217 protein-coding genes, 1 tRNA gene and 5 pseudogenes (2 of these 223 only partly in view) are annotated in these 226929 nt (G+C 73.0%); 116 read left to right on the top strand and 107 right to left on the bottom strand.

Features of this window, described 5'->3' with window-relative positions:
- The 3 genes and pseudogenes from argB to argC form a co-directional block, all read right to left on the bottom strand.
- Nucleotides 1–295, bottom strand: a pseudogene (gene argB / locus ACQP0T_RS09605) (acetylglutamate kinase); its annotated part reaches 596 nt to the left of the window's first position; the annotation flags it as partial.
- Nucleotides 292–1467 (bottom strand): bifunctional glutamate N-acetyltransferase/amino-acid acetyltransferase ArgJ, encoded by a 1176-nt coding sequence (argJ, locus tag ACQP0T_RS09600; protein ID WP_433872313.1) that lies wholly within the window; start codon nt 1465–1467, stop codon nt 292–294. The pseudogene argB and the gene argJ, both read right to left, overlap by 4 nt.
- Before the next feature lie 87 nt (nt 1468–1554).
- Complete coding sequence (gene argC / locus ACQP0T_RS09595; protein ID WP_433872311.1) at nt 1555–2583, bottom strand: N-acetyl-gamma-glutamyl-phosphate reductase; 1029 nt, start codon at nt 2581–2583, stop codon at nt 1555–1557.
- 190 nt (nt 2584–2773) lie between these two features.
- Between argC and ACQP0T_RS09590 the strand changes: the two genes are divergently transcribed.
- Nucleotides 2774–3370 (top strand): GNAT family N-acetyltransferase, encoded by a 597-nt coding sequence (locus tag ACQP0T_RS09590; RefSeq protein WP_433872309.1) that lies wholly within the window; start codon nt 2774–2776, stop codon nt 3368–3370.
- Between the two features lie 16 nt (nt 3371–3386).
- Here ACQP0T_RS09590 and ACQP0T_RS09585 read toward each other — a convergent pair whose 3' ends face one another.
- From ACQP0T_RS09585 to infC, 7 genes are all read right to left on the bottom strand, one after another.
- Nucleotides 3387–5165: an ATP-binding protein gene (locus tag ACQP0T_RS09585; RefSeq protein WP_433872307.1), complete on the bottom strand. Its 1779-nt coding sequence runs from the start codon at nt 5163–5165 to the stop codon at nt 3387–3389.
- A 99-nt stretch (nt 5166–5264) separates the two neighbouring features.
- Entirely contained in the window at nt 5265–7757 is a 2493-nt protein-coding gene (gene pheT, locus ACQP0T_RS09580; protein WP_433872305.1) for a phenylalanine--tRNA ligase subunit beta, read from the bottom strand.
- A gap of 48 nt (nt 7758–7805) precedes the next feature.
- Complete coding sequence (pheS, locus tag ACQP0T_RS09575) at nt 7806–8873, bottom strand: phenylalanine--tRNA ligase subunit alpha (RefSeq protein WP_369775623.1); 1068 nt, start codon at nt 8871–8873, stop codon at nt 7806–7808.
- Nucleotides 8874–8993: 120 nt separating this feature from the next.
- Entirely contained in the window at nt 8994–9833 is an 840-nt protein-coding gene (locus ACQP0T_RS09570) for a TrmH family RNA methyltransferase (RefSeq protein WP_433873651.1), read from the bottom strand.
- Nucleotides 9833–10201, bottom strand: coding sequence for a 50S ribosomal protein L20 (gene rplT / locus ACQP0T_RS09565; protein ID WP_345368011.1), 369 nt, complete (start codon nt 10199–10201; stop codon nt 9833–9835). Before rplT ends, ACQP0T_RS09570 begins: the two co-directional genes overlap by 1 nt.
- Before the next feature lie 87 nt (nt 10202–10288).
- The gene (gene rpmI, locus ACQP0T_RS09560) at nt 10289–10483 is read right to left on the bottom strand and encodes a 50S ribosomal protein L35 (protein ID WP_150070635.1); all 195 of its coding nucleotides are present in this window, start codon (nt 10481–10483) and stop codon (nt 10289–10291) included.
- A gap of 110 nt (nt 10484–10593) precedes the next feature.
- On the bottom strand, nt 10594–11133 hold the full coding sequence (infC, locus tag ACQP0T_RS09555) for a translation initiation factor IF-3 (protein ID WP_345368038.1): 540 nt from the start codon (nt 11131–11133) through the stop codon (nt 10594–10596).
- Nucleotides 11134–11410: 277 nt separating this feature from the next.
- Between infC and ACQP0T_RS09550 the strand changes: the two genes are divergently transcribed.
- On the top strand, nt 11411–11806 hold the full coding sequence (locus ACQP0T_RS09550) for a DUF1844 domain-containing protein (protein ID WP_433872303.1): 396 nt from the start codon (nt 11411–11413) through the stop codon (nt 11804–11806).
- A 254-nt stretch (nt 11807–12060) separates the two neighbouring features.
- Here the strand turns inward: ACQP0T_RS09550 and ACQP0T_RS09545 are convergent, their stop codons facing one another.
- On the bottom strand, nt 12061–12510 hold the full coding sequence (locus tag ACQP0T_RS09545) for an SRPBCC family protein (RefSeq protein WP_433872301.1): 450 nt from the start codon (nt 12508–12510) through the stop codon (nt 12061–12063).
- 121 nt (nt 12511–12631) lie between these two features.
- On the opposite strand from ACQP0T_RS09545, the gene ACQP0T_RS09540 reads away from it, so the two are divergent.
- The 5 genes from ACQP0T_RS09540 to ACQP0T_RS09520 are packed head-to-tail and all read left to right on the top strand — an operon-like array spanning nt 12632 to nt 18288.
- Nucleotides 12632–13753, top strand: a complete 1122-nt coding sequence (locus tag ACQP0T_RS09540) for a lactonase family protein (protein WP_433872299.1) — start codon at nt 12632–12634, stop codon at nt 13751–13753.
- A 41-nt stretch (nt 13754–13794) separates the two neighbouring features.
- The gene (locus tag ACQP0T_RS09535) at nt 13795–15081 is read left to right on the top strand and encodes an extracellular solute-binding protein (RefSeq protein WP_433872297.1); all 1287 of its coding nucleotides are present in this window, start codon (nt 13795–13797) and stop codon (nt 15079–15081) included.
- Nucleotides 15081–15962, top strand: a complete 882-nt coding sequence (locus ACQP0T_RS09530; RefSeq protein ID WP_345368007.1) for a carbohydrate ABC transporter permease — start codon at nt 15081–15083, stop codon at nt 15960–15962. Before ACQP0T_RS09535 ends, ACQP0T_RS09530 begins: the two co-directional genes overlap by 1 nt.
- Nucleotides 15959–16795: a carbohydrate ABC transporter permease gene (locus ACQP0T_RS09525; RefSeq protein ID WP_433872295.1), complete on the top strand. Its 837-nt coding sequence runs from the start codon at nt 15959–15961 to the stop codon at nt 16793–16795. Before ACQP0T_RS09530 ends, ACQP0T_RS09525 begins: the two co-directional genes overlap by 4 nt.
- Nucleotides 16792–18288 carry a beta-N-acetylhexosaminidase gene (locus tag ACQP0T_RS09520; protein ID WP_433872294.1) on the top strand — a complete coding sequence of 499 codons (1497 nt, stop codon included), beginning with the start codon at nt 16792–16794 and terminating at the stop codon, nt 18286–18288. Before ACQP0T_RS09525 ends, ACQP0T_RS09520 begins: the two co-directional genes overlap by 4 nt.
- Nucleotides 18289–18361: 73 nt before the next feature.
- On the opposite strand, the gene ACQP0T_RS09515 is transcribed toward ACQP0T_RS09520, so the two are convergent.
- From ACQP0T_RS09515 to uvrA, 6 genes are all read right to left on the bottom strand, one after another.
- The gene (locus ACQP0T_RS09515) at nt 18362–19816 is read right to left on the bottom strand and encodes an alanine/glycine:cation symporter family protein (RefSeq protein ID WP_433872293.1); all 1455 of its coding nucleotides are present in this window, start codon (nt 19814–19816) and stop codon (nt 18362–18364) included.
- A gap of 136 nt (nt 19817–19952) precedes the next feature.
- Nucleotides 19953–20720, bottom strand: coding sequence for an ABC transporter permease (locus tag ACQP0T_RS09510; RefSeq protein WP_433872291.1), 768 nt, complete (start codon nt 20718–20720; stop codon nt 19953–19955).
- Nucleotides 20717–21658 carry an ABC transporter permease gene (locus tag ACQP0T_RS09505; RefSeq protein ID WP_433872289.1) on the bottom strand — a complete coding sequence of 314 codons (942 nt, stop codon included), beginning with the start codon at nt 21656–21658 and terminating at the stop codon, nt 20717–20719. The genes ACQP0T_RS09510 and ACQP0T_RS09505 overlap by 4 nt, the downstream gene beginning before the upstream one ends.
- Nucleotides 21655–22332, bottom strand: a complete 678-nt coding sequence (locus ACQP0T_RS09500) for a class I SAM-dependent methyltransferase (RefSeq protein ID WP_433872288.1) — start codon at nt 22330–22332, stop codon at nt 21655–21657. Before ACQP0T_RS09500 ends, ACQP0T_RS09505 begins: the two co-directional genes overlap by 4 nt.
- The gene (locus ACQP0T_RS09495; protein WP_433872286.1) at nt 22329–23849 is read right to left on the bottom strand and encodes an ABC transporter substrate-binding protein; all 1521 of its coding nucleotides are present in this window, start codon (nt 23847–23849) and stop codon (nt 22329–22331) included. Before ACQP0T_RS09495 ends, ACQP0T_RS09500 begins: the two co-directional genes overlap by 4 nt.
- Before the next feature lie 130 nt (nt 23850–23979).
- Nucleotides 23980–26841 carry an excinuclease ABC subunit UvrA gene (gene uvrA, locus ACQP0T_RS09490; protein WP_433872284.1) on the bottom strand — a complete coding sequence of 954 codons (2862 nt, stop codon included), beginning with the start codon at nt 26839–26841 and terminating at the stop codon, nt 23980–23982.
- A gap of 361 nt (nt 26842–27202) precedes the next feature.
- On the opposite strand from uvrA, the gene ACQP0T_RS09485 reads away from it, so the two are divergent.
- From ACQP0T_RS09485 to thiI, 5 genes are all read left to right on the top strand, one after another.
- Nucleotides 27203–27880 (top strand): MBL fold metallo-hydrolase, encoded by a 678-nt coding sequence (locus tag ACQP0T_RS09485; RefSeq protein WP_433872282.1) that lies wholly within the window; start codon nt 27203–27205, stop codon nt 27878–27880.
- Nucleotides 27881–28194: 314 nt separating this feature from the next.
- Complete coding sequence (locus ACQP0T_RS09480; RefSeq protein ID WP_433872280.1) at nt 28195–28953, top strand: AfsR/SARP family transcriptional regulator; 759 nt, start codon at nt 28195–28197, stop codon at nt 28951–28953.
- A gap of 179 nt (nt 28954–29132) precedes the next feature.
- A complete protein-coding gene (locus ACQP0T_RS09475; protein WP_433872278.1) occupies nt 29133–30206 on the top strand; it encodes an ATP-dependent DNA ligase in 1074 nt (357 codons plus the stop codon).
- The gene (gene ligD / locus ACQP0T_RS09470) at nt 30203–31201 is read left to right on the top strand and encodes a non-homologous end-joining DNA ligase (protein ID WP_433872277.1); all 999 of its coding nucleotides are present in this window, start codon (nt 30203–30205) and stop codon (nt 31199–31201) included. Before ACQP0T_RS09475 ends, ligD begins: the two co-directional genes overlap by 4 nt.
- Nucleotides 31202–31312: 111 nt before the next feature.
- Nucleotides 31313–32524: a tRNA uracil 4-sulfurtransferase ThiI gene (gene thiI, locus ACQP0T_RS09465; protein WP_433872276.1), complete on the top strand. Its 1212-nt coding sequence runs from the start codon at nt 31313–31315 to the stop codon at nt 32522–32524.
- A 13-nt stretch (nt 32525–32537) separates the two neighbouring features.
- Here thiI and ACQP0T_RS09460 read toward each other — a convergent pair whose 3' ends face one another.
- Complete coding sequence (locus ACQP0T_RS09460) at nt 32538–33758, bottom strand: cytochrome P450 (protein WP_433872275.1); 1221 nt, start codon at nt 33756–33758, stop codon at nt 32538–32540.
- Nucleotides 33759–34016: 258 nt separating this feature from the next.
- On the opposite strand from ACQP0T_RS09460, the gene ACQP0T_RS09455 reads away from it, so the two are divergent.
- Nucleotides 34017–34679, top strand: a complete 663-nt coding sequence (locus tag ACQP0T_RS09455; protein ID WP_433872274.1) for a class I SAM-dependent methyltransferase — start codon at nt 34017–34019, stop codon at nt 34677–34679.
- A gap of 42 nt (nt 34680–34721) precedes the next feature.
- On the opposite strand, the gene ACQP0T_RS09450 is transcribed toward ACQP0T_RS09455, so the two are convergent.
- The 3 genes from ACQP0T_RS09450 to ACQP0T_RS09440 are packed head-to-tail and all read right to left on the bottom strand — an operon-like array spanning nt 34722 to nt 37763.
- A complete protein-coding gene (locus tag ACQP0T_RS09450) occupies nt 34722–35822 on the bottom strand; it encodes a prenyltransferase (protein WP_433872273.1) in 1101 nt (366 codons plus the stop codon).
- A complete protein-coding gene (locus tag ACQP0T_RS09445; RefSeq protein ID WP_433872272.1) occupies nt 35809–36540 on the bottom strand; it encodes a methyltransferase domain-containing protein in 732 nt (243 codons plus the stop codon). Before ACQP0T_RS09445 ends, ACQP0T_RS09450 begins: the two co-directional genes overlap by 14 nt.
- A complete protein-coding gene (locus ACQP0T_RS09440) occupies nt 36534–37763 on the bottom strand; it encodes a glycosyltransferase family 4 protein (protein ID WP_433872271.1) in 1230 nt (409 codons plus the stop codon). Before ACQP0T_RS09440 ends, ACQP0T_RS09445 begins: the two co-directional genes overlap by 7 nt.
- A 142-nt stretch (nt 37764–37905) precedes the next feature.
- Here ACQP0T_RS09440 and kstR point away from each other — a divergent pair, with 142 nt between their 5' ends.
- The gene (kstR, locus tag ACQP0T_RS09435) at nt 37906–38541 is read left to right on the top strand and encodes a cholesterol catabolism transcriptional regulator KstR (RefSeq protein WP_433872269.1); all 636 of its coding nucleotides are present in this window, start codon (nt 37906–37908) and stop codon (nt 38539–38541) included.
- Here the strand turns inward: kstR and ACQP0T_RS09430 are convergent.
- Nucleotides 38538–39572 carry an FAD-dependent oxidoreductase gene (locus ACQP0T_RS09430; RefSeq protein WP_433873649.1) on the bottom strand — a complete coding sequence of 345 codons (1035 nt, stop codon included), beginning with the start codon at nt 39570–39572 and terminating at the stop codon, nt 38538–38540. The genes kstR and ACQP0T_RS09430 overlap by 4 nt on opposite strands.
- Nucleotides 39573–39684: 112 nt before the next feature.
- Here ACQP0T_RS09430 and ACQP0T_RS09425 point away from each other — a divergent pair, with 112 nt between their 5' ends.
- Complete coding sequence (locus ACQP0T_RS09425; protein ID WP_433872268.1) at nt 39685–40533, top strand: alpha/beta fold hydrolase; 849 nt, start codon at nt 39685–39687, stop codon at nt 40531–40533.
- Between the two features lie 234 nt (nt 40534–40767).
- Here the strand turns inward: ACQP0T_RS09425 and ACQP0T_RS09420 are convergent, their stop codons facing one another.
- The 5 genes from ACQP0T_RS09420 to ACQP0T_RS09400 all read right to left on the bottom strand — a co-directional run bounded on the left by ACQP0T_RS09420 (nt 40768) and on the right by ACQP0T_RS09400 (nt 45707).
- The gene (locus ACQP0T_RS09420) at nt 40768–41007 is read right to left on the bottom strand and encodes a hypothetical protein (RefSeq protein WP_433872267.1); all 240 of its coding nucleotides are present in this window, start codon (nt 41005–41007) and stop codon (nt 40768–40770) included.
- A 171-nt stretch (nt 41008–41178) separates the two neighbouring features.
- Nucleotides 41179–42333, bottom strand: a complete 1155-nt coding sequence (locus ACQP0T_RS09415; protein ID WP_433872266.1) for a lysozyme — start codon at nt 42331–42333, stop codon at nt 41179–41181.
- 359 nt (nt 42334–42692) lie between these two features.
- A complete protein-coding gene (locus ACQP0T_RS09410) occupies nt 42693–44186 on the bottom strand; it encodes a tripartite tricarboxylate transporter permease (RefSeq protein WP_433872265.1) in 1494 nt (497 codons plus the stop codon).
- A gap of 19 nt (nt 44187–44205) precedes the next feature.
- Entirely contained in the window at nt 44206–44673 is a 468-nt protein-coding gene (locus tag ACQP0T_RS09405; RefSeq protein WP_433872264.1) for a tripartite tricarboxylate transporter TctB family protein, read from the bottom strand.
- 5 nt (nt 44674–44678) lie between these two features.
- Complete coding sequence (locus ACQP0T_RS09400) at nt 44679–45707, bottom strand: tripartite tricarboxylate transporter substrate binding protein (protein ID WP_433872263.1); 1029 nt, start codon at nt 45705–45707, stop codon at nt 44679–44681.
- 197 nt (nt 45708–45904) lie between these two features.
- Between ACQP0T_RS09400 and ACQP0T_RS09395 the strand changes: the two genes are divergently transcribed.
- Nucleotides 45905–48301 (top strand): Tex family protein, encoded by a 2397-nt coding sequence (locus ACQP0T_RS09395; RefSeq protein WP_433872262.1) that lies wholly within the window; start codon nt 45905–45907, stop codon nt 48299–48301.
- A gap of 48 nt (nt 48302–48349) precedes the next feature.
- Here ACQP0T_RS09395 and ACQP0T_RS09390 read toward each other — a convergent pair whose 3' ends face one another.
- A complete protein-coding gene (locus ACQP0T_RS09390) occupies nt 48350–49093 on the bottom strand; it encodes a MerR family transcriptional regulator (protein ID WP_369774555.1) in 744 nt (247 codons plus the stop codon).
- A gap of 199 nt (nt 49094–49292) precedes the next feature.
- Here ACQP0T_RS09390 and ACQP0T_RS09385 point away from each other — a divergent pair, with 199 nt between their 5' ends.
- A complete protein-coding gene (locus ACQP0T_RS09385; RefSeq protein WP_433872261.1) occupies nt 49293–50105 on the top strand; it encodes an SAM-dependent methyltransferase in 813 nt (270 codons plus the stop codon).
- On the opposite strand, the gene ACQP0T_RS09380 is transcribed toward ACQP0T_RS09385, so the two are convergent.
- Nucleotides 50102–51043 (bottom strand): helix-turn-helix transcriptional regulator, encoded by a 942-nt coding sequence (locus ACQP0T_RS09380; RefSeq protein ID WP_433872260.1) that lies wholly within the window; start codon nt 51041–51043, stop codon nt 50102–50104. The genes ACQP0T_RS09385 and ACQP0T_RS09380 overlap by 4 nt on opposite strands.
- Before the next feature lie 92 nt (nt 51044–51135).
- On the opposite strand from ACQP0T_RS09380, the gene ACQP0T_RS09375 reads away from it, so the two are divergent.
- The gene (locus ACQP0T_RS09375) at nt 51136–51501 is read left to right on the top strand and encodes a VOC family protein (protein ID WP_433872259.1); all 366 of its coding nucleotides are present in this window, start codon (nt 51136–51138) and stop codon (nt 51499–51501) included.
- Nucleotides 51502–51609: 108 nt separating this feature from the next.
- On the opposite strand, the gene ACQP0T_RS09370 is transcribed toward ACQP0T_RS09375, so the two are convergent.
- From ACQP0T_RS09370 to ACQP0T_RS09360, 3 genes are read right to left on the bottom strand one after another with little or no spacing between them, the layout of a single operon-like run.
- Nucleotides 51610–53070, bottom strand: a complete 1461-nt coding sequence (locus ACQP0T_RS09370) for a tripartite tricarboxylate transporter permease (RefSeq protein ID WP_433873648.1) — start codon at nt 53068–53070, stop codon at nt 51610–51612.
- A gap of 52 nt (nt 53071–53122) precedes the next feature.
- Nucleotides 53123–53659, bottom strand: a complete 537-nt coding sequence (locus tag ACQP0T_RS09365; protein ID WP_433872257.1) for a tripartite tricarboxylate transporter TctB family protein — start codon at nt 53657–53659, stop codon at nt 53123–53125.
- On the bottom strand, nt 53656–54642 hold the full coding sequence (locus ACQP0T_RS09360) for a Bug family tripartite tricarboxylate transporter substrate binding protein (protein ID WP_433873647.1): 987 nt from the start codon (nt 54640–54642) through the stop codon (nt 53656–53658). The genes ACQP0T_RS09365 and ACQP0T_RS09360 overlap by 4 nt, the downstream gene beginning before the upstream one ends.
- Nucleotides 54643–54844: 202 nt before the next feature.
- On the opposite strand from ACQP0T_RS09360, the gene ACQP0T_RS09355 reads away from it, so the two are divergent.
- The 3 genes from ACQP0T_RS09355 (at nt 54845) to ACQP0T_RS09345 (ending at nt 58333) form a co-directional block, all read left to right on the top strand.
- Nucleotides 54845–56434, top strand: coding sequence for a sensor histidine kinase (locus tag ACQP0T_RS09355; RefSeq protein ID WP_433872255.1), 1590 nt, complete (start codon nt 54845–54847; stop codon nt 56432–56434).
- Nucleotides 56431–57126: a response regulator gene (locus ACQP0T_RS09350; RefSeq protein WP_433872254.1), complete on the top strand. Its 696-nt coding sequence runs from the start codon at nt 56431–56433 to the stop codon at nt 57124–57126. The genes ACQP0T_RS09355 and ACQP0T_RS09350 overlap by 4 nt, the downstream gene beginning before the upstream one ends.
- A gap of 97 nt (nt 57127–57223) precedes the next feature.
- Nucleotides 57224–58333 carry an acyltransferase family protein gene (locus ACQP0T_RS09345; RefSeq protein ID WP_433872252.1) on the top strand — a complete coding sequence of 370 codons (1110 nt, stop codon included), beginning with the start codon at nt 57224–57226 and terminating at the stop codon, nt 58331–58333.
- A gap of 119 nt (nt 58334–58452) precedes the next feature.
- Here the strand turns inward: ACQP0T_RS09345 and ACQP0T_RS09340 are convergent, their stop codons facing one another.
- The 3 genes from ACQP0T_RS09340 to ACQP0T_RS09330 form a co-directional block, all read right to left on the bottom strand.
- Nucleotides 58453–59406, bottom strand: coding sequence for a cellulose-binding protein (locus tag ACQP0T_RS09340; RefSeq protein ID WP_433872250.1), 954 nt, complete (start codon nt 59404–59406; stop codon nt 58453–58455).
- 384 nt (nt 59407–59790) lie between these two features.
- Entirely contained in the window at nt 59791–60408 is a 618-nt protein-coding gene (locus tag ACQP0T_RS09335; protein ID WP_433872248.1) for a TetR/AcrR family transcriptional regulator, read from the bottom strand.
- Nucleotides 60409–60475: 67 nt separating this feature from the next.
- The gene (locus ACQP0T_RS09330) at nt 60476–60730 is read right to left on the bottom strand and encodes a hypothetical protein (protein WP_433872247.1); all 255 of its coding nucleotides are present in this window, start codon (nt 60728–60730) and stop codon (nt 60476–60478) included.
- 112 nt (nt 60731–60842) lie between these two features.
- On the opposite strand from ACQP0T_RS09330, the gene ACQP0T_RS09325 reads away from it, so the two are divergent.
- From ACQP0T_RS09325 to ACQP0T_RS09315, 3 genes are all read left to right on the top strand, one after another.
- Nucleotides 60843–62345 (top strand): aldehyde dehydrogenase family protein, encoded by a 1503-nt coding sequence (locus ACQP0T_RS09325; RefSeq protein WP_433872246.1) that lies wholly within the window; start codon nt 60843–60845, stop codon nt 62343–62345.
- Between the two features lie 173 nt (nt 62346–62518).
- A complete protein-coding gene (locus tag ACQP0T_RS09320; protein ID WP_433872244.1) occupies nt 62519–64063 on the top strand; it encodes an APC family permease in 1545 nt (514 codons plus the stop codon).
- 61 nt (nt 64064–64124) lie between these two features.
- The gene (locus ACQP0T_RS09315) at nt 64125–65672 is read left to right on the top strand and encodes a GMC family oxidoreductase (protein ID WP_433872242.1); all 1548 of its coding nucleotides are present in this window, start codon (nt 64125–64127) and stop codon (nt 65670–65672) included.
- A gap of 35 nt (nt 65673–65707) precedes the next feature.
- Here the strand turns inward: ACQP0T_RS09315 and ACQP0T_RS09310 are convergent, their stop codons facing one another.
- From ACQP0T_RS09310 to ACQP0T_RS09290, 5 genes are all read right to left on the bottom strand, one after another.
- The gene (locus tag ACQP0T_RS09310; protein ID WP_433872240.1) at nt 65708–66136 is read right to left on the bottom strand and encodes a hypothetical protein; all 429 of its coding nucleotides are present in this window, start codon (nt 66134–66136) and stop codon (nt 65708–65710) included.
- Nucleotides 66133–66585, bottom strand: a complete 453-nt coding sequence (locus ACQP0T_RS09305) for a hypothetical protein (RefSeq protein WP_433872238.1) — start codon at nt 66583–66585, stop codon at nt 66133–66135. Before ACQP0T_RS09305 ends, ACQP0T_RS09310 begins: the two co-directional genes overlap by 4 nt.
- Before the next feature lie 33 nt (nt 66586–66618).
- Nucleotides 66619–67458 (bottom strand): WXG100 family type VII secretion target, encoded by an 840-nt coding sequence (locus ACQP0T_RS09300; protein ID WP_433872236.1) that lies wholly within the window; start codon nt 67456–67458, stop codon nt 66619–66621.
- Nucleotides 67455–67799, bottom strand: coding sequence for a type VII secretion target (locus tag ACQP0T_RS09295; RefSeq protein WP_433872234.1), 345 nt, complete (start codon nt 67797–67799; stop codon nt 67455–67457). Before ACQP0T_RS09295 ends, ACQP0T_RS09300 begins: the two co-directional genes overlap by 4 nt.
- Before the next feature lie 258 nt (nt 67800–68057).
- Complete coding sequence (locus ACQP0T_RS09290) at nt 68058–68687, bottom strand: cyclase (RefSeq protein ID WP_345367963.1); 630 nt, start codon at nt 68685–68687, stop codon at nt 68058–68060.
- Nucleotides 68688–69039: 352 nt separating this feature from the next.
- Between ACQP0T_RS09290 and ACQP0T_RS09285 the strand changes: the two genes are divergently transcribed.
- Nucleotides 69040–69927, top strand: a complete 888-nt coding sequence (locus ACQP0T_RS09285) for a TIGR03619 family F420-dependent LLM class oxidoreductase (RefSeq protein WP_433872232.1) — start codon at nt 69040–69042, stop codon at nt 69925–69927.
- Between the two features lie 48 nt (nt 69928–69975).
- Here the strand turns inward: ACQP0T_RS09285 and ACQP0T_RS09280 are convergent, their stop codons facing one another.
- A complete protein-coding gene (locus ACQP0T_RS09280; RefSeq protein WP_345367961.1) occupies nt 69976–70497 on the bottom strand; it encodes a DinB family protein in 522 nt (173 codons plus the stop codon).
- A 63-nt stretch (nt 70498–70560) separates the two neighbouring features.
- Between ACQP0T_RS09280 and ACQP0T_RS09275 the strand changes: the two genes are divergently transcribed.
- The 7 genes and pseudogenes from ACQP0T_RS09275 to ACQP0T_RS09245 all read left to right on the top strand — a co-directional run bounded on the left by ACQP0T_RS09275 (nt 70561) and on the right by ACQP0T_RS09245 (nt 77072).
- Nucleotides 70561–71235, top strand: coding sequence for an HAD family hydrolase (locus ACQP0T_RS09275; RefSeq protein ID WP_433872230.1), 675 nt, complete (start codon nt 70561–70563; stop codon nt 71233–71235).
- Nucleotides 71232–72268 (top strand): annotated as a pseudogene (locus tag ACQP0T_RS09270) (phosphotransferase family protein). Before ACQP0T_RS09275 ends, ACQP0T_RS09270 begins: the two are co-directional and overlap by 4 nt.
- A 1-nt stretch (nt 72269) precedes the next feature.
- The gene (locus ACQP0T_RS09265; protein ID WP_433872228.1) at nt 72270–73484 is read left to right on the top strand and encodes an acyl-CoA dehydrogenase family protein; all 1215 of its coding nucleotides are present in this window, start codon (nt 72270–72272) and stop codon (nt 73482–73484) included.
- A gap of 26 nt (nt 73485–73510) precedes the next feature.
- A complete protein-coding gene (fabG, locus tag ACQP0T_RS09260; RefSeq protein ID WP_433872226.1) occupies nt 73511–74263 on the top strand; it encodes a 3-oxoacyl-ACP reductase FabG in 753 nt (250 codons plus the stop codon).
- Nucleotides 74260–75450, top strand: coding sequence for an acyl-CoA dehydrogenase family protein (locus tag ACQP0T_RS09255; protein WP_433872224.1), 1191 nt, complete (start codon nt 74260–74262; stop codon nt 75448–75450). Before fabG ends, ACQP0T_RS09255 begins: the two co-directional genes overlap by 4 nt.
- Nucleotides 75447–76565 carry an acyl-CoA dehydrogenase family protein gene (locus tag ACQP0T_RS09250; protein ID WP_433872222.1) on the top strand — a complete coding sequence of 373 codons (1119 nt, stop codon included), beginning with the start codon at nt 75447–75449 and terminating at the stop codon, nt 76563–76565. Before ACQP0T_RS09255 ends, ACQP0T_RS09250 begins: the two co-directional genes overlap by 4 nt.
- Before the next feature lie 51 nt (nt 76566–76616).
- Entirely contained in the window at nt 76617–77072 is a 456-nt protein-coding gene (locus ACQP0T_RS09245) for a MaoC family dehydratase (RefSeq protein WP_433872220.1), read from the top strand.
- A gap of 58 nt (nt 77073–77130) precedes the next feature.
- Here the strand turns inward: ACQP0T_RS09245 and ACQP0T_RS09240 are convergent, their stop codons facing one another.
- From ACQP0T_RS09240 to ACQP0T_RS09220, 5 genes are all read right to left on the bottom strand, one after another.
- Complete coding sequence (locus ACQP0T_RS09240) at nt 77131–78693, bottom strand: AbgT family transporter (RefSeq protein WP_433872218.1); 1563 nt, start codon at nt 78691–78693, stop codon at nt 77131–77133.
- Nucleotides 78694–78801: 108 nt separating this feature from the next.
- On the bottom strand, nt 78802–79404 hold the full coding sequence (locus tag ACQP0T_RS09235; protein ID WP_433872217.1) for a TetR/AcrR family transcriptional regulator: 603 nt from the start codon (nt 79402–79404) through the stop codon (nt 78802–78804).
- A gap of 146 nt (nt 79405–79550) precedes the next feature.
- A complete protein-coding gene (locus tag ACQP0T_RS09230) occupies nt 79551–80324 on the bottom strand; it encodes an SDR family oxidoreductase (protein WP_433872216.1) in 774 nt (257 codons plus the stop codon).
- A complete protein-coding gene (locus ACQP0T_RS09225) occupies nt 80321–81076 on the bottom strand; it encodes an SDR family oxidoreductase (RefSeq protein WP_345367950.1) in 756 nt (251 codons plus the stop codon). The genes ACQP0T_RS09230 and ACQP0T_RS09225 overlap by 4 nt, the downstream gene beginning before the upstream one ends.
- Nucleotides 81073–82758 (bottom strand): class I adenylate-forming enzyme family protein, encoded by a 1686-nt coding sequence (locus ACQP0T_RS09220; protein WP_433872215.1) that lies wholly within the window; start codon nt 82756–82758, stop codon nt 81073–81075. The genes ACQP0T_RS09225 and ACQP0T_RS09220 overlap by 4 nt, the downstream gene beginning before the upstream one ends.
- Nucleotides 82759–83220: 462 nt before the next feature.
- On the opposite strand from ACQP0T_RS09220, the gene ACQP0T_RS09215 reads away from it, so the two are divergent.
- A complete protein-coding gene (locus tag ACQP0T_RS09215) occupies nt 83221–83805 on the top strand; it encodes a DNA-binding protein (RefSeq protein ID WP_345367948.1) in 585 nt (194 codons plus the stop codon).
- Nucleotides 83806–83845: 40 nt separating this feature from the next.
- Nucleotides 83846–84502 (top strand): RES family NAD+ phosphorylase, encoded by a 657-nt coding sequence (locus ACQP0T_RS09210; protein ID WP_433872213.1) that lies wholly within the window; start codon nt 83846–83848, stop codon nt 84500–84502.
- Nucleotides 84503–84808: 306 nt separating this feature from the next.
- Here the strand turns inward: ACQP0T_RS09210 and ACQP0T_RS09205 are convergent, their stop codons facing one another.
- Complete coding sequence (locus tag ACQP0T_RS09205) at nt 84809–85834, bottom strand: TerC family protein (RefSeq protein ID WP_433872212.1); 1026 nt, start codon at nt 85832–85834, stop codon at nt 84809–84811.
- Nucleotides 85835–86244: 410 nt separating this feature from the next.
- Between ACQP0T_RS09205 and ACQP0T_RS09200 the strand changes: the two are divergent.
- From ACQP0T_RS09200 to ACQP0T_RS09190, 3 genes and pseudogenes are all read left to right on the top strand, one after another.
- Nucleotides 86245–87192: pseudogene (locus tag ACQP0T_RS09200) on the top strand (alpha/beta hydrolase); the annotation flags it as partial.
- 89 nt (nt 87193–87281) lie between these two features.
- A complete protein-coding gene (locus ACQP0T_RS09195) occupies nt 87282–89084 on the top strand; it encodes an ATP-binding cassette domain-containing protein (RefSeq protein ID WP_433873645.1) in 1803 nt (600 codons plus the stop codon).
- Nucleotides 89081–89983 carry an ABC transporter permease gene (locus tag ACQP0T_RS09190; RefSeq protein ID WP_433872211.1) on the top strand — a complete coding sequence of 301 codons (903 nt, stop codon included), beginning with the start codon at nt 89081–89083 and terminating at the stop codon, nt 89981–89983. The genes ACQP0T_RS09195 and ACQP0T_RS09190 overlap by 4 nt, the downstream gene beginning before the upstream one ends.
- Nucleotides 89984–89995: 12 nt before the next feature.
- On the opposite strand, the gene uvrB is transcribed toward ACQP0T_RS09190, so the two are convergent.
- Nucleotides 89996–92152: an excinuclease ABC subunit UvrB gene (uvrB, locus tag ACQP0T_RS09185; protein ID WP_345367942.1), complete on the bottom strand. Its 2157-nt coding sequence runs from the start codon at nt 92150–92152 to the stop codon at nt 89996–89998.
- A gap of 180 nt (nt 92153–92332) precedes the next feature.
- On the opposite strand from uvrB, the gene ACQP0T_RS09180 reads away from it, so the two are divergent.
- The 4 genes from ACQP0T_RS09180 (at nt 92333) to ACQP0T_RS09165 (ending at nt 94857) form a co-directional block, all read left to right on the top strand.
- Complete coding sequence (locus ACQP0T_RS09180) at nt 92333–92896, top strand: DUF402 domain-containing protein (RefSeq protein WP_433872209.1); 564 nt, start codon at nt 92333–92335, stop codon at nt 92894–92896.
- Between the two features lie 87 nt (nt 92897–92983).
- Nucleotides 92984–93496, top strand: coding sequence for a hypothetical protein (locus ACQP0T_RS09175; protein ID WP_433872208.1), 513 nt, complete (start codon nt 92984–92986; stop codon nt 93494–93496).
- A gap of 230 nt (nt 93497–93726) precedes the next feature.
- Nucleotides 93727–94200, top strand: coding sequence for a hypothetical protein (locus tag ACQP0T_RS09170; RefSeq protein ID WP_369774585.1), 474 nt, complete (start codon nt 93727–93729; stop codon nt 94198–94200).
- Between the two features lie 522 nt (nt 94201–94722).
- Entirely contained in the window at nt 94723–94857 is a 135-nt protein-coding gene (locus tag ACQP0T_RS09165) for a hypothetical protein (RefSeq protein WP_433872207.1), read from the top strand.
- 19 nt (nt 94858–94876) lie between these two features.
- Here the strand turns inward: ACQP0T_RS09165 and coaE are convergent, their stop codons facing one another.
- Together coaE and rpsA are read right to left on the bottom strand one after the other, a co-directional pair.
- Complete coding sequence (gene coaE, locus ACQP0T_RS09160) at nt 94877–96055, bottom strand: dephospho-CoA kinase (protein WP_433872206.1); 1179 nt, start codon at nt 96053–96055, stop codon at nt 94877–94879.
- Between the two features lie 112 nt (nt 96056–96167).
- The gene (gene rpsA / locus ACQP0T_RS09155; RefSeq protein ID WP_345367937.1) at nt 96168–97676 is read right to left on the bottom strand and encodes a 30S ribosomal protein S1; all 1509 of its coding nucleotides are present in this window, start codon (nt 97674–97676) and stop codon (nt 96168–96170) included.
- Between the two features lie 290 nt (nt 97677–97966).
- Here rpsA and ACQP0T_RS09150 point away from each other — a divergent pair, with 290 nt between their 5' ends.
- The 4 genes from ACQP0T_RS09150 to ACQP0T_RS09135 are packed head-to-tail and all read left to right on the top strand — an operon-like array spanning nt 97967 to nt 102538.
- Nucleotides 97967–98836 carry a class I SAM-dependent methyltransferase gene (locus tag ACQP0T_RS09150; protein ID WP_433872204.1) on the top strand — a complete coding sequence of 290 codons (870 nt, stop codon included), beginning with the start codon at nt 97967–97969 and terminating at the stop codon, nt 98834–98836.
- Between the two features lie 27 nt (nt 98837–98863).
- Nucleotides 98864–99793, top strand: a complete 930-nt coding sequence (locus ACQP0T_RS09145; protein WP_433872202.1) for an N-acetyltransferase family protein — start codon at nt 98864–98866, stop codon at nt 99791–99793.
- 37 nt (nt 99794–99830) lie between these two features.
- A complete protein-coding gene (locus ACQP0T_RS09140; RefSeq protein WP_433872201.1) occupies nt 99831–100478 on the top strand; it encodes a hypothetical protein in 648 nt (215 codons plus the stop codon).
- On the top strand, nt 100475–102538 hold the full coding sequence (locus ACQP0T_RS09135) for a YhgE/Pip family protein (protein ID WP_433872200.1): 2064 nt from the start codon (nt 100475–100477) through the stop codon (nt 102536–102538). Before ACQP0T_RS09140 ends, ACQP0T_RS09135 begins: the two co-directional genes overlap by 4 nt.
- Nucleotides 102539–102580: 42 nt before the next feature.
- On the opposite strand, the gene ACQP0T_RS09130 is transcribed toward ACQP0T_RS09135, so the two are convergent.
- The gene (locus ACQP0T_RS09130) at nt 102581–102979 is read right to left on the bottom strand and encodes a VOC family protein (protein ID WP_433872199.1); all 399 of its coding nucleotides are present in this window, start codon (nt 102977–102979) and stop codon (nt 102581–102583) included.
- A 192-nt stretch (nt 102980–103171) separates the two neighbouring features.
- Nucleotides 103172–105865 carry a DNA polymerase I gene (gene polA, locus ACQP0T_RS09125; RefSeq protein WP_433872198.1) on the bottom strand — a complete coding sequence of 898 codons (2694 nt, stop codon included), beginning with the start codon at nt 105863–105865 and terminating at the stop codon, nt 103172–103174.
- A gap of 87 nt (nt 105866–105952) precedes the next feature.
- Here polA and ACQP0T_RS09120 point away from each other — a divergent pair, with 87 nt between their 5' ends.
- Complete coding sequence (locus ACQP0T_RS09120) at nt 105953–106372, top strand: PaaI family thioesterase (RefSeq protein ID WP_345367930.1); 420 nt, start codon at nt 105953–105955, stop codon at nt 106370–106372.
- A 49-nt stretch (nt 106373–106421) separates the two neighbouring features.
- Here ACQP0T_RS09120 and ACQP0T_RS09115 read toward each other — a convergent pair whose 3' ends face one another.
- Together ACQP0T_RS09115 and ACQP0T_RS09110 are read right to left on the bottom strand one after the other, a co-directional pair.
- Nucleotides 106422–107027, bottom strand: coding sequence for an ANTAR domain-containing response regulator (locus ACQP0T_RS09115; RefSeq protein ID WP_345367929.1), 606 nt, complete (start codon nt 107025–107027; stop codon nt 106422–106424).
- 196 nt (nt 107028–107223) lie between these two features.
- Complete coding sequence (locus ACQP0T_RS09110) at nt 107224–108615, bottom strand: amino acid permease (RefSeq protein ID WP_433872196.1); 1392 nt, start codon at nt 108613–108615, stop codon at nt 107224–107226.
- Between the two features lie 131 nt (nt 108616–108746).
- Here ACQP0T_RS09110 and ACQP0T_RS09105 point away from each other — a divergent pair.
- The 5 genes and pseudogenes from ACQP0T_RS09105 to ACQP0T_RS09085 all read left to right on the top strand — a co-directional run.
- Nucleotides 108747–108823: transfer RNA gene (locus ACQP0T_RS09105), tRNA-Leu, on the top strand.
- Nucleotides 108796–109581 carry a hypothetical protein gene (locus ACQP0T_RS09100; protein WP_433872195.1) on the top strand — a complete coding sequence of 262 codons (786 nt, stop codon included), beginning with the start codon at nt 108796–108798 and terminating at the stop codon, nt 109579–109581. The genes ACQP0T_RS09105 and ACQP0T_RS09100 overlap by 28 nt, the downstream gene beginning before the upstream one ends.
- 210 nt (nt 109582–109791) lie before the next feature.
- The gene (locus ACQP0T_RS09095) at nt 109792–110391 is read left to right on the top strand and encodes an HD domain-containing protein (RefSeq protein ID WP_433872194.1); all 600 of its coding nucleotides are present in this window, start codon (nt 109792–109794) and stop codon (nt 110389–110391) included.
- A gap of 297 nt (nt 110392–110688) precedes the next feature.
- On the top strand, nt 110689–110910 hold the full coding sequence (locus ACQP0T_RS09090; protein ID WP_433872192.1) for an FCD domain-containing protein: 222 nt from the start codon (nt 110689–110691) through the stop codon (nt 110908–110910).
- Nucleotides 110911–111133: 223 nt separating this feature from the next.
- Nucleotides 111134–111407, top strand: a pseudogene (locus ACQP0T_RS09085) (transposase); the annotation flags it as partial.
- A gap of 488 nt (nt 111408–111895) precedes the next feature.
- Here ACQP0T_RS09085 and ACQP0T_RS09080 read toward each other — a convergent pair.
- Nucleotides 111896–112384, bottom strand: a complete 489-nt coding sequence (locus ACQP0T_RS09080) for an MSMEG_6728 family protein (RefSeq protein ID WP_433872191.1) — start codon at nt 112382–112384, stop codon at nt 111896–111898.
- A gap of 186 nt (nt 112385–112570) precedes the next feature.
- Here ACQP0T_RS09080 and ACQP0T_RS09075 point away from each other — a divergent pair, with 186 nt between their 5' ends.
- The 7 genes from ACQP0T_RS09075 (at nt 112571) to ACQP0T_RS09045 (ending at nt 117383) form a co-directional block, all read left to right on the top strand.
- Entirely contained in the window at nt 112571–112981 is a 411-nt protein-coding gene (locus ACQP0T_RS09075; protein ID WP_433872190.1) for a DUF6508 domain-containing protein, read from the top strand.
- Nucleotides 112982–113078: 97 nt separating this feature from the next.
- Nucleotides 113079–113882, top strand: coding sequence for an AfsR/SARP family transcriptional regulator (locus tag ACQP0T_RS09070; protein ID WP_433872188.1), 804 nt, complete (start codon nt 113079–113081; stop codon nt 113880–113882).
- A 50-nt stretch (nt 113883–113932) separates the two neighbouring features.
- Nucleotides 113933–114049, top strand: a complete 117-nt coding sequence (locus tag ACQP0T_RS09065) for a keywimysin-related RiPP (RefSeq protein ID WP_345367925.1) — start codon at nt 113933–113935, stop codon at nt 114047–114049.
- A gap of 64 nt (nt 114050–114113) precedes the next feature.
- Entirely contained in the window at nt 114114–115943 is a 1830-nt protein-coding gene (locus ACQP0T_RS09060; RefSeq protein WP_433872187.1) for an asparagine synthase-related protein, read from the top strand.
- Nucleotides 115944–116216: 273 nt separating this feature from the next.
- Nucleotides 116217–116519, top strand: coding sequence for a lasso peptide biosynthesis B2 protein (locus tag ACQP0T_RS09055; protein ID WP_433872185.1), 303 nt, complete (start codon nt 116217–116219; stop codon nt 116517–116519).
- Nucleotides 116520–116563: 44 nt separating this feature from the next.
- Complete coding sequence (locus ACQP0T_RS09050; protein WP_433872184.1) at nt 116564–116752, top strand: hypothetical protein; 189 nt, start codon at nt 116564–116566, stop codon at nt 116750–116752.
- A gap of 178 nt (nt 116753–116930) precedes the next feature.
- Complete coding sequence (locus tag ACQP0T_RS09045; RefSeq protein WP_433872183.1) at nt 116931–117383, top strand: hypothetical protein; 453 nt, start codon at nt 116931–116933, stop codon at nt 117381–117383.
- On the opposite strand, the gene ACQP0T_RS09040 is transcribed toward ACQP0T_RS09045, so the two are convergent.
- The 4 genes from ACQP0T_RS09040 to ACQP0T_RS09025 all read right to left on the bottom strand — a co-directional run bounded on the left by ACQP0T_RS09040 (nt 117314) and on the right by ACQP0T_RS09025 (nt 121860).
- Nucleotides 117314–119002 (bottom strand): BTAD domain-containing putative transcriptional regulator, encoded by a 1689-nt coding sequence (locus ACQP0T_RS09040; protein ID WP_433872182.1) that lies wholly within the window; start codon nt 119000–119002, stop codon nt 117314–117316. The genes ACQP0T_RS09045 and ACQP0T_RS09040 overlap by 70 nt on opposite strands.
- 437 nt (nt 119003–119439) lie before the next feature.
- A complete protein-coding gene (locus tag ACQP0T_RS09035; protein WP_433872181.1) occupies nt 119440–120342 on the bottom strand; it encodes an SMP-30/gluconolactonase/LRE family protein in 903 nt (300 codons plus the stop codon).
- A gap of 31 nt (nt 120343–120373) precedes the next feature.
- Nucleotides 120374–121522 carry a cysteine desulfurase family protein gene (locus tag ACQP0T_RS09030; RefSeq protein WP_433872179.1) on the bottom strand — a complete coding sequence of 383 codons (1149 nt, stop codon included), beginning with the start codon at nt 121520–121522 and terminating at the stop codon, nt 120374–120376.
- 155 nt (nt 121523–121677) lie between these two features.
- Nucleotides 121678–121860 carry a hypothetical protein gene (locus ACQP0T_RS09025; RefSeq protein WP_433872178.1) on the bottom strand — a complete coding sequence of 61 codons (183 nt, stop codon included), beginning with the start codon at nt 121858–121860 and terminating at the stop codon, nt 121678–121680.
- A 250-nt stretch (nt 121861–122110) separates the two neighbouring features.
- Between ACQP0T_RS09025 and ACQP0T_RS09020 the strand changes: the two genes are divergently transcribed.
- The 6 genes from ACQP0T_RS09020 (at nt 122111) to ACQP0T_RS08995 (ending at nt 128735) form a co-directional block, all read left to right on the top strand.
- A complete protein-coding gene (locus tag ACQP0T_RS09020) occupies nt 122111–123460 on the top strand; it encodes a sensor histidine kinase (protein ID WP_433872176.1) in 1350 nt (449 codons plus the stop codon).
- Between the two features lie 52 nt (nt 123461–123512).
- Entirely contained in the window at nt 123513–123920 is a 408-nt protein-coding gene (locus tag ACQP0T_RS09015; protein ID WP_433872175.1) for a roadblock/LC7 domain-containing protein, read from the top strand.
- A complete protein-coding gene (locus ACQP0T_RS09010; protein WP_433872174.1) occupies nt 123920–124270 on the top strand; it encodes a DUF742 domain-containing protein in 351 nt (116 codons plus the stop codon). The genes ACQP0T_RS09015 and ACQP0T_RS09010 overlap by 1 nt, the downstream gene beginning before the upstream one ends.
- Nucleotides 124271–124525: 255 nt before the next feature.
- Entirely contained in the window at nt 124526–125755 is a 1230-nt protein-coding gene (locus ACQP0T_RS09005) for a cytochrome P450 (protein ID WP_433872172.1), read from the top strand.
- A 285-nt stretch (nt 125756–126040) separates the two neighbouring features.
- Nucleotides 126041–126682, top strand: coding sequence for an NUDIX hydrolase N-terminal domain-containing protein (locus tag ACQP0T_RS09000; RefSeq protein ID WP_433872170.1), 642 nt, complete (start codon nt 126041–126043; stop codon nt 126680–126682).
- A gap of 934 nt (nt 126683–127616) precedes the next feature.
- Entirely contained in the window at nt 127617–128735 is a 1119-nt protein-coding gene (locus tag ACQP0T_RS08995) for a tetratricopeptide repeat protein (RefSeq protein WP_433872169.1), read from the top strand.
- Between the two features lie 664 nt (nt 128736–129399).
- Here the strand turns inward: ACQP0T_RS08995 and ACQP0T_RS08990 are convergent.
- The gene (locus ACQP0T_RS08990; protein WP_433872168.1) at nt 129400–130527 is read right to left on the bottom strand and encodes an NDMA-dependent alcohol dehydrogenase; all 1128 of its coding nucleotides are present in this window, start codon (nt 130525–130527) and stop codon (nt 129400–129402) included.
- Nucleotides 130528–130950: 423 nt separating this feature from the next.
- A complete protein-coding gene (locus tag ACQP0T_RS08985; protein WP_433872166.1) occupies nt 130951–131130 on the bottom strand; it encodes a hypothetical protein in 180 nt (59 codons plus the stop codon).
- A 51-nt stretch (nt 131131–131181) separates the two neighbouring features.
- Between ACQP0T_RS08985 and ACQP0T_RS08980 the strand changes: the two genes are divergently transcribed.
- Nucleotides 131182–131895, top strand: coding sequence for a hypothetical protein (locus ACQP0T_RS08980; RefSeq protein ID WP_433872164.1), 714 nt, complete (start codon nt 131182–131184; stop codon nt 131893–131895).
- Nucleotides 131896–132018: 123 nt separating this feature from the next.
- Here ACQP0T_RS08980 and ACQP0T_RS08975 read toward each other — a convergent pair whose 3' ends face one another.
- Complete coding sequence (locus ACQP0T_RS08975) at nt 132019–132450, bottom strand: hypothetical protein (RefSeq protein WP_433872163.1); 432 nt, start codon at nt 132448–132450, stop codon at nt 132019–132021.
- Nucleotides 132451–132644: 194 nt separating this feature from the next.
- Here ACQP0T_RS08975 and ACQP0T_RS08970 point away from each other — a divergent pair, with 194 nt between their 5' ends.
- Together ACQP0T_RS08970 and ACQP0T_RS08965 are read left to right on the top strand one after the other, a co-directional pair.
- Nucleotides 132645–133034, top strand: a complete 390-nt coding sequence (locus ACQP0T_RS08970; RefSeq protein WP_433872161.1) for a hypothetical protein — start codon at nt 132645–132647, stop codon at nt 133032–133034.
- A 524-nt stretch (nt 133035–133558) separates the two neighbouring features.
- A complete protein-coding gene (locus ACQP0T_RS08965; RefSeq protein WP_433872160.1) occupies nt 133559–134257 on the top strand; it encodes a pentapeptide repeat-containing protein in 699 nt (232 codons plus the stop codon).
- Here the strand turns inward: ACQP0T_RS08965 and ACQP0T_RS08960 are convergent.
- Together ACQP0T_RS08960 and lhgO are read right to left on the bottom strand one after the other, a co-directional pair.
- Nucleotides 134239–134952: a spermidine synthase gene (locus ACQP0T_RS08960; protein ID WP_345367905.1), complete on the bottom strand. Its 714-nt coding sequence runs from the start codon at nt 134950–134952 to the stop codon at nt 134239–134241. The genes ACQP0T_RS08965 and ACQP0T_RS08960 overlap by 19 nt on opposite strands.
- A 64-nt stretch (nt 134953–135016) precedes the next feature.
- Entirely contained in the window at nt 135017–136222 is a 1206-nt protein-coding gene (gene lhgO, locus ACQP0T_RS08955; protein ID WP_433872159.1) for an L-2-hydroxyglutarate oxidase, read from the bottom strand.
- A 73-nt stretch (nt 136223–136295) separates the two neighbouring features.
- Here lhgO and ACQP0T_RS08950 point away from each other — a divergent pair, with 73 nt between their 5' ends.
- Entirely contained in the window at nt 136296–136925 is a 630-nt protein-coding gene (locus ACQP0T_RS08950; RefSeq protein WP_345367903.1) for a GntR family transcriptional regulator, read from the top strand.
- A 125-nt stretch (nt 136926–137050) separates the two neighbouring features.
- Complete coding sequence (locus ACQP0T_RS08945; protein WP_433872157.1) at nt 137051–137323, top strand: GlsB/YeaQ/YmgE family stress response membrane protein; 273 nt, start codon at nt 137051–137053, stop codon at nt 137321–137323.
- Nucleotides 137324–137569: 246 nt separating this feature from the next.
- Here the strand turns inward: ACQP0T_RS08945 and ACQP0T_RS08940 are convergent, their stop codons facing one another.
- On the bottom strand, nt 137570–137770 hold the full coding sequence (locus ACQP0T_RS08940; RefSeq protein ID WP_433873891.1) for a hypothetical protein: 201 nt from the start codon (nt 137768–137770) through the stop codon (nt 137570–137572).
- Between ACQP0T_RS08940 and ACQP0T_RS08935 the strand changes: the two genes are divergently transcribed.
- Nucleotides 137748–138188 (top strand): hypothetical protein, encoded by a 441-nt coding sequence (locus tag ACQP0T_RS08935; protein ID WP_433873643.1) that lies wholly within the window; start codon nt 137748–137750, stop codon nt 138186–138188. The two genes, ACQP0T_RS08940 and ACQP0T_RS08935, sit on opposite strands and share 23 nt — an antisense overlap.
- Here the strand turns inward: ACQP0T_RS08935 and ACQP0T_RS08930 are convergent.
- From ACQP0T_RS08930 to ACQP0T_RS08915, 4 genes are all read right to left on the bottom strand, one after another.
- Nucleotides 138092–140377 (bottom strand): LysR substrate-binding domain-containing protein, encoded by a 2286-nt coding sequence (locus tag ACQP0T_RS08930; RefSeq protein WP_433872156.1) that lies wholly within the window; start codon nt 140375–140377, stop codon nt 138092–138094. The genes ACQP0T_RS08935 and ACQP0T_RS08930 overlap by 97 nt on opposite strands.
- Nucleotides 140378–140482: 105 nt before the next feature.
- Nucleotides 140483–141925 carry an Nramp family divalent metal transporter gene (locus ACQP0T_RS08925; protein ID WP_433872155.1) on the bottom strand — a complete coding sequence of 481 codons (1443 nt, stop codon included), beginning with the start codon at nt 141923–141925 and terminating at the stop codon, nt 140483–140485.
- Nucleotides 141926–142101: 176 nt separating this feature from the next.
- A complete protein-coding gene (locus tag ACQP0T_RS08920) occupies nt 142102–143355 on the bottom strand; it encodes an MFS transporter (RefSeq protein ID WP_433872154.1) in 1254 nt (417 codons plus the stop codon).
- A 163-nt stretch (nt 143356–143518) separates the two neighbouring features.
- A complete protein-coding gene (locus tag ACQP0T_RS08915) occupies nt 143519–144367 on the bottom strand; it encodes a hypothetical protein (protein WP_433872153.1) in 849 nt (282 codons plus the stop codon).
- Between the two features lie 249 nt (nt 144368–144616).
- Here ACQP0T_RS08915 and ACQP0T_RS08910 point away from each other — a divergent pair, with 249 nt between their 5' ends.
- From ACQP0T_RS08910 to ACQP0T_RS08880, 7 genes are all read left to right on the top strand, one after another.
- On the top strand, nt 144617–145057 hold the full coding sequence (locus ACQP0T_RS08910) for an XRE family transcriptional regulator (RefSeq protein WP_433872151.1): 441 nt from the start codon (nt 144617–144619) through the stop codon (nt 145055–145057).
- Nucleotides 145058–145070: 13 nt separating this feature from the next.
- Nucleotides 145071–145673, top strand: a complete 603-nt coding sequence (locus ACQP0T_RS08905) for a hypothetical protein (protein WP_433872150.1) — start codon at nt 145071–145073, stop codon at nt 145671–145673.
- A gap of 99 nt (nt 145674–145772) precedes the next feature.
- Nucleotides 145773–146912 carry an MAB_1171c family putative transporter gene (locus ACQP0T_RS08900; protein WP_433872149.1) on the top strand — a complete coding sequence of 380 codons (1140 nt, stop codon included), beginning with the start codon at nt 145773–145775 and terminating at the stop codon, nt 146910–146912.
- Nucleotides 146909–147481 carry a hypothetical protein gene (locus tag ACQP0T_RS08895; RefSeq protein WP_433872147.1) on the top strand — a complete coding sequence of 191 codons (573 nt, stop codon included), beginning with the start codon at nt 146909–146911 and terminating at the stop codon, nt 147479–147481. The genes ACQP0T_RS08900 and ACQP0T_RS08895 overlap by 4 nt, the downstream gene beginning before the upstream one ends.
- 46 nt (nt 147482–147527) lie before the next feature.
- Nucleotides 147528–148514, top strand: coding sequence for an LLM class flavin-dependent oxidoreductase (locus ACQP0T_RS08890; RefSeq protein ID WP_433872145.1), 987 nt, complete (start codon nt 147528–147530; stop codon nt 148512–148514).
- Nucleotides 148515–148557: 43 nt separating this feature from the next.
- Nucleotides 148558–150180 (top strand): ATP-binding cassette domain-containing protein, encoded by a 1623-nt coding sequence (locus ACQP0T_RS08885; protein WP_433872143.1) that lies wholly within the window; start codon nt 148558–148560, stop codon nt 150178–150180.
- A 76-nt stretch (nt 150181–150256) separates the two neighbouring features.
- Nucleotides 150257–150973 (top strand): hypothetical protein, encoded by a 717-nt coding sequence (locus ACQP0T_RS08880; RefSeq protein ID WP_433872141.1) that lies wholly within the window; start codon nt 150257–150259, stop codon nt 150971–150973.
- Here the strand turns inward: ACQP0T_RS08880 and ACQP0T_RS08875 are convergent.
- From ACQP0T_RS08875 to ACQP0T_RS08845, 7 genes are all read right to left on the bottom strand, one after another.
- Nucleotides 150964–152061 (bottom strand): acetate/propionate family kinase, encoded by a 1098-nt coding sequence (locus ACQP0T_RS08875; RefSeq protein ID WP_433872140.1) that lies wholly within the window; start codon nt 152059–152061, stop codon nt 150964–150966. The genes ACQP0T_RS08880 and ACQP0T_RS08875 overlap by 10 nt on opposite strands.
- Complete coding sequence (locus ACQP0T_RS08870) at nt 152049–154421, bottom strand: phosphoketolase family protein (protein ID WP_433872138.1); 2373 nt, start codon at nt 154419–154421, stop codon at nt 152049–152051. The genes ACQP0T_RS08875 and ACQP0T_RS08870 overlap by 13 nt, the downstream gene beginning before the upstream one ends.
- A gap of 107 nt (nt 154422–154528) precedes the next feature.
- On the bottom strand, nt 154529–155572 hold the full coding sequence (locus ACQP0T_RS08865) for a Gfo/Idh/MocA family oxidoreductase (RefSeq protein WP_433872136.1): 1044 nt from the start codon (nt 155570–155572) through the stop codon (nt 154529–154531).
- A gap of 20 nt (nt 155573–155592) precedes the next feature.
- Nucleotides 155593–156285, bottom strand: coding sequence for a response regulator (locus tag ACQP0T_RS08860; RefSeq protein ID WP_433873641.1), 693 nt, complete (start codon nt 156283–156285; stop codon nt 155593–155595).
- A gap of 89 nt (nt 156286–156374) precedes the next feature.
- A complete protein-coding gene (locus ACQP0T_RS08855; RefSeq protein ID WP_433872134.1) occupies nt 156375–157580 on the bottom strand; it encodes a sensor histidine kinase in 1206 nt (401 codons plus the stop codon).
- 174 nt (nt 157581–157754) lie between these two features.
- A complete protein-coding gene (locus tag ACQP0T_RS08850; RefSeq protein WP_433872132.1) occupies nt 157755–158384 on the bottom strand; it encodes an MBL fold metallo-hydrolase in 630 nt (209 codons plus the stop codon).
- Nucleotides 158384–159466 (bottom strand): S-(hydroxymethyl)mycothiol dehydrogenase, encoded by a 1083-nt coding sequence (locus ACQP0T_RS08845; RefSeq protein WP_345367884.1) that lies wholly within the window; start codon nt 159464–159466, stop codon nt 158384–158386. Before ACQP0T_RS08845 ends, ACQP0T_RS08850 begins: the two co-directional genes overlap by 1 nt.
- Nucleotides 159467–159614: 148 nt before the next feature.
- On the opposite strand from ACQP0T_RS08845, the gene ACQP0T_RS08840 reads away from it, so the two are divergent.
- Entirely contained in the window at nt 159615–160478 is an 864-nt protein-coding gene (locus ACQP0T_RS08840; RefSeq protein WP_433872130.1) for an SAM-dependent methyltransferase, read from the top strand.
- A gap of 103 nt (nt 160479–160581) precedes the next feature.
- Here ACQP0T_RS08840 and ACQP0T_RS08835 read toward each other — a convergent pair whose 3' ends face one another.
- Nucleotides 160582–161766 carry an MFS transporter gene (locus tag ACQP0T_RS08835; protein WP_433872128.1) on the bottom strand — a complete coding sequence of 395 codons (1185 nt, stop codon included), beginning with the start codon at nt 161764–161766 and terminating at the stop codon, nt 160582–160584.
- Nucleotides 161767–161953: 187 nt separating this feature from the next.
- Between ACQP0T_RS08835 and ACQP0T_RS08830 the strand changes: the two genes are divergently transcribed.
- Complete coding sequence (locus ACQP0T_RS08830; RefSeq protein WP_345367881.1) at nt 161954–163417, top strand: amidase; 1464 nt, start codon at nt 161954–161956, stop codon at nt 163415–163417.
- 50 nt (nt 163418–163467) lie between these two features.
- Here ACQP0T_RS08830 and ACQP0T_RS08825 read toward each other — a convergent pair whose 3' ends face one another.
- A complete protein-coding gene (locus tag ACQP0T_RS08825; RefSeq protein ID WP_433872126.1) occupies nt 163468–164655 on the bottom strand; it encodes an acyl-CoA dehydrogenase family protein in 1188 nt (395 codons plus the stop codon).
- Nucleotides 164652–165857, bottom strand: a complete 1206-nt coding sequence (locus tag ACQP0T_RS08820; protein WP_433872125.1) for a CaiB/BaiF CoA transferase family protein — start codon at nt 165855–165857, stop codon at nt 164652–164654. The genes ACQP0T_RS08825 and ACQP0T_RS08820 overlap by 4 nt, the downstream gene beginning before the upstream one ends.
- A gap of 106 nt (nt 165858–165963) precedes the next feature.
- Here ACQP0T_RS08820 and ACQP0T_RS08815 point away from each other — a divergent pair, with 106 nt between their 5' ends.
- Nucleotides 165964–166608 carry a GntR family transcriptional regulator gene (locus tag ACQP0T_RS08815; protein WP_433872124.1) on the top strand — a complete coding sequence of 215 codons (645 nt, stop codon included), beginning with the start codon at nt 165964–165966 and terminating at the stop codon, nt 166606–166608.
- Nucleotides 166609–166677: 69 nt separating this feature from the next.
- Here the strand turns inward: ACQP0T_RS08815 and ACQP0T_RS08810 are convergent, their stop codons facing one another.
- Nucleotides 166678–167538: a 3-hydroxybutyryl-CoA dehydrogenase gene (locus ACQP0T_RS08810; RefSeq protein ID WP_433872122.1), complete on the bottom strand. Its 861-nt coding sequence runs from the start codon at nt 167536–167538 to the stop codon at nt 166678–166680.
- A 234-nt stretch (nt 167539–167772) separates the two neighbouring features.
- On the opposite strand from ACQP0T_RS08810, the gene ACQP0T_RS08805 reads away from it, so the two are divergent.
- The gene (locus ACQP0T_RS08805; RefSeq protein WP_345367876.1) at nt 167773–168531 is read left to right on the top strand and encodes an SDR family NAD(P)-dependent oxidoreductase; all 759 of its coding nucleotides are present in this window, start codon (nt 167773–167775) and stop codon (nt 168529–168531) included.
- A gap of 23 nt (nt 168532–168554) precedes the next feature.
- On the opposite strand, the gene ACQP0T_RS08800 is transcribed toward ACQP0T_RS08805, so the two are convergent.
- The 3 genes from ACQP0T_RS08800 to ACQP0T_RS08790 are packed head-to-tail and all read right to left on the bottom strand — an operon-like array spanning nt 168555 to nt 172097.
- Complete coding sequence (locus ACQP0T_RS08800) at nt 168555–169562, bottom strand: sugar ABC transporter substrate-binding protein (protein WP_433872119.1); 1008 nt, start codon at nt 169560–169562, stop codon at nt 168555–168557.
- A gap of 19 nt (nt 169563–169581) precedes the next feature.
- Complete coding sequence (locus ACQP0T_RS08795; RefSeq protein ID WP_433872118.1) at nt 169582–170595, bottom strand: ABC transporter permease; 1014 nt, start codon at nt 170593–170595, stop codon at nt 169582–169584.
- Nucleotides 170592–172097: a sugar ABC transporter ATP-binding protein gene (locus ACQP0T_RS08790; RefSeq protein ID WP_433873639.1), complete on the bottom strand. Its 1506-nt coding sequence runs from the start codon at nt 172095–172097 to the stop codon at nt 170592–170594. The genes ACQP0T_RS08795 and ACQP0T_RS08790 overlap by 4 nt, the downstream gene beginning before the upstream one ends.
- A 249-nt stretch (nt 172098–172346) precedes the next feature.
- Here ACQP0T_RS08790 and ACQP0T_RS08785 point away from each other — a divergent pair, with 249 nt between their 5' ends.
- Nucleotides 172347–174125: a serine/threonine-protein kinase gene (locus ACQP0T_RS08785; RefSeq protein WP_433872116.1), complete on the top strand. Its 1779-nt coding sequence runs from the start codon at nt 172347–172349 to the stop codon at nt 174123–174125.
- A gap of 16 nt (nt 174126–174141) precedes the next feature.
- Here the strand turns inward: ACQP0T_RS08785 and ACQP0T_RS08780 are convergent, their stop codons facing one another.
- Nucleotides 174142–175200: a lactonase family protein gene (locus tag ACQP0T_RS08780; protein WP_433872115.1), complete on the bottom strand. Its 1059-nt coding sequence runs from the start codon at nt 175198–175200 to the stop codon at nt 174142–174144.
- Nucleotides 175201–175415: 215 nt separating this feature from the next.
- Between ACQP0T_RS08780 and rocD the strand changes: the two genes are divergently transcribed.
- Nucleotides 175416–176648 carry an ornithine--oxo-acid transaminase gene (rocD, locus tag ACQP0T_RS08775; RefSeq protein ID WP_345367871.1) on the top strand — a complete coding sequence of 411 codons (1233 nt, stop codon included), beginning with the start codon at nt 175416–175418 and terminating at the stop codon, nt 176646–176648.
- 45 nt (nt 176649–176693) lie between these two features.
- Here the strand turns inward: rocD and zapE are convergent, their stop codons facing one another.
- The gene (gene zapE / locus ACQP0T_RS08770) at nt 176694–177722 is read right to left on the bottom strand and encodes a cell division protein ZapE (protein WP_433872113.1); all 1029 of its coding nucleotides are present in this window, start codon (nt 177720–177722) and stop codon (nt 176694–176696) included.
- Nucleotides 177723–177867: 145 nt separating this feature from the next.
- Between zapE and ACQP0T_RS08765 the strand changes: the two genes are divergently transcribed.
- The 9 genes from ACQP0T_RS08765 (at nt 177868) to ACQP0T_RS08725 (ending at nt 182730) form a co-directional block, all read left to right on the top strand.
- Entirely contained in the window at nt 177868–178614 is a 747-nt protein-coding gene (locus ACQP0T_RS08765) for a pyrimidine reductase family protein (RefSeq protein WP_433872111.1), read from the top strand.
- A gap of 211 nt (nt 178615–178825) precedes the next feature.
- A complete protein-coding gene (locus tag ACQP0T_RS08760; protein ID WP_433872109.1) occupies nt 178826–179365 on the top strand; it encodes an Asp23/Gls24 family envelope stress response protein in 540 nt (179 codons plus the stop codon).
- A 56-nt stretch (nt 179366–179421) separates the two neighbouring features.
- The gene (locus tag ACQP0T_RS08755) at nt 179422–179736 is read left to right on the top strand and encodes a hypothetical protein (RefSeq protein WP_345367867.1); all 315 of its coding nucleotides are present in this window, start codon (nt 179422–179424) and stop codon (nt 179734–179736) included.
- Nucleotides 179736–179987, top strand: coding sequence for a hypothetical protein (locus ACQP0T_RS08750; RefSeq protein WP_433872107.1), 252 nt, complete (start codon nt 179736–179738; stop codon nt 179985–179987). Before ACQP0T_RS08755 ends, ACQP0T_RS08750 begins: the two co-directional genes overlap by 1 nt.
- Nucleotides 179988–180023: 36 nt before the next feature.
- On the top strand, nt 180024–180203 hold the full coding sequence (locus tag ACQP0T_RS08745; protein ID WP_345367865.1) for a hypothetical protein: 180 nt from the start codon (nt 180024–180026) through the stop codon (nt 180201–180203).
- Nucleotides 180200–180607, top strand: a complete 408-nt coding sequence (locus ACQP0T_RS08740; RefSeq protein WP_433872106.1) for an Asp23/Gls24 family envelope stress response protein — start codon at nt 180200–180202, stop codon at nt 180605–180607. The genes ACQP0T_RS08745 and ACQP0T_RS08740 overlap by 4 nt, the downstream gene beginning before the upstream one ends.
- Nucleotides 180608–180632: 25 nt before the next feature.
- Nucleotides 180633–181169: a DUF6286 domain-containing protein gene (locus tag ACQP0T_RS08735; RefSeq protein ID WP_433872105.1), complete on the top strand. Its 537-nt coding sequence runs from the start codon at nt 180633–180635 to the stop codon at nt 181167–181169.
- The gene (gene amaP / locus ACQP0T_RS08730; RefSeq protein ID WP_433872103.1) at nt 181166–181780 is read left to right on the top strand and encodes an alkaline shock response membrane anchor protein AmaP; all 615 of its coding nucleotides are present in this window, start codon (nt 181166–181168) and stop codon (nt 181778–181780) included. Before ACQP0T_RS08735 ends, amaP begins: the two co-directional genes overlap by 4 nt.
- Nucleotides 181781–181842: 62 nt before the next feature.
- The gene (locus tag ACQP0T_RS08725; RefSeq protein ID WP_433872101.1) at nt 181843–182730 is read left to right on the top strand and encodes a 2-dehydropantoate 2-reductase; all 888 of its coding nucleotides are present in this window, start codon (nt 181843–181845) and stop codon (nt 182728–182730) included.
- Between the two features lie 26 nt (nt 182731–182756).
- On the opposite strand, the gene ACQP0T_RS08720 is transcribed toward ACQP0T_RS08725, so the two are convergent.
- Nucleotides 182757–183584, bottom strand: coding sequence for an EamA family transporter (locus ACQP0T_RS08720; protein ID WP_433873638.1), 828 nt, complete (start codon nt 183582–183584; stop codon nt 182757–182759).
- Between the two features lie 250 nt (nt 183585–183834).
- Here ACQP0T_RS08720 and ACQP0T_RS08715 point away from each other — a divergent pair, with 250 nt between their 5' ends.
- The 3 genes from ACQP0T_RS08715 (at nt 183835) to ACQP0T_RS08705 (ending at nt 186588) form a co-directional block, all read left to right on the top strand.
- Nucleotides 183835–185373, top strand: a complete 1539-nt coding sequence (locus ACQP0T_RS08715; protein ID WP_433872099.1) for an alpha/beta hydrolase — start codon at nt 183835–183837, stop codon at nt 185371–185373.
- Nucleotides 185374–185712: 339 nt separating this feature from the next.
- Nucleotides 185713–186264 carry an AAA family ATPase gene (locus ACQP0T_RS08710; protein ID WP_433872098.1) on the top strand — a complete coding sequence of 184 codons (552 nt, stop codon included), beginning with the start codon at nt 185713–185715 and terminating at the stop codon, nt 186262–186264.
- A 45-nt stretch (nt 186265–186309) separates the two neighbouring features.
- Entirely contained in the window at nt 186310–186588 is a 279-nt protein-coding gene (locus tag ACQP0T_RS08705; protein WP_345367858.1) for a hypothetical protein, read from the top strand.
- A gap of 111 nt (nt 186589–186699) precedes the next feature.
- On the opposite strand, the gene ACQP0T_RS08700 is transcribed toward ACQP0T_RS08705, so the two are convergent.
- Entirely contained in the window at nt 186700–186972 is a 273-nt protein-coding gene (locus ACQP0T_RS08700; protein ID WP_433872096.1) for a hypothetical protein, read from the bottom strand.
- A 254-nt stretch (nt 186973–187226) separates the two neighbouring features.
- Between ACQP0T_RS08700 and ACQP0T_RS08695 the strand changes: the two genes are divergently transcribed.
- Both ACQP0T_RS08695 and msrB read left to right on the top strand, forming a co-directional pair.
- Entirely contained in the window at nt 187227–188480 is a 1254-nt protein-coding gene (locus ACQP0T_RS08695) for an MFS transporter (protein ID WP_433872094.1), read from the top strand.
- 71 nt (nt 188481–188551) lie between these two features.
- Nucleotides 188552–188974, top strand: coding sequence for a peptide-methionine (R)-S-oxide reductase MsrB (msrB, locus tag ACQP0T_RS08690; protein WP_345367855.1), 423 nt, complete (start codon nt 188552–188554; stop codon nt 188972–188974).
- 88 nt (nt 188975–189062) lie between these two features.
- On the opposite strand, the gene hemQ is transcribed toward msrB, so the two are convergent.
- The 3 genes from hemQ to hemE are packed head-to-tail and all read right to left on the bottom strand — an operon-like array spanning nt 189063 to nt 192276.
- Nucleotides 189063–189758 (bottom strand): hydrogen peroxide-dependent heme synthase, encoded by a 696-nt coding sequence (hemQ, locus tag ACQP0T_RS08685; RefSeq protein WP_345367854.1) that lies wholly within the window; start codon nt 189756–189758, stop codon nt 189063–189065.
- Between the two features lie 26 nt (nt 189759–189784).
- Nucleotides 189785–191197 carry a protoporphyrinogen oxidase gene (gene hemG, locus ACQP0T_RS08680; RefSeq protein ID WP_433872093.1) on the bottom strand — a complete coding sequence of 471 codons (1413 nt, stop codon included), beginning with the start codon at nt 191195–191197 and terminating at the stop codon, nt 189785–189787.
- Nucleotides 191197–192276 (bottom strand): uroporphyrinogen decarboxylase, encoded by a 1080-nt coding sequence (gene hemE, locus ACQP0T_RS08675; RefSeq protein WP_433872092.1) that lies wholly within the window; start codon nt 192274–192276, stop codon nt 191197–191199. Before hemE ends, hemG begins: the two co-directional genes overlap by 1 nt.
- Before the next feature lie 173 nt (nt 192277–192449).
- On the opposite strand from hemE, the gene ACQP0T_RS08670 reads away from it, so the two are divergent.
- The 5 genes from ACQP0T_RS08670 (at nt 192450) to ACQP0T_RS08650 (ending at nt 199077) form a co-directional block, all read left to right on the top strand.
- The gene (locus ACQP0T_RS08670; protein ID WP_345367851.1) at nt 192450–193028 is read left to right on the top strand and encodes a DUF3000 domain-containing protein; all 579 of its coding nucleotides are present in this window, start codon (nt 192450–192452) and stop codon (nt 193026–193028) included.
- A 473-nt stretch (nt 193029–193501) separates the two neighbouring features.
- Nucleotides 193502–194218, top strand: coding sequence for a response regulator transcription factor (locus ACQP0T_RS08665; protein WP_345367850.1), 717 nt, complete (start codon nt 193502–193504; stop codon nt 194216–194218).
- Between the two features lie 119 nt (nt 194219–194337).
- Complete coding sequence (locus tag ACQP0T_RS08660) at nt 194338–195582, top strand: HRDC domain-containing protein (RefSeq protein ID WP_433872090.1); 1245 nt, start codon at nt 194338–194340, stop codon at nt 195580–195582.
- 157 nt (nt 195583–195739) lie between these two features.
- Nucleotides 195740–196981: a thiolase family protein gene (locus ACQP0T_RS08655; RefSeq protein WP_433872089.1), complete on the top strand. Its 1242-nt coding sequence runs from the start codon at nt 195740–195742 to the stop codon at nt 196979–196981.
- Nucleotides 196978–199077: a 3-hydroxyacyl-CoA dehydrogenase NAD-binding domain-containing protein gene (locus ACQP0T_RS08650; RefSeq protein ID WP_433872088.1), complete on the top strand. Its 2100-nt coding sequence runs from the start codon at nt 196978–196980 to the stop codon at nt 199075–199077. The genes ACQP0T_RS08655 and ACQP0T_RS08650 overlap by 4 nt, the downstream gene beginning before the upstream one ends.
- Before the next feature lie 124 nt (nt 199078–199201).
- On the opposite strand, the gene ACQP0T_RS08645 is transcribed toward ACQP0T_RS08650, so the two are convergent.
- The 6 genes from ACQP0T_RS08645 to ACQP0T_RS08620 all read right to left on the bottom strand — a co-directional run bounded on the left by ACQP0T_RS08645 (nt 199202) and on the right by ACQP0T_RS08620 (nt 207790).
- Nucleotides 199202–200341, bottom strand: a complete 1140-nt coding sequence (locus ACQP0T_RS08645) for a sensor histidine kinase (RefSeq protein ID WP_433872087.1) — start codon at nt 200339–200341, stop codon at nt 199202–199204.
- Between the two features lie 104 nt (nt 200342–200445).
- Complete coding sequence (locus tag ACQP0T_RS08640) at nt 200446–201117, bottom strand: response regulator transcription factor (RefSeq protein WP_433872086.1); 672 nt, start codon at nt 201115–201117, stop codon at nt 200446–200448.
- Nucleotides 201118–201197: 80 nt separating this feature from the next.
- Nucleotides 201198–203138, bottom strand: coding sequence for a 1-deoxy-D-xylulose-5-phosphate synthase (dxs, locus tag ACQP0T_RS08635; protein WP_433872085.1), 1941 nt, complete (start codon nt 203136–203138; stop codon nt 201198–201200).
- A gap of 325 nt (nt 203139–203463) precedes the next feature.
- Complete coding sequence (locus tag ACQP0T_RS08630) at nt 203464–204549, bottom strand: hypothetical protein (RefSeq protein WP_433872084.1); 1086 nt, start codon at nt 204547–204549, stop codon at nt 203464–203466.
- The gene (locus tag ACQP0T_RS08625; RefSeq protein WP_433872083.1) at nt 204549–205784 is read right to left on the bottom strand and encodes a class I SAM-dependent RNA methyltransferase; all 1236 of its coding nucleotides are present in this window, start codon (nt 205782–205784) and stop codon (nt 204549–204551) included. Before ACQP0T_RS08625 ends, ACQP0T_RS08630 begins: the two co-directional genes overlap by 1 nt.
- Nucleotides 205781–207790: an APC family permease gene (locus ACQP0T_RS08620; protein ID WP_433872082.1), complete on the bottom strand. Its 2010-nt coding sequence runs from the start codon at nt 207788–207790 to the stop codon at nt 205781–205783. Before ACQP0T_RS08620 ends, ACQP0T_RS08625 begins: the two co-directional genes overlap by 4 nt.
- 227 nt (nt 207791–208017) lie before the next feature.
- Here ACQP0T_RS08620 and ACQP0T_RS08615 point away from each other — a divergent pair, with 227 nt between their 5' ends.
- The gene (locus ACQP0T_RS08615; protein WP_433873636.1) at nt 208018–208683 is read left to right on the top strand and encodes a potassium channel family protein; all 666 of its coding nucleotides are present in this window, start codon (nt 208018–208020) and stop codon (nt 208681–208683) included.
- The gene (locus ACQP0T_RS08610) at nt 208683–209351 is read left to right on the top strand and encodes a potassium channel family protein (RefSeq protein WP_345367841.1); all 669 of its coding nucleotides are present in this window, start codon (nt 208683–208685) and stop codon (nt 209349–209351) included. Before ACQP0T_RS08615 ends, ACQP0T_RS08610 begins: the two co-directional genes overlap by 1 nt.
- A 17-nt stretch (nt 209352–209368) precedes the next feature.
- On the opposite strand, the gene ACQP0T_RS08605 is transcribed toward ACQP0T_RS08610, so the two are convergent.
- From ACQP0T_RS08605 to dut, 4 genes are all read right to left on the bottom strand, one after another.
- Complete coding sequence (locus ACQP0T_RS08605) at nt 209369–210196, bottom strand: DUF3159 domain-containing protein (RefSeq protein WP_433872081.1); 828 nt, start codon at nt 210194–210196, stop codon at nt 209369–209371.
- Nucleotides 210193–210567 (bottom strand): OB-fold nucleic acid binding domain-containing protein, encoded by a 375-nt coding sequence (locus ACQP0T_RS08600; RefSeq protein WP_345367840.1) that lies wholly within the window; start codon nt 210565–210567, stop codon nt 210193–210195. The genes ACQP0T_RS08605 and ACQP0T_RS08600 overlap by 4 nt, the downstream gene beginning before the upstream one ends.
- Before the next feature lie 220 nt (nt 210568–210787).
- Nucleotides 210788–211429 carry a DUF3710 domain-containing protein gene (locus tag ACQP0T_RS08595; protein ID WP_433872080.1) on the bottom strand — a complete coding sequence of 214 codons (642 nt, stop codon included), beginning with the start codon at nt 211427–211429 and terminating at the stop codon, nt 210788–210790.
- Between the two features lie 3 nt (nt 211430–211432).
- On the bottom strand, nt 211433–211927 hold the full coding sequence (dut, locus tag ACQP0T_RS08590; RefSeq protein ID WP_345367838.1) for a dUTP diphosphatase: 495 nt from the start codon (nt 211925–211927) through the stop codon (nt 211433–211435).
- A gap of 24 nt (nt 211928–211951) precedes the next feature.
- Here dut and ACQP0T_RS08585 point away from each other — a divergent pair, with 24 nt between their 5' ends.
- Complete coding sequence (locus ACQP0T_RS08585) at nt 211952–212458, top strand: DUF3093 domain-containing protein (RefSeq protein WP_433872079.1); 507 nt, start codon at nt 211952–211954, stop codon at nt 212456–212458.
- A gap of 111 nt (nt 212459–212569) precedes the next feature.
- Here the strand turns inward: ACQP0T_RS08585 and ACQP0T_RS08580 are convergent, their stop codons facing one another.
- A complete protein-coding gene (locus ACQP0T_RS08580; RefSeq protein ID WP_345367836.1) occupies nt 212570–212869 on the bottom strand; it encodes a DUF4193 domain-containing protein in 300 nt (99 codons plus the stop codon).
- Nucleotides 212870–213318: 449 nt separating this feature from the next.
- On the opposite strand from ACQP0T_RS08580, the gene cei reads away from it, so the two are divergent.
- The gene (gene cei / locus ACQP0T_RS08575; protein ID WP_433872078.1) at nt 213319–214068 is read left to right on the top strand and encodes an envelope integrity protein Cei; all 750 of its coding nucleotides are present in this window, start codon (nt 213319–213321) and stop codon (nt 214066–214068) included.
- Nucleotides 214069–214165: 97 nt separating this feature from the next.
- On the opposite strand, the gene ACQP0T_RS08570 is transcribed toward cei, so the two are convergent.
- Nucleotides 214166–214966, bottom strand: a complete 801-nt coding sequence (locus ACQP0T_RS08570; RefSeq protein WP_433872077.1) for an inositol monophosphatase family protein — start codon at nt 214964–214966, stop codon at nt 214166–214168.
- A gap of 93 nt (nt 214967–215059) precedes the next feature.
- On the opposite strand from ACQP0T_RS08570, the gene ppgK reads away from it, so the two are divergent.
- The 3 genes from ppgK (at nt 215060) to ACQP0T_RS08555 (ending at nt 218114) form a co-directional block, all read left to right on the top strand.
- Nucleotides 215060–215821, top strand: a complete 762-nt coding sequence (gene ppgK / locus ACQP0T_RS08565; RefSeq protein WP_433872076.1) for a polyphosphate--glucose phosphotransferase — start codon at nt 215060–215062, stop codon at nt 215819–215821.
- 238 nt (nt 215822–216059) lie between these two features.
- On the top strand, nt 216060–217454 hold the full coding sequence (locus tag ACQP0T_RS08560) for an RNA polymerase sigma factor (protein ID WP_433872075.1): 1395 nt from the start codon (nt 216060–216062) through the stop codon (nt 217452–217454).
- 462 nt (nt 217455–217916) lie between these two features.
- Nucleotides 217917–218114, top strand: coding sequence for a DUF7455 domain-containing protein (locus tag ACQP0T_RS08555; protein WP_433872074.1), 198 nt, complete (start codon nt 217917–217919; stop codon nt 218112–218114).
- A gap of 105 nt (nt 218115–218219) precedes the next feature.
- Here the strand turns inward: ACQP0T_RS08555 and ACQP0T_RS08550 are convergent, their stop codons facing one another.
- The gene (locus ACQP0T_RS08550; protein WP_433872073.1) at nt 218220–219452 is read right to left on the bottom strand and encodes a cysteine desulfurase-like protein; all 1233 of its coding nucleotides are present in this window, start codon (nt 219450–219452) and stop codon (nt 218220–218222) included.
- Nucleotides 219453–219482: 30 nt separating this feature from the next.
- Complete coding sequence (locus ACQP0T_RS08545) at nt 219483–221228, bottom strand: DEAD/DEAH box helicase (RefSeq protein ID WP_433873635.1); 1746 nt, start codon at nt 221226–221228, stop codon at nt 219483–219485.
- 225 nt (nt 221229–221453) lie between these two features.
- Here ACQP0T_RS08545 and ACQP0T_RS08540 point away from each other — a divergent pair, with 225 nt between their 5' ends.
- Nucleotides 221454–222530 carry a YihY/virulence factor BrkB family protein gene (locus tag ACQP0T_RS08540; protein WP_433872072.1) on the top strand — a complete coding sequence of 359 codons (1077 nt, stop codon included), beginning with the start codon at nt 221454–221456 and terminating at the stop codon, nt 222528–222530.
- Nucleotides 222531–222582: 52 nt separating this feature from the next.
- Here ACQP0T_RS08540 and ACQP0T_RS08535 read toward each other — a convergent pair.
- Together ACQP0T_RS08535 and ACQP0T_RS08530 are read right to left on the bottom strand one after the other, a co-directional pair.
- Nucleotides 222583–222827, bottom strand: a pseudogene (locus ACQP0T_RS08535) (DUF3039 domain-containing protein).
- A gap of 52 nt (nt 222828–222879) precedes the next feature.
- Nucleotides 222880–223227 (bottom strand): DUF3099 domain-containing protein, encoded by a 348-nt coding sequence (locus ACQP0T_RS08530; protein WP_433872071.1) that lies wholly within the window; start codon nt 223225–223227, stop codon nt 222880–222882.
- A gap of 122 nt (nt 223228–223349) precedes the next feature.
- Between ACQP0T_RS08530 and ACQP0T_RS08525 the strand changes: the two genes are divergently transcribed.
- From ACQP0T_RS08525 to ACQP0T_RS08510, 4 genes are all read left to right on the top strand, one after another.
- Nucleotides 223350–224021, top strand: a complete 672-nt coding sequence (locus tag ACQP0T_RS08525; protein ID WP_433872070.1) for a lysophospholipid acyltransferase family protein — start codon at nt 223350–223352, stop codon at nt 224019–224021.
- 37 nt (nt 224022–224058) lie between these two features.
- The gene (locus ACQP0T_RS08520; RefSeq protein WP_345365333.1) at nt 224059–224670 is read left to right on the top strand and encodes a TetR/AcrR family transcriptional regulator; all 612 of its coding nucleotides are present in this window, start codon (nt 224059–224061) and stop codon (nt 224668–224670) included.
- A gap of 91 nt (nt 224671–224761) precedes the next feature.
- Nucleotides 224762–225181 carry a hypothetical protein gene (locus ACQP0T_RS08515; protein WP_345365331.1) on the top strand — a complete coding sequence of 140 codons (420 nt, stop codon included), beginning with the start codon at nt 224762–224764 and terminating at the stop codon, nt 225179–225181.
- Entirely contained in the window at nt 225181–225312 is a 132-nt protein-coding gene (locus tag ACQP0T_RS08510; protein ID WP_433872069.1) for a hypothetical protein, read from the top strand. The genes ACQP0T_RS08515 and ACQP0T_RS08510 overlap by 1 nt, the downstream gene beginning before the upstream one ends.
- 19 nt (nt 225313–225331) lie before the next feature.
- Here ACQP0T_RS08510 and ACQP0T_RS08505 read toward each other — a convergent pair whose 3' ends face one another.
- Nucleotides 225332–225901 carry an HhH-GPD-type base excision DNA repair protein gene (locus tag ACQP0T_RS08505; RefSeq protein ID WP_433872068.1) on the bottom strand — a complete coding sequence of 190 codons (570 nt, stop codon included), beginning with the start codon at nt 225899–225901 and terminating at the stop codon, nt 225332–225334.
- A gap of 187 nt (nt 225902–226088) precedes the next feature.
- Here ACQP0T_RS08505 and ACQP0T_RS08500 point away from each other — a divergent pair, with 187 nt between their 5' ends.
- Entirely contained in the window at nt 226089–226442 is a 354-nt protein-coding gene (locus ACQP0T_RS08500; protein WP_345365325.1) for an ArsR/SmtB family transcription factor, read from the top strand.
- Nucleotides 226435–226929, top strand: the 5' portion of a protein-coding gene (locus ACQP0T_RS08495) for an SRPBCC family protein (protein WP_433872067.1). It continues 120 nt past the right edge of the window; the window shows 495 of its 615 coding nt (coding positions 1–495); it begins with the start codon at nt 226435–226437; its stop codon lies off the right edge, out of view. The genes ACQP0T_RS08500 and ACQP0T_RS08495 overlap by 8 nt, the downstream gene beginning before the upstream one ends.

The following is a 226929-nucleotide window of genomic DNA, read 5'->3' as shown; positions in this document are numbered from 1 at the left end:
GGGTGGTCACCCGGAGGCCGCCGCGGAACTCCCCGGCCAGGCCGAGGCGATCGAGCATCGCGGTGATCTGCGGGCCGCCGCCGTGCACGACGACCGGGTGCAGCCCGGCCAGCCGCAGGAACACCATGTCGTGCGCGAACGCGCGCTTGAGCTCCTCGTCGACCATCGCGTTGCCGCCGTACTTGACCACGACGGTGGCGCCGTGGAAGCGCTCCAGCCAGGGCAGCGCCTCCACCAGGACGGAGGCCTTCTCGGCGGCGGTGGTCAGCCGATCGCTGATGGGGTCGGTGGTCATGACGAGTACGCGCTGTTCTCTTCGACGTAGCCGTGCGAGAGATCGGTGGTCATGATCGTCGCCTCGTGCGGGCCGACGTGCAGGTCCACGACGATCTCGATCTCGCGGCCGGACAGGTCGACCGCGCTGCGGTCGGCGGCGCGGGTGCCGCCCGCGAACAGCGTCACGCCGTTGGCCGCGATCTCCAGCGCGTCCACGTCGATCTGCGCGTCCACCCGGCCCAGCGCCATCGCGATCCGGCCCCAGTTCGGGTCCGACCCGAACAGCGCGGTCTTCACCAGGTTGTCCTCGGCGATGGTGCGCCCGATGGCCACCGCGTCGTCCTCGTCGGCCGCGCCGCGCACCACGACGTCGATCGTCTTGGTCACGCCCTCGGCGTCGCCCTGGAGCTGCCGGACCAGGTCGGAGCAGACCTCGGTGAGCCGCTCGGTGAACGTCGCCGGGTCGGGCCGCACGCCGGAGGCGCCCGAGGCCAGCACCAGCACGGTGTCGTTGGTCGAGGTGCCGCCGTCGACGTCCAGCCGGTCGAAGGTGACCCGGGTCGCCGCGCGCAGCGCCGCGTCGAGCTCCTCGGCGCCGAGCACCGCGTCGGTGGTGAGCACCGCGAGCATGGTGGCCAGGTTCGGCGCGAGCATGCCCGCGCCCTTGGCGAACCCGCCGACGGCGTAGCCGTCCGGATCGCGCACCAGCGCCTGCTTGGCGACCGTGTCGGTGGTCAGCACCGCCGTCGCGGCGTCGAACCCGGCCCGCTCCCCGGCGTCCAGCGCCGCCGCGGCGGCGTCCACCCCGCCGCGCACCGCGTCCATCGGCAGCCGCTCGCCGATCAGGCCGGTGGAGCAGACCGCGACCTCGATGGCGCCGACGCCGAGCACGTCGGCCACGTGCTCGGCCGTGGCGTGGGTGTCCTGGAAGCCCTCGGGCCCGGTGCAGGCGTTGGCGCAGCCGGCGTTGAGCACCACGGCGCGCAGCCGGTGCTGCTCGAGCACCTGCCGGGACCACAGCACCGGCGCGGCCTGGACCTTGTTGGTGGTGAACACCCCGGCGGCCACCTGCTCCGGTCCGTCGTTGACGACCAGGGCGAGGTCCTTGCCACCGCTGGACTTGATCCCGGCGGCGACCCCCGCCGCCCGGAAGCCCGCCGGGCCGGTCACTCCTGTGCTGCCTGCTGGCATCTGCGCTCCTCGGAACCTGTCGGAACCCACCCCGCGCCGCGGTGCGGGTGGCGGAACCTCAGCGGCGTTCCCGCTGCGGACGAACGGTCACGGCGCCACTCCCGCGGTGGGCAGACCGGTGGTCTCGGGCAGGCCGAGGGCGAGGTTCATGCACTGCACGGCACCGCCCGCGGTTCCCTTGGTGAGGTTGTCCTCGGCGCCGACCACGACCAGCCGCCCGGCGTCGGGGTCCACCACGAGCTGCAGGTGGACGGTGTTGGCGCCCAAGGTCGCCGAGGTCTGCGGCCACTGCCCCTCCGGCAGCACCCGCACGAACGGCTCGTCGCCGTAGGCGTCGAGGTAGGCCCGGCGCGCCGCACCGGTGTCCACGACGTCGGCGAGCGGGGCGCTGCAGGTGGCGAGGATGCCGCGCGACATCGGGGCGAGCACCGGGGTGAACGAGACCTTGACCGGGGTGCCCGCCGCGGCGCTGAGGTTCTGCACCAGTTCCGGGGTGTGCCGGTGCGCGCCGCCGACGCCGTAGACCGCGGCCGAGCCCATCACCTCGGCGGACAGCAGGTGCGGCTTGAGCGCGCGGCCCGCCCCGGAGGTGCCGGTGACCGCGACGACGACGGCGTCCGGTTCGACCAGCCCGGCGGCCAGCGCGGGCGCCAGCGCCAGGGAGGAGACCGTGGGGAAGCAGCCGGGCACGGCGATCCGGGTGCTGCCGCGCAGCCGATCCCGCGCGCCGGGCAGCTCGGGGATCCCGTAGGGCCAGATGCCGGGGTGCTCACCGCCGTACCAGCGGGTCCAGGCGGACGGGTCGTTGAGCCGGTGGTCGGCGCCGCAGTCGACGACGACGGTCCGCTCGTCGAGGGCCGCCGCGATCGCGGCGGAGTGGCCGTGCGGCAGCGCGAGGAAGACCACGTCGTGCCCGGCCAGTTCGGCGGGGCCGGTGTCGGTCAGGACCCGGTCGGCCAGCGGCAGCAGGTTCGGGTGGTGCTGCCCGAGCGGGGTCCCGGCGTTGCCGCCCGCCGTCAACGCACCGATCTCGACCTCCGGGTGGGCCAGCAGCAGGCGGAGCAGTTCCCCGCCCGCGTAGCCGCTCGCTCCGGCAACCGCCACTCGCACCGTCATACGGATAATTATGCATAACCATGCAAGTTCAATCAATGAGGTGTGAGCCACCGCCCGGGGGAACCGGCCGCCGCGGTCGGTCCGAACGGAGCAACCGGGATTCGGCGTCCGTAGCATCTCGCGCGGATGCGGCGAACAACACCCCACCCGATGCAGACGGACAAGAACAACACGGGCATCATCATGGTCGATGACGATGATCCCGGAACGCCCGACGTCGGCCTTCGCGGGTGCTCCGCCGGGCCCGGATCGAGATCACCCGGACGGAACGCGGATCGCGCTGCGCCCGCAACCGTGCTGGGTGGGCCGCACGGTCCGGCTCCGCGTCATCGAGTCGGACGACCGGCGCACCCTGATGCGCTTCGACCGCGAAGGCGACCCCGGCCTGGTCGAGGGCTACCGCCACTGGGCCGCGCACCGGGCGAACCACCGGCGCTGCGCCGACGACTTCCAGCTCGGCATCGAGACGCTCGCCGGCGGCCGGCTCGTCGGCTCCATGTGCACCACCCAGACCGAACCCGGAGCCGGGCGGTTCAGCTACGGCATCGGCGTCGGCCCGGAGTTCCAGCGCCACGGCTACGCCTGCGACGCGATCGGCATCCTGCTGCGGTACATGTTCGAGCACCGCCGCTACCTCAAGTGCGAGGTCGGCATCTACGGCGACAACGTCCCCTCGCTGCGCCTGCACCGCAAGATCGGGTTCCGCGAGGAGCAGCACGAACCGCACGTCCGGGCGCGCTACCTGGTGCTGATGGGCATCACCCGCGCGGAGTGGGCCGACCGCTGAGGAGCGCCCGGCGACGTCACTCGCCCAGCACCCGCGGCGCCGATTCCCCGAGCCAGAGCTCCTCGTCCGCCTCGACGAGGTAGCGGTCCGGCGCGGCCACCTCCTCCGGCTCCGCGCCGCGATCGGGCCACGGGTCCCGCCGCGGGCCCGGACCACCTCCGACGATCACATCGCCGACGGAGGGCGACACCGAGGGCGCCGCGACCGTGCGCGAACCGCTCGCGGCGGTGCCCAGGTGTTCGCGCAACCTCGCAGGGTCCCGCGCGCGCAGGTCCTCGGCGCGCTCGGCCAGGCGCGGGGCGCCCGCGTCCCGCCCGGCCTCGGCGAACGCCCTCGCCCAGGCGGCGAGCTCGCGCGGCACCCGCTCGGCGATCTCGACGCAGCGGGCGAGTGCGGTCGGCAGTTCCCCGCGCGGGTCGGCGCACAGCCGGTGGTAGGTCTCCTCGACCAGCAGGCCGCGCGCCTCCGGGTCCTCCCAGACCAGCGCGCCAGCGAGGCCCAGCGCGGCGAGCCGGTGCCCGTAGTGCCCGGCCAGCGCCCGGTGGCAGCGGGCGAACCGGCTCGGCGACCGACCGCGCTCGTGGCGCACCATGGTCGCCCGCACCACCTCGCTGTAGTGCAGCCGACCCCGGTCCTGCCGGACGAACGGCCGGTCCCGCAACCACGGGAACAGCTCCGGCACCCGCTGCGAGCCGACCAGCGCGGCCAGCACGTCCTCGTCCACCACCCGGGGCAACGCTGCCACCAGCGCGTCGTCCCGGCCCCGTTCGGACTCCCACTTCAGGAAGCGCTCCACCGCGGTACCGGTCGGGTCGTGGAGCTCCTCGGCGGTGGCCGGACCGCTGTCTGCCATCGCCGCCACCAGCAGCGGCAAGCCGCCGGAGACCTCCAGCACGCCCGCGGCGAAGGCCGGATCGTCCACGCCCTTGCGCCGGAGCAGGGCTCGCGCCTCCTCCGGCGAAAATCGGTCCACCCGCCACTGCACCGCGATCGAGGCGTACTCGCCCCAGCGGTTGACGTCCAGCGGGTGCTGGCCCGCGATGCCGAACACCACCTCGCTCGGCAGCTCGCCGTGGTGGCCGCGCAGCAGCCGGAGCAGCCACGGTTCGACCAGCGGGGCGGTGCGCTCGAAGTCGTCGAAGAGCAGCACCAGATTCCGGTGCTGCGCCAGCCGCCGCAGGTCCGCCACCAAGTGCGGGGTCAGCTCGTCCACCGGCGACATCAACAACCGCACGTCGGCGTGGTCGCGGAACTTGGCGGCGAAGAAGGCGCGGGAGCGCTCCAGCCACCCGCGCACCTGTTCCGGCTCCACCGCGTCGACCAGCAGCGCCGCACCGGGGGCTGCGGCGCGCACCGCGCTCAGCCCCATCCGGACGGCCGAGGCCACGAGGAACTCGCGCGCCGCCTGCGGGGCCTCCGGGTCCGCGAGCACCTCGTCCTGCCGCTGCTCGTACTCGGCGAGCCGCTGGGCGAACGTCGGCGTCCGCCCGCCCTGCCCGGCGAATTGCACCGCGATCGTCGAGAGCGCCGAGACCAGGTTGGGCTCGGAACCGTCGAGCTCGGCCACCAACGCGCCGGAGTCCACCGCGATCTGGCGCCACCGGCGCAGCAGGAACGTCTTGCCGACACCCGCCTGGCCGTGCAGCGCCAGCACGAACGCGCGCTTCGGGTCCTGCGGCGGGCGGGCCAGGTTGGCCCTGAAGTCCGCGCAGTGCCGCTCCCGACCGACGAAGTCGCCGCCCTGCCGCCGCCGCACGATCTCCTGCAGGCTCCGGTCCCCTACGCCGCGCACCACCCGATCATGGTGCCAGCGTCCCCCGGTCGTGATGAGCCGTTCGGCCCAACAGCGGCGGGCCCCGGCCGGCAGCGCCGGTCGGGGCCCGCGAGCCGGACCTCAGCCGCGCAGCACGGCGCCGAGGCGCTCGGCGGCGGTGGCCACCGCCGCGTCGCGGGCCGCGGTGGCCTCCTCCTGCTTGAGCGTGCGGTCCTCGGCGCGGAAGCGCAGCGCCAGGGCCAGCGACTTCTTGCCCTCCCCGAGCTGCTCCCCGGCGTAGACGTCGAACAACCGGACGTCCTCCAGCAGCGCACCACCGCCGTCCCGGACGGCCTCGACGAGGTCGGCCGCGGGCACCTGCTCGTCGACCACCAGCGCCACGTCCACCAGGACCGGCGGGTAGGCGGATAGGCGCGGTGCCGGGCGGTCGTCGGTCAGCGGCAGCGCGTCGAGGTCGAGCTCCATCGCGCAAGTGCGCTTGGGCAGCCCGAGCGCCTCGACGACCTTCGGGTGCAGCTCACCGGCGTGGCCCACCACGACGCCGTCGACGGCGAGCGCGGCGCAGCGGCCCGGGTGCCACGGCGCGCGGTCCGCGGCGGAGGCGGTCAGCTCGACCCCGGACGCCGCGGCGACGGTCCGCGCGCACTGCACCGCGTCGGCCCAGTTCGCCGCCCGGCCCGAACCCCACCAGCCGGTGTTCTCCCGCTGCCCCACCAGCACCGCCGCGACGTGCAGCGGCTGCGCGGGGACCGCGGCGTGCAGCGCGGCGAGCTGCTCGTCGGACGGCCGCTGCGCGACGCCCACCGCGGGCACCTCGGACTGCTCGGCGGCGGGCCGCACGACCTGGCCGATGTGGAACAGGGCGAGGTCCCGCTGGCCGCGGGAGACGTTGCGCTGCACCGCGTCCAGCAGGCCGGTGAGCAGCGTGGTGCTCAGCAGCGACCGGTCGCTCTCCAGCGCGTTGAGCACGGAGCGGGTCCGCCGCCGCGGGTCGTCGGCGGACAGCCCGAGCGCGTCGAGCTCGGCGGCACCGGTGAACGGGAAGGGCAGCACCTCGACGTACCCGGCCCCGGCCAGCGCCCGCGACACCGAGCGCTTGCGGCGCTGCGCCGGGGTCAGGCCGCGACCGGCCGGCGCGGGCGGCAGCACCGACGGGATGGTGTGGTAGCCCTCCAGCCGCAGCACCTCCTCGACGAGGTCGGCGGGCTGGACGAGGTCCGGCCGCCAGGTCGGCGGGGTCGCGGTGACCAGGCCGACGCCCTGGTCGGACGTGCTGACCTCCAGCTTGCAGCCGATCTGGGTGAGCCGGCGGGCGGTGACCCCGCGCTCGTAGGCCACCCCGGCGATGCGGTCCGGCAGCGCCAGCGGCATGGTCACCGGGGCGGGCGCCGCCGGTTCGCCGACGTCGGTGCGGCCCGGGGCGATGGTGCCGTCGCCGTAGCGCACCAGGAACTGGGCGGCCAGCTCGGCGGCCACCGCGGCGACCGCCGGGTCGACGGTGCGCTCGAACCGCTTGCCCGCCTCGCTGGGCAGCTTGTGCCTGCGGATGCCGCGGGCGATGGCCGCCGGGTCCCAGTTCGCCGCCTCCAGCAGGACGTCGTGGGTCTCGGTGCCGATCTCGGTGCTGGCACCGCCCATCACGCCCGCCAGGGACACCGGGCCGGTGTCGTCGGCGATCACGGTGTCGTCCGGGTCCAGCGCGCGGTCCACACCGTCCAGCGTGGTCAGCTTCTCGCCGGGTTCGGCGTTGCGGACCACCAGATCACCGGAGAGCGTGGTCGCGTCGAAGGCGTGCAGCGGCTGCCCGAGCTCCAGCATCACGTAGTTGGTGACGTCCACCGCCAGCGACAGCGACCGGATCCCGGCCAGCGCCAGGCGGCGGCGCATCCACCACGGGGTCGGCGAGGTCGGGTCCACCCCGGTCACCCGGCGCAGCACGAAGCGCGAGCACCGCGCCGGATCGCGCACCTCGACGGGCTTGCACTCGCGTTCCTCCGGCGGCACCGGGCGCAGGCCCGGATCGCCGAACGGGACCTCCAGCGCGTTGGACAGTTCGCGGGCCAGTCCGCGCACCGAGAAGCAGTAGCCCCGGTCCGGGGTGATCGCCAGCTCGATGACCGTGTCGTCCAGCCCGACGAGCTCGACGACGTCGTCCCCGGGCGAGGCGGATCCGGGCGGCAGCACCAGGATGCCGTCGTGGTCCTCGCCGAGGCCCAGCTCCGCGGCGGAGCAGATCATGCCCTCGCTGAGCTTGCCGTAGGTCTTGCGCGCGGTGATCTCGAAATCACCGGGGAGCACGGTGCCGGGCAGGGCCACCACGACCAGGTCGCCCTCGCGGAAGTTGCGCGCCCCGCAGATGACGCCCTGCGTCCGGGGCCCGCCGTCCTCGGCCTCGCCGACCTCGACCTGGCAGTACCGGATCGGCTTCTTGAACTCGGTGAGCTCCTCGATCTCGGCGACGCGACCGGCCACGAGCGGGCCGCGCACCTGCGTCAGCGGGACGACCTCCTCGACCTCCAGCCCGATCCGGACGAACGCGTCGGCCAACGTCTCCGCGGTCGTCCCCTCCGGCAGCTCGAGGTGCTCGGCCAGCCAGGAAACCGGAATCCGCACTTGGTCAGGCCCTTTCTCGTTCAGTGGGTGGTGGGTGGGAGCTCGGCGCTAGAACGCGCTGCCGAACGGCCTGGTGAACCGGACGTCGCCCTCCACCATGTCGCGCATGTCCGGGATGCCGTTGCGGAACTGGAGGGTGCGCTCCAGGCCCATGCCGAAGGCGAAGCCGGTGTGGACCTCGGGGTCCACCCCGCAGGCGCGCAGCACGTTCGGGTTGACCATGCCGCAGCCGCCCCATTCGACCCAGCCGGGCCCGCCCTTCTTCTCCGGGAACCACACGTCCATCTCGGCCGAGGGCTCGGTGAACGGGAAGAACGACGGCCGCAGCCGGGTGCGGGAGTCGGCGCCGAACATCGCCCGGGCGAAGGCGTCCAGGGTGCCCTTGAGGTGGGCCATCGTCAGGCCCTCGTCCACCGCGAGGCCCTCGACCTGGGTGAACACCGGGGTGTGCGTGGAGTCCAGCTCGTCGGTGCGGAAGGTCCGGCCGGGGCACACCACGTACACCGGCAGCTCGCGCTCCAGCAGCGCGCGGACCTGCGACGGCGAGGTGTGGGTGCGCAGCACCAGCCCGGAGTCCTCGGGCGCCACGTAGAAGGTGTCCTGCATGGTCCGCGCCGGGTGGTCCTTGCCGAAGTTCAACGCGTCGAAGTTGAACCACTCGGCCTCCAGCTCGGGGCCCTCGGCGACCTCCCAGCCCATCGACACGAAGGTGTCCTCGACCTGCTCGATGACCTGGGTCAGCGGGTGGCGGGCCCCGTCCGGCACGCGGTCCCAGGGCAGCGTGACGTCGACCGACTCCTCGCGCAGCACCCGCTCGTCGCGCTCGGCCTGCAACGCGGCGCGGCGCTCGTCGAACGCGCCCTGGATGGCCTCGCGGGCCTGGTTGACCCGCTTGCCCGCCTCGGAACGCGCCTTCGGCGGCAGCGCGCCGATCTCGCGGCGGGCGGTCAGCAGCGGGGACCGGTCCCCGAGGTGCGCCGGCTTGACCTCCGCCAGGGCGTCGAGGTCGACCGCCCCCTCGAAGGACTCGCGGGCCTCGACCACCGCGCGGTCCAGCGTTTCCTGCGACAGCGCGGCGACCTCTTTCGGGTCGTACGGGTCGTTTGCTCCAGACATCGTTAGTGCGTGACTCCCGTGTGATCCGATGCCGACGTATCCGCCGCTAGCCCTTCGAGTCTACGAGACCGGCGGAAACGATTTCGGGTGCCTCTCCGCCCGCCTCCGGCGGCGGCGTGTTCAGCGGCGCTGGGCGCGGGCCGAGGCGTAGAGGCAGACGGCGGCGGCGGCGGCCAGGTTGAGGCTCTCCGCCCGCCCGTGCAGCGGCACCCGCAGCGTCGTGTCCAGCCGGGACGCGACCTCCTCGGGCAGGCCGTGGGCCTCGCTGCCGAACACCCACGCCGTCGGCCGGGCGAGGCTGCCGTCATCGGCGGCGGCGTCGAGGTCGGCGGGAGCGCGGCCGTCGGCGCCGACCAGCCGCAGCCCGGCGTCCCGGCAGGCGTCGAGCACCGCCCCGGCGGACCGGTCCCGGGCGATCGGCAGGTGGAACAGGCTGCCGGTGGAGGCGCGCACCGCCTTGCCGCCGTAGGCGTCCACGGCATCCCCGGCGAACAGCACCGCCCCGGCGCCGGCGGCGTCGGAGACCCGGACCACGGTGCCCGCGTTGCCCGGATCGGAGATCCCGACCAGCACCGCGACCAGGCGCGGGCGCGCCGACAGCGCGTCGGCCACCGAGATCGCGGGCAGGTCGCAGACCGCGACCAGCCCCTGCGGCGTCACCGTCTCGGACAGCGATGCCGCGGCGCGCTCGGTGACCTGGTGCACCGGCACCCCACCGGACCGGGCCACTGCGGCGAACTCGGCGTGGCGGTCCGCACCGGTGTGGAACAGCTCGCGGACCCGCAGCGCTCCGGTGCCGTGCGCCGCCAGCGCCTCCCCGACCGCCTGCGCCCCCTCGACCAGGAAGGCACCGGCCTTCTCCCGGCCGGCGCGGCGGGTCAGCTTGCGAGCGACGACGACCCGGGACGATCGCTCGGTCAGCGGTGTCGTCCCGGGTCGTGACGAGGTGCCCTCGGTGATCAGGCGGCACCTTCCTGCTGGTTCTGCTTGGAGACCTCGACCAGCCCGGCGAAGCCCGCGGGGTCGTTGACCGCGAGCTCGGCCAGGATCTTGCGGTCGACCTCGACACCGGCGTTCTTCAGGCCGTTCATGAACCGGTTGTAGCTCATGCCGTGCTGCCGCGCGCCGGCGTTGATGCGGGTGATCCACAGCTTCCGGAAGTCACCCTTGCGGGCGCGCCGGTCGCGGTAGGAGTAGGTCATCGAGTGGAGCATCTGCTCCTTGGCCTTGCGGTACAGCCGCGAGCGCTGACCGCGGTAGCCGCGGGCCGACTCGAGAACTGCGCGGCGCTTCTTCTGGGCGTTGACCGCCCGCTTGACGCGTGCCACTGGTCCGTCCTGTGTATCTCATCGGGGGCGGGAGGACCGCCCTGGCTGGAAGGCTGGAAGTCGGTGCGCCGCCGCGACGGCGCGGGATCAGCGACCCAGCAGCTTGTTGATGCGCTTGACGTCGGCCTTGGCGACCTCTTCGGTGCCCTCGAGCCGACGGGTGACGCGGCTGGACTTCTTCTCCAGGATGTGCCGGCGACCGGCCTGCTCGCGCCGCAGCTTGCCCGAGCCGGTGACCCGGAACCGCTTGGACGTGCCCTTGTGGGTCTTGTTCTTCGGCATCTTCCTCGTCCTCGTTTCCGTACAGATGCCGGACGGGTGCACGGGTGCGTTCCCGCCCGGCTTCACGTGCGCCCTCGCGCGCTGCCGCCGGTAGCGACGCCGATGCCGGCTTACGCGTTCGCCTTGGGCTTCGTCTTGTTCGTCTTGTGCGGCGCAAGGACCATGATCATGTTTCGGCCGTCCTGCTTGGGGTTGGCTTCGATGAAGCCCAGTTCGGCCACGTCATCGGCCAGTCGCTGCAACAGGCGGAAGCCCAACTCGGGACGCGACTGCTCACGACCGCGGAACATGATCGTCACCTTGACCTTGTGACCCTGGCCGAGGAAGCGGGACACGTGGCCCTTCTTCGTCTCGTAGTCGTGCGGGTCGATCTTCGGCCGGAGCTTCTGCTCCTTGATGACGGTCTGCTGCTGGTTGCGGCGCGATTCGCGTGCCTTCTGCGCACTCTCGTACTTGAACTTGCCGTAGTCCATGAGCTTGCAGACCGGCGGGCGCGCCTGCGGGGCGACCTCGACAAGGTCCAGATCCGCTTCCTGGGCAAGTCGCAGCGCGTCCTCGATGCGGACGATGCCGACCTGCTCGCCGTTGGGTCCGACCAAGCGGACCTCCGGAACCCGGATGCGGTCATTGATGCGCGTCTCGGAGCTGATGGGCCCTCCTCGGTTCGATGGCTTGCACTACTGCACCGCGGCGCGTAGAGCTCGCCCCTGAAGCACAGCGGCCCCGCTCCCGGCCGTGCCGGAACGCGGGGCCCTAACTCCAAACCGATCGAACCGGTATCGCGCGATACCGTTCGTTGCCAACGACGGCTGCACCGTCGGTGGACCGGGACCCGGAAGCCTGAGGCGGCCACTCGGGTGGGAGCGGGACTCCACTTTGCCGCCCCCGGCGGAGCGGGGGCTGGTCGCTCATGACAGGGTACCAGCCGTGACCGGAGCACAACCAACCCCGCCGCCGAACGACCCGACCGGTGCGCGAGCCCACGACGCGGACGCACCTCACAACGTCCGCGAGCTCGCCGATGTTCCCGCCGTCGAGGTGATCAGCCGCTCGGCGGTGATGCTCATGTCGGCCGCCGCGGAGAAGCTGGGGCTGGCCGAGGACGACCCCGACTCGGCGGCGGACCGCGACCTGGACGAGGCCCGGCGCCTGATCACCGCGCTGGCCGGGCTGGTCACCTCCTCCGTGGAGTACCTGGGACCGCACGCGGGCCCGCTGCGCGAGGGGTTGCAGTCCCTCCAGCGCGCCTTCCGGGAATCCTCCGCCGTGCCGGACGCGCCGGGACAGGGCCCGGGCGAGAAGTACACCGGCCCGGTCTACTGACGCACTCCCGGCCGGGGACGGCGCGCCGAGGGAGGAGGCGCCGCCTCCAGCACGGCGAGGACGTCGCGCGGGCACCGCTCGGCGACGAGCGCGCCCGTCGCCGGGTCCACTGCGATCCGGCCGGAATCCGCAGGGGTCGCCGGTAGCGCCCGCGCAGCGCGGTCGCCGAGGACGACGGATCGAGCCGGTGCGCACTTCCTGCCGCACCCACCGCGGAACTCGCGTGGCGGCGCGGCGCCCCGCGACGCGTCCGATCAGTCGGCGGGGCCGTTCTCGACGTAGGACTTGAGCCGCCGCAGCGTGGCGTCGATGCTGCGCCGGTTGCGCTCCGGGATACCGGTCCTGGCGAACGCCCCGGGCAGCGGGAAGCGGGAGTAGTCGAAGGTCTCGGTGACCTCGGTGCCCCCGTCGCGCTCGACGAGCTCGTAGCGCCAGCGGTGCGGGGCGAAGTGCTTCCACGCGATGAGCCGGTCCTGCTCGTACTCCACGACGGAGTTGCTGATCCGGTATCCCACGCCCAGCTTCATCCGCATCCCGAAGCGGGAGCCCCGCTGGAGCCGCTCCGGACCGACGATCCGCCCCCGCACCGTGCCGGAACCGTCGATGACCGGGTGCAGCCGGGGGTCGGTGAGCACGGCGAAGACGTCGGCGGGGCTCGCCTGGACCACGACGCTGCCGGAGACCGCGTAGCTGGTGTCGACCATGCGATCACCCTACTCATCCGGAACCAACACGTCTCGTTACCAACTGCCGCCATTTTGGTCTAGTCCAATGCGCGTGTCGTGGTGCACACTGTTCGCCGTTCGTCCACAGACGGGAGAAACCGTGCGAGACAACGCGATGCGACGGCGAGGTTTCCTCGGGGCGCTCGGCGCCGTCGGCCTGTCGGTCGCCGCGCAGCCGACCGGCGTCGCCGCCGGGTCCGGCCGCTCCCCGGGCCTGCTCACCCTCATCGGCAGCTACACCTCGGCGGACCCGGCCGGGCGCGGCCTGGAGATCGCCCACCGCGGCCCCGGTGGAGCGCTGCACCCCGGCGGCGTGGTCGACGGGGTCCCGGACGCCTCGTTCTTCGCCTGGTCGCCGGACCACCAGTTCGTCTACGTCACCAACGAGCGGCCCGCGGGGACGGTCACCGCCGTGGACGTCTCGGCGCACCAGCCCGTCGTGCTGGGCTCGGTGTCCACCCGGGGCGCGGGTCCCACCCACCTGACCGTCCACCCCGACGGGGACTTCCTGCTCACCGCGAACTACACCGACGGCACCGTGGTCGTGCACCGGCGCCGCGCCGACGGCACCCTCGGCGAATCCACCGACCTGGTCCAGCACCCCGGCGCGCAGCCGCACGCCCACCAGGTCGTCGTGGACCCCAGCGGCCGGTGGGTGATCGCCGTGGACCTCGGCGCCGACGCGGTGTTCTGCTACCGCCTCGACCCCGGCACCGGACGGCTCGCCCGCCACCAGCACCTCGCGCTGCCGACCGGAACCGGACCGCGCCACCTCGTGTTCCACCCCGACGCGACCCGCGCCTACCTGCTCGCCGAACTGGCCTCGACGATCACCGTGCTGCACTTCGACGTCGACACCGGGTGGTTCACCCCGGGCGAGGTGCGCAGCACCCGCGACGAGGACGCCACCGGAGAGAACTTCCCCGCCGAGATCGCGATCTCCCGCGACGCCCGCTTCGTCTACGCCTCCAACCGGGGCGACGACACTCTCGCGGCGTTCGCGGTGCGCGACGACCACCTCGAACCGCTGGGCGGCACGCCCACCGGCGGTTCCTGGCCCCGCCACTTCACCTTCGACCCGGAGCAGACCTCGCTGCACGTGGCCAACCAGCGCTCCGGCACCATCACCCGGCTGCGGCGCGACCCGGGGACCGGCGCGCTGACGTCCACATCGGACCGATACGACTGCCCTTCGGTGGCAGCGCTGACCTTCCACGGCTGAGGATCCCGCCCGGTCCGGAGCCGACGACAGAACGGAGCCCCATGCCGAAGTGGACAGCGATCACCGCCGTCGCGCTGTGCGCGCTGCTGGCCGCCTGCGGACCGCCGCAGGTGCAGCAGGACGCGCCCGCCGCCGACGAGATGACCGGCACGCTGCGGGTCTGGCTGTTCGACGAAGCCACCCGCGAGCCCAAGCAGGACGTGGTCGACGCCGCGGTCGCGGAATTCGAGGCCGCGCACGCCGACGTCGAAGTCGACGTGCGCTACATCCCGGTGGACACCCGGGCCGAGCGCTTCACCGGCGCCTTCAACGATCCGGCCAGCGCACCCGACGTCGCCGAGTTCGGCAACACCGACCTGGCGGGCTACGTCGCCGCGGGCGGGCTCGCCGACCTCAGCGGCACGCTCCAGGAGTGGCCGGCCGCCGCCGACCTGGACCCCGCCGTGCTGGAGACCGCGAAGCTCGACGGCGCCGTCTACGGAATGCCTTGGTACACCGGCGTTCGCGCGCTGTACTACCGCACCGACGTGTTCGCCGAACTCGGCCTGGAGCCACCGCGCACCCTCGACGAGCTCGCCAGCACCGCCAGCGCGATCCGCGCCGCCCGGCCCGACCTGCACGGCATCTCGGTGGGCGGCAAGTACCACTACGCGATGCTGCCGTTCCTGTGGGCGGCGGGCGGTGAGATCGCGGTCCGCGAGGGCGGCACCTGGCGCGCGGCCGTGGACACCCCGCAGGCCCAGCGCGGCATCGCCGCCTTCGCCGACCTGATCGCCGGCGGGGCCTGCCCCCGCGAGCAGTGCGCCGACCTCACCGGCAGCCAGAGCGTGCAGGCCTTCGCCTCCGGCGCGGCGGCGATGACCATCGGCGGCGACTTCAACCGGGCCGCGGTGGACGCCGGTGCGGCGGGCGGCGAGTACGCCGTGGTCCCGCTCCCCGGCGAGACCGAGGGGTCCATCGCACCGGCCTTCGCCGGCGGGAACCTGCTCGGCGTGCTGGAGTCCTCCGAGCACGCCACCCTGGCCCGGGAATTCGTCAAGCTGCTGGCGGGCAAGGAATACCAGCGCCGGATGTACGAGGCGATGGGCAACCTCCCGACCTTCACCGACGTCCAGCAGGAGATCGCCGCGACCGACCCGGCGGCGGCGCCGTTCATCGACACCCTGCGCGCCGGGACGCGGTTCGTGCCCGCCACCCCGGTGTGGTCGGAGATCGACGCGCAGGGCGTGCTGCCCACGATGGTGCAGGAGATCGTCAACGGCACCCCGGTCGAGGAGGCCACCCGCGCCGCCGCCGAGCGGATGAACGGCCTGTTCGAGGGCCGCTGATGTCCGTCCTGCTCTACCTGGGACCCGCCGCGCTGGTGCTCGTCGGGATGATGGCCTACCCGCTGTACCAGCTCGTCCAGATCTCGCTCTACGAGTACGGGCAGGCCCAGGCCTCCGGTGGCGCGCCGCTGGAGTTCCTGGGCCTGGGCAACTACGCGGCGCTGCTCGGCGACGAGCGGTTCTGGACGATCCTGGTGCAGACCTGCGCGTTCGCCGCGGTGTGCGTCGTCGGCAGCTTGGCCGTGGGGATCGGGCTGGCGGTGCTGGCCACCCGGATCGGCCCGCTGCCCCGGCTGCTGCTGTTCCTGGCCGCGCTCGGGGCGTGGGCGACTCCGGCGGTGGCCGGCTCGACGGTGTGGCTGTTCCTGTTCGACGCCGAGTTCGGCCTGGTCAACGAAGTGCTCACCGGGGTCGGGTTCGGCGGCATGGAGGGCTTCTCCTGGACCTACGACAAGTACGTGGCCTTCGGGCTGGTCGCCGCCGAGGTCATCTGGTGCTCGTTCCCGTTCGTGCTGGTGACCACCTACGCGGGCATCCAGGGCGTGCCCGGTGAGGTGCTGGAGGCGGCGGCGCTGGACGGGGCGTCGGCCTGGCGGACCACCCGCAGCGTGCTGCTGCCGATGCTGCGGCCGATCCTCGTGGTGGCCACCATCCAGTCCATCATCTGGGACTTCAAGATCTTCACCCAGATCTACGTGATGACCAACGGGGGCGGCATCGCCGGGCAGAACCTGGTGCTCAACGTCTTCGCCTACCAGGAGGCGTTCGCCGGTTCCGACTACGGCATGGGCTCGGCGATCGGCGTGGTGATGACGCTGCTGCTGATCGGCATCACCCTGGTCTACCTCCGAGTGCAGCGCGACAGCGAGGCGATCCGATGAAGCGGCGCACCATCGCCAACACCGCGGCCCTGCTCATCGCCGCGGTGGTGGCCTTCCCCCTGTACTGGATGGCGTTGTCGGCGATCAAGCCGGAAGCCGAGATCCAGTCCACCGAACCGCGACCGTGGACGTTCTCCCCGACCCTGGACAACTTCCGCCGCGTGTTCACGGTGGACGGACTCGGTGGCTACTTCGTGAACAGCCTGCTGGTCGCCGGCGCCGTGGTGCTGCTGTCGATGCTGCTGTCGTTCCTGGCCGCGGTGGCGTTGACCCGCTTCCGCTTCAAGGGGCGCACCGTGCTGCTGGTGATGCTGCTGATCGCGCAGATGGTGCCGATCGAGGCACTGACCATCCCGCTGTTCTTCCTGATGCGCTCGGTCGGCTCGGTGGCCCCGGCGTTCGGCCTCAACGAGCTCGGCTCGCTGGTCCTGGTGCACCTGGCGTTCAGCCTGCCGCTGGCGATCTGGATGCTGCGCGGGTTCGTCGCCGCCGTGCCGGAGGAGCTCGCCGAAGCGGCCACGTTGGACGGCGCGGGGCGCGCCCGCTTCGTCTGGCAGGTGCTGTTCCCGCTGGTGGCGCCAGGCCTGGTGGCGGTCAGCGTGCTGTCGTTCATCCATGCCTGGAACGACTTCCTGTTCGCCAAGACGTTCATCATCTCCGCGACCGAGAACCAGACGCTGCCGATGGCGATCCTGGTGTTCTTCACCCCCGAGGGAAATGATTGGGGCGCGATCATGGCCGGTTCGACGCTGATGACCATCCCGGTGCTGCTCTTCTTCGTGCTGGTGCAACGGCACCTGATCAGCGGACTCGCCGGGGCGGTGAAGGGATGAGCTGGGATTCGGTGCTGCCCCGCCCGGCCGAGGTCCACCCCGCGCCGGGCACCTTCGTCCTCGACGCGACGACCACGGTCGGCGGTGAGCCGGGCGCGGCGCGGTGGTGGCGGACCCGCATCGGTGCCGCCACCGGCCTGCCGCTGGCCCCGGCGGCCGAACCGGACGTGGAGTTCCGGCTGGACCCGGCCGAGGACGGCCACCGCATCGAGATCCGGCCGGACGGCGTCGCGGTCACCGCCCGCGACGCCGAGGCCGCCCACCACGCCGCCCAGACGCTGCGGCAGCTGCTCGGTCCCGCCGCCCACCGCGCGGCCCCGGTCGGCGCGGGACCGTGGCGGTTACCCTGCGGCGTGCTGCGGGACCGGCCGCGCTTCGGGTGGCGCGGCTGCCACCTCGACGTCGCGCGGCACTTCCTGCCCACCCGCGAGGTGCTGCGGTTCATCGACCTGCTGGCCGCGCACAAGCTCAACGTGCTGCACCTGCACCTGACCGACGACCAGGGCTGGCGGCTGGAGGTGCCGCGCTACCCGCGGCTCACCGAGGTCGGCGCCTGGCGGCGGCGGTCGATGGTGGGCCGGGGGCCGGTGCCCGAGCACGACGACCGCCCGCACGGCGGCTTCTACACCACCGAGGACCTGCGCGAGATCGTCGCGCACGCCGCCGCGCAGCACGTGCGGGTGGTGCCCGAGGTCGACGTCCCGGGCCACAACGCGGCGGCGATCGCGGCCTACCCGGAACTGGGCACCCACCCGACCGAGGTCTGGGACGCCTGGGGCGTCAGCGACCACGTGCTGGATCCCTCGCCCGGGACCGCGGAATTCTTCCGGAACGTGTTCGACCACGTGCTGGAGGTCTTCCCCTCCCCGGTGATCTGCGTGGGCGGTGACGAGGTCCCGGGGGTGACCGCCGCGCACGGCCGGTTCCTGCGCGGCCTCGTCGAGCACCTGCACGCGGCCGGGCGGCGGGCGCTGGGCTGGGACGAGATCCTCGACGACGCCGCGCCGCTGCCCCGGGACACCATCATCGCCTCGTGGCGCGACGAGCACGCCGGGGTGCGCGCCGCCGAGCAGGGGCACGACGTGGTGCTCTGCCCGGAGCAGGTGCTGTACCTGGACCACCGGCAGTCCGACCACCCCGACGAGCCGGTCCCGGTGGGCTTCCGCACGACGCTGGCCGACGTGCACGCCTACGAACCCGCCCTGGCCCCGCCGCACCTGCTCGGCGTCCAGGCGCAGGTGTGGACCGAGCACCTCGACTCGCCGCGCCGGGTGGACTACGCGGTCTTCCCCCGGCTCAGCGCGTTCGCCGAGGTCGCCTGGTGCCGAAGCGGGCGCGACGGCGCGGAGTTCGAGCGGCGGCTGGCCGAGCACCACCTGCCGAGGCTGGACGCGCTGGGCGTCGAGTACCGCCCGCTCGCCGGACCGCTCCCGTGGCAGACCCGCCCGGGCGTCCCCGGCCGCCCCCGCCACCGGAACCCCTCGGAAGGGTGATGAGTGCGGGGCACCTTCATCCGGCTTGGTCGGATGAAGGTGCCCCTCACCGGCGCGAAGATCACCCGGTCGGTCAGGTGACCGCGTTCCGGTCGCGGTCCTCGGTGGTGGGTTCCCAGCACTGGACGCCGGTGAGCTCCGGGATGCGGTCCCGGGTGAAGACCGGGTCGAGCCCCTGCGCGCGCTGCTGCTGGTAGTCCCGGAGCAGCTTCAGCGCCACTCCGCTCAGCGGGGCGATGGCCGCCAGGTTCACCAGCGCCATCACGCCCATCGTGGTGTCGGCGAGGCTCCACACCAGGTCCGAGGAGCCGATCGCGCCGAGGAAGGTGACCACCAGCGCCACCGCCTTGTAGCCGCCGAGCACCGCCCGGTTCCGGGTGAGGAACCCGACGTTGGACTCGCCGTAGAAGTAGTTGCCGAGCACCGAGGTGAACGCCACCAGCAGGATCACCAGCGTCAGCAGGTGCAGCGACCACGTGCCGAACTGGAACTCCAGCGCCTCCTGGGTCAGGGTCGCACCGCGGTTCTCCCCGTACACCGGGTGCGAGAGCAGCACGATGAACGCGGTGGTCGAGCACACCAGCAGCGTGTCGACGTACACCCCGAGGGTCTGCGCCAGCCCCTGCTTGACCGGGTGGCTCACCGCGGCGGTGGCCCCGGCGTTGGGCGCGGAGCCCAGCCCGGCCTCGTTGGAGAACATCCCGCGCCGCACGCCCTGCACGATCGCGGCGCCGACCCCGCCCGCGGCGATCTCCTGGAAGCCGAAGGCGTGGCCGACGATCTGGGCGAGCAGGCCGGGGATCGCATCGAGGTTGAGCGCGACGACGACCAGCCCCATGATCATGTACAGCCCCGCCATGAACGGCACGAGCAGCTGCGCGGTCCGCGCGATGCGGCGCACCCCGCCGAAGACGATGAGCGCGGTCAGGCCGACCAGCAGCAGGCCCAACACCGGCTCCAGCCAGCCCGGCGCGCCGGCCCCGGTGGCCTCCACCGAGGTCACGACGGCGCCGACGATGGTGTTGCTCTGCACCGCGTTGAACGTCAGGCCGAAGGTCACGGTGATGACCACGGCGAACACCACGCCCATCCACCGGGCGCCCAGGCCGTGCTGCATGTAGTAGGCCGGGCCGCCCCGGAAACCGCCGCGGTCGCGCACCTTGTAGACCTGCGCCAGCGTCGATTCGACGAAGCTCGCCGCGCCGACCAGCAGCGCCATCACCCACATCCAGAACACCGCGCCGGGGCCGCCGAGGGCGATGGCGGTGGCCACGCCGGCGATGTTGCCGGTGCCGATGCGGGCCGCGGCCGAGATCGCGAACGCCTGGAACGACGAGACCTGCTTGCCGCCGTCCTCGGCGGGCTCCGGCTTGCTGAACATGGCCCGCACCATCTCCGGGAGCATCCGGATCTGGACCAGTCCGAAGCGGACCGTGAAGTACAGGCTCAGCAGGGCCAGCACCGGGATGATGAGGTACAGCCAGAACGTGTCGTTGAACGCGACGATCGCGTCGTGGATCGCTTCCAAGGTCAACCTTCCGCGGACGGGTGGGCTGCGGGCGGCGCGACCGGGACGCGCACCGATCCGGCGGGCGCCCCTGCACACGCGGTGCCGCACAGTCTCTCCGACGGGCGGCGCGCGGGCTCCGAAAGCGACGCAATGGTTATCCGCCGCGGTCGGTGCGGCGACCGAACGGCAACGCGGCGATGAGGAACTGGGCCACCACGAGCGCGGCGAGCGGAGCGGCCAGCAACCACGGGGCCACCCCGAGGTGGTCCACCGAGGCGGCCAGCATCGCGCCCCACTCGGGAGCCGGGGGCGGCGGGCCGAGACCGAGGAAGCCCAGCGCGGCGACCGTGTTGATCAGCGCGGGCAGCCGCACCACGGCGAGCGCCCCGACCGGGGGCAGCAGTTCCGGCAGCAGGCTCCGCCACCAGATGCGCAGCGTCCCGGCGCCCATCGCCCGGTGCGCCAGCACCCACTGCCGGGTGCGCAGGCTCGCGGTGAGCGCGTCGGCCTGGCGCGCGAACGGCAGCCAGCCGACCGCGATCAGCGCCAGCAGCAGCGTGGTCCACCCCGGACCGGCGACCAGCCCGGCGACCAGCGCCACGATCAGCGGCGGCAGCGCCGCGGCGACGTCGACCAGCGCCCGGACGACGGCGGCCCCGCGCCCACCGGACCATCCCGTCGCGGCACCGACGGCGAGCCCGATCAGCGCCGAGACCACCAGCGCCAGCCCCGCCGCGCCGAGCGAGGTCACCGCACCGGCGGCCACCCGGGCGAGCACGTCCCGGCCCAGCGCATCGGTGCCCAGCGGGTGCTCCGGCGACGGCGGCAGCAGCACCGCGCGCATGTCGGTGGCCAGCGGGTCCCCGAGGAGCCCGACCGCCACCGGCACGGCGAGCAGGCACAGCAGGATCGCCGCCCTCATGCCGCGGCCCGCCGGGTGCGCGGGTCGACCACGAGCTGCAGCGCGTCGCCGAGGGCGCCGACGAGCAGGGCCATCGCGACGGCCACGATCAGGCCCACCTGCACCACCGGCAGGTCCTGGGCGATGACCGCGTCGACCAGCGTGCGGCCCAGCCCGGGCAGGTCGAAGACGACCTCGACGGTCGCGGTCCCGGCGATCATGCCCGCCGCGTTGTAGGTCAGCACGGACAGCACCGCGGGCAGCGCCGGCTTGGCGATGTGCCGGGTCCACAGCCGGAAGCGCCCGATGCCGCGGGCCTCGGCGGCGACGGCGAAGTTCTCCCGCGCCATCGCCGCCGCCCGCGCGCGCATCGTCGCGGCGATCGGCGCGGCGAGGACCGGGACCAGTGCCGCGACCGGCAGCACGGCGTTGTGCGGCCCGTGCCACCCCGAGCTGGGCAGCAGGTCGAGGCCGACCGCGAACACCGCGACCAGCAGCGGGGCGAGCGCGAACTCCGGCAGCGCCGCAGCCAGCCGGGTGGACCCGGTCACCGCGCGGTCCACCAGCGATCCGGGGCGGCGCGCGGCGACCAGCCCGGCGGCGCAACCGAGGACGAACGACAGCACCAGCGCGGCGACCACGATGCCGATCGAGACCTGGAAGGCGCGCCCGATCCGCTCCCCCACCGGCTCACCGGACAGCCACGACGCGCCGAGCTGCCCGGTGCACAACCGGCCGAGCCGGTCGAGCACCCGTTCCGGCAGCGGCCGGTCCAGACCGAGGTCGGCGCGGATCGCGGCGAGCACCGCCGGATCGGGTTCGGCGTCGGCGTAGCGGACGGCCAGGACGCTGCGCGCCGAGTCGACCCCGGTCAGCTCCGGCAGCAGCATCGCCAGCAGCACGACGCCGACCAGCACGACCGGCGTCAGCGCCAGCCGCAGCAGCGTCCCGCTCGTCACCGCGGAGCGCGGGCGGTGAGCAGGAAGAAGCCGGGTGCGCTCGGGTACGGCGCGCGGTCGAACAGCGACGTGCGGTCGGCGACGTCGACGAACCCGGCGTCGTCGGCCAGCGCGGCGCACGCGCCGAAATCGAGCCCCGCCGACAGGGGCAGCGCGGCGGCGGCCCCGGCGTAGGAATCGCTGAACCGCTGCTCGACCGCGTCGTCACCGATCGCGGCCCGGCCCCACAGGCCGTCGCTGATCAGCAGCAGACCGCCGGGGCGCAGCGCCCGGCGCCAGCGCGCCACGGCCTGCGCCGGATCCGGCAGCGTCCACAGCACGTTGCGGGTGACCACCGCGTCGAAGGGCCCCGCCGGGGGTTCGCCCGCCTCCCCCACGCGCCACTCGACCGCCAGCCCTTCGTCCTGCCCGCGTTCGGCGGCGACCTCGAGCATCCCCGGGGAGACGTCCTGACCGGTCACCGCGTGCCCGGCGGCGGCCAGGATGCGGGCCAGGAACCCGGTGCCGCAGCCGATGTCGAGCACCCGGGCCCCGGCCCCGACGGTGTCGAGCAGCAGCGGTTCGAGGCGCCGCGCCCACCGGTCGCGGGCGGGGTCCTGGCCGGGCTGCCCGTCGTAACCGTTGCGGGCGCGGTCGTTCCAGTAGGACACGACGGCGTGCGGAGCGGAGCTCATCGCAGGGTCACCTCCGGGGTCAGCAGCGACCGCTCCAGCGGGTCGGCGCGCACGCCCTGCACGCGCGCCGAGTGCGCCAGGTGCTGCTTCTCGTGGAACAGGGGGATGCCGGCGATCCGCTCGGCGAGCAGCTCGTCGGCGCGGCGGAAGATCTCGGCGCGCGCGGCCGGGTCGTCGACCGACCGCAGCCGCTCCACCAGCGCGTCCAGTTCCGGATCGCAGAAGTGGTCCAGGTTGAAGCCGCCGCCGCAGGTGAAGTCGCTCTGCAGGTAACCGGCGGCGTCCGGGATGTCGACCAGGTAGCTGCGCGAGTACACCACCGCGTCGAGCTCGCCGGAGAGGATCTTCGGCTCCAGCCGGTCGGCCGGCTCCTGCACGATGCGCACGTCGAACCCGGCCTCGCCGAGCTCGTCGGCGACGGCGGTCGCCACCGCGGGCAGGTCCGGCCGCTCGGGGTAGGTGCCCAGGGTGATCGGTTCCGCTCCCGGACCGGTGGCCTCGGTGAGCAGGCGGCGGGCCTGCTCGGGGTCGGCGGGCGGCGGCGGGGTGCGGGAACCCCACGGCACCGCCGGGCCGAAGTAGCGGGCGGCGGCGGTGGCGGTGCCGCGCAGCACCCCGTCGACCAGACCGGCCCGGTCGAGGGCCAGCCGCGCCGCCTCGCGCACCCGCTGATCGGCGAACGGTCCGCCTGCGGTGTTGAGGTGGAGCGCGGTGGTGCGCGGGAGCTCCGCCTCGGCCACCGCGAGCTCGGGGTCCTCGCGCACCGGGTCGAGCCGCGCGGCGGGCACGTTGTCGATCAGGTCGAACTCGCCGCCGCGCAATCCGTTGACCCGGGCCGCGGCGTCCTCGACGAAGCGCACGTCGACCTGCGCCACGCCCGCGCGGGCGCCCCGGTAGCCGTCGAACCGGCGCAGTTGCAGCCCGCGCTCGCCGTCGCTGCCGACGACTTCGAACGGCCCGGTCCCGGCGCCCGCGGTCAGGTCCACCCGCCCGTCCGGCCGGATCGCGGCGGGGTCGAGCACGGCGGTCCCGGCGGCGCTCATCCGCAGCGGCAGGATCGGGTCCGGCCGCGCGGTGCGCACCACCACGGTGCGGTCGTCCAGCGCCTCGGCGCCTTCGACGACCCCGCGCAGGGCGCGCGGCGGGGCGACGTCCCCGGCCGCCCGGTTGATCGACTCGGCGGCGGCCTGCGCGGTCACCGGCGCTCCGGAGTGGAACCGCGCACCCGCGTCGAGGGTGAACCGCCACCGCTGCGGCGACTCCTGCGCCCAGGACTCGGCGAGCCCGGGATGCGCCCGCCCGTCGGTGGTCACGTCGGTGAGCGTCTCGGTGACCCCGAGCCGCACCAGGATCAGCGCGTCGTCCGACGCCGGGTCCCAGCCGGACCGGGGCGGGATGCCGATCGCGATGCGCAGCGCGTCGGGACCGGCACCGGCCCCGGAGAAACCGCACCCGGCCAGCAGCGCGGCCACCGCGGTGAGCACGATCGCCGCCCACCCGCGTCGCAGGGTGTGCAACTGCCACCTCCTCGCAACAAGACCTGAAGGATTCTCGCACGAGGTGGTGGTGCCGTCGCCGCCGACGGCGATCAGGGGTGCGCTGCGCCACGCCGGCGGGAGTCCGGAGTGGACGTCCCGCCCGGCCCGCTCAGCCCTCGGCCAGCACCGGGGCGAGGAAGCGCCCGGTGTAGCTGGCCTCGTTGTCGGCGACCTGCTCCGGGGTCCCCTCGGCGACCAGCGCGCCGCCGCCGGAACCGCCCTCCGGCCCCATGTCGACGAGCCAGTCCGCCGACTTGATCACGTCGAGGTTGTGCTCGATGACGATCACCGTGTTGCCCTTGTCGGCCAAGCCGTTGATCACGCCGAGGAGCTTGCGGATGTCCTCGAAGTGCAGTCCGGTGGTCGGCTCGTCGAGCACGTAGACGGTCTGGCCGGTGGAGCGCTTCTGCAGCTCGCTGGCCAGCTTGACCCGCTGCGCCTCGCCACCGGACAGGGTCGGGGCGGGCTGGCCCAGCCGGACGTAGCCGAGGCCGACGTCCACCAGCGTCCGGAGGTGCCGGTGGATCGCCTTGATCGGCTCGAAGAACTCGGCCGCCTCCTCGATCGGCATGTCGAGCACCTCGGCGATCGTCTTGCCCTTGTAGTGCACCTCCAGGGTCTCCCGGTTGTACCGGGCCCCGTGGCACACCTCGCAGGGCACGTAGACGTCGGGCAGGAAGTTCATCTCGATCTTCAAGGTGCCCTCGCCCGCGCAGGACTCGCAGCGCCCGCCCTTGATGTTGAACGAGAACCGGCCCGGCTGGTAGCCGCGGACCTTGGCCTCGGTGGTCGCCGCGAACAGCTTGCGGATGTGGTCGAACACGCCGGTGTAGGTGGCCGGGTTCGACCGCGGCGTGCGCCCGATCGGCGACTGGTCGACCTGCACCAGCTTGTCCACGTGCTCCAGGCCCTTGATCCGGGTGTGCCTGCCCGGGACCTGCCGCGCCCCGTTGAGCTTGTTCGCCAGCGTGGTGGCGAGGATGTCGTTGACCAGCGTGGACTTGCCCGAGCCGGAGACCCCGGTGACCCCCACCACGCAGCCCAGCGGAAACGACACGTCGATCTTGCGCAGGTTGTGCTCGCGGGCGCCGACCACGGTCAGCAGCCGCTTCGCATCCCGCGGGCGGCGCTGCTCGGGCGTCGGGATCGTCCGGCGCCGGGACAGGTAGGCACCGGTCAGCGAGTCCTCGTTGTCCAGCAGCTGCTTGTAGGAGCCGCTGTGCACCACCTGACCGCCGTGCTCACCCGCGCCGGGGCCGATGTCGACCACCCAGTCGGCGCTGCGCACGGTGTCCTCGTCGTGCTCGACGACGATCAGCGTGTTGCCCAGGTCCCGGAGCCGGGCCAGCGTCTCCAGCAGCCGGTGGTTGTCCCGCTGGTGCAGCCCGATGGAGGGCTCGTCGAGCACGTAGAGCACGCCGACCAGCCCGGAACCGATCTGGGTGGCCAGCCTGATGCGCTGCGCCTCCCCACCGGAGAGGGTGCCCGCGGCGCGGTCCAGCGACAGGTAGTCCAACCCGACGTCGAGCAGGAACCCGAGGCGGGCCTGCACCTCCTTGAGCACCCGGCCGGCGATGAGCTGCTCCCGCTCGCCGAGCACCAGGCCGTCGAGGAACGCCGCGCACTCCTGCACGCTCAGCGCGCTCACCTCGGCGATGGACAGCTCACCGCGGTCGGCGCCGGGCATGGTGACCGCCAGGATCTCCGGCTTGAGCCGGGCCCCGTCGCACGCCGGGCAGGGCACGTCCCGCATGTACCCCTCGTACTTCTCCCGGGCGTAGTCGGACTCGGTCTGCTCCAGCCGGCGCTCCAGGAACGGGATGACGCCCTCGTAGTTGGCGTAGTACGAGCGGGTGCGCCCGTAGCGGTTCTTGTAGCGCACGTGCACCTGGTCGGTGCTGCCGTGCAGCACGGCCTTCTTGACCTTGGTGGGCAGCCGCCGCCACGCGGTGTCCATCCGGAACCCGATCGACTCCGACAGCGAGGTGAGCAGCCGGGTGAAGTACTCGGCGGTGTGGCCGCCCGCCCACGGCGCGATCGCCCCGTCGGCCAGCGACAGGTCCTCGTCGGGCACGACCAGCTCCGGGTCGACCTCCTTGCGGAAGCCGAGGCCGGCGCACGCCGGGCAGGCCCCGTAGGGCGAGTTGAAGGAGAACGACCGCGGCTCCAGCTCGTCGACGCCGAGCGGGTGGCCGTTCGGGCAGGCCAGGTTCTCGGAGAACCGGCGCTCGCGCTGCGGGTCGTCCTCGTCGAGGTCGACGTACTCGATCACCACCAGGCCGTCGGCGAGCCGCAGCGCGGTCTCCACCGAGTCGGTCAGGCGCTGCTTGGCGCCGGACTTCACGGTGAGCCGGTCGACGACCACCGCGATGTCGTGCTTCTCCTGCTTCTTGAGCTTCGGCGGGCTCTCCAGCGGGTGCACCGCGCCGTCGACCCGCGCGCGGGCGAACCCGGACGAGCGGAGCGTGTCGAACAGGTCGACGTACTCGCCCTTGCGCCCCCGGACCACGGGAGCGAGCACCTGGAACTTGGTGCGCTCCGGCATCTCGAGCACCTGGTCGACGATCTGCTGCGGGGTCTGCCTGCTGATCCGCTCACCGCACTGCGGGCAGTGCGGGGTGCCCGCCCGGGCGTAGAGCAGCCGCAGGTAGTCGTAGACCTCGGTGATGGTGCCCACGGTGGACCGCGGGTTCCGGCTGGTGGACTTCTGGTCGATGGAGACCGCCGGGGACAGGCCCTCGATGAAGTCGACGTCGGGCTTGTCCATCTGACCGAGGAACTGCCGCGCGTAGGCGGACAGCGACTCCACGTAGCGGCGCTGCCCCTCCGCGAAGATGGTGTCGAACGCCAGGCTCGACTTTCCCGAACCGGAGAGGCCGGTGAACACGACCAGGCTGTCCCGGGGCAGGTCGAGGTCGACCCCGCGCAGGTTGTGCTCACGGGCGCCGCGGACGACAAGGCGGTCAGCCACTGTGATCCCTTCAAGAGTTCTCGCCGTTGATGAGGAACGCGCCAGACCCGGTTCGGGTTCGTCTCCAGGACCGGCGGCCGGGGGTCGGCACGAGCGCGAGTCCACGGACCATGCTAGGCGGGCCCACCGACAGCTCCGGAGCGCGTGCGGCGCGGTACGCACCGCGACGGTGCTCACCCGCTCGAACGGGTGACTCACGGTGAGCGACCACCCCGCGTCCACGATACCCACCGCCGCCCCGTGGTCGGCGCCGCCGCGGCTGTGGCGTGCGGCCCACCGCCCTGGTCACCCCGGCCAACACGCCGCGTCCACCCCGCCGGCCTCGGCCTCGCCGAGCACCCGGGGCGTTAGGCTCGGCCGCGTGGAGATCACGGACGAGTACACCGGTCATGTCGAGCCGGGCGGCGCGGCGGCCCGGCGCGAGCTGGACGCGCTGACCATCACCAAGCTCTCGGTCGGCCCGATGGACAACAACGCCTACCTGCTGGTGTGCAAGACCACCGGCGACGGGCTGCTGATCGACGCCGCCAACGACTCCGAGCGGCTCACCGACCTGCTCGGGCACGACGCCGAGCGGCCCCGGCTGCGCACCATCGTCACGACCCACCAGCACGGCGACCACTGGCAGGCGCTCGGGTCCGTGGCGGGGCAGACCGGCTGCTACACGGTGGCCCACCCGGCCGACGCCGACGCCCTGCCGGTGCCGCCGGACAACCTGGTCGAGCACGGCGACACGATCGCCGTCGGCGACTCGGAGCTGTCGGTGATCCACCTGCGCGGGCACACCCCGGGTTCGATCGCGCTGCTCTACCGCGACCCGGAGGGGCATCCGCACCTGTTCACCGGTGACTCGCTGTTCCCCGGCGGGGTCGGCAAGACCGGCTCCCCCGAGGACTTCGCCGCCCTGGTCGACGACGTCGAGCAGCGCGTCTTCGCCGAGCTCCCGGACGACACCTGGTTCTACCCGGGGCACGGCGACGACTCGACCCTCGGGGCCGAGCGCCCCAAGCTCGCCGAATGGCGCGAACGCGGCTGGTGACGCACCGCCACCGCGCAGCACGAGGGGCGCCTCCGGCCGGGCCGGGAGGCGCCCCTCGTGCGCGTCCGGCAGCACCTCCGTCCGGTGTGGAATGACGTTCTCTGGAATATTCCGCCGATTTCCGCGCACCATCCGGCTCACGTACACCCGAATTCCGCGCCATGTCGCGCATTTGGCGGCTCCCGTTGGGGCAACCGGCGCTCCTAGCATTGCCCTCGTCCAAGGACGCGTGCCGCCGCCGGTCGGCCGACGCGGCGCGGTCCGCCCACCACCGTCGCGGCCGGGCGAGCGCGCCGCCGCCGAGGGGAGGCGCCGTGATCCGGTTCCGGTTGCTCGGACCCGTCCAGGTCCGCGGCGCGGAATCCGGCTTCGCCCCGGTGCCCGGCGTGCGCCGGCGCGCCCTGCTGGCGATGCTGCTGCTCAACGCGGGCCGGACGACGCCGGTGGAGGTGCTGGAGGAGCAGCTCTGGCCGTTCGGGCGCCCGGCCAGCGGAGCCAACGCCCTGCAGGCGCACGTCACCCGGCTGCGCCGCGATCTGCGGGCGCGCGGGGGCGAAGCACCGCACATCGTGCACGCCGACCTCGGCTACCTCCTCGAAGTACCGGCGGGGGAGCTCGACCTGAGCACCTTCAACGGGTTCCGCCAGGCCGCCGGGGAGGCGTCCGGGCAGCGGCCGCTGGAGGCGGCGAACCTGCTCCGCCGGGCCCTGGCGCTGTGGCGGGGTCCCGCGCTGGCCGACGTGCGCGAGCACAGCCCCCGGCTCCGGCTCGCCGCCGCGCGGATGGAGGAGCACCGGCTGCTCGCGCTCGAGGACCTGGTCGAACTCGACCTGCGGCTGGAGCGCCACGACCGGATCATCGGCGACCTCACCTCCCTCGCCGCCGCGCACCCGCTGCGGGAGCGGTTGCACTGCCAGCTCATCACCGCGCTGGGGCGGGCCGGCCGGCGCACCGAGGCCGCCGACGTCTTCCGGCGGATGCGGCGCCGGGTGCTCGACGAACTCGGCGTGGAACCGTCGGCCGCGCTCAACGACGCGCTGCGCGGTGCGCTGAGCGGCCGACCGCGCCCGTGACGCCCCGCCGCGACCGGTCGGAGGCGTGGTCGCCCGGCGGGTGATGCCTCCCGGCTCCGGCGTGGTCGCTGGACCGGGGGACCGGAGTTCCCGCCGGGTGGCCTTCCCGATCCCGCGACACCCGGGATCGTCCGCCGGATGACGGGTGTTCGTCGGTGGACCGTCCTACGCTGCTCGGCGTGGAGCTTCCCGTGATGCCGCCCGTCCGCCCGATGCTGGCGAAGTCGGTCTCCGAGGTGCCGCGCGCACCCGGGATCGCCTACGAGCCGAAGTGGGACGGGTTCCGCTGCGTCGTGTTCCGCGACGGCGCCGAGGTGGAACTCGGCTCGCGCACCGACCGCCCGTTGACCAGGTACTTCCCCGAGCTCGTCGAGCTGCTGCAGGACGCGCTGCCGCAGCGGTGCGTGGTGGACGGCGAGATCGTGGTCGTCACCGAGCACGGGCTGGACTTCGACCTGCTGCAGCTCCGGCTGCACCCGGCCGCCTCCCGGGTGCGCAAGCTGGCGGCCGAGACCCCGGCGAGCTTCGTGGCCTTCGACCTGCTGGCGCTGGACGACCGCGACCTCACCGGGGAACCGTTCGGCGAACGGCGGCGGCTGCTCGAAGGGGTGCTGGACACGGCGCTGGCCCGGGTCCACCTCACCCCGCTGAGCAGCGACGCCGACGTCGCGCAGGACTGGTTCACCCGGTTCGAGGGGGCCGGGTTCGACGGCGTGGTGGCCAAGCCGCTCGACCAGCCCTACGCCCAGGACCGGCGGGTGATGTGGAAGGTCAAGCACGAGCGCACCGCGGACTGCGTGGTCGCCGGGTTCCGCTGGCACAAGGACGGCGAAGGCGTCGGGTCGCTGCTGCTCGGGCTCTACGACGAAGCGGGCGTGCTGCACCACGTCGGGGTCGCCGCCAGCTTCACCGCCCGGCGCCGCCGCGAGCTCGTCGCGGAGCTGGCGCCGTGGCGGGAGGACGCGCTGACCGACCACCCGTGGCGGGACTGGGCCGCCGCCGAGCCGGGAACGGGCCGGATGCCCGGCGCGCAGAGCCGGTGGAGCGCGGGCAAGGACCTCTCGTGGGAACCGCTGCGCCCGGAGCAGGTCGCCGAGGTCCGGTACGAGCACGTCCAGGCTGGGCGGTTCCGGCACGGCGGGCGGCTGGTCCGGTTCCGCCCGGACCGCGATCCCCGGTCGTGCACCTACGGCCAGCTCGACGAAGTGCCCCCGGCGGAACTGACCGCCCTGTTCGGACAGGAGCGAGGATGAGCACGACGGTCGAGGCGGACGGCACCGAGGTGATGATCTCGCACCCGGACAAGGTGTACTTCACCGAGCGCGGCGAGACCAAGCTCGACCTGGTCCGGTACTACCAGGCGGTCGCCGAACCGCTGCTGGCCACGCTGCGCGGTCGGCCGGTGCTGCTGGAGCGGTTCCCCGAGGGCGCGGGCGGGAAGTCGTTCTTCCAGAAGCGGGTGCCCAAGTCGGCGCCGCCGTGGCTGCGCACCACCGTGGTCAGCACCCCGAACGGGACGACCAGCGACGCGCTGGTGGCCGCCGATCTGGCGCACCTGCTGTGGGCGGTGAACCAGGGCTGCCTCGGCTTCCACGTGTGGCCCTACCACGCCGACACCCCGGAGGTGGCCGACGAGCTGCGCATCGACCTGGACCCCTCGCCCGGGGTGCGGTTCCCCCAGGTCCAGGAGGCGGCGGTGCGCACCGGGGAACTGCTCGACGAGCTGGGCGTCGAAGCGCACCTGAAGACCTCGGGGTCCCGCGGCCTGCACGTCTACGTACCGCTGCAGCCGCGGTGGGACAGCTACCAGGTGCGGGCCTCGGCGGTGGCGCTGGCCCGGGAGCTGGAGCGCCGCCACCCGGAGCTGATCACCGCGCAGTGGTGGAAGGAGGAGCGCGGCGCCCGGGTGTTCGTGGACTTCAACCAGAACGCGCCGCACAAGACCGTGTTCGGGGCCTGGTGCGCGCGGCCCCGGGCGGGCGCCCAGGTCTCCACCCCGATCGGCTGGGACGAGCTGGCCGAGGTCGTCCCGGAGTCGCTCACCATCGCGACCGTCCCGGCCAGGCTGGCCGAGCGCGGCGACCCCTGGGCGGGCGCGCCGGGGCGGCCGCAGTCGCTGGAGCCGCTGTTGGAGCGGTCGGAGCGCGACCTGGCCAGCGGGCTGGCGGACGCCCCGTGGCCGCCGGTCTACCCGAAGCAGCCCGGCGAACCGCCCCGGGTCTCGCCCAGCCGGGCCCGGCGGGACTGACCGCGTCCAGTAGTGCCGCACCCACTGCCTCACCCGCCGGAGGGCGGGACCGTATCCTGCAGTGCGCCGCCGCGCGAACGTCGGCGGCCGTGCAGTGAGGGGTGGAGGTCCATGGCGCAGCCGTGCGTGCTGCTCAAGCACGGTGAGATCGCGATCAAGGGCCGCAACCGGGGCACCTTCGAGCGGATGCTGCTGGGCAACCTGGAGCGGGCCGTCGCCGAGGTCGATCCGGGGGCCGCGGTCGAGCGCCGGGCGGGCGTGTCGGTGCTCATCGGCACCGTCTCGCTCGACGAGCTGGTCCGGCGGGCGAGCGAGGTCATCGGGTTCAACCTGGTGCAGCCCGCGCTGCGGGTGTCCAAGGACCCGGAGGACGCCGCGAGCAGCGCGGTGCGGCTGCTGCGCGAGCGCTACCCGGATGCCGCGACCCGGCCCCGCCGGTTCGGGGTCAAGCCCCGGCGGCGGGACAAGAACTTCCGGCTGACCGCGCTGGAGCTGGCCGCGCACATCGGCCAGCGGGTGCGCGACGAGCTGGGCTGGACGGTGGACCTGGACCAGCCGGAGGTCGAGATCACCGCCGAGATCGACTGGCGGGAGATCTTCCTGTCGGTGGACCGGCTGCGCGGCCAGGGCGGCCTGCCGGTGGGCGCCAGCGGGCGCGCGCTGGTGCTGCTCTCCGGCGGCTACGACTCCCCGGTGGCCGCCTACCGGATGATGCGGCGCGGGCTGCGCTGCGACTTCGTGCACTTCACCGGGGCGCCGTTCACCGGCCCCTCCTCCACCTACAAGGCCTACGCCCTGATGCGCAGCCTGAACCGGTTCCAGGGCGGCTCGCGACTGCACGTGATCCCGATCGGCAAGGCGCAGCGCACGCTGGCCACCTCCGGCGCCGGGCAGTTGCAGATCGTCGCGCAGCGCAGGCTGATCGTGCGGGTGGGCGATGCCCTCGCGCGGCGGCTCGGAGCGCAGGCCCTGGTGACCGGGGACAGCCTGGGGCAGGTCGCCAGCCAGACGCTGAGCAACATGGCCACCACCGAGCAGGCCACCGAGCTGCCGCTGCTGCGCCCGCTGCTGGCGTGGGACAAGGACGAGATCATGGCCGAGGCGCGGCGGATCGGCACCTACGAGGTCTCCGAGCTCCCCGACGAGGACTGCTGCAGCCTGATCCTGCCGCCGAGCGTGGCGACCCGGACCACCGACGCCCAGCTCAGCAAGGTCGAGGAGCGCGCCGGGTTCGACGACATGGTGGAGCAGGTGCTCTCCGGCGTGCAGCTCCTGGACCTCGGCGAGCAGGTCCGGACCGGGTGCGCGGCGCCCACCGGCTGAGCAGGCGGCGGGACTACTCGTAGCGGACCTGGAGTTCCTTGATCCCGTTGAGCCAGCCGGAGCGCAGCCGCCGGGGCTGACCCACCTGGCTGATGCCGGGCATGTGGTCGGCGATGGCGTTGAAGATCAGGTCGATCTCCAGCCGGGCGAGGCTGGCGCCCAGGCAGTAGTGCGGTCCGGTGCCGCCGAAGCCGACGTGCGGGTTGGGGTCGCGGGTGATGTCGAAGCGCTCCGGTTCGTCGAAGACCTCCGGGTCGAAGTTCGCCGAGCTGTAGAACATCCCGACGCGCTCACCGGCTCCGATGGGCACCCCGGCGAGCTCGGTGTCGACCAGCGCGGTGCGCTGGAAGGAGACCACCGGGGTGGCCCAGCGGACGATCTCGTCGGCGGTGGTGGCCGGGCGGTGCCGCCGGTAGTGCTCCCACTGCTCGGGGTGGTCGAGGAAGGCCAGCATCCCGTGGGTGATGGCGTTGCGGGTGGTCTCGTTGCCCGCGACCGCCAGCAGGATCACGAAGAAGCCGAACTCGTCGGTGCTCAACGCGCTGCCGTCGACGTCGGCGTGCACGAGCCGGGTGACGATGTCGTCCATCGGGCAGCCGCGCCGCTGCTCGGCCATCGCGCCGAAGTAGCCGAGCATCTCCACGGCGGCGTGCCCGGGATCGAGGTCGTACTCGGGGTCGTCGTAGCCGATCATCTGGTTGGACCAGTCGAAGATCTCGCCGCGGTGCTCCTGCGGCACGCCCATCAGCTCCGCGATGGCCTGCAGCGGCAGCTCGCGGGCGACGTCGGTGACGAAATCTCCACCGCCGCGCTCCCGGGCCTCGGTGACGATGGTGCGCGCCCGCTCCCGCAGCGCCTCCTCCAGCCCCGCGATGGCCCTCGGGGTGAAGCCGCGCTGCACGATCTTGCGCATCCCGGTGTGCTGCGGCGGGTCGATGTTGATCATGATCAAGCGCTGCGCCTCGATCTGCTCGCGCGGCGTGTCCTCGCCGTACCGGATGATCGCGGTGTTCTCCCAGCTGGAGAACACGTCGCTGCGCCGGGAGACCTCCTTGACGTCGGCGTGCCGGGTGACCACCCAGTAGCCCTCGTCGTCGTAGCCGGACCGCCTGCGCGGCTGCCGGTTCCACCACACCGGTGCGGTGCGGCGCAACTCGGCGAACTCCGCCATCGGCAGCCGCTCGGCGTACAGGTCCGGGTCGGTGAAGTCGAAGCCTTCCGGGAGGGCGACCACGGCTACCTCCTGCGCGGGATGCGGGGAATGACCGGAACGGGGCGTTTCCGGTGCAGCGAACCACAGGCCGCCCGGTCGGTAAACCCTGTTCACCCGGGAGGTCGCCCGGACGCCGGTGCGGTCGGTCCGGACGGAACGCATCCGCCGCACCGGACCCGCGCCCGAGCGGCCGTCGGCAGCGGATGCAACGGGTTCTACCGGAACTGATCCGTTCAGCGGGTAGGGTGCGGAGTGGATCAGCACCCCGAGGAGGACCACGTGACGCAGCGACCGGCCACCCTCCCGGCCGAACTGCTCGCGCTCGCCGAGCGCGCGACCGGCTTCATGCCCGCCGACGAGGGCATCGCGCTGCACGAAGCTGCGGTGGCCCACCTGGGCACCGGGGTCGGGGTCGAGATCGGCACCTACTGCGGAAAGTCCGCGCTCTACCTGGGCGCCGCCGCGCGGGGCACCGGCGGCCGGATCGTCACCGTGGACCACCACCGCGGTTCCGAGGAGCACCAGCCCGGCTGGGAGTACCACGACCCGGAGCTGGTCGACCCGGGCACGGGCAGGCTGGACACGCTCGGCGAGTTCCGCCGCACCCTCGCCGCGGCCGGGCTGGAGGAGGAGGTCACCGCGATCGTCGGGCGCTCGGCCACCACGGCGGCGTTCTGGCGGACCCCCTTGGCGCTGCTGTTCATCGACGGCGGCCACACCGACGAGGCCGCGAGCGCCGACTTCGCGGGCTGGGCCCCGTGGGTCGCGCCGGGCGGCGCCCTGGTCATCCACGACGTGTTCCCGGACCCCGCCGACGGTGGCCGGGCGCCGTACCGGATCTACCGCCGCGCGCTGGAGACCGGCGCCTTCCGCGAGACCCGCGCCGTCGGCTCCCTGCGGGTGCTGGAGCGCACCTCCGGCCGACCCGGAACGCTGCCCTGACGCGAAGCGCCTTCATCCGACCATGCCGGACGAAGGCGCCCCTCACTCGGGCAACGACGGTGCGGGCGGCCCGGCTTCGGCGTCCTCCAGGGCGCAGCAGTGCACGTCGGCCAGCCCCTCGGAGAGCTTCTCGCCCCGGAACACGCCGTTGCCCGGTGTGGTGCGGGACAGCGCATCGGCGGCCAGCACCACCGCGGCCCCGGTCCAGGTGGTCCGCTCCTCCGGCCAGCGCTTGCCGTCGGCGTAGACGAAACCGGTGCCGTAGGAGCCGTCCGGGTCCCGCAGGTGCTGCATCGCGGCCAGCAGCTCCCGCGCGCGGTCGTGCTCGTCGACGGCGTCCAGGCTCAGCACCAGCTCGCAGGTCTCGGCGCCGGTGACCCACGGGTGGTCGTCCACGCAGCGCGCTCCGAGGCCCTCGACCACGAAGTCGTCCCACCGCTCCTGCAGCCGCCGCCGCCCGGCCGCCCCGCGCACCGCGCCACCGAGCACCGGGTAGTACCAGTCCATCGAGTACCGGTCCTTGACCAGGAACGCCTCCGGGTGCTGGCGCAGCACGTGCCCGAGGCGGCCCAGCGCCACCTCCCAGCCGCGCTCGCCCTCGCCGAGGTGCTCGGCGAGGGCGAGCGCGCAGCGCAGGCTGTGGTGGATGCTGGAGCACCCGGACAGCAGCGCCTCGCCGACGGGCGCACCACCGGCACCGACGGCCCAGTCGATCTCGCCGCGCTCCCGCTGGGCACCGAGCACGAACTCGACGGCGGCCCGCACCACCGGCCACATCCGCTCGGCGAACCCGTCATCGCCGGTGATCACCAGGTGGTGCCACACCCCGACCGCCGGGTAGGCGCAGAAGTTGGTGTCGGCGGCCGCGTCTTCCACCACCCCGTCGCGGACCTGGAGCGGCCACGAGCCGTCCCGCCGCTGGGTGCGCCGCAGCCACTCGTAGGCGTGCTCGGCCTGTGCCAGGAGACCGGTCGCCGACAACGCCATGGCCGACTCGACGTGGTCCCACGGGTCGACGTGCCCGTCCGGGAACCACGGCACCGCACCGGAATCCTGCTGCACCGCGGCGATCGCGCGGCCGGTGGCCAGCACCGCCTCGGCGGTCAGCACACCGGGGACGGCGGGCACCTCATGCCCGGGCACGGGCGGCTCCCGGTTTGCCGAGGTACACCACGAGGCTCTTGCCCAGCACCGGGTCCAGCAGCCGCTCGGCGGTGCGGGTCAGCCGCGGCGCGCTCATCAGGTCCCAGACCAGGAACCGGTGGTAGAGGCGCACCAGCGGGTGCTGGTCGTCGTCGGTGCCGACCGCGCACTTGAGCCACCAGTACGGCGCGTGCAACGCGTGCGCGTGGTGCTGGAAGGCCGGCCGCAGCCCGGCATCGGTGAGCTTGCCGATGAGCTCCTCGGCGCGGTAGATCCGCACGTGCCCGCCCTCGACCTGGTGGTACTCGTCGGACAGCGCCCAGCACACCCGCTCCGGGAACCAGCGCGGCACGGTGACCACGACCCGGCCGCCGGGCTTGACCACCCGCACCAGCTCGCGCATCGCCTTCTCGTCCTCGGGGATGTGCTCCATGATCTCCGAGGCGATCACGCAGTCGAAGTGCTCGTCGGGGAACGGCAGCGCCAGCGCGTCACCGGCGAGGGTGGTGGCCGACGCCCCGGCCGGGACCTCGCCCTCGGCCTCCATCGCGGCGAACATCGTCGCCACGTTCTCCAGCTCCGCGGCGTCCTGGTCGAAGGCGACCACGTCCGCACCGCGCCGGTACAGCTCGAAGGCGTGCCGACCCGCGCCGCAGCCCAGGTCCAGCACCCGCTGCCCCGGCAGCAGGCCGAGCTTGTCGAAGTCCACCGTCAGCACCGCGCAGTGCTCCTCTCGATCGCTTCCGCGTAGCAGTCGACCGTGGTCGCCGCCACCTGTTCCCAGCTGAAGCGGGCCAGCACCCGTTCCCGGCCCGCGGCGCCGAGGCGGGCGCGCCGCTCCGGCGCGTCCAGCAGGTCGGCCAGCGCGCGGGCGAGGGCTTCGGCGTCACCGGGCGGCACCAGATCGGCGCACGGCCCGGCGACCTCGGGGATCGCCCCGGCACGGCTGGCCACCAGCGGGGTCCCGCACGCCATCATCTCCACCGTGGGCAGCGAGAAGCCCTCGTACAGCGACGGGACGCAAGCCACCTCCGCGGAGCCGAGCAGCTCGGCGAGCTCGGGATCGGTGAGGTCACTGACGGTGCGCACCACGTCCCCGATGGCCAGCTCGTCGACGAGCTGCTCGGTGGGGCCGCCGGGCGTCGGCCTGGCCACCAGGACCAGTTCCACGGTGCGCTCGGTGCGCAGCTTCGCAACGGCCTCCAGCAACGTCCCGATGCCCTTCATCGGGCTGTCCGCGCTGGCCATCGCGACGATCCGGCCGGGCACGCGGGGCGCCTCCGGCGGGCGGAAGGTTTCGGCGTCCACGCCCAGCGGCACCACCCGCAACTGCTCGGCGGCCACCCCGAAGTCGCGCCGGATGTCGGCGGCCGAGGACTCGGAGACGGTGAGCAGGCGGGGGATCCGCCGGGCCACCCGGGCCTGCATCCCGACGAAGCCGTACCACCGGTGCACGCCCAGCTTCCGGATGCCCGAGGCCGCGGCCAGCTCCACCCGGCGGTCGTGGGTGATCGGGTGGTGCACCGTGGCGACCAGCGGAATCCCCCGCCGCTGCAAGGAGAGCAGCCCGTAGCCCAGGCACTGGTTGTCGTGCACCACGTCGAACTCGTGCCTGCGGGCCCGCAGCAGCTTCGCCGCGCGGAGGCTGAACGTCAGCGGCTCCGGGAAGCCCGCCGACCACATGGTCGCGACCTCCAGCAGGTCGGTGCCGTCGCGCAGCTCGCGCCAGTTCGGGGTGCGGAACGGGTCCGCGTCGTTGTAGAGGTCGAGGCTGGGCAGCGGCGTCAGGTCCACGCCGTCGTCGAGCTCCGGGTAGGGCTGCCCGGAGAGCACCTCGACGTGGTGCCCGAGCGCTGCCAGCCCGCGGCTGAGGTGGCGGACGTAGACGCCCTGCCCACCGCAGTGCGGCTTGCTCCGGTACGACAGGAGCGCGATTCGCACGGTTCACCTCGCAGCGCCGGAGCACGGCGTACTCGTGACAGACTGGAACGTGTTTCGATCGGGCTTAGGCGATTACCTTAACCCGTAGGGGTGAAGTCGGGACGCGCCGAGTACCGAGGAGCGAAGAGGAAGGGGGTGCCGCATGGACGCCTCCACGCGCGGCGCCCTGCGGACGCTGCACGCCGACGACGGGTCGACCGCGCAGAGCAGGCGCCGCGAGCGGATCCTCGACGCCACCCTGGCGTTGGCCGCCAAGGGCGGCTACGACGCGGTGCAGATGCGCGCGGTGGCCGAGAACGCGGACGTGGCGCTGGGGACGCTGTACCGCTACTTCCCGTCGAAGGTGCACCTGCTGGTCAGCGGGCTGGCCCGGGAGCTGGAACGGACCGCCGACAAGCTCGGCCGCACCAGGATCCCCGGCGAGGACGCCTACGAACGGGTGCTGCACGTGCTCGAGCGCACCACCCGGGCGCTGCAGCGCAGCCCGCAGCTCACCGAGGCGATGACCCGCGCGTTCATGTTCGCCGACACCTCCGCCTCGCCGGAGGTGGACGCGGTGGCCGGGCTGGTCGAGCGGCTGTTCACCCGCGCCATGACCGAGGCGGAACCGACCGAGGAGCAGCGGTCGATCGCCCGGGTCATCGGCGACGTGTGGCTGTCGAACCTGGTCGGCTGGGTGACCCGGCGCGCCTCGGCCTCGGACGTGGCGAACCGGCTGGAGCTGACCGCCCGCCTGCTGCTGGTCCGCTCGCCCCCGGAGCCGGGAACTCCGGGTTAGGGCACGAACTCCTCGGCCGTGGCCCGGGCCTCGGCCTGCAACTCCCGCACCCGGGGCCGCAGTCGGCGCTCGTAGCGGGCCAGCGCGGTGCCGACCGGCACGTCCCGGCGCAGTTCGTCCGCGAGCGCGGCGGCTCCGGCCAGCGCCATCCCGGCGCCCTGCCCGGACAGCAGCGACATCGCCTGGCAGGCGTCGCCGACGAGCACCGCACGCCCCCGGTGCCAGGCGGGGAGCTCGATCTGGGCCACCGCGTCGTAGTGCACCGCCGCGGGCGGCGGGCAGCGGTCGAGCAGCTCCGGCACCAGCCAGCCGAGGTGGCCGTAGCGCGTGCGCAGCTCGCGCCGCGGGTCCTCCGGGCGCGGCGTCGCGGGCGGGACCCGGTGGATGAACAGCGTGCTCACGTCGTCCCCGGTCACCGGGTAACCGCCCGCCTGCAGCCCGGGCGCGTCCACCAGGTGCATCGCCCCGTCCATGCGCCGGGCGATGCCGGCATCGGTGAACGAATACGCGGCGGCGTGGAAGCCGAGTTCGCGCACGCAGTGCCGCGCGGGCCCGAAGAGGAGCCCGCGCACCCGCGAGCGGAAGCCGTCGGCGCCGACGAGCAGGTCCGCGCGTTCGACGCCGCCGTCGGTCAGCACCGCGGCGAGGCGGTCGCCCTCGTCGTCGAGCCGGTCCACCCCGACGCCGAATCGGAGGTCGCCGCCGCGCAGGTCGTCGCGCAGCGCGCCTTCGAGGTCACCGCGCATCAGCGAGATGAGCCGTTCCGCCGCGACCTCGTCGCTGGGCAAGACCTCCCGCACCGCACCACCGGGATCGTGGTACACCAGCGCGGACAGGGTGAAGGCGTGGCGGCGCAGCCGCGGGAGCAGGCCCATCCGGTCCACCGCGTCGTAGCCGTCGCCCTGGCAGTCGACCAGGTACCCGGCCGCGCGCCCGGGCTCGGCGCGTTCGAGGAGCACGACGTCGTGGCCGTCCCGCTCCAGCCACCAGGCCAGCGCGAGGCCGGCGATGCCCGCCCCGTTGATCAGCACCCGCAACGGCCCCTCCCCCCGCGACCATCGAAGCAAGCCGCCCCCGGCCGGCGCGACCGAATTTCCGCGGACCGGACCCCGGACGCATCTACTTACGGCGTAAGGTGTCGGCATGCCACCAGCTCGACTGCACGACGGCGCGACCGTCGAGGTGACCACCACCGGCGCGGGCCCCACCGTCCTCGTCCCCGCCAGGACCGAGGTCGTGACCGGCCCGGCCGCCGAGCAGATGCGCGCCTGGGGCGCCGATCCGAACCTCGGCCGCACCCTCGTCACCGGGCTCGCCGACGCCGGTTTCCGCGTCGTGGCCGCCGACTACGAGGGCCACCTGGCCGCCCACCCGAAACCGGACACCCTCACCGCGACCACCGTCGCCGCCGACCTGCTGGCCATCGCCGACGCCGCCGGAGCCGACCGGTTCGCCTACTACGGCTACTCCTGGCTCGCCCTCGCGGGCCTGCAGCTCGCGCTGCGCACCGACCGCTTGACCGCGCTCGCGATGGGCGGCTTCCCGCCGCTCGCCGGGCCCTACCCGGCGATGCTCGCGGTCACCCGCGCCACCCACCGCATCGCGCTGGGCGACGACGCGCGACCGCCTGGGGCGCAGGCCAGGCCCGGCGACTGGGAGTCGGTCGAGGTCGCCCTCGACCCGGAGCAGACCCGGCAGTACGTGACGCTCTACGAGTCCCTACGCGACTTCGACGAGCGCGCGGCCCTGGACCGGCTCACCGCGGCGCGGCTGGTCTTCGCCGGGGAACGCGACACCATCAGCTACGGACCGAGGTGGGACGACGCCCGGGTCGTGATCGCCGACGCCCTCCTCCGGCACCGGGAGGAGCTGGAGGCCCGGGGCTGGACGGTCACCACCGTCCCCGACGCGGACCACATGGCCGCCATGCAGGCCGAAGCCGTGCTGCCCATCCTCATCCCCTGGCTCAACACCACCACCGCACAACGATGAGCACCACGCACGCGCCGAACGGAACCACCATCAGCCAAGCGGCGAAAGCCGCTTCCACCCCACGCACGCGCCACCAGAAACCACCGTCAGGCAAGTGGCGAAGCCGCTTCCGCACGCGAGGACGCCCCGCCGCTGTGTATCGGAATACAAGAGAAGGGGCGCCCGGAGCGAGAAGGCCGCTGAGGTTCCGCCACCCGCACCGCTACGCAAAGCGAGTCCAAAAACCATCGCCCCTCAGGCGCCGCTGCGTTGCAGATTCCTGTCCACCTCATCCGCGTAAGCACCCAGCCCGTCCAGCAACGCTGCGTACTCCTCGCGGCCCTGGCTGCTGACCCGCAGCCAGTGCCGCAACTGCTCCACTTCCTGCCTGATCCGGCCGCGGTCGTCCTCGGCCTCGGCTACGTCGAGGTCCCGGCGCAGCGCTTCCGCGGATTCGAGCGCGGTCAGGACCGGCAGCAAGGTCTCGTCGTCCACGGTGGCCTCCTCGGGGTCTCGGGAACAGGAACTGGATTCAGGGTGCACCGGTGGCGTCGCACCGCTACCAGGGCTTTGGTCCCGACCTGCCGGTGAGCGCCATCGCACCCGCGCACGACGAAGCGGGCCGCCCGCGTCGTGCAGGCGGCCCGCTCCGGGGGTTCGTACCGGTCAGCTCGCGAGCTGCTTCAGGCGCTCGATGCCGTGCTGGTACTGGTTGAGGTCAGTGCTGCCGTCGATCCCGGCAACCTTGCCCTTGTCGGTGTACTGCCAGAAGTCCCAGTCCTCGAAGCCGGTCGGGACGGTCGGCTCGTCAACGCCGTAGGAGGCCAGCCACAGGGCGTGGTCCGAGAAGTCGGAGCTGCCCATGCACTGCTTCCAGAAGGACGGGTTGGCGTAGATGATCGGGTCCTTGCCGGTCCGGTCCTTCACCACGTCGTTGAAGGTCTGGGTCCACTGCTGCATCTCGGACACGGACTTGCCGTAGCAGCCGCCCGACTTCGGGTCCACCTCGAGGTCCAGCACCGGCGGCAGGGTCTTGCCGTCGTTGCGGTAGTCGATGGTGTCCAGGAAGCGGTTGGCCTGCTCCTCCGCCGAGGAGGAACCGGGACGGGCGAAGTGGTAGGCACCGGCGATCAGACCGGCGTCCTTCGCGCCGTGGTACTGGGCGTCGTACTGCGGGTTGGTGAAGCTGGTGCCGTCGGTGGCGAGCACGAAGGTGAACTTCTTGCCGTCCGCGGCGACCTTGTTCCAGTCGATGTTCGTGCCGTTGTGGTTGGACACGTCGATGCCCTCGACGGGCGGGCCGACCGGGGCCAGCGGCTCGGGCTGCTGCTTCTGCTGCTGCTTCTTCTCCGCAGCCGCGGCCAACTGCTCCGGCTTGGCGTCGACGCCCTGCTCGCGGGCGGCCTCCACCTGCTCGGGGGTCACCGGGGAGGCTGCCGGGATGCGACCGCTCTGCGCGGCCTGGTCCACCTGGTACTGCGACGGACCGGAGGTCGCCGAGCCGATCACGAGGCCGACGACGCCGACCGCCGCGACCGCGGCACCGATCTGCATCGAGCGGGTCCGGTTGCCTTCGGGGAGCCTCTCCCGGGCCTCCTGCACGCGCGGCGCGACCCTCTCCCGGAGGCACCGAGCGGCCGGGGTTTCCTTGATGCGATTGATCAACGGGGCCAGGAACTGGAGCACGCGCTGGATGAACGGGGCCAGCCACGCGCCGATCCGGTCCGCCGCCGGACGAACACGATCCACCGCGGAGCGAATCGCGTTGTCGGCGGTGTCCCACCTGCGGTTCTGCATCTCGTCCTGTCGATCGGAGTTCATTTCGGGGGATCTCTTCTGATCGGGGTCCTCAGGTCTCACGGGACCCACACTCCGGCACGGAGCGTTGACCGGCATCGCGGTTCCTACCTACCCGGATACCTAGATTGGACGGAGATTGGCCCCATCGGGCTACGTCGGAGAGTCATCTCGTCACGACGAGTAGCAATCGGCCCGGATTCGGGCCGTTCCTTGATGAGGGCAACGAAAGTCTAACCTCCGCGCCGCGCCCGGCGCACCCCCCTCCACCGGCGGAAACGACGCCAGTGGAGGTCATCTGCACAGCGCGTGACCGGCTGACCACCCGTCCGTGTCGCCGTCACCCTGCGCGACAGCCGGTGGCGCCCCACCGGCCCCGCCGGTCACTCCCGCCGCGTGCGCCGCCGCAGCACCGGGGCGAGCAGCGCCGCGGCCAGGGCCAGCGCCGCGACCGCCCAGAGCACCCCGGTCAGGGGGCTGGAGATCAGGATCGCCGGATCTCCCTCGGACAACGTCAGGGCCCGGCGGAGCTGCTGCTCGGCGATCGGCCCGAGGATCAGACCCACCACAGCCGGGGCCACCGGGACGCCCGCCTGCCGCATCAGCAGCCCGACCAGTCCCAGCCCGCACAGCACCAGCAGGTCGGCGGTGGTGCCCCCGGCGGCCCAGGTGCCCAGCGCCGCGAACACCAGCACCCCGGCGTAGATGCCGTAGGCCGGGATCGTCAGCAGCCGCGCCCACAACCGCACCAGCGGCAGGTTCAGCACCAGCAGCATCACGTTGCCCACGTACAGGCTGGCGATGAGCGTCCACACCAGCGGTCCGGACTCCTCGAACAGCTGCGGCCCCGGCTGCAGCCCGTAGGACTGGAACGCGGTGAGCATGACCGCCGCCGTCGCCGAGGTGGGCAGGCCGATGGTCAGCAGCGGGACCAGCACCCCGGCCGAGGCCGCGTTGTTGGCCGCCTCCGGCCCGGCGACGCCCTCGATGGCCCCGTGCCCGAACTCCTCGGGATGCCGGGTCAGCTTCTTCTCGACGCTGTAGCTCAGGAACGTCGGGACCTCGGCACCCCCGGCGGGCAGGCTGCCGATGGGGAAGCCCAGCGCCGTGCCGCGCAGCCAGGCGGGCCAGGAGCGGCGCAGGTCCGCGCGGGAGAGCACCACCCGGTCGCGCATCGGCTCCACGGTGCTGCCGCCGGTGCCCGCGAGCACGTGCCCGAACGCCTCGGCGAGCGCGAACAGCGCGATGACCACGATCACCACGTCGATGCCGTCCAGCAGCGGATCGGCCCCGAACACCAGGCGCGGCGCCCCGGTCTGCGAGTCGATGCCGACCAACCCCACCGCCAGGCCGGTGACCAGGCTCGCGATGCCCTTGAGCAGGTCCGGGCCGAGCAGTGCGCTCACCGTCACGAACGCCACGGCCATCAGCGCGACGTACTCGGGCGGACCGAAGCCGGTGGCGAAGTCGGCCACCACCGGGGCGAGGAAGGTCAGCCCGATCGTGCCGACCGTGCCCGCCACGAAGCTGCCCAGCGCGGCGGTGGCCAGGGCCGCCGCCGCCCGCCCGGAGCGGGCCATCCGGTGCCCCTCCAGCGCGGAGACCATCGAGGCGCTCTCCCCCGGCGTGTTCAGCAGGATGGAGGTGGTCGAGCCGCCGTACATGCCGCCGTAGTAGATCCCGGCGAACAGGATCAGCGCGCTGGAGGCGTCGAGCCGGAAGGTGACCGGCAGCAGCAGCGCGACGGTCAGCGCCGGGCCGATGCCGGGCAGCACGCCCACGGCCGTGCCGATGGTGACGCCGACCAGCGCCCAGAGCAGGTGCCCGGGCGTCAGCGCGGCGGCGAACCCGTCGAGGAGCAGTTCCCACCCGTTCACGTCAGCAACCCCCCATGACTCAGAAACCCCAGGGGCCGGCGGGCAGGGACAGCCCGATCAGCCGGTCGAAGACCAGGAACACGAGAGCGGCCAGCGCCCAGCCGTAGCCGACCACCCGCAGCGGGTGCGGCGCGCCGAGCAGCAGCGCCGCCGCGACGAACAGTCCGGTCGCGCTGACCACGAAGCCGAGCACGCCGAGCAGGAAGGCGAAGGCCACCAGCACGGCCACCAGGGCCGACACCCGCAGCCACGACCGCCCGGAGGTCTCCGCCACCGCACCGGGCGGGGTTCGCAGCGCCCGCACCAGCAGCGCCGCCCCGACCACGCCCAGCAGCACGCCGACGGCCAGCGGGACGGCCTCGGGCCCCAGCACCGCGCCGGGAGCCGCACCCCGCAACCGCATCCCGTCCACCACCAGCAGCACCGCGCCCACCAGCAGCAGGCCGCCGAAGCAGGCCGTCGCGGTGCGCCGATCCGGCTCCGCCACCCCGCTCACCCCAATCCGATCTCGTCGAGGATGCGGTTCACCCGCTCCTGCTCGGCGCGGACGAACTCCTCGAACTCCGGGCCGGCCAACGTCGCGTCACCCCAGCCCCGGCGGCGCAGGGCCTCCTGCCAGCGGGGCGTGCGGGTCATCTCCACCAGCAGTTCCTCCAGGGCCCGCTCCTCCTGCGCGGTGATGCCCGGCGGGGCCACCACCCCGCGCCAGTTCTCCAGCTCCACGTCGACGCCGCCCTCGCGCAGCGTCGGCACGTCCGGCAGGCCCGGCAGCCGCTGCGCGCTGGAGACCGCGAGCGCGCGCACGCTGCCCGCCTCGATCTGCGGCAGGATCTCGGAGAACCCGGAGATGCCCGCGGTGGCGCGGCCGGAGAGCACGGTGCTCAGCATCTCGCCGCCCCCGGAGTGGGCCACGTAGCTGATCCGCGCCGGGTCACCGCCGATCGCCTGGGCCATCAGCCCGGCGAGGATGTGCTCGGCGCCGCCCGCCGAACCGCCCGCGATGGAGACCCCGGGCAGGTCGGCGCGCATCGCGGCGACCAGGCCGTCGAGGTCCCGGATCGGCGAGTCCGCGGGCACCACGACGACCTGGAAGTCGGTGGTCAGCCGCAGCAGCGGGGTCGTCTCGGACACGTCGTGCGGGGTGCCGTTGGTGCCCACCGCGCCGATCATGATCAGGCCGGTGGCCATGAGCTGGCTCGGATCCCCGCGGTGGCGCAGGAACTGGCTGAGGCCGATGGTGCCGCCCGCGCCGCTGACGTTGTAGACCTCGGAGCGGCCGATCAGGTCGCGCAGCGCGCTCTGCATCTCGCGGGAGGTCTGGTCCCAGCCGCCACCGGGCGAGGCCGGGGCCATGATCCGGAGCTGCTCACCGCCGAGGACCTGCCGCGCGGTCGAGCCGCCGGTGTCCGCCGCCGGGGCGGTGGCCACCACGGCCGCCGTGGCCAGCACCGCCACCAGCCACGGGACCGCGCCGCGCCAGCGCGCGGCGAACGTCCCCGCCGTCGGGCCTCGTCGCTGCATCCGGTTCCCCGTTCACCCGCACCGTCATTGGCCACAGCTGTATACATCGATATGCAGTGCGAGACAAGGGTCACAGGACAACTCGTGGGCCCCACGGGTCGGACACGCCGACGCACGTCCGGCCGGACCGGGCGCGGAGCGCTCCGGCAGAATGCAGCCCGGACTGGCGAAGATCAGGGAGAAGGCCGATCAGCATCGTGACGACATCCGTTCACCAGAAGATCGCCGAGGAGCTGGACGTCCGCGAGCGGCAGGTGCAGGCCGCGGTCGAACTGCTCGACGGCGGAGCGACCGTGCCGTTCATCGCCCGCTACCGCAAGGAGGTGACCGGAGCGCTCGACGACGCGCAGCTCCGCACGCTCGAGGAGCGGCTGCGCTACCTGCGCGAGCTCGACGAGCGGCGCACGACGGTGCTGGAGTCGATCCGCTCCCAGGGCAAGCTCGACGAGGCGCTGGAGGCGCAGATCCTCGCCGCGGACTCCAAGGCCCGCTTGGAGGACATCTACCTCCCGTACAAGCCCAAGCGCCGCACCAAGGCCCAGATCGCCATCGAGGCCGGGCTGCAACCGCTGGCCGACCGGCTGCTGGCCGATCCCGACCAGGACCCGCAGGCCAGCGCGGCGGAGTTCGTCGACGCCGACGCCGGGGTGGCCGACGCCGCCGCCGCGCTGGAGGGCGCGCGTTCGATCCTGGTCGAGCGGTTCTCCGAGGACGCCGACCTGATCGGCGAGCTGCGCGAGCGGATGTGGTCGCGCGGCCGGCTGGTCTCCGCGGTGCGCGCGGGCAAGCAGGACGAGGGCGCCAAGTTCGCGGACTACTTCGAGTTCGCCGAGGCCTACCCGGAGCTGCCGTCGCACCGCGTGCTGGCGCTGCTGCGCGGCGAGAAGGAGGAGGTCCTCGAACTCTCCCTGGAGCCCGACGACGGCACCGAGCAGCCCCCGGGGCCGACCGAGTACGAGCAGCGCATCGCCCAGCGCAACGGGATCGCCGACCAGGGCCGGGCGGCGGACCGCTGGCTGTCCGACGTGGTCCGCTGGACCTGGCGGACCAGGGTGCTGACCCGGCTGAGCGTGGACCTGCGGCTGCGGCTGCGGCAGCAGGCCGAGGACGAGGCCGTCCGGGTGTTCGCCGCGAACCTGCGCGACATCCTGCTCGCCGCGCCCGCCGGCTCGCGCGCGACGATGGGCCTCGACCCCGGCTACCGCACCGGGGTCAAGGTCGCGGTGGTCGACGGCACCGGCAAGGTGGTGGCCACCGACACGATCCACCCGCACAAGCCGCAGGCCCGCTGGGACGAGGCGCTGACCGCGCTGGCCGCGCTCGCCCAGCAGCACGGCGTCGAGCTCATCGCCATCGGCAACGGCACGGCCTCCCGCGAGACCGACCGGCTGGCGGCCGAACTGATCAAGCGCAACCCCGCCCTGGGGCTCACCAAGATCTCGGTCTCGGAAGCCGGGGCCTCGGTGTACTCGGCCTCGGCCTACGCCTCCCGCGAACTGCCGGACCTGGACGTGTCGCTGCGCGGCGCGGTGTCCATCGCCCGCCGGTTGCAGGACCCGCTGGCCGAGCTGGTCAAGATCGACCCGAAGTCGATCGGCGTCGGCCAGTACCAGCACGACGTGTCCGAGGCGAAGCTGTCCCGGTCGCTGGACGCGGTGGTCGAGGACGCGGTGAACGCCGTCGGGGTCGACGTCAACACCGCGTCGGCCCCGCTGCTGACCCGCGTCTCCGGGATCAGCGAGGGGCTGGCGGACAACATCGTGCTGCACCGCGACAGCAACGGCCCGTTCCGCCACCGCACCGCGCTCAAGGACGTCTCCCGGCTCGGGCCCAAGTCCTTCGAGCAGTGCGCCGGCTTCCTGCGCATCCCCGACGGGGACGACCCGCTGGACTCCTCCGCGGTGCACCCGGAGGCCTACCCGGTGGTGCACCGCATCCTGGAGCGCACCGACAGCGGGATCGGCTCGCTGATCGGCAACAGTCGGGCGCTGAAGTCCCTGGACCCCGCGGAGTTCGTCGACGACACCTTCGGGCTGCCGACGGTGACCGACATCCTGGGCGAGCTGGACAAGCCCGGCCGCGACCCGCGTCCGTCGTTCCAGACCGCGACCTTCGCCGAGGGCGTGGAGAAGATCGCCGACCTCTCCCCCGGCATGACGCTGGAGGGCGTGGTCACCAACGTCGCGGCCTTCGGGGCGTTCGTCGACGTCGGGGTGCACCAGGACGGTCTGGTGCACGTCTCGGCGATGTCGAAGAACTTCGTCAACGACCCGCACGACGTGGTCAAGTCCGGTGACGTGGTCAAGGTCAAGGTCCTCGACGTGGACACCCAGCGCAAGCGCATCTCGCTGACGCTGCGGCTGGACGACGAGGTTCCGGCCGGTGGCGGCGAGGGCGATCGCGGCCGGGGCCGGGACGGCCAGCGCCAGGGCAAGGGCAAGGGCCAGCGCCAAGGCGGCCAGGGCAACGGCGGCCAAGGCAAGGGCGGTCAAGGCAAGGGCGGCCAGGGCCGGGGACAGCAGAAGCGCGGTGGCGGTCAGGCCCCCACCGGCGCGCTCGCCGACGCGCTGCGCCGCGCCGGGTTCGGCGGCTGATCCGCCGCGCTGCCCGCCCGGTCCGGCCGGGCGGGCAGCGCGGCGCCGTCAGGAAGCCCGGCCGGATTCGCCGGTGTCGTCGAGCAGGGCGATCAGCCGATCGCCGAGCACCTCGGGGATCACCCGCTCGGCCGAGCGGGCGGCGGCCGCATGCAGCGCCGACATCACCAGCGGGCGGAGCCGTTGCAGCACGTCGGTGTAGTACGGGAGCTCCGCCGCCCCGGTCGCCGCCGGTTCCAGGACGTGCCTGCGGAACACCTGCACCAGCAGGCCCGCGACGTGGTCGACGTCGTGCTGGAGGTGCTCGGCAAGGTCCAGCACCTCGGGCAGCGGGACGCCGAGCGCCACGAGTTCGGCCCCCGCTTCCAGGAGCTGCGGATTCGGTGCGACGAAGCGGTTCCCGCGCCGCTCCAGGAGCCCGAGCCCGGCCGCGCGGGTGAGGTTCGCCGGGGTGAGCTGGTCGCCGAACAGCGCGGCGAGCTCGGCGGCGGACACCGCGCGGGGCGCTTCCTCGGCCCACGACGCCCCGACGACCTCCTCCAGGCCCAGCACGTCGCCGAGGCTGCGGCCCGACTCCCACGCCGTGATCATCTCCCTGATCTGGGCGAAGGCGTACCCGCGTTCCAGCATGTTGATGATGACGCGGAGCCGGACGAGGTGGGCGTCGGAGTACACGGCCGCGCGGCCCTCCCGGCGCGGCGGTGGCAGCAACCCGCGGTCCTGGTACACGCGCACGTTGCGCGCCGTGGTACCGGCCGCGCCGGCGAGGTCGTCGATCCGGTAGTCCGCCACCCCGCGAAGTCTAGTTCGCCCGATCGGCGAACGCCCGCGCCCGAGCGCCGCGCACCCGGTCCGCTGTGGACCGAGCCGACCGCGCACCGCCGGATCCGGGTCCACTGCGGACCCGGCCGCCACCGGGCCACCAGGCCTCGCGGGTCGCCAAAGGCGCCCCCCGGTCGCTAGTCTGGGGTCCCCCGGCGGAGGGACGATCATGGCGCGCGAACCGGTTCTCCCCAGCCCGGACCTCGACGGCATCGATCTGGACCGCCCCAACGCGGCCCGGATGTACGACTACTACCTGGGCGGCGCGCACAACTTCGCGGTCGACCGGGCGCTGGCCGACGAGGCGATCCGGGCGTACCCCTCGCTACCGGCGGCGGCACAGGCCAACCGCTCGTTCCTGCGCCGGATCGTGCACCTGGCCCTGGCCCGCGGCATCACCCAGTTCCTCGACCTCGGTTCGGGAATCCCGACGGTCGGCAACGTGCACGAGATCGCGCTGCGCCGCGAACCGGACGCCCGGGTCGCCTACGTGGACCACGAAGCGGTGGCGGTGGCGCACTCCCGGCACCTGCTCCGCGACGTCGTGGGCGCCACCGTCACGCACGCCGACCTGCGGCAGGTCGACGAGGTGTGCGGGGCGCCCGGCGTGCGCGAGGTGCTGGACCTGTCCCGCCCGGTGGCCCTGCTGGCGATCGCGGTGCTGCACTTCGTCCGCGACGAGGACGGTCCGGCCGAGCTGCTGCGAGAGTACCGCCGCCGGCTCGCACCGGGCAGCCTCATCGCGCTGTCGCACTCCACCGACGTCCACCTCCCCGACTCCGCGCGGCGGGCCGCCCGCGCGTACCGGGCCAGCGCGAACCCGATCCAGCTGCGCCATCCCGACGAGCTGCGGCACTGGCTGGCGCACGCCGGGACCGAGCTGCTGCCGCCGGAGGTCGTCGACGTCGCCCGGTGGCGGGAGGGCCGCACCGAGGAGGCCGAGCCCAGCGGCCTCTACGCCTGCCTGGCGCGGGTGCCCTAGCGGTACTGCCGGAGGGTCAGCGCGGCGAGCTCCCGGAGCCGCTCCCGCGCTTCCTCGGGAGCGGTCACCTCGATGTCGTCCGCGAACTGCAGGAGCTGGCGCACGTCCTCCAGCTCGCGGCAGGCCACCGTGATGTCCACCTGGCCACCGCCCGCCGACGGGTGGATCGTGAGCCGGGTGCCGAGGAGGCGCTTGGCGCGGTCGGCCTGGCGAGAACCGAGCACGGCGTGGACGCGCAGCTCGCCCGCCGCTTCCCAACGAGCGGAGAGCTCCGCCGCGACCCGGTCCAGCGTCGCTCCCGGTCGCAGCCGCCGAGGTGTTCGGGTCGCGCGCCAGTCGGCCAGCCGTTCCAGCGAGTACAACCGGGGGACTCCGGCGTGGTCAGCCACCAGGTACCACCTGCCGCCTTTGGCCAGCAGCCCGTAGGGATCGACGAGCTGCCACACCGGTTCGTCCTCCCGCGACCGGCGGTAGTGAAGGCGCAGGCGGACACCCCGGCGGACCTCGCCGATCAGCGCGCTGGGGGCGACGCCGCCGACCGCCGGCCCGAACCAGGGCCGGTTGTCCGTCGTGACGACCGCGCTGAGCGACAGCACGTCGTCAACCGGTCGTCGATTCGCGACCTTGCCCCGGGCTCGCCTGCTCCCGGAGGCGGCACCGAGTTGGTCCGCCTGTTCGGCGTCGAGCCCGGTGAGGGCGAGGTGATCGCGCTCGTCCGGAGTGAGCCGGGAGGTGTCCAGCGAGCCACCCGGCAGCAACGTCACCCCGCCCCACCTGCCCCGGCGGACGAGCACCGGCAAGCCCGCCTCCTGCAACCACCGCAAGTCCCGGAGCACGGTCCGCACCGACACGCCCACCTGTTCGGCCAGGTCGGCGGTGGTCGTGGTCGCGCGGCTCCGCAAGGCCAGCAGCAGGGCGAAGAAGCGGTCCGGAGTCATGGTCACCACGATTCCACGCGAACACGCCGGATTCTGTCGGGATTGGCGGCCACGCTCGCCTCGTCCGCGGCACACCGACCGAGGAGGCAACCATGCCCAAGCCCAACATGTTCATCGTCCACGTGTCCGACGCCGTCGCGTCCGCCCGCTTCTACGCGGACCTGTTCGACATGGCGCCCGACTTCGAGACCCCCAGGTTCATCGCGTTCGACCTCGGCGGCGGCGTCCAACTCGCCTTCTGGAGCGGCGCGGCCGACGTCCCGCCGCCGGGCTCCCGCCGGACCGGCGAGGTGTGCCTGGCGCTGCCCGGCGGCCCCGGCGCGATCGACGCGCAGTTCCGGTCCTGGTGCGCGAAGGGCGTGGAGGTCGTCGTGGAGCCGCACGACGAGGTGTTCGGCCGGACCTTCGTCGTCGCCGACCCGGACGGGAACCTGCTCCGCGTCGCACCGGTCGACTGAGCACCGGCCCGACGCACCGGTGCCCCGCGCCGTTCGGCCGCTGGGGCTCGAATCGGCACGGGGCACCGGGATCGTCCGGCGAGCGGGGGACTTCCCGCCGGGCGACGATCAGGCGTCGACGCGCTCGCGGTCCTCGGCGGCGCGCCGCGGCAGCAGCCGGGCGAGCAGCGGCCAGAGCAGGATCAACGCCACCACCGAATAGACGGTGATCGCGAACGGCGTGTTGACCAGGCCGGTCAGCTCACCGTTGCTGATCTGCAGCGCGCGGCGCATCTGCTGCTCGGCGGTCGGTCCCAGGATCACCGCGATGATCGCGGGCAGCACCGGCAGCCCGTAGCGGCGCATCGCGAACCCGATCAGGCCGATGATGAACAGCAGCAGCAGGTCCAGCGCGGAACCGCCGACCGCGTAGGCACCGACGCTGGCGAAGAACAGGATGCCCGCGTACAGGTACGGCCGCGGGATCTGCAGCAGCTTCGCCCACACCGGCGCCAGCGGCAGGTTGAGCACCAGCAGCAGCACCGAACCGATGAACATGCTCGCGATCAGCGCCCACACCAGGTCCGATTCGCGCTCGAACAGCAGCGGGCCAGGCTGGATGCCGTACTGCTGGAACGCCGCCAGCATCACCGCGGCCACCGCCGTGGTGGGCAGCCCCAGGGTCAGCAGCGAGACCATGGTGCCCGCCGCCGAGGCGCTCGCGGTGGCCTCCGGGCCCGCCACGCCTTCGATGGCGCCCTTGCCGAACTCGTCGCGGTGCCGGGACAGCCGCCGCTCCGCCACGTAGGACAGGAACGTCGGGATCTCCGCCCCGCCCGCCGGGATCGCCCCGAACGGGAAACCGATCGCCGGACCGCGCAGCCACGGCTTCCACGCCCGCTTGACGTCCGCGGCGCCCAGCCACGGCCGGCCCACCGGGATCGCCTGGCCGGAGGTGCGGCGCAGGTGCGCGGCCACCCACAGCGACTCGCCGATGGCGAACAGACCGACCGCGACGATCACCACGTCCACCCCGTCGGCCAGGTGCAGGATGCCGAAGGTGAGCCGCTGCTGGCCGGTCATCTCGTCCAGCCCGATCAGACCGATGGTCAAGCCGATGAGCAGCGAGGCGAAACCCCGCACCCGCGACTTGCCCAGCACCGAGGTCACCGCGATGAACGCCAGCACCATGATCGCCAGGTAGTCCGGCGCACCGATGTTCACCGCCAGCGACGCCACCGTCGGGGCCAGCAGGGCCAGCAGCGTGATGCCGACGATCGCGCCGACGAAGTGCCCGATCGCCGCGGTGGCCAGCGCCTGCGCGCCGCGTCCCTTGCGGGCCATCGGGTTGCCGTCGATGGCGGCCACCACGGCCGCGCTCTCCCCCGGCGTGTTCAGCAGGATCGAGGTGGTCGAGCCGCCGAACATCCCGCCGAAGTAGATCCCGGCGAACATGATGAACGCCGCCGTCGGTTCCAGGGCGTAGGTCACCGGCAGCAGCAGCGCCACCGCCATCGCCGGACCGATGCCCGGCAGCACCCCGATCGCGGTGCCCAGCAGCACGCCGAGCGCCGCCCACACCAGGTTCATCGGGCTCAGCGCGGTGCCGAACCCCTCGATCAGCAGGGACAACGATTCCACGTCAGAGCACCCCCATCAGCGGACCACCGGGCAGGGGAACACCGAGCAGGTGGTTGAAGGCCACGTAGGTCAGCAGCGACAGCGCGGCGGCGATCAGCGGATCACGCACCGGGTTGCGGCTGCCCAGGGCGTACGCGCAGCCCCAGAACAGGATCATCCCGGACAGCGGGAAGCCGATGATGCCGATCAGCGCCGCGTTGGCCAGGAACGCCGCGCTGAGCAGCAGCACGGTGCGCCAGTCGCTCGGCGCGGACAGGTCGACGTCCTCGCCGCTCTCCGACTCGCCGCGACCGCCGCGCAGCACGTCGCGGGCCAGCAGCGCCGCCACCACCAGCAGCAGCCCGCCGACCAGGTAGGGCACCGTCTTCGGCCCGATCGGGCCGCGCTGGGTGAAATCGGTGTTGATGGTGGCGGCGTCGGCGATCACCAACGCGCCCAGCACCGCCAGCAGCAGGCAGACGCCCAGCTCGGAGTGCTCCCGCAGCCACCGCCGCGTCGAGCGCGGCTCCTCGGCCGCCGGGGTTTCGGTCGTGCTCATGCCAGCCCCAACTCCTCCAGGACCGAGGCGACCCGGTCGTTCTCCTGGCGCAGGAACTCGCCGAACTCCGGGCCCGGCTGGAACGCGTCATCCCAGCCGTTGCGGACCAGCGCCTCCCGCCACTCCGGCGTGTCGTGCATCGCGGTGAACAGCTCGATGAGCCGGGTCCGCTCCTCCTCGGACAGCTCGGGCGGCGCCACGACACCGCGCCAGTTGGTGAACTGCACGTCCACGCCGGCCTCGGTCAGCGTCGGGGCGTCCACGCCCGGGATGCGCTTGGCGCCGGTCACGCCCAGCACCCGCAGCTCCCCGGCCTCGATCTGGTCCCGGTACTCGCCGATGCCGGAGACGCCGAAGGCGACCTTGCCGCCGAGCACGGAGGCGAGCAGTTCCCCACCACCGTCGAAGGGCACGTAGCTGACCTCCGTCGGGGGCAGGCCGATCGCCTTGGCCATGAGCATCGGCGCCAGGTGGTCGGGGCCGCCGGGCGAAGAGCCGCCGCCGACCGGGACCTCCCCGGGCCGTTCCTTCCACGCCGCGAGGAGCTGGTCGAGGCTGCGGTAGGGCGAGTCCTTGCCCACCACGACGACCTCGGGTTCCTCGACGAGCTTGGCGATCGGCGTGGTGTCCTGCAGCGACACCGGCGAGTGGTTGGTGTAGACGCTGCCGACCACGCCGAGGCCCATGGACATCGCGAGCTTGCCGTTGCCCGCTTCGTTGACGACCCGGCCGAGCCCCACGGTGCCGCCCGCGCCGGGCAGGTTGAACACCTCGACGCCGCCGGCGAGGTCGTTGTCCTCCATGGCCTTGACCGCGGTCCGGGCCGTGATGTCGTACCCGCCGCCGGGCGAGTTGGGCACCAGCATCCGCAGGCCGCGGAGCTGGGCGCTGGCGGCCCCGTCGGAACCGCTGCTGATCAGGGGTGGCACCAGCAGGACCAGCAGCACCGCTGCGGCCGATGCGAGCGCGCTGCGCAGGCGCACGGACAACCCCGCCTCTCCGTTGATGGTGGGAACAGTGAGCTGGGTCATGCTGCACAGCGGTGGTGCGCGTTGTCTCCCTTGTGCAGCTAACGAACCTTTTGTTCGTTGCGTAAGGAATGCCGCGGCCGACCTCCGGTGCGGCGCCGGCCGGCCGCGCGGTTACCGTGCTGCGTGCCCGACCAGCGCCGGAGGGAGGTCAGCAGTGCTCGGCAGCCGCGGTCCGCTCTCCCGCCAGCTCCTGCGCTGGCAGCTCGTGATCATCTTCGTGCTGCTGGCCTCGATCGCGGTGTTCTCGGTGGCCCAGAGCGCCGCGTCGTTCCGCGCCACCGAGGGCCGCAAGCTGCTGTCGGTGGCCGAGGACGTGGCCTCCACCCGCGGCGTCCGGGTGGCGCTGGCCGACCCCTACCGGCGGGACGCGCTGCCCACCTTCGCCGAGAGCGCCCGCAGCCTTTCCGGCGCCGACGAGGTGGTCATCGCCGACGGCCGGGGCATCGTGCTCACCTCGCCCGATCCGTCGCAGCGCGGCAGGCCGCTGCCCCTCGGGGAGAGCACCGCGCTGGACGGGCGGGCCTGGATCGGCGAGATCACCGCGGACGGCGTCGACTCGCTGGTCGCCCAGGTGCCGGTGATCTCCCGCGACGCCCGGATCATCGGCGTCGTCTCGGCCGGGCGGGCCACCCCGGACCTGCTGCAGGGCGTGCGGGAGGCGCCGGAGAACCCGATGGCGCTGCTGGCCTTCGCCACCGTGCTCGGGGTCGCCGGGTCGGTGCTGCTGGCCCGCCGGGTCAAGCGCCAGACGCTCGGCCTGGAGCCGCAGGAGATCACCCGGCTCGTCGAGCACCGCGAGGCGCTGCTGCACGGCGTCCGGGAAGGCGTCCTCGGCGTGGACCAGCAGCACCGGATCACGCTGGTCAACGACCAGGCGCGGACGCTGCTCGCGCTGCCCGAGGACTGCCTGGGGCGCGACATCGACTCGCTGGACCTCAACGACCGGGCCCGCGACGTGCTCACCGGGCGCACCGACGGGGTGGACCAGATCGTGCTCCGGCGCGGCCGGGTGGTGGTGCTCAACCGGATGCCGATCTCCTCGGTCGGGGCGGTGGTGACCATGCGCGACCGCACCGAGCTCGCCGACCTGCAGCGGGAGCTGGAGGTGCACCGCGACACCACCGAAACGCTGCGGGCGCAGGCGCACGAGTTCAGCAACCGGCTGCACACCATCGCCGGCCTGATCGAGCTCGGCGAGCACGAGGAGCTGGCCCGCTACGTCGACCGGGTCAGCCACACCCGGCAGCAGTGGCAGGCCGAGATCAGCGCCCGGGTCCACGACCCGGCGACGGCGGCGCTGCTGGTGGCCAAGGCCAGCCTGGCCGCCGAGAAGGGCGTCGGGCTGCGGCTGCACGAGGGCAGCCACCTGCCCACCATCGACGAGCAGCTCTCCGCCGACCTGGTGACCGTCCTGGGCAACCTGGTGGACAACGCGCTGGACGCGCTGGAGGGCACCACCGGCGCGCAGCGCTGGGTGGAGGTGGACGTGCGCCACCGCGACGAGGTCGTGGTGGTGGTGCGCGATTCCGGGCCCGGGGTTGCGGCGGAGATCGTCGAGGAGGTCTTCTCGCACGGGTTCACCACCAAGGCGGCCCGGGACGGCCAGCGCGGGCTGGGGCTGGCGCTGACCAGGCAGATCTGCCACCGGCGGGGCGGGTCGGTGCACGTGCACAACGCGCACGGGGCGGTGTTCACGGCGCGGTTGCCGGTCGGCGCGCACGAGGTCGGGGAGGCGACGACGTGATCAAGGTGCTGGTGGTCGACGACGACTTCATGGTGGCGAAGATCCACAGCGGGTACGTGGCGCGGGTGCCGGGGTTCGAGGTGGTCGGCATCGCGCACACCGGCGGCGACGCGCTCCGGCTGGTCGACGAGCTGCGCCCCGAGCTGGTGCTGCTCGACATCTACCTGCCCGACCTCGACGGCCTGGCCGTGCTGCGCGAGCTGCGGGGCAGCACCGCGCGCCCCTCGGCCGACCCCGACGTGCTGGTGATCAGCGCCGCCCGGGACCTGGACACGGTGCGCGGCGCGGTGCGCGGCGGTGCGCTGCACTACCTGATCAAACCGTTCAGCTACGAGGCGCTGCGCGACCAGCTCGAGCACTTCCGCGCGCTGCACCAGCGGCTCAGCGCGCTGCCCGGGGACTCCCCCGCGGCGCAGCAGGACGTCGACCAGCTCTTCGGCTCGCGGAGCCGGGCGGCGACGCCGCCGAAGGGCCTGGCGACCGAGACCGCCGAGGTGGTGGAACGCATCCTGCGGCAGGTCGGCGAGGCGGGCGGCGACCTCTCGGCGGCGGAGTGCGCCGACGCCAGCGAGCTGTCCCGGGTCAGCGCCCGCAAGTACCTGGAGCACTTCGCCGACACCGGGCGGGCCGAGGTCCGCCTGCGCTACGGCGGCACCGGCCGTCCGGAACGCCGCTACCGCTGGCTGCCCTGAGCCCCGGTGAGCCCGTCTCACCTGATCACGGTGGCGACCGCCACCGTGCCCGGAACCGCTGCGGCATCTGGACAATTCACCCTGGTAACGTGAGAACGTGCCCGAGACATCGACGCTGCGCGCCTCCACCACCTCGGGCAAGCGGACCCGCAAGATCAGCTGGGATCTGGTCCGCAGCCTGTGCGTGATCCTGGTCATGGTCTACCACTCCACGTACCTGAGCACGTACCTGCACCCGGAGCTCGCCCCGCGCACCCTCGTCTTCCCGTGGCAGGTCGGCGCCAGCCTGCTGCTGGTCATCTCGGCCTACTTCGCCTGCGTGACGATCGGGCGGGGCACGATGCTGCGCTACTGGTGGGGGCGGATGGCCAGGCTCCTGCCGCCGTTCATCGGCGCGGTGGTCGTCATCTTCGCGGTGATGCGCTGGGCGGCGATCGACGGCTGGTTCCACCCGACCTACAGCGAGCTGGCCGCGAACCTGCTCATGCTGTGGAACTGGAACCCGGGCGAGCACTACTTCATCGACGGCTCGCACTGGACGGTGCCGCTGCAGCTCATGGGCTTCACGGTGGCGGCGCTGCTGTTCAAGTCCGCCTGGGGGCACGGGCGCCGCATCCGCGCGGTGCTGTGGGTGGCGGTGCTGCTGCCGATCGCCCAGTGGCCGCTGCGCGTGTCGGACCCGCCGGAGCTGTACCGCACGATCGTCGACGGCATCGGGATGCACCGCTGGCACCTGTTCGTGGTGGGCGTGGCCATCTGGCTGTGGTCGACCCGCCGGATCGGCCTCGGGCACTTCGGCGCGCTGCTGGCGGCCTGCATGACCGGCCAGGCGCTGCACAACTACGCCGAGACGCCGGAAGGCCTGGTCGCCGACTGGGGCTCCACCGTCGGCGTCTGCATCGGGATGCTCGTGGTGGCCATCACCGCCTACGGGCCGGACTGGAACCGGGTGGTGCCCACCTGGCTGGCCGGGCGGATCACCTGGTTCGCCGGGATCTCCTACGGCGTGTTCCTGATGCACCAGACCGTCGGCTACATCGTCTCCCGCAAGCTCCAGGACGTCGGCGTCGGACCCACGCTGCAGACCGTCGCGATGCTGGTCACCGGCGTGGTGCTGGGCTGGGCGCTGACCCGCGTGGTGGAACGTCCGACGCACCGGTTCCTGATGCACGGCTACGACCGGCTGGCGGCCCGCAAGCAGGCCTGACCCGAGCCGCCCGCGGGGGACGCTCTCACGTCCGCTGAGGAGCCGCTGAGCGGCTCGCGCGGCACCGGACCGGCGCCGCGGTGGGGGCGGACGTCACCGCGCCCGCCCCCGACCCGGGTTCAGGACGTGGTCGCGGCCACGCCCGAGTCCTGCGGCAGCGGTTCCTCGTGGCGCTGCCGGGGGACCGGGACGTCGTCGACCGGCACCTCGTCGCCGTGCACGACCGCCTCGACGTACTCGTCGGAGGCGCCGTCGTCCTGCCCCGACTCGGTGGCGGCGAGGAACGGTTCGGCCGCGGTGAGCACCTGCTGGGCCTGGCGGACCCGCTCGGCGAGGTCCCGGCGCATCCGCAGCATGGTGTCGGCGTACTCGTCGGCCCGACGGATCCGCCGCTCGGCCTCGGCGTTGGCCTCGGCGAGGCGGCGCTGCGCCTGGGCGCGGCTGTTGCGCTCGCGCTCGGCCTGCACCCGCAGCGCCTCCTCCCGGCGCGCCGCGATGGAGATCTCGAAGTCCTGTTCGATCTGGGTTCGGCGGCCCTCGGCGACCACGTCGAGCCGCTTGCGCTGCTCCTCGGCCTCGCGGGCCATCTGCTGGACCTCGTCGCGGGTCCGGGCGAGCACCTCGGTGCGCTGCTCCTCGGTCCGCTGGCGCCACTCGTCGGCCTCGGCGACCAGGTTCTCGTAGCGGGTCCGCAGCTCCACCGCCGACTGCTGGGAGCGGGCCCACTCGTGCTCGGCGGCGGATTTGGCCGCGGCGACCACGTCGGAGGCCTCGTCCTGGGCCAGCCGGACCATCCGGCGCAACCGGTCGGACAGCGCGGACTCCTCGATCGGCGTCCTGGCCTGCTCGTCGAGCTGCTGCTTGAGCGCTTCGACCTCGGCCCGGGCCTGGTCGAGCTGAGCGGACAGGTCGGCGACCTGGCTCAGCGCGGAATCGCGGTCCTCGGCGAGCAGTTGCAGCTCGGCCTCGGTCTGCTGGACGTAGAACTTCACCTGCGACCGGCGGTATCCCCACCAGACGCCGTCGAAATCCGCCTTCAGCGGCACGAGTTCACGATCTTCGTTGTAGCCCACGGTCTCACCCCGCTCGAGTTGATCTTCAGTGCTGGGAGCGAGCCACGCCCCGACGCGGCAAGGTCCGTCGCGCACCGGGAAACGCGCTGCGGTGCTCCACCGGGACGGACCGGCGGGCGGCCACCGGCGCGTGGTGCGCACGGATCGCTGGCGCCATTGTCCACCGCGCACACCTCGGAGATCAACTGCCCGGGAAACCGCGCAATCGAGGGGACATCGGAAGTTGACCGGTCGTACACCAGGTCCGGTCGAACAGGACGACTCGCCCGTACCCGGGTCGCGCCGCGGGGAAACGGGAAGAACGCCGCAATCGCACCATCCCGCACGAACGGCCCGCGATCAAGAGCACCGGACCCACCGCGCCGGATCCGGTCCCGCGCCCGCTCAGGCCGCGGCACCCAGCACGCGGCGGAAGACCTGCTCGACCTCCTCGCGCGCGGGGACTGATTCGCGCACCACGCCTTGCAGCAGCAGCCCGCAGAACGCCGCGGACAGCGCCCGGCCGGTGATCGCGTCGGTGTGCGCGGTGAACAGCTCGGCGAGCTCGGCGTCCCACTCCTGGCTGACGTGGCGCAGCGCCGGGCGGTGCAGCGCGGCGAGGTAGAGCTCGTGCTGCACGGCGGTCTGCGACCGCGCGGGGCCGAGGTAGTGCAGCACCAGATCGGCCAGCGCGCCGACGAAGTCGCCGTCACCGAGGGTGGTGGCCCAGCGTCGGATGTGCGCGACGTCGTCGGCGGCGGCCTGCCGCAGCGCCATCGCGAGCAGGTCGTCGAGGGTTCGGAAGTAGTAGGTGGTGGAGCCCAGCGGCACGCCGGCCTGGGCGGCCACCGCGCGGTGCGTCAGCTTGTCGAGCCCGCGCTCGGCGACCACGTCGATGGCGGCGCGGGCGATCCGCTCCCGCCGGGCCGGCCCCTTGCCCTGCGCCTTGCCGGCCGCTCCCGCGGCGGCGGTGCGGCCGGATCCGGTGCTGTCCTCGCGGGCGGCCGATGGCGTGATCGACATGTGCTGCGGTGCCTCCCGTTCGGCGCTCGGATCCCGGTCCCGCCGGACAGCCTGCCACGCCGGGTGGTCACGACGATGCGGTGCACGTCACCCGCCTCGCGTTTGCGCAGTTCAGAGCGCAAAATCCGAACACCATTCGCAACAATGTGCGCCCGATGATGTACATCTGTACAACAACGGTGTTAGGGTCCTTTCCGGCACTGCGCAGGGATTCGGCCGAGATCGCCGACCGCGCGCCATCGCGAATGAGCGCCGCCACCGAATGCAGTCCGGGAGGTGAAGGAGCAGCACCGCTGGCGGTACGGCCGAATTCGGTGATCACCGCGACTGCCGCGGCGCCGTTTCGCTATCGATCCGCCACCCCGAATGGCGGAGGAATGCACCGACGAGGACAACGGGGAAAACGCTCCATGTCGCACGCTGAAGGAACCTCGGTGAACGCGGGCAAATCCGGTCCGGACGCCCCCCATTCGCTGTTCATCGACGGGCAGTGGGTCTCCGCCGCCGGCGGAGGCACCCGCGAGATCCGCAGTCCCGCCGACGGCGGCCTGGTCGCCGTCGTCGACGAGGCCGACCGCTCCGACGCCGAGCGGGCCGTCACCGCCGCCCGCCGCGCGTTCGACACCACCGGCTGGTCCACCACCTCCGCCTGGGAGCGCGGTGACCTGCTGCTCCGGGTCTCCGACATCCTGGTGCGCGACCGCGACGAGTTCGCCCGCGCCGAATCGCGCGACACCGGCAAGCGGCTGGTGGAGAGCGAGTTCGACATGGACGACATCGCGGCCTGCTTCCGGTACTACGGCAAGCTCGCCGGTCAGGACGCCGGTCACCTGGTGGACACCGGTTCGGTGGAGGCCATCAGCCGCGTGCAGTACGAGCCGGTCGGGGTCTGCGGCCTGATCACGCCGTGGAACTTCCCGCTGCTGCAGGTGGCCTGGAAGGTCGCCCCGGCGCTGGCCGCGGGCAACACCTTCGTGCTCAAGCCCAGCGAGCTGACCCCCGGCACCGCGATCCTGCTGATGCGGGCGCTGGCCGAGGCGGGGCTGCCCGCCGGGGTCGGCAACCTGGTGCTGGGCGCCGGCGCGGAGGTCGGCGCGGTGCTCGCCGAGCACCCCGACATCGACCTGGTCTCCTTCACCGGTGGCCTGCACACAGGCCGCGCCATCTCCGCGAGCGCGGCGGGCACCGTCAAGAAGGTGGCCCTGGAGCTGGGCGGCAAGAACCCCAACGTGGTCTTCGCCGACGCCGATTTCGAGACCGCCGTCGACTACGCGCTCACGGCGGTCTTCCTGCACTCCGGCCAGGTGTGCTCGGCGGGTGCCCGGTTGATCGTGCAGGACGAGCTGCACGACGCGCTGGTCGACGAGGTGGTCCGCCGCGCCGAGCGGATCCGCATCGGCGGACCGTTCGACGCCGACGCCGAGACCGGTCCGCTGATCTCGGCCGCCCACCTGGCCAAGGTCGAGGACTACGTGGCCCGCTCGGTCGCCGAGGGCGCGGTGCTGCGCACCGGCGGGGGCCGCCCGGCGGGCGAGCGGTACGCCAACGGGCACTTCTACCTGCCGACCGTGCTCGACGAGGTGCGGCAGGGCTCGCACGCGGTCGTCGAGGAGTCCTTCGGGCCGGTGCTCACCGTGGAGCGGTTCACCGACGAGGACGACGCGGTGCGGATCGCCAACGACACGCACTACGGCTTGGCCGCCGGGGTCTTCACCGGCGATCCGGCGCGCGCCCAGCGGGTCGCCAACCGGCTGCGCCACGGGACCGTCTGGATCAACGACTTCCATCCCTACCTGCCGCAGGCCGAGTGGGGCGGGTACAAGCAGTCCGGCACCGGGCGCGAACTCGGCCGCGCCGGGCTCGGCGAATACCAGGAGACGAAGCACGTCTACCAGAATCTGCGCCCCGGACCGCAGCGCTGGTTCTCCGGAGAATGAGGAGGAATTCGTCCTGAGGTGGCGATCACCGCCACCACGCGGCACTTGATCGTCCCCGCCGCCGACGATCGCGGGTGATCGATCTCCCCCATCGCGCAAAGACCACAAAAAGACCACCCGAATTCCCGGCCCGCCCTGGCGCGGGCCGGGAATCGGGAAAGGAGTTTCGGGGCATGAGCGCGCCCACCGGCGATGCCGAGCTCGAGGAGTTCGGCTACACCAACAAATTGAAGAGAAGTCTCGGAGGTTTCCACACCTTCGCCGCCGGGATCAGCTACATCTCGGTGCTCACCGGCACCTTCCAAATGTCCTACCTGGGTCTCTCCCACGGCGGGCCCGCCTACTGGTGGTCCTGGCCGATGGTGTTCATCGGGCAGTTGTTCGTGGCGTTGAGCTTCGCCGAGCTGGCTTCGAAGTACCCGATCGCCGGTTCCGTCTACAACTGGGCGAAGAAGCTGGGCGGCCAGCACGTCGGCTGGCTGGCCGGCTGGATGATGCTGCTGGCCTCCATCGTCTCCATCGCGGCCACCTCGCTGGCCTACCAGAACACGTTGCCGCAGCTCTGGGAAGGGTTCCAGGTCGTCGGCGACGGCAGCACCGACACCGAGCAGGCCGTCAACGGCATCCTGCTGGCCCTGGTGCTGATCCTGTTCACCACGCTGGTCAACGCCTTCGGCGTCAAGCTGATGGCCCGGATCAACAGCGCCGGGGTGCTCCTGGAGCTGATCGCCGCGGTGCTGCTCATCATCGCGCTGCTGTTCGTGGTGCAGAACCCGCCGACGGTGGTCCTCGAAACCTCCGGCACCGAGAACGCCCACGGCGGCAGCTACCTGAGCGCGTTCCTCATCGCGGGCATCGCCTCGTCCTACGTCATGTACGGCTTCGACACCGCCGCCTCGCTCGGCGAGGAGTCCGTCGACCCGCACCGCAAGGCCCCCAAGGCCATCCTGCAGGCGCTGGTCGCCTCCGCCGTGCTGGGCGGGCTCATCATCCTGCTCGGCCTGATGGCCATCCGCGACCTCTCGGCGCCGGAACTGGCCGACAGCGGCCTGCAGTTCGTGCTCGGCGACGCGCTGGGCCCGGTGGTCGGCCGGTTGTTCCTGGTGGCGATCTTCATCGCGATCACCGTGTGCGTGCTGGCGGTGCACACCGCCGCCATCCGGATGGCCTTCGCGATGGCCCGCGACAACGCGCTGCCCGGTGGCTCCAAGCTCGCCAAGGTCAGCCCGCGGTTCCAGACCCCCGTGGTCCCCGCGGTGCTCATCGGGGTGCTCGCGGTCGTGCTGCTGCTGGTCAACATCGGCCAGCCGCAGATCTTCACCACCGTGACCAGCCTGGCGATCATCCTCATCTACGTCTCGTACCTGCTGGTCACGGTGCCGATGCTGATCGCGCGGCTGCGCGGCAGGTGGCAGGCCGACCAGCAGCCCGGCCGGTTCAACCTCGGCAAGTTCGGCCTGCCCGTCAACATCCTCGCGGTGCTGTGGGGCCTGGCCATGACGGTGAACCTGATCTGGCCGCGGCGCGCGGTCTACAACGCCGAGCCGCCGTACCACTGGTACCTGCAGTACAGCTCGCTGCTGTTCGTCGGCATCGCCGCGCTGGGCGGCTTCACCTACTACTGGTTCGTGCAGCGCCACAAGATCGGGGTGCTGGCCGACCACGCCGCGACGACCGACGAGTCCACCGCCGCCGACGACGAACAGCCCGTCGGCTGAACGCGATGATGCCGGGGCCGCCCGCGCGGCCCCACCCCCGCAGAAACGGAGAGTGCTCCCGATGACAGACCAGTTCGATTACGTCGTGGTCGGCGGCGGCAGCGCCGGAGCGGCCGTCGCGGCCCGGCTCTCGGAGGACCCGGACGTCACCGTCTGCCTGCTGGAGGCCGGGCCGTCCGACGTGGGCGACAAGGCGGTCCTGGAGCTCGACCGCTGGATGGCCCTGCTGGAGTCCGGCTACGACTGGGACTACCAGGTGGAGCCGCAGGACCAGGGCAACTCGTTCATGCGCCACGCCCGCGCCCGGGTGCTGGGCGGCTGCTCCTCGCACAACTCCTGCATCGCCTTCTGGGCACCCGCCGAGGACCTCGACGAGTGGGCATCGATGGGCGCGACCGGCTGGAGCGCCGCGGACATCTTCCCGCTGTACAAGCGGTTGGAGACCAACGACGGCCCCGGTGACCACCACGGCCGCAGCGGACCGGTGACGATCCGCAGCGTGCCGCCGAAGGACCCGTGCGGCGTGGCGCTGCTGGAGGCGTGCGCCGAGGCGGGCATCCCCACCACCGAGTTCAACTCCGGGACCACGGTCACCCACGGCGCGAACTGGTTCCAGATCAACGCCCGCGAGGACGGCACCCGCTCCTCGTCCTCGGTGTCCTACCTGCACCCGATCCTGGACCGGGAGAACCTGGAGATCCGGACCGAGGCGCGGGTCCGGCAGGTCACCTTCGACGGCAAGCGGGCCACCGGCGTGCAGTACCTGGACCCGGACCAGATCCACACCCGCACCGTGACCGCGCGGCGCGAGGTGGTGCTGTCGGCGGGCGCGATCGACACCCCGAAGCTGCTCATGCTCTCCGGCATCGGACCGGCCGAGCACCTGCGCGAGGTGGGCGTCGACGTGCTGGTCGACTCCCCCGGCGTCGGCTCCAGCCTGCAGGACCACCCGGAGGGCGTGATCGCCTGGGAGGCCGCGCAGCCGATGGTGCAGGAATCCACGCAGTGGTGGGAGATCGGCATCTTCACCCGGACCGAGGAGGGCCTGGACCGGCCGGACCTGATGTTCCACTACGGTTCGGTGCCGTTCGACATGCACACCGTCCGGCAGGGCTACCCCACCTCGGAGAACAGCTTCTGCCTGACCCCGAACGTCACCCGCGCCCGGTCCACCGGCACGGTGCGGCTGCGCACCCGCGACTTCCGGGACAAGCCGAAGGTCGACCCGCGCTACTTCACCGACCCGCACGACATCCGGGTGATGACCGAGGGCATCAAGCTGGCCCGCCGGATCGCGTCCCAGTCGGCGCTGTCGGAGTGGGCCGGCGCGGAGCTCTACCCGGGCCCGGACGTGCGCACCGACGACGAGATCGCGGACTACATCCGGCGCACCCACAACACGGTGTACCACCCGGCGGCCTCGGTCCCGATGGGCGCCGACGACGACCCGAGCAAGCCGCTGGACGCGCGGCTGCGGGTCAAGGGCGTCGAGGGCCTGCGCGTCGCCGACGGCTCGGCGATGCCGTTCCTGGTCGCGGTGAACCCGAACATCACCACGATGGCGATCGGCGAGAAGTGCTCCGACATGCTCAAGGAGGACAACCGCTGACCCGGTGGGGCGCCCCGGTGGCGCCCCACCCCGCTTCAGCGCCGCCGCACCAGCACGAACACCGCTCCGGCCAGTGGAAGCACGACGAGGGCGGCCAGGCCGTATTCGAACGGCGGGGACGAGGTGAACGACCGCAGCGACGCACCGGAGCCCTGCCAGGCGGTCACCGTCGTCCCGCAGGTGATCTCGGCGGGGCCGGCGAACCAGCGGTCGACCTCCAGCTGCTCGCGCTGCCGCACCGGCCGGACCTCCCGCCGCTGCCCCGCCTCGGGCACGACGGCACAGGAGGCGGGGCGGGTGAAGTCGAGGACCAGCGCGCCGTCGTCCCAGCGGTACGGCTCCTCCCGCCCGAACGAGGTCCCGCCGAACGAGGCGGCCAGCATCGCCACCACCCCGGCGAGCCCGATCACGGCGCTGAGCAGGACCAGCAGGCAGCCGGGGAGCAGCCTCCGGCGACCGGTCACCACCGGTCCGGCTCCTGCGTCCAGTCGTCGTCCCAGTCGTCCTCGGACGGGCCGGGGCGACGGGGTGCCGGGCCCGCTTCCTCCCCCTTCGCCGCGATGATGTCGTCGACGTCGTGGCCCTCGTGCAGCAGCGTGCTCGCCTCTTGGACGTCGGCCATCCCGGCTGCGAGCCCGCGCTGCACGCCGGGGTCGTCCGACACCCGCCCGGCCAGCACGTCCTGCCAGGAGAACTCGCCCGCGTCGATGCGCTGCTGGAGCTCGGCGAGCTCCGGTGTCGCGCCGCCGCCGCGGGCGTGCCGCTCCAGCTCGGCGATGTCCTCCTCGGTGAGACCAGGTGCGGCGGTGCTGGTCCGAGCCGCCTCCTCGGCCACCTGCTCACCGGCGGTCAGCGCGTCGTCGAGCTGCGCCACGAGCTCGCTCAGCCGCGGATCGTTCAACGGGTTCGACACCGTCGGTCCTTTCGGGAGTGGTGATCAGCTGCCCTACGAGCCCATGCTGTTGTGCTTGCCCAGCGCGTTGGCGCCCCGGACACCGCTGTAGGCGCCCAGTCCCGCCGAGATGGCCCCCGACTGCGCCGCCTTGGCGCCGTCGTCGAAGGTCTGCTTGCCGTCCTGGACGTCGTCGAGGACGTTCATCGCGTCGTTGACGCTGTTCACGTCCTTGATCTTCATCAGCGCGGTGCCCATCTGCCGGATGCCGTCGATCATGGCCTGGACGCCCTCGATGATGGTCTGGATCGCCAGGATGATCTTCCGGATCGCGTCGACGATGTCGATGGCGTCCTTGACCATGAGCACCACCCGCGCCCAGGCCACCGGCAACGCGGCCGTGATCGCCGCTTCCAGCAGCTTGCTGCACAGCTTGTCCAGCAGGAACAGCGCCACCTTGGTCATCGTGCGGCAGGTGTTGGCCACGCTCTGGAACTTCTGCCCGATCAGCCGGGCGATCTGCGAATCGGCCTCGATGGCGACCGTCCACACCACGCTGATGTGCCGCTCGAAGCTCTGCGCGGCCTCGCCCTCCCAATGGGGTTCCAGCTCACCGAGCCCCGAGTTGAGGTTGTTGCGCACCGCGTCCAGCGACTTGGCGATGTTGTCCCACGCCGCGGCGTTCTCGTCGATCTTCTCGAAGTCGCCGAGCAGCGGGTTGATCAGCGATTCGATCAGGTCCTCGCCGGTCACCTTCTCGTAGACCCAGTTGACGCCCTGGAGCTTCCACCCGGCGGCCTGCATCAGCTCCTCGGTGGTCTGCCTGCCGGGGCGGTCCTTCGGCGCCGCGGCGAGCACCGCCGCGGGGTCCTGGGTGTCGGCGTACCCGCTCATCCGCGTCCTCCCAGGTCCGTGGCATCGCCCATGATCGACTGGACCTGCTCGATGCGCTTCGAGTTCGCCAGATCGTCCTGCTCGTAGACGCCGGCGGATTCCTTGAGCGCTTCGGCCACCCCGGTGAGCCGCTCGTTGCCGAACTCCAGCGTTTCCCCGAAGAGCGAGCCGACCCCGGTCACCACCGGTCGCAACAACGCGAGCACCCCGGTGAAGCCGCTGGTGTCCGACCCTTCCGTTTCGGCGTGCTCCCGGATGGCCAGGAAGTGCTGGGCATTGCGCTCCAGCATCCCCGCGTAGCCCCGCAATTCCTCCGGTTCGACCTTGAACTTCTCGGCCATGCCACCTCCCACCGCCCCGGCACCGTTGCCGCCGGACATCCCCCAGGCCGAGGAGATTCCCACAGCCGCCGCGGGCCGGGGCGCGAACCGCCGGATTCCCGGCGTCGAGCGCAATTCCGGCACCGGCCGATCGGCCGCGGCGACCCGGCCGTCCGGCCCAGGACACGCCCGAACGGGGCAGCGCGGACGTGGCCGCGTTCCCGGGAAGGCGCCGGGAGTGCCCCGCCCGGGGCGGGGCACCGCTGACCGGCGCGACGCTCAGCCGATGGTCGTGGTGGTCAGCACCGGGTTCGGGTTCGGGTAGCAGGCGGTCGGGACGTCGATCTCGCCGAGGATCGACGACACCACCGCGTTGAACGTCAGCCCGGGGTCGTCGTACCCGGTCCCGTGCAACCGGGTCTCGATCGTCCCCGAGTCGGCCGCGGTGAGCTGGGCGGTCACCGTCGGCAGCTCGTAGGCGGCCCCACCGGCCATCGGGCCGTCGAGGTGCAGCGTGGCGAGGTCGCCGTCGACGGTGAGGGTCGGCGGGGTGTCGCCGAGACCGGAACCGCCGGAGAGCTCGGCGGAGACGAACGTGGAGTTCGCCGGGATCGGGATGCGCAGGTCGAGCCCTTCGACCCGTTCCACGGCGTATCCGTTGACCTCGGTCGGCACGGTGCTCGGCTCGGGGTCGATCACCAGCTCCAGCCCCGCACCGGGGGCCACCGAAGCGGGTGCGATCACCTCCGCGGTCTGCGGCAGGCTGAACAACTGCTCGCCGAGCGGAGAATCCCCGGAGCAGTCGAAGTTGATGTCGAAGGCGGCGGCCAGCGCTTGCGGGCTGAACGCGAGGGCGGTGGCCGCGGCGATCGCGGCGGCGGTTGCGGTGCGCTTGATGCGTGCGGACATCGTTGGCCTCACCTCGGTACTCGGAGGGAAAGGTGGAGCCGCGCGGCGCGACCGATACTTACTGACGAGTAAAGTCGGCGTCAACGCAGCCCGGTTTCCCACCTTTGCCAGCTTTCCCGCGCTCGACGGAGGGTGGTGGCGCGCCGGGCGGGCGCACCGCCGCCCGGGTGATCCGCACCGGGGGCGGAGCTCACCCGCGCGGACCCGCGAGGACGACGCGCGGTATCCGGTGCACCGCCGGACGAAGTAGTTGCACGCTCACCCGGGACCAACCACGTCGAGTCCGCTGTGGACACCCGCTCGCGAGGCCCCGGTGCTTGCCCCGCCCGCGCGCGGCGGCGAGGATGCCCCGATGCGCCTCGGACTCGCCCTGCCCCAGCTCGGACCGTTCGCCGACCCCCGCCTCATCGCCGGATTCGCCGCCGAAGCCGAGCGCGAGGGCTTCCAAAGCCTCTGGGCCTCCGAGCGGGTGCACTACGCGACCCGCCCGAGCAGCCCCTACCCCGGCGGCGACGGCACCCCGCCGCAGCGGATGGGCGCCACCGTCGACCCGCTGCTGGTGCTCGCCGTCGCCGCCACCGCGACCAGCTCCGCGATGCTGGGGACCAGCACGATCAGCGCGCCGCTGCACGCACCGGTCCACCTCGCGCGCAGGCTGGCCGGGCTGGAGCAGCTCAGCGGCGGCCGGCTGATCGCCGGGTTCGGCCTGAGCTGGTCGAGGGACGAGTACGAGGCGGCCGGAGTGCCGTGGCACGAGCGGGGAGCGCGGCTCGACGAGGCGCTCGACGTGCTCAACGCGTTGTGGGGACCGGACCCGGTGCGCCACGAAGGCCGGTTCTGGACGCTCCCCGAAGCGGAGTTCCAGCCCAAGCCCGGCCCGATCCCGATCTACCTCGGCGGGGCCTCCCCCGCCGCGCTGCGCCGGGCGGGCAGGCGCGGCGACGGCTGGCTCGGCGTGCCGTTGCCGGTGGAACCGCTGCACCGCGTCCTGGGCACGATCAACGAGCACGCCGCCGCGGCCGGACGGGGGCCGGTGCCGACCGCCCTGCGGATCAACCCGATGATCCAGCCGACGCCGACCGACGATCCGGCCACCGGCCCGGTCGAGCAGCTCGCGGACTACCTGCGCGCGGTCGAGCGGCTCGGCGTCGCCGACGTCTTCCTGGACCTGCAGTTCACCACCGACACCCCGGAGCAGCTGCTGGCGCTGGCCGGGCGCATCAGGTCGGCGCTGGGCTGACTGCGGTTCCCGCAGCGGCGGAGCCGCTCTCCCGGCGGATCGGCCAGCTCAGCGGGCCCCGGCGCGGTACAGGTCCCGCAGCAGCGCGACCTCGCCCCCGTGGTGGCACAGCTCCCGGTTGAGGTGCAGCACGAGCGCGAGGTAGCTGCGGTCGGCGAACGGGCCTTCGGCCCGCCCCACCGGCCGCGCCCACCCCGCGGCGTCCAGCGCACCGATGCCGTCCCGCCACGACCGGTGCTGCTCGTCCAGGTAGGACAGCGCCGCCGCGGCGGTGGCGGGGTGGTCGTGGTGGTCCATCCGGTAGGACCCGTCGCCGAAGTGGTTGCTGACCCGGAGGCCGAAGACGTGGCCGGCGATGTGGTTGAGCCGCCAGGCGAGGGTGGTCACCGGCGGCGGGTCCGGCTCGGGGAACGCGAAGTCCATCGCCCAGCCGTCGGCGACCGGCCGGATCGACCAGCAACCGGCGACGGGCTCCCAGAAGTACTCCTCGTCGGTGAGCCCGTCCAGCCGGGGCCGCCAGCCCGCCCAGTAGAAGTCGAGCTGGTCCAGTGCCTCCTCGCGCCAGTCCACATCCGCACGGTACCCGGGCCGGGGTCTAGCGCACATACCGTCTAGTCGGTACGGTCAGGCTCCATGAGCCCCAGCGACGCCGCGGTGCGGGCGGTGATCTTCGACTACGGCGGAGTGCTGACCACCTCCGGCCGGGCGGCGATCCGGTCGTGGACCCGGCAGGAGGGCGTCCGGCCCGAGACCTACTCCGCCGCGCTCAAGGAGTGGTTGTCCCGCTCCGCTCCCCCGGGCACGCCGATCCACCGGCTCGAGCTCGGCGAGATCGGCGCCGCGGAGTTCAACGCCCTGCTGGCCGCCCGGTTGCGCACGACCGAGGACGGCCCGGTCTCCCCGGACGGCCTGCTCGGCCGGATCTTCGCGCACATGCGCCCCGAGCCGGTGATGCACGACCTGGTCCGCCGGCTGCGCGCGCACGGCGTCCGCACCGCGCTGCTGTCCAACAGCTGGGGCAACGCCTACCCGCGGGAGCTGCTCGACGAGCTGTTCGAGGACGCGGTGATCTCCGACGAGGTCGGCCTGCGCAAGCCCGACCCGCGCATCTACCGGCTGGCGCTGGACCGGCTCGGGCTGGACGCCGATCAGGTGGTCTTCGTCGACGACGGCGCGCCGAACGTCGAGGCCGCCGAGGACCTCGGCATCCGCTGCGTGCTGCACACCGGGGCGGCCGAGACCCTCGCCCGGTTCGCCGAACTCGTCCCCGGCCTGCCGCCCACCCGCCACCACCAGGAGGCCCGATGAACGCCCCGTCCACCGAGCTGCCCGGCCTCGACCTCGACCGCGTGCGCGCCTACCTGGACGCGCGGCGGCCGGGACTGGTGACCGGTCCGCTGCGCGGCGAGGTGGTCCACGGCGGGCGGTCGAACCTGACCTACGTGCTCACCGACGGCACGAGCCGCTGGGTGCTGCGCCGGCCCCGCTGGGTCACGTGCTGGCCACCGCGCACGACATGGGACGGGAGCACCGGGTGATGAGCGCGCTGGCCGGCACCGCCGTGCCGGTCCCGCGCACCCACGTGCTGTGCCGGGACGACGCGGTCATCGGAGCGCCGTTCTACCTGATGGAGCACGTCGAGGGCACCGTCTACCGCACCCCGGAGCTCACCGGCCGGCTCGACGCCGACCAGCGCCACGACCTGACCCGGCAGCTCGTCGACGTGCTCGTCGAGCTGCACGCCATCGACCCGGAGCAGGTGGGGCTCGGCGACTTCGGCCGCCCCGAGGGGTTCCTCGACCGCCAGGTCCGGCGGTGGAGCAAGCAGCTCGCGGCCTCCCGCAGCCGGGACATCCCGGGCATCGACGAGCTGGCCGCCCGGCTCGCCGCGGGCGTGCCGCGCACCGGGCGCACCGCGATCGTGCACGGCGACTACCGGCTCGACAACGTCCTCGTCGGACCCGAGCTGAGGATCGACGCGGTGCTGGACTGGGAGATGGCCACGCTCGGCGATCCGCTGACCGACCTGGGGCTGCTCGCGGTGTACTGGGAGGGCTTCAGCGGGCTCGACGAGAACCCGATCGCCAAGGGCATCGGGCCGGAGTTCGGCTTCCCGCCGTTCCGCGACATGCTGGGCCGCTACGCCGAGCGCAGCGGCGCGGAGCTGTCCGAACTGGACTGGTACATCGGGTTCGGCTTCTTCAAGATCGCGGTGATCCTGGAGGGCATCCACTACCGCTACATCCACGGTCAGACCGTGGGTGCCGGCTTCGACCACATCGGAGCGCTGGTGGCCCCGCTGGTCGCTCAGGGCCTGGCCACCCTCGACGAGGAGGTTTGAGATGGATTTCGGCTTCGACGCGCGCACCGAGGAGCTGCGGGCGCAGCTCCAGGAGTTCATGGATTCCCACGTCCACCCCGCCGAACCGGTCTACGCCGCGCAGCTCGCCGAGGCCGACGACCGGTGGGCGGCGCACCCGCCGGTGATGGAGGAGCTCAAGGCCGAAGCGCGGCGGCGGGGGCTGTGGAACCTCTTCCTGCCCGGTGAGCACGGCACCGGGCTCACCAACCTCCAGTACGCCCCGCTGGCCGAGATCATGGGGCGCTCGCGCCTGGGCTCCGAGGCGACCAACTGCTCCGCCCCGGACACCGGGAACATGGAGGTGCTGAGCCTGTTCGGCACCCCGGAGCAGCGCCGCCGGTGGCTCGAACCGCTGCTGGCGGGCGAGATCCGCTCCGCGTTCTGCATGACCGAGCCGGACGTGGCCTCCTCCGACGCCACCAACATCGGCACCCGCATCACCCGCGACGGCGACCACTACGTGATCAACGGGCGCAAGTGGTTCTCCTCCGGTGCGATGAACCCGCGCTGCGCGATCTTCATCGTGATGGGCAAGACCGACCCGGACGCCGAACGGCACCGGCAGCAGAGCCAGGTCCTGGTTCCCCGCGACACCCCGGGCATCCGGATCGAGCGCAGCATGAACGTCTTCGGCTACGACGACGCCGACCACGGCGGGCACGCCGAGATCGTCTTCGAGGACGTCCGGGTGCCGGTGGACAACGTGATCTCCGGCGAGGGCGAGGGCTTCGCCATCGCCCAGGCGCGGCTCGGGCCGGGCCGGATCCACCACTGCATGCGCGCGATCGGGATGGCCGAGCGGGCGCTGGAGCTGATGTGCCGCCGGGCCAACGAGCGCGTCGCCTTCGGCGGGCCGCTGGCCGACCAGGGCGTCGTGCAGCACTGGATCGCCGAGTCCCGGGTGAAGATCGAACAGGCCCGGTTGCTGGTGCTCAAGACCGCCTGGCTGATGGACACGGTCGGCAACCGGGGCGCGCACACCGAGATCCAGGCGATCAAGGTCGGGGTGCCGGAGATGGTCACCTGGGTCATCGACCGGGCGATCCAGGCGCACGGCGGGGCCGGGGTCAGCCAGGACTCCCCGCTGGCCAGCCTCTACGCGCACGCCCGCACGCTGCACATCGTGGACGGTCCGGACGAGGTGCACCGCCGGTCGCTCGCCCGGCGCGAGCTGAAGAAGTACAAGACGCAGTGACGCAGGACTTCGAGAGGAACACCACCATGACCAGTCGTGTCGCCATCGTGACCGGAGCCGCGCGCGGGATCGGCGCCGCCACCGCCCAACGGCTCGCCGAGGACGGCTTCGCCGTCGCCGTCGTCGACTTGGACGAGGAGCAGTGCGCCGGGACCGTCTCGGCGATCGAGGGCGCCGGGGGCGAGGCGCTGGCCGTGGGCGCCGACGTCAGCGACGCCGAGCAGGTCCGCGCCGCGGTCGACCGGGTCGCCACCGAGCTCGGCGCGCCCACCGTGCTGGTCAACAACGCGGGCGTGCTGCGGGACAACCTGCTGTTCAAGATGTCCGACGACGACTGGGACACCGTGATGAACGTGCACCTGCGCGGCTCGTTCCTGATGTCCCGCGAGGTCCAGAAGCACATGGTCGAGGCGAAGTTCGGCCGGATCGTGAACCTGTCCAGCACCTCGGCGCTGGGCAACCGCGGGCAGGCGAACTACTCCACGGCCAAGGCCGGGCTGCAGGGCCTGACCAAGACGCTGGCCATCGAGCTGGGCAAGTTCGGCATCACCGCCAACGCGATCGCGCCCGGCTTCATCGCCACCGACATGACCAAGGCGACCGCCGAGCGCGTCGGGGTGTCCTTCGACGAGTTCAGCAAGGCCGCCGTCGGCGGCATCCCGGTGGGGCGCCCCGGAGCGCCCGAGGACATCGCCAACACCGTGTCGTTCTTCGTCGACGAGCGCTCCGGATTCGTCTCCGGCCAGGTCATCTACGTGGCGGGCGGGCCGAAGGCATGAGCGCCACCGACGCCGACGGGCTGCGCGAGCGGGTCGGCGCGTTCCTCGCGCAGCACCCGCCGGAGCGCACCGACCGCCTGGAGTTCCTGCGGGCGCGGTTCGACGCCGGGCTGGCGTGGGTGCACTTCCCCGCCGGGCTGGGCGGGCTGGACGCCCCGCGCGAGTGGCAACCGGTGGTCGACGAGGCGTTCGCCGCGGCCGGGGCGCCGAACAACTCGCCGCGGCTGAACTCCATCGGGCTGGGCATGGCCGCCCCGACGATCCTGCGGTTCGGCACCCCGGAGCAGCAGCAGCGGTTCCTCCGTCCGCTGTGGACCGGCGAGGAGATCTGGTGCCAGCTCTTCAGCGAGCCGGGCGCGGGATCGGACCTCGCCGCGCTGTCCACCCGGGCCGTCCGCGACGGCGACGAGTGGGTCCTCGACGGCCAGAAGGTCTGGACGTCGCTGGCGCACCGGGCGAGCTGGGCGATCCTGGTCGCCCGATCCGATCCGGACCAGCCCAAGCACAAGGGGCTGAGCTACTTCGTCTGCGACATGACCGCCCCGGGCGTGGAAGTGCGCCCGCTGCGGCAGATCACCGGTGAGGCGGAGTTCAACGAGGTGTTCCTGACCGGGGTGCGCATCCCGGACTCGCACCGGCTCGGCGAGGTCGGCCAGGGCTGGCAGGTGGCGATGGGCACCCTGATGAACGAGCGGGTCTCCATCGGCGGCAGCAACACCGAGCGCGAAGCCGGGCTGATCGGGCTGGCCGCGCGGACCTGGCGCGACCGCCCCGAGCTGCGCACCTCCGGGGCGCACGACCGGCTGCTGTCGCTGTGGGTGGAGGCCGAGGCCGCCCGGTTGACCGGCCAGCGGCTCCGCCAGCAGCTCGCCGCGGGCAGCCCCGGGCCGGAGGGGTCGGCGGTCAAGCTGTCCTTCGCCCGGCTGAACCAGGAAATCTCCGGCTTCGAGCTGGAGCTGCTCGGCGAAGAAGGGCTCGGCTACGACGACTGGACGTTCCGGCGCCCGGACCAGGCCGACTTCACCTCCGCGCGCGGCCCCGGCTTCCGCTACCTGCGGGCCAAGGGCAACTCGATCGAGGGCGGCACCTCGGAGATCCTCCGCAACGTCATCGCCGAACGGGTGCTGGGCCTGCCGCCGGAGATCCGCACCGACAAGGACCGGCCGTGGAAGGAGCTCCCGCGATGAGCGTCCCGGACCTGCTCTACAGCGAGGTCGAGGAGGACCTGCGGACCAACGTGCGCCGGCTGCTGCAGGAGCGCAGCGACTGGCCGTCGGTGCTGGCCAGGACCGAGAGCGACGAACCCTACGACCTGGCGCTGTGGCGCACGCTGGCCGGTGAGCTCGGGCTCGCGGCGCTGCTGGTGCCCGAGGAGCTCGGCGGTGCCGGGGCCGGCGCCCGGGAGGTCGCGGTGCTGGCCGAGGAGCTCGGCCGGTCGGTGGCCCCGGTGCCGTTCCTGGGCAACCTGCTGGCCACCGCGGCGCTGGTGGAGTGCGCCGCGGTGCCCCGGGTCCGGGAGATCCTGCCGCAGCTCGCCGACGGCACCCAGCTCGGCAGCACCGCGATCGGGCTCGGCCGTTCGCCCTACGCCGCGTTCCCGGACGCGGTCCGGGCCGACGGCGGCGCGCTGACCGGATCGGTCGGCGCGGTGGTGGAGCTGGCGTTCGTCGACTACCTGGTGGTGCCCGCCACCGACGCCGACGGCCCGGCGCTGTACCTGCTGGACACCTCGGTGCCCGGGGTGACCCGGACACCGACCACACCGCTGGACCTGACCCGCCGGTTCGGTGCCCTGGAGCTGGATTCGGCGGTCGGCGAGCGGATCGCCTCGGGCGCCGACGCCGAACGCGTGCTGCGCCGCGCGCTGCTCACCGCGGCGGGCGTGCTGGCCTCCGAGCAGGTGGGCCTGGCCCAGCACTGCTTGGATTCCACCGTGGAGTACGCGCTGACCCGCTCCCAGTTCGGTCGCCCGATCGGCTCCTTCCAGGCGGTCAAGCACCGGCTCGCCGACCTGTTCACCGGCGTGAGCACCGGCCGCGCCGCCGCACGCGGCGCCGCCGACGCGCTGGCCCGCGAGGACGCCGAGGTGGAGCTGTCGGTGGCCGTGGCGCAGGCGTACTGCTCGGACCTGGTCGTGCTGGCCGCCGAGGAAGCGCTGCAACTGCACGGCGGCATCGGCATGACCTGGGAACATCCGGCCCACCTGCACCTGGCGCGGGCCAAGAGCTCCCAGCTCGCCTTCGGCACCGCCGAACGGCACCGGCAGCGCCTCGCCGAGCTCGTCGACCTGCCGACCCCGTAGCGCCCGCGGCGCAGAACACGACGACGCGTCCCCCACCGACCGGAGGTACCCGTGCGGGTTTTCCACAGCACCGAAGAACTCGTCGCCGCCCAGGGCGAGAAGCTCGGCACCAGCGATTGGCTGACCATCACCCAGGAGCAGGTCGACCAGTTCGCCGAGGCCACCCACGACCACCAGTGGATCCACGTCGACGTGGAGCGCGCCAAGGCCGGCCCGTTCGGCGGCCCGATCGCGCACGGCTTCCTCACCCTGAGCCTGCTGCCCAAGCTCAACGGGCAGACCTACAAGCTCGACGTCGGCGCCAAGATGGGCATCAACTACGGGCTGAACAAGGTCCGCTTCCCCAGTCCGGTGGCGGTCGGCTCGCGGGTGCGCTCGCACACCGAACTGACCGACGTCAGCGAGGTCAAGGGCGGGCTGCAGCTCACCATCGCGACGACCATCGAGATCGAGGGCGCCGACAAACCGGCGTGCGTGGCGGAGATGCTCTCCCGCGTGGTGCTCTGAGCACCTCCGCGCGACTGCCACGACGGGCTCCCCGGTGCGCCGGGGAGCCCGCGTCGCGTCATTCGACCCGGATGTCCATCCCCGGTCCCAGCGGCAGGTCGGCGAAGTAGAACACCGTGAGGATCAGCGCCCACAGCAACCAGAACGGGACGACGAAGGGCGTCATCCTGGCCACCAGCGTGCCGATGCCCGCCTGCGGTTCGTAGCGCCGCAGGTAGGTCAGCAGCACGATCATGTACGGGTTGAGCGGGGTCATGACCTGGGTCGCCGAGTCGCCGACCCGGAACGCCGCCTGGGCGAATCCCGGCTCGAAGCCCAGCAGGGCGAACATCGGCACGAACACCGAGGCCATCAGCGTCCACAGGCTCGACCCGGAGATGATGAACAGGTTCAGCGCGGAGGCCAGCGCCATGAACCCGAGGAACGCCGGGTAGCCGTCCAGGCTCAGCCCGCGCAGCAGGTCCGCACCCGCGACCGCGACCCAGGACCCCAGGTTGGTCCAGTTGAACAGCGCGATGAACTGCCCGAGCATGAACGCCAGCACCAGGAAACCGGACAGGTCGCGCAGCGCGAGGGCCATCAGCCGGGGCACGTCGGAGGGCCGGCGCACCGTGCCCGCGCTCGTGCCGAAGGCGATGGCGGGCACCGCGAAGCCCAGGAAGATCAGCGTGGTGACCGAGTCCAGCAGCGGTGACTCCGGCAGGAACCCACCGTCGTCGTTGCGCAGCGGCGAGGACGGCCACAGCACCAGCAGCAGCACCGCCGCGGCGGCCACCACGAAGGCGATCCCGGCCCGCACCAGGCCGCGCCGCTCGGCCGGTTCCAGCGCCACCCGCACCGCGCCCTCCTCGGCGCCCGATCCGGACACCTCCTCGCGCGGGACCCCGGCGCGCACCATCCGCGGTTCGATCACCTTGTCGATCAGCAGGCCCGCCAGCAGACCCAGCAGGATCGCCGAGACCACGTTGAAGTAGTAGTTCGAGACCGGGGTGACCGCGGTGCCGGGGTCGGGCAAGGTGGCGGCCACGCTGTTGCTGATCCCGGCGAACAGCGCGTCCAGGCTGGTGACCACCGGCGCGGTCGAGTAGCCCGCGCCCGCGGCGGCGAAACCGCCCAGCAGCCCGGCCACCGGGTGCCGCCCGGCGGCCTTGAAGACCAGCGCGGCCAACGGCGGGATGATGATCATCGAAGAGTCGGCCATCACGCTGCCCGCGATGCCGACCAGCCCCACCGCGTAGGGCAGCACCCAGCGCGGCGCACCGCCGAAGGCGGCCCGGATCAGCGCCGTGAGCAGGCCCGAGCGCTCCGCCAGCCCCACCGCGAGCATGATGGTGACCACGGTCTCCAGCGGCGGGAAGCCGATGAAGTTCTCGGCCATCGAGGTGAACAGGAACTCCAGTCCCGCACCGGTCAAGGCGCCCCGGATCACCGTGAGCTCGTCGTCTCCCGGGATCCGCACCGTGACGCCGAACGCGGCCACCGCCGTGGAGACCACCGCGACGACCAGGAACAGCAGGCCGAAGAGGATGAAGGGTTCGGGGAGCTTGTTGCCCGCTCGCTCCACCAGGTTGAGGACCCGGTCGAGGCGGCTGGACCCGGCGGTGCTCGTCTCGCTGCTCATGCGTCTCCGACGTGGTGCGATGCCCGTTCGAGGTATCCGGTAGCGAACCTCCCGGGACCCGCCGCGCGCAAGACCCGCCGAGGACCGGAGCGCGCCACGCGACCGCCGCTACGGCCGCAAGGACGCCAGCAGCAGGTCGGCGAAGTGCTCGCCCACCTGCTCCCCGGTCAGCTCGCCCCCCTGGTGGAACCAGGTGCCCAGGTGGTGCACCGCGCCGTAGAAGAAGTCCACCACCAGGTCGGCCGATTTGTCCGAGCGGAACACCCCGGACGCCTGGCCCTCCTGCACCAGCGCCCGCACCCGCTCGTGGTAGCGGCGCCGCGCGGCCCGCACCTCGGCCTGCTTGTCGGGGTGCAGCAGGTGCATCGAGCGGAAGAAGATCACCGTGTCGTCGAGGTTGGCGGCGGTGGTCACCACCACGTCGACGGCCACCGCGTGCAACCGCTCCTGCACCGGGGCGTCGCGGTCGGCGGCGACCTCCAGCCGCGCGGTCTGCTCCCGCAGCAACCGGGAGTAGATCTCCGAGAGCAGGTCGTCCTTGGAGTCGAAGTAGTGGTACATCGCCCCCTTGGTGACCCCGGCGGCGTCCACGATCTGCTGCACCGAGGTCGTCTCGAAGCCCTGATCGGCGAACAGCCGGGTCGCCACGGCCAGCAGGCGCTGCGGAACCGGCTCGGCTCCCGCATCCGCTCCGCTCGCAGCCCGCACCATGACACCGACCTCCCAGTCCGTCCTCGCGGTCCCGGCGACCCACCGGTTCCGCACCCGCGCGTCAGGTGCCCGGTCGGGTGCCGCCGCACCACAGTATCGGCCGGTCAGCAGCCCGCCGCGCGCACCGCCGCGCCCGTCGTCCGGACTCAGGTGCTGGTCCGGCGCCGCAGCTTGCGCATCCCGCCCTGCCAGCGCCCCGGATCGGCCGCCCGCAGCGCGTAATACCCGGCCACCTCCTCGTGCGGCAGCACCAGGAACCGGCCGTCCCGCAACGCCTCGACCACCACCTCGGCGACCTGCTCCGGTTCCAGCGCGCCCTCGCCGAGGAGCTTCTGCCCGGCCGAACCGCTGCTGCCGAGCATCGCGGTGCGCACGCCCTGCGGGCACAACGCCTGCACCGCGATCCCCCGGTCGCCGTACTCGATGGCCAGCCACTCGGCGAAGGCGAGCGCGGCGTGCTTGCTCACCGAGTAGGGCGCCGAGCCGAGCATGGTCAGCAGTCCGGCGGCCGACACGGTGGCCAGGAAGTGCCCCTCGCCGCGCTCCAGCCAGTGCGGCAGCACCGCCCGCGCCGCGCGCACGTGGGCCATCACGTTGACCTCCCAGGACAGCGCCCACTCCGCCTCCGGTGCCTCCGGGCCGCCCGAGCGGGCCACCCCGGCGTTGGCGCAGAACAGGTCGATCCGCCCGTGCCGCTCCAGCGCCGCCGCGACCAGGGCGTTGACCCCGTCCTCGCTCGCCGCGTCCCCGGGCACCGCGAGCCCGCCGACCTCGTCGGCGACCCGTCGCACCGCGTCGGCGTCGAGATCGGCCAGCACCAGCTGCGCACCGTCCCGGGCGAACCGGCGCGCCATCGCGGCCCCGATCCCACCGGCCGCGCCGGTCACCACCACGACCGCCCCGTCGAGCCGCATGGTCACACACCTCCGCGCAGGGTCGCCCCGCCGTCGAGCACCAGCACCTGCCCGGTGATCCAGGACGCCTCGTCGGAGAGCAGGAACGCCGCCGCGCCGCCGATGTCGGAGGGCACCCCGAGCCGCTGCAACGGGTAGGCCCCGGCGACCTCGTCCTCGCGATCCTCGTAGAGCGCGGTGGCGAACTTGGTCTTCACCACCGCGGGGGCGACCGCGTTCACCCTGATCGCGGGGGCCAGCTCCACCGCCAGCTCCTTGGTGATGTGGGCGAGCATCGCCTTCGTCGCGCCGTAGTAGGCGATGCCCGGCGCGGGGCGCAGCCCGGCCACCGACGACACGTTGAGCACCGCACCGCCGTGCTCGGCCATTCCGGCCCGGTGGACCTGCTGCGTCCAGGACAGCGCGCTGAGCACGTTGACCTCGAAGGTCTTGCGGGCGATGCCGTGGTCGAGTTCGATCAGCGGGCCGTAGGCGGGGTTGATGCCGGTGTTGTTGACCAGCAGGTCGACCCGGCCGAACGCCTCGCGGGTGGTGGCCACCGCCTCGGCCTGGTGCTCCTCGTCGTCGCCCTTGCCCGCGACGCCGATGGCGTGCTCGGCGCCCCCGAGCCCGCTGACCGCCTCGGCCAGGGCCTCGGGCTTGCGCGCGGTCACGCAGACCTTCGCGCCCTCGGCCACCAGCCGCTCGGCGATCGCCAGTCCGATGCCCCTGCTGGCACCGGTCACGATCGCGACCTTGCCCTCGAAACGCTTGCTCATCGGGTTCCCTCCTGGTGGCCGGTGCGGGCGGTGTCGCGGAGCTGACGGCGCAGGATCTTGCCGGTCGCCGTCTTGGGCAGCTCGTCGAGGACCTCGATGCCGCGCGGGTACTTGTACGCGGCGAGCTGCTCCTTGCAGTACCCGATCAGCTCCTCGGGCGTGCAGTCGTGCCCGGCGCGCAGGCTGACGTAGGCGCGCACGGTCTCGCCCCGGTAGGCGTCGGGCACCCCGACCACGGCGACCTCGCGCACCGCCGGGTGCCCGTAGAGCACGTCCTCCACCTCGCGCGGCCACACCTTGAAGCCGGAGGCGCTGATCATGTCCTTCTTCCGGTCGACGACGTAGAACCAGCCCTGCTCGTCCATGAACCCGACGTCACCGGTGTGCAGCCGCCCGCCGCGCAGGCCCCGGGCGGTCTCCTCCGGCTTGTTCCAGTAGGCGGGCACCACCATCGGGCCCTCGACGACGATCTCACCGACCTCGCCCACCGGCAGGTCCGCGCCGGTGTCGTCGACGATCCGCAGCACCGCGTTGAAGGTGGGCAGGCCGACGCTGAGGGTCCCGGAGGCCTTGTCGACCGGCGCTTCCAGGTGGGCGGGCACGGAGGTCGCGGTGGCGGTGGTCTCGGTGAGCCCGTAGCCGTTGTGGATGTAGTGGCCGTACCGCGCGCGGAAGTCCTCGACGACCGCCGAGGGCAGCGGAGCACCGCCGGAGTAGACCAGCTCCAGCGAGGAGAAGTGGTCGGCGCTGACGTCCGGGTGGTTGGTCAGCGCCACGTAGGCGGTCGAGGGGCCGATCAGGTAGGCCGGGCGGTGCTCGGCGAGCGCGTCGAGCACCACCCCCGGCTCGAACCGGTAGGCCAGGTCCAGCCGGCCCGCCAGGGCGAACGCGGAGCAGAGCTGGCAGACCATGCCGGTGATGTGGAACAGCGGGGCCAGCGCGAAGATCCCGGCGCCGTCGAGATCGCTGGTGCGGGTCTTGAAGCCGACGGCGTTGAACACCAGGTTGCCGTGGGTGTTGGTGGCCCCCTTCGGCTCACCGCTGGTACCGGAGGTGTAGACCAGCAGTGCGGTGTCCGACGGCGCCGGCTCGGGGACCTCGGGGCGCTGCCCGGCGTGCGCGCGGGCCACCTCCAGCAGGTCGGCGCAGCCCTCGGCGGGCCGCCGCCGCAGGGTGCCGAACAGGCGGGAGTCGTGGCGGGTCTGCAGGTCGAGCTCGCTGGTGGTGATGGCCAGTCCGACGCCTGCCCGGCGGGCGCAGTCGCCGACCACCTCGTGCCAGCCCTGCTCGGAGCACACGATCGCGGTCGGCCGGGCGTCCCCGAGGATCTTGGTCAGCTCACGGATGCGGTACATCGGGTTGAGCGGCACCACGATCGCCCCGGCCTTCCAGCCGGCGAGCAGCGCGATCACGAACTGCGGGACGTTCTGCAGGTAGACCGCGAGCCGGTCGCCGGGGTGGAGGCCGTTGGCGGCGAGGTGGGTGGCCAGTCCGTCGCTGAGCTCGTCGAGCTCGCGGTAGGTCAGCCGCCCGTCGAAGTAGGTCACCGCGGTGCGGTCCGGGTGCGCCCGGACGGTCGCGGAGAACATCGCCAGGACGGAGTCGAATCCGGGCTCGATCTCGTGCGGCACGCCCTGCTCGTACAGCGCCAGCCACGGTCGTTCGTCGTACGCGCTGCCCAAGGCGCCACCTCCATCAAAACCGACCAGTCGGTACGCGGCCCAAGTCAACGGCTCGACCACCTCCCCCGTCAACCCTCCGGGGGCGGGAACAGGAGACGACCGCGGCCACCCCCACCACGACACGGACAATCCGGACCCCTGACCCGAGCAACTCCCGGCGTCGGCCACCGACACCCGCGCGACCTGCACGAGGACGGCGGCTGGGCCGTTCGGGGCATCGCCGACACGCCGAGCGGAAGCGGCGCTCGCGCTCACCCCGAACGCACCAAGCGCCCCTACCGCACCGCAGACAACCCGCGCCTCCGGAGCGGGCCCCCGCCCCCCGAATGAACCGGAACATCACCTCAGGGGGTCGACAGAAGTCGTCACGGTGCGCTAATCTCTTGCTACGCATAGTGATTCACCACACTCGGCCGCACGCTCGCGCACACTTTTCGGCCGCCAGGGGTTACTCTGGACGGCATGACAGCCGCGTTGGAGTCCGTGCTGGCACGAGCCGGATTAAGGGTCACCGCCAACGAATTCCTCTCGTTGGTCGAGGACGCCGCGAAGAAGCTCACCTCGCCCCAGGCGGACCCGGCCGCGCACTTCAGCGACTCCGAGCAGGCTGCACTGGCCGACGTCGGGCTCGACCTGGCGCCGCTGGGACCGTCCGAGGGCGATCCCCGGGCGCGCACCGTCGCCGAGCAGGCCGTGCTGCGCGACACCGCGCTGTCGGTGAACCAGGCGGCCGAACGGCTCGGGGTCGACAGCAGCCGCATCCGGCACCGGATCGGCGAGCGCAGGCTGATCGGCTGGAAGGACCGGGGTGGCTGGCGGCTGCCCGCGTGGCAGTTCACCGAGCACGACGCCCTGCCCGGGCTCGAAGCGGTGCTCGCCGCGATGCCGCTGGACCAACCCGCGCTCGTGCTGGCCAACTTCATGACCACCCCGCAGGAGGACCTGGAGGTCGAGGACCACCCGGTCAGCCCGCGCGAGTGGCTGCTGGCCGGTGGCGACCCCGGGCGCGCGGCGCAGCTCGCCTCGACCATCGGCACGCCCGCCTGAGCGCTCCCCGCCCGACCGGACCCCGAACACCTGGACCTTCATGGCTCGGCTCCCCCAGCCGCCTGCGCCAGCAGTGCTGCAAGCGATGCTCCGGCGCACCGAGGACGTCATCGCGGTGCCCGCCGGGAGCCGGCTGGTGCGCGTCTACACCTCCGGCGGCAACCACCCGCAGCAGTGGAACTCGTTCCGCTACGCGGGGCCGTTACCGCACGCCCGGTTCGACCCGCACCTGCCCAACAACCAGGGCGGTCCCACGGTCACCCGGGAGCACGGCGTGCTGTACTTCTCGCTGTCCGTGCGGACCTGCATCGCCGAGGTGTTCCAGGCCACCTCCACAGTGGACCGGCGCACCCGGAGCCCGCAGCTCGTCCTGTTCCGGCCTCGTCGGACGCTCCGGCTGCTCGACCTGTCCGGGCTGTGGCCGACCAGGGCCGGGGCCTCGCAGGCGATCAGCAGCGGGCCGAAGGAGCGCACCCAGGCGTGGGCGCGGACGATCCGCGCCGCCTACCCGGAACTCGACGGGTTGTGGTACCGGTCCTCGATGGACGCGGGCAACCCGTCGCTGTGCCTGTGGGACCCGCCCGCGGCGACGGCGCTGCCGGACTCGCCCGACGTGCTGCTACCGCTGAGCCACCCCGGGCTCGACGTGCCGCTGGGCCGGGTGTGCAAGGAGCTCAGCTACACCATGCTGGACTGAGGGGCCTTGTCAGAATGGCCTGCGTGGCGGTACCGGTGGCGGAACCTCAGCGGCCTTCTCGCTGCGCCGATCGCCTCCTGATGCACCAACGACGCACACGGCGTCGGCGCTGTCCTCACGAGAAGGCCGCGGAGAACCCGCCGCGGTGCAAGCTGCGTGCCTCACCGCATGCGGCTACGCCGCATTCTGAAAAGCCTCCTGAGGACCGCTCCCGGAACCCGCCACCGGGCGCCGGGACCTCCGCGCGGCGCTGGAACGACGAAGTGCCCGGGGTTCGGCTGAACCCCGGGCACCGTCGCGGTCGGATCAGGAGTTCTCGGGACTGCCCTCCGCCGACTGCTGCTTGGCGTCCTTCTTCGACTTCGACAGGCTCGCCCACGTGGTGATCGCCAGCGTCACCACGATGAAGCCCAGCGACATCCAGTTCGTGATCTCCATCCACTCCGGCACCAGGTGGTACTCGTGGAACGCGTGGAGGATCAGCTTGAAGCCGATGAAGGCCAGGATGACCGCCAGCCCCACGGACAGGTAGACGAGCTTGTCGACCAGGCCGCCGAGCAGGAAGTAGAGCTGCCGCAGACCCATCAGGGCGAACGCGTTGGCCGCGAACACCAGGAAGGGGTCCTGGGTGATGCCGAAGATCGCGGGGATCGAGTCGACCGCGAACAGCAGGTCCGCGCTGCCGATCGCGATGATCACGATGAACATCGGGGTCAGCCAGCGCTTGCCGTCGATCTTCACCGACATCTTGGCTTCGTGGTAGTCGTCGGTCACCGGGAACAGCTTGCGCACCTGGCGGACGACCGCGTTCTCCTTGTACTCCTCGTCCTCGTCCTTCTTGCGGACCATGCTGATCGCGGTCCAGAGCAGGAAGGCACCGAAGATGAAGAAGATCCAGACGAAGCGCTCGATCAGCGCCGCGCCCAGGAAGATGAACACCGCGCGCATCGCCAGGGCGATCAGGATGCCGATCAGCAGCACGCGGTGCTGGTGGATCGACGGCACCGCGAAGCTGGACATGATCACCATGAAGATGAACAGGTTGTCCACGCTCAGGGAGTACTCGGTGATGTAACCGGTGAAGTACTCGATCGCGAAGTGCGCATCACCGAAGATCCACACCCCGATGCCGAACAGCACCGCGCACGCCACGTAGAAGGTGACCCACTTGGCGGCTTCGCCGGTGGTCACCTCGTGCGGCTTGCGGTCGACGATCACCAGGTCCAGCAAAAGCAGGACGGCCAGTCCGCCGAGCGTGGCGGCCCACACCCACCACGGAACGTCGAGCCGGTCCACCGCTCCCTGGGCGAGGAGCGTCACATCGGCACCCATTCATCACCTCCGGTTCAGGGCATGCGCCGAGGACCGGAGGTCTCTTCCATCGACGCTCGTCGACCGGCGGCACCGGGCTTGACCTGGCAAGTTCCGTGATGACGATGCCGCCGCGAAGGAATACTCCCCTCCACCTCGTCAAGATTCTCCTCGATGCGTCCAGTCGAACACCAGCGGGGTGGGCAGGGGTACGCGACATCACGTCGCACCGGCGGCGTCGGCCCCGTCCGGCCCGCACCCGCCGCGACCGGGGACGATGCGGATCACCGTCGCGCCGAGATCCGGCGACCTCTACGATCGGGGCCGCCGGTGCGCCGGCACCGCACTCGGGGATGCGGCACGAGACCGCGGATTGCTGTTTGGTCTCTGGTTCATAGCGTCTTGTCTTCGCTCCTCCCAGGAGAGAACTGGTGCCGCCGAATTCCCCTACTGTCGTGGGCGTGTCCGCCCCTCCTCGTCGTCGCAAGAGCCTGCTGCTGATCTCGCTGGCGCTGATCGCCACCGTGGTCCTCGGCGCGTTCCTGTGGTCCGACGAGCAGGAGCCCGAGGCCGGACCCCCGCCGCCGCGCGAGGCGCTGCTGGACGTGCTGGACGGACCCGGCGGCACCGAGCGGACCCAGATCGACGTCACCCTCCACGCCCCCGCCGACACCCCGGCCCCGGCGATCCTGCTGGCGCACGGCTTCGGCGGTGACAAGCGCAGCACCGCCGCGCAGGCCCGGGAACTGGTCTCCCGGGGCTTCAGCGTGCTCACCTACTCGTCCCGGGGCTTCGGCCGCAGCACCGGCGAGATCGCGCTGAACCAGCCGGAGTACGAGGTGGCCGACGCCCGGCAGCTGCTCGACTGGCTGGCCCGCCAGCCCGAGGTGCTGCGCGACGGTGACGGCGATCCGCGGGTCGGGGTGACCGGCACCTCCTACGGCGGGGCGCTGAGCCTGCTGCTCGCGGGCGTCGATCCGCGCGTCGACGCCATCGCACCGGTGAACACCTACAACGACCTGCACCAGGCGCTGCTGCCCAACGGCGCCACTCCGCAGACGCCGCGAGCGAGCACCCCGGCGCGCGGCACCGGGGCACCGGGCGGGGTGTTCAAGGAGGCGTGGGCCGGACTGCTGTTCGCCTCCGGCGGGCAGCCCGCCGCACCCCCGGCCGCCGGGTCGCTGCCCTCGGACGGGCCGGGCCTCCGGCGCGACCCCGACGATTCCCCGCTGACCTGCGGGAATTTCACCGAGGAGGTGTGCGCGGCCTACACCGAGGTGGCCCGCACCGGCCGGGCCGGGCCGGCGACCCTGGCGCTGCTCGACGACGTCTCCCCGCGCAGCGTCACCTCCCGGATCGAGGTGCCGACGCTGCTGGTGCAGGGCGCGCGGGACTCCCTGTTCGGCCTGGAGCAGGCCGACGCCAACGCCCGGCAGATCACCGCGGCGGGCGGCGAGGTCAAGGTCGTCTGGTACGCGGGCGGCCACGACGGCGCCCCGCCCGGGCCCCGGCAGCGCCACCAGGTGGCCGACTGGTTCGCCCACCACCTCGGCGGCGTGCCCCCGGTTCCCGACCCCGGCACCGGCTTCGAGTACGACGTCGCCGGAAGGCCCCAGCGCGACGGCGAGGTCCCCGTGCGCACCGTGGTCGCCGAGGACTACCCGGGGCTCGACGGCGGACGCGCCCCGCGCTTCGGGCTGCAGCTGCACGGCAGACCCGCCCCGGTGATCAACCCGCCCGGCGGGAGCCCGGCCGCGACCAGTTCGCTGCCGGGGCCGGGGCGGTGCAGGACGCCGCGGGCAGCCTCGGTCAACGGCTGGCCCGGGACTTACCGCGGCAGGTCGCGGTGTTCCGCACCGAGCCGGTGTCCGAGCAGCTCATGGTCTCGGGGGTGCCGCGCGCCCGGCTGTCGGTCGCCTCCGTGCCCGGTCAGCCCAGCACCGGTGAGGCGGTGCTGTTCACCAAGCTCTACGACGTCGCCCCCGACGGCGGCCGGACCCTGATCGGCAACGCCGTCTCGCCGCTGCGGGTCACCGGATTGCCGCCGGACGGGACGCCCGTCGAGGTGTCCGCGGCGCTGCCCGGCGTGGTGCACCCGCTGGAGAGCGGTCATCGCCTGGAACTGGCCGTCGCCACGACGGACCAGGCGTACGCGGTGCCGAAGGAACCCGCGGTGCACCGGATCGGCCTGGCCGGCGCGCAGGAGCTGTCCGTGCCGTCGGTGCGCGGCACCACCTCCAGCGCCGCCCCGGTACCCGCCGCACCCCTGATCGGCATCGGCGCGTTGGCGCTGATCGCCCTGTCGGCGTGGGTGGTCAACCTGATCCGGCGGCGCAGCGGCCACGACGTCGACCCGCTCCTGCAGGACACCCCGCTGGTGATCAGCGACCTGGCGAAGTCCTACCCCGACAAGCCCGCCGCGGTGCGGGACCTGTCGATGCGCGCCGAGCGCGGCCGGATCGTCGGACTGCTCGGCCCCAACGGGGCGGGCAAGACGACCACCCTGCGGATGCTGCTCGGCCTGCTGCGCCCCACCGCCGGGCAGATCCGGGTGTTCGGGCACCGCGTCGTACCCGGCGCACCGGTGCTGTCCCGGATCGGCTCGCTGGTGGAGTCCCCCGGGTTCCTGCCGCACCTGTCCGGCATCGACAACCTGCGCGCGCACTGGGCCTCGACCGGCAGACCGGTGCTGCAGGCGCGGTTCGACGAGGTGCTGCGGATCGCCGGGCTCGGTGACGCCGCGCAACGCCGGGTGCGCGGCTACAGCCAGGGGATGCGGCAGCGGCTGGCGATCGCCCAGGCGATGCTCGGCATGCCGGACCTGCTGGTGCTCGACGAACCGACCAACGGCCTGGACCCGCCGCAGATCCACCGGATGCGCGAGATCCTGCGCCGCTACGCCGCCACCGGCCGCACCGTGCTGATCTCCAGCCACCTGCTCGCCGAGGTGGAGCAGACCTGCTCCCACGTCGTCGTGGTGCGCGACGGGGAGGTCGTCGCCAGCGGCGCGGTGGAGGAGATCATGGCGGCCGGCGGCGAAGCGACCTTCCGGGTGGACGATCCGGAGGTGGCCGAGATCGCCCTGCAAGGCGTGGAGGGCATCGGCGAGGTCACCACCGAGGGCGACGCGGTGCACGTCGACCTGGGCGGCAACCCGATCCCGGTGGCGGTGAACCTGCTGGTCGCCGCGGGCGTCGAGGTCCACCAGGCCGGACCCCGGCGCCGCCTGGAGGACGCCTTCCTGCAACTGGTCGGTGAGGAGACCCGGTGAGCGAGCGTTCCGAGGGGACCGCGCTGGTCCCCTCCCCGCACACCCAGCCGGTGCAGCCCGACGGCAGCGTCGTCGGCTACCGGCCGCAGCACACCCTGCCGCTGCGGGTCGAACTGGCCCGCCAGCTCAGCAGGCGGCGGACCCGGCTGGCGCTGGCGTTCCTGGTGCTGCTGCCGGTGCTCCTGCTGGCCGCGTTCGAGATCGGCGAGCAGGACTCCGGCGGGCGCGGGCCGACGCTGGCCGAGATGGCGACCGGCAGCGGGCTCAACTTCGCCGTGTTCACCCTGTACGCCTCGACCGGGTTCCTGCTGGCCGTGGTGGTGGCGCTGTTCTTCGGCGACTCGGTGGCCAGCGAGGCGTCGTGGTCGAGCCTGAAGTACCTGCTGGCCGCGCCCGTCCCGCGCGGTCGGGTGCTCCGGCAGAAGGCGGTGGTGGCGGCGCTGCTGTCCCTGGTCGGGCTCGTGCTGCTGACCGGGACCGCGCTGCTGGCCGGGGTGCTGTGGTACGGCGCGGGCGACCTGGTGACCCCGACCGGCGAAGCGCTGCCCTTCCCCACCGGGCTGGCGGCGCTGGGCATCGCCACCGGGTACCTGGCGGTGCACCTGACCTGGATCGCCGGGCTCGCCCTGTGGCTCAGCGCCAGCACCGACGCACCGCTCGGCGCGGTCGGCGGCGCGGTGCTGGTGTCGATCCTGTCCCAGATCCTCGACCAGATCCCCGCGCTCGGCGACGCGCGCGCCTACCTGCCCACGCACTACGCCCGGGCCTACTCCGACGTGCTCGCCGAGGACCCGGACTGGTCGGCGATGACCTGGGGCGCCTTCGCCGCGCTGGTCTACGCCGCCGCGTTCCTCGTGCTGGCGGCGCGGCGGTTCCACCGCAAGGACATCATCAGCTAGCGCGGGCCGGGATCACTCGATCCCGGCCGCGTCCATGCCGCGGATCTCGCGCTTGAGGTCCTGGATCTCGTCGCGCAGCCGGGCGGCCAGCTCGAACTGCAACTCGCGGGCCGCGCTCATCATCTGCTCGTCGAGCTGCTGCACCAGGTCGGCCAGTTCCGCGCGCGGCATCGACTTGATGTCCCGGTCCTCCAGCAGGCCGGACCCGGCCACGGCTTCGCCGCTGGGCTTCTTGCCGCGCGAGGTGTTGCGCCCGGAACCGCCCACGGCCACCGATTCCTCGGTGTCCTCGGACTCGGCGTAGACCCGGTCGAGGATGTCGGCGATCTTCTTGCGCAGCGGCTGCGGGTCGATGCCGTGCTCGGTGTTGTAGGCGATCTGCTTGTCCCGGCGCCGGTTGGTCTCGTCGATGGCGTACTGCATCGAGTCGGTGACCCGGTCGGCGTACATGTGGACCTGGCCGGAAACGTTGCGCGCCGCGCGGCCGATGGTCTGCACCAGGCTGGTGCCCGACCGCAGGAAGCCCTCCTTGTCGGCGTCGAGGATCGACACCAGCGACACCTCGGGCAGGTCGAGTCCCTCGCGCAGCAGGTTGATCCCGACGAGCACGTCGTACTCGCCGAGCCGGAGCTGGCGCAGCAGCTCGACCCGGCGCAGGGTGTCCACCTCCGAGTGCAGGTAGCGCACCCGGATGCCCAGTTCGAGCAGGTAGTCGGTGAGGTCCTCGGCCATCTTCTTGGTCAGCGTGGTGACCAGCACCCGCTCGTCGCGCTCGGCGCGCTGGCGCACCTCGTGCACCAGGTCGTCGATCTGCCCCTCGGTGGGCTTGACGACCACCTCCGGGTCGACCAGGCCGGTCGGCCGGATGACCTGCTCGACGAACTCCCCGCCGGCCTGGCCGATCTCGTACGGTCCGGGCGTCGCCGACAGGTAGACGCTCTGCCCGATCCGGTCGCTGAACTCCTCGAAGGTCAGCGGGCGGTTGTCCATCGCGCTGGGCAGCCGGAACCCGTGGTCGACCAGCGTGCGCTTGCGCGAGGCGTCGCCCTCGAACATGCCGCCGATCTGCGGGACCGTCACGTGCGACTCGTCGATGATCAGCAGGAAGTCGTCCGGGAAGTAGTCCAGCAACGTGGCCGGTGCCGACCCGGCCGCGCGGTCGTCGATGTGCCGCGAGTAGTTCTCGATGCCCGAGCAGAACCCGACCTGGCGCATCATCTCGACGTCGTACTGGGTGCGCATCCGCAACCGCTGCGCCTCCAGCAGGCGGTTCTGCTTCTCCAGCTCGCCGAGCCGCTCCTCCAGCTCGCCCTCGATCGCGCGGATCGCCTTCTCCATCCGCTCCGGGCCCGCGACGTAGTGCGTGGCCGGGAAGATCCGCAGGTCCGAGACCTCCCGGACGATCTCACCGGTGAGCGGGTGCAGGTAGTGGAGGCGGTCGATCTCGTCGCCGAAGAACTCCACCCGCACGGCGAGCTCCTCGTACGCCGGGATGATCTCCACGGTGTCACCCCGGACCCGGAAGGTGCCGCGGGCGAAGGAGATGTCGTTGCGGGAGTACTGGACGTCGACCAGCGCCCGCAGGAACACGTCGCGGTCGATCTCGCCGCCGACCTCGAGCTGGATCGAGCGGTCCAGGTACGACTGCGGGGTGCCCAGGCCGTAGATGCACGACACCGACGACACCACCACGCAGTCCCGGCGGCTGAGCAGGTTCGACGTCGCGGAGTGGCGCAGCCGCTCGACGTCCTCGTTGATCGAGGAGTCCTTCTCGATGTAGGTGTCGGTCTGCGGGACGTAGGCCTCGGGCTGGTAGTAGTCGTAGTAGCTGACGAAGTACTCGACCGCGTTCTCCGGGAAGAACCCGCGCAGCTCGTTGGCCATCTGGGCGGCGAGCGTCTTGTTCGGTTCCAGCACGAGGGTGGGCCGCTGCACGCGCTCGATCAGCCACGCGGTGCTCGCCGACTTGCCGGTACCGGTGGCGCCGAGCAGCACGACGTCCTTCTCACCCGCGTTGATCCGCCGCTCCAGCTCCTCGATCGCCTGCGGCTGGTCGCCGGCCGGCGAGTAGTCGCTGACCATGCGGAACTCGCCGCCGGCGCGCGGGATGTCGCTGACCGGGCGGAACTCGGAGCGGGCCAGCACGGGGTGCTCAGTCGCGAATGCCACGCCCACCAGCGTACGAGCCCGCACCGACAGCGCGCCGCCCTCGGCCCGCCGCCGGGCTCCGCGTCCCGCTGCCGGATGGCGGGAATCACACCCCGCCCGCCCGCGGCCGGGGGCGCGGGTGGCGGCCGCCACCCCGATCCGGATGCCCCCGGGGTGCGCCGCCGCCCTTAGAGTGGCGCGATGAGCACGCAGCGCGACATCGCCGACCGGCTCGGCCTGCCCGTCCACCCGCCGAAGGTGGAGGTGTTCGACCTCGTCGCGGGCACCAACACCGACCCGAAGCAGCACGTCCGCGCGGTGGACCGCTACCGGCTGACCGGCACCGGGCTCTACCTCGCCCGGCGGATGCCCGGCCACCCCGACCTGGCCGCGCTGGAATCCTGGTTGCTGCCCGAGGCCGGCCTGCGCGTCACGCGCTGGTACCACCACCCCGGCAAGGAGCGGGAGCTGGACTTCTACCTCGACGTGGTCGACGTCGACACCGGCCCCGAGCGCTGGTCGTCGCGCGACCTGTACCTGGACGTCGAGGTCCTCGACGGGCGCCGCGCCGACCTGCTCGACGTCGACGAGTTCGTCACCGCGGTCGGCGCCGGACTGCTCGACGAGGCCACCGCGGCCCGCGCGATGCGCACCGCCTGCGCCGCCGTCGAAGGGCTCGCCGCCCGCGGTTACCGCTTCGCGGACTGGCTGGCCGCGCGCGGCGTCGAACTCACCTGGCAGGGACCGCCCGCCGACCTCGGCTGAGCCGCGGACCGGGACTTCCGCCCCTTCCCGGCCGCACCCACCGCGGGGAGCGTCTGACGCGCGGCACGCGGAGAGGAGGGCCGAACCATGTCCACCCCACCACCGCCACCGGGGCAGGAGCGCCGGAACGGTTTCGGCATCACCGCGCTGGTCCTCGGCGTGGTCGGCCTGCTGTTCTCGTTCATCCCGATCATCGGCGTCATCGCCTGGCCGCTGGTGATCCTCGGGCTGATCTTCGGCGGGCTCGGGCTGAACCGGGCGCTCAAGGGCCGGGCGGACAAGGGCCTGCCGATCGCGGGCCTGGCCACCTCGCTCGTCGGGCTGCTGATCTGCATCCTGTACGCGGTGGTGTTCAGCCAGGCCGCGTCCCACTACGCCGAGAACCCGCCGCACGAGTTCACCGAGCAGGCGTACTTCGACCAGGCGCGCAGCTACGGCGTGCGGGGCTCGGACGCCGAGTTGCGGGAGTTCGGCTGCGCGCTGCGCGGCACCGGCGGCGATCCCGGGCGGATCGACGAGCTCGGTGCCGACCGCGGCCTGTCCCCGCCGGAGTCCGGCCACGTCTACGGCATGGCCTTCGCCCTGCCCTGCGGCGGTTGATCACCCGATCGGCGAGCCGCCGCATTCGTTATGGAAGCGTAGGGATGACGCGGTGGCGAATTCCGGATGACGCGAGTAGACAAGCTCGTGACCTGCGGGTTTCATTCACTCAGACGGCCCAACGTGGTCAAAAAGTTATGTGAAAAGCAGGTGCCGAGGATTCTGCCGAAGCGGCATTTCACGTTACTGTCTGCGCCGTGAGCGCGGCGTACTCCACTCAATTGGCTGAAGTGATCGACGTCTTCAGTTCGCAGCGCAGGCATCCCTCCGGCGCTGTCCACCAGCTCGACGCGTGCCACGTCGAGCGGTGGGGACTGGCCTTGCGGGGGCCGACCGCCGACACCGAGGACGCCGCCTCCGAGGTGACCTGGCTGCTGCCCGACCTCGGCCTGCGGCTGACCAAGCTCCGCCCCCGGCGCAGGCACTCGCGGCCGGGCCCGACGCGTCTCACCGCCACCCGGATCGAGCACGACACCCGTTCCTGGATGAGCACGGACCTGCTGCTCGGCTTGGAGATCGACGACCGGGCCCCCGCCCGCATCGCCCAGTACGAGGAGTTCGCCGCCGCGGTCTCCAGCGGGCTGATCCGGCTCAGCGAAGCCGATTTCGCGCTGCGCACGGTGCACCGCACGCTGGAGGAGATCAGCCTGCACCGCGACATCAACCAGTGGCTCGCGCACCGCGGCATCTTCGACATGTGGTGATCCGCCGACCCCGCGGAAGGATCACACCGGAGCCGCCGACTCGTTCCCGGTGCGCACGGCCACCTGGTCGACACGGCGAGGTGAACCCCGTACAGTCGATGTTGGCTGGTTGAGCAACAGCTGGCATGGCCCCTCGTGGCGCCGCGTTGGTTGCTCCCACGCTGCTCGTCGATGACCACGGCGGCGGGGCGGGCGTTCTCCATGCCTCAGCCCCGCGGCTCCCTCCGCGCTTCGTCGCGCTACCGCGGGTCCTCCTTCACCAACGGACAGGAGCTTCGTGCTCGCTCAAGGCACTGAGCAGTTTCCCTCGACGGGGTTTCCCTCGACGCACCACCTCTCGGCCACGAACGGACACCGGTTGGCGACGTGGTTCCGCGCGCTGCGGACCGAATCCGCCGCGATGGCCTCGGCCCGAGACCGATTCCTGCGCGGACCTCGCCTCTGATCCACGCCTTCCCCACCTCAACGGAGGAGTTCTCCCTGCACATCCGACGCGTCTCCCCCGGCCTGTTCAGCGGCTGGATGATCACCAATACCGAAGGCCAGCACACCGCGCACGTCGCGGGCAGCCAGCAGGACGCCGTCGACCGCGCGGACTTGCAGTTGACCGCGTGCGGCGGCGGCCGCCTCATCATCGACGATCCCGACGAGCACTGACACCTCGGGCGGCTGACCCTCACGGCGTCCAGCCGGTGCGCTCCGCCCATGCGCGGGCGCGCGGCAGCGCGGTGGCGAACCACTCCTCCGCCACCGCAGCACCGCCGTGGTCGGGATCGGTCGCCTGCCGATCGACCAGTTCCGCCTTCACCGCCGCGTACTCGGCACGGGCCTCGTCGTCGGCGCGCAGCCAAGCGGGGAACAGGAGCGCGTCCCACCAGCCCGGCGAACCGTCCACCCGGACGTGCAGGTGGGCGCAGCGGCCCGGGTCGGCCGCCACGTGCAGGTGGTCGGCCGGGTCGGGGGCGAACGGGTGCGAGTCGGTCACCGCACCCGGGAACGCCGCCGGGAACCCCGCCTCGGCCAACGGCTCCACCAAGGCTTCGGCATCGGCCGTCGACCGCACCGCGAGCTGGAGGTCGATGACGTCCTCCGCCGGAAGGCCCGGTACCGCGGTCGAGCCGATGTGGTCGAGGCGCACCGCGCGGTCACCCGCCGCCTGCCGCAGCCGGGCGATCAACCGCCTGGCCTGCCGCGGCCAGCTCGGGTCCGACGGCGCCAGCCGAAGCGGGCGCTTCGCGGAGCACCGCCGTGCCCGCACGTTGCGTTCGAAGGGAACCAGCCGTTCGTCCCACAGCGCGTCGACCCGCGCGGTGAGCTCGTCGAGCGGACCGCTGTTGTCCAGCAGGACGTCGGCAGCCTCGGCCCGCTGCTTGTCGGTGGCCTGGGCGCGGATCCGGGCGAGCGCGTCCTGCTCGGCCACGCCGCGGTCGGCGAGCCGCCGCAACCGCGCCGGGACGGGCGCGTCGACGATGACGACCAGGTGGTAGTTCGCGGCGTAACCGGCTTCCACCAGCAGCGGGATGTCGTGCACGACGATCGCGTCCGCCGGGGCCTCGGCCATCCGCTGAGCGGTCAGCGCCCCGATCCTGGGGTGGGTGATGGCGTTGAGGTCGGCGCGGGCCCCGTCGTCGGCGAACGCCCGGGCCGCCAGCGCTGCGCGGTCCAGCGCACCTTCGGCGTCCAGGATCCCGGCGCCGAACCGCTCGACCAGCGCGGCGAGCCCGTCGGTCCCGGGCCGCACCACCTCGCGGGCGAGCTGGTCGGCGTCGACGAGCACCGCACCGCGCTCGACGAGGCGCCGGGCGACGGTGGACTTCCCTGATCCGATGCCTCCGCTGAGGCCCACGCGCAACACGCGGCTCATCCTGCCAGCCGCCACGCCCGCGGGGAACGCGCGGGCGCACGACGACGGCCCCGCACCTCGGTGAAGTGCGGGGCCGTCGTCAGCGAGCCATCAGGCCTGGTGCTCACGCACCGCCGGAGAGCTTCTCCCGCAGCGCGGCGAGCTGCGCATCGCTGGCCAGCGAACCGGCGTCCTGCTCCTCGGAGGAGGACGAGTAGTTGCCGCCACCGGTGCTCTGCTGCTCCTCGGCAGCACCGCCGCCGGTCGCCGCGGCCGCAGCGGCCTCGGCGTCGGCCTGGGCCGCCTTGGCGACCTGAGCCATGTGCTTCTCGTAGCGCGAGTGGGCTTCGCCGTACTGGCGCTCCCACTCCTCGCGCTGGGCCTCGTAGCCCTCCTGCCACTCCTGGGTCTCCGGGTCGAAGCCCTCGGGGTAGATGTAGTTGCCCTCGTTGTCGTACTCGGCGGCCATCCCGTACTGGGTGGGGTCGAACTCCGAGTCCGAGGTGAAGCCCTCGTTGGCCTGCTTCAGCGACAGCGAGATGCGGCGACGCTCGAGGTCGATGTCGATGACCTTGATCATCACCTCGTCACCCACCTGGACGACCTGCTCCGGGATCTCCACGTGGCGCTCGGCCAGCTCGGAGATGTGCACCAGGCCCTCGATGCCCTCGTCGACGCGGACGAACGCACCGAACGGAACCAGCTTGGTGACCTTGCCCGGCACGATCTGGCCGATCGCGTGGGTCCGGGCGAACTGGCGCCACGGGTCTTCCTGGGTCGCCTTGAGCGACAGCGAGACGCGCTCGCGGTCCATGTCCACGTCGAGGACCTCGACGGTGACCTCCTGGCCGACCTCGACGACCTCGCTCGGGTGGTCGATGTGCTTCCAGGACAGCTCCGAGACGTGCACCAGGCCGTCGACCCCACCGAGGTCCACGAACGCACCGAAGTTGACGATGGAGGACACGACGCCCTTGCGGACCTGCCCCTTCTGGAGCTGGTTGAGGAACTCGCTGCGGACCTCGGACTGCGTCTGCTCCAGCCAGGCGCGGCGGGACAGGACCACGTTGTTGCGGTTCTTGTCCAGCTCGATGATCTTGGCTTCGAGCTCGCGGCCGACGTAGGGCTGCAGGTCGCGCACCCGGCGCATCTCGACCAGGGAGGCGGGCAGGAAGCCCCGCAGCCCGATGTCGAGGATGAGACCGCCCTTGACGACCTCGATGACGGTGCCCTTGACGGGCTCGTCCTTCTCCTTGAGCTCCTCGATGGTGCCCCAGGCGCGCTCGTACTGGGCGCGCTTCTTGGACAGGATCAGGCGGCCTTCCTTGTCCTCCTTCTGGAGGACCAGGGCCTCGACGAAGTCACCGACGGTGACGACCTCGGCCGGGTCGACGTCGTGCTTGATCGACAGCTCGCGGGAAGGGATGACGCCCTCGGTCTTGTAACCGATGTCGAGCAGCACCTCGTCGCGATCGACCTTGACGATGGTGCCCTCAACGATGTCCCCATCGTTGAAGTATTTGATGGTCTGGTCGACGGCGGCGAGGAAGTCCTCCTCCGTCCCGACGTCGTTCACTGCGACCTGCGGCTTCGTGGCGGCTGCAGTCGGGACGGTGGTGGTGTCGGTGGACATCAGGTGGGTTGCTCCGGTACGGATAGTTTGGTCGTTGGATCTACGTTGTGGCTGCACCCGATCCCCCGCCGGTTCGGCCCCGGGGAGGGCGCCGAATCCGCTGCCCGGCGGACTCGCCCGGGCGATTCGCCCGGGTGGGCGGACGGACATGAAAGACCTACGGTGCGGCCGGTATCGTACGCGCTTTCTCGATCGCTGGGCAAATGCCGTCCCTGCCCGATCGGGGCGCTCCCCGAACGGCGAGAATGCCCCACGTCGAAGCGGTACCCACGAGCGGCCGGGAGAACTCCTTGGTGCGACCCAGCAGTCCGGAAGACGACGAGACGCCGGCCGAACACCAGCCTAGCCCCGCCGAACGGCTCCTCGGCACGGTAGGTGTGACGAAGCGCACTTCCGGACCCGTCGAATCGCGCATCGCCAGCAGGCGCTGGTGGGACGCCGACGCCGACGAGTACCAGGCCGAGCACGGCGACTTCCTCGGCACCGACGACTTCGTCTGGTGCCCCGAGGGCCTCCGCGAGGCCGAGGCCGGACTGCTCGGCGAGGTCGCGGGCCGCCGGGTGCTGGAGGTGGGCTGCGGCGCGGCGTCCTGCGCGCGCTGGCTGGCCGACCAGGGCGCGCGGCCGGTGGCGCTGGACATCTCCGCGGGGATGCTGCGGCACGCCGCCGACGGTGCGCGGCGCAGCGGCACCGCCGTCCCGCTGGTGCAGGCCAGCGCGGACTGCCTGCCCTTCGCCGACGGCTCCTTCGACCTCGCGTGCTCGGCGTTCGGCGGGGTGCCCTTCGTCGCCGATGCCGGCGCGGTGTTCCGCGAGGTGGCGCGGGTGCTGCGGCCCGGTGGGCGCTGGGTGTTCTCGGTGACCCACCCGATGCGGTGGATCTTCCCGGACGACCCGGGCCCGGCCGGGCTGACCGCGACCCAGCCCTACTTCGACCGGACGCCGTACCTGGAGGTCGACGAGCTGGGCCGGGCGACCTACGTGGAGCACCACCGGACCCTCGGCGACTTCGTCCGCCAGCTCGCGGCCGCCGGGCTGCGGCTGGTCGACCTCGTCGAGCCGGAGTGGCCGGCCGGGCACACCCGGGTCTGGGGCCAGTGGAGCCCGCTGCGCGGCAGACTGTTCCCCGGGACGGCGATCTTCTGCTGCCTGCTCGACTGACCCCGCTCGACGGACCGAGGAGCCGTGGTGCCCACCGCGCAGGACCTGATGGACCGGCAGCGCGCCCGGTTCGCCGAGCTGGACCCGCAGCTCCCGCCGGACTACCGGCTGCCCGCGGGCGATCCGGTGCTGGCTGACGCGCCCGGGGGCGAGGCGGTCGCCGGGGTCGCGCGGGTCGTCGAGAACCGCCCGGGTTCGGCGCAACGGCTCTGGCAGGCCGCGACGGTCCACGAGCTGTACCCGCTGATCGGAGCGCACCCGCCGGGCGGGATGGATGCGCTGCTGGCGGCGTGGCGGGACCGGCTCGGCGAGGAGGCGGCACCACCGGCGGACTCGTCCTGCGTGGTGACCTGGCCGAGCCGGGACGTCCGCGCCACCCGGGCGCTGCTGGACCACGGGTTCGTCCCGCTGTCCTGCCTCGCGGTGCGGTCACCCGCACCCGCCGAAGATACGGAACTGTCTGGTACCGTAAAGGTGCGTCGCGCCGGACCGGCCGACCTGGACGCCGTGGTCGAACTGGCGCTCGCCGAGCTCGACTACGCCGCCCTGGTGGGTGCGTCGGTGCGCCGCCCCGACGCACCGGAACTCAAGCGGACCACCGCGCGGCTCCGGCTGCGCTCGGCCGACCCGGTCTGGCTGGCCGAGCGCGCGGGCACGCCGATCGCGGTCGCCGAGTGCGGCCTGATCGACACCACCAGGCATCCCACCGGAGACCGGCTGCGGCCGGGGTCCTGGGGCTACGTGAACTGCCTGTCGGTGCACGAGCGGGCCCGGGGCTCCGGCGTCGGCAGGCAGTTGATGGCCGTGGTGCACGCGGAGTTCGCCCGCGCCGGGGCCGTCGGCAGCTTCCTGTTCTACAACCCGCCGAACCCGCTGTCCTCGGTGTTCTGGCCCCGCCAGGGGTACCGACCGCTGTGGACGATGTGGGAATTGCGGCCGGCCACCGCGCTGCGCTGACGCTCCGCGACCCCGGCCGCGGGAGTCGAGGAGTCCAGTGGAGATCGTCGCCTCGGAGGTCGAGGCAACCGGAGCGCACGGCCCGGTGCTCGCCCCCACCTCGCTGCGGCTGCGCGCCGGCGCGCTGCTGCTGATCACCGGCCCGCCCGGTCCCGGCCCCACCGCGCTGGGCCTGGCGCTGACCGGACGGCTGCGTCCCGACCGAGGCAGCGTGCGGCACGACGGCGCGCTGGACCCGCGAGGCCTGCGCAGGCGGACCGCGCTGGTCGATTCGCCCGACATCACCGCGCCCGACGACTCGGTCCCGGTGCGCACCGCCGTGGCCGAAGGCCTCAGCCTCGCCGGACGCCGCTCCGGGCGGCGCCGGGTCCGCCGCCACCTCGACGACAGCGGCGTGGCCCACCACGCCGACGACCGCTTCGAACGCCTCCCACCGCACCTGCGGATCCGGCTGCTGCTCGACCTGGCCTGCGCCGACCCCCGGGTGCGCGCGCTGGTGCTGGACGCCCCGGACCGCCACGGCGGCCATCCCCTCGACTGGTACTCGCCGGCCCGGCAGCGGGCCGCGAACGGTCTCGCGGTGGCCGTCCTGTGCGCCCCGCACTCCGCTCGTGCGCTGGGCGTGCCCGCGGCCCGGATCGGCGCGGACCACGACCACGACCCCGCTACCGGAGGTGCGCGATGACCAGCGTCCGCCTCGCCATCACCGAACTGCGCAGGCTGACCTCGGGCAAGCTGCCGAGGCTCGCGCTGGTGGCCGTCACCCTGGTGCCGCTGCTCTACGGCGCGATGTACCTCTACGCCAACTCCGATCCCTACGGCCGACTCGACTCGGTCCCCGCGGCCGTGGTGATCGCCGACCGGGGCGCCCAGCGCGAGGACGGCTCCCGGCTGCACGCCGGGCAGGACGTCCACGACGAGCTGGTCGACTCCGGGTCGTTCGACTGGCACCGCACCGGCGAGGCCGAGGCCGAACGCGGGGTCGCCACCGGCGAGTACACCTTCGCGCTGGTGGTGCCGCCGGACTTCTCCGCCGCGCTGCTGTCCCCCGGCGACTTCGAGCCGAAGCAGGCCCGGCTGCGGCTGATCACCAACGACACCAACAACTACCTGGTGGGCACCATCGCCGAGACGGTCGCCGCCGAGGTGCGCACCGGCGTCGCGGCCGACGCGGGCAGCGAGGCCGCCGAGCGGTTCCTGCTCGGCTTCAGCACCGTGCACGACAAGACCGTCGAGGCCGCCGACGGAGCCGGTCGGCTCGCCGACGGCGCGACCCGGCTGCACGACGGGCTCGACGAGGCCGGACGGGGCGCCGGGGAACTCGCCGGCGGGGCCGGGACGCTGCTGGAGGGGCAGACCCGGCTCGCCGCCGGGGCGGACCGCCTCGCCGAGGGCACCGGGGAGCTCGCCGACGGCGGCACCGCCCTGCACGGCGGCCTCCGGCAGCTCCAGGACGCCACCGCCCCGCTGCCCGAGCGGACCGCGGCGCTGGCCGACGGCGCCGAGCAGGTCGCCGCGGGCAACGACCGGCTGGCCGACCGGGCGGAGGTGCTCAGCGGGGCGTCCCAGGACCTCGTCGACGACCTGGACGCCACCACCGAGCGGATCGCCGGGCAGCTCCGGCAGGCCGGGGTCGGCGAGGAGGTGGTCGGCGGGATCACCGAACGGCTCGACCGGCTCGGCAGCCCCTTGACCGATGCCAACGACCGGGTGCAGTCCCAGGTCGGGCAGCTCCGGACGTTGGCCGACGGCGCGCAGCGGGTCGCCGAGGGCAACCGCGCCCTGGCCGAGGCCACGCCCCGGCTCGCCGGAGCGGTGGACCAGCTGACCGCCGGTGCGGGCGAGCTCGAACGCGGCAGCGGCGAACTCGACGCGGGCGCCGGGGAACTCGCCGACGGCCAGCAGCAGGCCCTGGCGGGCACCCGCGAGCTCGCCGACGGCGCCGCGCGGCTCGACGACGGCACCGCGGCGCTGGCGGACGGCTCGCGCGACCTCGCCGACGGCGCGGGTACCCTCGCCACCGAACTCGGCCGGGGCGCGGGCGACATCCCGAACCCCGACGACCCGACCCGCCGGGCCACCGCGGACACCATCGGCGACCCGGTGGCGATCGACACCGACGCGCAGGTCGAGGCAGGCACCTACGGCGCCGGGCTGGCCCCGTTCTTCCTCGGGCTCGCGCTGTGGGTCGGCGGGTTCGTCCTGTTCCTGCTGATGCGCCCGCTGTCGACCCGGGCCCTGGCCGCCGGGGTGGCGCCGTGGCGGGTGGCGCTCGGCGGGTGGCTGCCCGCGGGCGTGCTCGGCCTCGCCCAAGCCGTGCTGCTGCACGTGGTCGTGGTGCACGGGGTCGGCATCCAGCCCGCGCGGCCGTGGGCGACGCTGGGTTTCCTGGTGCTGACCTCGTTCGCCTTCACCGCGGTGGTGCACGCGCTGAACGCGGCCTTCGGGCCGAAGGGCAAGTTCATCGCGCTCGTGGTGCTGATCCTGCAGCTGGTCACCGCGGGCGGCACGTTCCCGTGGCAGACCATCCCGGAGCCGCTGCACCCGCTGCACCAGGTGCTGCCGCTGAGCTACGTGGTCGACGGCCTGCGGCACCTGATCTACGGCGGGCCGGCCACCGGATCGGTTGTCGCCGTCGGGGTGCTGCTGAGCTACTTCGCGGCCGGACTGGTGCTGAGCACCGTCGCGGCCTGGCGGCAGCGGGTGTGGACCCCGGCGCGCCTGCGCCCCGAACTGGCGCTGTGACCGGCGCGGCGGTCCGGACCCGCGGGCCGGACCGCCGCCCGCTCACTCCCCGACGGGCTCGTCGTAGCGCCCGATCTCGATCAGGTTGCCGTCCGGGTCGCGGAAGTACAGCGAGGTGATCGGGCCGGTGGAGCCGGTGCGGCTGACCGGGCCCTCCTCGATCCGCACGTCGTGGGCGCGCAGGTGCTCCTGCACGTCGCTGAGCACGCCCTCGGTGATGAAGCACAGGTTCGCCGAGCCCGGCACCGGGTGCATCGCCGTCGGCGCCACCAGCTCGCTGGCCGCGTGCAGCTTGATCGTCTGCTGGCCGAAGCTGACCGCCCGCCGGTCGTCGGGGAAGATCACCGGCGTCATGCCGAGGACTTGCTCGTAGAACTCCATTGCCCGATCGACATCGGCGACGGTGAGGACCAAGTGGTCCACTCTGTCGATGCTGATCATGCTCCTCCTCGGTTCTTCGCGAACGGCGCCCGCACGTCGAGCTGCCCGTCCACAGCCAGTGGCGGCCCTGGCAGGCTATCCGGAGCACGGCGCCGCAGCGCCATCCGGGCCGTCCGGGGATGGCGCACACTCCACCGCATCCGCCCCGGTCCCCGCCGGGGAAGGCACGTTTCGTAACTGTCCCGAAACCCGTCAGTGCGCGGCGGAATCCCAGGACCGGCCGACGCCGACGGAGACCTCCAGCGGAATGTCCAACCGGAACGCCGAGCCCATCTGCTCGCGCACCAGCTTCTCGACCTCCTCGCGCTCGCCGTCGGCCACTTCGATGATCAGCTCGTCGTGCACCTGCAGCAACATGCGCGACCGCAGCCCGCCGTCGGTGAGCGCCCGGTGCACGCCCAGCATCGCCACCTTGATGATGTCGGCCGCGCTGCCCTGGATCGGCGCGTTGAGCGCCATCCGCTCGGCCATCTCCCGGCGCTGCCGGTTGTCGCTGACCAGGTCGGGCAGGTAGCGGCGGCGGCCGAGGATCGTCGAGGTGTAGCCGTCCTTGCGGGCCTGGTCCACCACCTCGTGCAGGTAGTCGCGGACCCGCCCGAACCGGGCGAAGTACGCCTCCATCTGGTCGCGCGCCTCCTCGGCACCGATCCGGAGCTGCTGCGCGAGACCGTAGGCCGACAGGCCGTAGGCCAGGCCGTAGGACATCGCCTTGACCCGGCGGCGCAGTTCCTGGTCCACCTCGGCGATCGGCACCGAGAACGCCCGCGCCGCCACGAAGGTGTGCAGGTCCTCCCCGGTCCGGAAGGCCTCGATCAGCCCTTCGTCACCGGACAGGTGCGCCATGATCCGCATCTCGATCTGGCTGTAGTCGGCGGTCATCAGCTCCGCGAAACCGCCACCGACCACGAAGACCTCGCGGATCCGCCTGCCTTCCTCGGTGCGGATCGGGATGTTCTGCAGGTTCGGGTCCGTCGAGGACAGCCGGCCGGTCGCCGCGATCGTCTGGTTCAGCGTGGTGTGGATCCGGCCGTCGTCCGAGATGGACTTCACCAGACCCTCCACCGTGGTCTTGAGCCGGGTCGCGTCGCGGTGCTCCAGCAGGTGCTGCAGGAACGGGTGCTCGGTCTTCTCGAACAGGGTCTGCAGCGCCTCGGCGTCGGTGGTGTACCCGGTCTTGGTGCGCTTGGTCTTGGGCATCTCCAGGTCGTCGAACAGCACCACCTGCAGCTGCTTCGGCGAACCGAGGTTGATCTCCTTGCCGATCACCCCGTACGCCTCCTGCGCGGCTTGTCGCACCCGGACGGCGAAGCGCTCGCCGAGCTCCTCGAGGCCGTCGGCGTCCACCGCGATGCCCGCCGCCTCCAGCTCGCCCAGCACCGCCAGCAGCGGCAGCTCCAGGTCGGTGAGCAGGCTCCGGCTGTCGATCCGGTCCAGTTCCTCGTCGAGGGCGGCGGCGAGCTCGGCGACCGCGCGGGCCCGCACCAGGTCGACCGCCGCGGCCCGCTCCTTGGCCTCGGACTCGTCCTCCAGCAGCGAGAGCTGACCGTCGTCGGCGCCCTGCTCGGCGCGCAGCTCCCGTTGCAGGTAGCGCACCACCAGGTCGGGCAGGTCGAACGAGCGCTGGCCCGGGCGCACCAGGTAGGCGGCCAGCGCCGTGTCGCTGGTCAGCCCGGCCACCGACCAGCCCCGGTCGGCGAGGGCGTGCAGCGGTCCCTTCACGTCGTGCCCGGCCTTGGGCAGCGCCGGGTCGGCCAGCCAGCCCGCCAGCGCCGCCTCGTCCTCCGGGGTCAGCGCGGTGACGTCGACGTGGGCGCCGTGACCGTCGGCGGTGGCCAGCGCGATGCCGGTCAGGTCGCCGTGGCCGCGCGCCCACTGCCCGGCGAAGGCGAGACCGACCCGCTGCCCGGTCCGGGCGTGCGCGTCCAGCCACGCCGCCAGCGCACCCGGTTCGAGCGTGCCGCCGGTGATCGCGAAGCCTTCCTCGACCTCCGGCTCGGCGCTGGACAGCGTCGCGAACAGCCGATCGCGCAGCACCCGGAACTCCAGGTCGTCGAACAGCCGGTGCACCGCGTCGCGGTCCCACTGGCGCAGCTCCAGCCCCTCCGGGGCGAGCTCCAGCGGGACGTCCTTGACCAGTTCGGTGAGCTGGCGGTTCATCATCACCGAGGAGAGGTGTTCGCGCAGGGCGTCACCGGCCTTGCCCTTGACCTCGTCCGCCCGGTCGACCAGCCCGGCCAGCGAGCCGAACTGCTGGATCCACTTGGTGACGGTCTTCTCCCCCACGCCCGGGATCTTGGGCAGGTTGTCCGAGGGGTCGCCGCGCAGCGCGGCGAAGTCCGGGTACTGCTCGGGGCTCAACCCGTACTTGTCGTGCACCGCCTCCGGGGTGAAGCGGGTCAGCTCCGAGACCCCCTTGGTCGGGTAGAGCACCGTGACGGCGTCGGTGACGAGCTGCAGGGCGTCCCGGTCGCCGGTGCAGATGGCGACGGTGAAGTCCGAGCCGGTGGCCTGGGTGGTCAGCGTCGCGATGACGTCGTCGGCCTCGAAGCCCTCCTTGCTCAGCACCGGGATGTTCAACGCGCCGAGGACGTCCTGGATCAGGCTCACCTGCCCGCGGAACTCGTCCGGGGTGGCGCCGCGGTTGGCCTTGTAGTCGGCGAAGGTCTCGGCGCGGAAGGTCTTGCGCGAGACGTCGAAGGCGACCGCGAGGTGGGTGGGCTGCTCGTCGCGGAGCAGGTTGATCAGCATCGAGGTGAAGCCGTAGACCGCGTTGGTGTGCTGCCCGGTGCCGGTCTGGAAGTTCTCCTTCGGCAGGGCGTAGAAGGCGCGGTAGGCCATCGAGTGGCCGTCGATGAGCAGCAGGCGTCGGTCCTCGGAGTGCGTCACGGCCCGGAGTCTAGGCTCCGACCACGACAGCGGTTCAGCGAGGCGAAGGAGGCCGAGGCGGTGTCGGACCGACCGGACGAAGAAGCCATGACCAGCGGGGACGACGAGCTGAACGCGGTGCTGGCCACCGCGCGGGAACAGCTCACCGACCGCATGGGCATCACGCTCACCTCGTGGAGCCCCGAACGTGTGGTGGGGACCATGCCGGTCGCGGGGAACCGGCAGCCCTACGGGCTGCTGCACGGCGGCGCCAACGCGGTGCTGGCCGAAACGCTGGGGTCGGTGGCCTCGGCCCTGCACGCGGGCAACGACCGCATCGCGGTCGGCCTGGAGCTCTCCTGCACCCACCACCGGGCGGCCACCGAGGGCGTGGTCACCGGGGTCGCGACGCCGATCCACCGGGGGCGGGCCACCGCGACCTACGAGATCACCATCACCGACGAGCAGGAGCGGCGGACCTGCACCGCCCGGCTGACCTGCGTGCTGCGCGACCAGCCCCCGGCGTGATCGCCTCCGGCGCCCGCAGCGCGCGGCGGTGCGGGCGCCGGGGCCCCGCTCAGAGGTTGTCCAGCACCGCCTGCGCCACGGCCTTCATGGTGGTGCGCCGGTCCATCGCGGTGCGCTGGAGCCAGCGGAACGCCTCCGGCTCGGAGAGGTTGTGGTTGTTCATCAGCAGGCCCTTGGCCCGCTCGATCGTCTTGCGCGCCTCCAGCCGCTCGGTCAGGTTGCTGACCTCGGCTTCCAGCGCCTGCACCTCGGTGAACCGGGAGACCGCCAGCTCGATCGCCGGGACCAGGTCGCGCTTGGCGAACGGCTTGACCAGGTAGGCCATCGCCCCCGCGTCGCGGGCGCGCTCCACCAGGTCCCGCTGGCTGAAGGCGGTGAGGATGACCACCGGGGCGATGCGCTCACCGGCGATGTTGGACGCCGCCTCGATGCCGTCCATCTTCGGCATCTTGATGTCCAGGATCACCAGATCGGGGCGCAGCTCGTCCGCGAGCCGGACGGCCTCCTGCCCGTCCCCGGCCTCTCCGACCACCTGGTATCCCTCTTCGCGGAGCATCTCCACCAGGTCGAGCCTGATCAACGCCTCGTCCTCGGCCACGAGCACGCGACGTTCGACAGGCTTGGCCTCGTTGTCCTCGGCGGCCGGCGTCGTCACCGGATTCCTCCTGGTCAATCCTCGGGTCCGCCGGTGCGGTTCCGCACCGGAAAGTGCAGCTTACGCAGTTCAGAGGCGGTATGTGCGGCTGGGTGAGAACGGCCACGGATCTTGCGCATCACACTCCGATGCCCGTCCACCACAGAGAATAGGCGGTCGGCGGCGGCGCGAGGCGCAGCGCCGCGTGACGAGCTCGTCACAGGCCCGTTGCGCGCCGGTGGCGGGGCCGGACGAGCCCGACGTAGACGAGGACGATGACAGCGGCGCTGACCAGGCTCAACAGCAGCTGGGAGCGGACTTCGGGCAGCGCCGTCATGGTCACCACGACCACCGCGATCAGCCCGAGCGTCGCCCAGGTGAGGTAGGGGAACCACCACATCCGCAGGGTCAGCCGCTCCGGCGCTTCCCGCTCCAGGCGGCGGCGCATCCGCAGTTGCGAGACGGCGATCAGCGCGTAGATGAACAACGCCACCGCGCCCGCCGAGTTGATGATGAAGTAGAAGATCGTGTCCGGCGCGACGAAGCTCGCCACCACCGCGACATATCCGGCCACAGTGGACAGCAGGATGGCCTTCCACGGCACCCCGCGCCCGTTGAGGTCGCGGATCCAGCTCGGCGCGAAACCCCTGCGCTGCAACGCGAACAGCATCCGGGACGCGGTGTACAAACCGGAGTTGAGCACCGAGACCACAGCGGTGAACACCACGACGTTGACCACGGCCCCGGCGGCGGGCAGGCCGAACCGGGCGAAGGCCGCCGCGTACGGGCTGACGTCGCCGTCCGGGATCTGCCGCCACGGGGTGATCATCACCAGCAGCGCGATGGAGCCGACGTAGAACAGCAGGACCCGCCACACCACCGCCCGGGTGGCCTTCGCGACGGACTTCTCCGGCTCGTCGGATTCGGCGGAGACGATGGTGACGATCTCGGTGCCGAAGTAGGAGAAGATCACGATCACCACCCCGTGCAGCACCGCGAAGCCGCCGTGGGCGGCGAACCCGTCGAGGGCGATGTTGCCGACCGAGAACTCCGAACCCGGCCACAGCCCGAGCACGAAGATCGTTCCGCACAGCAGGAAGACGACGATCGTGATCACCTTGATCGAGGCCAGCCAGAATTCCGTCTCCCCGAAGGAGCGAACCGAAACCAGGTTGGCGGCGGTCAGCACCACCATCAGCACCAGCGACAGGGCCCATTGCGGCACGACCGGGACCAGCGGGTTCAGCAGTTGCGCACCGGCCACCGCCTCGAAGGCGACCACGCCCACCCAGTAGTACCAGTACAACCACCCGATGGTGAATCCCGCGCCGTCGCCGAGCGAGGACCGCGCGTACTCCATGAAGGACCCGAGCGTCGGAGCCGCCGTGGCCATCTCGCCGAGCATCCGCATCACCAGCACGACGATGGCCCCGCCGATCGCGTACGACAGCACGGCGGCCGGCCCCACCGTCGAGATCACCGCGCCGCTGCCGATGAACAGGCTCGCCCCGATGATGCCGCCGAGCGCGATCATCTGGAGGTGCCGGTTCTTCAGGCTCCGCCGCAGCCCGTCGCGCTCCGGCAGCCCCGCCTCCGCACCACCGACCATCGCAACCTCCGGATCGCTCGCGGTGCCGCGAACCTACCCCGCAGTCGATCACCGGACCAGGGCCCGCGACCCGGCCGGACCGACCACCCGCACCCGGATGATCAGCCATCCCGTATGCTGACCCCGGACCAGCCCCCGTAGCCCAATCGGCAGAGGCAGCGGACTCAAAATCCGTCCAGTGTGCGTTCGAGTCGCACCGGGGGCACCACCGCTGACCGGCGAAACAGCCGGTTGACCTGCTGCTTCGCCGGTCCTGCGGCGATCATCCTTCTGCGGCTGTACCCGGTGATTCCCGGCCCCCTGCGGGTGTCCGCCGACAATGCGCCGACAGTCCTCCAGCTCGCCACCGCCAGCTCCACCATTCTCGCGGTGCTCGCCGAAGCCGTGCAGGCCGACGAGATCCTCACCAAGATCGGCGGCGAGGTCCCTGCGCTGCATCCCTTGGCACTGGTCGTCCCGAACAGGCTCTTGACCGAACTCCTGGCTTGGCCGATGACCGGAACGCCACCTCGGCAGCTCTCCGGCACACGTGCGCCTCGCAGTCGCGTCGGCGGAGCGGGACCAGCTCGCTGCCGTTCTCCGATCGGTCGCGGATCGGTCGCGGACCGCGCCGACCGCGGTATCGAGGGGGCGATGCTCCGGCGCCAGGCGCAGTACCTGGTCGCTGAGCACCGCGCTTCTGCGGAGTGGGTCGCGGAGATGCGCGCCCATGACGTGCGGGCCGGCAGGGACATCCGGGAGTGGTCCCCGGAGTGGGCGGTGACGCGCTCTCGTGCCATCAGCGCCGCAGCCGGTGGCGATCTCGATCCGCTCATGCGGTTCATCGAGCACGGTCTCGGGACGGAGCAGGCCGTGCGGGCCAACCTGCCTACTGGGCGTACTGGGTCGGCGAGATCCCGCATCCGTGGACCAGCGACGCCGATATGCTCGCGGACGGCCAGCCCTGGTCCGGGGAACTACTGCTGAACTCTCTCCTGGACGGGCTGGAGCACGCGCCTTACCGGGACCTCTGCGCCCACGCGCTCCACGCCTTGCTCCCCCATCGGCGCGGACTCGACCGACCAGACCTCCGCTCTCGCGTGCTCGACACGATCGACCGTGCGACCGCATCCGACGGCTTCGACCGCAGCTCCGTCCGGAAACTCGACCAGCTCTCCTACGCCCTGAGGAGCACCCATGCCTGACCAGCACTTCGCCGAGATCGTCGCCTTCGCCCACGAAGCCGGCCACCTCAAGCACACCCCCCGGACCGGCTGGCTGCTCGGTGGCGTCCGCAACGGCGAGTCGGTCGCCGAGCACTCCTTCCGCGTCGGCGTCCTCGCCTACGTCATCGCAGCCTGCGAAGGCGCCGATCCCGAGAGGGCGGCCACGCTCGGGCTCTTCCACGACCTTCCCGAGACCCGCATCGGCGACGTGCCCAGCGTCGGCAAGAAGTACATCACCACCACATCGCCGCACGAGATCGTCACCGACCAGACCGCAGGGCTGCCCGAGGACCTCCGCGCCCGGATCATCGCGGCCGTCGACGAGCACGAATCCGCTAAGACGCCGGCTGCCACCCCGGAGTCGCAGTGCAGCCGCGACGCCGACAAGCTCGAAGCCCTCCTCCAGGCCCGCGAATACCAGCGGGAGGGCTACACCCAGCTCGACGAGTGGGTCCGCTCCAGCGCCGAAGCGATGACGACAGCGACCGGCAAAGCCCTCGCCGCCGCCGCGCTCGACGTCTCCCCCGGCGAGTGGTGGGGCTCCTTCGCACGGGCCGTCGGGCGCGGCTGAGCTTCGAACAGGACCGGCGGAGCTTGCACAGCAGGGGCCGGTGCGATCGCACCGGCCCTTGCTGCTGCCCCGCCCCGCTCGCGGACGTGGGCAGCCACTTCTCCGACAATGCGCCGACAAACCGCGCTCTCCGGCGGCATCGCCCCAGGTAAGGGCTACAAACGCGGCTGCACTCAAAATCCGTCCAGTGTGCGTTCGAGTCGCACCGGGGGCACGTACTGCATCCTCACAACCTCGTTGTCGTCGTGAGCTGCGAATGTCAGGGCAAGATCGCCCGAAAGCGTCGGGTGCAGCCTGTTGACGAGCGCTTCTTCTCCTTGGTTTTCATCCGCGATCGTCGAGATCGGACTCCGCGCCCGAGACCGCATCGCACACTCCCGTGAAGGCTGGCACACCACCGTCGACCACCACGCCCGAATCGCCGACGCCGTCGCCCGACGCGCCCCCGACCGCGCCGAAGAAGCAACCCGCACCCTCCTAGAGCACAGCGCGGCCAGCCTGGAACGCAGCCAGATTTGAAGGCATCGCCAGCATCGAGCCCAGCATCGCCGATGCCGGGCGCAACGACGCATAGCACGTTTCCCTGCCGACTCAGCAACACTCGGCGTTTCCCTCGCCGCACGCCGCGATCTGCTCGAACTTCGGTCAACGCGACCCATTGCATATTCAGGCGCAGTCGGGGCTTGCGCGCTTCGAAGTAAGTTTGGTCCGGTCCTTGAGTCGGCCGACGGGATGATCGTCCATTGTGGTTGGTGCGTCGGCGGTTGGTCCTGATGAGTTGTGGGAGCGGTCGAGCCCTCGATTCCGAGGTCAAGGACCGGACGCAGGGTGGTGCTCGAACTCCTGCGAACCCTCGAATGGTGTTCACGGCGATCGGGTAAGTGCTCACCGACGGGTGCGCCTGGCGGTGGCTGCCGCCATCTTGCGGGATCAAGGTCCCGACCGCGCACCGGTGGTTCGTGCGCTGGACCGAGGCGCCCTCGTGGGCACGGATCCAACACGCGGTGCTCGACGATCAACCGCGCAGTTTCGACCGACCTGGGCGCGGTTCACGGATCTTGGTTCCGTCGCCGCAGAGCGCCCCCCAGGCGAAGAAGCTGGACGCCCACTCCCCGACGAAGGTCTTCCACCTGCCCCCCTTGGCGGTAGAGTCCGACGCGTTGAGAGAGGCGGCCCAGCTGATGACGCTCAGTGCGATCGAAGCCAGCCAGCAGCGAACATGTGATCGGAGGTACCCCTTCTTTCCTCAGCATGGTTAACATGGTTCCTCCGAACAGCTTCTCATCCCTCGCGGTGGATTAACCGCACGCGAGCAGTCGTAAACACGCTTGACCGGTGCAGTGTTGACCAAATGATCGGCGAAGACTGCAGCCGGACCGCTTCCCACGCGCAAGCCGTGACCTCTGGGCAGCAGGGACCAGAACCCGATCGTCAGTTCCGGACCATAGGTCGCAGTCCGGCCCGCCGAGAAGCGACCGTGGAGCCAGGCATGCTGTCGGAAGCATCAGTAGAATTTCCCGTCGAGCACACGCGGGCGGTCAGAGGACGGCCAGACGTACGGCAAATCATCAGGGATTCCCTTGAACATGCAACGGTAGTAGTCAGGCTGCTTACGCAGCAAAGACGATTGATGACTACGATGAAACGGCGGATCCCCCAACCACGGCGGGAGCTCACCTGCTCCCGCGAGCGCCTCTTGCGCCCGTATGACGGTCAGCCCGGTCGCAACGCGGAAAGCTTCGCGGATGCTGACCTCGCATCTATCGGGCCTGCCTGCCTTCGTCCACGCGTCGCACATCGCGATGCCATAACAACTTAACGCTTCTTCATACCCGGCCCACATTGCCACGGCTGGATGATTCTGCCATCCGTAGCCCACGGTGGTCAGCGCGCGCAGCACTTGCAATGCTTCCACGCGTTGCTTGCCGAGTCGGCGATCATCGAGCACAGCAGCTGATTGAACGAAATCGGGATATGGCAGGAAGGTCTGCATACCCTCCGTGTTCCCGCTGAACACCGAGGACAATCGTCTGCCAGTGAACGAACCGGCTCCAACGGGACTGCTCAAACTTCGGTAGACACTCGGGCTGCGGGGTGCCGGGCCTCGGTAGCGCTGGTGTAGGTGGTCTTCGTTCTAACGGGGGTAGGGTCTCCGAGGCAGCGTCAACGCCGCCGGCGGTTGCCCGGCGACCTCGGCAGCGCGGCGCAGCTCGTCGCCGCCGTCGAGGAGCTGGAACGGGCTGTCGCGGACGAGGCATCGCTCGTCGAGTGGGTCCCGCCGGAGCGGCAGGCGAACGGGGTGGTCCAGGTCGGGTGGTTCCACTACTCGGACACCGCGTTCGGCGTCCTCGGCAAGGCCGCCCGGCTCCTCGACAGCGCGGGGATCGACAGCGACCGGGTCCGCGACCTGCCCAGGTCGGCCGCGGACGTCCGGACCACGGCCCTGCCCGACGTGGCGGCCTTCCTCGTCACCATCATGCACGGGGAGCGCATCGCCGACGGCCTCGTCGCCTCGTGCCTGGAGAACGGTTCGCTCGTCGCGGCCGCCACCCGGCTGAAGGAGGCGGTGCTCCCGCTCGTCCGGTCCTGACCCCGGCGCGCACCCGGGCGACCGTGCCGAGCTGAGGCGCCCCCGGCGATGACACCGTTCTGCTACCGGCTCCGGCCATGATCCGCCCAGGACGTTCGTGCGGGAGGTCGGGATGCGGGTGGAGGTGCTCGGGCCCTTCCGGATCTGGGACGGGGCCGTCGAGGTGGACGTGGGGCCGAACCAGCGCCGGATGGTCTTCGCCGCGCTGGTGCTGAACGCGAACCGCCCGGTGCGGGTGGAGGCGCTCGCGCAGGTGCTGTGGGGGGACGAGCCACCACCGACCGCCGCGGGCAGCATCCAGTCGCACATCTCGCGGCTCCGGGCACGACTCGGTGACGTGACCGGGCCCGCCATGGGCGTGCGCACGCTCGGGCACAGCTACCTGCTGCGCGCCGATCCGGAGTGGGTCGACGCGCTCCGGTTCCGCGTCCTGGCCGAACGGGCCGACGCGGTGGGCGGTGTCGAGTCGATCGGGCTCTACGAGCAGGCGCTGGCGCTGTGGCGCGGTGAGGCGCTGGTCGACCTGGTTCCCGAGTCCTGCCGCGCCCGGCTCGTCCGCCCCTGGGAAGAACGGCGGCTGCGGGTGATCGAAGCGCGCGACGCGCTGGTGCTGGCGCACGGCGATCCGGTCCGCCTGATCCCCGAGCTGACCGCCTTGGTGGCCGACCACCCGGGGCGCAGCCGGAGCGTGGGGCACCTGATGCTGGCGCTGCACCGGTGCGGGCGCGACGACGAAGCACTGGCGACGTTCCGCCAGGTGCGGCAGAACCTGGCCGAGCAGCACGGGATCGAACCCGCCGCCGAACTCCTCCGGCTGCACGAACGCATCCTCCGCAACGACCCGGAACTCCGTCCGGCGCGGCAAGCCCGCGACAAGCCGTCGGCAAGCACTCGTCCTTAGATTCCCTGCCGGAGTGCGAGAACCGCGCTTGCAGTGGAGAGGAGAGCACCATGCGCAAGAGCTACGAGCGCCCGACCGTGCGCAAGGCCGGCACGTTCAGCGAGGACACCGGCTACTTCCTCGGCGCGCACCGCGACGGCTTCGGCGCCCGCCGGACCCACAACTGATCATTCGGTGCGGGCGGTGGACCCGGTTCCACCGCCCGCACCGGCGCGACCCGCTGGAGGCCCCGTGCTGCCGTTCCCGGAACCCGAGGTGCCGTGGTTCCTCGTGCTGCCCGATCACCCGGACGTCTTCCCCTGGTACGACCGGGCTCGCCAGCACGCCACCCGGTCGCTGCGCCACCCGAGCGGGCGCCCGTGGTTGCTGGGCCGATGGCCCGACGAGGACCTGTGCATCGCCGTGGGCAGGGGGCGGCACGCGGCTGCGCTCGGCGTCCACCGGGTGGACCACGACGTGCTGGAGGCGCGGTTGCGCTCGCACGCCTCGCTGGACTCCTTCGCCCGGTCCGAGCCGGGATCGTTCCACCTCATCGCGTCGGTCGACGGTGAACTGCGGGTGCAGGGCCCGGTGCTGCACGGTCGCCGGGTGGTGCACGCCTCGACGCCCGACGGCCTCGTCCTGGTCTCCGATCGCGCGGACGTCCTGGCGTGGCTGCTCGGGCTCGACGTCGACCCGGCGCTGCTGGGGCTGCGACTGCTCGGCGAAGCCGTCCCGCACCCGCTGGGCATCGCCCCGCTGTTCACCGGGGTGGACGCCGTGGACGTGGGCCACTACGTCGTCGTCCCGCCTCGGGGATCGGCCCGGCAGGTGCGGTGGTGGCGACCGCCGGAGCCGACGCGCTCGCTGGCCGACGGGGCGGCGGCGCTGCAGGACGCGCTCACCGACGCGGTCCGGGTCCGCACCGCCCGCCCCGCACGGGCGAGCTGCGACCTCGCCGGGGTCGACTCCACGGCGGTGTGCGGTCTGCTCGCCCGCGAAGACGTGGAGCTCCGGGCGTTCACCGTCGCCAGCCCCGACCCCTACGACGACGACCTGGTGTTCGCCGGGCGGACCGTCGCGGCCCTGGGCGTCGCGCACGAAGTGGTCCGCACCGACGTGATGCCAGTCGTCTACCAGGACTTCGCCGCGACCCCTCCCGCGCTGGACGAACCGAGCCCGATCAGCGTGGAGAACGGCCGGCTGGACGTGCTGTTCCGGCTCGTCGCCGAGTCCGGGTGCACCGACCACTTCGGCGGCTACGGCGGGGACGAACTGCTGCACGGCTCGCCTGCGTGGTTCACCTCCTACCTGCGGACCGATCCGGGGCTGGCGCTGCGGAACGTGCGGGGCTCGCGGGCCAACGGGCGCTGGCCGCGGGGCGAGACGGCGCGCCAGGCGCTCGACCCGCGCTCCTACGGCAACTGGATGCGCCGGTTCGCCGACCGGCTCGGCGGACCGCCGCCCGGGACGCGGCACCCGGCTCTGGACTGGGGCGCGGTCACCGCCTTCGGCCCGTGGACGCCGGTCGAGGCGGTGCGGCTGGCCCAGCAGCGCGTCCGGGAGGCCAGCCGATCCGCCCGGCCGCTGTCCGAGGTCCGAGGCCTGCACCGCGATCTCACCATGATGGTCGCCTGCTCCGGAATGCTGCGGGCCTTCGGACCGGTCGCGGCCCGGCACGGGGTCACCGTGCACGCCCCGTTCTACGACGACCGGGTGATCGAGGCGGGCCTGTCGGTGCGCGCCCAGGACCGGATCTCCCGGTGGCGGTACAAGCCGCTGCTCGCCGAGGCGATGCGCGGCATCGTCCCGGACGTCTCGCTCCACCGCGCTACGAAAGCGGAGGGATCTGCCGTGGAACACCAGGGAATCGTGCGCAACCGACGGGCGATCCTCGAGTACTTCGAGGAATCGCGGCTGGCCGAGCTCGGTCTGCTGGACCGCCGGGCCTTCCACCAGCACGTGTCGACGACATCGGCGACCGCGCAGGACTTCACCGCGCACCTGTTCCCGAGCGTGGCGTGCGAGATGTGGCTGCGGCGGCTCGCGGGCGCCCCGACCGACGTGGAGCAGGTGCCATGACGCTGGCCGGAGACCTGGTGCTCACCGAGACCGACCACGGGACCGTGCTGCGCGAAAGGTACTGGGCCCCAAGCCCGCCGGCGCGCTGATCCGGCTGTACGGCGGTGCGGGTCCGGTGGCGGCACGTGCCCTCGTCGGCGAGCACGAGGCGGATCCCGACACGGCCGCAGCGAACGTCACCGCACTGGTGGCCGAGCTGCGCGCGGCGGAACCCCCGCGCTGACCGGGAAGGATGTCCCACGCCCGCGCCCGTAGGCCCCGGGCCGCCTGCTGGTGCTGGGCGGTCCGGGCCCTGGAGCGGGTGAGCTCGCCCGACGCCGGTCGGGAAGGTGCCTGCGGCGGTCGATGACCGTTGCGCTTCTGTACCGGGTGCGAGGCTGCTGGCCCACCTGGCACGTCGGGGTCCGCAGGATTCCGCCGCTGGCCGATTCAGCTCGCAGAAGCACCAGCGGCTGCGCCATCGCCGCCGCCGAGTCGAGCTGCGCGCGCACCAGCTTGCGTCCCCGGCCGCGCAGCAGGTCCGCCAAGCACCCCAGGTCGTCTCGCATCAGCGCGCTGCGCAGCAGTCGGAAGTAGCCGGCGGGCACGTCTCCCCGGCCGGAACCCTCCGCCGCCCCCACGTGCGCGAACGCACCCGCGACGGCGGAATCGCTCGGGCTCTGGTTGCCGGTCGAGGACGATCCGATCCCGCATTCGGCGCCGCACTGGTGTTGCGCGGGATGTCGCTGCACCTGCCGCATCGCGGAAGTACCGTGCTGGTGGACGATTCCGGTCCTGGTAAGTCCACTGTGGTCGCGATCCTGATGTGATTCCACCCGCCGCGCAGCGGCCGGCCCCTGCTGTCCGACGTGGACTGCGAGGAGATCGCGCTGGAGGAATACCGGGTGCGGACCGCCTTGGTGGTACAAGATCCGCCGGAGCCAAGGTTCACCGGGGCTCTGGCGGGAGGACCTCTGCTACGCCGACCAAGGGGTCGACGAGCGCACCGTGCGCGAGGTGGTCCGCGCGGTGCAGATGGAGGGCTTGATGGGCCGGCCGCCACTGGAAACGGTCCTCCGCGAACGCAGCGGCACGTTCTCGGACGAGGAGCGCGAGCGGAACGCCATCGCCCGGACCGATCCCGAGGTGCTGGACGAACCGACGTCCGCGCTCGACGGCCGCACCGAAGCGGTGTTCACCGCCGCCCTGCGGCGGATCGCGGCCGAACGGGCCGTGCTGGTCATCGCCCACCGGTTCTCCACCATCCAGGCCGCCGACCGGGTGGTGGTTGCTCGCCGACGGGCGCATCGAGGCGTCCGGGGACCACGACGAGGTGCTGCGGACCAGCGCGTTCTACCGCCGGATGGTCGGGGACAGCGCGGCATGACGGCTCAGCGGGCCGGTGCGAGCTGGCCGCCGCGCGCGACGGAAGCTTCGGCGAGCGCCACCTCGCGGGCGTAGAGCCGGATCAGCTCGTGCATCCGGAACCGGACAGCGGAAGGCGGCCCCACCGGTTCGACCAGGTGCACCGCGACCAGTTCGTCGAGGTACCGGCGGGCCCGGGTCGCGTCGACGCCGAGCGCGGCGGTCACCCGCCCGGCCGGGACCGGTTCGGCGCCCAGCGATCCGACGCAGCGGAAGGCGCGACGGGCCTGCGGGCCGAGCCGCCGGTAGCTCGAGGCCAGGCGGGTGCGCACGTTGAGGTCGCCGATCACCAGCCCGTCCAGCCGGTGCTCCTCCGGGGCGAGGTCCTCGGCCAGCCGGGCGGCGCTGCGGGTGCCGGTGGCCAGCCGGGCGCCGACGATCCGCAGCGCGAGCGGGAGCCGCCCGCAGCAGCGCACCAGCGCGGTGACGTCGCGGGGCCGCGCACCGCCCGCCACCCGGTTGATCAGCTCGCCCGCGTCGTCGGCGGGCAGCACGTCCAACTCCCACCGCCGGACCCCTTCCAGGCCGCCGAGCCGGTACCGGCTGGTGATCAGCGCGACGCACGGCCCGGCGCCGGGCAGCAGCGGACGGACCTGGGCTTCGTCGACTGCGTCGTCGAGCACCACCAGCGCCCGGCGGTCCGCCAGCCGGGCCCGGAACTCCGCCGCCCGCTCACCGAGGGACGACGGCGGTTCGGCCACGCCGAGGGCACGGAGGAATCCGCCGAGGACCTCCGCCGGATCGGCGGGCCGACCGCGGCAACCGCGCAGGTCCGCGTGGAGCTGCGCACCGGGGAGATCCGCACGTGCGGCGTGCGCGACCTGGACGGCCAACGCGGTCTTGCCCACCCCCGGTGGTCCCGTCACCAGCAGCGGGCCCGCTCCGCCGACGCCGCGGCGCAGCTCGGTGAGCTCGACGCGGCGGCCCACGAAGTCGGCCAGCGGCGGCGGGAGCTGGCACACCGGCTCGGCACCGGCGCTCTCGGCGAGCAACCGCTGGTGGATCCGGCGCAGCTCGGGACCGGGTTCGGCACCGAGCTCCTCGGCGAACCTGCGCCGGGCCGCCGCGTAGGTCCGCAGCGCCTCGGTCGAGCGCCCGTCCTGGTGCAGGGCCAGCAGCAATCGCGCCCAAGTGCTCTCCCGCAGCGGGTCGTCCCGCACCGCGGCGCGGATCCGGGGGAGCACGTCGCGGTGACCGCCGGTGCCGAGCACCGCGTCGAAGTACCGGTCCTGCACCTCGAGCCGCCGTTCCTCCCAGCGCATCGACTCGGCGGCCAGCGCGGGAACGTGCTCCAGCCCGGCCCACATCGGACCGCGCCACAGCCGCAGCGCGGCCTCCAGCGCCCGGACGGCCGCCGCGTGCTCCCCCGCCTCCAGCGCCCGGTGCCCCCGGGCGGCGAGGTCGTCGAAGCGATGCGCGTCGAGCTCACCCGGGCCCACCGCGAGCCGGTAGCCGTACGGCACGGTGACCAGCCGCGTACCGCGCGGATCGCCCAGCACCCGGCGCAACCTGCTGATGTAGAGCTGGAGGGTCTTGTCCGCCGACGGCGGTTGCCGCGCACCCCAAAGCTCCTCGCACAACGTCGACCGGGTCACCGCCCGGCCGGCCGCGGCCAGCAGCACTCCCAGCAGCGCCCGGGTTTTCGGCGCCGTCACCGCGCGCCACCCAGCACCCGAACGCACCTCGCAGATCCCCAGGACCCGGTAGCGCGTGGATTGAATGTGCAGCCCCCATCCCCCGAGCGGACTCCCTGCGCGATCTCGCAGATTACGCCCGATCCCGGCGCCGACCGGCCGCGCTGACGCGTCCCCACACCCCCGTGTGACGCGGTCGAGCGAGGCGGCGCGATGCCCGCAGCGGAGGCGACGCGGGCGAACGAGGACAGCAGCCAGGCGACGGGGGTCGGTCCGGGTCCGAGCGCAGCACGATGGTGCCGCCAGGATGCGGACGTCCCGTAGGACGCCACGCCGTGCAGGCCGAAGCCGAGACCGGCCAGGGCCGCCGGTGGCGATCGGCCCGGCGCCGACAACAGCGCGAACCGGGTGCACGCGGCGTTCTCAGCACCGCTCCACGAGCGGTCGACGACCGCCGATCAGGGACGCGGGGCGCCGTTGAAGTTGACCCGCAGCGAGTACAGCGAGGTCGTCGCGGTGATGTAGAGGTGGTTGCGCTCCACCCCGCCGAAGCACAGGTTCGAGGTAACCTCGGGCAGCCGCAGCTTGCCCAGCAGCGTGCCGTCCGGGTCGAAGCAGTGCAGCCCGTCGTGGGCGCCCGCCCACAGGCGCCCCTCAGCGTCCATCCGGATCCCGTCGAGTCCGCCCGCGTCGCTGGTCGCGAACAGCTCACCCCCGCTGAGACCGCCCTGCGGGGTCACCGAGAACCGGCGGATGACGCTGGGATCGGCACCGGTATCGCTGATGTACAAGGTGGTCTCGTCCGGGGTGAACACGAGACCGTTGGGCCGGACGAAGTCGTCGGCCGCGACGCGCACCTCGCCAGTGCCGGGGTCGATCCGGTAAACGTGGCATGCGCCGATCTCGCTCTCCGCGCGGTGCCCTTCGTAGTCGCTGTCGATGCCGTAGGCGGGATCGGTGAACCAGACCGACCCGTCCGAGTGCTCGACGAGATCGTTGGGGCTGTTCAGCCGCATCCCCCGGTAGTGCTCGGCGAGCACGGTGGTGGTGCCGTCGTGCTCGGTTCGGGTGATCCGCCGCTCACCCTGCTCGCAGGAGAGCAACCGCCCCGACCGATCGGTGGTGTGCCCGTTGGCGTACCCGGCGGGCTGCCGGAAGACGCCGACCGCTCCGGTGGTCTCGTCCCAGCGCAACACCCGGTCGTTCGGAATGTCGCTGAAGACGAGGTACCGGCCGCCGGCGAAGTACGCGGGGCCTTCGGTCCAGCGGCACCCGGTGTGCAGCCGCTCGACCCACTGGTCGCCCCCGCAGGTTCGGAACCGCTCGTCGAGCACCTCGAACTCGGTCCTGATCGTGTCCACGATCCACCTCTTCCGCCTCGTTCCGCCGGATTCAAAGCGTCGTCACGGCATCGACCAGCAGGTCGGCCGCCGCCCGGACGTCCTGCGGTGTGCTCCAGCGTCCCAGCGACAACCGCAGCGCGCCCAACGCCCGCTCGCGGGACAAGCCCATCGCCATCAGCACCGGCGACGGGGTGCGCAGGCCGCTGTGGCAGGCCGAACCGGTCGACGCGGCCACGCCGGGGACCGCGGCCAGCAGTGCGTGGCCCGCCACGCCGTCGACGCTGACGTTGAGGGTGTTGGGCAACCGCTCCGCCACCGGCCCGTTGAGCCCGACCCGTCCGGGCAAGGCGGCCACCAGCCGTTCGTGCAGTTCGTCGCGCAGCGCGGTGATGCGCTCCCGTTCGGGGTCGGCGATCCCGGCGGCCGCACCGAACGCGACGGCCGACGCGACGTTCTCCGTCCCCGCGCGCCGCCCGCGTTCCTGACCACCGCCGTAGCCGACGGGCTCCAGCGCGACACCGTCCCGGACGTAGAGGGCGGCGATGCCCTTGGGGGCGTACACCTTGTGCCCGACCAGCGTCAGCAGATCGACGCCCAGCGCACCGACGTCCAGCGGGATCTTGCCCGCCGCCTGAGCGGCGTCGCAGTGGAACAGCGCTCCGGCCGCCCGGGACCTGCGGGCGAGTTCGGCGATCGGCTGCAAGGCCCCCGTCTCGTTGTTGGCGGCCATCACCGACACCAGCACCACGTCGTCGTCCAAGCACTCGGACAAGGCGTCGGGGTCGACCAGGCCCTCGCCGTCCACGGGCAAGGCAGTGACGCGCGCTCCGTGCAAGCGCCGCAGCGCCTCGCACGTCGCGAGCACCGCGGGATGCTCGGTGGCCTGCGTGATCACCCGCGGACGTGGCGAGCGAGCCGCGAGCACCGCACCCCGGATCGCGAGCTGGTCGGCTTCCGAACCCGATCCGGTGAACACCACCTCGTCCGGCGCCGCGCCGATCCAGTCGGCCACCTGTCCCCGCGCCTCGGCCAGCGCCCGCTTCGGCTCCTCCGCGTAGCGGTGCGCGCTGCCGGGATTGCCGAACCAGTGCGCGAGGTACGGCCACATCGCCTCCGCGACCCGGGGGTCGACCGGTGTGGTGGCGTTGTAATCCAGGTAGATCGGCCCCGCCGCGAGAGCGGCTGGGAGTTCGGCCACGCCGGACCTCCTGCGATGTCGGGGACGTGCGCACGGTAGCGCAACGCTCGCCGTCTGCCCCGGCCTCAGAGGTTCTCGCAGCGCACCTCGGCGGGGCGGCAGCGGCGGTCCCGGCACGAGACGCGGGACCCGGCGCGGGCCCCGGTCGGTCGGCCTCAGCTCCTGGCGACACCCGAGTCGAGCGAGCTCTCGATGCGCCGCAGCCGGTCCGCGATCTCGATCTGCGCGGCGAGCTGGCCCAGCTGGAGACACTGCTCGGCGGTCAGCTCCTCTTGGCTCGCCGCGAGGACCTCGAGCTGGCGCAGGGCGATCTCCCAGGGGTTCTCCTTCGACGTCATGGCAACGATTCTCCGCCGGTCCAGCGGCCCGGCACAGGACCGCGCGGGTTTTCCAGCCAGGCGGAGGACGATGCGGCCAGCCCCGCGCTGCGGTACTCCGCGTCAGCACCGCACTCACATTCGGTAGCATTCTGTTGCCGAGGGTGTCCGCACCGTCGCGCAGCGTCGCCGACCTCGGAGCGTTCTCCCCGGGGACGCGGTGCGACACGCCACCCAGCACCACCGACCGACCTGAGGATCCCGCTCGCCGATGTCCGACCACGCTCCCGCTCCCGCGGTCCGTCCCTCCGGCGCGCCGGCCCGCAACGCCTTCCTGATCACGATTCTCCTGGCGAGCGGGGGCGCCGCTGCCGCACTGCTGAGCGCACCCGGGGAGGCGCGCCTGGTGGTGGCCTGGATCGTGGTGACCAGCGCCGCGCTCGTCTGCACGTGCGTACCGCTGGCCGTGCACGGGAGAGCGGCCGCCCGCTGCCACCAGCAACGAGCCGATGCCGTCGAACGCCACTACCGCGTCCAGGTCCGGGCCGCCGCCGACAACGCCGCGCAGCAGCACCGGACCCAGGTCGAGGCCGTCCGCGCCGAGTACGACGAGGTCGTCGCGAAAGCGGTACCGGAGCTCGCACGCCGCCTCCGCGGTGGCGCATCGGCCGAAACCGCGCTCGGGGAAGCGGACCTCACCGGTTATCCGCACCACGGGGAACTTCTCGAGGCCGTGGTGACCGAGCTCGGCACCAGCGAGCGAGGCCGGGCGGCCCGGCTCACCACCTGCGCGACCGCGGCCGGACGGGTGCAAGCGCTGGCGACCGGGATGCTCGCCGACCTGCGCGACATGCAGCGCCGGCACGGTGAATCCGACGAGGTGCTCGGCGATCTGTTCGAACTCGACCACCGCACCTCGCAGATCAGCCGCGTCGCCGATACCGCAGCGGTGCTGTCCGGAGCGCGGACGGGGCGCTCGTGGCCGCGGCCGGTCGCCATGGAAGGCATCCTGCGCGGTGCCGTGGGCCGGATCGATGCCTACCGGCGGGTCGTCCTGCATTCGGCCTGTGACATCGCGATCACCAGCCATGCCGCGGAAGGCGTGATGCGTGCACTCGCCGAGCTGATGGACAACGCCACCCGCTTCTCGCCGCCCGACGAGGCCGCGCACGTCTACGCGGAGGAAAGCCACCGGGGCGTCGTGATCACCGTCGAGGACGGCGGTCCCGGCATGCCGCGGCGGGCCCGGGAGCGGGCGCTCCGCGCGGTCGGCCCGGAACCGTTGGACCTCGCCGGGACGTCGGCGGGCACCCGGCTGGGCCTCGCGGTGGTGGGCTGCGTGGCCCGCGAGCTCGGCCTGACGGTGTCGTTCCGCCCGTCCTCGCGCGGTGGGACCGGTGTGGTGGTGCTGGTCCCGCGCGCCCTGCTGGCGGAACCACCGTCGCGGGAGATCCCCGCGGAGCGACCGCGGTCGGAGGAACCGGACGAGTTGCCCCGGCGTCTCCGCGACGCGCCCGCGACCGACCCCGCCCCGGACGCCACGTGCGCCGAGCAGCCCGCGCCGGTCCGGTTCGACGCGTTCCTCGACGCCCTCGTCCGGCCTTCGACCGAGCGCGGCTGACGGGCACGACACCAGATTGGAGGCAGGCGTGCTTCCGGGCGCCCGCAGCACCATGACCGCAGACACCGACCCCAGCTCGCTGCTCCGCTGCTTGCTCGACGGCCGCCGGCCCGCCGCCCAGTGCACCGTGGTGCTGTCCCGGGATGGTCTCGCGTTGCCCGGCACGGGTGGTCTCGGCCGGGACCGCGCCGAGGCGTTCGCCGCCGTGGCGGGCGGGCTCCAGCCGCCGTCCGCCGGCGCCTCGGCGCCCCCGGGCACTGGTTCCGGGCTGTTCCACCAGTCGAGGGGCGAGTTCGATGGCGGGGTGCTGGTCGTCGTCGACGTCGGTGAAGGCACCCGGCTCGCCCACGACGACGTCGATCCGGGGCGACGCGGACGCGCCATGGCCGCTCGGGCCGAGCGTGCGGGCTGCCACCTCAGCGCACCATCCCAGCGTTCCAGCACCGCGGACGGCACGTGATGCCCGGGCACGACCACGACCCTGGTCGTTTCTACACCGTCACCGGCGGGCGCAGCCGGGTGCGGGAGAACGCGCTGGACCTGGCCACGATGATCACGTCTGCGACGGATCCCGCGCCCGGGATGCCGTCGGAGTGGGCGCACATCCTCCGGTTGTGCCGGAGGCCGCTCGCCGTCGCCGAGATCGCCGCACGCCTCCGGCTGCCGGTCGCCGTGGTGAAGATCCTGCTGTCGGACCTGCTCGACGCCCACCGGGTCACCGCACGACGCCCCACCACCGGTCCGCCCGACGACGCGATTCCCGACCCCGAACTGCTCCGGAAGGTGCTCAGTGGTCTCCGCAGGCTCTGACCGCCCGGTGCAAAACTCCGCGCGGGACCGGAACACCGCGGGTAGCGCACCCTCCGACGCACTCGCGCGCCCGAGGGGGAGCGCTGGGTGCCCGGCGCACCGACCGGCACCACCACCGCACCTCGGCACGCCCTTCGGAACCCCGGCGAGCCGGGCCGGACCGGCGTTCCGCCGTCGTTCGACCCAACCCCGAAGTCCCGCAGCGGTGTTCCGCGCGCCGACCACTCCGAACCCAGCACCGGGAGAGCTCCTGCCATGAACGACCTGCGCGACGACACCAGGGCCACCACCGGCCAGCCTCCCCCCGAACGACCGCGGGTCATGCTGCACGGCCCGGAGTTCCAACGCCGTCCCGCCGAGCTGTACCGCCAGATCCGCGCCGCGCACGGCCCGGTCGCCCCGATCGAGCTCGACGGTGGCCTGCCCGCGTGGTTCGTGCTCGGGTATCCGGAGATCTGCCAGGTCACCGCGAATCCGACGCTGTTCTCGCGCGATCTTCGACGGTGGTGCTCCTGGGAGCAGGTGCCGAGCACCTCGCCGATCCCGCCGTCCGCAGGCGATGCGCTCAACCTGCTGTTCACCGAGGGAGCGGAACACCAGCGCCGCGTCGAAGCCGTCGAGGACGTGCTCGACGGCATCGACCCCTTCGAAACGCGCACCGGGTGCGAGCAGATCGCCGACGAGTTGGTGGACGGCTTCGCCGGGGACGGGCACACCGATCTGATCCCGCGGTTCGCCCGCGAACTGCCGCTGCGCGTGCTGGCCCGCCTCTACGGGCTGGACGACGGCGAAACCGCCTCGCTTCGGGAAGGCCTGGCCGAGGGGTTCGAGGGGCACGAGCGGCTCCTCACCCGGATGCGGGGGCTGACCGAACGCAAGCGGGAACACCCGGGACCGGATCTGCCATCGCGCCTGCTCGCGCACCCGGTCGCGCTCGGCGACGAGGAGTTGCCGAGCGAGCTGCTGCTGATGTTCACCACGGCGCACCGGTCGGTGGCGGACTGGGTCGGCACCGCGCTCCGGCTGATCCTCACCGAGCCGCGGTTCGCGACGACCTCGACCGGTGGTCCCCGCAGCGTCGACCGGGTGCTGACCGAGGTGCTGTGGGAGGACGCCCCGATCCAGAACGTCCTCGGACGCGTCGCCACCCGGGACACCGACCTCGGCGGGCAGCGCATCCGGACCGGCGACCTGCTGGTCCTCGGCGTGGCGGCCGCGAACACCTCTCCGCGCCTGCGCCCGGGCCGGTGCTCCGATGCGGTCGGCAACGAAGCCCACTTGGCCTTCGGCCGCGGCGAGCGCGGTTGTCCGCACGCCGCCGTCGAGCTGGGACGGTGCATGGCGCGGACCGCCGTCGAAGTACTCCTCCACCGGATTCCCGACCTGGCCCTCGCGGTGCCCGCGGAAGAGCTGACCTGGGAGCCGTCGGTGTGGACCCGGAGCGTGAGCTCGCTCCCGGTGCGCTTCACGCCGATCCCCGGCTGAGCGCACCGAGGCCGCCCCGGGCGCGCCGCGCTCGCTCCCGGCAGGACCGCGGTTGTTCGCGTCCCGTCGGCGTGCACGTCGCCGCCTCCACCGGAGGACGTCGCCTCCCCGGCGGTCAGCGGGTCGGGCAACGCCCGCAGGCATGCTGCCCCGTCCGGATCCGGCGGTGCATTCGGCCGCCGGCACCGGAAGCGGGGCCTCACGCCTCAGGCGGCGTGGATGGTTGTGCCCTCGAGCGGCGGTACCGGACCATGGAATTCCCACAGCGACGTCGAAGAGGTATTCGTGGAGCCACCGGAGCAAGTCATCCGTCGGCAGGCGGCGAGCCTCCGGGCGGTCGCGCAGACCGGCCTCGCCTACAGCGGTGACGAGTTCGACCACGAGCGGTATCGCGCGATCCGGACCGCTGCGGACGCATTGATGGAACTGGTGACCGCCGAACCGCTGCCCGCCGAGCTCGACCGCACCACGGTCGCCGACGCCGGCTACGCCACTCCGAAGGTGGACGTACGGGCGGCCGTCTTCGACGAAGGGGAGCGCGTTCTGCTGGTGCAGGAGCGTTCGGACCAGCGCTGGTCGTTGCCCGGCGGATGGTGCGATGTCGGCGAGTCCCCCGGCCAGGCGGCGTGCCGCGAAGTGCTGGAGGAAGCCGGGGTCGTGGTCCGGGCCACGAGGCTCGCCGCGGTCCTCGACCGCGAGAGCCGTGGTCACTGGCCACCGATGGCCGCGCACGTGTACAAGTTGTTCTTCCTCTGCGAGCGCACCGGGGCCCCGGATCGGAACGCCGAACCGCTGGAAACGCTCGATGTCGGGTGGTTCGCCTTGGAAGCGCTCCCCGAGCTGTCGACGAGCCGCATCACCGAGGAGGAGCTGCACCTGCTCCGCGATGCCCACCGGGATCCGTCCCGACCCGCCGTCTTCGACTGAACCGGCTCGGTCGAGCGCTCGGGTCCGACCGCACGGCGGGTTCAACGCCTGCGGTCGCGGCAGGCGCCTCGGCGCGGGACCGACCGCCCCGGTTCGAGCCGGGTAGCAGCCCACCACGGGACCGTGCTGCTGCCGACGGGTCGCGGGGAACGCCTCCCCGGCCAGCCCCGAGCACGGACGTTCACGCCGAGTCGCCCACCCGGCGGGGACCACGAGCGGAAACCGCACGCGGGTGGACCGGCGCACCGCGCGCAGCACCCACCGCGCGGCCCGGCGGATCGCTGGGCGCAGGCACCACCGCGCGGCCCGGGCGACCGCCGTACCGACGAGGTCGGCCCGCTGACGGGTCCGGTCCTGGCACATCGTTACCTCCTGGTCTTCTCCGGACGGCACCCGGAGGAACCTCCCGTTCGTCGGTCTGCGTTCGCCGCTTTCCCGCGGTGAACGCGTACGCTTCGGCACCCGGCCCGATGGGGTAGCACTGGTCGTTCCGCTCACAACGCGAAGTCCGCCGGTGCGTCGGCCTCCGGCAGCCTCCCGTGTCCGCCGGGCTCCCGCCGACCGCGGAAGCGGATCGGCCGGTGGCCGCCTCGATCGCACAGCACTACGGTGCCGCACCCCCGTGCTCGGCGCACCGGCCGAACGGCCAGAACTCCCCCTCGGGCGCGATGTCGCTGCTCAGCGCGCCCCGCGGAGTGGTGGCACAGGGCCGTTCAGACCAGCCGCTGGCCGAAAGGACTAGACGGTTCAGCCGAGCAATGACCGATCGGCCGATCCAGGCTGGCACTTCGGCCGATCTCAAGGTTCTTCCCCGTTCCTAGTGTGAACCACATCGGATCCACGATCCGGTCCATTGCGGACGAACGCACCGAGGCTGCACAACGGCGCGGTCGGAGCAGGGGGCTTCTCCGGATCTCCGGAGACCGACGAAGGGATGGACGACGTGCACGGCAAGGCTTTCGCACCGGAGTACCAAGGGTCGCTGAACGGCCTTTCGGTCAACACTTCCTACGAGGACGTTCTGCTGGCCGCACGACAACGGGAAGGTTCTGCGCTGCGCAGCGGCCGGAAGCTCGAACTGGCGCAGGCCAAGCTCGCGGTGGCCGAAGCATGCCGCCGACTGGGTCGGCTCGACGAGGCGGAATCCGCTTGGCGCGACAGCTACCGATCCGCGAAGGACTGCGCCGCTCTCGCCGCGATGTCGTGGGCACTGTGGAGCGGTGGAACGCTCGCAAGGCAGCGCGGCCGCCTCGACCTGGCGCTGCGCTGGCTCGGGTGGGCACGCGAGCTCGGTCGTCGCGCCGGCGAGCACCTCCCCTACGGCTACGCCTCGGCGGGCATCGCCGAGACGCTGCGCATCCGAGGTGACCACCATGAAGCGCGCGATCTGCACCTCGACCTCCTCGCCGAGGCGCGGGAGCGCGGCGAGTGCCGGCACATCGTCTGGGCGCTCGAGGGCGTAGCGCAGCTCGATCGCAACACCGGCGACCTCAGCTCGGCGTGGGAGCGATTCGCGGAGGCGGCGCAGGTGGCCTCCGACGGTGGTGACCACCGCGGTCACGCATGGGCGCTGCGAGGGCAAGCCGACGTGCTCTCGCTGCGGGGACGGCCCGAGACTGCCTTGGAACTGCTGTCCGAGGCGGAGCGGACCTGCCGGGAGATGGACCTGGCCAGCGCGTTGGCCTACAACCGCAAGATGCGCGGTAACGTGCTCTTCCGGGCGGGGCGCTATGCGGACGCGGCGGAGACCTACCAGGACGCACGGGAGCAGTTCGACGCCATAGGCGAACCCCGTGGCACCGCGCTGGCCAGTCTCGGCTCGATCAAGTGCCGGAACAAGCTGCAGCCCGATCGCTCGCGCACGGAACGGGAGCTGCGTTCCCTCCTGCGGTCGCTGTCCGGCTACGGATTGCGCCAGACCGAACGGATGGTGGAGCAGGCGATCACCGAGCTGGCCGAAGAACCGGGCCCAACAGCCGCTCGTACGCAGACGCCTGACGACACTGCGACGGGAACGCGGGAAACGGCCTTGTCCGGAGGATTTTTTGGATGATCGCAGAGCTCACGAGCCGGTCTCGCAGCACTTGGCCGACCGTGGGATTCCAGGTATTGCTCGGCCTGCCGCCTCGAGCGGAGAGAGGAGTCGACGAGTACGGCGATCGGAGGGCTGACTTGGCAATCATCCGCATCTCCGCCGCAGGACGGAGCCGTGATGCCGTTGGGGCCTGAGCTTCGCACGAATGGGCAAGTGGATTCCTGCCTGGAACCTCCCACCGCGCGGTTGCCCGACGGCGCAGCTGCTCGACGCCGCGGTCCCTCGACGCCGCGGCCCCTCAACGGCGCGATTCCTCGACGCCGCGGTTCTCGACGGCGCAGTCGCTCCACAGCGCGGTCTCCACAGCGGGGCTGTTGTGCCTGGACACGTGTACGTGGGCAGTGAAAGGCGCCATCCCCCCACGACCGGACATGCGCTGCGGCGGGGAGCGCGCGGCGGGGCGACGAGCATGCGGTCGCGGTGCCGGTGCATCCCGGATGCGCGGGGACTCGCCGCTGCCACCGCTCGGAGCGATGCCCTGCCGGACTCCGCACATCGGGGCATGGCCCGTGCGAGGCGGCTGATGTGCACGTCGGGTACGGGAGCGCTGCGGCGGGCGCACGCATGCCGTCGACGCGGGCGGGTCGGGAAGCCGACCGACTACGACCGGCTTCCCCGCCACTCAGTAGTCGTCGTCGCCGTACACGACCATGCCGCGCAGGTTCCGCCCTTCCTGCATGTCGCGGTACCCGATGTTGATGTCCGCCAGCTTGTAGGTCGTGGTGACCAGCTCGTCGAGCTTCAGCGTGCCGTGCCTGTAGAGCTCCAGCAGACGGGGGATCTGGGTCCGGGGACTGACGCCGCCGAAGATCGCGCCTTGCACCCGCTTCTGCAACAAGGTCAGCTCGAACAGGCCGATTGAGGCCTCGAGCTGGGTCGCGTCTCCCATACCGGTGACGACGACCTGCCCGCCCTTGGCGGTCATGGCCAACGCGGGTTGGAGCTCGTCGCCGTGCACCTCACCCATGGTGAGGATGGTGGTGTTGGCGTTCTGGCCCCAGGTCAGCTCGGCGACCGGCCCGGTGGCCTCCTCCATCGAGGCGAAGGCGTGGGTCGCGCCTAGTTCGAGGGCCTTCTGCCGCTTGAACTCCACGGGATCGACCGCGACGACGTAGCGCGCACCCGATGCCGCCGCTCCTTGGACCGCGTTGATCCCGACCCCGCCGACGCCCACGACGACGACCGTGTCCCCGACACGGGTGTCGCCGATCTCGGTCGCCGAACCCCAGCCGGTGGACACCCCGCAGCCCAGCAGCGCCGCCTTGTCCAGCGGGATGTCGTCCTCGATCTTGATCACGGACGCCTCGTTGACCGTCACGTACGGCGCGAAGGTCCCGAGCAAGCACATCGGCACCAGCGGTTCGCCGTTGAGCTGGGCGCGGTACGAACGGTCGGAGATGGATTGCCCGCTGAGCAGCAGCGCACCTTCATCGCAGAGGTTCTGCAACCCGCGCGAGCACGGGCGGCAGCGCCCGCAGCCGGGGATGAAGGCGAGCACCACGTGGTCGCCCTCCTGGAGTCCCGAGACCTCGGGCCCCACCTTGGTCACCACTCCGGCGCCTTCGTGACCACCGATGACCGGGTAGAACGCGACCGGACTAGCACCGGTCCGCACGTGCTCGTCGGAGTGGCAGAGCCCGGAAGCCGCGAGCCTCACCTGCACTTCGCCGGCGATCGGATCGCCCAAGTCGATCTCTTCGATTTCCCAGTCCTTGCCGGGTCCGCGCAGCACCGCAGCCTTCGTCTTCATGACCACTCCTCGTCGAATGGGATCAGACACGCGCCGTCCCGAGCATGGAAAACCCGCAGAACCCCGTCAAGGACGGGTTTCGCACCCACCTCACCCGGCGATGGCATCGACGGCGCGAAAAGCCGTCGTCATCGCGGCGGGAACGGGCGCCACGGGCCGTCGGCGATCACCGGACTGCCGCCCGAACGGAGCACCCGCGCGGACCGCTCGGCCGCACTTGGCGTCCGCTGTGGACATTCTTCTTCCCCCATCGGCACCGACCTGCCATAGTCGGCAGGTGCTCGGCAACGAACCCGCGCTCGTGGAGTCGCGGTTCTCCGACTGCCGCCGTCGGGACCCTCCGCCGCACCGGGCTGCTGCTGGTGGTGGGCGGTGCGCCCCACCGGCTCCCGCAGATCGGCGGCCATCGCGGCCGGGTGACCATCAGCCGATCATCGGGCGAAATGGCAGAGCGACCAGCACCACGTACTGGTCGGGCGACGCCCAGGTCGACCACGGCACCGGCTTTCCGCACTGCTGCGGAATCAGCCGCACCGTCCTGCGCGACGTGGTGCGGGCAGGCCGGATCGGCACCGAAACTCCCGCGCACCGGATCTCGATCATGACCCGAACGCTGTGCGCGCCGCAACGCGCGCTCGAGGACCAGGAGGCTGCGTGGCCGGAGAAGTGACCACCCCGATGCTGCCGTGCGGCTCGATCGACGAGATCGAGGACTTCTACTCGATGCTCGGCTTCTCGCGGACCTACCGCCGGCTGCGCCCGAACCCGTACCTCGTCGTGCGCCTGGAGGACGTGGACCTGCACTTCTACGGCCTGGCGGACTTCGACCCCGCGGGCTCCCACAGCAGTTGCCTGGTCTCGGTGCCCGACGTCGTCGCGCTGTTCGACTCCTTCGCCGCCGGAATGCGCGCCGCGCACGGCAAGCTCCTGGTCACGGGGATCCCCCGGATGACGCGACCGCGCAAGCGGAAGAACAGCGGGGGCCGGACGGGGTTCAGCGTGGTCGACCCGGCCGGGAACACGATCCGGTTCTTCCCGGCGCGCCAGCGGACGACGACCGGAACGGATCCGACGAGCCGGCTCGGCACCGCCTTGGAGAACGCGATCGTGCTCGGCGACTCCAAGGGCGACGAGCGGCAGGCGGCCAAGATCCCCGACGGGGCGTTGTGCCGCGAGCAGGAGTCCGCGTCACCGGTCGAGCTCGTCGAGGCGCTCGCCTACCGCGCCGAGCTCGCGGTGCGGCTCGACGACACCTCGGGGGTCGACGCGGCGCTGGCCCGGATCGAGGCGACCGGGCTCACGGCGGCGGACCGGGAAGGGCTCGGCGATGCCCTCGTCATCGCCCACGATCTCGGCCGGAGCCGCTGATCAGGACGGGGACCGACTGGCGATCACTCGAAAACTCGTTCTAAGGTGAACCGGGTCGGCGCGCGAGGGGAAGCGCTGCGCCGACCGCGACGGGCCGGCCGCCTGCCCCGGCGGCACGGCCCGTCACCCCTCCGACGACCGCCGGCGGATCGTCGAGACGACGCCGTACCCGAGCGCCACCAGGACCAGGGCGCCGGCCAGCGGCAGCGCGACCATCAGCATGATGCCGCCACCGATGTTCGCGCCGATCACCCCGGCGGTGATCATGCGCGCGGACACCCCGATGAGCAGCCCGGCGACGAGCAGCAGCCCGAGCACCACGCCGTGACGGCGACCGAGCCGACCCCGACGGGATTCGCGGAGCAGCACCAGCGCGCAGCCGAGGACGACGAGCGCGGTGACCGCGACCACCGCCCCGTTGACCCACGACGGCAAGCGCAGCGGCTCCACCAGGTAATCGGCGTGATCCGGCGAGACGCTGGACTGATCGCCGATCACGTACCAGAACGCCACCGGTGCGGCCAGAGCGAGCAACACCACCGCGGACCAGACCACCACGTCTCCTCACGCTACGTCGTCCGATATCAACGCAGCGTGTCGCCCGCGCCGACCGGCTGTCAAGAAAGCCCCCTCGTCGGCACGTCGGCGAGGCCGACGTTCACCCGCGAGTCGGCACGACGGACCGTTTCACGATGATCGACGTCGGGTAACCACCACTACCAGATCCGTAACAACGGAGGAGGTATGGGGTGCAGGCCGACATGGCGTCTCTGGTCGTAATCCTGGTAGGCGCGGCGGTCGTCTTCATCGATGGCCGCCTCATCTGGCGCAGCGGCGCCACCTATCTGGAGGAGGTCTACTCCGATTCCAAGGTAGCCGATTCCGTCAACCGGCTCGTGGCGGTGCTCTTCCACCTGGTGGTGCTCGGACTGCTGGCGATGATCTCGGTGACCTCCTCCGCCAACACCGTGGAGAGCGTGGTCCTGCGCATCGGCGTGGTCCTGCTCGTCACCGCACTCGCGCACGGCATCACCATCCTGGTGCTCACCCGCATCCGGCGGAAGCAGCGCCAGCAGCGCATCCAGGAGGAGATCGCGGTGCAGACGCAGAAGGCTGCCGGACCGATCGACGAACCGTGACCGACGGCGAGCGCTCCCGCCGCCGTCCCGGGCCGGTCCCGTCCCCCACCCCCTGCGCGGGACCGGCCCTTCCACGCCTGCGATCCGAAGAGGACGGTGGTTCTGCCCGAGGACTGCGTTCAGCCCGAGACTCACTCGCAAGGGTGGTGAGTGGGGGCACCTTCATCCGGGTTGGTCGGATGAAGGTGCCCCTCACCTGGCGACGAAGACCGGTTCGGTGACGTGGTCGGGCCTGCTCGGGGGCTCGACGTCGGAGGTGCGCGGTCCCGCTGTGCTCCGCTGGTTCGGGCCTTCCGGTGGGTGCCGTGCGGCTTGGGATTCGTCGCGCGTCGGTGCGGATCCCGGCCGTTGCCGCCGCGGCAGGACGCCTCGCTCGTGGTGGCGGCGGGTGCTCCGCGAGGGCGGTCGTCCTTCGTCGTCGCGGGGTGTTCGGGGCGTCGGCCGGTCGTGGGGTGCGTTCCCCTCCGCGTCGACGTCCGGGGACGGGGCGGTGGGTGCCGGAGGTGGCGCCTATCCTGCCGGGCATGTCTGGTGCTCGTGGATCGCGTCGGCGGCCGGTGGGGATCTCCGGCGAACTCGGCGAGGCGCTCACCGCCCCGGTCGCGGGGGAGCACGTGGACGAGGTGGTGCTGGGCGCCGAGCACGTGCCCGAGCCGCTGGTGTCCGGGCGCGACGCCGGGACGGTGCCGGACGTGGTGCTGTCCGGCAGCCGGTGGCGGCGTGGTCGGCTGACCGGGCTCCGGTGGCGGCGGTGGCGGTGCCGGGACGTGGTCTTCGAGGGCTGCGACCTGTCCGGGGTGATCGTGGAGGGCGGCGCGCTCGAACGCGTGGAGTTCCGGGACTGCCGGATGAGCGGCGTGGTGCTGGCCGGGGCGAAGCTGACCGACGTGCTGTTCAGCGGGTGCAAGCTCGATCTGGCCAACCTGCGGATGGTCGAGGGGCGGCGGGTCGAGTTCACCGACTGCGCGCTGCTCGAGGCCGACTTCCACGAGGCGCGGTTGAGCGGCGGCCGGATCGAGGACAGCGAACTGGGCGGGGCCGACTTCACCGGTGGCTCGCTGCCCGGCCTGCGGCTGCACGGTTCCGGGCTGCGCGGACTCGTCGGCGCCGAGGCGCTGCGGGGTGCGGTGATCGGTCCCGACCAGGTGCTCGACGTGGCCACCGCGTTGTTCGACGCCGCGGGCATCGCGGTCGCCGATCGGGGTCAGAGCGCGGCGACGTAGACGGTGTTGGCCGAGCGCGGACCGCCGTAGGGGTTGTCGAAGGCGACGGTGTGGGCCTCGGTGCGGGTGAAGACCGCGCCGAGCGCGGCGCGGAACTCCTCGTCCGGCGGGTCGTCGGACCACAGCGCGAACACCCCGCCGGGCCGCAGCTCGGCGGCGAGCCGGCGGAGCCCGTCGACGGTGTAGAACGGCTCGTGGGACGGCGCCAGGACGTGCCGGGGCGAATGGTCGATGTCGACCATGATCACGTCGAACCGGCGGCCCGGTGCCGCGGGGTCGAGCCCGTCACCGGCGGCCGCCAGCGCGAAGAAGTCGCCGTGCACCAGCGCCGTCCTCGGGTCGCCGGTCAACCGCCCGGACAGCGGCAGCAGCCCCCGGTGGTGCCAGTCCACGACCTCGGCCAGCCCTTCCACGACGGTCAGCGACCGGACCCGGTCGTCGTCCAGCGCGGCGGCCGCGGTGCAGCCGAGACCGAGTCCGCCGACCAGCACGTCCGCCGATCCCCCGGTCAGCTCGGCGAGCCCGAGCCGGGCCAGCTCCACCTCGGCGGTGGTGAACAGGCTGGACATCAGGTACTCGTCGTCGAGCTTGACCTCGTAGACGTCCACGTCCAGCACCGGGTCGCGCCTGCGGCGCAGGCTGATCGCACCGATCGGCGTCTCCTGCCAGTCGAGCTCCTCGAACCGGGCGCTCATCGCCACACCTCCTCCGCCGCGATCGCTCCATTGTCGACGACCGCCGCGCCGGGGCCGATCCGGGTCACTCCGCCACGAGCTCGTCGAGGACGTCGGCGGCCACCCGCTCGCCGATCAGCAGGCTCGCGGTCGCCGCCGGTGACGGCGCGTTGAGCACGTGCACCGCGCGGGGCGCGCGGCTGATCACGAAGTCGTCGACGAGCTTGCCGTCGTCGTCCACCGCCTGCGCCCGCACCCCGGCGCCGTGGCGCAGCACGTCCCGCGCGGTCACCTCGGGCAGCATCGCGCGGACGCTGCGCACGAACAGCGGCCGGAGCGCGGAGCGCGCGAACTCGCCGATGCCGTAGCGCCAGTACCGGCGGGCCAGTCCCCGGCTGGCCGGATCGCGCAGCAGATCACCGAGCATCCGGCCGTCCACGTCGCGCCAGCGGTAGCCGTGCCGGGCGAAGGCGGGCACGGCGTTGGGACCGATGTGCACCGTGCCGTCGAGCATCGGGGTCAGGTGGATGCCGAGGAACGGCAGCGCGGGGTCCGGGACCGGGTAGACCGGCCCGCCGACGAGGTGCTGCCGCTCCGGGCGCAATGCGAAGTACTCGCCGCGGAACGGGACGATCCGCACCGGCGGCGTGATCCCGCTCAGCCGCGCCACCCGATCGCTGTGCAGACCGGCGCAGTTCACCAGGGCCCGCGCCCGCACCGTCGCGTCCCCGGCGGTGAGCACCACGCCGTCGCCGCGGCTGCGGATCCGCTCCACCGGCGCGCCGGTGCGCAGCTCGCCGCCCAGTTCCGCGATCTCGGCGGCCATCGCGGCGCACACCTGGGAGAAGTCCGTCACGGCGGTCTCGGCGACGTGCGCGGCGGCCACCGCGGCGACGTGCGGCTCCCGTTCGGCGAGCTCGACCTTGCTGATCCGGCGCACCGTGACCCCGTTGGCGGTGCCGCGCTCGACCAGTGCGTCGAGCCGGGGCACCTCGGCGGGGCGGGTGGCGACCACCAGCTTCCCGGTGCGGCGCACCGGTACGTCGTGCTCGGCGCAGAACCGGATCATCTCCTCCGCGCCGGCCCGCGCCATCCGGGCCTTGTGGCTGCCCGGGGCGTAGTACAGGCCGCTGTGGATCACGTTGCTGTTGTGCCCGGACTGGTGCGCGCCCCAGCGCGGTTCGGCCTCCAGGACCAGCACCGACGTGCCCGGCGCCGAGCGCAGCACCGCCCGCGCGGTGGCCAGTCCGATGATCCCGCCACCGATCACCACGACATCCGCGTCCACCATCGCCCCTCCCGCTGCTCGACGCTGCGACTGTATACAAACGCAGCGGAGATGAGAAGTGGATACGCTTCCGCACGTGACACGAGCCAGCGCCGGACCGATCGCCGAACGCCTGCGGGAGTGGATCCGGCGCGGAGTGCTGCGCCCCGGGCAGCACCTGGTGCAGGAAGAACTCGCCGGTGAGCTGGGGGTGAGCCGCATCCCGCTGCGGGAAGCGCTGCACGGGCTGGCCGCCGAGGGATTGATCGCGGTGCAGCCGCACCGGGGCATGGTGGTCGCCGAACTGGGCCGCGCCGAGCTGGCGGAGCTGTTCGAACTGCGGCTGCGCCTGGAACCGGCGCTGGCCGAGGAGGCGGTGCGCGGCTGCCGGGCGCGCGACGTGGAGGCGCTGCGCGCGGCGGCCGAGCGGATGCGGGAGCAGGGTGCCGACGCCGAGGGGCGGGCCGTCGAGAACTACCGGTTCCACCGCCGGATCTACGAACTCGCCGAGCAGCCGCTCTCGCTGCGGTTCATCGACCAGCTCCTGCACCTCGTCGAGCCCTACAGCAGGCGCTGGGTCCGCTCCGGGCACGACCTGGCCCGCATCGACGCCGAGCACGACGCGATGGTGGCGGCGCTGGCGGCCGGGGACGCCGGGGCGCTGCGCGCGGCGATCGTCGCGCACGTCGAGGGCGCCCGCGACCACGTGCTCGCCGCGCACGGCTGAGCGGATCCGCGGCGGGGGCGCTTCACCCGGACACCGGCGGCGATCCCCCGGCCGGGTCGTCGCGGTCCGGGGCCGCGGTGCGTAGCCTGACCAGCAGGTGATCCGGGCGGGACGAGGTGGCTGCGGTGCTCTGGACGATTCTCGGCTGGTTGGTGTTCGGCCTGGTCGCGGGCTTCATCGCCCGCGCGGTGGTCCCCGGCAAGGACAACATCGGACTGCCCATGACGATCCTGCTCGGGGTGATCGGCTCGGTCGTCGGCGGCCTGCTGTTCGGCCTGCTCACGGTGGGCGTGCGGGGCTTCGAACCGGCGGGGTGGATCGGCTCGGTGATCGGCGCGGTGATCGTGCTCGTGGCGTACAACAAGTTCACCGGGCGCAAGGGGCGGGCCAGCCGCTGAGGTGTCGCGGGCGGCGCTGGCCCGCGCTGCGACGACCGGGCCGCGGCGCGGTCAGGCGGTGCCCCGGCGCAGCTCCTCCCGGCAGCGGCGGTAGAACTCCACCGGACCCCTCGCCCTCGGCCGCGAGCTCTCCCCGGCGGTCCCAGCAGGTGCGCCAGACCGCCACGGCCGCCTCCGCGACCAGCATCACGGTCACCGGGTCCTGGTCGGGAGACCGCTCCGCCAGGCGGGCGCGCAAGTGCGCGGTCAGCGCCCGCTCCTGGACACCGCGAGCGCCTGGAGGTCGGGATCCCGGGCCAGCAGCCGGGCGACGCGGCGGCGCTCCTGCTGTTCGTCGCGGGCACGACGCTGGCCGCCGTGGCGCCCGGCTTCGCCGTCATGCTGCTGGACCTGCGCCCGTTCCGGGTGCACCACTTCCGGATCTCTGGTGATCGTGTTCGTCCGCATGGCGACCATGCTGGGCTCGGTCGTCGTGCTGCCGCTGCACTTCCAGACCGGGCTGGGCGTGAGCACGCTGACCACCGGTCTCCTGCTGCTGCCCGGCGGCCTGGTGCAGGGCGTGCCGTCCCCGCTGATCGGCCGGATCCACGACCAGGTGGGTCCGCGACCGCTGGTCGTCCCGGGCGCGCTGCTGCTGGCCGGTGGCCAGTGGTGGCTGAGCACCGCGGGAGCCGGCACCGGGCTGGGCGCGGTGGTCGCCATGCACGTGGTGTTCTGCACCGGCATGGCCATGCTGATGGCGCTCCCGCCGGCACCCGCGACCAGCGCTCAGGCCCCGAGGTGGGCGTCCAGCAGGTCGTTGCGGAACTTGCCCTCCGGGTCGAACTCGGCGACCAGCGCGGCGAAATCCGACCAGCGCGGGTAGCGCTCGCGCACCACGTCGGGCGGGATCGACGAAACCTTGCCCCAGTGCGGACGGGCGCCCAGCGGCAGCAGCGCCGCCTCGATCTCCGGCAGCACCGCCCGCACCGCCGCCGGGTCGGGATGCCAGGTGAAGTGCAGGCCCACCACGTCCTGCCCGCGGCTCGGGCTCAACCAGAGCTCCTCGGCGGCGACCGTGCGCACCTCGGAGATCTGGACGACCGGGGCGATCCGCTCGCCCAGCGCGAGCAGCCGCGCGCACGCCTCCGGGGCCGCCGCGCGCGGCACGAAGTACTCGGACTGCAGCTCGGCGCCGGTGCTCGGGACCGCCTCGCCGCGGAAGTGCGGGAGCCGCGCGTGCCAGGCGCCCACCACCCCGAGCTGCTCGGTGCAGCCGTCCGCGAGCCTGCCGGGCACCGGGTGCCGCGGCGCGTCGGCCAAGGTCGCGCCGAGCCATTCCCGCTGCGCGGCGGGGTCGTCGGTGGCGTGCGCCTTGACCCAGATCGCCGCGTCCGGACCGCGCCAGTCGGTGAAGGCGCTGACGCTGTAGGCGAGGCCGAAGACCGCGTCGAAGTCCTCGCCGAGGCGGCGCAGCGGGAAGCCGGTGTAGACGTGCTGGCGGACCTCGAAGGCGGGGACCACGTCGAGCAGCAGCGCGGTCACCACGCCGAGCGCGCCGAGCGACACCACGGCCCCGTCGAAACCGGGATCACCCCGCCGCAGCGCGACCAATTCGCCGTCGGCGCGCACCAGGTCGACCCCGGCCACCACCCCGGCCAGCGTCCGGTTCCGGTCCCCCGAGCCGTGGGTGCCGGTGGCGCAGGCGCCCGCGACGGTGATGTGCGGCAGCGAGGCGAGGTTGTGCAGGGCGAGCCCCTCGGCGTGCAGCGCCTCGGCGAGCGCGCCGTAGCGCATCCCGGCGGGCACCGCGGCCGTCGTGCCGTCGATCCGGACCCGATCCGGCAGGTCGGCCACCGACAGGTGCAGGCCGGGGGTGTCGGCGATGGTGTTGAACGAGTGCCCGCCGCCCACCGCCCGGACCCGTCCGGCGGCCGACACGAGCTCCTGCACCTGCTCCACCGAGGTGGGCCGCATCGAGCCCTCGGCCTTGAAGGTGACGTTCCCGGCCCAGTTGCGCGACATCGGCGACCTCCGGTGCGAGCGGTTCCACCGATCAGCCTGGCGCCCGGGCGAGCGGATTTCAAGATCCCCGGGACCGACCGCCGCGCGACAGCGCTCAGGCCGTCGGCGGCGCGGGGTGCGCGAGCAGGCCGAAGTCGGGGTCCGGGCAGTCCGCGACCAGCGATCGCACCGCCTGCTGGGCGGCGGTGAGCGTCCGGTCGGTGCGCCACCACAGCGCCACCTCCCGGCCGCGGGGACGTCGTCGATCGGGATGAGCCGGACCCCACCGGTGTTCGCGGTGGTCATCGCCAGCGCGTTGGTGACCCCGATGGCCATGCCGGTGCGCACCAGGGCGATCAGCGTTTGCGGCTGGTTGGTCCGGAACACCACCTCGGGGACGAGGCCCGCCTGCTCGAACACCAGGTGGGCCTCGAAGTGCCCGGGGCGGCCCGAGTTGTCGCCGATGGTGATCAACTGCTCGGCGGCCAGCTCCGCCAGGCTCATCGAGCGAACCCGCGGCGCGCGTTCGGCGCTGACCACCGCGACCAGCGGCTCACGCCACAGCGGATCGCAGGTCAGCACGCCGGTGGGCGCCACCGGCAGCACCGGCCGGACCGCGAAGTCCACCTCGCCCGCGATCAGCGCTGCCTCCAGCTCCAGCGTGCTGCCCTCCCACGGGACGACCTCCACGCCGGGGAACCGCTCGGCGATGCGCGGCAGCAGCAGCGGGAGCAGGTGCGCGGCGGCGCTCGGGTAGGCGCCGAGCCGGACCCGGCCGCGCAACCGCCTGCTGGCCTGACCGGCCTCCTCGGTGGCCGCCCGCAGGTGCCGCAGGATGCCGCGCGCGTGCGGCAGCAGCGCCCGGCCCTCGGCGGTGAGCGCCACCGGGTGCTGGGAGCGGTCGAACAACCGCACCCCCAGCGCCCGTTCCAGCTCCGCGACGTGGGTGCTGATCCGCGACTGCGACCGGTACAGCGCCTGCGCCGCGGCGGAGAACCCGCCGTGCTCGACGACCGAGACGAAGCTGATGAACCAGTCGAGGCGGTAGCGGTAGGCGTCGTTGGCCCTCACCGCCACCACCCCGAACGGCACGTTCCTGCGCGCATCCGCCTCACCCGCCCGGTCGGTTCCCGCATCGCGCACGATGATGACACCAGGGGGCGACGGCCGAGCGCATCAGCCGAACAGGTTGCCGATCTGCTGCTGGACGGTGAGCACCGCCAGCGTGCCGAACAGCACGATCGACCAGATCAGCGCGACCAGCCGGACGCCGCGGATCCGGATCGGCGCGGGCAGCATCTTGCGGTTGATGGCGATGAGCAGGCCGGAGTAGATGAACATCATCACCCCGCCGGTGCAGGCCGCGATGGTGGCCAGCACGATGGGCTGGTCGAGCCCGACGAGGATGACCACCGCACCGATCAGCACCAGGCCCCACACCAGGCCCGCGTAGATCTTGCTCTCCGAGGCGTCGGGGAAGTACGTCGTCTTGAGCACGTCGGCGGCGAGCCTGCTGGTGTAGTCGACGATGCCCAGCGCCGCGGCGAACAGCGACACCGCCCCGATGATCCAGAAGAAGTAGCCGAACCACCCGCCGGCCATCTCCATCAGCCGCTCGCCCTCGACCCGGAGGAACGACACGTCCTCGGAGAGCCCGGGCGTGCCGTACACCGTGGCGTAGGCCAGCAGCGACATGAACATGATGGACAGGAACGAGATCCCGACGAAGGTCAGCAGCTGCTCGCGGTTGGCGAAGCGCCACCAGCCCTTCCAGCGGGACAGGTTCTCCTCGGTGGGCGGGAAGATGAACCCGGCCTGGCCGCGGGACTCCAGCTCACCGGTCAGCGGCGAGACGATCTTGGGCACGTGCTTGCCCATGCCGAAGCCCTTGTCCCGGATCCAGTTGCTCTGCACCAGGTTCTGCCCGCCACCGGCACCGGCGAAGGCCAGCGCGCCCAGCAGCACCGCGAAGCCCAGCTCGGCGGCCGGGAACCCCGCATCGGTCACGATCGTCGGCACGGCCGCCCAGGTCCGGGCGCCGAGCACGAACAGCGCGCCGATCAGGATCAGCAGCAGCAGCGCCGCCACCTTGAGCATCTCGGCCCGCTCCAGCGCCGTGTAGACCGCGGGCGCGAGGGTGAGGATCAGCCCGACGAGCAGCAGGATCACCACCGCGGTGATCGCGGCGCTGCCGCCCACCACGTAGGTGATCAGGGTGGCCGAACTGGTCGCCCACGCCGGCCAGATGTTGGCGAAGTAGGCCATGATCGCGAAGACCAGGCCCCAGTGCTTCCACAGCCGGGAGAAGCCGGTGACCGCGGTCTCGCCGGTGGCCAGCGTGTACCGCTCGATCTCCATGTTGAGGAAGTACTGCGTGACCAGCCCCAGGAGGGCGGCCCACACGAAGGCCAGCCCCACCTGCGAGGTGATGTAGGGGAACAGGATGAACTCGCCGCTGGCCATGCCGACGCCGGCCGCGACGATCCCCGGGCCGATGTAGCGCCACTGCTTGACCGGCGGCGCGGGCAGGTCGCAGACCTGCGGACTCGGGATGTGCTTGCTGGGGAACGCTTTCGACGGGTCGGCGACGTCCGCGCCATCGCGGTTGTTCGGGACCATCCACGTGCCTCTTCTGCTCTGGTGCGCGGGGCCCGTGGCGGCGGGACCGCCGTCGTGCGCCCGGCACAGCTCGATCGTGCTGGTGGACCGGTCGGCGGACCGGTCCGGCCAAGGTAAGTCATGAGGTCGGTGGCGGCGGAAAACGTGACCATCTCGTCATGCTGGCTGAACGGTCCTTAAGGGACCGGAGCGTCGTCCGCCCCGATCGGATCGCGGACCAGGAAGGCGTAGCTGAGCGCGGCGAGGATCGCGATGGCACCGGCGCTCAGCAGCGCCAGCACGAACGACCCCGTGCGCTCCACGATGATCCCGGTGATCAGCGGGGCGAACGCGCCGCCGAAGTAACCGCCGAAGTTCTGCAGGCTGCCCAGCGACGCGGTGATCCGCTCGGTGCCCACCGTGCTGGCCAGCGACCAGGCGCCCGAGCTCGCGGAGTTGATGAAGAACTGGGCCAGCGAGAGGCACAGCAGCGCCAGCGCCGTGCTCGGGACCAGCGCGACCGGAACCGTGCACAGGCCGCCGACCAGCAGCCCGGTGCAGATCGGGATCTTGCGGGCCAGCATGGTCGGCACTCCCCGGCGCATCAGCAGATCGCCCACCCCGCCCCCGGCCAGCATCCCGAGGGTGCCCGCCAGGTACGGCACGATCAGCGCGACACCGGTCTGCGCCAGGCTGAGCCCGCGCTCACCCTCGAGGTAGGCGGGCAACCAGGTCAGGTAGAGGTAGACGGAGTAGATCACCCCGGAGAAGCCCAGGATCATGCCCCAGGTGGAGCGGTGCCGCAGCAGCCCGGCCCACTCCCGCAACGACACCGGCTCCGGGGCCGCTTCGACGCCCTCCTCGTCGGACCGGGGGCGATCGCGGTAGACGGCGAACCACACCAGCGCCAGCACGATGCCCGCCACCCCGGCGATGACGAACATGGCGCGCCAGCCGTAGCTCAGCATCAGCCAGGTCAGCAGCGGCGGCCCGATCGCCGGGGCCAGCGTGGAGGCGGTGTTGAAGATGCCGATCGGGGTGCCGCGCGATTCCTTCGGGTACCAGGTGGCGACGACCTTGGCACCGCCCGGGAACGCGGGCGCCTCGCCCAGGCCGAGGAACACCCGCGCCACCAGCATCTGCTTGACGTTGGCGGCCAGACCGGCCGCCGCCTGGGCGATCGACCACAGCAGCAGTCCCCCGCCGAGCACCCGGCGCGGGCCGAAGCGGTCCAGCAGCCCGCCCGCCGGGAGCTGGCCGAACGCGTAGGCCCAGGAGAACACCGAGAGCAGGAGCCCCATCTCGGCGGGCCCGATGCCGAACTCCTCCTGCACGCTGCTGTTGGCGATGGCCAGCGTGCTGCGGTCGATGTAGTTGACGATGCCGATGAGCACCAGCAGGACCAGCAGCGTGGTGCGCATCCGCCGGACACCGCGAGGCGGTCTGGTCATCTCGTCCTCCGCCCGGAGCGGTGGTCGCCGGATCCTCGCGGACGGGCGGTTCCGCCGCCCAGCGGCGGCCCCGCGCCCCCGTCGATCACGGGCGTCGACGATAGGCAGCGGGTTTCGCCCCGGTGAAGCCCCGGTTTCGCATGGCGGGCATCCGCCGCGCGGATCAACCCCGGTCGACGGCCCGCCGGGCACGATCCCGCAACCGCCCGGCCGCGGTGGCGTCCTCGTCGAGCTCCGCCAGCCGCTGCTCGACCTCGGCCAGCTCCGCCCGCAGCTCGTCGCGACGCCGCCGCGCCTGACCGCGCTCGTCGTCGATCCGCCGCACTTCCTGTTCGGCGGCCTCCAGCCGGTCGGCGGCCTCCCGGTCCCGGCGCCCCGCCGCCTCGTCCCGCCCGGTCGAGGACGGCGCGGGCGTCGATCGCCGGGGCGGTGAGGCGGTGGCCTCGGTGCCGCCGCGGGCCCGCCGCTTCCCGCGGCGCCGCACGGGGCGCTCGGAGCGCTCGGACTCGCCGCGCCGGATCGCTTCCGCGGCGAGCTCGTCGATCCCGAAACCGCTGTACTCCAGCGGCTTGTCGAGCGTGCCCGCCAGCACCGCGCGCGCCGAGTCGGGGTCCGACAGCGCCGCGGTGAAGGTGTTCTCGACCTGCTCCCGGGCGGCGTCGCCGAGCGGATGCCCCGCATCGGCCGCGCGGCGGGCCGCTGCCTCGGTGAGCTCGGCGAGCAGCCGGGAGCGCTCGTCGGTCAGGGCGCGCAGCCGCTCGGCGTCCAGCTCGCGCTGCGCGCCGCGCATCCGGTCGCCGAGCTCGGAGAGCCGCTCCAGCGGGGTGTCCCGGTCGGTGGCGAGCAGGTCGACCGCCCACGCCGCGGTGGTGGGCTTGCGCAGCTTGCGGATCGCCCGGGCCAACCGGTCCTCGCCGCGCTCCTTCGCCTCGGCGGCGCGGGCGTCCCGGCGCCGGACGAACTCGCCCGGGTCGGCGCGGTACAGGTCGCGCGCCACGTCCCCCAACTCCACCGCGCCACGGTGCCACGACCCGGGCACCCCCGCCCGGTCGTGCGGCCACCTGGAGCGTGCGTCGTACGGTCCGGGCACCCGGCACACCCCCACGTGCCGGTGCACCGAACCGGCGCCCGCCCCTCTTCGTGCCTCTCGGACGCGGTTCTCATCTAAACAGCCGGTGACCTGCACTGTCAACGGGCGATTACACGTGGTATCACTATGAGGCGGCATTCGTTGACAGCCGCGCGGGGGGCGGTAGAGGACATGGCGACCAACGGAACGTTCGCGGAACGGCTCAAACGGCTCATCGACTCGGTGCACCCGCCCGATCGCGGCCCCTACAGCTACCGCGAGATCGAGGCGGGCATCAAGGAGCACCCGGGCGCGATGACCGCCGCCCACGTCCAGCAGCTCGCCACCGGCAAGCAGCCCAACCCGCGCAAGCACAACATCGAGGCGCTCGCGGCGTTCTTCGGCGTGCCGGTCGGCTACTTCTTCGACGCCGGGATCGCCCGCGAGGTCGACGCCGAGATCAGCAGCATCATCGACTGGCGCAACACCGAGGAGGGCGCCTTGGCGCAGCGGCTCAACGCGCTGAGCCCGGCGCACCGCAACGCCGTCTCGGCGATGATCGACCACCTCGCCGATTACGAGGCGCAGCCCCGCGACCAGCGACGGCGGCGGAAGGCCGACGGAGCCGGGTGAGAGGATGGGGGCCGTGACCGCGCCGGCCCCGTGGTGCGTCCGGCTGGTCCCCGTTCCGGCCCGGCACCAGGAGGCGAGCGCACCGGTGGAGTGGAGCGAGCTGCGGGCCCGCTGCCGACCGCGGGTGGACGAGCTGCTGCGCACCGTCGGGCTGCCCGACCCGTGGGACGTCGACGCGTTCCTCGACCGGCTGGAACGGGCGCGCGGCAGGCAGATCGACCTGTGCGCGATGGCGTGGACCGTCGGCGAGAGCACCGGCGGGTGGCAGCGGCGCGCCGACCACGACATCATCGTCTACCCGGACAACACCACCTCGCTGCACCAGGACCACATCATCCTGCACGAGGTCGGGCACCTGGTCTCCCAGCACGCCGGGCGCTGCGTGCTCTCGCTGCGGGAGGCGCAGCGCCGGGCCCCGAGCCTGCGCCCGGCCGCGTTCGCGCACCTGCTGGACCGGCTCACGCTGGAAGCCGAGGAGCACGAGGCCGAGACGATCGCCACCATGCTGCTCGCCCGGATCGGCCGCCAGCTCCGGCGGGACCGCCGCCCGGCGCCGCCGGACGCGCCCACGGCGGCGGCGCTCGGCAGGTTGACGTCCACCTTCGACGAGCCCTGAGCGCCGGTCCCGGGGGCGCTGAGCGGACCCGGGCGCGAGCACCTCCGGGCCACCCGCGACAGTGGAGCCGACGATCGAGCTCTGCGAACTGGTGGACGAATGGCCAGCCTCTTCCTGCTGACCGCCGGGTTCCTCGCCGTCGTGCTCGCGGCGCTGCGGTGGTACCGCGCCCGCGCGCACCTGACGCCCGGCACCCGGTACCTGTGCGCCGCGGTGGCCTTCGTGGGCCTGTCCGCGGCCTTGGCGTCCCCGGCGGCGCTGGCCGTCACGATCCGCGTCGAGCCGTTCCCCGGTGCGGCCCGGTTGCTGGCCAACGCCCTGGCGATGGCCTCGGCGTGGTGCGTGCACGGCCTGCTGGTCAACCTGGTCGCCGAACCCGCGGCGGCACGGCGGGCGGTGCGCCGCCAGCTCCTGCTGCTGGTGGCGTGGCTGCTCGCGATGACCGCGCTGCTGGCCTCGGCGCCGATCGAGTCCGGCCCCGACTTCGTCGCGGAGTTCGCCGGTGAACCCCAGGTGGTCGGCTACGTGCTGCTGTTCAGCGGCTACATCGCCTGGAGCCTGGGGAACTTCCTCCGGCTCATCCAGCACTACCGCCGCTTCAGCGACCGGCCACGGCTGCGGTGGGGACTGGTGATCGCGCAGGTCGGCACGGGCGTCGGGGTGGCGTGGGCGGTGTGGAAGAGCTCCGCCGCCGTCGTGGTGTTCGCGACCGGGACGCGACTGGTGCTGGAAGGGCCGGTCTCGGCGGCGCTGTCGGCCGGGTGCGTGGCGCTGATCGCCGTCGGGGTGACCCTGCCGACCTGGCTGCCCCCGCTGACCGCACCGCTGCGCTGGGCGGGCCGCTACCGCGCCCACCGCGACCTGGCCCCGTTGTGGAGCGCGCTGCGCGCGGCGATGCCGCAGCTCGGTGGCGGCGACGAGGGCGGCCCGCTGGAGTGGCGCCTGACCCGGCGCCTGGTGGAGGTCCGGGACGGCCTGCTGCTGCTCGCGCCCTACCGCGCCGACCTCGACGCCGAGCTGCGGGACTGCCCCGACCCCGCGGTGCGCGAGGCCGCCCGGATCGCCGCCGCGCTGGCGGCGCTGACCGGCGGCGCCGCCCCGCGTCCCGACCCGCCGCTGCCGCCGACCGGGCAGGACGGCGGCGCGGCGGCCGAGATGGCGTGGCTGCGCCGGGTGTCCCGCGCCTATCGGACCTCACCGGTGGTGCGTCCCTACCGACCCGTGGAGGAGTCCCGATGAACCGCACCGCGCGGGTGCTCAGCGAGGTGCTGGCACCCTGGGTGATCGTGCTGCTGCTGCCCTCGGCGGTGGCCTGGCAGGCGACCCGCTCCGCGCCGCTCGCCCTCGGCTGGGGCCTGTGGGTGGCGCTGACCAGCAGCCTGCTGCCGATGGCGGTGATCGTCCGGGGCGCCCGGCGGGGCCGGTGGGACGGCCACCACGTGCGCAACCGGGAGGGCAGGCTGATCCCGTTCCTGGTGCTGCTGGTCTCCAGCGCCACCGGGTTGGCGGTGCTGGTGCTGGCGAGCGCGCCCGCCGCGCTGATCGCGCTGGACGTCGCGATGATCGCCTGCCTGGTGGTGACCGGTCTGATCACCACCCGCTGGAAGGTGTCGATGCACACCGCCGTCGCCGGCGGTGCGGTGGTGATCCTGGCGATCGCCGTCGGGCCGGTCCTGTGGTGGCTCGCCCCGCTGGTGGCGGCGATCGGCTGGTCCCGGGTCCGGCTCGGCGACCACACCCCGGCGCAGGTGGCGGTCGGGGCGCTGACCGGAGCGGCGGTCGGCGGCGGGGTCTTCGCCCTGTTCTGAACGCCGCGCGCGGAATCCCGCCCCGGGGGCCGGCGTTGCTCCCGGTATGACGATCCGGCTGTCGGTGCTCGACCGCTCGCACACCCGGCGCGGGGTACCGGCGCCGGAAGCGCTGCGGGAGACCGTGGAGTTCGCCCGCGAGGCCGAGGCGGCCGGTTACCACCGGTTCTGGGTGGCCGAGCACCACAGCGTCCCCGGCATCGCCGGGGCGGCCCCCGCCGTGCTGGCCACCGCGGTGGCGGGCGCGACCTCGCGGATCCGGGTGGGCACCGGCGGTGTGATGCTGCCCAACCACGCACCGCTGGTGGTGGCCGAGCAGTTCGGCGTGCTCGGCTCGCTGTTCCCGGGCCGGATCGACCTGGGCCTGGGCCGTTCGGTCGGCTTCACCAGCGGCATCCGCCGCGCGCTCGGCCGGGACACCGGCGCCGCCGAGGACTACCCGGCGCAGGTGGCCGAGCTGCTCGGCTACTTCACCGGTGCGCAGCGGGCGCACCCCGGGGTGCGCGCCGTCGCGGCGCAGGGGCAACGCCCGGAGCCGTTCCTGCTGGCCACCGGGTCGGGTGCGGACCATGCCGCCGACCTCGGCCTGCCGGTGGTGGTCGCCGCCGCCCACGGCGAGGAGCGCCTGCTGGAGACGATCCGCCGCTACCGCGCCCGGTTCCGCCCGTCGCCGTGGGCGGATGCCCCGCACGTGGTGCTGGCGCGCTCGGTCGCGGTGGCCGACACCGCCGAGCTCGCCGAGGACCTGCTGGTGCCCGAGGCCTGGGCCGGGGTGCACTCCCGCAGGCACGGGGAGTTCCCACCACTGGAGCCGCCGGAGGCGATCCGCGCTCGGTCGATGACCGACCGCGAACGGCACCAGTTCGAGCGGGCCCTGCGGGGCCACCTGTTCGGCACCGAACGCGCGGTCGCCCTCGGGCTGGAGGAGCTGGTGGAGCGCACCGGGGCCGACGAGGTGCTGGTCACCACCAGCGGGTACGACCAGCGGCAGCGCCGCGACTCCTACCGCAGGCTGGCGGCGCTGGTGGGGTGAGTCGCCGGAAAAACCCGTTGCGGCCGCCTGGCAGGATCAGCGCGTGGGGTTCCTCGAAGCATCAGCGCTGTCGTACCGGCTCGGCGACGGGCGGGAGTTGTTCCGCGACGTGTCGTTCCGCGTCGGCGCGGGGCACGTCGTGGCGCTGGTCGGCGACAACGGCGCGGGGAAGACGACCCTGCTGCGGATCGCCGCCGGTGAGCTGCGCCCGGAATCCGGCGCGGCCACCGGGCAGGGCGGGATCGCGGTGATGCCGCAGTTCATCGGCTCGGTGCGGGACGGCAGCACGGTGCGCGACCTGCTGTTGACCACCGCGTCCCCGGCGCTGCGCCGGACGGCCGCCGAGCTCGACGACGTCGAGCTGCGGTTGATGGACACCGACGACGAGGCCACCCAGCTCCGCTACGCGCAGGCGCTGGCGGACTGGGGCGAGCACGGCGGTTACGAGGCCGAGGTGCTGTGGGACGCGGTGACCACCGAAGCGCTCGGCGTGCCCTACGACCGGGCGAAGTTCCGCGACGTCACCACCCTGTCCGGGGGCGAGCAGAAGCGCCTGGTGCTCGAAGCGCTGTTCCGGGGCACCGCGGGCGTTCTGCTGCTCGACGAGCCGGACAACTACCTCGACGTGCCCGGCAAGCGGTGGCTGGAGGAGCGGCTCGCCGAGACCGGCAAGGCGGTGCTGCTGATCAGCCACGACCGCGAGCTGCTGGCCACCGCCGCGACGCACCTGGTGACGTTGGAGGGCGGCACCGCGTGGGTGCACGGCGGCGGGTTCGGCACCTGGCACGAGGCGCGGCGGGCCCGCCGGGAGCGGCTGGCCGAACTGCGGCGCCGCTGGGACGACAAGCACCAGCAGCTCAAGGAACTCGTCCGGTCCTTGCAGCGGGCCGCGACGATGAGCGACGAGATGGCCTCCCGGTACCGCGCGGCGCAGACCCGGCTGCGCAAGTTCGAGGAGGCCGGGGCTCCCCCGCCACCGCCCAAGGAGCAGCGGCTCTCCCCCCGGCTGCGCGGCGGCCGGACCGGGGTCCGCGCCATCACCTGCGAGAACCTCGAGCTCAGCGGCCTGATGCGCCCGTTCGACCTGGAGGTGTTCTTCGGCGACCGGGTCTGCGCGCTGGGCTCCAACGGATCCGGCAAGAGCCACTTCCTGCGGCTGCTCGACGACGCGGGCTCGGTGGCCCACACCGGTCGCTGCAAGCTCGGCGCCCGGATCGTGCCCGGCCTGTTCGCGCAGACCCACGACCACCCGGAGTTCGCCGGGCGCACCCTGCTCGACGTGCTGGGCCGCGGCTCGGGCACCCGCGAGGGGAAGGACCGCGGCGCGGCGACGAGCGCGCTGAGCCGCTACGGGCTGGCCGCCTCGGCCGAGCAGCGCTTCGACACCCTCTCCGGCGGTCAGCAGGCCAGGTTCCAGGTGCTGCTGCTGGAGCTCTCCGGCGCGACGCTGCTGCTGCTCGACGAGCCGACCGACAACCTCGACCTCGCCTCCGCCGAGGTGTTGCAGGAGGCGCTCGCCGAGTTCACCGGCACGGTCGTGGCCGTGACCCACGACCGCTGGTTCGCGCGGTCCTTCGACCGCTACCTCGTGTTCCGCTCGGACGGCTCGGTCGTCGAGGCCGACGAACCGGTCTGGGACGAGCGGCGGGTGCAGCGCGCCCGCTGACCACGGCCGCGGGCGGTTGCCGCGGTCCTCGCGAGCGTGATCTGGTGGCCGGGTCGGGGTCGAAGCGGGGATCGGGGTGGACGAGGTGCCGGAGGTGTCCGCCGCGGTGTTGCGCGGTCGGCTGCGCGAATGCGACCGGCTGCTCCCGCGACCGGGCTCGGTGCCGCCGGGCGACCGCCCCGTCGTGCCGTGGGCGGAGTTCTGCGACCCGGCGGGCCCGTGGTTGCGCGGCTGCGCCGAGGAGTGGCAGCGGCGCGGCGGCTTCCGGCACCACCGCGCCGGGTTGGTGCTCGTCGCGTTCCGGTTCGGCTGGCTGGCCTGCTGCGCCACGGTCCCGGAGTACCACCTGGGCGCGCCGGTGCCCGCGCTGAGCGAGCTGCGGGTCGTGGTCGGCCCCGACGGTCGGCTCTCGGCGCTGGTGCCCGGCGGCGAGCACGTCGCGGCACCGGAACCGGCGTCGTGGTGGCGGAGCGTCTCGGCGGCGTTCCGGCCGCTGGCCGGGGCGCTGCACGCCCTCGGCGGGCCGCGACCGGACAGCCACGAGTACTGGGGCAACCCGGTCGGCGGGCTGGGGACCGTGCTGTGGCGGTTGCAGCGGGCCGGGATGCCGGGCGATGCGCAGGCCACCGCCCGCGCGCTGCGCGCGGCGACCGGGCGGGCCGAGCTGCTCGACCTCGACGCGGACCGGGAGCCGTGGGTGCGCCGCCGGACCTGCTGCCAGTGGTGGCGGCGGGAAGGCGGCGGCTGGTGCGCGGAGTGCGTGCTGTGGGATTCGGCGGCCCGTCAGCGCTGAGCCAGCGCGGCCCGGGTCTGCCGGGCGATCTCCAGGTCCTCGCGGGCCCGCACCACGGCGACGCCGACCGCCGATCCCGCGCCGGTGAGGTCGGCGTCGCCGTCGGCGTCCTCGTTCGCGGTGCGGTCCACCCGCACGTCGAGGAACGCCAGGGCGTTGGCGACCGCCGCGCGGACCTGCGGGGTGTGCTCGCCGACGCCACCGGTGAACACCAGCACGTCCAGCCCGCCGAGCACCGCGACCATCGCCCCGGCGTGCCGGATCAGGGCGTGCAGGTAGACGCCGTAGGCCAGCGCGGCGTCGGCGTCCCCGGCGCCGCGGGCGGCGAGCACGTCGCGCAGGTCACCGGAGGTGCCGGAGAGCCCGGCCAGCCCGCCCCGGGTGGCCAGCGCCTCGAACACCTCGCCCGGGTTCTGGCCGCGCGAGGTGATCAGCCAGCCGAGCAGGCCCGGGTCGACGGAACCGCTGCGGCTGTTCATCACCAGGCCCTCCTCCGGTGTGAAGCCCATCGTGGTGTCCACGCACCCGCCCGCCCGCACCGCGGCCATCGACGCCCCGGCACCGAGGTGGCAGCTCAGCACCCGGGACTCCGCCGCGCGCCTGCCGGTGAGCTCGCAGCCGCGCGCCACCGCGTGCCCGTGCGACAAGCCGTGGAATCCGTAGCGGCGCAGCGACCACCGCTCGTTCCACTCCCGCGGGACCGCGTAGGTCGCGGCGGCCGGCGGGAGCCCGCTGTGGAACGCGGTGTCCACGCACACCACCGAGGGCAGCTCCGGCACCGCCTCCCGCACCGCGCGCAGCCCGGCCAGGGCGCGCGGCTGGTGCAGCGGGGCGAGGTCGGTCAGCGAGCCGAGGTAGTCCACCAGGTCGTCGTCGACGACGGTCGCCCGGGTGATCCGGCCGCCGTGCACGACGCGGTGGCCCACCGCGTCGGCGCCGTGCTCGTCGAGGAACCGGCCGATCGGCGCCGCGCTGCCGTCCCACCGCTGCTCGGTCCGCTCCGCGACCAGGTCGTCGCCGTCGAGCAGGGCGAGCTTGAGGCTGCTCGACCCGGCGTTGACCGCGAGCACCCGCATCAGGACCGCCACACCCAGTCGCGCACCTCGGGCAGGTCCTCGCCGTGCGTGGTGACGTAGTGCCGGTGCTCGATCAGCCGCGACTTCAGCGCCTCCCGGGCGTAGGCGGCGCGCGAACCCAGCCGGGGCACCCGGTCGATCACGTCGATGGCCAGGTGGAAGCGGTCGAGCTGGTTGAGCACGCACATGTCGAACGGCGTCGTGGTGGTGCCCTCCTCCTTGTAGCCGCGCACGTGGATGTTGCCGTGGTTGCGCCGCCGGTAGGTCAACCGGTGGATCAGCCACGGATACCCGTGGTAGGCGAAGATCACCGGCCGGTCGAGGGTGAACAGGCTGTCGAACTCCGCGTCGGAGAGCCCGTGCGGGTGCTCCCGCTCGTCCTGCAACCGCATCAGGTCGACCACGTTGACGACCCTGATCCGCAGGTCCGGGAACTCCGCGCGCAACCGCTGCACCGCCGCCAGCGTCTCCATCGTTGGCACGTCGCCCGCGCAGGCCATCACCACGTCCGGCTCGCCGTCCTGGTCGTTGCTGGCCCAGTCCCAGATCCCGATCCCCTTGGTGCAGTGCACGACGGCGGCGTCCACGTCGAGGTACTGCGGCGCGAGGTTCTTGCCCGCCACCACGACGTTGACGTACTGGCGGCTGCGCAGGCAGTGGTCGGTCACCGCGAGCAGCGTGTTGGTGTCCGGCGGCAGGTAGACGCGCACCATCTCGGCCTTCTTGTTCACCACGTGGTCGATGAAACCCGGGTCCTGGTGCGAGAAGCCGTTGTGGTCCTGGCGCCACACGTGCGAGGTCAGCAGGTAGTTCAGCGACGCGATGGGCGGGCGCCAGTCCAGCCGGTTGGTCACCTTCAGCCACTTGACGTGCTGGTTGACCATCGAGTCCACCAGGTGCGCGAACGCCTCGTAGCTGGAGAAGAAGCCGTGCCTGCCGGTGAGCAGGTAGCCCTCCAGCCAGCCCTGGCAGGTGTGCTCGGACAGGATCTCCATCACCCGCCCGTCGGGTGCCAGCGCCGCGTCGTCGCCCTCGGCGGTCTCGGCGACCCAGGTGCGCCCGGTGGCCTCCAGGATCGCGCCGAGCCGATTGGAGTTGTTCTCGTCCGGCGCGAACACCCGGAAGTTGCGCTCCTCGGCGCTGCGCCGCATCACGTCGCGGAGGTAGCCGCCGAGCACCTTGGTCGCCTCGCCCTGGGGAGTGGCCGGCTGCGGCACCGGCACCGCGTAATCCCGGAAGTCCGGCAGCCGCAGGCCGCGCAGCAGCGTCCCGCCGTTGGAGTGCGGGTTGGCGCCCATCCGCCGCTGCCCCACCGGGTTCTGCTCCCGGATCCGCTGCGCCGGTGCACCACCGGACTCGAACAGCGCCTCCGGCCCGTAGCCGCGCAGCCACTCCTCCAGCTCTGCGAGGTGCCCGGGATCCCCGCGCGGATCGGTGATCGGCACCTGGTGCGAACGCCAGGAACCGGCCACCCGCTTGCCGTCCACGGTGTCCGGTCCGGTCCAGCCCTTCGGGGTCCGCAGCACGATCATCGGCCAGCGCGGCCGATCGGTGCGGCCGTCCCGGCGGGCGCGGCGCTGGATCGAGGCGATCTCGTCCAGGCAGCGGTCCAGGGTCGCGGCGAACAGGTGGTGCATCGGCACCGGCGCCGAACCGGCGACCACGTGCGGCTCGTAGCCGAAACCGCGCAGCATCGACAGCAGCTCGTCCTCCGGGATCCGGTCGAAGACCGTGGGACTGGCGATCTTGAAGCCGTTGAGGTGCAGGATCGGCAGCACCGCGCCGTCGGTGACCGGGTCGAGGAACTTGGTGGAGTGCCAGCTCGCCGCCAGCGGGCCCGTCTCGGCCTCCCCGTCGCCGACCACGCACGGCACGACCAGGTCCGGGTTGTCGAAGACCGCGCCGAAGGCGTGCGACAGGGAGTAGCCGAGCTCGCCGCCCTCGTGGATCGAGCCGGGCGTCTCGGGGGCGACGTGGCTGGGGATCCCGCCGGGGAAGGAGAACTGGGTGAACAGCCTGCGCAGCCCCTCCTCGTCCTGGGCCACGTCCGGGTAGATCTCGCTGTAGGTGCCTTCCAGCCAGGTCGCGGCGACCACGCCCGGGCCGCCGTGCCCCGGCCCGATCAGGTACATCATGTCCAGGTCGCGGGTCCGGATCGCCCGGTTGAGGTGGGCGTAGACGAAGTTGATCCCCGGTGTGGTGCCCCAGTGCCCGAGCAGCCTCGGCTTGACGTGCTCGGCCCGGAGCGGTTCGCGCAGCAGCGGGTTGTCCATCAGGTAGATCTGGCCGACCGACAGGTAGTTGGCGGCCCGCCACCAGAGGTCGAGCCCGTCGGCCTCCTGCGCGTCCAGGTACTCGGTCGTCTCGGCCATCCGGCTGGCTCCTCAGCTCGACGTCACCCGTTCCAGCGTGGTGGGTGACCGCCGGATCGCAACTCGGCAGCCGCCGGGCTCCGCTTCACCCGACCGGTATCACTCGATCAGTCGAGTCGTTCGACGGTGCTCCCGGCGGCCGAACGGCGGGCGGCCTCGATCACGCCCAGCCCGGCGACGGCGTCGGCCGGATCGACCGGCGGTGCGGCCCCGTCGCGCAGCGCGGCGACCACACCGCGGTAGAAGGCCGGGTAGTCGCCCGGCAGGCCCGGCACCGGGCGGCTGTCGTCCGGGGTGCCGAGCAGGCCCCGGCGTTCCTCCGGTTCCGCGCCCCACTCCGGGCCACCCGGCACGTCACCGGCGCGCAGCGCGGCCTCCTGCGGGTCGAACCCGTGCTTGGTGAAACCCGCGCGGTCGCCCAGCACCCGCAGCCGGGGTCCGTGCTGGGCGGCGAACTTGCCCATCCACAGGTGCGAGCGCACCCCGCTGCGGTGCGACAGGGCCAGGAACGCGTCGTCGTCCACCTCGGCTCCCGGCCGCAGGCAGTCGATCTCGGCGTAGACGGCGGCGACCGGGCCGAACAGGTGCAGCGCCTGGTCGACCAGGTGGCTGCCGAGGTCGTAGAGGACGCCACCGGCCTCCTCCGGACCGCCGGATTCCCGCCAGCCCGGCTTCGGGCTCGGCACCCACCGCTCGAAGCGGGACTCGAAGCGGTGCACCCGGCCCAGCGCGCCGTCGCGCAGCAGCGCTTCGAGGGTGCGCAGATCGCTGTCCCAGCGGCGGTTCTGGTAGACGGTGAGCATCAGCCCGGCCGCCGCCGCCCGCTCGATCAGCGCCCGACCCGCCGCGGCGGTGGGCGTGAACGGCTTGTCGACCACGACCGGCAGCCCGGCGTCGAGCAGCGCCGCGGTGTGCTCGTGGTGCATCCGGTTGGGGCTGGCGACCACCGCGAGGTCCAGGTCCCCGGCCCGCTCCAGCAGTCCGCCCAGGTCGTCGACGACGGTGGCGTCCGGGTGCGCGGCCCGGGCCTGCTCGCGGCGACCGCGCGTCACCACGACGTCCAGCCGCAGGTCGGGGTCCGCCGCGATCAGCGGCGCGTGGAAGTGGGCACCGGCCACGCCGTAGCCGATGAGTCCGACGCGAAGCTCCATCGGTCCATTACAGCAGCCGGCTACGCCGACGCGCGGGGCCGCCGGTCGACCTGCCCCGGGCACACCAGGCCGGTCTCGTAGGCCAGCACGACCAACTGGGTCCGAGAGTTCAGGTGCAGCTTCTGCATCACGTGGTAGAGGTGCGATTTCACGGTCAGCTCGGCCAGCCCCAGGTTGCGGGCGATCTCGGCGTTCGAGCCGCCGCGGGCCACCTCCAGCAGCACGTCGAGCTCGCGGTCGGTCAGCGCCGCGAGTTCGCTGCGGGCGTCGCGCACCCCGAGCGAGGCGAAGCGCCGAAGCAACCGCTTGGTGATGCGGGGCGCCAGCAGCGCGTCCCCGGCGGCGACCGTGCGCACCGCCTTGAGCAACTCCTCCGGGGCGGCGTCCTTGAGCAGGAAGCCGCTGGCCCCGGCGCGCAGCCCGGCGTAGACGTACTCGTCGAGGTCGTGCACGGTCAGCATGACGACGGCGGTGGCGCCGTCGGTGTCGGCGACGATCTCGCGGGCGGCGGCGATGCCGTCCTTGCGCGGCATCCGCACGTCCATCAGCACGACGTCCGGCGGGCGGCGGCGCACCGCGGCCACGGCGGCATCGCCGTCGTCGGCTTCGGCGAGCACGCGCAGATCGGGTTCGGCGGACAGCAGCGCCACCAGTCCGGCGCGGATCGTCGCCTGGTCATCGGCGACGACGACGGTGGTCTCCGCGGACTGCAACACCGGCCTCCTCATGTCCGTGCGGGCGTCCGCACCCGACCGACGCGCGGCGGCGCCGTCCCGGGGCCCGAACCGAGGGAGTGTGCGGATCAGGCCAGGTCTGGGTTTTCCGCGCACGGTAGCACGGCTTCCAAGCGGAATCCGCCCTCCACCGGATGCGCCGTGAAGCTACCGCCGAGCAGCGCGACCCGTTCCCGCAGGCCGATGAGGCCGTGCCCGGAGCGCGGGGCGTCGGCGGGGGTCTCCGGACGGCGGGACGGGTCGACCTCGTCGCTGACCTCGATCCGCAGCGCGGTGCCGCCGTACTCGACCAGCACCCGGGCCCGCCCGGCGCGGGCGTGCTTGAGCACGTTGGTGATCGCCTCCTGCACCACGCGGTAGGCGGTCAGCTCCACGCCCGTGCCGAACTCCCGCGGCGTGCCGCGCCGTTCCAGCCGCCAGCTCACCGCGCCGCCGCGCACCGAGTCGACCAGCTCGTCGAGCTCGGCCAAGCCGGGCGCGGGGTGCAGCTCCGCCCCCTCCGCACCGGTGTTCTCGTCGCCGCGCAGCACGGTGAGCAGGGTGCGCATCTCGGTCAGCGCCGCTCGCGAGGTGCGTTCCAGCTCGGCCATCGTCTCCCGCGCGTGCTCGGGATCGCGGTCCAGCAGCGCCCGGGCGACCCCGGCGCGCAGCGCCACCACCGACAGGTTGTGCGAGACGATGTCGTGGAACTCGCGCGCGATCCGGGCGCGTTCGACCACCGCCGCGTCCGCGGCGAGCCGGTCCCGCGCGGCGTCGAGCAGCGCCATCGTGCGTTCGAGCTGGGCGGTGCGCTTGCGCCCCAGCCGCATCGCGCGGCCCCACCCGGCGACCATCACCAGGTTGACCACCGCGCCGACGATCCGCAGCGCCCCGATCGCGGGGGATTCGGCGTAGACCGGCACCTCGGCCACCGGGTACACCATCGCCACGACCGAGGCCGCGACCGCCTGCCGCAGCGAACCGCGCACCGCGACCGAGTAGACGGCGACCAGGATCGCCAGGTTCAGCGCGCCGATCGGCAGCCGCAGCAGGGTCAGCGCGGTGGCCACGGCGAGCAGCCCGAACAGCGGGACCCACGGCGCCCGCCTGCGCACCAGGAGCAGCCCGGTGGCGGGCACGCTGACCAGCAGCGGCCACCACTTGCTCGGCCCGGGCGGGGCGAGCAGCGCCAGATCGACCACGTGCAACGCCGAGAACGCCAGCACGAACCCCGCGTCGCCGAGCACGGCGCGGCGCGCCAGCAACCACCGCAACGGCGTCGCGCGATCGACCATCGACCCTTCCCGTGCCGGGTGCTGCGGGGCCCGGTGGACTGACTTCGGGGGGATCACCGTTCCCCGCAGCACTCGAACCTCCGCCGCCGTCGGCGCGGACGACCGGAGGCGGCACGATCCTGGACCCGCGCGGCCGCCGGTGCATCAGTCGAAAGTGGGACGTACCCGAGCGGTTCAGTAGCCGCGGGCCACCCACTCGTCGAACTGCGGGCGCACCGCGCCGATCGTGGTGCTCTCCCCGTGTCCGGTGTGGACGGTGGTCGAGTCGGGCAGCGGCAGCAGGCGGTCCCGGATGGACGCCACCAGCACGGAGAAGTCCGAATAGGACCGACCGGTGGCCCCGGGCCCGCCCGCGAACAGGGTGTCGCCGGTGAACACCACGCCGCGCTGCGGCGAGTAGAAGCACACCGCGCCCGGCGCGTGGCCCGGGGTGTGCAGGATCTCCAGCTCGGCGTCGCCGACCACCACGAGCTGACCGTCGGCGAGCTCGCCGTCCGGCGCGCGGTCCGGGTGCACCAGGTCCCACAGCACCCGGTCGTCGGGGTGCAGCAGCAGCGGGGCGTGGACCGCGTCGGCCAGCGCGACCGCCGCCCGGACGTGGTCGTCGTGGGCGTGGGTGGCCAGCACCGCCTTGACCGCGCGGTTGCCGACCAGCGCGCGGATGGCCTCGGCGTCGTGCGGCACGTCGATCACGACGCACTCCTGGTCGTCGCCGAAGACCCAGGCGTTGTTGTCGACCTCGAAGGTCTGGCCGTCGAGCGAGAAGGTCCCGGACGTCGTGGTGTGATCGATGCGCGCGGTCATCAGAACACCACCACCGAACGCAGCACCTCGCCGCGGTGCATCTTCGCGAACGCCTCCTCGACCTGGTCCAGCGCGATCTCCTCGGTGACGAACTCCTCCAGCGGCAACCGGCCCTGCTGGTACAGCTCGACCAGCATCGGGAAGTCCCGCTCGGGCAGGCAGTCGCCGTACCAGCTCGACTTGATCGCCCCGCCCCGGCTGAAGACGTCGAGCAGCGGCAGCTCCAGCTCCATCTCCGGCGTCGGTACCCCGACCAGCACCACGGTGCCCGCCAGGTCCCGGGCGTAGAAGGCCTGGGTGAAGGTCTCCGGTCGGCCGACCGCCTCGACCACCAGGTCGGCGCCGACACCGCCGGTGAGCTCCCGGATGCCCTCCACCGTGTCGGACTCCGCGGCGTTGAGGGTGTGGGTGGCGCCGAACCGGCGCGCCCAGTCCAGCTTCACCGGGTCGGTGTCCACCGCGATGATCCGGCGCGCCCCGGCCATGGCCGCCCCGGCGATCGCACCGTCGCCGACCCCGCCGCAGCCGATCACCGCCACGGTGTCGCCCGGGCCGGCACCACCGGTGTTCACCGCGGCGCCGATACCGGCCATCACCCCGCAGCCGAGCAGACCGGCCACCGCGGGGCGCGCGGCCGGGTCGACCTTGGTGCACTGCCCGGCGTGCACCAGGGTCTTCTCCGCGAAGGCGCCGATGCCCAGCGCCGGCGACAGCGGCGTGCCGTCGGTGAGCGTCATCGGCTGCGCCGCGTTGTGGGTGTCGAAGCAGTACTGCGGCCGACCGCGCTTGCAGGCCCGGCAGACCCCGCACACCGCGCGCCAGTTGAGGACCACGAAATCGCCGGGCGCGACGTCGACGACCCCGTCGCCGACCTGCTCCACCACGCCCGCCGCCTCGTGCCCGAGCAGGAACGGGTAGTCGTCGCTGATCCCGCCCTCCCGGTAGTGCAGGTCGGTGTGGCAGACACCGCACGCCTGCACGCGGACGACGGCCTCACCGGGACCGGGATCCGGAACCCGGATCGTGACCACCTTGACCGGTTCACCACGACCGGTCGCGACCACCGCGCGAACGTCGGACACGAGCACCTCCTAGGCCTTCCGGGGGATCAGCCTCCCCCATCGTCGTATGCGCGGCACCGCATCAGCAAGGGGCGGCCCGATCGGGCGGATCGGACACGAAGAGTCATAAGACGACTACTGTACGATTTCCGCAGGACGAGGAGGGGCCATGGTCAAAGCGCAGGACCCGACCACCAGCCCGTGGTGCGCCGAGCGCGCACCCGCGACGGCCCCCGCCGACGGCCCGCCGCCCCGGCCGATGGACATCGAGCGGCCTGCCGCGGCCCGGCTCCACGACGCCTTCCTCGGCGGCAGCCACAACCTCGGCGTCGACCGGGAGTTCGCCGAGCGGCTGGCGGGCGACCTGCCCGGGATCGGCGAGCTGTTCCAGGTCGACCGCGGTTTCCTGCGCCGCGCCGTGGAGCACCTGCTGGCCCTGGGCATCCGCCAGTTCCTCGACCTGGGCTCGGGCATCCCGACCATCGGCCACGTGCACGAAGTCGCCCGGCGGCGGACCGCCGACCTCCGGGTGCTCTACGTCGACAACGAGCCGCTGACCGTCGCGCACAGCAGCGCGCTGCTGGCCGACGAGCCGCACGCGGCGATCATCGAAGCGGACTGCCGCGCCCCCAAGTCCGTCCTGTGCTCCCCCGCGGCGGAGGAGCTGCTGGACCTGGACCGACCGCTGGGCCTGCTGATGACCTCGGTGCTGCACTTCGTGCCCGACGCCGACGATCCGCGCGGGCTGACCGCCGAATATCGGGACGCCCTCGCCCCCGGCAGCCACCTGGTGCTCGCCCACCTGGCCGACGACGTGCAGCCCGAGGTCGCGGCGGTGCTGCGGCGCGAGTACGCCGGGACCGCGGACCCGCTGCACCCGCGCGGCACCGGTTGGATCGAGGAGCTGTTCGGCGACTTCGAGGTGCTGGCGCCGGGGGCGGTGCCGCTGGCCGACTGGCGACCGGACCCGGAGCAGGTCGGCCTGGCCCGGCGCTACCGCCTGATGCACGGCGGGGTGGCCCGCAAGCCCTGAGCTCGGGCTCGCCCGCGCGGGGCGGGATCCGCTCAGGGGACTCGGCAGCAGCGCGGTGGCACGCGACCGGCTCCGCCGCGCGGATCGTCGGCGGGAGCGGTGCTCACGCGTCGGCCGAGCGGGGGCTCCGGATGAACAGCAGGAGCACCCCGGCGACGACCGCGGCGCTCCCGGCGGCCAACCAGGCCCCGGCCAGCCCGGCGTGCTCGGCGAGCAGCCCGAACAGCAGCGGCCCGGAGCTGCCGCCGAAGTAGATCCCGGTCTGGGTGAACGACGTGGCGCTGGCGACCCGGTCCGGGGCGATCTTGGCGACGGCGAAGTTGAGCAGCCCGGGCCAAGCCCAGCCGGCGCCGAACGCGACGGCCACGCCGATCAGGAAGGCCGCGGGCGCGGGCACCGCCATCAGCCCGTAGCCCACCGCCCCGACGAGCAGCATCCCGGTGATGACGCGGACGAGGTTCGGGTTCCGCCGATCGGCCAGCACTCCGGCCGACAACCGGACCAGCAGCCCGGCGGCCGACCCGACAGAGAGCACCAGCCCGGCCGCCGACGGACTGAACCCGACCTCCACCGCCGTGGTGGTGACGAACGCGCCCAGCGCGTTGGCCGCGGCGGACCCGAGCCCGCCGGAGATGGCCAGCAGCAGCAACGCGCCGCGCGGGGCGCTGCCCCGGCCCGAGGCGGCCGCACCCGGCCGGGAACGCTCGGCGGTGGGCAGCAGCGGGACCGCGAAGGCAGCGACCAGCCCGATGATCCCGGCGAAGACGAAGACCCACCGCCAGCCGATGGTCAGCGCGACGGCGGGCACGGCGACGCCGGCCAGCAGCGTGGCCACCGGGATCGCGGACTGCTTCACCCCGAAGCCCATGCCCCGGCGGTGCACCGGAACGCCCTGCGCGATGAGCAGGTTCGATGCGGGCTGCCCCAGCGAGTTCGGCAGTCCGGCCAGCCACAGCAGGCCGAGCAGCCAGGCGGCGTCCCCGGCCGCGGCCATGCCGAACAGGCAGAGCGCGCTGCCGGAGGCGGCCAGCCGCATCCCGAGCCGGGCGCCGATGCGCTCGACCACCCAGCCCATCATCCGGGAGGCGATGGCGGCGACGCCGAAGAACCCGGCGGCGGCGAGCCCGAGCAGCGCCGCGCTGAAGCCCATGTCGCGCTGGAGCTGCACCCCGAGCCCGCCCACCAGGAAGACCGGGAAGACGCCGACCGTGACCACGGCGGCGACCGAGGCGAGCACCCGGGGCACGCCGACGGCGGCCGGAGGAGCGGCGATCCCCGCTGCGGGCATCGGCGTACCTCCATCGTCGGCGGCGCGGTGGTCATGACCAGGCTGCGCAGCGCGGTGGTTTTTAGCAACGCTAACGTGACGCACGACTCCGCGCAGGCCCGCACGACGCCCGAAATGCCGGTTGACTCCGGCGGTCCGGCCGCGCGAAGGTGCTAAGCCGTTGTCGATCGACCGCAGGAGGACATCGGTGACCGTGGCGCCGGGAGCCGGGCTCCCCTCCACCCTCATCCCCGACCTGGTGCTGCTCGACGCGGTGGAGCTGTCCTGGTCGATCCGCAGGCGCGAGGTCTCGTGCGTCGAGGTGATGCGCGCCTACCTCGACCACATCGACCGGTTCAACCCGCAGGTCAACGCGATCGTCTCGCGCGCCGAGGAGGGCGACCTGCTCGCGCAGGCCCGGGAACGCGACGCGCAGCTCGACCGGGGCGAGCCGGTCGGCTGGATGCACGGTTTCCCGATCGCGGTGAAGGACCTCTCCGACGCTGCGGGCTTCCCCACCACCAAGGGCTCACCGCTGCTGGCCGAACACCGCGCCGAAGCCGACGAACGGCACGTGCGGCGGATGCGGGACGCGGGCGCGATCGTCGTCGGCAAGACCAACGTGCCGGAGTTCGGGCTCGGCTCGCACACGTTCAACCCGGTCTTCGGCACCACCACCAACCCCTACGACCCGTCCCGCAGCGCCGGGGGCAGCAGCGGCGGGGCCGCCGCCGCGCTGGCGATGCGGATGCTGCCGGTGGCCGACGGCAGCGACTTCATGGGGTCGCTGCGCAACCCCGCCGGCTGGAACAACGTCGTCTCGCTGCGGCCGGGCTTCGGCCGGGTGCCCGCCGAAGGCTTCCTCAGCGAGCCCTCGGTGCCCGGTCCGATGGGCCGCACGGTGCGCGACATCGCGATGCTGCTGTCCACGATGGCCGGTCCGGACCCGCGGGCGCCGCTGAGCATCGAGCAGGACCCGGAGCGGTTCACCGGCGACCTCAAGCATGACTTCACCGGCGCCCGGATCGGCTGGATCGGCGACTTCGGCGGCTACCTGCCGTTCGACCCGGGCGTGCTGGAGCTGTGCTCGACGGCCTCCGAGGCGTTGCGCGAGATCGGCTGCACCGTCGAGCCGGTGCGCACCCGGCTGCCCACCGAGCAGATGTGGGAGACCTTCCTGCTGTGGCGGCGGTGGCGCACCGGCCCGAACCTCGCCGCCGCGCACGCCGACCCGGCCACCCGGGCGCTGCTCAAGCCCGAAGCCGTCTACGAGGTCGAGGGCTACCTGGAGCTCACCGTCGACGACATCACCCGCGCGCTGGACGGCCGGGACCGCTGGTACGCGGCGGTGTCCGCGCTGTTCGACGACTACGACTACCTGCTCGCGCCCAGCGCGCAGGTCTTCCCCTTCGACGCGGGGCTGCGCTGGCCGAACCGGGTCGGCGGCCGGGAGATGGACACCTACCACCGGTGGATGGAGACCGTCGCGCCGTGGACGCTGTCCGGGCACCCGGTGGCCACCGTTCCCGTCGGGTTCGGCGCCGACGACCTGCCGATGGGGGTGCAGCTCATCGGCCCCAACCACGCCGAGTGGCCGCTGCTGAAGCTCGCCTGCGCCTACGAGGCGGTCACCGACTGGGTGCACCGGGTGCTGCCGCCCGCACTGCGCTGACGGAGCGGGGCGGGACGGGGCGCCGGAGGTTCCGCCGCCCCGCGGGGCGTTCAGCCGCGGAACGCCGGGATCCCGGTCAGCGCCTGGCCGATGGTCAGCGCGTGCATCTCGCCGGTGCCCTCGTAGGTCAGCACCGACTCCAGGTTCGTCATGTGCCGGATCACCGGGTACTCCAGCGAGATCCCGTTCGCCCCGAGGACGGTCCGCGCGCTGCGCGCCACCTCCAGCGCGCCGCGCACGTTGTCCAGCTTGCCGAAGCTCACCTGCTGCGGGCTCAACTGCCCGGCGTCCTTGCGCTTGCCCAGGTGCAGCGCGAGCAGCCGACCGTTCTGCACCCGCACCGCCATGTCGGCCAGCTTGCTCTGGGTGAGCTGGAAACCGGCGATCGGGCGGCCGAACTGCTCGCGGGTCGTGGCGTAGTCCAGGGCGGCCTCCAGGCACGCCCGCCCGGCCCCCGCCGCACCCCACACGATGCCGTAGCGCGCCTCGTTGAGGCAGCTCAGCGGACCGCGCAGCCCGGTCACCTCGGGCAGCACCGCCGCCGCGGGCAGCCGCACGTCATCGAGCACCAGCTCGCTGGTCACCGAGGCGCGCAGCGACAGCTTCTGCTTGATCTCCGGCGCGGCGAAGCCCGGCGCGTCGGTCGGCACGACGAACCCGCGCACGCCCTCGTCGGTCTGCGCCCACACCACGGCGACCGAGGCGATGCTGCCGTTGGTGATCCACATCTTGCGGCCGTTGAGCACCCAGTCGGTGCCGTCCCGGCGCGCCGTGGTGCGCATCGAGGCGGGGTCGGACCCGTGGTCGGGTTCGGTGAGGCCGAAGCAGCCGATCGCCTCGCCCGCCGCCATCCGGGGCAGCCACTCCTGCTTGTGCTCCTCCGAGCCCCACCGCCAGATCGCGAACATCGCCAGCGATCCCTGCACCGACACCAGCGAGCGCAACCCGGAGTCGCACGCCTCCAGCTCCTCGCAGGCGATGCCGTAGTCCACGGCGGACATCCCCGCGCAGCCGTAGCCCTCCAGGTGCATCCCCAGGACGCCGAGCTTGCCCAGCTCGCGGGCCAGCTCGCGGACCCCCGGGAGTTCCCCGCGCTCGTACCACTCGCCGACGTGCGGCAGCACGTGGTCGCGGCACAGCGCGCGCACGCTGTCCCGGATGGCGAGCTGCTCGGTGCTGAACTCGGTGTCGATGCCCAGCGGGTCGCGCGGGTCGAAGGCGGGACGGGACGAGCTCATGACGGGATCCTCCTGGAGGCGGTCGGCGGCAGGGGTGCGGACTCGGTGTCGGACAACCAGGCGAGCACCTCGTCGGTGTGCTCGCCGAGGCGGGGCGGCGCAGTGGCGGCGGCGCTGCCGGTGGCGGAGAAGTCGATCGGCATCCGCGCCTGGGCCACCCCGCCGTCGCCCGGATCGACCGTCGGCCGCAGCCCGAGCGATTCGGCGTAGTCCACCGCGCGGGAGAGGTCGTTGACCTGCCCGCAGGCGATCCCGATGCGCTGCAACCGCTCCTGCCAGTCGACCGCGGTGCGCGCCCCGAGCACGTTCTCCAGGTGCCGCACCAGCTCCTCGCGGTGAGCGACGCGCTCGGCGTTGGTCGCGAAGCGCGGGTCCTCGGCCATGCCGACCAGGCCCAGGGCCTCGGTGAGCCTGCGGAACTGGGCGTCGTTGCCGACCGCGACGGCGAGGAAGGCGTCCTCGCAGCGCAACGTCTCGTACGGCGCGATGCTGGGGTGCCGGTTGGCCATCCGCTGCGGGGCGGCGCCGGTCGTCTGCAGCGCGCTCATCTGGTTCACCAGCGAGGACAGCAGGCTGGACAGCAGGTTCACCTCCACGTGCTGCCCCGTCCCGGTGCGGTCCCGGTGGCGCAGCGCGGCCATGATGCCCAGCGCCGCGTCCTTGCCGGTGAGCACGTCCACGACCGCGACGCCGACCTTGGTCGGCGGGCCGTCCGGGTCACCGGTGATGCTCATCAGGCCGCCGAGCGCCTGCACCACGAAGTCGTAGCCGGGCAGGTGCGCGCCGCCCTCGCCGCCGAACCCGGAGATCGAGGCGTAGACCAGGCTCGGGTTGAGCGCGGCGGCGCTGTCGAAGTCGAGCCCGTAGCGGGCCAGCGCCCCCGGCCGGAAGTTCTCCACCAGCACGTCGGCCCGCCGCACCAGGTCCCGCGCGGCGCGCTGCCCGTCCGGGTCGGCCAGGTCGAGAACGACGCTGCGCTTGCCGCGGTTGACCGACTCGAAGTAGGCCGAGCTGTGCTCGGTCCACGGCGGACCCCACGAACGGGTGTCGTCGCCGCTGTCCGGCCGCTCCACCTTGACGACCGTGGCGCCGAGATCGGCCAGCAACATGGTCGCGTAGGGGCCGGCGAGCACCCGGCTGAAATCGGCGACGACCACGCCCTCCAGCGGGAGCGGGTCCGGTCCGGCGACGTCTGCGCACACCTCGCGAGCACCTTCCTCCAGCGGAGTTCCGCGAATCGCGTCACGGCGGAATTGGATCCAATATACAGTCGCGGGACCGACGGTCAAGCCCTTCTGGAGGCCCGGCATGCGCCCACCCACCACGCAGGAGTTCGTGCTCGGGGAGCTCCGCAAGGCGATCGTGTCCGGCGAGCTCGCGCCCGGCCAGCCGGTGCGGCAGGACGGCATCGCGCAACGGCTCGGGGTCAGCCGGGTGCCGCTGCGCGAGGCGCTCAAGACGCTGGAGGCCGAAGGCCAGGTCGTCTACCGCCCGCACCGCGGCTACTCGGTCGCCGAGCTGTCGCTGAGCGACCTGCTCGAGGTCTACCGGATGCGCGAGCTGCTGGAATCCGAGGCCGCGGCGGTGGCCACCGAGCGCTTCGGCGAGTCCGACCTGGCGCGGATCGCCGACGCGCGCGACGACGTGGAGCGCGCCGCGGGCAGCGGCGACCTGGTGGCCATGATCGCGGCGAACCGGCGGTTCCACTTCGCGCTGCTCGAACCCGCCGGGCTGCCGCGGTTGCTGCGCGTGGTCCGCACCCTGTGGGACGCCACCGACGCCTACCGCGCGGTGTACTACAACTCGGACGCGAACCGGCGCCGGGTGCGCGCCGAGCACGACGCGATCGTCACCGCCGCCGCCGAGCGCGACGCACCGGCCCTGGTCCGGCTGCTCGACGAGCACCGCGGGCACGCCGTGGCGGCGCTGCGCGGCACGATCACCGAGCGCTGAGCGGCCGCCGCACCCACTCGCGCCCGGCCGGGCGGGGGCACTTCGCGGTCGACGCCCCCGCCCAGTCGATCAGGAGTAGTCGTAGAAGCCCTTGCCGGACTTCTTGCCCTTCAGGCCGGCGTCGACCATCCGCCGCAGCAGCGGCGGGGCGGCGTGGTGCGCCTCGCCGTACTCGGCGTACATCGAGTCGGCGATGGCCGCGAGGGTGTCCAGGCCGACGAGGTCGGCGAGCCGCAGCGGACCCATCGGGTGCGCGCAGCCGAGCACCATCCCGTCGTCGATGTCCTCCGCGGTGGCGAACCCGCCCTCGTACATCCGGACCGCGGAGAGCAGGTACGGCACCAGGAGGGCGTTGACGATGAAGCCGGAGCGGTCCTGGGCCCGGATGGTCTGCTTGCCGAGCTGCTCGGTCGCGAACCTCTCGGCGCGGGCGAGGGTCTGCTCACCGGTGAGCAGCGAGGGCACCAGCTCGACCAGCTTGAGCACCGGGACCGGGTTGAAGAAGTGCACGCCGAGCACCTGCGCCGGTCGCTTGGTGGCACCGGCGAGCTTGGCGATCGGGATGGACGAGGTGTTCGAGGCCAGGATCGCCTCCGGATCGGCGACCACCTCGTCGAGCCGGGTGAACAGGTCGACCTTGAGCTTCTCGTCCTCGGCGATCGCCTCCACCACGAGCTGCCGGTCGTCGAGGTCGGCGAGGTCGGTGCTGAACAGCAGCCGGGACTGCGCCGCGTCCCGGTCGGCCTCGGTGATCTTGCCGGACTGCACCGCGCGGTTGAGCGACTTCCACAGCCGGGACCGACCGGCCCGGGCGGCCTCGTCGTCGACCTCGCAGACGATCACGTCCAGCCCGGCCCGGGCTCCGACCTCGGCGATGCCGCCGCCCATCAGTCCGCCGCCGACCACGCCCAGGCGCTCGATCTCCGTCACGACACCGGTCCTTCCGTCGCTGTGCTGCCGTGGCCGCGATCATGCCAGCACCACCGCCCCGACGACGTCGGGCAGTGCGCTACACCACCGGGTGCGGTCGCGCCGCGCGCCCACCGCGGCGGTCCGCGCGCCGGAACCGAGCCGCGCTTTCCTGAAATGAATTCTGCCCCGCGCGCCGGGCGCCCGACCGGGGCGGATACCGTCCGCGGAGGACGTCTCGAAGGAGGAGCCAAGGTGAAGCTGGACGGCAAGGCGGTCATCGTCACCGGAGGAGCGGGCGGCATCGGGCGCGGGATCTCCACCGCGTGTGCGGCGGAAGGCGCCGGGGTGCTCATCGTCGACCTCGACCAGGAGGCCGGGGACGCGGCCGTCCGGGAGATCACCGAGGCCGTGCCCGGTGCGCGGGTCGCCTTCCTGGCCGCCGACATCGGTGCCGCCGGGACGGCCGAGGCGGTGCGGGACGCCGCGGTGGCGGAGTTCGGCCGGATCGACGTGCTGGTGAACAACGCGCACGCCTCGCGGCAGGCCCCGCTCCTGGAGCACACCGACGAGATGTTCGAGCTGTCGTTCGGCACCGGCTTCTTCGCCACCTACCGGCTGATGCGCGCCTGCCACGCCCACCTGGCCGAGCGCGGCGGCAGCATCGTCAACTTCGCCTCGGGCGCCGGGCTGAACGGGCAGCCCAACCAGGCCTCCTACGCCGCGGCCAAGGAGGCGATCCGGGGGCTGAGCCGCGTCGCCGCGCACGAGTGGGCGCGCGACGGCATCCGGGTCAACCTCGTCTCCCCGATCGCCCGCACCGCCGGGGTCGAGGCCTGGTCGAAGACGCACGCCGAGCAGTACGAGCGGATGCTCGGCACGATCCCGCTGGGACGGCTGGGCGACCCGCGGGAGGACATCGCACCGGTCGTGGTCTTTCTGGCCTGCGACGACAGCCGCTACATGACGGGGCAGACGCTGATGGCCGACGGCGGCACCGTCATGCTCCGCTGAGCTTCCGCTCGCCTCGAGGCGCCTCAGGCGGGCGGGTTGGCGCAGCTCGGGTTGAGCAGCTTCTGCACCTCGGGGGTGTCCAGGTTCTCCTTCGTGATCAGCATCGAGCCGGTGTCGGTGGGCGGCGGCGGGGCGGGGTCGCCGGTGATCTCGCCGATCGCCGCCGTGACGGCGAAATAGCCCATCTTGAAGGGGTTCTGCGCGATGAGGCCGGTGATCACGCCCTCGCGCAGCGACTGGATCTGGCCCTCCGAGGTGTCCCACCCGATGATCTTGACCTGGCCCGCCTTGCCCGCCTGCCGCACGGCTTCGGCGGCACCGAGCACGCTCGGCTCGTTGGCCGCGTAGATCCCGTTGAGGTCGGGGTTGGCGGTGAGGATGTCCTGGGTCACCTGGAGCGCCGTGTTGTAGTCGCTCTCGCTGGACTGCTCGGCCACCAGCTCGAGCCCGGGGTTGGCGGCCAACCCGCGCCGGAAGCCCTCGGCGCGGGTCTCGTTGGTGCTGGTGCCGGGCTGGAACTCGATGAACGCCACCTTGCCCCGGCCGCCGAGCTGGTCGGCGAGGAGCTGGGTGCCCATCTGGGCGGCGGCCACGTTGTTCGTCGCGTACACCGGGACGTCCGGCGGCTGCGGCTCGGTACCGGAATCCATGTTGACCACGGTGGTGCCCTGCCCCTGCGCGGTGCGGGTGATCTGGGACAGCGCCTTGGCGTCGGTGGCGGCGTAGACGAGGCCCTGCACGCCGCCCTGGGCGAGCATGTCCTGCAGCAGGCTCTGCTGCCCGCTCACGTCGCTCTCGGAACTCACCCCGTCCCAGTGGATCTGCACGTTGGGCACCTCGGAACCGGCGCACTCGGCGCCGACCCGCACCTGCTCCCAGAAGTCGAAGCCGATCGCCTTGGGCACCACGACGATCTTCACCGGCCCGCCGGCCTCCACGTCGCCACCGCTCTGCTGGCGAACCTCGACGCTGCACCCGGCGGCCAGGACCGCCGACAGCACCGCGCACGTCACGCCCAGAACCCTCTTCATCGCCGAGCTCCCTTGCTCGCTACCCGACGTCGCCGCCGAGCTTGCGCCGCTGGTAGCGGTCCCACCAGACCGCCAGCCAGATGATCACGCCGATCAGCACGTTCTGGTAGAAGGTGCCGATGTTGAGCTGCACCGCCCCGTTGCGGATCACCGCGACGAGGAAGGCGCCGATCAGCGAGCCCCAGACGGTGCCGCGACCGCCGAACAGGCTCGCGCCGCCGATGACCACGGCGGCGATCACGTCCAGCTCCAGCCCTTCGCCGAAGTTGGGCTGTCCCGAGTTGATCCGCGAGGCGGCGATCATGCCGCCCAGCCCGGCCAGCGCACCGGAGAGCACGTACACCCAGGTCAGGTGGCTGCGCACCGGAACGCCGGACAACCGCGCGGCCTCCATGTTGGAACCCATCACGTAGGCGTAGCGTCCGAGTCGGGTCCGGGTGAGCACCAGGTGCCCGAGCACCGCGACGACGGCGATCATCAGCACCGGGATCGGCAGCACGCCGATCACGCCCTGCCCGAGCAGCCGGAACGAGTCGGGCGCGCCGAACACCGCGACCGCGCCGGTGATGATCAGCACCAAGCCGCGCCCGACGCTGAGCATCCCGAGCGTGGCGATGAACGGCGGCAGCCCCACCACCGACACCAGCAGGCCGTTGACGAGTCCCGCGAGCGCCCCGACCGCGATGCCGCCCAGGATGCCCAGCAGCGGGTTGACCCCGAAACCGGCCATCAGCATCACGCCGACCACACCGGACAGCGCGGCCACCGAACCCACCGACAGGTCGATGCCGCCGGTGATGATCACCAGCGTCACGCCGACCGCCATCACCGCGTTCACCGACGTCTGCGAGCCGAGGTTGAACAGGTTGTCGGCCGTCAGGAAGGACGGCGCGACGATGGACAGCGCGATGAAGACGACGATCAGCGCGCCCGCGGCGGCGACCTGCGACACCGCCCCGGAGAACCGGTCGGCCAGCCCGCCGAGCGGTCCGCGCTCCCGCGTGGACGATCCGTCCGTCTGCTGTTCGGTCATGGGGTGCCCTTCGCTCCGGTCGCGAGCGCGACGACGCGTTCCTCGGAGAACTCCGCACGCTCCACTTCACCGGTGATCCGGCCGGCGCGCATGACGAGGATCCGATCGCACATGTTCAGCAGTTCGGGCAAGTAGCTGGAGATGAACACGACCGCCTTGCCCTTGGCGGCCAGCGCGTCCATCTGCTGGAACATCTCCGACTTCGCGCCGACGTCCATCCCCCGGCCGGGCTCGTCGAAGAACAGCACCTCGGCGCCGGTCTCCAGCCAGCGCGCCAGGATCACCTTCTGCTGGTTGCCGCCGGAGAGCATTCGCACCGGGCGCCCCACCCACGGCACCCGGATGCGCAGCGCCTCGCGCTCGCGCTCGGCGATCGAGCGTTCCGCGCCGAGGCTGATCAACCCGGCCTTCAGCGGCAGCTTCGCCATCGTGATGTTCTTGTCCACGCCGAGCTGCATGGCCAGCCCGTCGGACTTGCGGGCCTCGGTGAGGTAGCCGATCCCGGCGGCGATCGCGTCGGCCGGACCGCGGATGCGCAGCGGGGCGCCGTCCAGCGCGACGGTCCCCGACTCGGGCACCTCCGCGCCGAACACCGCCCGGGCCAGTTCCGTCCGGCCCGCGCCGACCAGCCCGGCGAGGCCGAGGATCTCCCCGGCCCGGACCTCGAACGAGACGTCGCGGACCGCCTCGCCCCGGGTCAGCCCGGTCACCTCCAGCCGGGCCGGACCGGCTTCGCGGAAACTCCTCGGGTACAGGTTCTCCACGTCGCGGCCGACCATGAGCTGCACGAGCTGAGCCTCGTCGAGCTCGGCGGTCGGCCGGGTGGCCACCACCGCCCCGTCGCGCATCACCGTCACCCGGTCGCCGATCTCGAAGATCTCGTCGAGCCGGTGGGAGATGTAGAGGACGGCGATGCCGTCGGCGGTGAGCTCGCGGATGATCCGGTAGAGCTCCTCGGTCTCGCGCTCGGTGAGGCTGGCGGTCGGCTCGTCCAGGATCAGCACCTTCGCGCGCACCGCGAGGGCCTTGGCCAGCTCGACGCGCTGCTGCTCGGCCGTGGACAACCGGGACACCCGGCACGTCGGGTCGATCCGCAGCCCGACGCGGGCGAGCAGGTCCTTGGCCCCGCGGCGCTCCGCCGACCGGGCGATCCAGCCGGCCCGCCCCGGTTCGTCCCCCACGAACAGGTTCTCGGCCACCGACAGGTCCGGGGCCAGCGCGAACTCCTGGTGCACCATCGACACGCCGAGCCGCCGCGCGGTGCCGGGCCCCTGGAAGGCGACCGGCGCACCGTCCAGCTCGATGGTGCCGGTGCTGGGTTCCTCCACCTGGGCGATCAGCTTCATCAGGGTCGACTTGCCCGCGCCGTTCTCCCCGGCGAACACGTGCACCTCGCCCGGCGGCACGGCCAGCGTGACGTCCGAGACGGCGACCACGCCGGGAAAGCGCTTGCTCACACCGTTGAGCGCCACCGCGGCCCGCGGCGGTGCGGACGACTCCATTGCCGTCACGACGCGGCTCCCCTCGATCGTCGAGATCGTTGCTGTCAGCTCGCGGTGCGCCGGATCATACATAGCTCCACCACCCCTCGAAAGGGTTGCGACGAAGCGAAGTATTCGATTACCGACGCCACCGGACAAGTCCAACCCCACGCCCCGGCACCGCGCAAATTGCCGTGGCTTCCACCACCGCGCCGACGGCGGTCCGTAAGCTCGCAACGGAGGCACCGGACGGACCGGAGGAGTGAGCACGTGCAGCCGCTGCTGGCCAGCGACCCCACCCGCGTCGGTGATTACCGGCTGCTGGCCCGGCTCGGGCGCGGCGCGATGGGCGGGGTCTACCTCGGCCGGTCCCGCGGCGGCCGCGTGGTCGCGGTCAAGGTCGTGCGCCCGGACCTGGCCGAGGATCCCGAGTTCCGCGAGCGGTTCCGCCGCGAGGCCGACATGGCCGGCTCGGTGGGCGGGTTCTGGACCGCCGCGGTCGTCGGTGCCGACCCGAACGCCGATCAGCCGTGGCTGGCCACCGAGTACGTCCCCGGCCCCACCCTGCAACAGGCGGTCTCCGACCACGGCGCGCTCCCGGAGGAGACCGTCCGCGGGCTCGCCGCCGGGCTCGCCGAGGCGCTGGTGGCCATCCACCGGGCCGGTCTGGTGCACCGCGACCTCAAACCGGCCAACGTGCTGCTCGGTCCGGACGGGCCGCGGGTGATCGACTTCGGCATCTCGCGGGCGATGACCGGCAACGCGCTGACCGCGACCGGCATGTTCCTCGGCACCCCGGGCTACTTCTCCCCGGAGCAGACCTCGGGCGGGGAAATCGCCCAGTCCAGCGACGTCTTCTCCCTCGGCGCGGTGCTCGTGTTCGCCGCGACGGCGAGCGGTCCGTTCGGCAACGACAACACGGCCGCCATGCTCTACCGGGTCGTGCACTCCGAGCCGGACCTGGCCGCGGTGCCCGACGGGCTGCGCCCGCTGCTGGCCGACTGCCTGGCCAAGGACCCCGCCGCTCGCCCGCGGCCCGAGCAGCTGCTGGACCGGATCGGCGAGACCAGCCCGCAGGGCGCCCACTGGCTGCCCCCGGTGATCAACCAGGTGATCCAGCAGCACGCCACCGAGCTGCAGCAGACCACCAGCGCCGCGCCGCCGGACACCGCACCGCCGCAGCCCGGCTCGGGCACGCGCGCCTACACCCAGGCGGGCGCGGCACCGCCGCAGCCCGGCTCGGGGACCCGCTCCTACACCCAGGCGGGCGCGGCAGCGGTCGCGGCGGGCGCGGTGGCCGAACCGGCTCCGCCCCGGCCGAAGTCGCACGGCGACTGGGCGGCCCCGAAACCACCGGCGCCGAAACCCCCGGCCCCGAAGGCCCCGGAACCACCGGCGCCGAAGGAACCGGCGTCGAAGTCCGCGGCACCGGCCCGCTCCGGCGAGGTCGCGCGACGCGACCCGATCGTCCCCGCCACCCCCAGGCACACCGCTCCGGCGAAGATCGCAGCGCGGGTCCGCGACGACGTGCCGGGCCCGGTGTTCGTCACGGCGGGCAAGGTGGCGGCCTTCCTCTGGATCCTTTGCTGCGTGCTCGTGGCCGCGGGCCTGGGCGCGCTGGCCGACCAGGTCTCCGTACTACCGAACGAACTGGACACCATCGCGTTCCAGGTCGGCTCCCTGCTGCTGGTGGTGAGCGCGGCGTGGTCGGCCGTGCGGCTGCTGGTGCCCCGGCTGAAGCTGAAGATCAACCCCGACGGGTTGCGGATCTCCCGCCTCGGGCTGCACCGGGAGATCCCGTGGAGCCAGGTGCGGCGGGTCGGCGTCGTCGGTCGCGGCAGCGCCCAGTACGTCGCGGTGTGGCCGGTGGAGGGGGCGGCCAAGCCGGGCACCCGGCCCTGGCACCTGGTCCGGTCCTACCACGGCGGCTACCGGGTGTACCCGATCGGGGACACCGGGGGTTGGTTGCGGCGGCGCCAGGAGATCCGGCGGGTGCGGTCGGCATTGCAGGACCACGCCCCCGCGCTCTACGACTCCCGGCTGAGCTGACCGCCGACGCCTGGGCTCAGCCCACCGCGGGGAGCAGGCAGACCGGGCTGGGCACCGGCTCCGGGCGGCCCAGCGGGGTCAGCCGGCCGTCCTCGGCCAGCGCGAAGGGCTGCACGGCGTCGCTGTCCTGACCACCCGCGAACAGCACGTCGCCCGCCGGGGACAGCGCGATGTGCCGGGGCGCGGCGACCCCGGCGGAGACGATCTCGACCAGCCGGAACTCGCCGTCGGCGGAGTCCAGGCTGAACACCGCGAGGCTGTCGTGGCCCCGGTTGGAGGCGATCGCGAACCGCCCGTCCGGGGTGATGACGAGTTCCGCCGCGAGGTTCGGCCTGCCGTACCCGGGCGGCAGCGTGGACAGGCTCTGCTCGGCGCGCAGTGCGCCGGTCGAGCCGTCGTAGCCGAACTCGGTGACCGACGACTCCAGCTCGCTGATCAGGTAGGCCCGCTCCCCGTCCGGGTGGAAGGCCAGGTGCCTGGGCCCCGCGCCCGGGCGGGTGCGCACCTGCTCGCGCGGCGTGAGGCGCCCGGTGAGCGGATCGAAGCCGTAGCCGTGCACCGAGTCGGTGCCCAGGTCGACGGCGAAGACGAACCGCCCGGAGGGGTCGGGCAGCACCTGGTGCGCGTGCGGGGACTCCTGGCGTTGCGGGTTCGGGCCGCGACCGCGGTGCCGCACCACGTCGCACGGCTCGCCCAGCGCCCCGCCGAGTTCGACGGGGTGGACGGCGACGGTGCCGGACCCGTAGTTGGCGGTGAACAGGTACTCGCCCGACGGGTGGACGCTGAGGTGGCACGGCGCGGCACCGCCGGACGACCGCCTGCCGAGCTCGGCGAGCGAACCGTCCGGGCGCACCGCGAAGGCCGCCACCTCGCCGTCGTCCTGCTCGCTGACCGCGTACAGCGCACCGCCGTCCGGCGAGGCGGCCAGGAAGGAGGGATCGGCCAGCTCCGCGAGCAGACCGTCGTCGCGCACCGCCCCGCGCCGATCGGCGCGCAACGCCCGGATGCCGCCCGCCGCCGCCTCGGTGCCGGTGTAGGTCCCCAGGTAGATCCGGTACGCGCCGTCGTGGGCCACCGCGTCACGCTCCTCGTGGTTGTGGCCACCGCAGCGGTGGCCGTCCCGCCATGGTGGCAAGGAGCGGCACGACCGGAAACCGCGGCTCCGGGCACGGCGGCTCCGGGTCCCGTGGACAACGTTCCGCCACCGACCCGCCGAACTGCGCAACGAAGTGCTGCCGGGAGCAACGGTCAGCGGCTGAAATCTTCGCCGCGCGGCCATAACCTGAGCGCATGACCACCGCCCGCTCCGCCCTCGGAGCCTCCCCGGCCGCGACGCGTTCGCGCGAGTTGGACGAGCGCTACGGGGCGCACAACTACCACCCGCTGCCGGTCGTGCTCGCCGACGGCGACGGCGCGTGGCTGACCGATGTGGACGGGCACCGCTACCTGGACTTCCTGGCGGGCTACTCGGCGCTGAACTTCGGCCACCGGCACCCGGACCTGGTCCGCGCGGCCACCGAGCAGCTCGGCAGGCTGACCCTGACCAGCCGGGCCTTCCACCACGAGCAGTTCGGGCCGTTCTGCCGCGACCTGGCGGAGCTGACCGGGACCGACCGGGTGCTGCCGATGAACTCCGGCGCGGAAGCGGTGGAGTCGGCGATCAAGGTCGCCCGGAAGTGGGCCTACGAGGTGCGCGGCATCCCGGCGGATCAGGCCGAGATCGTCGTGGCCGGCGGCAACTTCCACGGCCGCACCACCACGATCGTGTCGTTCTCCACCGACGAAGTGGCCCGCGCCGGGTACGGCCCGTTCACCCCGGGCTTCGTGCTCACCCCGTACGGCGACGCGGCGGCCGTCGAGGCGGCGATGACCGAGCGCACCGCCGCCGTGCTGGTCGAGCCGGTCCAGGGCGAGGCGGGCGTGGTGGTCCCGCCCGCCGACTACCTGCCCGCGCTGCGCGCGCTGTGCGACCGGCGCGGCGCGCTGCTCATCGCCGACGAGATCCAGTCCGGACTCGGCCGCACCGGGGAACTGCTGGCCTGCGACCACGACGGCGTCCGCGCCGACCTCTACACCCTGGGCAAGGCGCTGGGCGGCGGCATCCTCCCGGTCTCGGCGGTGGTCGGCCGCGACGACGTGCTCGGCGTGCTGCGGCCGGGCAGCCACGGCTCGACCTTCGGCGGGAACCCGCTGGCCTGCGCGGTCGGGCGCGCGGTGGTCGACCTGCTGCGCACCGGCGAGCCGCAGCGGCGTTCCCGCGAGCTGGGCGCGCACCTGCACGCGCGGCTGGCCGAGCTGGTGGGGCGCGGGGTCACCGAGGTGCGCGGCCGCGGCCTGTGGGCCGGGGTGGAGCTCGCCCCGGGCGGCCCCACCGGCAGGCAGGCCGCCGAGGCGCTCGCCGCGCGCGGCGTGCTGTGCAAGGAGACCCAGGAGAGCACGCTGCGGCTGGCACCCCCGCTGGTGATCGAGCGCGACGACCTGGACGCGGGCCTCGACGCGGTCGCCGACGTGCTCGGCCGCTGAAACCCGCCCACCCCCGTCCGGGACTCGGCGAACTCCCCGGCGCGGTCAGGACTTGGCGAGGTCCCGGGAGAGCGCGGTGAGCCTGCTGATCGCCCGCAGGTACTTCTTGCGGTAGCCGCCCTCGAACATCTCCTGGGTGAACATCTCCGACAGCGGCACGCCGGAGGACCGCACCGGGATCGCCCGGTCGTAGAGCCGGTCGGCCAGCGCCACCAGGCGCAGCGCCACGTCCTGGTCCCGCGCCGGGCGCACCCCGCGCAGGTGCACGGCGCTGAGGCCGTCGAGCAGCCTGCCGTACTTGGAGGGGTGGACCCCGGCCAGGAAGTCGCACAGCGGGGCGAAGTCGTCCAGCGCGGCGCCGTCGGTGCCCTCGGCCAGCTCGGTGAGGGCGTCGTCGGCCATCGGCGGCGGCGCGTCCGGCAGACCGCGGTGCCGGTAGTCCGGACCGTCCACCCGGACCACGGCGAAGCGGGCCGACATGGCGTGGATCTCGCGGAGGAAGTCCTGCGCGGCGAACCGCCCCTCCCCCAGCTTGTCCGGCAGCGTGTTCGAGGTGGCCGCGACGTGCACGCCCGCGTCGGTGAGCTTGGCGACGAGCTGGGTGACCAGCATGGTGTCACCCGGGTCGTCGAGCTCGAACTCGTCGATGGCCAGCAGTCGGTGCTCGGAGAGCCGGCGCACGGTCTCGGCGAAGCCCAGCGCGCCGACCAGGTTGGTCAGCTCGACGAAGGTGCCGTAGGACTTCGCGCCCCGCACCGCGTGCCAGGTGGAGGCCAGCAGGTGGGTCTTCCCGACCCCGAAGCCGCCGTCGAGGTAGAGGCCGGGCAGCCCCGCGGGGCGCGCCCGCCCGCGGCCGAAGAGCCCGCGCAGCCAGGAGGTGCTGGGGGTCCCCGCGTCGACCTGCTCGGCGAACGCGCGGCAGGCCCCGACGGCCTCGGCCTGGCTCGGCTCGTCCGGGTTCGGCAGGTAGCTGTCGAACCGGACCGCGTCGAACCGCGGCGGCGGGGTCATCGCCTGGACCAGCTCGTCCGGGGTGACCTCGGGCCGGCGGTCGACCAGGCGCAGAGCACTCATGCGGGTGACTCTATCGCCGCGGCACCCTGCTCCGGGACGGCGCCCGGGGTGCTCCTCATCACCGGAACGGACGATCGAAACGCCAGGTCACGACCGTGATCGACCCGGCGCGGGCAGGTCCCGGCCGACGTGGTGGGATGCCCGCGTGGACAGGCTCTGGCCGGTGGACGGCGCCGCGACGGCGGCCGACCTGGAGGACTTCTACCGCTACCCCGCGACGCCGGACCGCCCGTGGGTGCGGGTGAACTTCGTGTCCAGCCTGGATGGCGCGGTCGCGGTGGACGGCAGCTCGCGCGGCCTGTCCGACCCCGCCGACCGGTCGGTGCTGACGCTGCTGCGGGACCTCGCCGACGTGATGCTGGTCGGGGCGGGCACCGCCCTGGTCGAGGGGTACCAGGGGCTCCGGAGCACCGCGGCCCGCCGGGAGCGCCGCGCCCGGCTCGGGCTGACCGGGGTGCCGCCGGTGGCCGTGGTGAGCGGGAGCGCGGCGGTGCCGCCGGACTCGCCGCTGCTCACCAGCACCGAGATTCCTCCGATCGTGTTGACCTGCGCCGCCGCTCCGGCGCAGCGGCGGCGGGCGCTGGCCGAGGCCGGTGCCGAGGTGGTGCTCGCCGGGGACGGCGGCGTGGACCTCCGCGCCGCGCTGGACGCGCTGGCGCGCCGGGGGCTGCGGCGGGTGGTCTGCGAAGGCGGGCCGACGCTGTTCGGGCACCTGGTCGATGCCGACCTGGTCGACGAGCTGTGCCTGTCGCTGGCACCGGTGCTGGCGGGCGGCGACGCCGGGCGCATCGCCCGCGGGCCGCTGCCCCGCTCCCCGCTGCCGATGCGGTTGGCCGGGGTGCTGCACGCGGACTCGCTGCTGCTGCTCCGCTACCGGCGAACCGGGTCCTGAGCGCGGTCCCGCTCCGCCACGAGGCGAGTTCCGCACCCGACGCCGAGAATCGGGGAGTCGCACCGCGTCGGCGGGGTACCCGGGGGTACCGGCCGACCGCCCTGGTGTGATATCGGCCACAACACCGCGAGCCTCGGACGTGCGGCGCATCCGACCTCGTACCGACCCCGCCGAAGCGACCGGCGCGGCGACAGGAGAGGAGCTGACGGCAATGACCCAAGGGAGCGGAACCCAGGGCGCCCAGAGCACCGGGACGCAGAGCACCGGGAAGCAGGGCACCGGGGAGCAGAGCGGCGGGAGCACCATCCCGCAGAGCCGTTCCGGCGACTCCCCCGCCCGGACGTCCGAGGGCGTCCAGGGCAAGACCACGATCGCGGCCTCCGTGGTGCAGAAGATCGCCGGCATCGCGGCCCGGGAGATCTCCGGCGTGTACTCGATGGGCGGTGGCGTGTCCCGCGCCTTCGGCGCGCTGCGCGAGCGCATCCCGGGCGGCAGCGGCACCTCCTCGACGCCCGGCGTGGCCGTCGAGGTCGGCGAGAAGCAGGCCGCGGTCGACCTGGACCTGGTGGTGGAGTACGGCGCCTCGATCGGCGAGCTGGCCCGCGCGGTGCGGCGCAACGTGGTCACCTCGGTCGAGCGGATGACCGGGCTGGAGGTCATCGAGGTCAACATCGCGGTCAACGACATCCACCTGCCGTCCGAGGACGACGAGGACAGCGGTCAGCAGGCCGCCTCCTCGCGCGTGGAGTGATCCGGCGGCGGACCGCACACCGGCCGCCGCGACCAGCGCCGAAGGGATGATCCGAGATGGCGGAACCCGACAGCACGGCGATCCGCAGCGGTGCGCGCACCGAACCGGCCGACGAGATCAGCCGGGTGGTGCTGGCGCACCCGGCGGTGGCCCGGATGCACCCGGGCCGGTTCGGCGAGACCGCCACCCCGCTGCCCGGACGCCGCGTGGACGGCGTGCGGCTGCGCGAGGACGGCGGCGTCGAGGTCTCCGTCGTGGTGCGCCTCGGCCCGCCGCTGCCGGAGATCATCGGCGAGCTGCGCACCGCGATCGGCTCCACCACCGGCGCGATGCCGGTGGACATCACCATCGCGGACGTGGTCACCGACTGATGCCGGGCCGCGACGCCGCGGCGCGGCGGGCCGCTCGCCGGGCGTTCATCCGGGCGCACCACCCGGACGTAGGCGGCGACCCGGAGGAGTTCGCCGCCGGGCTGGCCGAACTGGACCGGCGGCCGGAGGGACCCGACCGGTTCGACGCCCCGGTCGTGGTGGTGGTGGTCCGGCCCCGGGGACTGCGCGGGGTGCTGCACCGGATCGTCCGGTGGCGGGCCCGGCGGCGCAGGCCGCCCCGGGTGCGGTGATCGCGGCACCACGACGACTTCTGAAAGGTTTCGCACATGAACGCAACGAAGACAGGACTGCTGGCCGGTCTCCTCCTCGGAACCGCGGCCGCGGCGGGCGGGTTCGTCGGGTTCCTCATCGCGCTCGTGCTCGGCGCGGCCGGGCTGGTCATCGGGCGCGTGCTGGACGGGGACATGGAGTTCAGCGATCTCCTCGGCCGGGGCAGGGACCGATGACCAGCACGATGCCCCGGACCGAGCCGGACCGCGGGACCGCGGTCGAACCGACCGGTCCGCCACCCGAGGACCGGGGCCGGCTCCAGGTCGACCGCTCGGTGTTGCGCAAGATCGCCGAGTACGCCGCCGACCAGGCCCCTGACAGCGCCCGGACGCCGCGCCAGGTGGCCGGGGTCGGGATGGGCAGCCAGGGGTCGAGCGCCCGGATCACCGGCCCGGACCACCGGCTGCACGTGCGCCTCGACGTGGCGCTGCGCTACCCGACGCCGATCCGCGAGGCGGTGCGGGCGGTCCGGGAACGGGTCGGCTCCGAACTCGCCCGGATCGCCGACTGCCAGGTGCACGCCGTGGACGTGACCGTCTCGACCCTGGTCCCCGACGCCGAGGCTCCTCGGGTGCGGTGACCGCTGAACTCGGAAAGGACGTGCCATGCGCCTTCTGGTACGGCTGCTGGCGGCGTTGCTGGGCCTCGCCGTCGCCGCCCTGGGAGTGCTGATCGCCGCGGAGGCGGTGTGGGCCTGGATCCGGCCGCAGGCGGACGGGCTGGTGGTGTCCTGGCGCGCGGTGCGCTCCGGCCTCGGCGGCGTGACGTGGGCCGACACCGCGGCGCTGGTCACCGCGATCGTCGTGGGCGTGGTCGGGCTGCTGCTCCTGCTGCTGGCGACGCGCGCCGGGCGGCGGGACGTGCGGCTGCACGACCCCGCCCCGGAGGTCACCGTGATCACCGATCCGCGCTCGCTGGCCCGGCTGGTCGGCCACCAGGTCCGCGACCAGGACGGCGTGGCCCGCGCCTCGGTCACCGCGGGCGCCAAGCGGGTGCGGGTCAAGGCCACCTCCCGGTTCCGCGAGATGGGCGATCTGCGGCAGCGGCTCACCGACACCGCCCGCGACGCGGTCGGGGAGCTGCCGCTGCGCCACTCGCCCAAGGTCGCGGTCTCGGTCACCCCGCCGAAGGAGCGGCGATGACCACCGCGCGCCAGGACGCGCGCCCCAGCCGCACCCCGGCCGGGCGCAGCGCGGCGTTCGAGCGGGGTGTCGTCGTCGTGATCGGGCTGCTCGCCGTGCTGGTCGGTGCCGCGGCCGTCGTGGTGAGCACCGGGCTGCTGGGCACCAACCGGGCGCGGCGACCGGTCCTGGACCCGCTGGCGCTGCAGTGGTGGCGCGAGAACCCGCAGATCGCCTACCCGATCGCCATCGTCGGCGGTCTGCTCCTGCTGTGCCTCGGCCTGTGGTGGCTGCTGCGGGCGATGCGACCCGAGCAACGCCCGGACGTGCGGCTGGAGCAGGGTTCCGGCGGGCGCCTGACGGTCACCTCCAACGCGCTCACCGAGGCGGTGCGCGCGGACGCCGAGGAGGTCACCGGGGTCACCCGCGCCAGGGCGCGGATGGCGGGCAGCGACCAGGCCCCGTCGCTGCGCCTGACCCTGTCGCTGCAGGAGGGCACCAACGTCCGCGACGTGTGGGACGAGCTCGACGAGAAGGTGCTCGCCCGGGCTCGCGGCGCGCTGGGCACCGACACGCTGCCGACGTCGATCCGCCTCCGGCTCGACCGCGCGCCCCGCCAGCGGGTGCGCTGAGCACCTGCCCGCCTCGGCCCGACCGGCGCCGAGCGCGGTGATCGCCTAGTAGGGTCACCGGCGTGGAACCGCAGCACATCGCCGTGATCGGGTCGGGCGCCGTCGGCGGTGTCCTGGCCGCCGCCGCGCACGAGGCCGGTCACCGGGTGACCGCCTGCGTGCGCACGCCCTTCGAGAAGCTCGCGCTGGACACCCCGGAAGGCCGCCAGGAGGTACCGGCGGAGATCGCCACCGCGCCGGACGAGATCGCCGGCGCGGACTGGGTGCTGCTGAGCACCAAGGTCCAGGACGTGCCGGGGACCGAGCCGTGGCTGCGCGCGCTGGACGACGGCTCGGCTCCGATCGTGCTGGTGCACAACGGCGTCGAGCACCGCCGTTCGGTGGCCGCGTTCGGCTTGCGCGGCCCGCTGCTGCCCGCCCTGATCTACGTCGCCGCGGAGCGGACCCGACCCGGTCACGTGATCCGCCGCTCCGGCGCCCGGATGTTCGTCGAGGGCGGCGCGCTGGGCGCCCGGTTCGCGGCGCTGCTGGCCGGATCGGGGGTGCGGATCGAGGAGGCCGAGGACTTCCGCACCGCCGCCTGGCGGAAGATGCTGGTGAACATCGCGGCCAACCCGATCACCGCGCTGACCCTGCGCCGCCTCGACGTGCTGGACTCGCCCGAGGTGCGCGAGCTCGCCTCCGGGGTGCTCGCCGAGGCCGTCGCCGTGGCCAACGCCGAGGGCGCGGCGCTGAGCTGGTCGGACGCCGAGGCGGTGCTCGACGGCTACACCAAGACGTTCTCCGCCGACAGCGGCACCTCGATGCTCTACGACCGGCTCGCCGGACTGCCCACCGAGCACGACCACATCACCGGTCCGGTGGTGGCCGGTGGCCGGGAGCACGGCATCCCCACGCCGTACAACCGGACGTTGCTGACCCTGCTGCGCGCGCTGCGCCCGGCCTCCTGACCCGCGGTCCACCCGCGCAGCCGCCGTCAGCCGGGCGTCGTGCGGGTGGAACCCATCGAGGCGAGCACCACGCAGCAGACCGCCGCCCACTGCCAGCCGGTGAGCAGCTCGCCGAGCACCAGCAGCCCGGCCAGCGCCGCCACCGCCGGCTCCAGGCTCATCAGCACGCCGAAGACCCGGGGCGGCATCCGGCGCAGCGCCTCCAGCTCCAGGGAGTACGGCACCACCGACGACATCAGCGCGACCACCAGCCCGGCGACCAGCACGGTCGGGTCCAGCAGCGCGGTCCCGGCCTCGGCGACGCCGAACGGGGCGGCGACCACGGCGCCGAACGCCATGCCCAGCGCCAGCCCGGTCCCACCGCTGGTGCGGCTGCCGAGCTTGGCGCCCATCAGGATGTAGGCCGCCCACATCGCACCGGCGGCCAGCGCGAACCCGACGCCGACCGGGTCGAGCCCGCCCTCGACCCGGGACAGCAGCAGCACCCCCGCGGCGGCCAGCGCGGCCCACACCAGGTCGAGCTTGCGGCGCGAGCCGAACACCGCGACGGCCAACGGCCCGAGGAACTCGATGGTGACGGCCGCGCCCAGCGGAATGCGTTCGAACGCCTGGTAGATGCAGATGTTCATGCCGGACAGCACGGCGCCGTACCCGGCCACCACCGCCCAGGTCCGGCGGTCCAGCCGCAGCGAAGGGCGCCAGACCAGGAGCAGGATCACGGCGGCGAAGACCAGCCGCAGCGCCACCACCCCGGACGCCCCGGCCACCGGGAAGAGCTGCTTGGCGAACGCGGCGCCGACCTGGAGGCTGACGACCCCCGCCAGGACCAGCATCGGCGGCGGGATCGCGCCCATCGCCCGCGCGGTCGCGCGCAGCGGGTGCGACGGCCCACCCGACGACCACGCTCCGGCTTCCGAGCTGCTCTGCGCGACCTGCACGGCCTCCCCCTCGCTCACCGATCGGGACAGTCGTCCCACTTCCGCCCACGCACGATAACGCTCCCGCCGCGCGGTTCAACCCGTCGCGCCCGCCCCTCACCGGGGTCTCACCTCCACCGTGCGATGCTGATCGCGCCCGAGGCCACGCAGCCAGACAGGAGTACCCGTGCCGCGCTCCCCGCACCGCGCCGTGGCCGTGCTGCTGCCGCTGCTGGTGGTGGTGACGGCCTGCTCCGCGGGGCCTTCGCAGCGCCCCGCCGTGGCCTACCACGACGGCGAGCAGCAGATCGCCCCCGCGCCGCAGCCGCCGAAACCCGCCCCGGTGCCGCCGCTCGGCCCGCCCGCGCAGGACGCGCTGAGCTGGCAGGACTGCACCGAGGCGACCCGCGTCGAACTCGGCGTGCCTGCGCTACCACCGGGAACGGCGTTCTCCTGCTCCCGGCTGCCGACCACGCTGGACGCCCCCGAGGACCCGATCGGCGGCACCGCCCGCACGGCCCTGATCCGCACCGGCACCGGGCGCGTCCCGCTGGTGCTGGTCGGCGACACCCGGGGCGAACCGGGCACCGCCTTCGCCGCCCGCACGGCGCTGCGGTTGCCGCCGGAGGTGCTGAGCACCTTCACCGTCATCGGGCTGGACCAGCGCGGCACCGGCGGCTCCGACGCGGCCGACTGCATCCCGCCGCAGCAGCGGGACGCGATCGCCGGGTTCGACGCGCTCGCCACCGAACGCCCGGAGCTGGACCGGCTGCTGGACGCGGTGCGGGTGGCCAGCCAGGAATGCCTGCTCGAACTGGACGAGCGGTTGCAGGCCTACGACACCTGGCGCACCGCCGCGGACCTGGAGGAGCTGCGGCTGGAACTGCGGGTGCCGAAGCTGCACGCGATCGGCCGGGGCGAGGCCGCGCGGCTGCTGACCACCTACGCCGAGCGGTTCCCGGCTTCGGTGGGCCGGATGGTGCTCGACGGCGGACCGGACCCGACCCGCGACGCGATCGGGCAGAACGAGGCGCAGGCGCAGAGCGCGGAGCGGACCTTCGACGTGTTCGCCGACGACTGCCGGACCAGGGGCTGCCCGCTGGGGCCGGACCCGCGCGCGGCCGTCGCGGACCTGCTGGCCGCACCGCCGCCCGGGCTCCCCGGCGGTTACGTCGTGCGCGCGATGCTGCGGGGCCTGTCGGACCGGGAGCGCTGGCCCGAGCTGGCCGCGGCGCTGGCCGCCGCGCGCGGCGGCGACGGCGCCGGGATCGAGGCGATGGTCCGTCCCGTGGTGTCCTCCGACGGCGCCGATCCGCCGTGGCTGGACGGTGAGCTGATCAGGAGCTGCAACGACACGACGCTGCGGGTTCCGCCCCAGCGCACCAGCGAGATCGCGGCCGACTGGGTGGCGCGCTTCCCGCTGTTCGGCGGGGTCGCGGCGCAGCGGTTGGTGTGGTGCTCGGGATGGCCGGTGCCGCAGCAACCGCTGCCGACCCCCCGGCGTCCGGACGTGCCGCCGATCCCGGTGATCAGCACGGCGCACGACCCGCTCCAGCTCGCCCTGGGCACCGACCACCTGGCCGAGCAGCTCCCGACCGGGGTGCCGCTGAGCTGGCAGGGCGCCGGGCACGGCGCGGTGGGCCGCTCCGAGTGCGCCACCCGGGCGGTCGCCCGGTTCCTGGTGGACGGCGCGGTCCCGACCGAGGGCATGGCCTGCCCGGGCTGAGCCGGGCAGGCCGGTGCCACCGTCAGCCGCAGCTCGCGCAGCAGCCGCAGGACGGTCCGGTGCAGCTGCCGCAGCAGCTGCAGCCGCCCTGCTGGGGCGCAGGGGTGACTTCAGTGCGGTCCATTTTCGAGCCTCCCGCCTCGTGGCCTGTTCCCGGCAGTTGCGATGGTGCTCGCCCACCGAGGCGAACGAACACCGCCGCCCGAGCGAAAAGGCGGCGGCCGGACCGGTGTACCCGGGAACACATCGGTGGCGGTCGGTGACGCTTCCCCGGGAAAGTCCGCACCTCCGCGGCGAACGGGTGAGAAGATCGCGCCACCGCGAGCGCGGAGGAGCACCATGTCCGGTCCGATACCGCCGCAGGGGCGCGCGGTCCTGCTGATCACCGGCGTCCAGGCGGCGGGCAAGACGACGGTCGCGCGGCGGATCGCCCAGCGGCTGCCGAAGTCGGTGCACCTGCCGGGTGACGGCTTCCGCCGGATGATCGTGAACGGGCGGGTGGACATGGCGCCCGATCCCCCGGAAGCGGCGATCGAGCAGCTCCGGCTGCGCCACCGGCTCACCGCGAGCACCGCCGACGCCTACTTCGACGCCGGGTTCACCGTCGTCGCGCAGGACGTGGTGCTCGGCGCGCACCTCGCCGAACTTGTCGGGGCGGTGCGCAGCCGCCCGCTGCTGGTCGTGGTGCTGGCTCCCTCGATCGAGGCCGTCGCGGAACGGGACGCGGCCCGGGGCGGCGCCGCCTACGACCGCTGGGAGGTCGAGGCGCTGGACGCGGTGCTGCGGCAGCGGACGCCGCGCCTCGGGCTGTGGCTGGACACCTCGCGGCAGTCCCCCGAGCAGACCGCCGACGAGGTGCTGCGGCGGGCCTGGACCGACGCCGTCGTGTGACGAGGTCACCGGCGGGGCCGGCGCCGCGGGCGCTACCGTGGCCCGATGGAGCGCGACGGCTTCACCGACGACCTCGACGACCTCGACCCCGACGATCCGGAGGTGCAGGCCTTCGCCGCGCACCGGGACCGGATGCGGCGACCGCACTCCGAAGCGACCGTGGAAGGAATGCTGCGCGGGGTCGATGACTTCGCGCAGAGCATCAACCGCGCCGACGGCCACCGCCGGGTGGTCGCGGTGGGCGTCGTGGTGCTGATCCTGTTCGGCGTCCTGTTCACCGTGTGGAACGCGGTCGCCTTCATGTTCACCACGTTCGCGGGCTGAGCAACCGGACAACCGCCGACGACGGCGGTCCCGGTTCGCGAGTAGTGGATCAGCTCGTGCTCAGCCCCCTTCCCCCGGCCGGGCCCGGACGTCAGCCGAGCAGGCCCAGGCCTAGCAGGCCGTCGGAGTCGTCACCACCGGCGCTGACTCGGTGCTGGAACTGCCCGCGCCGTCCGGCCCGGCCCGGCCCCGGTGCTCCTGGTAGGAGACCTGCCCGTCGCCGTCGCTGTCGGCGGTGGCCACGACGTGGCTGGTCGAAGCGCCCTCCGGGCCGACCGTGGACGAGGACTGCTCGAACTCGTCGGCGGCGGCCACTCCGGTGGCACCCAGCACCAGCGGTGCGGACAGCGCGGTCGCGGCGATGCCACCGGTGATCTTGCGCATGGCGGAACTCCTCTCCTGTCCTGCGTGGGCACCGCGAGCCCGTCCCGGCTGCGCCGCGGCCCGGTCGCGGTGGGAGATCGTCGACGTTCTCCCACCCGTTCATTCGCCAGCCCCACCGGAACCGATTGGTCCCGATCGCACGGCCGCCGAAAACCGGTTGAGGCCACCACCGGTGCCGGGCACACTCACCGGGCCCGCGACCTGACCGAGAGGTGGCTGATCGGCGTGCGATTCCCGCCTCAACCGGAACGGCGATGAGCTGGCGCGACCGGGTGCTGGACCTGCGCCCGCTGCGGCGCAGCCGTCCGTTCCGCGAGCTGTGGATCGGCTCCTCGCTCGGGGCGTTCGGCCACCAGGTCGCCACCGTCGCCGTCCTGGCGCAGGTGTGGGACCTGACCCGCAGTCCGCTGTGGACCGGGGCGATCGGCCTTGCCACCGGCGTGCCGATGATGCTGTTCGGACTGCTCGGCGGGTCGCTCGCCGACGCGGTGAACCGCACGACCCTGGTCCGGTGCACCACGACCGGCCAGCTCCTCGCCGCGGCGGGCCTGTCCGCGCAGGCGCTCGGGGGCAACCGCGACGTCCTGCTGCTGCTCGCGCTGGTCGCGGTGCACACGGCGTGCGCCGGGTTGGGCGCCCCGGCCCGGCGGACGTTCCCGGTGCTGCTGCTCCCGGCCGACCAGGTCGCGGCGGGACTGGCGTTGCAGAACATCGCCTTCCAGGCGGCGATGCTGGTGGGTCCCGCGCTCGCCGGCGTCGTGCTCGCCGGGTGGGGTTACCCGGCGGCGTACGCGGTGCAGGCGGGATCGGCGGCGGTGGCGCTGGCGGCCGTGTTCCGGCTGCCCGCGCTGCTCCCGGGGACCGGGGACGGACCGCGGCGACCGCAGCGCGGCGGCTGGCGCACCACCTGGCAGCGCCCGGCCATCCGGGGCTCGCTGGCCACCGATCTCGCCGCGACCGCGCTGGCCATGCCGATGGCGCTGTTCCCGGTGATCAACGAGCTGCGCTACGGCAGCGACCCGAGCGTCCTCGGGCTGTTCTTCTCCGCCGTCGCGGTGGGCGGCATCGCCGCCGGGCTGCTCTCCGGGGCGATCACCCGGCATCGCCGCAGCGGGCTGGTGCAGCTCGGCGCGGCCTTCGTCTGGGGCCTCGCGCTGGCCGGTTTCGGCCTCGCCGCCCCGCTCTGGCTCGCCCTCGGCTGCCTGGCGGTCGCCGGGGCCGCCGACACCACCTCGGTGATCACCCGCGCCGCGCTGATCCAGCTCGAAACGCCCGACGAGCACCGGGGGCGGGTGTCGTCCGTCGAGCACGTCATCGGGTTCGCCGGACCGGAGCTCGGCAACTTCCGCGGCGGTGCGCTCGCCGCGCTGTGGTCCGCGCCGGTCGCGCTCGTCGCGGGCGGGCTCAGCGCCGCGCTCGCCGTCGCTGCCGTGGCCGCCACGCACCGCCCGCTGCGCGCCTACGGCCCGCCTACGCCCCCGGCGGAACCGGTGCCCGAGCCGACCTGACGCCGGTGGCCTTCGACTCCTTCGACGACCGGGCACGAGCGGGTGACGACCTGACCTATTAGCGTGAAGGTATGGATTCCACCGGACAGAGCCCCAAGGTCACCAAGTCCGAGCAGGAGTGGCGGGAACAGCTCAGCCCGGACGAGTACGCCGTGCTGCGCCAGGCCGCCACCGAACCGGCCTGGGCCGGCGAGTACGTGGACACCAAGACGCAGGGCGTCTACACGTGCCGCGCCTGCGGGACCGAGCTGTTCCGCAGCGAGACCAAGTTCGAGTCGCACTGCGGGTGGCCGTCGTTCTACGACCCGGCCGACACCGACGCGGTGATCCTGCGCGCGGACAACTCGATGGGGATGCGGCGCACCGAGGTCCTGTGCGCGACCTGCCACGGCCACCTCGGCCACGTGTTCGAGGGCGAGGGCTTCAGCACGCCGACCGACCAGCGCTACTGCATCAACTCCATCGCGGTCCGCCTCGAACCCGCCGAGTCCTGACCGCCCGGACGACCACCACGTTCCGCGGGTGCGGGGCACCTTCATCCGGCTTGGTCTGATGAAGGTGCCCCGCACCAGGGAAAGTCCGTCAGGGGAGGCGGTTGATCAGGTCCGCCACGTCGACCCGGTGGCCGGTGTAGAAGGGGACCTCCTCGCGCACGTGCAGCCGGGCCTCGGTGGCGCGCAGGTGGCGCATCAGGTCGACGATGCGGTGCAGCTCGTCGGCCTCGAAGGCCAGGATCCACTCGTAGTCGCCGAGCGCGAAGGAGGCGACCGTGTTGGCCCGCACGTCCGGGTAGTCGCGAGCCTCCTTGCCGTGGTCGGCGAGCATCTTCCTGCGGTCGTCGTCGGGCAGCAGGTACCACTCGTAGGAGCGGACGAACGGGTACACGCAGAGGTACTGCTTCGGCTCCTCGCCCGCCATGAACGCCGGGACGTGGCTCTTGTTGAACTCGGCCGGGCGGTGCAGCGCGACGTTGCTCCACACCGGCTCGGAGGCCTGGCCCAGCGCCGTCTCGCGGCGGAACCCGGTGTAGGCGGCCTGCACGTCCTCGATGCGCTCCGCGTGCCACCAGATCATGAAGTCCGCGTCGGCACGCAGCCCCGACACGTCGTAGACGCCGCGCACCACGACCCCGGACCCGGCCAGCGAGTCGAGGTACTCCGCGGTCTGCGCGGCGGCCTTCTCCCGGTCCTCGGGCAGGGCCCCCTGCTCGATCCGGAAGACCGACCACATGGTGTAGCGGATGGTGTCGTTGAGCTCGGCATAGTCCAGGCGCGCCATGCGCCCATCGTCCCACCGCCGGCGGATCAGCCGCCCACCAGGTCCGCCGTGATCCTGGTCGCGGCGGCTTCACCGGTGGCGATGCACGCCGGTACGCCGACCCCGTGCAGCGCCGCGCCGGCCACCGCCAGCCGGGGCACCGCCGCGACGGCCCGCTCCACGTCGGCGACCAGGTCCAGGTGGCCCGGACCGTACTGCGGCAACCCACCGCCCCAGCGCACCACCGCGCTGTCCCGCGGCTCGACGTCGACCCCGGTGAGCTCGGCGAGGTCGGCGCGGACCCGGCGCAGCACCTCCTGGTCGGACAGCCGCAGCGACTCCGCCTCGCCGAACCGGCCCACCGAACCGCGCACCAGCAGCTCGCCGCCCGCACCGCGCAGTTCGGGCCACTTGGCGCTGGAGAAGGTGAAGGCCTTGGCGGTGAACGGGGTGCCGTCGGCGTGCCGCTCGCCGCGCGCGATCAGCACCCCGGAGGAGTCCAGCGGCAACGCGTCGGGCGGCAGCGCGAGTCCGACGACGATCATCGAGGCCAGCTCCACCGCCCCGAACCGGTCGGCGGCCTCCGGGGCGACGTCGGCGAGCAGCCGCCGGGCCGACGGCGCGGGCACCGCGAGCACCACCGCGTCGGCGTCGGCGAACTCCGGATCGGGCGCGGCGCCGATCTCCAGCCGCCAACCCGCGTCGCGGCGGTGCAGGGCGCGCACCGGTGCCCCGGTCCGGATCCGCGCGGCCGAGGCGGTGCGCAGCCGGTCGAGCAGCGCGGTGTAGCCGGTGCGCAACGCGCCGAACACCGGGGGCTTGGCCGCTCCGGCGGGAGCGGGCGGCGGCAGCGCGGCGGTCGCGGCGGTGCCGATCGACCCCGCCCCGGCGTCCAGCGCGGCGGCCAGCGCGGGAATGGTCGCCCGCAGGCCCAACGAGTCTGCGCTGCCCGCGTAGACGCCGCCGAGCAGCGGTTCGACGAGCCGGTCCACCACCTCGGCGCCGACCCGCTCGCGCAGCAGCGCGCCGACCGCGACGTCGGCACCGCCCAGGTCCAGCGGCGGCAGCCCGGCTTCGGCCTCGACCGCCCGGACCCCGGCGGGCGAGAGCAGCCCGCGCACCTGAGCCACGTCCGAGGGCACGCCCATCACGGTGCCGCCGGGCATCCGGTGGGTGCCGCCGCCCGCGCGGATCCGCGAGGACGCACCGCTCGGGTGGACCACCTCGTCGGCCAGGCCCAGCTCCTCGGCGAGCCGGAGCACCTCCGGCCGCCGCGCCAGGAACGCCTCGGCGCCCAAGTCGAACGGGCGCCCGGCGAGTCGCGCCGTGCGCAGCTTGCCGCCGAGCCGGTCGGCCTGCTCGTGCACGACGATCTCGGCCGAGTCGCCCAGTTCCCGGCGCAACCGGTGGGCGGCGGTCAGCCCGCTGATCCCGCCCCCGACGACGGCCACCCGAGGCATCAGCCCTCCAGCGAGTGCACGAGCTCGACGACCCGGGTCAGCACCTCCGGGTCCGTGGTCGGGAGCACGCCGTGGCCGAGGTTGACGATGTGGCCCCCGGCGGCGCGGCCCTCGGCGACGATCCGCCGCACCTCGGCCTCGATCGCGTCCCACCCGGCGAACAGCAGGGCCGGGTCGAGGTTGCCCTGCACCACCGGCGGCGGCGCGTCCGGCATCGCGCCCTCGAGCCTGCGGACCGCGGTGTCCAGCGGGATGCGCCAGTCGACGCCGACCACGTCGGCACCGGCCTGCCGCATCGAGCCGAGCAGCTCCCCGGTGCCCACCCCGAAGTGGATCTTCGGCACGTCGGCGACCTCGGCGACCCCGGCGAAGATCCGCCGGCTGTGCGGGAGGACGAACTCCTGGTAGTCGCGCAGCGACAGCGCCCCGGCCCAGGAGTCGAAGAGCTGGATCGCGTCCACCCCGGCGGCGAGCTGGGCGCGCAGGAAGGTCAGCGTCGTGTCGGCCAGCTTCTCCAGCAGCGCGTGCCACGTCCGGGGCTCGGAGTGCATCAGCGCCTTGGTGCGCTCGTGGTTGCGGCTCGGGCCGCCCTCCACCAGGTAGGACGCCAGGGTGAACGGGGCGCCGGCGAAACCGATCAGCGGAGTCCGGTCCAGCTCGTCCAGCAGCAGCCGCACCGCCTCGGCCACCGGGGCGACCTGCTCCGGGTCCAGCGACGGCAGCCGCTCGACGTCGGCGGCGGTGCGCACCGGATCGGCGACGACCGGGCCGGTGCCCGCGACGATGTCCAGTCCGACGCCCGCGGCGTAGAGCGGCAGCACGATGTCGCTGAACAGGATGGCGGCATCCACCCCGTGCCGCCGGACCGGCTGCGCGGTGATCTCGCGGACCAGCTCCGGGGTGAGGCAGGCCTGCAGCATGGGAACGCCCTCGCGGACCTGCCGGTACTCGGGCAGCGACCGGCCGGCCTGCCGCATGAACCAGACCGGGGTGCGCGTGGGCCGGCCTCCCCGGGCGGCGACGAGCAGCGGGGCGTCGGCGAGGTCCCGGCGGGCCGAGACCGGAGCGGAATGCGTCATGGGGATGTCGTGTCCGTACGTCTGGAGGGGTCCTGCCGCGGCCGGGTCGGCGACGGGGCGACGGCCTGTGCCGGGCAATCTTCGCACGCACCCGGCGGCGCCGTGGTCCGCCGGGTTGCTCTCCCGGCGCGCCTCCGACACCGGCTCCCGGCGGGCGCCTACAGTTCCGCCCCGTGACGGAGATGTCGGCGGCGCCCGAGCTCTTCCGGAAGGCGGTCGTCGCGCTGACGTCGTCCCGCCCGCGCGCGGAGATCGAGGTGACCGCGGTCGGAGCGCCCAAGCGGCTGGCGCCGTGGTCCTACGCGCTCGCGGCCGAGGCGAACGGCCCCTCCGGCGAGCTCGCCACCGCGCGGTTGGTGGTGCTGCACGACCCGGAGGGACAGCAGGCGTGGGACGGCGTGCTGCGGCTGGTGGTGTACCTGCGGGCCGAACTCGACCCCGAGGTGGCGTCGGACCCGCTGCTGCCCGCCGTGGGCTGGTCCTGGCTGACCGACGCGCTGGAGGGCTCCGGTGCCGCGCACACGGCGCTGGGCGGCACGGTGACGCAGACGTCCTCGGCCCGCTTCGGCGACATCGCCGGCCCCAGCCGCACCCACGACCTCGAGCTGCGCGGCTCGTGGACGGCCACCGACGTGCACCTGGACCTGCACGCCGCGGCGTTCCACGACCTGATGTCCAGCGCGGCGGGCCTGCCGCCGGAGGGCGTCGCGGTGTTCGGCCCGCGGGCGGCGGAACCGTCCCGGCGCGACTGAGCAGCGGCCCGGGCGGGGAACCGACCGCGGGACGGCTCCCGGCGCGGGGGAGCCTCGCGGCGGACCGGTCGGGCGGCCCCGGAGCACGAGCGGCGGGCGCGCAGCTCGGTCACGCAGAGCGACGACCGGACACGCCAGGTGGCGACACGCCGAGCCCGTTCCCGTTCGGGAAGAGCTGAGCGCGAGCGGGATCCGCTTGCCCGCGCAAGCTCTTCACCGTGCGCATTCAGGTTACGTCGGATTGCAACGCTCAGCCGTTACGCAGATCGCGGAGAGTCACCCGAATGAGCGATGCACTCATGCCGGAGTGACAACTCGATCGGGATACATACCCGATTGATCGTCCCGCTGACCCGCTTGGGCGGTTACGCTGCCTCCGACGACACCACTTTCGGTCGATCAGTGGCGCGGCTGATTGGTCGAGAGTCCCGGTGCCGGTCGGGGGGCACGACCGACTCCAGGGAGGTAGTGACGTGGCTGCCGTCGGCTTAGGTCAGGCCGCTCGTACCACGCCGGCCGGTGCACTGCCGGCCAACATGGTCCCGCACCCGCGGGAAGAACTGTTCACGGTGCTCGTGGTGGACGACCATCCGCTGCTCCGGGAGGCCATCGCCGCCCGGTTGCTGCAGATGGGCGCCGGCACGGTGCACGAGGCCGCATCGATGGCCGAGGCCAGGGCACGTGCCCTGGCCACCGGTCCGTGCGACCTCGCGATCCTCGATCTCGGGCTGCCCGACGGAACCGGCATCGAACTGGTGACGGAGCTCCGGAGCCAGGGCTGGCCGCGGATCGTGGTGCTCGCCTCGTCCGACGACCCCTACGCGGTCCGGGCCGCCTTCCAGGCAGGTGCGCAGGCGTACCTGCTGAAGTCGGCCTCGCCGATGGTGGTCACCGACGGGGTGCGCAGAGTGCTCGACGGCGGCGTGTACGCCGATCCCAGCGTCGCTCCGGTGCTCGCAGCGGGCACCAGGGTGCCGGGGACCGACAACACGCCGAGGGAACTGTCCGCCCGCGAGGTCGAGGTCCTCCAGCTGGTGGCCGACGGCCGATCGAACAAGGAGATCGGCGAGGCGCTGAACCTGTCCGCGCTCACGGTGAAGTCCCACCTGTCGCGGATCGGTCGCAAGCTGGGAACCGGTGATCGAGCCCAGATGGTCGCGCTGGCCATGCGTGCCGGCGTGATCCGCTGATCCGGACGGGCTCTTCGAGCACCGATCTCGGCGGCGCACCCGCTCCGGCGCGGTCGGACCCGATGAGCTCGGGCGGACCACCACACGGCCCGGACCCGAACACGTAAGGTCTGGTACCCGTGGAATCTGTTCGTCCCGAGTCCGTCGGGTCCGATCGCCCGGAGCCGGTGCTGCTGACCGAGCCCGCCGACGGGGTGCCGCCGGTGGTCGACACCCCCGCCGCCCTGAGCGCGGCCGCCGCGGCGCTCGCCGGCGGCCGGGGTCCGGTGGCGGTCGACACCGAGCGGGCCTCCGGCTACCGCTACTCGCAACGCGCCTACCTCGTGCAACTGCGCAGGGAGGGCGCCGGGACCGTGCTGGTCGACCCCGTCGCCATCGACGGCGGGCTCGATCCGCTGATCCCCGCGCTGGCCGACGCCGAGTGGGTGCTGCACGCCGCCTCGCAGGACCTGCCCTGCCTGGCGGAACTGGACCTGCGCCCGAGTGCGCTGTTCGACACCGAGCTCGCCGGGCGGCTGGCCGGGTTCGAGCGCGTCTCGTTGGGCGCCCTGGTGGAACGGGTGCTCGGCTACCAGTTGGAGAAAGGCCACAGCGCGGCGGACTGGTCCCGCCGTCCGCTGCCCGAGGAGTGGCTGGTCTACGCCGCCCTCGACGTCGAACTGCTCACCGATCTGCGCTCCGCGATGCGCGACGAGCTGGAGCGGCAGGGCAAGCTGGAATGGGCCGTGGAGGAGTTCGAGGCGGTCCGCACCGCCGAGCCGCCCGGTCCGCGCTCGGAGCCCTGGCGGCGCACCTCCGGCATCCACCGGGTGCGCAGCCCGCGGCAGCTCGCCGCCGTGCGGTCGCTGTGGCAGACCCGGGACGACTTCGCCCGGGAGCGGGACATCGCCCCCGGCCGGGTGCTGCCGGATTCCGCGATCGTGCAAGCCGCGCAGACCGGCCCCAAGACGGAGGGCGAGCTGACCGCGCTGCCGGTCTTCGGCGGCAAGCAGCAGCGGCGCCGCGCCTCGATGTGGTTGCAGGCGTTGCGCGCGGCGCGGCGGCTGGACAACGACGAGCTGCCCGCCGCGTCGGCGCCGCACGACGGCCCACCGCCGGCCAACCGCTGGGCCGATCGCGATCCCGATGCCGCGGCCCGGCTCTCGGCCGCGCGGGCGGCGCTGGCCGAGATCGCCGAACGCCACTCGCTGCCCACCGAGAACCTGCTGCTGCCGGACCTGGTGCGGCGGACCTGCTGGTCGCCGCCCGAGGACCGGGATGCGGGCAGCGTCGCGGCGGTGCTGCGGGACAAGGGCGCCCGCGAGTGGCAGATCGGGCTCACCGCCGAAGCGCTCGGCGAGGCGTTGCGGACGTCGGCGGGCTGACCCCGGCGGGCCCGCTCGCCGCGGCGGTGGTGTGATCGAGCCGACATCCCGGGCTCCGTGGTTACCGACTGGTAATGAGCGCTAGAGTTGCGGTTACCGGTCGGTAGCACCACAGCTCCGGCCGTCGCACATCCACCACCCGAGTGAGGAGCACGCCGTGGCCGCACCTGCGTCGGCAGCCGCCGACAGCCGCAGCCGCACCGCGGTCCGGGACGTGGTCTTCGTCGACGGCGTACGCACGCCGTTCGGCAAGGCCGGGTCCAAGGGCCAGTACGCCGACACCCGCGCCGACGACATGGTCGTCAAGGTCATCCGGGAGCTGCTGCGGCGGCACCCCGAGCTGCCGCCGGAGCGGATCGACGAGGTCGCCATCGCCGCCACCACTCAGACCGGCGACCAGGGCCTGACCATCGGCCGCAGCGCCGCCCTGCTCGCGGGCCTGCCGAAGTCGGTCCCCGGCTTCGCCATCGACCGGATGTGCGCAGGCGCGATGACCGCGGTGACCACCGTCTCCAGCGGGATCGGCTTCGGCGCCTACGACGTGGCCATCGCCGGCGGCGTGGAGCACATGGGCAGGCACCCGATGGGCGAGGGCGTGGACCCCAACCCGCGGTTCGTCTCCGACCGGCTGGTCGACCCGTCCTCGCTGGTCATGGGCTCCACCGCGGAGAACCTGCACGACCGGTTCCCGCACCTGACCAAGGACCGCACCGACGCCTACGCCGCGCTGAGCCAGCACCGCTACGACGAGGCGTTCCGGGCCGGGCGGATCGCCCCCGACCTGGTGCCCGTCGCCACCCGCTCCGAGCAGGGCTGGGGCCTGGCCACCGCCGACGAGCCGCCGCGCCCCGGCACCACCGCCGAGGCCCTGTCCGGCCTCAAGACGCCGTTCCGCCCGCACGGCCGGGTCACCCCGGGCAACGCCGCCGGGCTCAACGACGGCGCCACCGGCTGCCTGCTCGCCGACGGCGAGACCGCCGAGCAGCTCGGGCTGCCGGTCGGGATGCGCCTGGTCGGCTACTCCTTCGCCGGCGTCGAGCCGGAGGTGATGGGCGTCGGCCCGGTGCCGGCCACCGAGAAGGCGCTGCAGCGCGCCGGGCTGTCCATCGACGACATCGGCCTGTTCGAGATCAACGAGGCCTTCGCGGTGCAGGTGCTGGCCTTCCTGGACCACTTCGGCATCGCCGACGACGACCCGCGGGTCAACCCGTGGGGCGGCGCCATCGCCTGCGGTCACCCGCTGGCCTCCTCCGGCGTGCGGCTGATGACCCAGCTCTCCCGGCACTTCGCCGAGCACCCCGAGGTCCGCTACGGCATCACGACCATGTGCATCGGTTTCGGCATGGGCGGGACCGTCATCTGGGAGAACCCCCACCACCAGGCTGGAGGCGACAAGTGAGCGACGACGTCACCGCGCTGTTCCCCGACGAGGTCGTCACCCGGGCCCACACCCGCCTGGTCGACGCACCCGGCCTGCCGGGCAAGCTCGCGCTGATCACCCTGGACAACGGGCACGACCACACCCGGCCGTCCACCTTCGGCCCCGCGGGGCTGGCCAGCCTGGACGCCGCGCTCGACGAGGCGTTCGCCGCCGAGCCCGCCGCCATCGCGGTCACCGGCAAGCCGTTCGTCTTCGCCGTCGGCGCCGACCTGTCCGGCATCGGGCGCATCACCCGCCGGGAGGACGCGCTGACGATCGCCCGCACCGGGCACGACGTGTTCCGGCGGCTGACCGAGGCGACGATCCCGACCTTCGCCTTCGTCAACGGCGCGGCGATGGGCGGCGGCCTGGAACTGGCGCTGTCCTGCCACTACCGCACCGCGTCGAAGTCGGCGGGCGCGATCGCGTTCCCGGAGTGCTACCTCGGGCTGTTCCCGGGCTGGGGCGGCACCCAGCTCCTGCCGAACCTGATCGGCGCGGACGCCGCGGTCACCGTGATCATCGAGAACGCGCTGAGCCAGAACCGGACGCTCGACCCGGTCAAGGCGCACGGGCTCGGCATCTTCGACGAGCTGCTGGACAGCGCCGACTTCCTGGAGGAGTCGGTGCGCTGGGCGGTGCGCGTGGCCGGTGGTGAGCAGCAGGTGCAGCGCCCCGAGGTCGAACGCGGTGCGGCGTGGGCCGACGCGGTCCGGCGGGCGTCCGGCATCGTGGCCGCCCGCACCCAGAGCGCCTCCCCCGCCGTGACCAAGGCGGTGGAGCTCATCGAGCTGGCCGAGACCGCCGATCTCGACACCGGCTACGCGGCCGAGACCGAGGCGCTGGCCGACGCGCTGATGACCGACGAACTGCGCGCCGGTCTCTACTCCTTCGACCTCGTGCAGAAGCGCGCCAAGCGCCCCGCGGGCGCGCCGGACAAGTCGCTGGCCCGCGAGGTCGGCAAGGTGGGCGTCGTCGGCGCCGGGCTGATGGCCGGTCAGCTCGCGCTGCTGTTCGTCCGGCGGCTGCAGGTGCCGGTGGTCATCACCGACGTCGACCAGGACCGGATCGACCAGGGCGTGGCCTACATCCACGGCGAGATCGACAAGCTGGCCGCCAAGGGCCGGCTCTCCCCGGACGCGGTGAACCGGCTCAAGGCGCTGGTCACCGGCTCGCTGGACAAGTCGGCCTTCGCCGACGCGGACTTCGTCATCGAGGCCGTGTTCGAGGAGATGTCGGTCAAGCAGCAGGTCTTCGGCGAGCTGGAGCAGCACGTCTCCCCGGAGACCGTGCTGGCCACCAACACCTCCTCGCTGTCGATCGGCGAGATGGCCGCGAAGCTCGACCACCCCGAGCGGGTGGTGGGCTTCCACTTCTTCAACCCGGTCGCGGTGCTGCCGCTGCTGGAGGTGGTGCGCGGCGAGCGCACCGACGACGCGGCGCTGGCCACCGCGTTCAAGGTCGGCAAGCAGCTCAAGAAGTCCTGCGTGCTGGTCTCCGACGCCCCCGCCTTCGTGGTGAACCGGCTGCTGACGAGGTTCATGGGCGAGATCATCGCCGCGATCGACGAGGGCACGCCGTTCGACGTGGCCGACCGGGCGCTGACCCCGCTCGGGCTGCCGATGAGCCCGCTGGTGCTCCTGCAGCTCGTCGGCCCGGCCGTGGCCCAGCACGTCAACGGCACCATGCACGCCGCCTACCCGGAGCGCTTCGGGATCAGCGAGAACCTGCAGCGCTTCGTCGACGCGGGCAAGGCCGCGGTGTGGATCGACGACGGGTCCGGCAACCAGGTCGTGGATCCCGAGGTCGCGGCGATGTGGCAGCAGGGCGACGCGCCGTCGACCGAGGAGCAGGTCCGCGACCGCGCCCTGGCCGCGCTGGCCGAGGAGGCCCGGCTGATGCTCGACGAGGGCGTCGTCGCCGAGGCCCAGGACCTCGACCTGTGCATGATCCTGGGTGCGGGCTGGCCGTTCTGGCTGGGCGGCATCACGCCGTACCTGGACCGCTCCGGCGTCGCCGAACGCGTGACCGGCCAGCGGTTCCTGGCCCCGGGCGTGGCCTCCGTCCCGGCCTGACCTGGACACCGACCACCCGATCAGGTGGTCTTCTTTCCAGGTGAGGGGCACCTTCATCCGAGCAAGCCGGATGAAGGTGTCCCTCACTTGTTTCCTGAACGGCACCGATCGGATCCCGCGGTGATCAGGGCAGGTCGGCGGCGGGCAGCTCCGCGGTGACCGCCAGTCCCCCGCCCGGGACCGGCTCGGCGCGCACCGCACCTCCGTGGGCCACCACCGCCGCCCGCACGATCGACAACCCCAGCCCCGCGCCGGTGCGCGCGGTGCGCTGCACCCCCGCCCGCCGGAACGGTTCGAACAGCGCCTCCACCTGCTCCGGCGCCACCTCCGGGCCGGACGAGGCCACCCGCAGCACGGCCCACCGCCCGGCCTCCCGGGTCCGGACCGCGATCCAGCCGCCGTCGACGTTGTGCCGCACCGCGTTCTCCAGCAGGTTGCCCGCCACCCGCTCCAGCAGCGCGGGATCGCCCGCCGCCCACGCGGGATCGGCGTCGCGGGTGAGGCGCAACCCCCGGTCCCGGACCTCCGGGTCCACCACCCGCAGCGCCCGGTCCAGCACCCCGACCAGGTCCACCGGTTCGCCGGAGCTCAACCCGCCGCCCTCGGTCCTGGCCAGCAGCAGCAGCGAGGACACCAGCCGTTCGGCGCGGGCGGTGGCGTCCCGGACCACGTCGGCCATCCGGCGCAGCTCGACGACGTCGGCGTCCGGGTCGGACAGCGTGACGTCCAGCTCGGCCCGCACCACCGCGAGCGGGGTGCGCAGCTCGTGGCTGGCGTTGGCGACGAACCGGCGCTGGGAATCGAACGCGACCTGCAAGCGGTCCAGCATCGCGTCGAAGGTCTCGGCGAGCTCGGCGACCTCGTCGCGCGGGCCGCGCAACGCGATCCGCTCGTCCAGCGACTCCGCCGACAGGCGCCGGGCGGAATCGGTGACCTCGTGCAGCGGGCGCAGCACCCGCCCGGTGACCGTCCAGGCCAGCAGCGCGGCCGCGAGCATCACCCCGACGAACGCGAACCCGCCGACGACCAGCACCTGCTCCCGGGCCGAGGCGCGCAGCGCCTCGCCCAGCGAGCCCGCGGGCACGTCGACCCCGTGGACCCGCACCACGCTGCCCTCGGGCAGCCGGGGCACCGCCGCGACCACGTTGCCCACCAGCTCCCAGCCCAGCCACAGCAGCACCGCGCTGACCGCCGCGACCAGGCCGGTGGCCAGCAACGTGATCCGCAGCCGCAACCCGGGGCCGCGCCGGGAGATCCGGGACACTCAGCACTCCTCCCCGACAGCGGCACGCACCCGCGGCGAAGCCGTCCCGGTGCCTGCTCCGTCCATTCCCGCCCCCTCGCGGGGCGGCCCTCCGGGACGGGCGCTCAGCCCTGACCGGCCGAGGGCACCCGGTACCCGGAGCCCACCACGGTCTCGATCACGCCCGGCTCCCCCAGCTTCTTGCGCAACGTCATCACGGTGACCCGGACGGTGGTGGTGAACGGGTCGGCGTTCTCGTCCCACACCCGCTCCAGCAGCTCCTCCGAGCTCACCACCGCGCCCCCCGCGGACAGCAGCACTTCCAGCACGCCGAGCTCCTTGCGGGTCAGCTCCACCTCGGCACCACCGCGGTGCACGGTGCGGCGCGCGGGGTCCAGGCGCAGCTCGCGCGCGGTGAGCAGCGGGGGCTGCGCGGGCGTGGCGCGCCGACCCAGGGCGCGGATGCGGGCCACCAGCTCGGGGAAGGCGAAGGGCTTGCCGAGGTAGTCGTCGGCGCCCAGCGACAGCCCGGCGACGCGGTCCTCCACCGCGGCGCTGGCCGTCAGCATGAGGACCCGGGTCAGCTCGGCGGACCCGGCGATCTCCCGGCACAGCGCGTCCCCGGACAGGCCGGGCAGATCGCGGTCCAGCACCACGACGTCGTACCGGGTGATCGTCGTCTTCTCCTGACCGCTCTCGCCGTCGTAGGCGATGTCGACGGCCATCCCGTCGCGCCGCAGCCCGCGGGCGATCGCATCGGCCAGCGGCCGCTCGTCCTCGACAACCAGGATGCGCACGGGCCCACCCTGCCACAGCCGATCACGGCACCACGGCTGCTCGGGGGCGGGCGCGCCGACGCGCCCGCCCCGGGCGCGGATCAGCTGCGCGCCGACCCCGGGGCCTGCTCGCCCGCGGCCAACCGGACCGGGTCCTCGGCGCCGCCGCGGTCCACCACCCACTCGGTGACCTGCCGCGCGATGTCCTGGTCGGTCAGCCCCAGCTCGGCGAGCACCTCGTCGCGGGATGCGTGCATCAGGAAGCGGTTCGGCACGGCGAGGTCCCGCAGCGGCACGTCGACGCCCGCATCGCGCAGCGCGGCGGCCGTCGCCCAGCCGAAGCCACCGTGCCTCCCGCTGTCCTCCAGCGTGACGACGAGCTGGTGCCGGGACGCCAGCTCCACCACTTCGGCGGGCACCGGCGCGACCCAGCGCGGGTCGACCACGGTGACGCCGATGCCCTGGGCGGCGAGCCGGTCGGCGGTCGCCAGCCCGAGCCCGGCGAAGGCCCCCACCGCGACCAGCAGCACGTCCTCGGTCACGCCCGCGTCCGGTCGGCGCAGCACGTCGACGGACCCGGTGCGCTCCAGGGCGGGCACCTCGTCGACGACCGAGCCCTTGGGGAAGCGCAGCACCGTGGGGCCGTCGTCGACCGCGACCGCCTCCCGCAGCTCCTCCCGCAAGGTGATCGCGTCGCGCGGGGCGGCGACCCGGATGCCGGGGATCAGGCCCAGGATCGACAGGTCCCACATGCCGTTGTGGCTGGCGCCGTCGTCGCCGGTGATGCCGGAGCGGTCCAGGGTGATGGTGACGGGCTGGCGGTGCAGCGCCACGTCCATCAGCAACTGGTCGAACGCCCGGTTCAGGAAGGTCGAGTACACCGCGAACACCGGGTGCATCCCGCCCATCGCCAGCCCGGCGGCCGAGGTCATGGCGTGCTGCTCGGCGATGCCGACGTCCACGCAGCGCTCCGGGTAGGCGGCGGCGAACTTGCTCAGCCCGGTCGGCCCGAGCATCGCGGCGGTGATGGCGACGACGTCCTCCCGCTCACCGCCGATCCGCACCAGCTCCTCGGAGTACACGTCGGTCCAGCTCCGCGGCGCCGGCTTGGTGGGCATCCCGGTCTCCGGGTTGATCACCTTCACCTGGTGCATCTGCTCGGCCTGGTCGTTCTCCGCGGGGGCGAAACCGTTGCCCTTGCGGGTGACGGCGTGCACGATCACCGGTCCGCCGAAGGACTTGGCCATCGACAGCGCGTGCTCCACCGCGCGCAGGTCGTGACCGTCCACCGGACCGAGGTACTTGATGCCCAGGTCGGAGAACATCACCTGCGGGCTGATCGCGTCCTTGATGCCGCTCTTGGCCGCGTGCAGGCCGGTGTAGAGCGAACGGCCGACCACCGGCAGGTTGCGCAGGGTGCGGCGACCGCTCTGCAGCGCCTTCTCGTAGCTCGGGTTCAGGCGCAGCGCCGCGAGGTGCTCGGCGAGCCCGCCGATCGTCGGCGAGTACGAGCGGCCGTTGTCGTTGACCACGATGACGACCGGGCGCTCCTGGTCCGCGGCGATGTTGTTCAGCGCCTCCCAGCACATCCCGCCGGTGAGCGCGCCGTCGCCGACGACCGCCACCGCGTGCCGCGGGGTGCCGCTGATCTGGAAGGAGCGCGCCAGCCCGTCGGCGTAGGACAGCGCCGTGGAGGCGTGGCTGTTCTCCACCACGTCGTGCTCGCTCTCCTGCCGCGACGGGTAGCCGGACAACCCATCGCGCTTGCGCAGCCGGTCGAAGCCCTCCTGCCTGCCGGTCAGGATCTTGTGCACGTACGCCTGGTGGCCGGTGTCGAAGACCACCGCGTCCCGGGGCGAGTCGAACACCCGGTGCAACGCCAGGGTGAGCTCCACCGCCCCCAGGTTCGGCCCCAGGTGACCACCGGTCTGGGAGACCTTCTCGATCAGGAACGATCTGATCTCGGCGGCCAGCTCCGCCAGCTCTCCGTGCCCCAGGCGTTTGACGTCGGCCGGACTCTGCACGGTTCCCAGCAGCGTCACCGCTCCACCTCGCTTGTCTTCGCCGGACGGTTCTCTCGCGTGTCTCGCGTCGGCTCCGCGGTCCTCCGCTGTGCGCGGTGGCCGTCGTGAGCCCCCCGCGCGACGCAGACCGCACCCAGTCTACGGAGCCGTCGGGAGGCGACAGGGGAAGGCGGCCCTGTAGTCGAAATCCACTCCGCCGGGGGAACACACGCCGCGCCAAGATCAGCCGTACGGTCTATTGCTCCGTGCGCTCACCGGCAGCACATCCACCAGCGGCCCCATTCCGCCGTTCGGCGGTCCCCGGCACTACCGCGCGCGACCCGCCGCTGTGCGCCAGGTCACCTCATCGTGCGGTGCGGACCGCCCACGGGCGCCAGCTCGACACCGGGGCGCGGTCCGGGCGCTGCTCGCCCCACGGCGCGGCGTCCGGCGGCAGCGGATGCCGGTCGGCCGAGTCCAGCCGCCTGCGCACCCGCCACCAGTCCACCGCGAGCGCGGCGCCGAGCAGCGGCGCCACCACCCCGACCACCCACACCGAGGCGTGGACCGGCCGTTCCACCGCGCTGACCAGCAGCAGCGAACCGACCAGCGCCAGGAACGCCCCGGCCCACAGCCGCCAGCCGGGCAGCGCCCGCGCCGTCCGGCCGTGCCAGGTGAACGTGCCGTGCCGCACCGCCCAGGCACGCAGCCGCTGCCAGCCCGCGGCGTCGGTGGGTCCGGTGCGCAGCGGCCAGGCGGCGGTGTGGCGGCGCCGGACGACATCGGCCACCAGGCCGGGCTCGTCGACCGGCAGCACCCACTGCTGCCCGGCCGCGACGAGCCGCACCGCGGGTCCGGCGGGCAGGTCGAGCACGGCACCGCCGGGCAGCGGCCACCGCTCCGGTTCCGCGAGCCGCCCGGGTTGGGCCAACCGCAGCTCGGCCAGCGGCAGCGCCTGCCGGAGGTGACCGCGCCGCCGGGTGAGCACCGCGCGGTCCCGGCCGATCAGCAGCGTCCCCGCGGAGCGCAGCGGGACCGGCACCTCGTGGTCCCGCTCGGCCAGATCGGGGCCGAGCGGCCGGGTGAGCCGCCGCGCCGCCAGGCCGGTGACCACCGGGCCGAGCACCAGCCCGGGCAGCGCCGCGGGATGCGCGGTCGCGATCGCCGCGGCCACCGCCGCGAGCAGCGCCCACCCCGGCCATCGCCGCGGAGCGCGCAGGTCGGCGGTCCAGATCAGCGCGGCGACCGCGAGCCAGCCCATCCCGAGGCCCAGCCGCGCACCGGTGACCCCGCCCGCCCACAGCACCAGGCCGGGCAGCGCGACGACGCCCAGCAGCGCCAGCGGGTGCGCCACCGCGCGCCGGTGGCGCACCGCGCCAGGCGCGGGCCGCTCCGGCGGCGGGACCGGCTCGGCGGGCGGGCCTTCGGCGGCGGGACGCGGCTCGGCCATCACTCGTCGGGTTCCAGCAGCGCGATGCACTCGACGTGGTGGGTCATCGGGAAGGCGTCGAAGGCCCGCAGCTGCGCCAACCGGTACCCGCCCTCCCGGTAGAGCCCGAGGTCGCGCGCCAGCGCGGCCGGGTCGCAGGCCACGTGGACGATCCGGCTCGGCCGCCGTTCGGTGATCCCGGCGACGACCCGGCGACCGGCGCCCTTGCGCGGCGGGTCGAGCACCACCACGTCCGGGTCGTCCAGCGAGCCGTCGTCGAGCACCTCCTCGACGGACCCGGCGCGGAACGACACCTGCGGCAGGTCGCGCAGGTTGCCGACCGCGTCCTCCACGGCCCGCTGCGACGATTCGACCAGCAGCGCCGATCCGGCCGGTCCGGCCTGCTCGGCCAGCGGTGCGGTGAACAGCCCGACGCCGCCGTAGAGGTCCCAGGCGACCGCGCCCCGCGGCACCGCGGCCATCGCCGAGACCACCTCGGTGAAGGTCTCCGGCGCCCGCACGTGGACCTGCCAGAAGCCCTGCCCCGAGACCTCGAACGGCCGCCCGGCGGCGACCTCGCGGGCCACGCCCCCACCGCGCACCTGGCGGGCCACCGGGCGGCCCCGGCGGCGCTGCGGCTTGTGGTCGATCGCGGTGACGTGCAGCTCCCCCTCGGCGTCGGCGGCCAGCGCCAGCTCGGCACCGGGCCGCCAGTTGCGGTCGGCGACCTCGGGCACCGCGTCGGCGACGGTGATCGGGCAGTCCTCCGCCGGGATCACCCGGTGGCTGCGGTGCGCCCGGAAACCCGGTCGACCCCGCCGGTCCACCGCCAGCCGCGCGCGGGTGCGCCAGCGCAGCGGCCCGCCGGGCAGTTCCTCGACCTCGACGGACCGCTCGATCCCCGCGATCCGCTGCAACTGCTCCGCCACCACCGCAGCCTTGAGCTCGCGCTGGGTCGCCGGATCGGCGTGCTGCCAGTCGCAGCCCCCGCAGCGGTCCTTGCCGCGCGCCATGTCCGCCAGCGGGCACGGCGGCGTCACCCGGCCGGGGGCCGGGGTGCGCACCTCGACGGCGTCGGCCCGGCAGAACCCGCCACCGCCGTCCTCGGTGACCTCGACGACGACCACCTCGCCGGGCAGCGCGTGGCGGACGAACACCACCCGCCCTTCGTACCGGGCCACGCAGTGCCCGCCGTGGGCGACCGGGCCGATCTCGACCTCCAGCCGCCTACCGGTCCAATCCGGCTTCTCGGTCAACGCCGTTCCTTGTCCTTCCCGTTCGACCCCAGGCCGCGCCGCGTCGAACCGGGCGGCACGATCGGCTTGCGCCGCCGCAACCGCTCCGAGGACACGAGCTGCCAGGGCACGCTCGTCACCATGACGCCCGGCTGGAACAGCAACCTGCTCTTGAGGCGCAACGCGCTCTGGTTGTGCAGGATCTGCTCCCACCAGCGCCCGACGACGTACTCCGGGATGAACACCGTCACCACGTCGCGGGGGCTGTCCCGGCGGATCCGCTTCACGTACTCCAGCACCGGCCGGGTGATCTCCCGGTACGGCGACTCCAGCACCTTCAGCGACACCGGGAGATTCTCCTTGTCCCACGCCGAGACCAGCGCGCGGGTGTCCTGGTCGTCCACGTTGACCGTGATCGCCTCCAACGAGTCCGGCTTGGTGGCCCGGGCGTAGGCGACCGCGCGCATCGTCGGCAGGTGCAGCTTGGACACCAGCACCAGCGCGTGGTTGCGGGAGGGCAGGACCGCGTCGGCCTCGGATTCGCGCAGCTCCTCGGCCACCCGGTCGTAGTGCCGCCGGATGCCGGTCATCACCCCGTAGGCGGTCGCCATCGCGGCGATCGCGATCCAGGCCCCGTGGGTGAACTTGGTGATCAGCACGATCAGCAGCACGATCGCGGTCATCACCAGGCCGAAGCCGTTGATCGTCTGGGCGCGGCGCATCCGGGCGCGGGCGGCCGGGTCCTGCTCGGTGCGCAGCAGCCGGTGCCAGTGCCGGATCATGCCGCTCTGGCTGAGCACGAACGACAGGAACACCCCGACGATGTAGAGCTGGATCAGCCGGGTGACCTCGGCGTCGAAGGCGATCACCAGGACGCTCGCGCACACCGCGAGGAACACGATGCCGTTGGAGAACGCCAGCCGGTCGCCCCGGGTGTGGAGCTGGCGCGGCAGGAAGCGGTCCTGGGCCAGGATCGAGCCGAGCACCGGGAACCCGTTGAAGGCGGTGTTGGCGGCCAGGATCAGGATCAGGCCGGTGAAGAAGATCAGGTACCACACGCCCGGCGGGAACCCGGCGAACACCGCGTTGGCGAGCTGCGCCACCAAGGTCTTCTGCTCGTAGCCGGGCGGCGCGCCGAGGAGCTGGTGCGCGGGGTCCTCGGCGACCACCACGCCGGTGATCCGGGCCAGCGCGAGCAGGCCGAGGAACATGGTGATCGCGATTCCGCCCATCAGGGCCAGCGTGGTCGCGGCGTTGCGGGACTTCGGCTTGCGGAACGCGGGCACGCCGTTGCTGATCGACTCCACGCCGGTCAGCGCGGCGCTGCCGGAGGAGAACGCGCGCAGCACCAGGAACGCGAAGGCGACCCCGGCCACCTGCGTCTCCTCCTGCACGAGCTGGAAGTCCGCGCTCTCCGCCCGCAGCGGGCGGTCCAGCACGACGGCCTGGAACAGCCCCCACAGGATCATGCCGAGCACCCCGACCACGAACGCGTAGGTCGGGATCGCGAACCACGACCCGGACTCCCGGACGCCGCGCAGGTTGACCGCGGTGAGCAGCACGATGGCACCGACCGCGAACAGGACCTTGTGGGTGGCCACGAACGGGATGGCCGAGCCGATGTGGGCCGCCGCCGAGGAGATCGACACCGCCACCGTCAGCACGTAGTCGACCAGCAGCGCGCTCGCGGCCACCAGGCCCCAGCGGCGGCCGTGGTTGACCGTCACCACCTCGTAGTCCCCGCCCCCGGAGGGGTAGGCGCGGACGTTCTGCCGGTACGAGGCGACCACCGCGATCATCACCACGGCGACCACCAGGCCGATCCACGGGCTGATCGCGTAGGCCGACAGCCCGGCCGCGGACAGCACCAGGAGGATCTCCTCCGGCGCGTAGGCCACGCTGGACATCGGGTCCGACGCGAACACGGGCAGCGCGATCCGCTTCGGCAGCAGCGTCTGCGCCAGCCGATCGCTGCGGAACGGCCGCCCGACGATCAAGCGCTTCGCCGCGGTTGCGAGCTTGGACACGGCACAGAGCGTAAGGGCAACCTCCGGGGCGACGTCGTGCGCAGGAGTCCGAATCGCTCTCAGGTCACATCCTCGCCGCACCCCTGCGGAACGGGGTGTCTCACCCGGTACGGTGCACCAGCCCGCGAGCACCGAGCGCGGGCCGGCCACCGGACGGGGGCGCTCCGGGTACCGTCACGCTGATGAGGTGGTCGAACATCGACCGCCGAGCCGCCGAGGAGACTGGTGTGCACGTCGTGATCATGGGCTGCGGCCGGGTCGGGGCCTCCCTCGCCTCCGCGTTGCAGCGGCTCGATCACACCGTTGCCGTCGTGGACAAGGACGCCACTTCCTTCCACCGGTTGAGCAGGGGGTTCACCGGGCAGCGGGTCACCGGGAACGGTTTCGACCGGGACGTGCTCGTCGAAGCCGGGATCGAGGGCGCCACCGCCTTCGCCGCCGTGAGCAACGGCGACAACTCCAACATCATCTCGGCGCGGGTGGCGCGGGAGACCTTCGGCGTCGAGCACGTGGTCGCCCGGATCTACGACCCGAAGCGGGCCGAGGTCTACCAGCGGCTGGGCATCCCGACCGTGGCCACCGTGCCGTGGACGAACGACCGGTTCCTCCGGATGCTGCTGCCCGAGGGGGTGGCGACCGACTGGCGGGAACCCTCGGGGTCGGTCGCCGTGCTCCAGCTCCCGCTGCACGAGGGCTGGGTGGGCCGCCGGGTCGACGAGCTGGAGGCCGCCACCGGCGCGCGGGTGGCGTTCCTGATGCGGTTCGGCAACGGGGTGCTGCCCGATCGGCGGACGATGATCCAGGCCGACGACACCGTCTACGTGGCCGCGCTGTCCGGCACCGTCACCGACGTCACCGCGGCGGCCCGGCGCACCCCCGAGGAGGACGACTGATGCGCGTCGCCATCGCGGGCGCCGGCGCGGTCGGCCAGTCCATCGCCCGGGAGCTGCTCGAAGGCGGGCACCGGGTGATGCTCATCGAGCGCAGCGCCCAGAACTACCAGCCGAAGGCCATCGCCGACGCCGAGTGGGTGCAGGCCGACGCCTGCGAACTGGCCTCGCTGGAGGACGCCGGGCTGGAGTCCTGCGACGTGATGATCGCGGCCACCGGCGACGACAAGGTCAACCTCGTGGTCTCGCTGCTGGCCAAGACCGAGTTCGCGGTCCGGCGGGTGGTGGCCCGGGTCAACGACCCGCGGGCCGAGTGGCTGTTCACCGAGGCGTGGGGCGTGGACGTCGCGGTGTCCACCCCGCGGATGCTCGCCGCGATGGTCGAGGAGGCCGTCAACGTCGGCGACCTGGTGCGGCTGATGACGCTGCGCCAGGGCCAGGCCAACCTCGTCGAGGTGACGCTGCCCGACCCGACCCCGCTGGCCGGACGCCGGGTCCGCGACCTCGCGCTGCCCGCCGAGGCGGCCCTGGTGACGATCCTGCGCGGCGGCCGGGTCATCGTGCCGGAGGCCGACGACCCGCTCGAACCCGGCGACGAGATGCTGTTCGTCGCCCCGGTCGAGGCCGAGCAGCGGCTGCGCGAGGTCGTGCACGACCAGCCCGCCGGCTGAGCACCCGGCCCGGCCGGTCATCCCGCGGCGGGGCCCGGTGGACGCGGCTGCCCGGTCGGCGAGTGCGCGGGCCCCGGGTGCGCGGCGCGCAGGCGTTCCTCGGCCGCGCGGTCCTCGGCCCGCTCCCGCTCGGCCTGCTCCTCGGCCACCTTGCCCGCCCGGCGGATCGCCCACACCGTCACCACGAGCGCCAGCGCGGTCAGCGGGTAGCTCATCGCGATCCGGGCGAAGGCCAGCCAGCCCGTCAGGTCGGCGTCGTAGAGCCAGCGCTGCACGATCCACTTGGCGCCGAAGACCACCACCCAGGCCAGCGTGGCGAGGTCGTAACCGCGCATCGCCCGAGGCTGCTGCCGCCACCGGAAGCCGAGGCCGTTGAGGGCCGACCAGGCGACCCCGACCAGCGGCCAGCGCGCGACCACCGACACCAGGAAGACACCGCCGTAGACGAGGCTGGTCCAGATGCCGAGCAGGAAGAAGCCCTTGGTCTCCCCGGAGCGGTAGGCGATGAAGCAGCACACCGCCACGCCCAGGAGTCCGGAGATGGCCGGTTGCAGCGGCTCCTTGCGGATCACCCGGACCACCGCGATGAGCACGGCCGCCCCGATGGCCGTCCAGATCGCGGGCATCAGGCTGGTCAGTGAGCTGACCAGCACGAAGACCACGATCGGAACCGCGGAGTAGGCCAGGCCGCTGACCCCGCCCATCTGCTCCAGGAGGGTCTGCTCGGCCTGCTCGGGGTCGCGCTGCCCGCCGGGCTGCCCGCCCGCTGGGCCGGTCTGGTCGGTCCCGGGCTGGTCCGGGCGGTCCGCCGGCTCGTGGCCGGGCGACGTGCTGCGTTCGCTCATGCGGTGTTCTGCAACTCGTAGTAGGGGTTGTACAGCACCTTGCGGCCGTCGCGGACCGCGATGCGGCCGCGGGCCTTGATCACCCGGCCCGGTTCGATCCCGGTGATCTGGCGGCGGCCGAGCCAGACCAGCACCACTTCGTCGGTGCCGTCGTAGAGCTCGGCCTCCAGGGTCGGCGCCGAGGCCTTCGGCGACCGGCCCACGCTGCGCAGCCTGCCCAGCACCACCGCCTCCTCACCGCCCCGGCAGTCGCACGCGTGGCGGGCGCCGCCCGCTTCCGACCGCTCGGAGAGGTCGTCGGCGTCGAGCTCGGCGACGTCGCTGGTGAGGCGACGGACGAGGCGGCGCCAGTAGCCGCCGGTGTTGCTCATCTCGCACTCCCGTGCGGGTCGGGGCTCGGCCTCGCAGCCCGTGCCAGTCCAGCGTAGCCCCAGCGGGGACGGTAGTCGCGGGCCCAGCGTCCTCACTCGGAAGTGCCGCACGAACGGGCCAACCGATGTCCGAGTTGATCACGGCACGTGGCCAACCTCACCGGATCGGCTCACCCGCGGTACGCAGCGACCCGCCGCCGGGCCCGGGCCGCCGAGCCCCTCAGGCCTGCGGAGGCGCCTGCCCGCCACCTTCCTCCTGGGCCTGGGCCTGCTGGATGTGCCGCACGATCTCCTCGGGCAGCTCGATCGGCAAGGGGGTGCGGACCGGCAACGGCTCGTCCCCGCGCACCACCACGGTCTCGTTGAGCACCGCGTAGAGCGTCGAGGTGCACTCCGCCGCGTGGTCGGCCGGGCCGGCCGCGACACCGCGCAGCAGCCACCGCGGGCCGTCCACGCCGACGAACCGCAGCGCGGCCTTCGGCGAATCGGCGACCAGCTCCTCGCCCCAGTCGCCCTGCTCGGTGTGCACCCGCGCCCCGTCCTTGCGGAGCTGTTCGGCCAGCTCCGCGCTGACCTCCGGCCACAGTTCGCCGCTGCGCGGGGCGGCGAACGCGCTCACCGTCAGCCTGCCGACCGGGGTGACCAGGTGCACCGCGCGCACCGGTCCGGTCGGGTCGACCTCGACCTGGAGCTGTCCGCCCTCCGGAACCGGCAGGCGGACCGAACCGAGGTCGAGCCGCTCCACGTCGTCCGGCGGCGCCTCGGCGGAATCGTGCGGACCGCCTCCGGGCTCCACCGCCTCGAACGGTTCCTCGTCCTCGACGGGCTGCGCCCCGCGTCGCCGACGGCCCAATCCGAACATCCCTCAGACCTCCGTCCTGTGATCGGTCCCGCCCTCGGCCGGGACCGTCAGCACCTCGTGCCCACCGGTGGATCCGTATCCGCCGGTGCCGCGCTGCGACTCGGGCAGCTCGTCCACCTCCTGGAACACCGCGCGCTCGACCCGCTGCACCACGAGCTGGGCGATCCGGTCCCCCCGCCGCAACGCCAGCGGCTCCTCCCGATCATGGTTGATCAGGCAGACCTTGATCTCACCGCGGTACCCGGAATCGATCGTGCCCGGTGCGTTGACCATGCCCAGGCCCGCGCGCGCGGCCAGCCCCGAACGCGGGTGCACGAATCCGGCGTAGCCCTCCGGGAGGGCCAGGGCGACACCGGTGCCGACGACCGCCCGGGCACCTGGCTCCAGCACCAGGTCCGAGGTGGTCACCAGATCCGCCCCGGCATCACCGGGGGTCGCGTAGGCGGGCAGCGGGACGTCCGGGTCTAGACGGGACAGCAGGACCTTCACGTTCGACACGGGCGGCGAGACTACCCTGAAGCCGTGTCCGAAAGCGCAGAAGTCACGGCCCCCGCCGAGGCGACCCCCGGTCAGGGGACGGCGGAGGGACCTCGAGCATTCCGGGAACGCCTGCACGCGACCTGGTGGACGTGGCCGTTGCCGGTCGTCGGTGCGGCCCTGATGGCCGCCACCGTGCACATGGGCTACCCGGGCGTGCGGGCCTGGCTGCCCTACGCCGTGCTGATCCCGTTGGCGGTGCTCGTCCCGCTGTGGCTGGGCCGGACGAAGATCGAGGTCCGGGCCGGCGAACTGCACGTCGGCGATGCCCACGTGCCGCTGCGGTTCGTCGAGCACGCCGAGCCGGTCAGCACCGCGGGCGAGCAGCGCCGCGCCCTGGGCCCGGAACTGGACCCGGCCGCGTTCGTGGTGCACCGGCCCTGGGTGCGCACCTCGGTGCGGGTCTGGTTGAACGATGCCGACGACCCGACCCCGTACTGGGTGGTCAGCACCCGCCGGCCCGCGGAGCTCGCCGACGTCCTCACCCGGTGAACCGGGGCCGGAAAAGACAACTGGGCACACGCGCCCGCGTGTGCCCAGCGACTTCCCGGCCGCTGCCGCCCGGTGGCCTCACGGGCCGCCCGCCGTCGACGGGCGGTCACCTCACGCCGCGCAGTCGCGGCAGACGAGCCGCCCGCTGCGCTCTTCGGCCAGCCTGCTCCGGTGGTGCACCAGGAAGCAGCTCGAGCAGGTGAACTCGTCGGCCTGCTTGGGCAGGACCTTGACGGTCATCTCCTCGCCGGACAGGTCGGCGCCCGGGAGCTCGAAGTTCTCCGCGATAGCCCCCTCGTCCTCGTCGACGACGCCGGATTGCGCATCGTTGCGCCGCGCCTTCAGCTCCTCCAGCGAGTCTTCGGCCAGATCCTCGGACTCGCGGCGTGGAGCGTCGTAGTCGGTCGCCATCGTTTTTCACCCCTGCGTGTGTGGAGATTGCAATGGTGTGCCGCTGGTCAACGTTCCAGGACCCGGATTTGTGCCCGCGGGCACGAGTGATCGTGGTCTCGCCCTGGAACGCGGTAGTTCCCCCGTTTGCGAGCGACTCGCCTCATCCGGCACTCCCTGAGGCGCCGAGAGGGTAGCTCATCCGTCTACCGGATACCCACCGGGTCACCCGTACGTGTGGCACGTGCGGCAGCCTGGAAGGCTCGTGCCCGCCGGTCCGGGTTACCCGGCTCCCATCCGGTTGCCCCGCCACGCGCCTCGTGATGCGGTGAACCGGCCGGTTCTCGCCGGTCCGCAGCGCCGGACGGCGGTTCCGGCACGGCCGGGTACCAGTACCGACACGACCGGCCGTCCGGCACCGCGCGGCGACCGGGCAGCGCCTACGCTGATCTAGGGACGAGCGGAACCCGGTGCGCACACGGGTCGGATCATCCAGGGAGGGCCAAGACGTGTCTGCGGTGAGTGCAAGGTGGGGACGGCGCGGCCCACGGTACCGCCGACGGCGGCCGGTGCCCGCGCTCGTGCTGCTCGCCACGCTCGTGGTGGCCTCCGTGCTGCTGTGGACGCAGGTGTTCGGCGCGGTCGAGGACATCGAGACCGCGACGACCTGCAACCCGCCCGGCGCGCCGACCGCGCCGCCCGCCCCCGGCGAGGAGCCGACCCAGCCCGCCGCGCTCGGCCAGATGCTGCCCCGCAAGGCCCTCGACGACGCCCACCCGATCCCGCCCGCGGACGTCCAGGTTCGGGTGCTCAACGGCAACGGGGAGAGCAACCAGGCCACGCTGGTGAGCAGCGAGCTCGCCAACCTCGGCTTCGCCAAGGGCGGTGACGCCGCCAACGACCCGGTGTACGTCAACTACGACCTCGACTGCCACGGGCAGATCCGCTTCGGCGGCGCCGGGGTGAGCGCGGCGCGCACGCTGAGCCTGGTCGTGCCGTGCGCCCAGCTCGTGCGGGACGACCGCGAGGGTGCGAGCGTCGACCTGGCCCTGGGTGCCCGCTTCGACGACATCAAAACCACCCAGGAGGCCAAGCAGGTGCTCCAGGAGCTGGAGAACTGGGTCCCCGAGCGCGATGAGGCCGACGCGGCCCAGCGGGAGGTCACGCCGCCGCGGATCAGCGACGAGCTGATGACCAAGGCCCGCGACGTGCACTGCTGAGGCCGCACCGACGATGAGGCGGGCTCCGGGGTTCCGCACCCCGGAGCCCGCCTCGTCGTGCGGGCGTCCGCCCCCGGCGGAGCGGTGCCACCCGCGCTCAGACGGCGCCGGCGTCCGCGGCCTGCAACGCCTCGGTCAGCTCCCGGTTGACGCCCGGTGCGGCGCACACCAGCATCCCGTCGCCGAGGCCGTCGGCGAAGTCGGGACCCGGCAGCCGCAGCGCGGCACCCGCCTCGGCGGCGACGAGCGCTCCGGCGGCCCAGTCCCAGCGGTTCAGGCCCACCTCGTAGAAGCCGTCCAGCCACCCCGCCGCGACCGCGCACAGGTCCAGCGAGGCCACGCCGCTGCGGCGGAGGTCGCGCACCTGCCCGAGCAGCCGGGCGACCACCGCGGCCTGGGCGGACCGGCGCTCGGCGGCGTAGGCGAACCCGGTGCCGATCAGCGCGAGGTCGAGCCGCTGCGCGCCGGTGACCCGCAGCGGCTGCCCGTCGACGAGGGCTCCGCGCCCGGCCGCCGCGCTCCACGTCCGCCCGGTCGCCGGTTCGACCACCGCGCCCGCCACCGAACGGCCGTCGACCTGGGCGGCCAGCGACACCGAGTACCACGGGTAGCCGTAGAGGTAGTTGACGGTGCCGTCGATCGGGTCGACGACCCAGCGCAGGCCTTCGAGGGCGGCGGCCCCGCCCTCCTCCTCGCCGAGCACCGACTCGCCCGGGCGCAGTTCGGCGAGCCGTTCCCGCACCAGCCGCTCGACCGCGCGGTCGCCCTGGGTCACCACATCGGTCTCGGTGCTCTTCGTGTCCACCGCACGCCCGGTGACCGACTCGGCACGAACGGTGCGCGCGAGGTCTGCCGCCTCCCCGGCGATCCGCACCGCGACCTCGCGCAACGTTTCCACATCGACTTCATTTCCGGATCCCACACGCACATCGCAACACAACGCGGTTAAGGTCTGCACACCTTGGTCTGAATCGAATAGGAAGGGTCAGCCATGGGTAGTGCCCGCGGTTTCGGCGTCGACATCGGCGGTTCCGGCATCAAGGGATGCCCCGTCGACATCGACGGGGGCGTTCTCGCCGAAGAGAGGATGCGCGTGCCCACACCGCAGCCCTCGACGCCCGATGCGGTGGCCGACGTGGTCGCCGAGATCGTCGAGAAGTTCTCCTGGACCGGACCGGTGGGCATCACCCTGCCGTGCGTCGTCAAGGACGGTGAGGCCCGCACGGCGGCCAACGTCGACAAGGGGTGGATCGGCACCGACGCGCAGGCGCTGTTCGCCGAGCGCCTCGGTCTGCGGCGGGACGAGGTCGTGGTGCTCAACGACGCCGACGCGGCGGGCATCGCCGAGATGCGCTCCGGCGCGGGCGCCGGGCACAAGGGCCTGGTCGTGGTGCTGACCTTCGGCACCGGGATCGGCAGCGCGATGTTCGTCGATGGCGCGCTGGTGCCCAATACCGAGTTCGGGCACATCGAGGTCGACGGGAAGGACGCCGAGACCGAAGCCGCGGCATCGGTCAAGGACACCCTCGACCTGTCGTACCCCGAATGGGCGCCCCGGGTGAGCCGGTACGTGCGCGCGCTGGAGCGGTTCCTGTGGCCGGACCTGCTCATCGCGGGCGGCGGGGTGAGCAAGAAGGCTCACAAGTGGATCCCGCTGCTCGACACGCGCACCCCGGTCGTGGCGGCCGAGCTGAAGAACGACGCGGGGATCGTCGGGGCCGCCACGGCCGCCGCCACCAGCCTCAACGGCTGAATTCCCCGGGGCTAGCACACCGGAACGGGTGCGGAGTCCGCCTTGCAGCGGAACCGCACTCGCTCAACGCAGTTACAATGGAACACGGCCCACTTGAGCCGACACCTCCACCTGGGAGCCGACCAGCGGTTCTCTCGAGTTCGCGGGAGGTTTCGACGGGTGGGTTGTCCCCGACCTTTGGCGGCCGAGGTTTCGCGCCCTCCGGCCTGCCCTGATCGACCGTCGCGAAAGGGCGTACGTGGCAGCCGCAGAAACCGCAACCCGACGCTCCAGCTCCGCTGCTACCACTGGCGGTGCCCAGTCCCCGTCGGCCCAGACCGACGCGGCGCAGGCCGCCACCGGCGCGGAGCAGGCCGAAGCCGTCGAGTCGAACACACCGACGACCGCTCCCCAGAGCACCGCCAAGAGCACGGCCGGCACGAAGTCGACCGCCCGCAAGGCCGCGCCGAAGACGACGGCCAAGAAGGGCGCCAAGTCGGCTCCGGCGAAGAAGCCGGCCAAGACCGCCAAGGGCAACGGCGAGAGCCTGGAGATCGACGAACCGATCGAGACCGACCTGACCTCCCCCGATGTCGGCGACCTCGCCGACGTCGAGGTGGAGATCCCGGAGGAGCCGGTCCCGGACGAGGAGAGCAAGGAGTCCGGCGACTTCGTCTGGGACGAGGAGGAGTCCGAGGCCCTCCGCCAGGCGCGCAAGGACGCCGAGCTCACCGCCTCCGCGGACTCGGTGCGGGCGTACCTGAAGCAGATCGGCAAGGTCGCCCTGCTCAACGCCGAGGAGGAGGTCGAGCTCGCCAAGCGGATCGAGGCAGGTCTCTACGCCGCGGAGCGGGTGCGCCAGGTCGAGGAGGCCGGTGAGCAGCTCACCACGCAGATGCGGCGCGACCTGCGCTGGATCGTGCGCGACGGCGAGCGCGCCAAGAACCACCTGCTCGAGGCCAACCTCCGCCTGGTGGTCAGCCTGGCCAAGCGCTACACCGGCCGCGGCATGGCGTTCCTGGACCTGATCCAGGAGGGCAACCTCGGCCTCATCCGCGCGGTGGAGAAGTTCGACTACACCAAGGGCTACAAGTTCTCCACCTACGCGACCTGGTGGATCCGGCAGGCCATCACCCGGGCGATGGCGGACCAGGCGCGGACCATCCGTATACCGGTCCACATGGTCGAGGTGATCAACAAGCTCGGCCGCATCCAGCGCGAGCTGCTCCAGGACCTGGGCCGCGAGCCCACGCCCGAGGAGCTCGCCAAGGAGATGGACATCACCCCGGAGAAGGTGCTGGAGATCCAGCAGTACGCCCGGGAGCCGATCTCGCTGGACCAGACCATCGGCGACGAGGGCGACAGCCAGCTCGGCGACTTCATCGAGGACTCCGAGGCGGTCGTCGCGGTCGACGCCGTGTCGTTCACGCTGCTGCAGGACCAGCTCCAGTCGGTGCTCGCCACGCTCTCCGAGCGCGAGGCCGGTGTGGTCCGCCTCCGGTTCGGCCTCACCGACGGCCAGCCGCGGACGCTGGACGAGATCGGGCAGGTCTACGGGGTCACCCGGGAGCGCATCCGGCAGATCGAGTCGAAGACCATGTCGAAGCTGCGCCACCCGTCCCGGTCCCAGGTGCTGCGCGACTACCTGGACTGAGGCGGAGCTCCGCCGAAGGGGGCTGCCGTCGACCCGCGGGTCGACGGCAGCCCCCTTCGGCGTTCCCGTGGGGGTCGGTGCTTCCGGGGAACTTCCCCGTTGCCGGGGTGCGGAGTGTTCGCCCGCAGCGGAATCGACCGGCCCGAGATCACGGCGATCTTGTGATCCGAACCACCGGAAGGGCCGCTGAGAATCCACTTCGGATGGCTGACGTGAGAGTGTTTTCCCTCGTCAGGGCCTCGCGAAGCGCGATGTTCACCGAGCGTTGGGACGGTTGCTGCAACCGGGTGCTTCACCGTGACGCCCGTCGCGACCCGCCGCGGGAACACTGACTGGAGCTCATGCGTCTGGAAGAGTGGGTAGCAACGAGCACCGACCCCGCAGCCAGTGGGCCACCGGTGGTCGTAGCAGGATCGAGGGCGTCGGGAGGAATGCCCGACGCCGGGACGGAGGGAGATCACGATGCCGGGAACGCTCACCCGCCCCGAGCTGACCGCCGCCGACCGCTGCGACCGCTGCGGGGCCGCTGCCAAGCTTCGCGCCGTACTGCCGTCCGGTGGCGAGCTGCTGTTCTGCGGGCACCACGCCCGCGCCTACGAGGCCGGACTCCGGGAGATGGAAGCCGACCTCCAGCAGGACGAACAGCACGAGGTGCAGTAAGCCGACGAGCGGAGCCCCCGGGAGGACGAGTTCCTCCCGGGGGCTTCGTGGCATCCGGGTCCAGGTGATGCCGGGTCCAGGTGGTGCCCGGCCCGGGACCGCCGCTCAGCGGTGTCCGGGCCGGTTCGCCGGGGTCAGCTCGGCCAGCGCCGCCAGCAGCCGGTCCACGTCCTGCCGCAGGCTGTAGTGGGCCAGGCTCGCGCGCACCGCTCCCGCCGGACCGAGCCCGAGCGCGTGCACGAGCTCCCAGGCGTAGGAATGGCCGCTGGAGACGTTCAGACCGCGCGCGGCCAGCTCGCCCGCCAGCCCCGCCGGGGTGTACCCGTCGACGCTGAAGCACGCGGTCGGGGTGACCCGGCCGCGGGGCGCACCGTGCCGCACCACCCCGCCCAGCTCGGCGAGCCCGTCGAACAGCCGCGCGGACAGCGCGTCCTCGTGCTCGCGGACGGCGCGCCGGGACACGGCGAGGCGCTGCGCGCGGGTGCCGGTGGCCGCGTCGTCCAGGTCCGCCAGGTGCTCGACGGCGGCGACCAGCCCGGCCAGCGCGGCGAAGGGCTGGGTGCCCAGCTCGAAGCGCTCGGGGACGGTGTCCGGGGACGGCGCGAGCTTGTCCGGGTGCAGGTCCTCCAGCGCGCCCGGATCGGCCGCCACGACGGCGGCCAGGTGCGGACCGGCCCACTTGTAGGCGCTGGTGGCGTAGAAGTCGGCGCCGAGCTCGGCGAGCCGGACGTGCTCGTGCGGGCAGTGCTGCACCCCGTCGACGAACGACACCGCGCCCGCCGCGCGGGCCCGCCGGGTGATGCTCGCCAGGTCCGGCACGGTGCCGATGAGGTTCGACGCGGCGGTCACGGCGACCAGCCGGGTGCGCTCCCCGATGAGTTCGGCGACCCGTTCGGCGGGCAGCTCACCGGTGACCGGATCGACCTCGGCCATCCGCAGCACCGCCCCGGCGCGCCGCGCGACCGCGACCCACGGGCGCACGTTCGCGTCGTGGTCGAGCTGGGTCACCACGACCTCGTCACCGGGATTCCAGCCGTCCGCGAGCACCTCGGCGAACCGGTAGGTCAGGGCGGTCGAGCTCGGACCGAACACCACCCCGGCCGGGTCCGGCGCGCCGACCAGGTCGGCCACCGCCGCCCGCGCCTCGGCGACGATCCCGCCCGAGCGCCTGCTGGCCCGGTGATCGCCGCCCAGGTTCGACAGGCCGCCCCGGTGGGCGTCCCCGATCGCCTCGATCACCGCTTCCGGGACCTGCGTGCCGCCACCGGCGTCCAGCCAGGCCCGGCCGTCGGCGAGCGCGGGGTAGCCCGCCCGGATCCGCTCCACGTCGTATGCCATGCGGAGCAGCCTAGGAACAGCGGCGGTGCATCACCAGGAGCGCAGCGTGGCGATGCGCTCCTCCAGCTGCTCCACGGTGGCCATCGCGGTCGGCGGACCACCGCAGCTGCGCTGGAGCTCGTTGTAGATCTTGCCGTGCGGTTTCCGGGTGCGGTGGTGGTGCAGCGCCACCAGCGTGTTCAGCTCCTTGCGGAGCTTGCGGAGCTGTTCCTGGACGTTCTGCGGCCGGGAGGCGCGCTGCGCCTGCTCCCGGGCCTGCTCCTCGGCCTTCGCCGACTTGGCCTCGGTCTCCCGCTTGGCGACGACGTCGAGCTGCTCCTCCTGCCGCTGCCGCAGCAGGGCCCGGACCTGGTCGGGTTCGAGCAGCCCCGGCAGGCCCAGGTAGTCCTGCTCCTCCTCGGTGGTGCTGAACGCCGCGGTGCCGAACGAGGAGCCGTCGTAGATGACCTGGTCCAGCTCGGCGTCGGCGCCCAGCGAGGTGAACGCCTTCTCCTCCTCGCCGGGCTCGTCGCGGGTCGCGTTGGCCTGCGCCAGCAGCTCGTCGTCCCAGCCGTCCCTCTCCCGGTGCGGCTTGCCGAGGACGTGGTCCCGCTCGGCCTCCAGCTCGCTGGCCAGGCCGAGCAGCACCGGGACGCTGGGCAGGAAGATGCTGGCGGTCTCGCCGGGTCGCCGGGACCGGACGAAGCGGCCGATGGCCTGGGCGAAGAACAGCGGCGTCGAGGCGCTCGTGGCGTAGACGCCCACCGCCAGCCGGGGGACGTCGACGCCCTCGCTGACCATCCGGACCGCGATCATCCACCGCTCGTCGGACTCGGCGAACTCGGCGATCCGGCCGGAGGCCTTGGGGTCGTCGGAGAGCACCACGACCGGCTCGGCACCGGTGATCCGCTGCAAGGTCTTGGCGTAGGCCTTGGCGCTGACGTGGTCGGTGGCGATGACCAGACCGCCCGCGTCCGGCATCCCGCCTCGGCGGAGCTGCGTCAGGCGGGTGTCGGCGGCCTGGAGCACCGCGGGCAGCCAGTCCCCCGAGGGGTCCAGCGCGGTGCGCCAGGCCCGCGCGGTCTGCTCGGCGGTGAGCGGCTCGCCCAGGCGGGCGCTGAACTCGTCGCCCGCGCTGGTGCGCCACCGGGCCTCCCCGGAGTAGGCCAGGAACAGCACCGGGCGGACGACGCCGTCCTGGAGCGCGTCGGTGTAGCCGTAGGAGTGGTCGGGGCGGCTGCGCTGCGCGCCGTCGGCGTCGGGCTCGTAGTTGATGAACGGGATCGGCGAGTCGTCGCTGCGGAACGGGGTGCCGGTGAGCGAGAGCCTGCGCACCGCCGGGGTGAACGCCTCGCGGATCGCGTCGCCCCAGGACTTGGCATCGCCGGCGTGGTGGACCTCGTCGAGGATCACCAGGGTCTTGCGCCGCTCGGTGCGGACCCGGTGCAGCGTCGGGTGCGCGGCGACCTGCGCGTAGGTGAGCACCACGCCCTGGTAGTCGCTGGAGGTGATCCCGTCGCCGTTGCGGAAGTCCGGGTCCAGCGCGATGCCCGCGCCCGCGGCGGCCAGCGACCACTGGTGCTTGAGGTGCTCGGTGGGGGCGACCACGGTGACGGCCTCGACGGTGCGGTCGGCGAGCAGTTCGGCGGCCACCCGCAGCCCGAACGTGGTCTTGCCCGCACCCGGCGTCGCGACCGCGAGGAAGTCCTGCGGCTTGGTCGACAGGTACTTGGCCAGCGCCCGGCGCTGCCACGCGCGGAGTGGGCGGGACGCGGGCTGCGACGGATCGGTGAGCACGGATCGGACGGGGTGGTCGAGTTGCGCTTCGGACACGCCGGCTCGCCGCTCCTTTCGTGCGTTCTCCGCTGCGGACCGTCGAGCAGCCTACCCGCGACGCGCGCCGCGACCGGGCAGGCCCGGCCGCGCTGAGAGCATCGCGACACCCCGGCTCAGCGCGGTCGGGGTCGATTCGGCCGGGTCGGCGTTCGAGGTGGCCCCGGATGCAGCATCCTGGTGCACGACATGCACCCACCCAGTCCCGACCCCGGCCGACCGCCGGTCGCCCCGGTCCGCCCGGCCCCGCCGGTGCGCCGGGGCCCGCTGCGCTTGGTCGGCCGCACCGTGTACAAGGCGTGGTGGGACAACATCTTCTCGGAATCGGCCTCGGCCGCGTTCTGGCAGACGTTGTCGCTCCCGCCGCTGCTGCTGGCGCTGCTGGGCAGCCTCGGCTTCCTCGGCGACTGGTTCGGCCCGGACCTGGTCGACGTGGTGCAGAGCAAGATCGTGAGCTTCTCGCGCTCGGTGTTCACCCCCAGCGTGGTGGACCAGATCATCGCGCCGACGGTCGCCGACATCCTCACCAAGGGCCAATCCGAGATCGTGTCGGTGGGCTTCGTGCTGTCGCTGTGGGCGGGGTCCTCGGCGCTGGCTTCGCTGGTGGACTCGATCACCCTCGCCTACGACCAGTACCTGGTGCGCAACGCGGTGTGGCAGCGCGTGTTCGCCCTGCTGCTGTACCTGGTGTCGCTGGTGCTCGCGGTGTTCGGGTTGCCGGTGCTGGCGCTGGGACCGGAGTGGCTGCCGACGATCTTCCCGGCGGAGTTCCAGGACGACATCGCCCGGCTCGTCGGGCTGTTCTACTACCCGGCGACCGGCCTGCTGCTGGTGCTGGCGCTGGCCACGCTGTACCGGGTGACGGTGCCCAGGAAGCTGCCGTGGCACCGGGGGCTGCCGGGCGCGCTGCTGGCGATGGCGGTGTTCCTGTGCTCCAGCATCGGCCTGCGGCTCTACATCACCTGGGTGACCAGCACCGGTTACACCTACGGCGCGTTGGCCACGCCGATCGCGTTTCTGCTGTTCGCGTTCTTCATCGGCTTGGCGGTCATCATCGGCGCCCACTTCAACCACACCATCCAGGAGATGTGGCCGGCCCGGATGACGCGGCGGGAGCGCCGGAAGTGGCGCAGGCTGGAGCTGGCCAGGCTGGACCAGCGGATGCACACCGAGGAGGGCTACCTGGCGTGGCGGGAGCGGCGGGACCGCGACCCGGGCGCGCAGGACTCGGGCGCGCAGCAGGAACCTGGGCAGGGCCAGGGCTGATCGCGATTCCGGCGGGGCGGCGGCGGGCTGCCCGGCACCGCCCCGCAGGCGCTCACTCGCCGCCGGGCGGCAGCGAGTTGAAGACCTCCTTGCAGTCCGGGCAGACCGGCGAACCCGGCTTCGGCGACTTCGTCACGGGGAAGACCTCCCGCACAACGCCACCACGTGGGTGCCCGTGACCGCGCTCTCGGCGATCTTGTCCTTCTGCACGTAGTGGAACATGTCCGGACGGTCGTCACTGGTCTGGTCAGTGGTCTCGGTCCGGGTGTCGGTCTCCGGCAGCGTCGTCGTGCTCATGGGTCCATGATGCCCCACGACCGGGGCTGTTGTCCCCGAGGTCGCGGGCGGGTCAGCTGCTCTCCACGACCCGGTTGCCGCCGGTCTCGAGGCTCCGCGGGGACCGGCGGAACCGGTGCGCGTCCTCCTTCTTGCGGGCCGGGCGGTCGTTGGCGACGAGCACGGCCATCCAGGGCAGCGGCACCGAGATCGCGATGATCAGCAGCGCGAGCCACCAGAGCTGCCAGAACTGGTAGATGAGCACGCCGCCGACCAGGCACGGGATGCGGCTGGACATCATGATGAGGTACTTGCGCCGGCGAGCCGCCTGCTCGTCGTCGTAGGACGGCCGGGCCTCGGTGATCAGCACCGGGGAGTCGTCGCGATGGTGCACGGACAACCACCTCCAGACCGGCACCATGGTGCCACCCGGTCGGGCGTGCCGTCAGTGCGGGGACGCCGATTCACCGAGTTCGCCGACTGGGCGCAGCGCCGAAACCCGGCCGGGTTAGATTCGGGTGGACGGCGTCGCGGGAGGCGGACATGTTGTACACGGTGAGCAAGCGGGTCCTGGGCACGCTCGCCCGGACGATCTACCGGCCCACCATCATCGACGCCGACAAGGTCCCGGCATCCGGCCCGGTGATCCTGGCGCCGAACCACCTGGCGGTGCTGGACAGCTTCATCGTGCCGCTGGTGCTGCCGCGCCCGGTGGCCTTCCTCGCCAAGGCCGAGTACTTCCGCGGCACCGGACCGGGCGGGCGGTTCAGCCGCTGGCTGTTCACCTCGCTGGGCGCCATCCCGGTGGACCGGGGCAAGGGTCGGGCCGCGATGGAGGCGCTGAACGCGGCCGAGCAGGTGCTGCGCGACGGCGGTGCGTTCGGCATCCACCCGGAGGGCACCCGCTCCCCCGACGGCAGGCTCTACCGGGGCCGGACCGGCGTGGCACGGCTGGCGCTGAGCACCGGCGCCCCGGTGGTCCCGGTCGCCCTGACCGGCACCGACAAGCTCCAGCCGCGCGGCGCGAAGCTGCCCCGGCCGCACCCGTTCTCGGTGCGCTTCGGCGATCCGCTGCACTTCACCCGCTACAGCGGGATGGAGAACTCGTTGCCGGTGCTGCGCTCGATCACCGACGAGATCATGTACGCCATCGCGGAGCTCTCCGAGCAGGAGTACGTCGACCGGTACCAACGCCCCGGCGCCGCCGCGGCCTGATCGCCGGAGCGGCGGCCGGTCCCCTAGCCTCCCCCTCATGCGAAGGCGCGCGTCCGGCCTGATCCGCGACACCGGCCGGGGCCACGAGGCGGCGATCCTGCGCGCCGCGCTGGAGGCGTTCGCCGCGAAGGGCTTCAACGGCACGTCCATGCGGGAGGTCGCGCACAGCGCCGGGACCAGCCTGTCGAACCTCTACAACTACTTCCCGTCCAAGGGCCACCTGCTCGCCGAGCTGCTCCAGCGCGCCGGGGACGAGCAGCTCAGCCGCGTCCGGGACGCCGCGGCGGGCGGGAGCGCCACCGAACGGCTGGACGCGGTGGTGCGCGCCCACATCGGCTTCAGCACCGAGCACCAGCTCGCCGCGCTGGTGGCGCTCAGCGAGGTCCGCTACCTGGTGGGCGAGCAGCGCACCCGGGTGGTCCGGGCCCGCGACGCGGTGCTGGCCACCGTGGCGCGGATCGTCGCCGACGGCGCGGCCTCCGGCGAGTTCGGCACCCCGCACCCGCACGACGCGGCGCGGGCCATCGTGGCGATGTGCTCCTCGGTGGCCACCTGGTACCGGCCGCGCGGTCGGCTGTCCAGGAAGGCCCTCGCCGAGCAGCACGCGCGCTACGCCCTCGCCCTCCTGGAAGCCGACGCCCTCGGCTGACTCCCGCCCACCCCCGCGTGCGGACGCCCGGGAGGGGATGGTCCAAGATCAACTGCGTTGCCGTCCCGCATCCCGAGCCCCCGGGGGAATGATGTTCGATCCGGACCTGTGGCGGGTCCTGGGCGTGCACTGGCACGGCTACGTCGAGATCGACCGCGGCGACCCGTGGTGGGCCCCGCGGTCCCGGGCGGAGCTGCTGCGGCTCCCGCCCGCCAAGGTCCTGCTCACCCCGGACGCGGCGAGCGACTGGGTGTCGGAGATGACCGCCGCGCACGCCCTCCCCGTGGAGGTTCGCCTGGTCGGAGCACAGGGTCCGCACGGCGGCGTCGGAATACTGGGGGACGACGGGCACCGGGAACACGATTCCCAGGCGGACCACGTCGTCCTCAGCCGGGGCGACAGCCTCCGCTACGACTTTCCCCGCGAGGGCGACAGACTGCACCTGCGGGTGGAAGCGGTCACCGCGCGGCAGTGCGCGGTGACCCACCCACGCGAAGACCAGGAGAGTTGATGCCTGTCCGCGACCACCACCGCCTCGCCGCGGAGATCGTCGCGCCGCTCGACCAGACCTGCCCGGTCTGCCACGGACCGATGATCCCGGTGCAGGGCAGCGACCGGTGGGTCTGCCCGCGGGGTTGCTAGCGCGCCACCCGGCCGGGCGCTACTTCTTCGCCGCCTTGGCCGCCTTCTTGAACGCGCGCACCTCGGCGAGGCTGTCCGGACCGGTGACGTCGGCGATCGAGCGGCGCGAGCCCTCCTCGCCGTAGGCCCCGGCGGCATCGCGCCAGCCGTCCGGGGTGATGCCGAGCTGCTTGCCGAGCAGGGCGACGAAGATCCGCGCCTTCTGGTCGCCGTACCCGGGCAGCGCCTTCACCCGGCGGAGCAGCTCCTCGCCGTCCGGGTCGCCGGACTTCCAGATCTCGTCGGCCCGGCCGTCGTAGTGCTCCAGCACGTAGCCCGCGAGCGCGTGCACCCGGCGCGCCATCGAGGCGCCGTAGCGGTGGATGGCGGGCGGCTGCACGCACAGCTCCACGAACCCGTCGAGGTCGGATTCGGCGATCCTGGTGATGCTGAACCCGTCCATCCGGTCCGCGATCTTCCTCGGCCCGGCGAACGCGTGCTCCATCGGGAACTGCTGGTCGAGGAGGAGCCCGGTCATCAGGGCGAACGGGTCTTCGCTGAGCAGCTCGTCGGCCTCGGGGTCGCCGGTCAGGCGCAGGGCGGTGGACATGAGGTCATCCTGGCACGGGGCCGCACCGCCGGGCACGGCCCGCTCCCGGGGCACGGCGGCCTTGCCAGCGCGGGAGCGCAACGCCCGCTCGTCGAGCTCGGCCGGAGGTGGCGGCGTCGGCGGCGGAACCTCGCGCCGCGAATGATCAGCTTTGACTTATATAAGCCGACGCTGCCATACTCGGCGGGTGCATGCCTTCGACGTGCTCGGCGACCCGGTGCGCCGCCGCATCCTGGAGCTGCTCGCCGAGGGCGAGCGGACGTCCGGGGCGATCACCGCGACCGTGCGGGAGGAGTTCGGGATCTCCCAGCCCGCGGTGTCGCAGCACCTCCGCGTGCTGCGCGAACACGGCTTCACCACGGTCCGGGCGGCGGGCACCCGTCGGCTCTACGCGGTCGACGCCGCACCGCTGCACGAGATCGACACGTGGCTGGAGCGCTTCCGCCGGTTCTGGGACCAGCGGCTCGACGCGCTGGCCACCGAACTGGCCCGCGGCAACCGGGGCCGCACCACCGCGAAAGAAGAGGACCACCATGACTGACACCGCGCAGCTCGTCGACGCCCTGCACCGCCGGGTCGGCACCGGCGCGCACGGCGGGCGCACCATCGCCCTCACCCGCACCTACGACGCCGCGATCGCCGACGTGTGGTCGGCGTGCACCGAACCCGACCGGCTCGCCCGGTGGTTCCTCCCCGTCTCCGGCGATCTGCGCACCGGCGGGCAGTACCGGTTGGAGGGCGGCGCGAGCGGGACCGTCGAGCGCTGCGACCCGCCGCGCGGCTTCACCGCGACCTGGGAGTTCGGCGGCGGGACGAGCCGGATCGAACTCCGGTTGAGCACCGAGGAGGGCGGGCGGACCCGCCTCGAACTCGAGCACTCGGTGCCCGACGACGAGCACTGGGCGGAGTTCGGGCCGGGCGCCGCCGGGGTCGGCTGGGACATCGGGCTGCTGAACCTGGGCCTGCACCTGGCCGGTGAGCAGATCCAGCCCGAGGAGGAGTGGGCGGCGACCGAGCCCGGCCTCCGG

The sequence above is a fragment of the Saccharopolyspora sp. CA-218241 genome (genome assembly GCF_050954615.1).
GTDB lineage: Bacteria > Actinomycetota > Actinomycetes > Mycobacteriales > Pseudonocardiaceae > Saccharopolyspora > Saccharopolyspora cebuensis.
The sequence above is the reverse complement of the archived record's forward strand: the minus strand, read 5'-3'. Positions and strand labels throughout refer to the sequence as shown.

Bases quoted from the DNA above. Each gene is read 5' to 3' on its own strand.
- kstR (WP_433872269.1), top strand. From the start codon at position 37,906: ATGGACGCCTCCACGCGCGGCGCCCTGCGGACGCTGCACGCCGACGAC.
- ACQP0T_RS08530 (WP_433872071.1), bottom strand. From the start codon at position 223,227: ATGGTGCCGGTCTGGAGGTGGTTGTCCGTGCACCATCGCGACGACTCC.
- ACQP0T_RS09275 (WP_433872230.1), top strand. From the start codon at position 70,561: ATGAGCCCCAGCGACGCCGCGGTGCGGGCGGTGATCTTCGACTACGGC.
- ACQP0T_RS08745 (WP_345367865.1), top strand. From the start codon at position 180,024: ATGAACGCAACGAAGACAGGACTGCTGGCCGGTCTCCTCCTCGGAACC.
- ACQP0T_RS09225 (WP_345367950.1), bottom strand. From the start codon at position 81,076: ATGAGCAAGCGTTTCGAGGGCAAGGTCGCGATCGTGACCGGTGCCAGC.
- ACQP0T_RS08815 (WP_433872124.1), top strand. From the start codon at position 165,964: ATGCGCCCACCCACCACGCAGGAGTTCGTGCTCGGGGAGCTCCGCAAG.
- lhgO (WP_433872159.1), bottom strand. From the start codon at position 136,222: ATGGTGGACGCGGATGTCGTGGTGATCGGTGGCGGGATCATCGGACTG.
- ACQP0T_RS08740 (WP_433872106.1), top strand. From the start codon at position 180,200: ATGACCAGCACGATGCCCCGGACCGAGCCGGACCGCGGGACCGCGGTC.
- hemE (WP_433872092.1), bottom strand. From the start codon at position 192,276: ATGACGCATTCCGCTCCGGTCTCGGCCCGCCGGGACCTCGCCGACGCC.
- ACQP0T_RS09300 (WP_433872236.1), bottom strand. From the start codon at position 67,458: ATGAGCGGGTACGCCGACACCCAGGACCCCGCGGCGGTGCTCGCCGCG.
- ACQP0T_RS08720 (WP_433873638.1), bottom strand. From the start codon at position 183,584: ATGGGCGCGATCCCGCCGCCGATGCTGGTCCTGGCGGGGGTCGTCAGC.
- ACQP0T_RS08755 (WP_345367867.1), top strand. From the start codon at position 179,422: ATGGCGGAACCCGACAGCACGGCGATCCGCAGCGGTGCGCGCACCGAA.
- ACQP0T_RS08890 (WP_433872145.1), top strand. From the start codon at position 147,528: ATGACGATCCGGCTGTCGGTGCTCGACCGCTCGCACACCCGGCGCGGG.
- ACQP0T_RS08965 (WP_433872160.1), top strand. From the start codon at position 133,559: ATGTCTGGTGCTCGTGGATCGCGTCGGCGGCCGGTGGGGATCTCCGGC.
- fabG (WP_433872226.1), top strand. From the start codon at position 73,511: ATGACCAGTCGTGTCGCCATCGTGACCGGAGCCGCGCGCGGGATCGGC.
- rpmI (WP_150070635.1), bottom strand. From the start codon at position 10,483: ATGCCGAAGAACAAGACCCACAAGGGCACGTCCAAGCGGTTCCGGGTC.
- ACQP0T_RS09250 (WP_433872222.1), top strand. From the start codon at position 75,447: ATGAGCGTCCCGGACCTGCTCTACAGCGAGGTCGAGGAGGACCTGCGG.
- pheS (WP_369775623.1), bottom strand. From the start codon at position 8,873: ATGTCTGGAGCAAACGACCCGTACGACCCGAAAGAGGTCGCCGCGCTG.
- ACQP0T_RS09535 (WP_433872297.1), top strand. From the start codon at position 13,795: ATGCCGAAGTGGACAGCGATCACCGCCGTCGCGCTGTGCGCGCTGCTG.
- ACQP0T_RS09095 (WP_433872194.1), top strand. From the start codon at position 109,792: ATGCCTGACCAGCACTTCGCCGAGATCGTCGCCTTCGCCCACGAAGCC.
- ACQP0T_RS09175 (WP_433872208.1), top strand. From the start codon at position 92,984: ATGTCCACCCCACCACCGCCACCGGGGCAGGAGCGCCGGAACGGTTTC.
- ACQP0T_RS08605 (WP_433872081.1), bottom strand. From the start codon at position 210,196: ATGAGCGAACGCAGCACGTCGCCCGGCCACGAGCCGGCGGACCGCCCG.
- ACQP0T_RS09320 (WP_433872244.1), top strand. From the start codon at position 62,519: ATGAGCGCGCCCACCGGCGATGCCGAGCTCGAGGAGTTCGGCTACACC.
- ACQP0T_RS08985 (WP_433872166.1), bottom strand. From the start codon at position 131,130: ATGATCGAGATCCGGTGCGCGGGAGTTTCGGTGCCGATCCGGCCTGCC.
- ACQP0T_RS08995 (WP_433872169.1), top strand. From the start codon at position 127,617: ATGGACGACGTGCACGGCAAGGCTTTCGCACCGGAGTACCAAGGGTCG.
- ACQP0T_RS09135 (WP_433872200.1), top strand. From the start codon at position 100,475: ATGACCAGCGTCCGCCTCGCCATCACCGAACTGCGCAGGCTGACCTCG.
- ACQP0T_RS09130 (WP_433872199.1), bottom strand. From the start codon at position 102,979: ATGATCAGCATCGACAGAGTGGACCACTTGGTCCTCACCGTCGCCGAT.
- ACQP0T_RS08840 (WP_433872130.1), top strand. From the start codon at position 159,615: ATGGTCAAAGCGCAGGACCCGACCACCAGCCCGTGGTGCGCCGAGCGC.
- ACQP0T_RS08835 (WP_433872128.1), bottom strand. From the start codon at position 161,766: ATGCCCGCAGCGGGGATCGCCGCTCCTCCGGCCGCCGTCGGCGTGCCC.
- ACQP0T_RS09180 (WP_433872209.1), top strand. From the start codon at position 92,333: ATGAGCACGCAGCGCGACATCGCCGACCGGCTCGGCCTGCCCGTCCAC.
- ACQP0T_RS09425 (WP_433872268.1), top strand. From the start codon at position 39,685: ATGCCACCAGCTCGACTGCACGACGGCGCGACCGTCGAGGTGACCACC.
- ACQP0T_RS09590 (WP_433872309.1), top strand. From the start codon at position 2,774: ATGACGATGATCCCGGAACGCCCGACGTCGGCCTTCGCGGGTGCTCCG.
- ACQP0T_RS08630 (WP_433872084.1), bottom strand. From the start codon at position 204,549: ATGGCCGAGCCGCGTCCCGCCGCCGAAGGCCCGCCCGCCGAGCCGGTC.
- ACQP0T_RS09530 (WP_345368007.1), top strand. From the start codon at position 15,081: ATGTCCGTCCTGCTCTACCTGGGACCCGCCGCGCTGGTGCTCGTCGGG.
- ACQP0T_RS09285 (WP_433872232.1), top strand. From the start codon at position 69,040: ATGCGCCTCGGACTCGCCCTGCCCCAGCTCGGACCGTTCGCCGACCCC.
- ACQP0T_RS08735 (WP_433872105.1), top strand. From the start codon at position 180,633: ATGCGCCTTCTGGTACGGCTGCTGGCGGCGTTGCTGGGCCTCGCCGTC.
- ACQP0T_RS09215 (WP_345367948.1), top strand. From the start codon at position 83,221: ATGACAGCCGCGTTGGAGTCCGTGCTGGCACGAGCCGGATTAAGGGTC.
- ACQP0T_RS09210 (WP_433872213.1), top strand. From the start codon at position 83,846: ATGGCTCGGCTCCCCCAGCCGCCTGCGCCAGCAGTGCTGCAAGCGATG.
- ACQP0T_RS09365 (WP_433872257.1), bottom strand. From the start codon at position 53,659: ATGAGCACGACCGAAACCCCGGCGGCCGAGGAGCCGCGCTCGACGCGG.
- ACQP0T_RS08855 (WP_433872134.1), bottom strand. From the start codon at position 157,580: ATGGTCGATCGCGCGACGCCGTTGCGGTGGTTGCTGGCGCGCCGCGCC.
- ACQP0T_RS08925 (WP_433872155.1), bottom strand. From the start codon at position 141,925: ATGGTCCCGAACAACCGCGATGGCGCGGACGTCGCCGACCCGTCGAAA.
- ACQP0T_RS09020 (WP_433872176.1), top strand. From the start codon at position 122,111: ATGTCCGACCACGCTCCCGCTCCCGCGGTCCGTCCCTCCGGCGCGCCG.
- ACQP0T_RS08800 (WP_433872119.1), bottom strand. From the start codon at position 169,562: ATGAAGAGGGTTCTGGGCGTGACGTGCGCGGTGCTGTCGGCGGTCCTG.
- ACQP0T_RS09240 (WP_433872218.1), bottom strand. From the start codon at position 78,693: ATGAGCAGCGAGACGAGCACCGCCGGGTCCAGCCGCCTCGACCGGGTC.
- argJ (WP_433872313.1), bottom strand. From the start codon at position 1,467: ATGCCAGCAGGCAGCACAGGAGTGACCGGCCCGGCGGGCTTCCGGGCG.
- ACQP0T_RS09295 (WP_433872234.1), bottom strand. From the start codon at position 67,799: ATGGCCGAGAAGTTCAAGGTCGAACCGGAGGAATTGCGGGGCTACGCG.
- ACQP0T_RS08895 (WP_433872147.1), top strand. From the start codon at position 146,909: ATGAACCGCACCGCGCGGGTGCTCAGCGAGGTGCTGGCACCCTGGGTG.
- thiI (WP_433872276.1), top strand. From the start codon at position 31,313: ATGGCGCAGCCGTGCGTGCTGCTCAAGCACGGTGAGATCGCGATCAAG.
- ACQP0T_RS09385 (WP_433872261.1), top strand. From the start codon at position 49,293: ATGGCGCGCGAACCGGTTCTCCCCAGCCCGGACCTCGACGGCATCGAT.
- ACQP0T_RS08750 (WP_433872107.1), top strand. From the start codon at position 179,736: ATGCCGGGCCGCGACGCCGCGGCGCGGCGGGCCGCTCGCCGGGCGTTC.
- ACQP0T_RS09415 (WP_433872266.1), bottom strand. From the start codon at position 42,333: ATGAACTCCGATCGACAGGACGAGATGCAGAACCGCAGGTGGGACACC.
- argC (WP_433872311.1), bottom strand. From the start codon at position 2,583: ATGACGGTGCGAGTGGCGGTTGCCGGAGCGAGCGGCTACGCGGGCGGG.
- ACQP0T_RS08515 (WP_345365331.1), top strand. From the start codon at position 224,762: ATGTTCGATCCGGACCTGTGGCGGGTCCTGGGCGTGCACTGGCACGGC.
- ACQP0T_RS08520 (WP_345365333.1), top strand. From the start codon at position 224,059: ATGCGAAGGCGCGCGTCCGGCCTGATCCGCGACACCGGCCGGGGCCAC.
- ppgK (WP_433872076.1), top strand. From the start codon at position 215,060: ATGGGTAGTGCCCGCGGTTTCGGCGTCGACATCGGCGGTTCCGGCATC.
- ACQP0T_RS09370 (WP_433873648.1), bottom strand. From the start codon at position 53,070: ATGAACCTGGTGTGGGCGGCGCTCGGCGTGCTGCTGGGCACCGCGATC.
- ACQP0T_RS09315 (WP_433872242.1), top strand. From the start codon at position 64,125: ATGACAGACCAGTTCGATTACGTCGTGGTCGGCGGCGGCAGCGCCGGA.
- ACQP0T_RS09120 (WP_345367930.1), top strand. From the start codon at position 105,953: ATGACCAGCGGGGACGACGAGCTGAACGCGGTGCTGGCCACCGCGCGG.
- ACQP0T_RS08540 (WP_433872072.1), top strand. From the start codon at position 221,454: ATGCACCCACCCAGTCCCGACCCCGGCCGACCGCCGGTCGCCCCGGTC.
- zapE (WP_433872113.1), bottom strand. From the start codon at position 177,722: ATGAGTGCTCTGCGCCTGGTCGACCGCCGGCCCGAGGTCACCCCGGAC.
- hemQ (WP_345367854.1), bottom strand. From the start codon at position 189,758: ATGGCGCGCCTGGACTATGCCGAGCTCAACGACACCATCCGCTACACC.
- ACQP0T_RS08940 (WP_433873891.1), bottom strand. From the start codon at position 137,770: ATGCGGACGAACACGATCACCAGAGATCCGGAAGTGGTGCACCCGGAA.
- ACQP0T_RS08920 (WP_433872154.1), bottom strand. From the start codon at position 143,355: ATGACCAGACCGCCTCGCGGTGTCCGGCGGATGCGCACCACGCTGCTG.
- ACQP0T_RS08900 (WP_433872149.1), top strand. From the start codon at position 145,773: ATGGCCAGCCTCTTCCTGCTGACCGCCGGGTTCCTCGCCGTCGTGCTC.
- rpsA (WP_345367937.1), bottom strand. From the start codon at position 97,676: ATGTCCACCGACACCACCACCGTCCCGACTGCAGCCGCCACGAAGCCG.
- ACQP0T_RS09005 (WP_433872172.1), top strand. From the start codon at position 124,526: ATGAACGACCTGCGCGACGACACCAGGGCCACCACCGGCCAGCCTCCC.
- ACQP0T_RS09375 (WP_433872259.1), top strand. From the start codon at position 51,136: ATGCCCAAGCCCAACATGTTCATCGTCCACGTGTCCGACGCCGTCGCG.
- ACQP0T_RS09500 (WP_433872288.1), bottom strand. From the start codon at position 22,332: ATGAGCTCCGCTCCGCACGCCGTCGTGTCCTACTGGAACGACCGCGCC.
- ACQP0T_RS09545 (WP_433872301.1), bottom strand. From the start codon at position 12,510: ATGGTCGACACCAGCTACGCGGTCTCCGGCAGCGTCGTGGTCCAGGCG.
- ACQP0T_RS09010 (WP_433872174.1), top strand. From the start codon at position 123,920: ATGCCCGGGCACGACCACGACCCTGGTCGTTTCTACACCGTCACCGGC.
- ACQP0T_RS09205 (WP_433872212.1), bottom strand. From the start codon at position 85,834: ATGGGTGCCGATGTGACGCTCCTCGCCCAGGGAGCGGTGGACCGGCTC.
- ACQP0T_RS09015 (WP_433872175.1), top strand. From the start codon at position 123,513: ATGACCGCAGACACCGACCCCAGCTCGCTGCTCCGCTGCTTGCTCGAC.
- ACQP0T_RS09255 (WP_433872224.1), top strand. From the start codon at position 74,260: ATGAGCGCCACCGACGCCGACGGGCTGCGCGAGCGGGTCGGCGCGTTC.
- ACQP0T_RS08865 (WP_433872136.1), bottom strand. From the start codon at position 155,572: ATGGAGCTTCGCGTCGGACTCATCGGCTACGGCGTGGCCGGTGCCCAC.
- ACQP0T_RS09080 (WP_433872191.1), bottom strand. From the start codon at position 112,384: ATGCAGACCTTCCTGCCATATCCCGATTTCGTTCAATCAGCTGCTGTG.
- ACQP0T_RS08710 (WP_433872098.1), top strand. From the start codon at position 185,713: ATGTCCGGTCCGATACCGCCGCAGGGGCGCGCGGTCCTGCTGATCACC.
- ACQP0T_RS09265 (WP_433872228.1), top strand. From the start codon at position 72,270: ATGGATTTCGGCTTCGACGCGCGCACCGAGGAGCTGCGGGCGCAGCTC.
- ACQP0T_RS09165 (WP_433872207.1), top strand. From the start codon at position 94,723: ATGATCACCAATACCGAAGGCCAGCACACCGCGCACGTCGCGGGCAGC.
- ACQP0T_RS08795 (WP_433872118.1), bottom strand. From the start codon at position 170,595: ATGACCGAACAGCAGACGGACGGATCGTCCACGCGGGAGCGCGGACCG.
- ACQP0T_RS08580 (WP_345367836.1), bottom strand. From the start codon at position 212,869: ATGGCGACCGACTACGACGCTCCACGCCGCGAGTCCGAGGATCTGGCC.
- ACQP0T_RS09520 (WP_433872294.1), top strand. From the start codon at position 16,792: ATGAGCTGGGATTCGGTGCTGCCCCGCCCGGCCGAGGTCCACCCCGCG.
- ACQP0T_RS09510 (WP_433872291.1), bottom strand. From the start codon at position 20,720: ATGAGGGCGGCGATCCTGCTGTGCCTGCTCGCCGTGCCGGTGGCGGTC.
- ACQP0T_RS08555 (WP_433872074.1), top strand. From the start codon at position 217,917: ATGCCGGGAACGCTCACCCGCCCCGAGCTGACCGCCGCCGACCGCTGC.
- ACQP0T_RS09400 (WP_433872263.1), bottom strand. From the start codon at position 45,707: ATGCAGCGACGAGGCCCGACGGCGGGGACGTTCGCCGCGCGCTGGCGC.
- ACQP0T_RS08595 (WP_433872080.1), bottom strand. From the start codon at position 211,429: ATGTTCGGATTGGGCCGTCGGCGACGCGGGGCGCAGCCCGTCGAGGAC.
- ACQP0T_RS08870 (WP_433872138.1), bottom strand. From the start codon at position 154,421: ATGGCCGAGACGACCGAGTACCTGGACGCGCAGGAGGCCGACGGGCTC.
- ACQP0T_RS08705 (WP_345367858.1), top strand. From the start codon at position 186,310: ATGGAGCGCGACGGCTTCACCGACGACCTCGACGACCTCGACCCCGAC.
- ligD (WP_433872277.1), top strand. From the start codon at position 30,203: ATGAGCACGACGGTCGAGGCGGACGGCACCGAGGTGATGATCTCGCAC.
- msrB (WP_345367855.1), top strand. From the start codon at position 188,552: ATGGATTCCACCGGACAGAGCCCCAAGGTCACCAAGTCCGAGCAGGAG.
- ACQP0T_RS08910 (WP_433872151.1), top strand. From the start codon at position 144,617: ATGGCGACCAACGGAACGTTCGCGGAACGGCTCAAACGGCTCATCGAC.
- ACQP0T_RS08550 (WP_433872073.1), bottom strand. From the start codon at position 219,452: ATGGCATACGACGTGGAGCGGATCCGGGCGGGCTACCCCGCGCTCGCC.
- hemG (WP_433872093.1), bottom strand. From the start codon at position 191,197: ATGCCTCGGGTGGCCGTCGTCGGGGGCGGGATCAGCGGGCTGACCGCC.
- ACQP0T_RS08700 (WP_433872096.1), bottom strand. From the start codon at position 186,972: ATGCGCAAGATCACCGGTGGCATCGCCGCGACCGCGCTGTCCGCACCG.
- ACQP0T_RS08960 (WP_345367905.1), bottom strand. From the start codon at position 134,952: ATGAGCGCCCGGTTCGAGGAGCTCGACTGGCAGGAGACGCCGATCGGT.
- ACQP0T_RS09525 (WP_433872295.1), top strand. From the start codon at position 15,959: ATGAAGCGGCGCACCATCGCCAACACCGCGGCCCTGCTCATCGCCGCG.
- ACQP0T_RS09235 (WP_433872217.1), bottom strand. From the start codon at position 79,404: ATGGTGCGGGCTGCGAGCGGAGCGGATGCGGGAGCCGAGCCGGTTCCG.
- ACQP0T_RS09290 (WP_345367963.1), bottom strand. From the start codon at position 68,687: ATGTCCGCACGCATCAAGCGCACCGCAACCGCCGCCGCGATCGCCGCG.
- ACQP0T_RS08790 (WP_433873639.1), bottom strand. From the start codon at position 172,097: ATGGAGTCGTCCGCACCGCCGCGGGCCGCGGTGGCGCTCAACGGTGTG.
- ACQP0T_RS08505 (WP_433872068.1), bottom strand. From the start codon at position 225,901: ATGTCCACCGCCCTGCGCCTGACCGGCGACCCCGAGGCCGACGAGCTG.
- ACQP0T_RS08525 (WP_433872070.1), top strand. From the start codon at position 223,350: ATGTTGTACACGGTGAGCAAGCGGGTCCTGGGCACGCTCGCCCGGACG.
- ACQP0T_RS08825 (WP_433872126.1), bottom strand. From the start codon at position 164,655: ATGAGCTCGTCCCGTCCCGCCTTCGACCCGCGCGACCCGCTGGGCATC.
- ACQP0T_RS09065 (WP_345367925.1), top strand. From the start codon at position 113,933: ATGCGCAAGAGCTACGAGCGCCCGACCGTGCGCAAGGCCGGCACGTTC.
- ACQP0T_RS08990 (WP_433872168.1), bottom strand. From the start codon at position 130,527: ATGAAGACGAAGGCTGCGGTGCTGCGCGGACCCGGCAAGGACTGGGAA.
- ACQP0T_RS09110 (WP_433872196.1), bottom strand. From the start codon at position 108,615: ATGGTCGGTGGTGCGGAGGCGGGGCTGCCGGAGCGCGACGGGCTGCGG.
- ACQP0T_RS09025 (WP_433872178.1), bottom strand. From the start codon at position 121,860: ATGACGTCGAAGGAGAACCCCTGGGAGATCGCCCTGCGCCAGCTCGAG.
- ACQP0T_RS09335 (WP_433872248.1), bottom strand. From the start codon at position 60,408: ATGTCGATCACGCCATCGGCCGCCCGCGAGGACAGCACCGGATCCGGC.
- ACQP0T_RS08760 (WP_433872109.1), top strand. From the start codon at position 178,826: ATGACCCAAGGGAGCGGAACCCAGGGCGCCCAGAGCACCGGGACGCAG.
- ACQP0T_RS08610 (WP_345367841.1), top strand. From the start codon at position 208,683: ATGCGCGTCGCCATCGCGGGCGCCGGCGCGGTCGGCCAGTCCATCGCC.
- ACQP0T_RS08850 (WP_433872132.1), bottom strand. From the start codon at position 158,384: ATGACCGCGCGCATCGATCACACCACGACGTCCGGGACCTTCTCGCTC.
- ACQP0T_RS09380 (WP_433872260.1), bottom strand. From the start codon at position 51,043: ATGACTCCGGACCGCTTCTTCGCCCTGCTGCTGGCCTTGCGGAGCCGC.
- amaP (WP_433872103.1), top strand. From the start codon at position 181,166: ATGACCACCGCGCGCCAGGACGCGCGCCCCAGCCGCACCCCGGCCGGG.
- ACQP0T_RS08510 (WP_433872069.1), top strand. From the start codon at position 225,181: ATGCCTGTCCGCGACCACCACCGCCTCGCCGCGGAGATCGTCGCGCCG.
- rocD (WP_345367871.1), top strand. From the start codon at position 175,416: ATGACCACCGCCCGCTCCGCCCTCGGAGCCTCCCCGGCCGCGACGCGT.
- ACQP0T_RS08695 (WP_433872094.1), top strand. From the start codon at position 187,227: ATGAGCTGGCGCGACCGGGTGCTGGACCTGCGCCCGCTGCGGCGCAGC.
- ACQP0T_RS08600 (WP_345367840.1), bottom strand. From the start codon at position 210,567: ATGAGCAACACCGGCGGCTACTGGCGCCGCCTCGTCCGTCGCCTCACC.